This window comes from Aurantimonas sp. Leaf443, from assembly GCF_001425575.1.
Lineage (GTDB): Bacteria > Pseudomonadota > Alphaproteobacteria > Rhizobiales > Rhizobiaceae > Leaf443.
The window spans coordinates 169520-392420 of record NZ_LMRD01000006.1; the positions used below are offsets into that span (position 1 = coordinate 169520).

The 222901-nt window shown below is 69.7% G+C and carries 212 protein-coding genes, 2 pseudogenes and 1 other annotated feature (2 of these 215 cut by a window edge); of the genes and pseudogenes, 128 read left to right on the forward strand and 86 right to left on the reverse strand.

All coding sequences use genetic code 11. The features are described 5' to 3' along the window. On the forward strand, window positions 1–381 hold the 3' portion of the coding sequence (metW, locus tag ASG48_RS05485; RefSeq protein WP_055846444.1) for a methionine biosynthesis protein MetW. 276 nt of this gene lie to the left of the window's left edge; only the last 381 of its 657 coding nucleotides appear in the window; the start codon falls outside the window, past its left edge; it ends in the stop codon at window positions 379–381. A gap of 8 nt (window positions 382–389) precedes the next feature. Here the strand turns inward: metW and ASG48_RS05490 are convergent, their stop codons facing one another. Both ASG48_RS05490 and ASG48_RS05495 read right to left on the reverse strand, forming a co-directional pair. Beyond that, window positions 390–1625: a GGDEF domain-containing protein gene (locus ASG48_RS05490; protein WP_156381464.1), complete on the reverse strand. Its 1236-nt coding sequence runs from the start codon at window positions 1623–1625 to the stop codon at window positions 390–392. Between the two features lie 143 nt (window positions 1626–1768). Then, window positions 1769–2527, reverse strand: a complete 759-nt coding sequence (locus ASG48_RS05495) for a methyltransferase domain-containing protein (protein WP_055846451.1) — start codon at window positions 2525–2527, stop codon at window positions 1769–1771. A 162-nt stretch (window positions 2528–2689) separates the two neighbouring features. Between ASG48_RS05495 and gloB the strand changes: the two genes are divergently transcribed. Together gloB and ASG48_RS05505 are read left to right on the forward strand one after the other, a co-directional pair. Further along, the gene (gloB, locus tag ASG48_RS05500; RefSeq protein ID WP_055846454.1) at window positions 2690–3460 is read left to right on the forward strand and encodes a hydroxyacylglutathione hydrolase; all 771 of its coding nucleotides are present in this window, start codon (window positions 2690–2692) and stop codon (window positions 3458–3460) included. Then, a complete protein-coding gene (locus ASG48_RS05505) occupies window positions 3460–3912 on the forward strand; it encodes a cupin domain-containing protein (protein ID WP_055846457.1) in 453 nt (150 codons plus the stop codon). Before gloB ends, ASG48_RS05505 begins: the two co-directional genes overlap by 1 nt. Window positions 3913–3972: 60 nt before the next feature. On the opposite strand, the gene ASG48_RS05510 is transcribed toward ASG48_RS05505, so the two are convergent. Together ASG48_RS05510 and ASG48_RS05515 are read right to left on the reverse strand one after the other, a co-directional pair. After that, window positions 3973–4863, reverse strand: a complete 891-nt coding sequence (locus ASG48_RS05510; protein ID WP_055847876.1) for an EamA family transporter — start codon at window positions 4861–4863, stop codon at window positions 3973–3975. A gap of 81 nt (window positions 4864–4944) precedes the next feature. Further along, window positions 4945–5727 carry a DUF3108 domain-containing protein gene (locus ASG48_RS05515; protein WP_055846460.1) on the reverse strand — a complete coding sequence of 261 codons (783 nt, stop codon included), beginning with the start codon at window positions 5725–5727 and terminating at the stop codon, window positions 4945–4947. Between the two features lie 259 nt (window positions 5728–5986). Here ASG48_RS05515 and rpmB point away from each other — a divergent pair, with 259 nt between their 5' ends. Together rpmB and ASG48_RS05525 are read left to right on the forward strand one after the other, a co-directional pair. Then, window positions 5987–6295: a 50S ribosomal protein L28 gene (gene rpmB / locus ASG48_RS05520; protein ID WP_055846462.1), complete on the forward strand. Its 309-nt coding sequence runs from the start codon at window positions 5987–5989 to the stop codon at window positions 6293–6295. A gap of 217 nt (window positions 6296–6512) precedes the next feature. Then, on the forward strand, window positions 6513–7214 hold the full coding sequence (locus tag ASG48_RS05525; protein ID WP_055846465.1) for a queuosine precursor transporter: 702 nt from the start codon (window positions 6513–6515) through the stop codon (window positions 7212–7214). 25 nt (window positions 7215–7239) lie between these two features. On the opposite strand, the gene ASG48_RS05530 is transcribed toward ASG48_RS05525, so the two are convergent. The 5 genes from ASG48_RS05530 to ASG48_RS05550 all read right to left on the reverse strand — a co-directional run bounded on the left by ASG48_RS05530 (window position 7240) and on the right by ASG48_RS05550 (window position 12494). Next, entirely contained in the window at window positions 7240–8301 is a 1062-nt protein-coding gene (locus ASG48_RS05530; protein WP_244486772.1) for an esterase-like activity of phytase family protein, read from the reverse strand. After that, a complete protein-coding gene (gene cobT, locus ASG48_RS05535) occupies window positions 8298–10208 on the reverse strand; it encodes a cobaltochelatase subunit CobT (RefSeq protein WP_055846467.1) in 1911 nt (636 codons plus the stop codon). The genes ASG48_RS05530 and cobT overlap by 4 nt, the downstream gene beginning before the upstream one ends. Window positions 10209–10269: 61 nt before the next feature. Further along, window positions 10270–10740, reverse strand: a complete 471-nt coding sequence (locus ASG48_RS05540; protein WP_055846470.1) for a hypothetical protein — start codon at window positions 10738–10740, stop codon at window positions 10270–10272. A 4-nt stretch (window positions 10741–10744) separates the two neighbouring features. Further along, window positions 10745–11731, reverse strand: a complete 987-nt coding sequence (cobS, locus tag ASG48_RS05545) for a cobaltochelatase subunit CobS (protein WP_055846473.1) — start codon at window positions 11729–11731, stop codon at window positions 10745–10747. 136 nt (window positions 11732–11867) lie between these two features. After that, entirely contained in the window at window positions 11868–12494 is a 627-nt protein-coding gene (locus ASG48_RS05550) for a J domain-containing protein (RefSeq protein ID WP_055846476.1), read from the reverse strand. Window positions 12495–12622: 128 nt separating this feature from the next. Here ASG48_RS05550 and ASG48_RS05555 point away from each other — a divergent pair, with 128 nt between their 5' ends. Together ASG48_RS05555 and ASG48_RS05560 are read left to right on the forward strand one after the other, a co-directional pair. Then, window positions 12623–12925: a BolA family protein gene (locus ASG48_RS05555; RefSeq protein WP_055846479.1), complete on the forward strand. Its 303-nt coding sequence runs from the start codon at window positions 12623–12625 to the stop codon at window positions 12923–12925. Next, entirely contained in the window at window positions 12922–13674 is a 753-nt protein-coding gene (locus ASG48_RS05560) for a DUF1275 family protein (protein WP_055846482.1), read from the forward strand. Before ASG48_RS05555 ends, ASG48_RS05560 begins: the two co-directional genes overlap by 4 nt. Here ASG48_RS05560 and ASG48_RS05565 read toward each other — a convergent pair. Genes ASG48_RS05565 through ASG48_RS05575 form a run of 3 tightly spaced genes read right to left on the reverse strand, consistent with a single transcriptional unit; the run spans window position 13598 to window position 16861 of the window. Further along, window positions 13598–15121, reverse strand: a complete 1524-nt coding sequence (locus ASG48_RS05565) for an HlyC/CorC family transporter (protein WP_055846484.1) — start codon at window positions 15119–15121, stop codon at window positions 13598–13600. The genes ASG48_RS05560 and ASG48_RS05565 overlap by 77 nt on opposite strands. Window positions 15122–15131: 10 nt before the next feature. Further along, complete coding sequence (gene aroB, locus ASG48_RS05570) at window positions 15132–16283, reverse strand: 3-dehydroquinate synthase (protein WP_055846487.1); 1152 nt, start codon at window positions 16281–16283, stop codon at window positions 15132–15134. After that, the gene (locus ASG48_RS05575; protein WP_055846491.1) at window positions 16283–16861 is read right to left on the reverse strand and encodes a shikimate kinase; all 579 of its coding nucleotides are present in this window, start codon (window positions 16859–16861) and stop codon (window positions 16283–16285) included. The genes aroB and ASG48_RS05575 overlap by 1 nt, the downstream gene beginning before the upstream one ends. Before the next feature lie 179 nt (window positions 16862–17040). Here ASG48_RS05575 and ASG48_RS05580 point away from each other — a divergent pair, with 179 nt between their 5' ends. The 5 genes from ASG48_RS05580 to ampC all read left to right on the forward strand — a co-directional run bounded on the left by ASG48_RS05580 (window position 17041) and on the right by ampC (window position 22151). Further along, window positions 17041–17259, forward strand: a complete 219-nt coding sequence (locus ASG48_RS05580) for a hypothetical protein (RefSeq protein ID WP_055846493.1) — start codon at window positions 17041–17043, stop codon at window positions 17257–17259. Then, window positions 17256–18206, forward strand: coding sequence for a site-specific tyrosine recombinase XerD (locus tag ASG48_RS05585; protein WP_055846496.1), 951 nt, complete (start codon window positions 17256–17258; stop codon window positions 18204–18206). Before ASG48_RS05580 ends, ASG48_RS05585 begins: the two co-directional genes overlap by 4 nt. Before the next feature lie 318 nt (window positions 18207–18524). Then, window positions 18525–19481: an acetyl-CoA carboxylase carboxyltransferase subunit alpha gene (locus ASG48_RS05590; RefSeq protein ID WP_055846499.1), complete on the forward strand. Its 957-nt coding sequence runs from the start codon at window positions 18525–18527 to the stop codon at window positions 19479–19481. Window positions 19482–19760: 279 nt separating this feature from the next. Beyond that, the gene (locus tag ASG48_RS05595; protein ID WP_082529266.1) at window positions 19761–20768 is read left to right on the forward strand and encodes a murein L,D-transpeptidase family protein; all 1008 of its coding nucleotides are present in this window, start codon (window positions 19761–19763) and stop codon (window positions 20766–20768) included. 213 nt (window positions 20769–20981) lie between these two features. Beyond that, window positions 20982–22151, forward strand: a complete 1170-nt coding sequence (ampC, locus tag ASG48_RS05600; protein WP_244486774.1) for a class C beta-lactamase — start codon at window positions 20982–20984, stop codon at window positions 22149–22151. 88 nt (window positions 22152–22239) lie between these two features. Here the strand turns inward: ampC and ASG48_RS05605 are convergent, their stop codons facing one another. Both ASG48_RS05605 and secA read right to left on the reverse strand, forming a co-directional pair. Continuing rightward, a complete protein-coding gene (locus ASG48_RS05605) occupies window positions 22240–24477 on the reverse strand; it encodes a TonB-dependent siderophore receptor (protein ID WP_082529268.1) in 2238 nt (745 codons plus the stop codon). Window positions 24478–24828: 351 nt separating this feature from the next. After that, complete coding sequence (secA, locus tag ASG48_RS05610) at window positions 24829–27552, reverse strand: preprotein translocase subunit SecA (RefSeq protein ID WP_055846502.1); 2724 nt, start codon at window positions 27550–27552, stop codon at window positions 24829–24831. A 281-nt stretch (window positions 27553–27833) separates the two neighbouring features. Here secA and ASG48_RS05615 point away from each other — a divergent pair, with 281 nt between their 5' ends. The 6 genes from ASG48_RS05615 (at window position 27834) to ASG48_RS05640 (ending at window position 31922) form a co-directional block, all read left to right on the forward strand. Beyond that, window positions 27834–28724, forward strand: coding sequence for a peptidylprolyl isomerase (locus tag ASG48_RS05615; RefSeq protein ID WP_055846505.1), 891 nt, complete (start codon window positions 27834–27836; stop codon window positions 28722–28724). 126 nt (window positions 28725–28850) lie between these two features. After that, window positions 28851–30092: a bifunctional glutamate N-acetyltransferase/amino-acid acetyltransferase ArgJ gene (gene argJ / locus ASG48_RS05620; protein WP_055846508.1), complete on the forward strand. Its 1242-nt coding sequence runs from the start codon at window positions 28851–28853 to the stop codon at window positions 30090–30092. Beyond that, complete coding sequence (locus tag ASG48_RS05625) at window positions 30073–30861, forward strand: GNAT family N-acetyltransferase (RefSeq protein WP_055846511.1); 789 nt, start codon at window positions 30073–30075, stop codon at window positions 30859–30861. The genes argJ and ASG48_RS05625 overlap by 20 nt, the downstream gene beginning before the upstream one ends. Next, on the forward strand, window positions 30858–31286 hold the full coding sequence (gene mutT, locus ASG48_RS05630; RefSeq protein WP_055846514.1) for an 8-oxo-dGTP diphosphatase MutT: 429 nt from the start codon (window positions 30858–30860) through the stop codon (window positions 31284–31286). The genes ASG48_RS05625 and mutT overlap by 4 nt, the downstream gene beginning before the upstream one ends. A 112-nt stretch (window positions 31287–31398) precedes the next feature. Then, window positions 31399–31704, forward strand: coding sequence for a hypothetical protein (locus ASG48_RS05635; protein WP_055846517.1), 306 nt, complete (start codon window positions 31399–31401; stop codon window positions 31702–31704). Continuing rightward, the gene (locus tag ASG48_RS05640) at window positions 31698–31922 is read left to right on the forward strand and encodes a Flp family type IVb pilin (protein ID WP_055846520.1); all 225 of its coding nucleotides are present in this window, start codon (window positions 31698–31700) and stop codon (window positions 31920–31922) included. The genes ASG48_RS05635 and ASG48_RS05640 overlap by 7 nt, the downstream gene beginning before the upstream one ends. A 49-nt stretch (window positions 31923–31971) precedes the next feature. Here the strand turns inward: ASG48_RS05640 and ASG48_RS05645 are convergent, their stop codons facing one another. Next, the gene (locus ASG48_RS05645) at window positions 31972–32805 is read right to left on the reverse strand and encodes a methyltransferase domain-containing protein (RefSeq protein WP_244486825.1); all 834 of its coding nucleotides are present in this window, start codon (window positions 32803–32805) and stop codon (window positions 31972–31974) included. A gap of 276 nt (window positions 32806–33081) precedes the next feature. On the opposite strand from ASG48_RS05645, the gene ASG48_RS05650 reads away from it, so the two are divergent. The 5 genes from ASG48_RS05650 (at window position 33082) to ASG48_RS05670 (ending at window position 35934) form a co-directional block, all read left to right on the forward strand. Then, window positions 33082–33897 (forward strand): ComF family protein, encoded by an 816-nt coding sequence (locus ASG48_RS05650; protein ID WP_055846522.1) that lies wholly within the window; start codon window positions 33082–33084, stop codon window positions 33895–33897. Then, entirely contained in the window at window positions 33885–34142 is a 258-nt protein-coding gene (gene grxC / locus ASG48_RS05655) for a glutaredoxin 3 (RefSeq protein WP_055846527.1), read from the forward strand. The genes ASG48_RS05650 and grxC overlap by 13 nt, the downstream gene beginning before the upstream one ends. 25 nt (window positions 34143–34167) lie before the next feature. Further along, entirely contained in the window at window positions 34168–35052 is an 885-nt protein-coding gene (locus ASG48_RS05660) for a carbon-nitrogen hydrolase family protein (protein ID WP_055846529.1), read from the forward strand. Next, a complete protein-coding gene (locus ASG48_RS05665) occupies window positions 35049–35561 on the forward strand; it encodes a DUF1178 family protein (RefSeq protein ID WP_055846531.1) in 513 nt (170 codons plus the stop codon). The genes ASG48_RS05660 and ASG48_RS05665 overlap by 4 nt, the downstream gene beginning before the upstream one ends. A gap of 91 nt (window positions 35562–35652) precedes the next feature. Beyond that, a complete protein-coding gene (locus ASG48_RS05670; protein WP_055846535.1) occupies window positions 35653–35934 on the forward strand; it encodes a DUF1289 domain-containing protein in 282 nt (93 codons plus the stop codon). A 63-nt stretch (window positions 35935–35997) separates the two neighbouring features. Here the strand turns inward: ASG48_RS05670 and ASG48_RS05675 are convergent, their stop codons facing one another. The 4 genes from ASG48_RS05675 to ASG48_RS05690 form a co-directional block, all read right to left on the reverse strand. Next, entirely contained in the window at window positions 35998–36342 is a 345-nt protein-coding gene (locus tag ASG48_RS05675) for a hypothetical protein (RefSeq protein ID WP_156381465.1), read from the reverse strand. Between the two features lie 236 nt (window positions 36343–36578). Then, on the reverse strand, window positions 36579–37325 hold the full coding sequence (gene ubiG, locus ASG48_RS05680) for a bifunctional 2-polyprenyl-6-hydroxyphenol methylase/3-demethylubiquinol 3-O-methyltransferase UbiG (RefSeq protein WP_055846541.1): 747 nt from the start codon (window positions 37323–37325) through the stop codon (window positions 36579–36581). 100 nt (window positions 37326–37425) lie between these two features. Further along, window positions 37426–39771, reverse strand: a complete 2346-nt coding sequence (locus tag ASG48_RS05685; RefSeq protein ID WP_055846544.1) for a bifunctional diguanylate cyclase/phosphodiesterase — start codon at window positions 39769–39771, stop codon at window positions 37426–37428. Beyond that, a complete protein-coding gene (locus tag ASG48_RS05690) occupies window positions 39768–40805 on the reverse strand; it encodes a spermidine/putrescine ABC transporter substrate-binding protein (protein ID WP_055846547.1) in 1038 nt (345 codons plus the stop codon). Before ASG48_RS05690 ends, ASG48_RS05685 begins: the two co-directional genes overlap by 4 nt. Before the next feature lie 264 nt (window positions 40806–41069). Here ASG48_RS05690 and ASG48_RS05695 point away from each other — a divergent pair, with 264 nt between their 5' ends. The 6 genes from ASG48_RS05695 to clpB all read left to right on the forward strand — a co-directional run bounded on the left by ASG48_RS05695 (window position 41070) and on the right by clpB (window position 51258). Beyond that, window positions 41070–42332: an aspartate kinase gene (locus ASG48_RS05695; RefSeq protein WP_055846549.1), complete on the forward strand. Its 1263-nt coding sequence runs from the start codon at window positions 41070–41072 to the stop codon at window positions 42330–42332. Between the two features lie 153 nt (window positions 42333–42485). Further along, window positions 42486–44744, forward strand: a complete 2259-nt coding sequence (gene ptsP, locus ASG48_RS05700) for a phosphoenolpyruvate--protein phosphotransferase (protein ID WP_055847889.1) — start codon at window positions 42486–42488, stop codon at window positions 44742–44744. A 99-nt stretch (window positions 44745–44843) separates the two neighbouring features. Next, window positions 44844–45923, forward strand: coding sequence for a peptide chain release factor 1 (gene prfA, locus ASG48_RS05705; RefSeq protein ID WP_055846552.1), 1080 nt, complete (start codon window positions 44844–44846; stop codon window positions 45921–45923). Between the two features lies 1 nt (window position 45924). Continuing rightward, complete coding sequence (prmC, locus tag ASG48_RS05710) at window positions 45925–46794, forward strand: peptide chain release factor N(5)-glutamine methyltransferase (protein WP_055846555.1); 870 nt, start codon at window positions 45925–45927, stop codon at window positions 46792–46794. A 363-nt stretch (window positions 46795–47157) separates the two neighbouring features. Next, complete coding sequence (locus tag ASG48_RS05715; RefSeq protein WP_082529270.1) at window positions 47158–48402, forward strand: DUF4167 domain-containing protein; 1245 nt, start codon at window positions 47158–47160, stop codon at window positions 48400–48402. Between the two features lie 240 nt (window positions 48403–48642). After that, entirely contained in the window at window positions 48643–51258 is a 2616-nt protein-coding gene (gene clpB / locus ASG48_RS05720; protein ID WP_055846561.1) for an ATP-dependent chaperone ClpB, read from the forward strand. Between the two features lie 97 nt (window positions 51259–51355). Here the strand turns inward: clpB and ASG48_RS05725 are convergent, their stop codons facing one another. Together ASG48_RS05725 and ASG48_RS05730 are read right to left on the reverse strand one after the other, a co-directional pair. Then, window positions 51356–51757: a PRC-barrel domain-containing protein gene (locus ASG48_RS05725; protein ID WP_244486776.1), complete on the reverse strand. Its 402-nt coding sequence runs from the start codon at window positions 51755–51757 to the stop codon at window positions 51356–51358. Window positions 51758–51790: 33 nt separating this feature from the next. Beyond that, on the reverse strand, window positions 51791–53812 hold the full coding sequence (locus ASG48_RS05730) for a glycosyltransferase (protein ID WP_055846566.1): 2022 nt from the start codon (window positions 53810–53812) through the stop codon (window positions 51791–51793). A gap of 142 nt (window positions 53813–53954) precedes the next feature. Between ASG48_RS05730 and ASG48_RS05735 the strand changes: the two genes are divergently transcribed. Beyond that, the gene (locus ASG48_RS05735) at window positions 53955–54776 is read left to right on the forward strand and encodes a transporter substrate-binding domain-containing protein (RefSeq protein WP_244486777.1); all 822 of its coding nucleotides are present in this window, start codon (window positions 53955–53957) and stop codon (window positions 54774–54776) included. Here ASG48_RS05735 and ASG48_RS05740 read toward each other — a convergent pair. Further along, window positions 54721–55191 (reverse strand): tellurite resistance TerB family protein, encoded by a 471-nt coding sequence (locus ASG48_RS05740; RefSeq protein ID WP_055846571.1) that lies wholly within the window; start codon window positions 55189–55191, stop codon window positions 54721–54723. The genes ASG48_RS05735 and ASG48_RS05740 overlap by 56 nt on opposite strands. Before the next feature lie 211 nt (window positions 55192–55402). Here ASG48_RS05740 and ASG48_RS05745 point away from each other — a divergent pair, with 211 nt between their 5' ends. Then, on the forward strand, window positions 55403–57064 hold the full coding sequence (locus ASG48_RS05745) for a lysine--tRNA ligase (RefSeq protein WP_055846573.1): 1662 nt from the start codon (window positions 55403–55405) through the stop codon (window positions 57062–57064). Window positions 57065–57071: 7 nt separating this feature from the next. Here the strand turns inward: ASG48_RS05745 and ASG48_RS05750 are convergent, their stop codons facing one another. Next, window positions 57072–57839, reverse strand: a complete 768-nt coding sequence (locus ASG48_RS05750) for a thermonuclease family protein (RefSeq protein WP_055846576.1) — start codon at window positions 57837–57839, stop codon at window positions 57072–57074. Window positions 57840–57909: 70 nt separating this feature from the next. Then, entirely contained in the window at window positions 57910–58560 is a 651-nt protein-coding gene (locus ASG48_RS05755) for a helix-turn-helix transcriptional regulator (protein WP_055846578.1), read from the reverse strand. 294 nt (window positions 58561–58854) lie between these two features. Here ASG48_RS05755 and ASG48_RS05760 point away from each other — a divergent pair, with 294 nt between their 5' ends. Continuing rightward, window positions 58855–59898, forward strand: coding sequence for a YihY/virulence factor BrkB family protein (locus ASG48_RS05760; RefSeq protein ID WP_055846581.1), 1044 nt, complete (start codon window positions 58855–58857; stop codon window positions 59896–59898). A 48-nt stretch (window positions 59899–59946) separates the two neighbouring features. Here the strand turns inward: ASG48_RS05760 and ASG48_RS05765 are convergent, their stop codons facing one another. After that, complete coding sequence (locus tag ASG48_RS05765; protein WP_055846583.1) at window positions 59947–62460, reverse strand: cation:proton antiporter; 2514 nt, start codon at window positions 62458–62460, stop codon at window positions 59947–59949. Window positions 62461–62659: 199 nt separating this feature from the next. Between ASG48_RS05765 and ASG48_RS05770 the strand changes: the two genes are divergently transcribed. Then, a complete protein-coding gene (locus ASG48_RS05770) occupies window positions 62660–64039 on the forward strand; it encodes an L-serine ammonia-lyase (RefSeq protein WP_055846586.1) in 1380 nt (459 codons plus the stop codon). A 53-nt stretch (window positions 64040–64092) separates the two neighbouring features. On the opposite strand, the gene ASG48_RS05775 is transcribed toward ASG48_RS05770, so the two are convergent. Further along, window positions 64093–64431 (reverse strand): hypothetical protein, encoded by a 339-nt coding sequence (locus ASG48_RS05775; protein WP_055846589.1) that lies wholly within the window; start codon window positions 64429–64431, stop codon window positions 64093–64095. Between the two features lie 186 nt (window positions 64432–64617). Between ASG48_RS05775 and ASG48_RS05780 the strand changes: the two genes are divergently transcribed. After that, complete coding sequence (locus ASG48_RS05780) at window positions 64618–65712, forward strand: LuxR C-terminal-related transcriptional regulator (protein WP_055846592.1); 1095 nt, start codon at window positions 64618–64620, stop codon at window positions 65710–65712. A 6-nt stretch (window positions 65713–65718) separates the two neighbouring features. Here the strand turns inward: ASG48_RS05780 and ASG48_RS05785 are convergent, their stop codons facing one another. After that, window positions 65719–66795, reverse strand: a complete 1077-nt coding sequence (locus ASG48_RS05785; RefSeq protein WP_055846594.1) for an SH3 domain-containing protein — start codon at window positions 66793–66795, stop codon at window positions 65719–65721. 284 nt (window positions 66796–67079) lie between these two features. After that, window positions 67080–69281: an FAD-dependent oxidoreductase gene (locus ASG48_RS05790; protein ID WP_055846597.1), complete on the reverse strand. Its 2202-nt coding sequence runs from the start codon at window positions 69279–69281 to the stop codon at window positions 67080–67082. A 161-nt stretch (window positions 69282–69442) separates the two neighbouring features. On the opposite strand from ASG48_RS05790, the gene ASG48_RS05795 reads away from it, so the two are divergent. Beyond that, entirely contained in the window at window positions 69443–70228 is a 786-nt protein-coding gene (locus ASG48_RS05795) for an EAL domain-containing protein (protein ID WP_055846599.1), read from the forward strand. A gap of 16 nt (window positions 70229–70244) precedes the next feature. On the opposite strand, the gene ASG48_RS05800 is transcribed toward ASG48_RS05795, so the two are convergent. The 3 genes from ASG48_RS05800 to ASG48_RS05810 all read right to left on the reverse strand — a co-directional run bounded on the left by ASG48_RS05800 (window position 70245) and on the right by ASG48_RS05810 (window position 74312). Continuing rightward, window positions 70245–71453, reverse strand: coding sequence for an acetyl-CoA C-acetyltransferase (locus ASG48_RS05800; RefSeq protein ID WP_055846602.1), 1209 nt, complete (start codon window positions 71451–71453; stop codon window positions 70245–70247). 188 nt (window positions 71454–71641) lie between these two features. After that, on the reverse strand, window positions 71642–73429 hold the full coding sequence (locus ASG48_RS05805; protein WP_055847894.1) for an acyl-CoA dehydrogenase C-terminal domain-containing protein: 1788 nt from the start codon (window positions 73427–73429) through the stop codon (window positions 71642–71644). 412 nt (window positions 73430–73841) lie between these two features. Beyond that, window positions 73842–74312 (reverse strand): MerR family DNA-binding transcriptional regulator, encoded by a 471-nt coding sequence (locus tag ASG48_RS05810; RefSeq protein ID WP_082529271.1) that lies wholly within the window; start codon window positions 74310–74312, stop codon window positions 73842–73844. 277 nt (window positions 74313–74589) lie between these two features. Between ASG48_RS05810 and ASG48_RS05815 the strand changes: the two genes are divergently transcribed. The 4 genes from ASG48_RS05815 (at window position 74590) to ASG48_RS05830 (ending at window position 80679) form a co-directional block, all read left to right on the forward strand. Continuing rightward, window positions 74590–78246, forward strand: coding sequence for a peptidoglycan-binding protein (locus tag ASG48_RS05815; RefSeq protein WP_055846605.1), 3657 nt, complete (start codon window positions 74590–74592; stop codon window positions 78244–78246). 134 nt (window positions 78247–78380) lie between these two features. After that, window positions 78381–79310 carry a sulfite exporter TauE/SafE family protein gene (locus ASG48_RS05820; protein WP_055846609.1) on the forward strand — a complete coding sequence of 310 codons (930 nt, stop codon included), beginning with the start codon at window positions 78381–78383 and terminating at the stop codon, window positions 79308–79310. Beyond that, complete coding sequence (locus tag ASG48_RS05825; RefSeq protein ID WP_055846612.1) at window positions 79307–80107, forward strand: TIGR02186 family protein; 801 nt, start codon at window positions 79307–79309, stop codon at window positions 80105–80107. Before ASG48_RS05820 ends, ASG48_RS05825 begins: the two co-directional genes overlap by 4 nt. Window positions 80108–80154: 47 nt before the next feature. Further along, entirely contained in the window at window positions 80155–80679 is a 525-nt protein-coding gene (locus ASG48_RS05830; RefSeq protein WP_055846614.1) for a DUF3429 domain-containing protein, read from the forward strand. 7 nt (window positions 80680–80686) lie between these two features. On the opposite strand, the gene pdeM is transcribed toward ASG48_RS05830, so the two are convergent. Continuing rightward, on the reverse strand, window positions 80687–81406 hold the full coding sequence (gene pdeM / locus ASG48_RS05835; RefSeq protein ID WP_055847901.1) for a ligase-associated DNA damage response endonuclease PdeM: 720 nt from the start codon (window positions 81404–81406) through the stop codon (window positions 80687–80689). A gap of 151 nt (window positions 81407–81557) precedes the next feature. Continuing rightward, window positions 81558–81610 (forward strand) — a sequence feature (sul1 is cis-regulatory element that is thought to sense ions involved in sulfur or methionine metabolism; They are found in Alphaproteobacteria). Window positions 81611–81691: 81 nt separating this feature from the next. Between pdeM and ASG48_RS05840 the strand changes: the two genes are divergently transcribed. The 3 genes from ASG48_RS05840 (at window position 81692) to ASG48_RS18205 (ending at window position 84659) form a co-directional block, all read left to right on the forward strand. Then, window positions 81692–83170: a SulP family inorganic anion transporter gene (locus ASG48_RS05840; RefSeq protein WP_055847904.1), complete on the forward strand. Its 1479-nt coding sequence runs from the start codon at window positions 81692–81694 to the stop codon at window positions 83168–83170. Between the two features lie 174 nt (window positions 83171–83344). Further along, entirely contained in the window at window positions 83345–83800 is a 456-nt protein-coding gene (locus tag ASG48_RS18200) for a hypothetical protein (protein ID WP_156381466.1), read from the forward strand. A 1-nt stretch (window position 83801) separates the two neighbouring features. Next, the gene (locus ASG48_RS18205) at window positions 83802–84659 is read left to right on the forward strand and encodes a hypothetical protein (protein WP_156381467.1); all 858 of its coding nucleotides are present in this window, start codon (window positions 83802–83804) and stop codon (window positions 84657–84659) included. A gap of 491 nt (window positions 84660–85150) precedes the next feature. On the opposite strand, the gene ASG48_RS05850 is transcribed toward ASG48_RS18205, so the two are convergent. The 3 genes from ASG48_RS05850 to ASG48_RS05860 form a co-directional block, all read right to left on the reverse strand. Then, window positions 85151–87721, reverse strand: coding sequence for a ligase-associated DNA damage response DEXH box helicase (locus ASG48_RS05850; protein ID WP_055846627.1), 2571 nt, complete (start codon window positions 87719–87721; stop codon window positions 85151–85153). A 40-nt stretch (window positions 87722–87761) separates the two neighbouring features. After that, window positions 87762–88412: a YitT family protein gene (locus ASG48_RS05855; RefSeq protein WP_055847907.1), complete on the reverse strand. Its 651-nt coding sequence runs from the start codon at window positions 88410–88412 to the stop codon at window positions 87762–87764. Window positions 88413–88549: 137 nt separating this feature from the next. After that, window positions 88550–89467 (reverse strand): methyltransferase, encoded by a 918-nt coding sequence (locus ASG48_RS05860; protein ID WP_156381468.1) that lies wholly within the window; start codon window positions 89465–89467, stop codon window positions 88550–88552. A gap of 97 nt (window positions 89468–89564) precedes the next feature. Between ASG48_RS05860 and ASG48_RS05865 the strand changes: the two genes are divergently transcribed. Beyond that, window positions 89565–90596, forward strand: coding sequence for a ligase-associated DNA damage response exonuclease (locus tag ASG48_RS05865; protein ID WP_055847910.1), 1032 nt, complete (start codon window positions 89565–89567; stop codon window positions 90594–90596). Window positions 90597–90615: 19 nt separating this feature from the next. On the opposite strand, the gene ASG48_RS05870 is transcribed toward ASG48_RS05865, so the two are convergent. The 4 genes and pseudogenes from ASG48_RS05870 to gap form a co-directional block, all read right to left on the reverse strand. Further along, a complete protein-coding gene (locus tag ASG48_RS05870) occupies window positions 90616–91362 on the reverse strand; it encodes an SGNH/GDSL hydrolase family protein (RefSeq protein ID WP_055847913.1) in 747 nt (248 codons plus the stop codon). 55 nt (window positions 91363–91417) lie between these two features. Further along, entirely contained in the window at window positions 91418–92611 is a 1194-nt protein-coding gene (locus ASG48_RS17835; protein ID WP_082529324.1) for a phosphoglycerate kinase, read from the reverse strand. 132 nt (window positions 92612–92743) lie between these two features. Next, window positions 92744–94525, reverse strand: a pseudogene (locus tag ASG48_RS05875) (potassium/proton antiporter); the annotation flags it as partial. A gap of 229 nt (window positions 94526–94754) precedes the next feature. Next, complete coding sequence (gene gap / locus ASG48_RS05880) at window positions 94755–95768, reverse strand: type I glyceraldehyde-3-phosphate dehydrogenase (protein ID WP_055846633.1); 1014 nt, start codon at window positions 95766–95768, stop codon at window positions 94755–94757. Window positions 95769–96058: 290 nt separating this feature from the next. Between gap and ASG48_RS05885 the strand changes: the two genes are divergently transcribed. From ASG48_RS05885 to ASG48_RS05900, 4 genes are all read left to right on the forward strand, one after another. Further along, a complete protein-coding gene (locus tag ASG48_RS05885; protein WP_055846635.1) occupies window positions 96059–96340 on the forward strand; it encodes a DUF4164 domain-containing protein in 282 nt (93 codons plus the stop codon). Between the two features lie 17 nt (window positions 96341–96357). After that, complete coding sequence (locus ASG48_RS05890) at window positions 96358–96717, forward strand: cell division protein ZapA (RefSeq protein ID WP_055846637.1); 360 nt, start codon at window positions 96358–96360, stop codon at window positions 96715–96717. A 116-nt stretch (window positions 96718–96833) separates the two neighbouring features. Further along, window positions 96834–97706 (forward strand): alpha/beta hydrolase, encoded by an 873-nt coding sequence (locus tag ASG48_RS05895; RefSeq protein WP_055846640.1) that lies wholly within the window; start codon window positions 96834–96836, stop codon window positions 97704–97706. Beyond that, entirely contained in the window at window positions 97703–98383 is a 681-nt protein-coding gene (locus ASG48_RS05900; RefSeq protein WP_055846644.1) for a GNAT family protein, read from the forward strand. The genes ASG48_RS05895 and ASG48_RS05900 overlap by 4 nt, the downstream gene beginning before the upstream one ends. Window positions 98384–98410: 27 nt before the next feature. On the opposite strand, the gene ASG48_RS05905 is transcribed toward ASG48_RS05900, so the two are convergent. From ASG48_RS05905 to ASG48_RS05915, 3 genes are all read right to left on the reverse strand, one after another. Then, window positions 98411–98854, reverse strand: coding sequence for a hypothetical protein (locus ASG48_RS05905; RefSeq protein WP_156381469.1), 444 nt, complete (start codon window positions 98852–98854; stop codon window positions 98411–98413). A 133-nt stretch (window positions 98855–98987) separates the two neighbouring features. Continuing rightward, entirely contained in the window at window positions 98988–100010 is a 1023-nt protein-coding gene (locus tag ASG48_RS05910) for a LacI family DNA-binding transcriptional regulator (protein ID WP_055846648.1), read from the reverse strand. A gap of 121 nt (window positions 100011–100131) precedes the next feature. Beyond that, the gene (locus ASG48_RS05915) at window positions 100132–100602 is read right to left on the reverse strand and encodes a MarR family transcriptional regulator (RefSeq protein ID WP_055846651.1); all 471 of its coding nucleotides are present in this window, start codon (window positions 100600–100602) and stop codon (window positions 100132–100134) included. Between the two features lie 170 nt (window positions 100603–100772). Here ASG48_RS05915 and ASG48_RS05920 point away from each other — a divergent pair, with 170 nt between their 5' ends. Then, window positions 100773–101567: a creatininase family protein gene (locus tag ASG48_RS05920; protein WP_055846653.1), complete on the forward strand. Its 795-nt coding sequence runs from the start codon at window positions 100773–100775 to the stop codon at window positions 101565–101567. Between the two features lie 2 nt (window positions 101568–101569). On the opposite strand, the gene ASG48_RS05925 is transcribed toward ASG48_RS05920, so the two are convergent. Next, a complete protein-coding gene (locus tag ASG48_RS05925) occupies window positions 101570–101806 on the reverse strand; it encodes a BrnA antitoxin family protein (RefSeq protein WP_156381514.1) in 237 nt (78 codons plus the stop codon). Further along, on the reverse strand, window positions 101799–102098 hold the full coding sequence (locus tag ASG48_RS05930) for a BrnT family toxin (protein ID WP_055846657.1): 300 nt from the start codon (window positions 102096–102098) through the stop codon (window positions 101799–101801). The genes ASG48_RS05925 and ASG48_RS05930 overlap by 8 nt, the downstream gene beginning before the upstream one ends. A 173-nt stretch (window positions 102099–102271) precedes the next feature. On the opposite strand from ASG48_RS05930, the gene ASG48_RS05935 reads away from it, so the two are divergent. Both ASG48_RS05935 and ASG48_RS05940 read left to right on the forward strand, forming a co-directional pair. Further along, window positions 102272–103405 carry a GTP-binding protein gene (locus ASG48_RS05935; protein WP_055846660.1) on the forward strand — a complete coding sequence of 378 codons (1134 nt, stop codon included), beginning with the start codon at window positions 102272–102274 and terminating at the stop codon, window positions 103403–103405. Beyond that, on the forward strand, window positions 103405–104382 hold the full coding sequence (locus tag ASG48_RS05940) for a WD40 repeat domain-containing protein (RefSeq protein ID WP_055846663.1): 978 nt from the start codon (window positions 103405–103407) through the stop codon (window positions 104380–104382). The genes ASG48_RS05935 and ASG48_RS05940 overlap by 1 nt, the downstream gene beginning before the upstream one ends. Window positions 104383–104446: 64 nt before the next feature. Here ASG48_RS05940 and ASG48_RS18210 read toward each other — a convergent pair whose 3' ends face one another. The 3 genes from ASG48_RS18210 to odc2 all read right to left on the reverse strand — a co-directional run bounded on the left by ASG48_RS18210 (window position 104447) and on the right by odc2 (window position 107164). Next, window positions 104447–105127: a hypothetical protein gene (locus ASG48_RS18210; protein ID WP_156381470.1), complete on the reverse strand. Its 681-nt coding sequence runs from the start codon at window positions 105125–105127 to the stop codon at window positions 104447–104449. Between the two features lie 149 nt (window positions 105128–105276). Next, entirely contained in the window at window positions 105277–105873 is a 597-nt protein-coding gene (locus tag ASG48_RS05945) for an N-acetyltransferase (RefSeq protein WP_055846665.1), read from the reverse strand. Between the two features lie 157 nt (window positions 105874–106030). Next, on the reverse strand, window positions 106031–107164 hold the full coding sequence (odc2, locus tag ASG48_RS05950) for an ornithine/lysine decarboxylase (protein WP_055846668.1): 1134 nt from the start codon (window positions 107162–107164) through the stop codon (window positions 106031–106033). 656 nt (window positions 107165–107820) lie between these two features. Between odc2 and ASG48_RS05955 the strand changes: the two genes are divergently transcribed. The 5 genes from ASG48_RS05955 to ASG48_RS05975 all read left to right on the forward strand — a co-directional run bounded on the left by ASG48_RS05955 (window position 107821) and on the right by ASG48_RS05975 (window position 113960). Continuing rightward, a complete protein-coding gene (locus tag ASG48_RS05955) occupies window positions 107821–108738 on the forward strand; it encodes a LysR family transcriptional regulator (protein ID WP_055846671.1) in 918 nt (305 codons plus the stop codon). Between the two features lie 53 nt (window positions 108739–108791). Beyond that, window positions 108792–109310 (forward strand): L,D-transpeptidase, encoded by a 519-nt coding sequence (locus ASG48_RS05960; protein ID WP_055846674.1) that lies wholly within the window; start codon window positions 108792–108794, stop codon window positions 109308–109310. 99 nt (window positions 109311–109409) lie between these two features. Beyond that, window positions 109410–112097 carry a bifunctional acetate--CoA ligase family protein/GNAT family N-acetyltransferase gene (locus tag ASG48_RS05965; protein WP_055846678.1) on the forward strand — a complete coding sequence of 896 codons (2688 nt, stop codon included), beginning with the start codon at window positions 109410–109412 and terminating at the stop codon, window positions 112095–112097. A 100-nt stretch (window positions 112098–112197) separates the two neighbouring features. After that, complete coding sequence (locus ASG48_RS05970) at window positions 112198–112878, forward strand: DUF1007 family protein (RefSeq protein ID WP_055847915.1); 681 nt, start codon at window positions 112198–112200, stop codon at window positions 112876–112878. After that, window positions 112875–113960, forward strand: coding sequence for a nickel/cobalt transporter (locus ASG48_RS05975; protein WP_244486779.1), 1086 nt, complete (start codon window positions 112875–112877; stop codon window positions 113958–113960). The genes ASG48_RS05970 and ASG48_RS05975 overlap by 4 nt, the downstream gene beginning before the upstream one ends. 4 nt (window positions 113961–113964) lie before the next feature. On the opposite strand, the gene ASG48_RS05980 is transcribed toward ASG48_RS05975, so the two are convergent. Then, window positions 113965–114723 (reverse strand): gamma-glutamyl-gamma-aminobutyrate hydrolase family protein, encoded by a 759-nt coding sequence (locus ASG48_RS05980; RefSeq protein ID WP_055846682.1) that lies wholly within the window; start codon window positions 114721–114723, stop codon window positions 113965–113967. A gap of 230 nt (window positions 114724–114953) precedes the next feature. On the opposite strand from ASG48_RS05980, the gene ASG48_RS05985 reads away from it, so the two are divergent. The 3 genes from ASG48_RS05985 to ASG48_RS05995 all read left to right on the forward strand — a co-directional run bounded on the left by ASG48_RS05985 (window position 114954) and on the right by ASG48_RS05995 (window position 118399). Beyond that, entirely contained in the window at window positions 114954–116048 is a 1095-nt protein-coding gene (locus tag ASG48_RS05985; protein ID WP_055846684.1) for a TRAP transporter substrate-binding protein, read from the forward strand. A gap of 203 nt (window positions 116049–116251) precedes the next feature. Beyond that, a complete protein-coding gene (locus ASG48_RS05990) occupies window positions 116252–117370 on the forward strand; it encodes a TRAP transporter substrate-binding protein (protein WP_055846687.1) in 1119 nt (372 codons plus the stop codon). A gap of 327 nt (window positions 117371–117697) precedes the next feature. Continuing rightward, complete coding sequence (locus ASG48_RS05995; protein ID WP_055846690.1) at window positions 117698–118399, forward strand: hypothetical protein; 702 nt, start codon at window positions 117698–117700, stop codon at window positions 118397–118399. A gap of 148 nt (window positions 118400–118547) precedes the next feature. Here ASG48_RS05995 and ASG48_RS06000 read toward each other — a convergent pair whose 3' ends face one another. Continuing rightward, on the reverse strand, window positions 118548–120407 hold the full coding sequence (locus ASG48_RS06000) for a TRAP transporter large permease subunit (RefSeq protein ID WP_156381471.1): 1860 nt from the start codon (window positions 120405–120407) through the stop codon (window positions 118548–118550). After that, complete coding sequence (locus ASG48_RS06005) at window positions 120404–121036, reverse strand: TRAP transporter small permease subunit (RefSeq protein ID WP_055846693.1); 633 nt, start codon at window positions 121034–121036, stop codon at window positions 120404–120406. Before ASG48_RS06005 ends, ASG48_RS06000 begins: the two co-directional genes overlap by 4 nt. Window positions 121037–121249: 213 nt before the next feature. Here ASG48_RS06005 and ASG48_RS06010 point away from each other — a divergent pair, with 213 nt between their 5' ends. The 6 genes from ASG48_RS06010 (at window position 121250) to ASG48_RS06035 (ending at window position 126040) form a co-directional block, all read left to right on the forward strand. Continuing rightward, window positions 121250–121900: a RecX family transcriptional regulator gene (locus ASG48_RS06010; protein ID WP_082529274.1), complete on the forward strand. Its 651-nt coding sequence runs from the start codon at window positions 121250–121252 to the stop codon at window positions 121898–121900. A 127-nt stretch (window positions 121901–122027) separates the two neighbouring features. Continuing rightward, on the forward strand, window positions 122028–122591 hold the full coding sequence (locus tag ASG48_RS06015) for a type 1 glutamine amidotransferase domain-containing protein (RefSeq protein WP_055846695.1): 564 nt from the start codon (window positions 122028–122030) through the stop codon (window positions 122589–122591). A gap of 171 nt (window positions 122592–122762) precedes the next feature. Further along, entirely contained in the window at window positions 122763–122981 is a 219-nt protein-coding gene (locus ASG48_RS06020) for an aa3-type cytochrome c oxidase subunit IV (RefSeq protein WP_348271119.1), read from the forward strand. Window positions 122982–123067: 86 nt separating this feature from the next. Next, a complete protein-coding gene (locus ASG48_RS06025) occupies window positions 123068–124207 on the forward strand; it encodes a Re/Si-specific NAD(P)(+) transhydrogenase subunit alpha (RefSeq protein ID WP_055846698.1) in 1140 nt (379 codons plus the stop codon). Then, window positions 124207–124635 (forward strand): proton-translocating transhydrogenase family protein, encoded by a 429-nt coding sequence (locus ASG48_RS06030; protein ID WP_055846701.1) that lies wholly within the window; start codon window positions 124207–124209, stop codon window positions 124633–124635. Before ASG48_RS06025 ends, ASG48_RS06030 begins: the two co-directional genes overlap by 1 nt. Before the next feature lie 4 nt (window positions 124636–124639). Continuing rightward, window positions 124640–126040 (forward strand): NAD(P)(+) transhydrogenase (Re/Si-specific) subunit beta, encoded by a 1401-nt coding sequence (locus ASG48_RS06035; protein WP_055846703.1) that lies wholly within the window; start codon window positions 124640–124642, stop codon window positions 126038–126040. A gap of 86 nt (window positions 126041–126126) precedes the next feature. Here the strand turns inward: ASG48_RS06035 and ASG48_RS06040 are convergent, their stop codons facing one another. From ASG48_RS06040 to ASG48_RS06060, 5 genes are all read right to left on the reverse strand, one after another. Then, window positions 126127–126681: a DUF992 domain-containing protein gene (locus ASG48_RS06040; RefSeq protein ID WP_055846706.1), complete on the reverse strand. Its 555-nt coding sequence runs from the start codon at window positions 126679–126681 to the stop codon at window positions 126127–126129. A gap of 131 nt (window positions 126682–126812) precedes the next feature. Further along, window positions 126813–127688, reverse strand: a complete 876-nt coding sequence (locus ASG48_RS06045) for a tetratricopeptide repeat protein (protein ID WP_082529275.1) — start codon at window positions 127686–127688, stop codon at window positions 126813–126815. 336 nt (window positions 127689–128024) lie between these two features. Further along, complete coding sequence (gene rpsU / locus ASG48_RS06050) at window positions 128025–128249, reverse strand: 30S ribosomal protein S21 (RefSeq protein ID WP_055846708.1); 225 nt, start codon at window positions 128247–128249, stop codon at window positions 128025–128027. Window positions 128250–128410: 161 nt separating this feature from the next. Continuing rightward, the gene (locus ASG48_RS06055; RefSeq protein ID WP_055846711.1) at window positions 128411–128968 is read right to left on the reverse strand and encodes a DUF2380 domain-containing protein; all 558 of its coding nucleotides are present in this window, start codon (window positions 128966–128968) and stop codon (window positions 128411–128413) included. A gap of 107 nt (window positions 128969–129075) precedes the next feature. Next, on the reverse strand, window positions 129076–131082 hold the full coding sequence (locus ASG48_RS06060; protein WP_055846714.1) for an FUSC family protein: 2007 nt from the start codon (window positions 131080–131082) through the stop codon (window positions 129076–129078). Window positions 131083–131359: 277 nt separating this feature from the next. Between ASG48_RS06060 and ASG48_RS06065 the strand changes: the two genes are divergently transcribed. Continuing rightward, the gene (locus tag ASG48_RS06065) at window positions 131360–132271 is read left to right on the forward strand and encodes a hypothetical protein (protein ID WP_055846717.1); all 912 of its coding nucleotides are present in this window, start codon (window positions 131360–131362) and stop codon (window positions 132269–132271) included. Window positions 132272–132376: 105 nt separating this feature from the next. Here ASG48_RS06065 and ASG48_RS06070 read toward each other — a convergent pair whose 3' ends face one another. The 3 genes from ASG48_RS06070 to ASG48_RS06080 are packed head-to-tail and all read right to left on the reverse strand — an operon-like array spanning window position 132377 to window position 135304. Next, the gene (locus ASG48_RS06070; protein WP_055846720.1) at window positions 132377–133378 is read right to left on the reverse strand and encodes a TRAP transporter substrate-binding protein; all 1002 of its coding nucleotides are present in this window, start codon (window positions 133376–133378) and stop codon (window positions 132377–132379) included. 19 nt (window positions 133379–133397) lie between these two features. Continuing rightward, entirely contained in the window at window positions 133398–134663 is a 1266-nt protein-coding gene (locus ASG48_RS06075; RefSeq protein WP_055846724.1) for a TRAP transporter large permease, read from the reverse strand. Further along, window positions 134663–135304: a TRAP transporter small permease subunit gene (locus ASG48_RS06080; protein WP_082529276.1), complete on the reverse strand. Its 642-nt coding sequence runs from the start codon at window positions 135302–135304 to the stop codon at window positions 134663–134665. Before ASG48_RS06080 ends, ASG48_RS06075 begins: the two co-directional genes overlap by 1 nt. A gap of 278 nt (window positions 135305–135582) precedes the next feature. On the opposite strand from ASG48_RS06080, the gene ASG48_RS06085 reads away from it, so the two are divergent. Beyond that, window positions 135583–136278 (forward strand): GntR family transcriptional regulator, encoded by a 696-nt coding sequence (locus ASG48_RS06085; RefSeq protein WP_055846727.1) that lies wholly within the window; start codon window positions 135583–135585, stop codon window positions 136276–136278. Window positions 136279–136290: 12 nt separating this feature from the next. On the opposite strand, the gene ASG48_RS06090 is transcribed toward ASG48_RS06085, so the two are convergent. From ASG48_RS06090 to ASG48_RS06120, 7 genes are all read right to left on the reverse strand, one after another. Continuing rightward, the gene (locus tag ASG48_RS06090) at window positions 136291–136896 is read right to left on the reverse strand and encodes a glutathione S-transferase family protein (RefSeq protein ID WP_200939567.1); all 606 of its coding nucleotides are present in this window, start codon (window positions 136894–136896) and stop codon (window positions 136291–136293) included. Window positions 136897–136961: 65 nt separating this feature from the next. Further along, window positions 136962–137279 (reverse strand): HigA family addiction module antitoxin, encoded by a 318-nt coding sequence (locus ASG48_RS06095; RefSeq protein WP_055846730.1) that lies wholly within the window; start codon window positions 137277–137279, stop codon window positions 136962–136964. Continuing rightward, on the reverse strand, window positions 137260–137535 hold the full coding sequence (locus tag ASG48_RS06100) for a type II toxin-antitoxin system RelE/ParE family toxin (protein WP_055847936.1): 276 nt from the start codon (window positions 137533–137535) through the stop codon (window positions 137260–137262). Before ASG48_RS06100 ends, ASG48_RS06095 begins: the two co-directional genes overlap by 20 nt. A 52-nt stretch (window positions 137536–137587) precedes the next feature. Then, on the reverse strand, window positions 137588–138703 hold the full coding sequence (locus ASG48_RS06105) for a DUF1513 domain-containing protein (RefSeq protein WP_055846733.1): 1116 nt from the start codon (window positions 138701–138703) through the stop codon (window positions 137588–137590). 7 nt (window positions 138704–138710) lie between these two features. Continuing rightward, a complete protein-coding gene (locus ASG48_RS06110) occupies window positions 138711–139808 on the reverse strand; it encodes an imelysin family protein (RefSeq protein WP_055846735.1) in 1098 nt (365 codons plus the stop codon). Beyond that, window positions 139808–141337, reverse strand: coding sequence for a di-heme oxidoredictase family protein (locus ASG48_RS06115; RefSeq protein ID WP_055846736.1), 1530 nt, complete (start codon window positions 141335–141337; stop codon window positions 139808–139810). The genes ASG48_RS06110 and ASG48_RS06115 overlap by 1 nt, the downstream gene beginning before the upstream one ends. Window positions 141338–141483: 146 nt before the next feature. Next, the gene (locus tag ASG48_RS06120) at window positions 141484–142788 is read right to left on the reverse strand and encodes an imelysin family protein (RefSeq protein WP_055846739.1); all 1305 of its coding nucleotides are present in this window, start codon (window positions 142786–142788) and stop codon (window positions 141484–141486) included. Between the two features lie 452 nt (window positions 142789–143240). On the opposite strand from ASG48_RS06120, the gene ASG48_RS06125 reads away from it, so the two are divergent. Together ASG48_RS06125 and ASG48_RS18515 are read left to right on the forward strand one after the other, a co-directional pair. Beyond that, entirely contained in the window at window positions 143241–144155 is a 915-nt protein-coding gene (locus ASG48_RS06125) for a class I fructose-bisphosphate aldolase (RefSeq protein WP_055846743.1), read from the forward strand. A 98-nt stretch (window positions 144156–144253) separates the two neighbouring features. After that, entirely contained in the window at window positions 144254–144760 is a 507-nt protein-coding gene (locus tag ASG48_RS18515; protein WP_200939568.1) for a thioredoxin family protein, read from the forward strand. A gap of 88 nt (window positions 144761–144848) precedes the next feature. Here ASG48_RS18515 and ASG48_RS06135 read toward each other — a convergent pair whose 3' ends face one another. Further along, window positions 144849–145292 carry a cytochrome c family protein gene (locus ASG48_RS06135; RefSeq protein WP_055846746.1) on the reverse strand — a complete coding sequence of 148 codons (444 nt, stop codon included), beginning with the start codon at window positions 145290–145292 and terminating at the stop codon, window positions 144849–144851. A 420-nt stretch (window positions 145293–145712) separates the two neighbouring features. On the opposite strand from ASG48_RS06135, the gene ASG48_RS06140 reads away from it, so the two are divergent. Both ASG48_RS06140 and ASG48_RS06145 read left to right on the forward strand, forming a co-directional pair. Further along, the gene (locus tag ASG48_RS06140; RefSeq protein ID WP_055846747.1) at window positions 145713–146615 is read left to right on the forward strand and encodes an outer membrane beta-barrel protein; all 903 of its coding nucleotides are present in this window, start codon (window positions 145713–145715) and stop codon (window positions 146613–146615) included. 416 nt (window positions 146616–147031) lie between these two features. Next, window positions 147032–147820 carry an outer membrane beta-barrel protein gene (locus ASG48_RS06145; protein ID WP_055846750.1) on the forward strand — a complete coding sequence of 263 codons (789 nt, stop codon included), beginning with the start codon at window positions 147032–147034 and terminating at the stop codon, window positions 147818–147820. Window positions 147821–147934: 114 nt separating this feature from the next. Here the strand turns inward: ASG48_RS06145 and ASG48_RS06150 are convergent, their stop codons facing one another. Both ASG48_RS06150 and ASG48_RS06155 read right to left on the reverse strand, forming a co-directional pair. Then, window positions 147935–148843, reverse strand: coding sequence for a carbohydrate kinase (locus ASG48_RS06150; RefSeq protein ID WP_055846753.1), 909 nt, complete (start codon window positions 148841–148843; stop codon window positions 147935–147937). A gap of 97 nt (window positions 148844–148940) precedes the next feature. Next, window positions 148941–149687, reverse strand: coding sequence for a DUF3750 domain-containing protein (locus ASG48_RS06155; RefSeq protein WP_055846755.1), 747 nt, complete (start codon window positions 149685–149687; stop codon window positions 148941–148943). A gap of 205 nt (window positions 149688–149892) precedes the next feature. Between ASG48_RS06155 and ASG48_RS06160 the strand changes: the two genes are divergently transcribed. Continuing rightward, the gene (locus ASG48_RS06160) at window positions 149893–150900 is read left to right on the forward strand and encodes an asparaginase (RefSeq protein WP_055846758.1); all 1008 of its coding nucleotides are present in this window, start codon (window positions 149893–149895) and stop codon (window positions 150898–150900) included. A 5-nt stretch (window positions 150901–150905) separates the two neighbouring features. Here the strand turns inward: ASG48_RS06160 and ASG48_RS06165 are convergent, their stop codons facing one another. Further along, window positions 150906–151727 carry an NYN domain-containing protein gene (locus ASG48_RS06165; protein WP_055846762.1) on the reverse strand — a complete coding sequence of 274 codons (822 nt, stop codon included), beginning with the start codon at window positions 151725–151727 and terminating at the stop codon, window positions 150906–150908. A gap of 207 nt (window positions 151728–151934) precedes the next feature. On the opposite strand from ASG48_RS06165, the gene pqqA reads away from it, so the two are divergent. The 4 genes and pseudogenes from pqqA (at window position 151935) to pqqE (ending at window position 155204) form a co-directional block, all read left to right on the forward strand. Next, window positions 151935–152081, forward strand: coding sequence for a pyrroloquinoline quinone precursor peptide PqqA (gene pqqA, locus ASG48_RS18520; protein WP_082529277.1), 147 nt, complete (start codon window positions 151935–151937; stop codon window positions 152079–152081). A gap of 42 nt (window positions 152082–152123) precedes the next feature. Next, window positions 152124–153038, forward strand: a complete 915-nt coding sequence (gene pqqB, locus ASG48_RS06170) for a pyrroloquinoline quinone biosynthesis protein PqqB (RefSeq protein WP_055847940.1) — start codon at window positions 152124–152126, stop codon at window positions 153036–153038. After that, a pseudogene (gene pqqC / locus ASG48_RS06175) lies at window positions 152999–154053 on the forward strand (pyrroloquinoline-quinone synthase PqqC). Before pqqB ends, pqqC begins: the two are co-directional and overlap by 40 nt. A 5-nt stretch (window positions 154054–154058) precedes the next feature. Then, window positions 154059–155204 carry a pyrroloquinoline quinone biosynthesis protein PqqE gene (gene pqqE, locus ASG48_RS06185; RefSeq protein ID WP_244486827.1) on the forward strand — a complete coding sequence of 382 codons (1146 nt, stop codon included), beginning with the start codon at window positions 154059–154061 and terminating at the stop codon, window positions 155202–155204. 15 nt (window positions 155205–155219) lie between these two features. On the opposite strand, the gene ASG48_RS06190 is transcribed toward pqqE, so the two are convergent. The 3 genes from ASG48_RS06190 to ASG48_RS06200 form a co-directional block, all read right to left on the reverse strand. Further along, window positions 155220–156275 carry a magnesium transporter CorA family protein gene (locus tag ASG48_RS06190; RefSeq protein ID WP_200939570.1) on the reverse strand — a complete coding sequence of 352 codons (1056 nt, stop codon included), beginning with the start codon at window positions 156273–156275 and terminating at the stop codon, window positions 155220–155222. A 179-nt stretch (window positions 156276–156454) separates the two neighbouring features. After that, the gene (locus ASG48_RS06195) at window positions 156455–158134 is read right to left on the reverse strand and encodes a sensor histidine kinase (protein ID WP_055846772.1); all 1680 of its coding nucleotides are present in this window, start codon (window positions 158132–158134) and stop codon (window positions 156455–156457) included. Window positions 158135–158314: 180 nt separating this feature from the next. Beyond that, window positions 158315–158692 (reverse strand): hypothetical protein, encoded by a 378-nt coding sequence (locus ASG48_RS06200; RefSeq protein ID WP_156381474.1) that lies wholly within the window; start codon window positions 158690–158692, stop codon window positions 158315–158317. A 109-nt stretch (window positions 158693–158801) separates the two neighbouring features. On the opposite strand from ASG48_RS06200, the gene ASG48_RS06205 reads away from it, so the two are divergent. Then, window positions 158802–160472, forward strand: coding sequence for a helicase HerA-like domain-containing protein (locus ASG48_RS06205; RefSeq protein WP_055846778.1), 1671 nt, complete (start codon window positions 158802–158804; stop codon window positions 160470–160472). A 73-nt stretch (window positions 160473–160545) separates the two neighbouring features. Beyond that, complete coding sequence (locus tag ASG48_RS06210) at window positions 160546–160797, forward strand: TM2 domain-containing protein (protein ID WP_055846781.1); 252 nt, start codon at window positions 160546–160548, stop codon at window positions 160795–160797. A 63-nt stretch (window positions 160798–160860) separates the two neighbouring features. On the opposite strand, the gene ASG48_RS06215 is transcribed toward ASG48_RS06210, so the two are convergent. From ASG48_RS06215 to ASG48_RS06225, 3 genes are all read right to left on the reverse strand, one after another. Next, complete coding sequence (locus tag ASG48_RS06215) at window positions 160861–162432, reverse strand: FAD-dependent oxidoreductase (RefSeq protein ID WP_055846784.1); 1572 nt, start codon at window positions 162430–162432, stop codon at window positions 160861–160863. A 100-nt stretch (window positions 162433–162532) separates the two neighbouring features. Then, entirely contained in the window at window positions 162533–163243 is a 711-nt protein-coding gene (locus tag ASG48_RS06220; protein WP_055846786.1) for a L,D-transpeptidase, read from the reverse strand. A 189-nt stretch (window positions 163244–163432) separates the two neighbouring features. Then, window positions 163433–164095 (reverse strand): haloacid dehalogenase type II, encoded by a 663-nt coding sequence (locus ASG48_RS06225; RefSeq protein ID WP_055846788.1) that lies wholly within the window; start codon window positions 164093–164095, stop codon window positions 163433–163435. A gap of 207 nt (window positions 164096–164302) precedes the next feature. On the opposite strand from ASG48_RS06225, the gene ASG48_RS06230 reads away from it, so the two are divergent. From ASG48_RS06230 to ASG48_RS06250, 5 genes are all read left to right on the forward strand, one after another. After that, window positions 164303–165160, forward strand: coding sequence for a branched-chain amino acid aminotransferase (locus ASG48_RS06230; protein WP_055846791.1), 858 nt, complete (start codon window positions 164303–164305; stop codon window positions 165158–165160). Window positions 165161–165266: 106 nt separating this feature from the next. After that, on the forward strand, window positions 165267–165866 hold the full coding sequence (locus ASG48_RS06235) for a superoxide dismutase (RefSeq protein ID WP_055846793.1): 600 nt from the start codon (window positions 165267–165269) through the stop codon (window positions 165864–165866). A 229-nt stretch (window positions 165867–166095) separates the two neighbouring features. Next, window positions 166096–166545, forward strand: a complete 450-nt coding sequence (locus ASG48_RS06240; RefSeq protein ID WP_156381518.1) for a cytochrome c — start codon at window positions 166096–166098, stop codon at window positions 166543–166545. 45 nt (window positions 166546–166590) lie between these two features. Further along, window positions 166591–167535: a cytochrome c gene (locus ASG48_RS06245; protein ID WP_055846800.1), complete on the forward strand. Its 945-nt coding sequence runs from the start codon at window positions 166591–166593 to the stop codon at window positions 167533–167535. 75 nt (window positions 167536–167610) lie between these two features. Then, entirely contained in the window at window positions 167611–168825 is a 1215-nt protein-coding gene (locus ASG48_RS06250) for a Gfo/Idh/MocA family oxidoreductase (protein ID WP_244486781.1), read from the forward strand. Window positions 168826–168877: 52 nt separating this feature from the next. On the opposite strand, the gene ASG48_RS06255 is transcribed toward ASG48_RS06250, so the two are convergent. Next, window positions 168878–170974 carry a S9 family peptidase gene (locus tag ASG48_RS06255; RefSeq protein WP_055847949.1) on the reverse strand — a complete coding sequence of 699 codons (2097 nt, stop codon included), beginning with the start codon at window positions 170972–170974 and terminating at the stop codon, window positions 168878–168880. A gap of 353 nt (window positions 170975–171327) precedes the next feature. Here ASG48_RS06255 and ASG48_RS06260 point away from each other — a divergent pair, with 353 nt between their 5' ends. Genes ASG48_RS06260 through ASG48_RS06300 form a run of 9 tightly spaced genes read left to right on the forward strand, consistent with a single transcriptional unit; the run spans window position 171328 to window position 178553 of the window. Further along, complete coding sequence (locus ASG48_RS06260; protein WP_156381475.1) at window positions 171328–173676, forward strand: putative monovalent cation/H+ antiporter subunit A; 2349 nt, start codon at window positions 171328–171330, stop codon at window positions 173674–173676. Continuing rightward, window positions 173673–174092 carry a Na(+)/H(+) antiporter subunit B gene (locus tag ASG48_RS06265; RefSeq protein WP_055846807.1) on the forward strand — a complete coding sequence of 140 codons (420 nt, stop codon included), beginning with the start codon at window positions 173673–173675 and terminating at the stop codon, window positions 174090–174092. The genes ASG48_RS06260 and ASG48_RS06265 overlap by 4 nt, the downstream gene beginning before the upstream one ends. A gap of 3 nt (window positions 174093–174095) precedes the next feature. Then, the gene (locus ASG48_RS06270; RefSeq protein ID WP_055846810.1) at window positions 174096–174473 is read left to right on the forward strand and encodes a Na+/H+ antiporter subunit C; all 378 of its coding nucleotides are present in this window, start codon (window positions 174096–174098) and stop codon (window positions 174471–174473) included. A 4-nt stretch (window positions 174474–174477) separates the two neighbouring features. After that, window positions 174478–176070 (forward strand): Na+/H+ antiporter subunit D, encoded by a 1593-nt coding sequence (locus ASG48_RS06275; RefSeq protein ID WP_055846813.1) that lies wholly within the window; start codon window positions 174478–174480, stop codon window positions 176068–176070. Next, the gene (locus tag ASG48_RS06280) at window positions 176067–176540 is read left to right on the forward strand and encodes a Na+/H+ antiporter subunit E (protein ID WP_055846817.1); all 474 of its coding nucleotides are present in this window, start codon (window positions 176067–176069) and stop codon (window positions 176538–176540) included. Before ASG48_RS06275 ends, ASG48_RS06280 begins: the two co-directional genes overlap by 4 nt. Beyond that, window positions 176537–176917, forward strand: a complete 381-nt coding sequence (locus ASG48_RS06285) for a cation:proton antiporter (protein WP_055846820.1) — start codon at window positions 176537–176539, stop codon at window positions 176915–176917. Before ASG48_RS06280 ends, ASG48_RS06285 begins: the two co-directional genes overlap by 4 nt. Continuing rightward, the gene (mnhG, locus tag ASG48_RS06290; protein WP_082529280.1) at window positions 176914–177330 is read left to right on the forward strand and encodes a monovalent cation/H(+) antiporter subunit G; all 417 of its coding nucleotides are present in this window, start codon (window positions 176914–176916) and stop codon (window positions 177328–177330) included. Before ASG48_RS06285 ends, mnhG begins: the two co-directional genes overlap by 4 nt. Further along, a complete protein-coding gene (locus ASG48_RS06295; RefSeq protein ID WP_055846822.1) occupies window positions 177327–177719 on the forward strand; it encodes a DUF423 domain-containing protein in 393 nt (130 codons plus the stop codon). The genes mnhG and ASG48_RS06295 overlap by 4 nt, the downstream gene beginning before the upstream one ends. A 36-nt stretch (window positions 177720–177755) precedes the next feature. After that, a complete protein-coding gene (locus ASG48_RS06300; RefSeq protein ID WP_055846825.1) occupies window positions 177756–178553 on the forward strand; it encodes an SDR family oxidoreductase in 798 nt (265 codons plus the stop codon). A 43-nt stretch (window positions 178554–178596) separates the two neighbouring features. Here the strand turns inward: ASG48_RS06300 and ASG48_RS19005 are convergent, their stop codons facing one another. From ASG48_RS19005 to mprF, 3 genes are all read right to left on the reverse strand, one after another. Next, a complete protein-coding gene (locus ASG48_RS19005; RefSeq protein WP_348271120.1) occupies window positions 178597–179379 on the reverse strand; it encodes an NUDIX hydrolase in 783 nt (260 codons plus the stop codon). A 136-nt stretch (window positions 179380–179515) separates the two neighbouring features. Further along, complete coding sequence (locus tag ASG48_RS06310) at window positions 179516–180913, reverse strand: AcvB/VirJ family lysyl-phosphatidylglycerol hydrolase (protein ID WP_055846827.1); 1398 nt, start codon at window positions 180911–180913, stop codon at window positions 179516–179518. Then, entirely contained in the window at window positions 180910–183537 is a 2628-nt protein-coding gene (gene mprF, locus ASG48_RS06315) for a bifunctional lysylphosphatidylglycerol flippase/synthetase MprF (protein ID WP_055846830.1), read from the reverse strand. Before mprF ends, ASG48_RS06310 begins: the two co-directional genes overlap by 4 nt. Window positions 183538–183813: 276 nt before the next feature. Between mprF and ASG48_RS06320 the strand changes: the two genes are divergently transcribed. The 4 genes from ASG48_RS06320 to ASG48_RS06335 all read left to right on the forward strand — a co-directional run bounded on the left by ASG48_RS06320 (window position 183814) and on the right by ASG48_RS06335 (window position 190031). Beyond that, the gene (locus tag ASG48_RS06320) at window positions 183814–185169 is read left to right on the forward strand and encodes an NAD(P)-dependent oxidoreductase (RefSeq protein WP_055846833.1); all 1356 of its coding nucleotides are present in this window, start codon (window positions 183814–183816) and stop codon (window positions 185167–185169) included. A gap of 10 nt (window positions 185170–185179) precedes the next feature. Then, window positions 185180–186019: a class I SAM-dependent methyltransferase gene (locus ASG48_RS06325; protein ID WP_162243906.1), complete on the forward strand. Its 840-nt coding sequence runs from the start codon at window positions 185180–185182 to the stop codon at window positions 186017–186019. 4 nt (window positions 186020–186023) lie between these two features. Beyond that, on the forward strand, window positions 186024–187367 hold the full coding sequence (preA, locus tag ASG48_RS06330; protein ID WP_055846839.1) for an NAD-dependent dihydropyrimidine dehydrogenase subunit PreA: 1344 nt from the start codon (window positions 186024–186026) through the stop codon (window positions 187365–187367). 216 nt (window positions 187368–187583) lie between these two features. Then, the gene (locus ASG48_RS06335) at window positions 187584–190031 is read left to right on the forward strand and encodes an EAL domain-containing protein (protein WP_055846841.1); all 2448 of its coding nucleotides are present in this window, start codon (window positions 187584–187586) and stop codon (window positions 190029–190031) included. A gap of 51 nt (window positions 190032–190082) precedes the next feature. On the opposite strand, the gene ASG48_RS06340 is transcribed toward ASG48_RS06335, so the two are convergent. Continuing rightward, window positions 190083–190391 carry an EthD family reductase gene (locus ASG48_RS06340; protein WP_055846844.1) on the reverse strand — a complete coding sequence of 103 codons (309 nt, stop codon included), beginning with the start codon at window positions 190389–190391 and terminating at the stop codon, window positions 190083–190085. A 119-nt stretch (window positions 190392–190510) separates the two neighbouring features. Beyond that, window positions 190511–191164, reverse strand: a complete 654-nt coding sequence (locus ASG48_RS06345; RefSeq protein ID WP_055846848.1) for a TetR family transcriptional regulator C-terminal domain-containing protein — start codon at window positions 191162–191164, stop codon at window positions 190511–190513. A gap of 165 nt (window positions 191165–191329) precedes the next feature. Here ASG48_RS06345 and ASG48_RS06350 point away from each other — a divergent pair, with 165 nt between their 5' ends. The 5 genes from ASG48_RS06350 (at window position 191330) to hydA (ending at window position 196032) form a co-directional block, all read left to right on the forward strand. Then, the gene (locus tag ASG48_RS06350) at window positions 191330–192658 is read left to right on the forward strand and encodes an aspartate aminotransferase family protein (RefSeq protein ID WP_055846850.1); all 1329 of its coding nucleotides are present in this window, start codon (window positions 191330–191332) and stop codon (window positions 192656–192658) included. 62 nt (window positions 192659–192720) lie between these two features. Beyond that, window positions 192721–193968 (forward strand): Zn-dependent hydrolase, encoded by a 1248-nt coding sequence (locus ASG48_RS06355; RefSeq protein ID WP_055846853.1) that lies wholly within the window; start codon window positions 192721–192723, stop codon window positions 193966–193968. 43 nt (window positions 193969–194011) lie between these two features. Next, window positions 194012–194212, forward strand: a complete 201-nt coding sequence (locus tag ASG48_RS06360; RefSeq protein ID WP_055846856.1) for a hypothetical protein — start codon at window positions 194012–194014, stop codon at window positions 194210–194212. After that, window positions 194209–194568, forward strand: coding sequence for a type II toxin-antitoxin system PemK/MazF family toxin (locus tag ASG48_RS06365; protein WP_082529281.1), 360 nt, complete (start codon window positions 194209–194211; stop codon window positions 194566–194568). Before ASG48_RS06360 ends, ASG48_RS06365 begins: the two co-directional genes overlap by 4 nt. A 12-nt stretch (window positions 194569–194580) precedes the next feature. Further along, window positions 194581–196032 (forward strand): dihydropyrimidinase, encoded by a 1452-nt coding sequence (gene hydA / locus ASG48_RS06370; protein ID WP_055846861.1) that lies wholly within the window; start codon window positions 194581–194583, stop codon window positions 196030–196032. A 26-nt stretch (window positions 196033–196058) separates the two neighbouring features. On the opposite strand, the gene ASG48_RS06375 is transcribed toward hydA, so the two are convergent. Further along, a complete protein-coding gene (locus tag ASG48_RS06375) occupies window positions 196059–196475 on the reverse strand; it encodes a cupin domain-containing protein (protein ID WP_055846863.1) in 417 nt (138 codons plus the stop codon). A gap of 93 nt (window positions 196476–196568) precedes the next feature. On the opposite strand from ASG48_RS06375, the gene ASG48_RS06380 reads away from it, so the two are divergent. From ASG48_RS06380 to ASG48_RS06405, 6 genes are all read left to right on the forward strand, one after another. Then, window positions 196569–197348: an ABC transporter ATP-binding protein gene (locus ASG48_RS06380; RefSeq protein ID WP_055846867.1), complete on the forward strand. Its 780-nt coding sequence runs from the start codon at window positions 196569–196571 to the stop codon at window positions 197346–197348. Window positions 197349–197387: 39 nt separating this feature from the next. Beyond that, the gene (locus ASG48_RS06385) at window positions 197388–198326 is read left to right on the forward strand and encodes an ABC transporter permease subunit (RefSeq protein WP_082529282.1); all 939 of its coding nucleotides are present in this window, start codon (window positions 197388–197390) and stop codon (window positions 198324–198326) included. Further along, on the forward strand, window positions 198323–199288 hold the full coding sequence (locus ASG48_RS06390) for an ABC transporter permease (RefSeq protein ID WP_055846870.1): 966 nt from the start codon (window positions 198323–198325) through the stop codon (window positions 199286–199288). The genes ASG48_RS06385 and ASG48_RS06390 overlap by 4 nt, the downstream gene beginning before the upstream one ends. Before the next feature lie 22 nt (window positions 199289–199310). Then, complete coding sequence (locus tag ASG48_RS06395; protein WP_055846873.1) at window positions 199311–200306, forward strand: ABC transporter substrate-binding protein; 996 nt, start codon at window positions 199311–199313, stop codon at window positions 200304–200306. Between the two features lie 145 nt (window positions 200307–200451). Then, entirely contained in the window at window positions 200452–200760 is a 309-nt protein-coding gene (locus ASG48_RS06400; protein WP_055846876.1) for a DUF1778 domain-containing protein, read from the forward strand. Between the two features lie 2 nt (window positions 200761–200762). Next, window positions 200763–201362 (forward strand): GNAT family N-acetyltransferase, encoded by a 600-nt coding sequence (locus ASG48_RS06405; RefSeq protein WP_055846879.1) that lies wholly within the window; start codon window positions 200763–200765, stop codon window positions 201360–201362. On the opposite strand, the gene fliI is transcribed toward ASG48_RS06405, so the two are convergent. Together fliI and flgF are read right to left on the reverse strand one after the other, a co-directional pair. Then, complete coding sequence (fliI, locus tag ASG48_RS18735) at window positions 201322–202653, reverse strand: flagellar protein export ATPase FliI (RefSeq protein WP_244486783.1); 1332 nt, start codon at window positions 202651–202653, stop codon at window positions 201322–201324. The genes ASG48_RS06405 and fliI overlap by 41 nt on opposite strands. Beyond that, window positions 202650–203375: a flagellar basal-body rod protein FlgF gene (gene flgF, locus ASG48_RS18740; protein WP_055846881.1), complete on the reverse strand. Its 726-nt coding sequence runs from the start codon at window positions 203373–203375 to the stop codon at window positions 202650–202652. Before flgF ends, fliI begins: the two co-directional genes overlap by 4 nt. 242 nt (window positions 203376–203617) lie before the next feature. Between flgF and motA the strand changes: the two genes are divergently transcribed. The 22 genes from motA to ASG48_RS06520 all read left to right on the forward strand — a co-directional run bounded on the left by motA (window position 203618) and on the right by ASG48_RS06520 (window position 219158). Then, window positions 203618–204487 carry a flagellar motor stator protein MotA gene (gene motA / locus ASG48_RS06420; RefSeq protein WP_055846883.1) on the forward strand — a complete coding sequence of 290 codons (870 nt, stop codon included), beginning with the start codon at window positions 203618–203620 and terminating at the stop codon, window positions 204485–204487. Further along, window positions 204484–205443 carry a FliM/FliN family flagellar motor switch protein gene (locus ASG48_RS06425; protein WP_055846887.1) on the forward strand — a complete coding sequence of 320 codons (960 nt, stop codon included), beginning with the start codon at window positions 204484–204486 and terminating at the stop codon, window positions 205441–205443. Before motA ends, ASG48_RS06425 begins: the two co-directional genes overlap by 4 nt. Continuing rightward, window positions 205424–206029, forward strand: coding sequence for a hypothetical protein (locus ASG48_RS06430; protein ID WP_055846889.1), 606 nt, complete (start codon window positions 205424–205426; stop codon window positions 206027–206029). Before ASG48_RS06425 ends, ASG48_RS06430 begins: the two co-directional genes overlap by 20 nt. Window positions 206030–206270: 241 nt before the next feature. Next, window positions 206271–206588 carry a flagellar motor switch protein FliN gene (gene fliN, locus ASG48_RS06435; RefSeq protein ID WP_244486828.1) on the forward strand — a complete coding sequence of 106 codons (318 nt, stop codon included), beginning with the start codon at window positions 206271–206273 and terminating at the stop codon, window positions 206586–206588. Between the two features lie 5 nt (window positions 206589–206593). Continuing rightward, entirely contained in the window at window positions 206594–207640 is a 1047-nt protein-coding gene (locus tag ASG48_RS06440) for a FliG C-terminal domain-containing protein (protein WP_055846893.1), read from the forward strand. A gap of 172 nt (window positions 207641–207812) precedes the next feature. Further along, window positions 207813–208901 (forward strand): flagellar biosynthesis protein FlhB, encoded by a 1089-nt coding sequence (gene flhB / locus ASG48_RS06445; protein ID WP_055846897.1) that lies wholly within the window; start codon window positions 207813–207815, stop codon window positions 208899–208901. 199 nt (window positions 208902–209100) lie between these two features. Continuing rightward, a complete protein-coding gene (locus tag ASG48_RS06450) occupies window positions 209101–209544 on the forward strand; it encodes a hypothetical protein (RefSeq protein ID WP_244486785.1) in 444 nt (147 codons plus the stop codon). A gap of 204 nt (window positions 209545–209748) precedes the next feature. After that, window positions 209749–210129: a flagellar basal body rod protein FlgB gene (flgB, locus tag ASG48_RS06455; RefSeq protein ID WP_055846902.1), complete on the forward strand. Its 381-nt coding sequence runs from the start codon at window positions 209749–209751 to the stop codon at window positions 210127–210129. 5 nt (window positions 210130–210134) lie between these two features. Beyond that, entirely contained in the window at window positions 210135–210548 is a 414-nt protein-coding gene (gene flgC / locus ASG48_RS06460) for a flagellar basal body rod protein FlgC (RefSeq protein WP_055846905.1), read from the forward strand. 4 nt (window positions 210549–210552) lie between these two features. Further along, window positions 210553–210882 carry a flagellar hook-basal body complex protein FliE gene (locus ASG48_RS06465; protein ID WP_055846907.1) on the forward strand — a complete coding sequence of 110 codons (330 nt, stop codon included), beginning with the start codon at window positions 210553–210555 and terminating at the stop codon, window positions 210880–210882. Window positions 210883–210896: 14 nt separating this feature from the next. Beyond that, window positions 210897–211679, forward strand: a complete 783-nt coding sequence (gene flgG, locus ASG48_RS06470) for a flagellar basal-body rod protein FlgG (RefSeq protein ID WP_055846910.1) — start codon at window positions 210897–210899, stop codon at window positions 211677–211679. Between the two features lie 98 nt (window positions 211680–211777). Beyond that, window positions 211778–212257: a flagellar basal body P-ring formation chaperone FlgA gene (flgA, locus tag ASG48_RS06475; RefSeq protein ID WP_055846913.1), complete on the forward strand. Its 480-nt coding sequence runs from the start codon at window positions 211778–211780 to the stop codon at window positions 212255–212257. Between the two features lie 155 nt (window positions 212258–212412). Then, window positions 212413–213486: a flagellar basal body P-ring protein FlgI gene (gene flgI, locus ASG48_RS06480; RefSeq protein ID WP_055847961.1), complete on the forward strand. Its 1074-nt coding sequence runs from the start codon at window positions 212413–212415 to the stop codon at window positions 213484–213486. Further along, window positions 213486–214097 (forward strand): MotE family protein, encoded by a 612-nt coding sequence (locus ASG48_RS06485; RefSeq protein WP_055846916.1) that lies wholly within the window; start codon window positions 213486–213488, stop codon window positions 214095–214097. The genes flgI and ASG48_RS06485 overlap by 1 nt, the downstream gene beginning before the upstream one ends. Window positions 214098–214100: 3 nt before the next feature. Beyond that, on the forward strand, window positions 214101–214814 hold the full coding sequence (locus ASG48_RS06490; protein ID WP_055846919.1) for a flagellar basal body L-ring protein FlgH: 714 nt from the start codon (window positions 214101–214103) through the stop codon (window positions 214812–214814). A gap of 201 nt (window positions 214815–215015) precedes the next feature. Then, a complete protein-coding gene (locus tag ASG48_RS06495) occupies window positions 215016–215573 on the forward strand; it encodes a flagellar basal body-associated FliL family protein (protein WP_055846922.1) in 558 nt (185 codons plus the stop codon). Next, window positions 215570–216352, forward strand: a complete 783-nt coding sequence (fliP, locus tag ASG48_RS06500; RefSeq protein ID WP_055846925.1) for a flagellar type III secretion system pore protein FliP — start codon at window positions 215570–215572, stop codon at window positions 216350–216352. Before ASG48_RS06495 ends, fliP begins: the two co-directional genes overlap by 4 nt. Before the next feature lie 63 nt (window positions 216353–216415). Beyond that, complete coding sequence (locus ASG48_RS06505) at window positions 216416–216757, forward strand: hypothetical protein (RefSeq protein WP_055846928.1); 342 nt, start codon at window positions 216416–216418, stop codon at window positions 216755–216757. A 166-nt stretch (window positions 216758–216923) separates the two neighbouring features. Beyond that, window positions 216924–217325, forward strand: a complete 402-nt coding sequence (locus ASG48_RS06510; protein WP_055846931.1) for a hypothetical protein — start codon at window positions 216924–216926, stop codon at window positions 217323–217325. 149 nt (window positions 217326–217474) lie between these two features. Further along, window positions 217475–218326: a methyltransferase domain-containing protein gene (locus ASG48_RS06515; protein WP_055846933.1), complete on the forward strand. Its 852-nt coding sequence runs from the start codon at window positions 217475–217477 to the stop codon at window positions 218324–218326. Further along, entirely contained in the window at window positions 218323–218469 is a 147-nt protein-coding gene (locus ASG48_RS18225) for a hypothetical protein (protein ID WP_156381478.1), read from the forward strand. Before ASG48_RS06515 ends, ASG48_RS18225 begins: the two co-directional genes overlap by 4 nt. Window positions 218470–218855: 386 nt before the next feature. Beyond that, entirely contained in the window at window positions 218856–219158 is a 303-nt protein-coding gene (locus ASG48_RS06520) for a hypothetical protein (RefSeq protein ID WP_055846935.1), read from the forward strand. 1288 nt (window positions 219159–220446) lie between these two features. On the opposite strand, the gene ASG48_RS18230 is transcribed toward ASG48_RS06520, so the two are convergent. Beyond that, a complete protein-coding gene (locus ASG48_RS18230) occupies window positions 220447–220698 on the reverse strand; it encodes a hypothetical protein (RefSeq protein ID WP_156381479.1) in 252 nt (83 codons plus the stop codon). A 66-nt stretch (window positions 220699–220764) separates the two neighbouring features. Then, on the reverse strand, window positions 220765–222901 hold the 3' portion of the coding sequence (gene uvrB / locus ASG48_RS06525; RefSeq protein ID WP_082529327.1) for an excinuclease ABC subunit UvrB. The gene runs 905 nt beyond the window's last position; 2137 of the gene's 3042 nt are visible here — the last part of the coding sequence; its start codon lies off the right edge, out of view — the gene reads right to left on this strand; the stop codon is at window positions 220765–220767.

Here is a 222901-nt window from a genome sequence, read left to right on the forward strand (position 1 = left end):
CCCGACGCCGCCTTCGACTACGTGATCCTGTCGCAGACGATCCAGGCGACGCGCGAACCCCACACCGTCCTGTCCGAACTCCTGCGGATCGGCGAGCGGGCGATCGTCTCCTTCCCGAATTTCGGCCATTGGTCTGTGCGCCTGTCGCTCCTGTTCGGCGGGCGCATGCCCGTGACGAGCAATCTCAGCCAGGCCTGGTACGAGACGCCGAACATCCACTTCTGCACCATCCGCGATTTCGTGGAACTCGCCGAGGCGCTGGGCGCGACGGTGGAGACGTCCGTCGCCATCAATTCCAAGGGCCAGAAGATGGGGATGAAGATGCCCTGGGCCTTCTGGAACCTGTTCGGCCAGCAGGCGGTATTCGTCCTCAAGCGGTAAGGGGCGCCTCAGGCCATGAGCGCGGCGGCCGCGACCGGAAGCGCCGTCGCGCCGCCGGGCCCGCGCGCGACGAACGGCTCGGCCGCCTCCTCCTGCTCGACGCGGTTGCGACCGCCGTTCTTGGCCCGGTAGAGCGCCTTGTCGGCGGCCAGGAGAAGGTCTCCCACCGTGCGGATGCCGGCCGGCGAGGCGGCAAGGCCGATGCTGACCGTCATGCCCGGGCCGCCGGTCGCCGCCAGATCGCGCTCCACGAGGCTGCGGATCCGTTCGGCGAGCCGGGCGGCGGCGGCCTCGTTCGTGCCGGGCACGAGGCAGACGAATTCCTCGCCGCCGAGACGCGCCACGAGGGGGACGGTGGCCGGACCGTCCGTCGCGAAGCCGGCGATCGCAAGCCGCAGCACGGCGGCGAAGCGCACCAGCGCCTCGTCGCCCGCCGCGTGGCCGAAGAGATCGTTGATGCGCTTGAAATGGTCGATGTCCAGCACCAGGAGCGTCGCGCCGCCGGCCCGCGCCATCAGCCGTTCGGATCGCGCCAGGAAGGCGCGGCGGTTGAAGAGGCCGGTCAGGGCGTCGGTCGTCGCGGCCTCGCGCTCGCGATCCGCCTCGTTGCCGAGTTCGAGCGTCGTCACCGCCATGACGAGCATGACATAGATCACCATGTAGGCCAGCAGCCAGAGCGCGGCCAGGGGATCGGGCTTGCGCAGCGGCGCGACCACGTCCTCGTTCAGCGCCGAGTAGACCGCCAGAAGGATCGAGAAACCGGTGAGGAGCAAGAGCGAGACAACCGTCACGATCCGGTTCAGCGAGGCGCGGGCGCGATGCGGGCGCAGCAGTTCCACGCACATGGCCGCGCAATAGGCTGTGAAGGCGAGCGTCGCCACGGCGTTGCGCACCGGTTCGGCCTCGAAGAAGGCGGGCACGAGACAGGCGCCGGTCCACAGCGCCGAGCCGATCCAGGTCTCGACGACGGAGCGCGAGCGCGCGTGAACGAGGCGCACGGCCGCCCAGAGAAAGGCGAAGATCTGTATGATGAAGAGCTGCGCCGCCCAGACGGCGAGCCAGTCGGGCACGACCTCGCGCAGCATGAAGAGGAGGCAGCCGAGGGTGGCGCTCGTGGCCGAGGCCGCGATCCAGAGATAGACCCGCTGTTCCCGCCGCCCGAGCCAGAGCGCCCAGAAATAAAGTGCCGTGACGAAATCGATCGCCGTGGCGGCGACGAACAACGTAGCGATGTCGAGCGTCACAATATGCAACCCTTGCCCTAGATGCACTCGCTTATAGATTGCAGCGCTTTACGCATCGATAAGCATGGTACGAAGTCACAGACCCGTGATCGCGGGCGCCGACATCCGCCGCGCTTGCATGGATCCGCCATGGGGCGCGCTGGTCAGAAGCCGCGGATGCGCGCGCCCGCGCCCGCCGGGGCCAGCACCGGCCGCACGACCCGCTTGCGCCGGCGCGCCTTCGTCGCCACCGGCACGCCGCGATAGACCTGCTTGGTCGCTTCCACCACCACGACGCCGGAGAAGACCGGCCAGGCGCTGCGTCCGACGAATTCGCAGAAGCGCACGAAGCCGAGCGCCGAGCGGCGCTTGAAAGGCGGGAAGAACAGGGCGTCCGCAAAGGCCGAGGGCGTGAAGGCGGCCGCGCGCAGGAGGCTGTTCAGCTGCCCGCGCGACCAGGGCCGGCCGGAGCCGAAGGGCGTGTGCTCGAACCGGCTCCAGACGCCGCGCCGGTTGGGCACGACGACGACGAGCCGGCCGCCGGGCGCGAGCACGCGCCAGATCTCGGCCAGCATCTCCTCGGGATTCTCGGCGAATTCCAGCGCGTGCACCATCAGGACGCGGTCGATCGAGGCGTCGACGATCGGCAGGTCGTCGATGCCGACGAGCGCGGTGCGGCAGGGCCTCGGCCCGTCCGGCCAGCGGATCGCGCCCTGGGGAGCCGGCATCAGCGCGAGCGCGCGTTCCGCGTCGGGCGCGAATCGGTCGAGATAGGGCAGGGCGTAGCCGAGGCCGACGAGTCGCTCCTCCGGGATCGGCGTCCACAGCGGCGTGAGCGCCGCCGAGATGGCGCGCGAAGCGGCCGATCCCAGCGGCGTGCCGTAGAAGTCGCGCAGTTCCAGGATGTCGGCATTCGTCGTCAGCGGCGCGCTTCCTCGTTTCGCCAGGGTCCCAGCGATCTATAGTCGCTCGTCCCGCCGAAGCCAGCCTTGCGGGAAAAAGGCCGTGCGATATCGTGCCGGCGGCGTCCCGCGCCCTACCTCGCAGGGTTCGACACCGCCGTTCCACCCGCGAAAGCGCTTGCCATGCCCCGCTTCGACATCGCCCTCTTTCCCTGCCGCACCGACAATTTCGGCGCGATCGTCCACGCGCCCGAGACCGGCACCACGATCGCGGTGGACGCGCCGGAGGAGGGGCCGATCGTGCGGGCGCTGGAGGAGCGAGGCTGGCGCCTGACGCATATCCTGACGACGCACCGTCATGCCGACCACGTGGAGGCGAATGCGGCGCTGAAGGCGCGCTACGGGGCGACGATCTACGGGCCCGCCAGGGAGCGCGACCAGATTCCGGGCCTCGACCACGCGGTCTCCGGTGGCGACGTCCTCGACGTGTCGGGCGTGCGCGTGGAGGTGATCGACACGCCCGGCCACACGATCGGCCACGTCTCCTACTACATGCCCGACGTGGTCGCCCTGTTCGCGGCCGACACCTTGTTCTCGCTCGGCTGCGGGCGTCTCTTCGAGGGAACCCCCGCGATGATGTGGGACTCGCTCCAGCGCCTGCGCGCGCTGCCGGACGAGACCATGCTCTATTGCGGCCACGAATATACCGCGACCAACGCCCGCTGCGCCGTCTCGATCGATCCCGGCAATCTCGCTTTGCAGGAGCGGGTCAAGGAGGTCGAGACGCTGCGGGTGGAGCACCGCGCGACCCTGCCCGTGCCGCTCGGGCAGGAGAAGCGCACCAATCCGTTCCTTCGGGCCGACGATCCGGACCTGATGGAGGCCATGGGCATGGCCGGCGCCGACCCGGTGGAGGTCTTCGCCGCCATGCGAAAGAAGAGGGATACCTACTGATGAGTTCAGCCGCGCTGAAGCTCGTGAAGACGCTCGACCTCAAGCCGCATCCGGAAGGCGGCTGGTACCGCGAGATGTTCCGTGACGAGGCCGGGCCGGACGGGCGCCCGCGCTCGACGGCGATCTACTACCTGCTGGAGGCCGGCGAGACGGCCGAGTGGCACCGGGTGAACCATGCCGCCGAGGTCTGGCACTGGTATGCCGGCGCGCCGCTCGTCATCACCGTCTCGCCCAACGGGCACGACGCCTCGGCCCATCGCGTCGGGCCGGGCATCGGCACGGGCGAGCTGCCGCAGTTCGTGGTGCCGGCCGGCCACTGGCAGACGGCGACCTCGCTCGGCGAGTACACGCTGGTCGGCTGCACCGTCGCGCCGGGCTTCGACTTCGCCGAGCACGAGATGGCGCCTCCCGGCTGGCGCCCGACCCCGCGCCGCCCCGACGGGCGCCGCTGAGGCCGGTGCCGAACGGCTCCGAGGGCTGCTCCGATGGGGCGGCCCTCTTTTGCGATGGCGTCAGGGCCGGACGCTTCTTCGGCCGGGTTGCCGCACGAGCCGCGCGAAGAGCGGCAGGGCGGAGAGCGCCGCGCCCGCGGTGACGAAGAGGGCCGCGGCGACGATCGCGCCGGTGAGCACGGCCTCGCCGGCCAGGATCAGCACGAGGGTCGACAGGAGCGGTGCCGCGTAGCTCGCCGCGCCGATGACCTGGATGTCGCCGTGCTTCACCCCGTAGTCCCAGACGTAGAAGGCGAGGCCGACGGGGAAGAGGCCGAGAAGGACGACGCAGGTCCATTGCCCCGGCCCCTGCGGCCAGACGGTCGTCTCGAACAGGAGATGGCAGACGAGGGAGAGGGCGGCCGTCGCCGCGCAGAAGCCCGTCACCACGTCCGTCGGCACGGTGCCGAAGCGTCGCGACAGGAGCGAGTAGGCCGACCAGAAGAGCGCGCAGAGCGCGGCGAGCCCGTAGCCGAGCGCGTATTGCGGGGAGAAGGCGACCGAGCCGCCGCGCGTGACGATGAGGCCGGCGCCCACGAGCCCGAGCACGGCCCCCGCCGCGTGGAACCAGCGCAGGCGCTCGCCCGGCAGGAAGGCCGAGCCGAGGACGATCAGGAGCGGCCAGAGATAGGCGATGAGGCTCGCCTCCGCCGGCGGCGCGTTGCGCAGGGCTGCGAAGTAGAGCGCGTGATAGCCGAAGAGGCCGCCGATGCCGAGCGCCCAGACCGCCGGCAGCTGGCGGAACACTTTCGGGCTCGCCCCGCGCGCGACGAAGATCACGAGCCCGACCAGCGTGCCGATGCCGAAGGTCAGCGCGTTCATCTGGAACGGCGGCACGGCGCCGCTGCGAGCGGTCAGAAGCGCCAGCAGCGACCACATGAGCACGGCCGCAAATCCCGATAACGTCCCCATCTCGCCTTCCAGCCTCTCGCCCAGGTCCCCGGTCGGCGGCCACATCGGCCGCCCCGGATGCGTGCGTCAAGCGAGGCGGCGCTACTTCACCGCGACGGACGTCGCCGAGAGGGTCAGCGGGCCGACCTGCGTCGGGATCATGGCGTAGACCGGCACATAGACGTCGGGGCGCGCGATGGGGGCGAACCAGAGCTGGATCGTCTGCCCCTTCAGGTAGTTCAGGCCCTTGGAGGAGCGGTCGTAGCCGCCGACGGGCTGGATGCGCACGTTGCAGACATGCGCCTCGCCCTCGTAGCCGTTCATCTTGTAGGCCCGCTTGCCCTGCGCGGAGAGGTTGAGGTCGAGCCGCGACCAGCCGTCGTAGAGGCGCAGGGTGCGCCGGCAGACCGAATCGGGCTTGTCGGCGCGGATCATCAGGCCGCTCAGCGGATCGACGACGGAGGCGAGCTGCGCGCGGGCGATCGGCACATAGTCGGGCTTGGGCTTGCCGCGGCGGGGAAAGACATTGGCCGAGACGACCCGGCCGCCGGAGAACTTGATGTCGCTCGACCACTTCTTCTCGCCGGTCGCGTAGTTCAGCCCGTAGCTGTCCGCCAGGAAGCCGCGCGGGGTGAGTCGGCCCGACACCTTGCTCGTGCCCCCCGTCTGCGAGACGAGCGCGCCGAGCCCGGCCGAGGAGAGGCTGCCCGAGACCTGGAAACGCGCGCCGTCGATCACGGTGTCGAAGGAGGCGCGCCCGATGGGCAGGCCGATCACGGACATGCCGTATTGCGTCGTCACCGTCTGCCGCTCGGCCTTCGCGCCCGCGGGCGCAAGGAGAAGGAGGGCGCCAAGGGCGGGGGCGAGGAGGCGCTTTCGGGCCATGGAGGTGATCCTGCGGAAGGCGAGCGATGGAGCACTCTACCGCAGGTGCGAAGCCCGCCGCGAGCCTTGCATCGCCCCATCACCGAAAATCGTCCGCGCCTGCGCGCGGCCGGACGCGGCTTTCGCCCGAAGTCTTGACGCTGGCGAGCGCATGCGCTTATAGGAGCGGCAGTTTCCCGATCATGCCCGACCGCAGTGATCGCGCCGGATTTCGGCGGCGTGTCTCGTCCGGGCGCTTGGTACTTCGAAAGGTGATCCGATGTCGCGCGCTTGCGAACTCACGGGCAAGGCCGTCCAGTCCGGCAACAATGTCAGCCACGCGAACAACAAGACGCGTCGCCGCTTCCTGCCGAACCTGTGCAACGTCACGCTCATCTCCGACGCCCTCGGCCAGCGCGTGCGTCTGCGCGTCTCGGCGAACGCGCTACGTTCGGTCGAGCATCGCGGCGGCCTCGACGCCTTCCTGCTCAAGGCCCGCGAGATCGAGCTTTCGCAGAAGGCCAAGCTCCTGAAGCGCCAGATCGCCAAGAAGGTCGCCGCCGCCGCTCCGACGAGCGAAGCGGCCTGATCCAGCGAAGTCCCGGCCGGTCTCGACCGGCCGACCGACGCGCCATTCCGGGATCGGCGGCCTTGCGGCCGGCGGTCCCTTTTCTTTGATGCCGGCGGCGCCGCGAGGGAGTCGTCCCTGCCGTTCCGGCCCTCACGCCCGACATCCCCGCGCCGCCGCGCGCGGGACGCCCCGACCGCTGGTGCCATAACCCAGCCTAAAAAAATGGAACGCCCCGATGGCCCGATCCGTCTCGCTTTTCTCCACGCCCCTCCTGCCGGCCACGGCCATGGCGGTCGTGGTGCTGGCCTCCAACATCCTCGTCCAGTTTCCGGTGCCCTGGAGCGTCGGCCCGCTGGCGCTCGGCGACATCCTCACCTTCGGTGCCTTCACCTATCCCTTCGCCTTCCTGGTGACGGATCTGACGAACCGCCTGCACGGGCCGCGCGCGGCGCGCCGGGCGGTCTATGCGGGTTTCGCGGTGGCGGTCGCGACCTCCATCGCCATGCCGCCGCTGCTCTTTGCGGCCGGGCTCCTGCCCTTCGAGACGACGGGCGAGCGGCTCGCGCGCATCGCCTTGGCCTCGGGCACGGCCTTCCTCTTCGCCCAGCTCCTCGACATTGCCGTCTTCAACCGCCTGCGCGGCCGCGGCTGGTGGAAGGCGCCGGCCTTCGGCTCGGTCTCCGGCTCGCTTCTGGATACGGCGGTGTTCTTCAGCCTCGCCTTCGCGCCGGCCTTCGTCTTTCTCGGCGCGGGAGACGAGTTCGCGCTGGAGAGCGCGCCGCTCCTCGGCCTGTTCGCCACCGAGGTTCCGCGCTGGATCTCCTGGGCGCTCGGGGACCTGACGGTGAAGCTCCTGATCGCGGCCTTCGCGCTCGTGCCCTACCGGGTCGTCGTGGAACTGGTGCTGCCGGCCGACAGGGCGCGCCTGCGCGCCTGAGGGCAGCGCGGGTCGGAGGCACGCCTCACGGCGCGCGCGGCGCGTCCAGCCCGGCGGCCTTGCCGTCGTCCACGAGGCGGAATTCCAGGACGATGTTGCGCTGGAGGAAGGAGCCGTTGTCGTCGGAGACGAGCGTCAGGCGCGTCGCGCCCGCATCGTCCGTCCACACGTCGAGCCCTTCCATGTTGTCGATCTCGTCCGAGAGGTCGGCCTCGAAGATCACCGGTCCGGTGACGACGGCGCCCGGGCGGATCGTCTCGCCGGCGATGCGGCGGATGCGGCTGCCGAGTCCGCCGAACGGGCCGGTATAGCGCCGCTCCAGGAGCAGGAGGTCGCCGTCCGGCAGGAAGGCGCCGTCCGTCACGTCCCAGTCCGTCTCGCGCTCCACCGTGAAGGGGCCGTTGCGGCGGCCGCCCAAGAGGCCGGCATAGAGGCGCCCCTGCGTGTCGAGCGAGCGTTCGGACACGGCGACGAGGGCGCCGGCGAGCGGGCCGTCCTTCGGCGAGGCGGCGATGGTCTCGATGCCGCGATTTGCGCGCAGCTCGCGGCGCGGAATCGGCAGGGGCACCGGACGGCCGGGCGCCGCGAAGGGGGTGGCGGCACCGCGATAGGACAGGATGCGGTGGTTGCGCTCGAAGCCGACGAAGACCTCGTCGCCGCGAATGGCGAGGGCTTCGGCGTCGGCCGAGGCCTTGCCGCCCATGTCCTCGCCCTGCGCATCCAGCATCGGCGCCATCACGGCATCCTCGATGCCCTTCAGCCGGCCCGCCTCGTCCCGCCGGAACGCCCCGGCGAACCAGACGCCGCTGTCGGTGACGGCGAGAAAGCGGCGGCCGCCGTCGCGCAGGCGCATCGACGAGATCCCCTTCAGGCGATTGTCTCCGGAGCTGAACTGCAGGCCGCCGATAAATTCGAGCGCCCCGTAGCGCGTGCGCCCGGACGTGCGCGAGAAGGCTTCGATACGGCTCGCCGTCACCGCGATGGGCGACGCGCCGCCGACGACCGGCGCGCGGGCCGAGGAGGGCAGGGGCGCGAGGATCAGAGCCGCCAGAGCGACACCGGCAAGGCGTGTCGACAGATGTCTCACCGGGTGCCGGCCGCGCGGATTCGGGCCGGGGCGCGACCGCCGGAGCCTTCCTGCTCGAAGAGGCTGGCGAGCTGCTCGGTCATGGCGCCCGCCAGTTCCTCGGCATCGACGATGGTGACGGCGCGGCGATAGTAGCGCGTCACGTCATGGCCGATGCCGATGGCGAGAAGCTCGACGGGCGAGCGCGTCTCGATCTCCTCGATGACGGCGCGCAGGTGCCGCTCGAGATAGTTGCCGGGATTGACCGAAAGCGTCGAATCGTCCACCGGCGCGCCGTCCGAGATCATCATGAGGATGCGGCGCTGCTCGGACCGTGCGATCAGCCGGCGGTGCGCCCAGAGCAGCGCCTCGCCGTCGATATTCTCCTTCAGAAGTCCCTCGCGCATCATCAGGCCGAGATTGCGCCGCGCCCGGCGCCAGGGTGCGTCGGCGGACTTGTAGATGATGTGGCGCAGGTCGTTGAGGCGGCCGGGCTTCTGCGGCTTGCCGGCCTTCAGCCAGGCCTCGCGCGACTGCCCGCCCTTCCAGGCGCGCGTGGTGAAGCCGAGCACCTCCACCTTCACGCCGCAGCGCTCCAGCGTGCGCGCGAGAATGTCGGCGCAGGTCGCCGCGACCGTGATCGGGCGCCCGCGCATCGAGCCGGAATTGTCGATGAGGAGCGTGACGATCGTGTCGCGGAAGTCGGTGTCGCGCTCCATCTTGTAGGAGAGGGGTTGCATCGGGTCTGTCACGAGGCGTGTGAGGCGGGCCGTGTCGAGATAGCCCTCCTCGAGGTCGAAGTCCCAGGAGCGGCTCTGCTGCGCCATGAGGCGGCGCTGCAGCCGGTTGGCGAGGCGGCCGACGACGCCCTGGAGCGAGGTCAGCTGCTTGTCGAGGAAGCCGCGCAGGCGCTCCAGTTCCGCCTCGTCGCACAGGTCCTCGGCGCCGACCGTCTCGTCGAAGGCCATGGTGAAGGGCTTGTAGTCGCTCTCGCCGAGCGCGGAGGGCGGGGCCTCGCGCGGGCGGCGCGACTCGCCGGGCGTCTCGCTGTCGGGGCTGTCGTCGTCGACGGGGTCATCGGCGGTCACCTCCGAGGATTCGGCTTCGGCGGCGTCCTGATCCTCGCCCTCGGTCTCCGACTCCTGCGGCTGCGCCTCGTCGGAGCCCGCCTCGCGCTCGGCGCCGCCTTCCTCCTGGTCGCGGGTCTGGCTGTCGCCCTGTTCCTCGTCCTGCGAGTCCTCGTCGCTCTCGTTCTCCTGGCCGAGCTCCTCGGCCATCTCGAGCGAGACGAGCATGTCGCGCATGGCGCGGGCGAAGCCCTCCTGGTCCTCGATCGTCTCGGAGAGCTTGTCGAACTTCTCGCCGGCCCGCTCCTCCACGAAATCGCGCCAGAGATCGACGAGCGCGCGCGCGCTCGGCGGCACGGGGCGGCCCGTCAGCTTCTCGCGCACCATGAGGGCGATGGCGTCCTCCATCGGCGCCTCGGCGCGGTCGTTGACCTCCGAGAGAGAGGAGCGGAAATACTTGTCCTCCAGCATGGAGGCGAGATTGTCGGCGACGCCCGGCATGGCATTGGCGCCGATCGCCTCGCAGCGCGCCTGCTCCACCGCGTCGTAGACGGCGCGCGCGCTCTTGCCCTCCGGCGAGAAGGAAGCGTGCAGGCGCGTGTCGTGTCGCGCCTTGCGCAGCGCCATCGCGTCGGCGATGCCGCGGGTCACGGCGACGTCGTTCTTCGAGGCGCGCTTGGGAAGTTCGGGCAGGCGCGCGCGCTTGCCGGCAAGGCCCGGCCGGTCGGCGGCATAGGTCACTTCCAGCTCGGCATCGCCCGCGATGGCGCGCAGGCAGCCCGCGACGGCGCGCCGGAAGGGCTCGCGATCGGCCGCGACCTTCGCCTTGCCGCCGCGCTGGTTGTCGCCGATGCGTGCCATCAGTGCCTCGATCTTGTCCGGTAGGGTGTCGTTCGTTCGTTCGCGCTTCGAGCAGGCTGCCTCATCGCCAGACCTTCGCGCGCAAGGGCCGGCCCGACGCGTCGACGACGAGAGGGTGAAGGTTCGGCTCGCCGGCGCCGTCGGTCGCCACGAGCACCCGGATCATGCCCTTGCCCGGCAGCGACGGCAACGCGCCGTCGCCGGTGGCAGAGGTGCGGATCGGCCCGTCGACGGACGTCTCGTCCATCACCGCGAAGGCCGCCTGCGGGCAGCGCAGGGTTAGGCCCGGAAGGGGCGCCGCGTTGGGATTGACGACCCGCAGTTCGGTCAGCTTCAGCTCGCCCTCGAAACGCACCGCCACTCCCTGCACGCTGCAATCGCCGAGCTTCGTCAGACCCGGAACGGCGACGCTGCGGAACTCGTAGCGCGGCGCCTTGGCGAGCCGGCCGAACAGGCGGTCGATCGCCCAGCTCGCCGCAACGGCGCCCAGCGCCGCGCCCGCGATCGTCGCGGCGATCGCGGGCACATCCATCGCGTCAGTCCAGGACCACGTTCGCCGAGCTCTCCGGCAGTTCCTCGCCGAAGGCACGCTGGTAGAACTCGGCCACCAGCGGGCGTTCGAGATCGTCGCACTTGTTGAGGAAGGTCACGCGGAAGGCGAAGCCGACATCGTGGAAGATCTCGGCATTCTCGGCCCAGGTGATGACGGTGCGCGGGCTCATCACGGTGGAGAGGTCGCCGTTGATGAAGGCCGAGCGCGTCATGTCGGCGACGCGCACCATCTTGGAGACGACCTGCCGTCCGTCCTTGGTCGCGTAGCTCTTGGCCTTCGAGAGAACGATGCCGACCTCGTTGTCATGCGGCAGGTAGTTCAGCGTGGTGACGATGGACCAGCGGTCCATCTGCGCCTGGTTGATCTGCTGCGTGCCGTGATAGAGACCGGTCGTGTCGCCGAGGCCGACCGTGTTGGCGGTGGCGAAGATGCGGAAGGCCGGGTGCGGGCGGATGACGCGCGCCTGGTCGAGAAGCGTCAGGCGGCCGGAGGATTCCAGCACGCGCTGGATGACGAACATCACGTCGGGACGCCCGGCATCGTACTCGTCGAAGACCAGCGCCACGTTGTTCTGGTAGGCCCAGGGCAGGATGCCGTCCCGGAACTCGGTGACCTGCATGCCGTCCTTCACCGAGATCGCGTCCTTGCCGACGAGATCGATGCGGCTGACATGGCTGTCGAGATTGACGCGCACACAGGGCCAGTTGAGGCGCGCAGCGACCTGCTCGATATGGGTGGACTTGCCGGTGCCGTGATAGCCCGAGACCATGACGCGCCGGTTGCGCGCGAAGCCGGCCAGGATCGCCAGCGTCGTCTGCCGGTCGAACAGGTAGTCCGGGTCGATATCGGGCACATGGGCTTCGGCCGCCGAATAGGCCGGCACGATCAGGTCGCTGTCGAAACCGAAGGTTTCGCGGACGGAGACCGTGGCGTCCGGCAGGGAGGCCACTTCCTTTTCCGCTGCACTCATCACACCTCCAGGGGCACGGCCGCCTTCGGCGTGCCTGTCGTCATCATCGCGTCGCCATCCCGGCGCATCGTCCCGTCGCGGAACGCGGCGGCGGCGGGCGCCGCAGCGCCTGTCGCCGGGCCCGCGTTCCCCGCGCTTAGCAAAACCCGGACTGCTTCAAAAGCTTGTAGGCCTGGATGACGTCGCGCAGCCGGTCCTCGGTCGAGCGGTCGCCGCCATTGGCGTCTGGATGGAGCTGCTTCACGAGAGCTTTATAGCGGGCGCGCACGGCTTCGCCAGTCGCACCTTCGGTCAGGCCCAACTGTTCGAAGGCCTTCACCTCGAGCGAGCGCACCTTGCGGCGCGGGGGCGGGGCCATGGGCTGGCCGTCCGCGCCGAAGAGGTTGAACGGATCCTTCGGGCGCTGGCCGGGCCGGCGCGCGGCGCGTCGGGCGGCCGGCGTCGGGCTGGCGCTCGGATTGGCCGTGCCGTTGTGCCCCATCGGGAAGGTGGGGCGGTGGCCGGTCATCGCGTCCTTCAGGAAGCGCTGGATGTCCTTGTCGTCGAGGCCCGAGAAGTAGTTGTAGGCCTTGTTGTACTGGCGCACGTGATCGACGCAGAAGTTGAGGTACTTGCCCTCCTGGTCGCGGCCGAGGGGCGCCTTGTGGCTTCCCGGCTCGTGGCAGCCTTCCCAGGCGCATTCGGGCGTGCGCGGCGGGGTCGGGCCCCCGCGCTTGCTGCCGCCGACGCGGATCCCGTCGAAAAATTTGGAGTCGAGCTTCATCACGCCGGATTATGGTGCCCGCGGAAGGGGCGAACAAGAATTGACAGATCGGAAAATGCCGCCGACGAAGCGGCACGCCCCCCGGCCGCGACCGGGCGCCCTCCATCGACAGGAACTGTGTGCGAAGAATGACGATCCAGAAGACCATCGAGGCCAAGCTTGAGCGGGCCTTCTCGCCCAGCGCGCTGGCCGTCGTCAACGAGAGCCATCTGCATGCCGGCCACCACCATTCCGGCAGTGACCATCACGAGGCCTTCGACGGCTCGGGCGAGACGCATTTCCGCGTCCGGATGGAGAGCCCGGCCTTCGCCGGCCTGTCGCGCCTGGAGCGCCACAGGGCCGTGAACGCCGTGCTCGCCGAGGAACTGGCCGGCGGCGTCCACGCGCTGGCGATCGAGGCGCGGGCACCCGGCGAGCCGCAGCGCCGGTGAGCCCGCAGGAGGGGAGAGGCGCGCGGGAGGCGCGCGCCGGCACGCGCGGCCGCAAGCGGGCGGCGCGGCGGGCCGTCGGGCTCTCCTTCGTCGCCGCGCTTTCCGCTCTGGCCGGCATGACCGACGCCATCGGCTTCCTCGCCGCCGGCCAGTTCGTCTCCTTCATGAGCGGCAACACGACGCAGCTCGCCATCGCGCTCGCGGCGGGCGACGGGCGCGTCGTCGCGCTCCTGGCCGCCACGCTCTGCCTCTACGTCCTCGGCAACGCGTTCGGCATCGTCGCCCTGCGCCTCCTCGGCGGTCGCCAGCCGGCGCTCCTGACCCTTCTCGCGCTGCCGCTGGCGACCGCCGCCCTCCTGCCGGGGCCGGGCGGGGCGCCGCTCGCGATCTTCTGCGCGGTCCTGTCCATGGGTCTTGTGAACGCCGCCGTCGAGCGGATCGACGGGCATGCCTTCGGCATCACCTACGTCACCGGCGCGCTGTCGCGCTTCGGGCGCGGCCTCGGGCGCCGCATGCTCGGCGAATCCTCGCGTGCCTTCGTGCTCGATCTCGTGCCCTTCGCGGGCATGATGGCCGGCGCCGTGGCGGGCGCGGCCGCCTCCAGCGCCCGCGGGCGCGAGGCGCTGCTCCTGCCGGCGGGTCTGGCGCTCGGTCTGGCCGTCGCCAGCGCCTTCATTCCCCGCGGCTGGCGGCGTCGCTATGTCGGTCTTCCCCGGCCGCGCCGGACGAAGCGTCCGCCGGCGCGCTGACGGGCGCTTCGTCCGCCTCGCCCGCGCGCTCCTCCAGAGGCACGAAATCGGCCTCGCCCGCCTCGTGCCAGCCTTCGTCATAGGCCTCGTAGAGCTCTTCGGGCGCCGGCTCGTGCATGTCGCCGACCGGCACGGGCGCGCCGACGCGCTTGACCGGCACGACGACGCTCGCCGGGCGGATGCGCAAGGTGGCGATGCGGTTCTTGTCGCGTTTCAGGACCGTGAAGCGCTTCTGGAAGAAGGTGAAGGCCTGCCGCTCCTCGGGGATCGTCTGCGCCTCGTGGATCACGAGGCCGGCGATCGTCACCGCCTCGTCGTCGGGCAAGGTCCAGTCGAGGGCGCGGTTGAGGTCGCGGATCGGCACCTGTCCGTCGACGACGACCGAGCCGTCGGCCTCCGTGCGCACGCCCTGCACGTCGATATCGTGCTCGTCGGCGATGTCGCCGACGATCTCCTCCAGGATGTCCTCCAGCGTGACGAGGCCCTCCACCTCGCCATACTCGTCGACGACGACGGCGAAATGCATCTTGCGGCGCAGGAAGGCGTTGAGCTGGTCCTGGAGCGTCGTCGTCTCCGGCACGAACCAAGCGGGCGTCGCCACTTTCAGGATGTCGATCGCGGCCGGGTCGTTGCCGGCCTCCGCGACGGCGCGCAGCACGTCCTTGGCGTGGACGACGCCGACGATGTTGTCGCTCGCGCCCTTCCAGACGGGCAGGCGCGTATAGGGACTGTCGAGCACCTGGCGCACGATCTCGGCCGGCGCGTCGCCGGCATTGATCGTGCGCATCGTCGTGCGGTGGACCATCACGTCGAGGACTTCGAGCTCGTGCAGGTCGAGAAGGCCGCCCAGCCGGTTGCGGTCGGCGTTGACGAGCGCGCCCTCGCGGTGGAGCACCTCCAGCGCGCCGCGCAGCTCCTCGTGGGCCGAGAGCATGGAGGCGCCGGACTGGAGGCGCGTGCCGAAGGCGCGCAGGAGGAAGCGCACCACCGCGTTCACGCCGGCCGTCGGCGGGGCGAGGAGGAGGACGGCGAGGCGCACGGGGCGGGCGAGGCGCAGCGCCACGCTTTCGGGCCGCGCGATGGCGACCGAGCGCGGCAGGATCTGCCCGAAGACGACGACGAGCGTGCCGGTGAGGAGGATCGCGTAGAGAAGGCCGATCGGCCCGAAGAGTTCGAGGAAGCTGCTGGCGGCCAGCGCGGCGGCGAGGATGTCGACCAGCGTGCCGCCGATGACGAGCGCGCCGATCAGCCGGTCCTTCTTCTCGGTGAGGCGCAGGAGAAGCGGCGCGCCGACGACGCCCTGCGTGACGAGCGCCTGGATGCGCGCGGCCGAGAGGGCGGTCGTGGCCGTGCGCGCCGCCGCGAAGAAGGCCGAGACGGCGACGAGAAGGAGGACGCCGCTCAGCGTCCACCAGAGTTGAGGGCTTTCGAGCGCGGCCGCCGTCAACGCGCCCGCCTCACGCGGTGAGCTCCGCGCGCAGGAAGCGCTCGAGCGCGGCGGGCTCGATGTCGCGCGCCACGAAGGCCTCGCCGAGAGCGCGCACCAGGATGAAGGTCAGCCGGCCGCGCGCCACTTTCTTGTCCTGCTGGATCGCGGCCATCAGGCCCTCGACGGTGAAGGGCTCGCCCGGAACGTCGGCGATGCGCGTCGGCAGTCCCGCGGCGGCAAGATGGCGTGCGACGCGGCCGGCGAGCGCGGGATCGCACAGGCCGAGCTCGGCCGAGAAGCGGTGCGCGAGGCACAGGCCGATCGACACGCCCTCGCCATGGACGAGACGGGCGGGATCGTAGCGCACGCCCGCCTCCAGCGCGTGGCCGAACGTGTGGCCGAGATTGAGAAGCGCGCGGTTGCCGTGCTCCTCCTCGTCGCCGGCGACGACGGCGGCCTTGGCCGCGCAGCTCTCGGCGATCGCCCGGCCCCGCTCGGGCCCGCCGGCGAAGATCGCCTCGCGCGCCCCTTCGAGCCAGGCGAAGAAGTCCGGCCGGTCGATCAGCCCGTATTTGACGACCTCGGCATAGCCGGCGGCGAATTCGCGCGGGCTCAGCGTGTCGAGAAGATCGGTGTCGGCCAGCACCAGGACCGGCTGGTGGAAGGCGCCGATCAGGTTCTTGCCGCGCGGCGAGTTGATGCCCGTCTTGCCGCCGACGGAGGAATCGACCTGCGAGAGGAGGGTCGTCGGCACCTGCACGAGCTTCATGCCGCGCCGCACGATGGCGCTGGCGAACCCCGCCAGATCCCCGATCACGCCGCCGCCGAGCGCGACGACCGCATCGCCACGCTCAAGTCGCGCGGCGATGACGGCGTCGACGACGCGTTCCAGATGCGCGAAGCTCTTCGTCGTCTCGCCGGCCGGCAGGACGATTTCCGTGTGGTCGATGCCCGCCCGCGTCAGCGAGGCCTGCAGGGCCGGGAGGTGATGGCCCGCGACCGTCTCGTCGGTGACGACGGCGACGCGCGCGCCGGGCAGCCGGTCCGCGATGCGCGCGCCGGCCGTGGCGAGGAGGTCGGCCCCGATGAGGATGTCGTAGGAGCGGGGCCCGAGGTCGACAGGCACGCGGGCGGGCTCGCCCGCCTGCGGCGCCGCGTCCCGGCGGATCGGTTCGCCCATCAGGCCGTCTCCTTCGCAAGTTGCAGCGCGAGCGTCTCGGCGATCTCCAGCGCGATCGTCTCGCGCTTCACATTGCGGCTGACGATCGTCACGTCCGCCAGCGCGTAGACCGGGTAGCGCCTGGCCATGAGGTCGGCCATCACGCCGCGCGGATCGGCGCTCCTCAGGAGCGGGCGGTTGCCGCGCCGGCCGACCCTGTCCATCAGCGTGTCGAGATCGGCCTTCAGCCAGACGGTGATCGTGTTCTCCTTCAGGACGGCCCGCGTGCCCTCGTCCATGAAGGCGCCGCCGCCGGTCGCGATGACCTGCGGCCCGTCCTGCGAGAGGCGCCGCACGACGCGGGCCTCCAGCGCCCGGAACTCGGGCTCGCCATAGGCGGCGAAGAGTTCGGGCACGCTCATGCGCGAGATCGTCTCGATCTCGACGTCGCTGTCCTTGAAGGGGAGGCCGAGAATCTGCGCCAGCCGGCGTCCGACCGTCGTCTTGCCCGCGCCCATCAGCCCGATCAGCGTGACCGACCGAGGGCCGAGGCGGCTGACGATGGCCGCCCGTGCTTCGGGTGTGAGGTCGCAGATCATGGGGCCTTTCGCGGCGAAACGGGTCTGATCTCAGGTTTCGAGGGGCAAACAGGAATTCGCCCGTTGCGTCAAGCCGCGCTCCGCCCGCCTCCGAGCCGCGCTTGCAACGCCCTTCGTATGAGCTAGAACGACGCGTCCGCGAGGGGACGCCTTTTGCCGAAAGTGAGACACCGCGAACGATGCCGACCCTCGTCCGCCTCCTGACGATTCTCGCCCTCGTCGCAGGGTTCGTCCTCGCCGTCATGGCCGCGCTCGTGACCTTCGTGGAGCCGACGCGCCGCGAGACGATCGTGGACGTGCCGCTGCCGCGCTTCGAGCCGGCGCCGGAGGTGGAGGCCGCGCCCGAGGCGGTCGCGCCGGTCGAGGACGCGCCGGCGAGCCCACCGGCGCCGCAATGAGCGCCGGCGCGCGGGACGGCGCGACGATCGAGGCCTTCCTGGAGATGATGGCCGTGGAGCGGGGCGCGGCCGAGAACACGCTTCAGGCCTATCGGCGCGATCTCGAGGACGCGGCCGGCTTCCTGGCCGGGCGCGGCGCCACGCTCGCCGGCGCCGACACGGACGGGCTGAGGGCCTATGTGGCGCGCCTCAACGACCAGGGATTCGCCGAGACCAGCCAGTCGCGGCGCCTCTCGTCGCTGCGCCAGTTCTACCAGTTCCTCTATGCCGAGGGGCGGCGCGGCGACGACCCGACCGGGCCGCTCGAAAGCGTGCGGCGCGTGCGGGCGATTCCGAAGATCATGAGCGAGGACGAGGTCGACCGGCTTCTGGCCCGTTCGGCGCTGGAAGCTGCGGCGGCGGGCCTTTCGCCCGGCGAGGCGGCGCGGGCGGCGCGCATGAACGCGCTGGTCGAACTCCTCTACGCCACGGGCCTGCGCGTCTCCGAACTCGTCTCGCTGCCCAAAGCGGTGCTGCGGGCGCGAAGCCGCGTCATCGTCGTGCGGGGCAAGGGCGACAAGGAGCGCATGGTGCCGATCGGCCTCGCCGCGCAGGAGGCGCTGGCGGCCTTTTCCGAGGCGATGCGGGTCGCCGGGCTCGGGCAGGAGAGCGAATGGCTCTTTCCCGCCCTTTCCGAGAGCGGCCACCTCACGCGCCAGGCCTTCGCGCGCGATCTCAAGGCGCTGGCGGCGCGCGCGGGCATCCCGGCCGCGCGCATCTCGCCGCATGTGCTGCGCCACGCCTTCGCCAGTCACCTCCTGCAGAACGGCGCCGACCTCCGTTCGGTCCAGGCGCTGCTCGGCCATGCCGACATCTCGACGACGCAGATCTACACGCATGTGCTGGAGGAGCGCCTGATCCGGCTCGTGACCGACCATCACCCGCTGTCGGACCTGGCGGGCGACTGAGGGCGCTCGATCAACGGGCAGGGCGCCGCGTCGTCCGCAGCGCGAGCGCGGCGAAGAGGAGGGCGGCCGGCCCGAGGAGGAGCCCGGCGCGCAAGGGCGCCTCGGCGGCATCCGCTGCTTCCGCGGCGCAGTCCATCGCGTGCCGCGCGGGCCGCGCGCTTAGTTTCTTGACAAGCGCAGGGCGCGTCGCCAGTTTCCCGCCGGAACTCGAACCGCCCGGCCACGCTGCTGCCGCGACCGGCTCCCGGCCGGACGGTCCGTCCGGACGCCCGCAAAGAGGCGTCCCGGCCGCGGGGCGGCCGAAACCCCACGGACCGCATGCACAACTATCTCGAATTCGAAAAACCGGTCGCCGATCTCGACGGCCAGATCGTCGCCCTGAAGAAGCTGGGAACGGGCGAGGACGGCGGCGTCGACGTCGCCGACGAGATTCAGCGGCTGGAGAAGCGCTCCCGCGACGCGCTCGCCGATCTCTACAGGAAGCTGACGCCCTGGCAGAAGACGATGGTGGCCCGCCATCCCGACCGGCCGCACTGCCTCGACTACCTCTCCGCGCTCATCACCGACTTCACGCCGCTCGCCGGCGACCGTTCCTATGCCGAGGACCACGCGATCGTCGCCGGATTCGGGCGCTTCGACGGTGTCTCCGTCGCCGTGATCGGCCAGGAGAAGGGCAACGACACGCAGACGCGCCTCAAGCACAATTTCGGCATGGCCCGGCCCGAGGGCTACCGCAAGGCCGTGCGCATCATGGAACTCGCCGAGCGCTTCGCGATTCCCGTCCTGACGCTCGTCGACACGGCCGGCGCCTATCCGGGCATCGGCGCCGAGGAGCGCGGCCAGGCCGAGGCCATCGCCCGCTCCACCGAGACCTGCCTCAACCTGAAGGTTCCGCTCGTTTCGCTGGTGATCGGGGAGGGCGGCTCGGGCGGCGCCATCGCCATCGCCGCGGCCAACCGCGTCCTCATGCTGGAGCACGCGATCTATTCGGTGATCTCGCCGGAGGCCGGTGCCTCGATCCTGTGGCGCGACGCGACGCGCGCCCGCGACGTGGCGCAGGCGATGAAGATCACCGCGCAGGACCTCAAGGAGTTCGGCATCATCGACGAGATCGTCGACGAGCCGCTGGGCGGCGCCCACCGCTCGCCCGAAGAGGCCATCGCCAACGCGGCCGGCGCGATCCGGAACGCCTTCGCGGGCCTGTCCGGTCTCGACGGTGAGTCCCTGCGGCGACAGCGGCGCGAAAAGTTCCTCGCCATCGGGCGGAATATCTAGAGCGTTGCCGGCCGGCCACAGGTCGCCGGCCGAATCCGTCTCGCCGCAGGCCCTGCATTGCGGCGGTTCCCGTGCGCCGGTAAACCCTTGGTGAAGGTGAGCTGCGTATCCCCGCACATTAAGGGTTACGCAACCATTCCGGGGTCTAAGGGGGAAGCGTCCTCCGTCGTCGCTGCGCTCACGCGCGAGGCGGGAGGCGCGAACGGTCCCGGTTCGGCCGCCTTCGGGGCGCCGCGTCCGGGAATGGCGGTCCGCCGCCAGTGCGAGGGGACATTGGATATGATCGTTCGACGCCTTCTCACCGCCGCGGCCCTGACCGCCGGGCTCTTCGCTGTGACCTCCTGCAAATACGACGATCTCCTGCCCTCGCAGGCGCCGATGTCGGCCGCCCTCGCCAAGACGATCGCGGCCAAGAACATGGGGCAGAACGCGCCGATCCTGGTGCGCCTGTTCAAGGAGGAGTCCGATCTGGAGGTCTGGAAGCAGACGACGGACGGGACCTACGAGCTCCTGAAGACCTACGACATCTGCGCCTGGTCGGGGAAGCTCGGGCCGAAGAAGGCCGAGGGCGACCGCCAGGCCCCCGAGGGCTTCTACACGGTGACGCCCGCGCAGCTGAACCCGAACTCGAACTATCACCTCGCCGTCAACATGGGCTATCCCAACGCCTACGACCGGGCGAACGGGCGCACCGGCAGCCACCTGATGGTGCACGGCTCGTGCAATTCGTCCGGCTGCTACGCGATGGACGACGCGCAGATCCAGGAAATCTACACGCTGGCGCGCTACGCCTTCCAGGGCGGGCAGCGGGCCTTCCAGATCCAGGCCTATCCGTTCCGCATGACGCCCAAGAACATGGCGCGCCACCGCAAGTCCGAGCACTACGCCTTCTGGAAGATGCTGAAGACGGGCTCGGACTATTTCGAGGCGACGCACAAGCTGCCGAATGTCGGCGTGTGCGAGAAGCGTTACATCTTCGACCAGACGGCCGAGACCGTCGCCGGCCTGACCCCGAACGGCCCGTGCCCGGAAATCCCGGTGGCGCAGACCGTCGCCGCCAAGCAGGCCGCCGACGAGGCGGAGGAGCTGAAGATCGCCTCCTCGCTGAGCCCGAGCGACTTCGCCCAGACCTCGACCTTCACCTATCGCACCGGCCAGCCCATCACCGCCGAGGCCTATGCCGCCGAGCAGCACCGGCGCGAGGGCTACGACCGCACCGGCCAGCGCATCCCCGGCACGCCCCGCGCCCCGGCAGGCGGCAGCGTGTTCTCGACATTCCTGGACTGAGCGGGCTTCGCAGCCCCGACGCAGTCACGCCGCATGTCGCGCCCGCCGGAGAGATCCGGCGGGCGTCGTCGTTCGCGGGGCAGGGGAAAAGGCGGCACGGATGAGATGCCTTGCGAAGACCTGTGGATGGCGCGCCGCGAACGCCCGAAGCGACGCCGCGACGCCACCTTTCCCCGTCAGAGGATTTCGATCGCAACGCATCGAAGGTGTCCCTTGATCAGATCCTGCATCGCCGCCGCGCTCGTCACCGCCGCCGCCGGAGCGGTTCCCGCTAAGGCTCTCACGCCCGCCGAGTTCCAGGACATGGCGGCGCGGATCTTCCTGCCCGTCGTCGAGGCGCACGACATCCCGGGACTGGCCGTCGGCCTCACGATCGACGGCGAGGAGTATTACTTCACCCATGGCGAGGCGGTTCGGGCGACCCATGCGCCGGTGATGGCGGAGACGATCTTCGAGCTGGGTTCGGTCAGCAAGCTCTTCAACGTCACTCTCGCCGCACTCGCCGAGAGACGGGGGCTCCTGTCGCTCGGCGACAGCGTCTCGCGCCACAGGCCGGCGCTGAAAGGCTCGGCCTTCGACAGGATCACGCTCGTCAATCTCGCCACGCACACGACGGGCGGCCTGCCGCTCCAGGTGCCGGAGACCGTCGCCGACGACGGGGATGGGCTGACGGCCTATCTGCGCGCCTTCACGCCTAACGGCGATCCGAATGCGACGCGCTCCTATTCGAACGTCAGTATCGGACTTCTGGGACAGATCACGGCGGAACGCTTCGCGATGCCCTACGCGCAGGCCGCGCAGTCGGTCCTGTTCGAGGGTCTCGGCCTCTCCAGCACCTTCGTCTTCGTTCCCGACGACGCGGCCGATCGCTACGCCTTCGGCTACGCGAAGGACGGCGACCGCCCGGTCCGGGTGAACCCGGGCGTCCTCGACGCCGAAGCCTACGGCGTGAAGTCGACCGTCAGGGACATGACGCGGTTCCTGGAAGCCAATCTCGGCACGATCGATCTTCCCGAAGACGTTTCGGCGGCGCTGGCAGAGACGCGCACCGGTCGTTTCAGGACGCAATACTACGTCCAGGACCTCGTCTGGGAGCAATATCCCTGGCCCGTGGACCTGCAGCGGCTGAAGGACGGGAATTCGAGCGCCATGGCGCTGAAGCCGCAGCCCGTCGAGCGGCTGGAACCGCCCCTGTCGCCGGCATCGGACGGCGTGTTCCTCAACAAGACCGGGGGCACGGGCGGCTTCGGGTCCTACGTCGCGCTCGTTCCGGGGCGCCGGATCGGGGTCACCGTCCTGGCGAACCGGAACTATCCGAACGAGGCCCGCGCCGAGGCGACGAGACGTCTGATCGAAGCGGTCGAGGCGGCGTCCCGCCCCTGAGGGCGGCGGGCGGGAGTCCGGCATTCGAGCATCGCGCGGGGTCCGGCGCGACGGACCGCCGGCCCCGCCCGTTCGACCCGAGGACGGATCAGAACTCCACCGAGGTCGAGATCCTGAAGGTGCGTCCGGCGCCGGCGGCCAGGAAGCCGCGTGCCGAGGAGGCCCAGTAGGCTTCGTCGAGGACGTTCTCGATCGTTGCGACGACCTCCACCGGCTTGGCGTAGGGGCCGGTGAACGCGTAGCGCAGCCCCGTGTCGAAGCGGGTCCAGTCGTCGACCTTCTGGGTGTTGGCCTGATCGTAATAGGTGGAGCCCGTGTGCACCATGCGGCCGGTGAGGGTGAGGCCCGGCGCCAGCCAGGTCACGTCGTACTCGCCGTAGAGATTGATCGCCGTGCCTGCCACGCCGGGAACCGTGTTGCCGTCGAAGCGCCCGCCGGCGGTTGTCTCGAGGTCCGCATCGAGGAAGGTGACGCCGCCCAGAAGGCGCACGCCCTCGAGCGGCTCGCCGTAGAGGCTGAACTCGACGCCGCGGTTGGACTGCAGGCCGTCGACGGCGAAGAGGCGCGTCGTGGGATCGGTGAAGGCGCTCGGCTGCTCGATCTCGAACAGCGCGGTCGTCAGGCCGAAATTGCCGAAGTCGTATTTCACGCCGACCTCCTTCTGCCGACTGACGATGGGCGCGAAGACTTCGCTGGCGTTCAGCGCCGTGGCCGGAGCCGTCGGCCCCTCCGTCAGGGCCTCGACATAGTTGCCGTAGACCGACAGCCGATCGGTGAGGCGCACGACCGTGCCGACCGCCGGGCTGAAGCGGGCCTCCTCGTAATCGTAGGTCTGGTCGCCGAGCGTGGGGCCGGGAACGGTGGAGAAGCCGCGCGATCGGATGTCCTGATAGCGCCCGCCGAGCGTGACCTGGATCCGGTCCTGCGCGAAGGAGAGCGTGTCGGACACGGCATAGCTCTTGAGCAGGAGGTCCGCGAAGAGCGGGCGCCCGCTGGCCAGCGGAAAGTCGAAGGAGGGAATGCGGCTTTCGGGCAGGAAACTCGGATCGTAGATGTTGGTGGCGAAACGCGGCAGCGACAGGCGCGCGAAGCCGCCGCGGAAATTCTCGTTCTGCGCCACGGAGACCGACAGGCTCAGCTGGTGGCCGACGAAGCCGGTTTCGAACTGCGAGCGCAGGCCCGCCTCGCCGGTCTTGCCCTCGATCTGCTGCGGCTGGATGGCGAGCGTGGCCGTCGCGTTCCCCGCCGCGTCTTCGATCAGGTAGGAGGAGGTCAGGAAGTCCTCGCGGTAGCGGCTGGCGCCGCCGGCCGCGTAGAGGGTCGTGTTCTCCAGGATGTCGTATTCGACGCGCCCGGCGCCCATCGTGTGGTCGCTGTCGATATATTCGAACGAATTGGCCGTGTTGACGCTGCCATCGGGCGCGCGGGGGATCGCGATTCCGGGCGCGGCGCCGTTGAACAGCGAGGTCGGCGCGTCGATCTTCTGGTCCGAATGCGTCAGGTCGAGCGAGGCGCGCAGGCGGTCGCCGCGATAGTCGAGGCCGAGCGCCCCCGCGCCGATCTCGATATCGTTGCGATCGAGCGTCGTGTCGCCCGCGCGATAGGAGCCGTTGGCGCGGATGCCCCATTCACCGGAGGGGCCGTAGCGCCGGCCGAAGTCGAATTGCGGCGAGACCTGCGAATCGCTGGCGAAGCCCGTCGTCAGCCGCGTCAGGGGCTCGTCGCCGGCCCGCTTGGGAACGAGGTTGATCGTGCCGCCGACCCGTCCCAGGCCCCCGTTGACGAGAGCCGAGGGTCCCTTGAGGATCTCGACGCGCTCGATGCCGTCCAGGAACGAGCGGCGCGGATTGGCGATGTAGAACAATCCGTCGAAGGCGGTGTCGAGATTGACCACCGAGAAGCCGCGGATGAAGAAGGCGTCGCGCTCGCTGAAGGCGGGGGCGTCGTTGCGCACGGACGGATCGTTCAGAACGGCGTCGGCCAGGGTTCGGGCCTGCTGATTGCGCAGCAGCGTATCGGTGAAGCTCGTGACGTTGAAGGGCGTCTCGAGCGTCGAACGGTTGCCGAGGGCGCCGAGCCGGGCCCCGGTCGCGACCTGGCCGCCCGCGTAGGGCGCCGGGGGCTCGCCCACGGTGCCCGTCGCCGGCTGTCCGCCGAGGGACGCGTCGATCACCACCTCGTCGAGGAGGATCGGGTCCGAGGCCGCCGGCGAAGGCCGCGCGCCACCGGCGCCCGCCACCTGCCCCTGGGCCGAACCCTGGCCAAGCGCGAGCAGCGAGACCCCGAGGAGGGCGCTCCGAAGGAAGGCGGTCGCGTGCGGGGACATCGTGTTCTCCAGGGTCGGCGGGCCAAAGGCCGAGGGGACGGGCGTGGTCTCCCTTACGGAAGGCCTCGCCCTGTCCTCAACGAAGAACGTCTCTAAACAAGACTCAATGACTCATAATTGCAAATATGCAACAGTGCGGCCGGTCGCGCCGGTCGCGCTCCGATCGGCCGGAGAGGTCCGCGCCGGGCTTGGACGGCGACGCTTCGGCCGCCGGGGCGGCTCGCGAGAACGCCCGGTCTGGGAACGGGATCGACCGCGCGCGCCCGTCCCGTCCGACGCCGCGAGCGCCCCGCGCACAGCAGAAGGGGCGCCGCAGCGCCCCTGAGAAGTCTTCGCGTCGTCGGCCGGCTCTTACGCCAGCACGCCGTGGCAATGCTTGAACTTCTTGCCGGAGCCGCAGGGGCAGGGCTCGTTGCGCGAGACCACGCCCCAGCTGTCGGGATTCTCGGGATCGCGGCGCAGGCCGTCGGCCTCGACGGGGGTGAAGTTCGCCGTCAGCCGCTCGGAACCGTCGCCGAGTTCGTCGGCGCCCGTCGTCGCGTCGAAATGGTGCGCTTCCATCGCGGGCAGGGTGGGGGCTTCGGGCTCGGAGCGCATGATCTCGACGCGCGAGAGCTGCGAGGTGACGCGCTCGCGAAGGTTCGCCAGCATCGTCTGGAAGAGCTCGAAGGCCTCCGACTTGTACTCGTTCAGCGGGTCGCGCTGGGCGTAGCCGCGGAAGCCGATCACCGAGCGCAGGTGGTCGAGATTGACGAGATGCTCGCGCCAGAGGAGGTCGATCGTCTGGAGGACGACGTTGCGCTGCACGTAGGTCGCGATCTCCGGCCCGAAGCGCGTCGTCTTCTCCTGGGCGGCCGCCTCGGCGGTCTCCTTCAGGCGCTTGAGGACGTCGGCGTCGTCGATGCCCTCTTCGGCGGCCCATTCGTCCACCGGCACGTCGAGATTGAGGATCTCGCGCACGTCCTCGCGCAGTTCCTTCGTCGACCACTGCTCGGGATAGGCCCGCTCGGGAATGTGCTTGGCGACGAGACCCTCGATCACCTCCTCGCGCATGTCCGAGACGATGTCGTGGAGGTCGGCCGAGTCCATCAGCTCGATGCGCTGCTCGAAGATGACGCGACGCTGGTCGTTCATCACGTCGTCGTATTTCAGGAGGTTCTTGCGGATGTCGAAGTTGCGCGCCTCGACCTTCTTCTGCGCCTTTTCCAGCGCCTTGTTGATCCAGGGATGGACGATCGCCTCGTCCTCCTTCAGGCCGAGCCGCGTCAGCATCGTGTCCATGCGCTCGGACCCGAAGATGCGCATCAGGTCGTCCTGGAGCGACAGGTAGAACTTGGACCGGCCCGGGTCGCCCTGGCGGCCGGAGCGGCCGCGCAGCTGGTTGTCGATGCGCCGGGACTCGTGGCGCTCGGTGGCCAGCACGTAGAGCCCGCCGGCGGCGAGCGCCTTCTCCTTCAGCCGCCTGATGTCGGCCTCGATCTCGCGGATCGCGGCCTCGCGCTCCGGTCCTTCCGGCATGTCCTTCAGCTCGTGCTCGACGCGCATCTCGGCATTGCCGCCGAGCTGGATGTCGGTGCCGCGGCCGGCCATGTTGGTGGCGATCGTCACCGCGCCCGGCACGCCGGCCTGGCTGACGATGTAGGCCTCCTGCTCGTGGTAGCGCGCGTTCAGCACCTGGAAGTTCTGCAGGCCCTCCTTGCGCAGCCGGTCGGCCAGCATCTCGGACTTCTCGATGGAGGTCGTGCCGACGAGGATCGGCTGGCCGCGCTCGGCGGCCGCCTTCACCTCGCGCGCGATGGCGCGGAACTTCTCCTCGAAGGTGCGGTAGACCTCGTCGTCCTCGTCGATGCGCTGCACGCCGCGATTGGTCGGGATCTCGATCACGTCCAGCGCGTAGATGTCGCCGAACTCGGCCGCTTCCGTCTGCGCCGTGCCGGTCATGCCGGCCAGCTTCTTGTACATGCGGAAGTAGTTCTGGAAGGTGATGGAGGCGAGCGTCTGGTTCTCGGGCTGCACGGTCACGTGCTCCTTGGCCTCGAGCGCCTGATGCAGGCCTTCCGAATAGCGACGCCCGGGCATCATGCGGCCGGTGAACTCGTCGATGATGACGATCTCGTCGTTGCGGACGATATAGTCCTTGTCGCGCTGGAAGAGCGTGTGGGCCTTCAGCGCGTTGTTGACGTGGTGGACGACGGCGACGTTCTCGATGTCGTAGAGCGATGCGCCCTGCAGGAGGCCGGCCGCTTCCAGGAGGCGCTCGAGCTTCTCGGTGCCGTCCTCGGTGAAGGAGACCTGACGCTGCTTCTCGTCGAGATCGTAGTCCTCGCGCGAGAGCTGCGGGATGAACGTGTCGATCGTCTTGTAGAGGTCAGAGCGGTCGTCGAGCGGGCCGGAGATGATGAGGGGCGTGCGCGCCTCGTCGATGAGGATGGAGTCCACCTCGTCGACGATGGCATAGTGGTGGCCGCGCTGCACCATCTGCCCGCGCTCGTACTTCATGTTGTCGCGCAGGTAGTCGAAGCCGAGCTCGTTGTTCGTGGCGTAGGTGATGTCGCAGGCATAGGCCTGCCGGCGCTCCTCGTCGGAGAGCCCGTGGGTGATGATGCCGACGGAGAGCCCGAGGAAGCGGTAGAGGCGGCCCATCCACTCGGCGTCGCGCCGGGCGAGATAGTCGTTGACGGTGACGACGTGGACGCCCTTGCCCTCGAGGGCGTTGAGATAGGTGGCGAGCGTGGCGACGAGCGTCTTGCCCTCGCCCGTCTTCATCTCGGCGATGGCGCCCGAGTTGAGGACGATGCCGCCGATCAGCTGCACGTCGAAATGCCGCATGCCGAGCGCGCGGCGGGCGCCCTCGCGCACCGTGGCGAAGGCCGGCACGAGAATGTCGTCGACCGTGGCGCCGGCCCGGAGCTTGTCCTTCAGCTCCTGCGTGCGGGCCCGAAGCGCGTCGTCGTCCAGCGCCTTCAGCTGGTCCTCGAGCGCTGCCACCGCGGCGATCGTGGCGTCGTATCGCCGGATGCGGCGCTCGTTCGCCGAACCGAGCAACTTGCGGGCGAGGCCGCCAAAACTGACCATCGAGCGGTCCTTCCGAGTGGGTGTGCCCTTGCGCGTCCGGACGGCGTGCGGGCCGCACCGCCAGAACCCGGACGGGTCGAGCACGTCCGGTCTTGCCTTCAATCTTGCGGGAAGGCGGCTGGACTTTGAGAACGGGCGAGAGATAAGAGGCACCCCAAGCGATGTCAACGTGGCGGCCCCGGAGGGAGGCCCGCGCGAAAACCTCGCGTTGCAAGGGCTTTGAAGGCCGATCGACGCCTCGACGAGCCGTTTTTCTTCCACCTGTTCAGGATGGCGCCGCCATGTCCTTCGTCCTTCGATCCGCGCTCGCCACCGTTGCGCTCGCCGTTCTCGCCGCCGCCCCGGTTCGGGCCGCGGAGGGCGACGTCGTCGCCAAGATCGGCAACCAGTCGATCACCGAGCGCGAGCTCGCCATCGCCGCCAGCGGCCTCGGCACGCAGTTCGAGCAGCTCCCGCCCGAGCAGCGCAAGCTCGCCGTCCTCTCCGCGCTGATCGACATCAAGGCGCTCGCGCAGGAGGCGCAGAAGGAGAAGCTGCAGGACCGGCCCGACGTGAAGGCCGAGATCGCCTTCCAGCGCGAGCGGGCGCTGCACAACGCCTTCTTCGCCAAGAACGGCGCCACCGCCGTCTCCGACGAGGAACTGAAGGCGCGCTACGACAAGGAAGTGGCGGCCATTCCCAAGGCCGAGGAGATCCACGCCCGCCACATCCTGGTGAAGACCAAGGAGGAGGCGGAGGCCGCCATCAAGGAGCTCGACGGCGGCGCCGACTTCATGACCGTCGCCAAGGAGAAGTCCGGCGGTCCCTCCGGCCCCGAGGGAGGCGATCTCGGCTTCTTCGGCCGCGGTCAGATGGTGCCCGAGTTCGAGAAGGCGGCCTTCGCGCTGAAGCCCGGCGAATACACCAAGACGCCCGTCCAGACCCAGTTCGGCTTCCACGTCATCCGCGTCGAGGAGAAGCGCGACCAGCAGCCGCCGGCCTTCGACCAGGTGAAGGAGCAGGTGCGCCAGGTCGTGATGCGCGAGCGCTACGTCAATCTCGTGCGCGGCGCGCGCGAGGCGTTGAAGGTCGAGTATGTCGACCCGGCGATGAAGGCGCAGGTCGAGACCTTCGAGAAGCAGCTCCAGGGCGATCCGGCCGCCGGCGAGGCGGGCGCTCCGGCCGCCCAGTAGGCGCCGCGGCGCCCGGCGCCTCGGCCTCGGCGGCCCAAGCGGGCGGCGAATTTCCCGCCGCCCCTTGCGGGTGACGGGCCCATCGGGCAAACCCCGCGGCGAGCCGAACGCCCGAGGATTTCGCAGATGTCGCATGCCGTCTCGCCGCTCGCCCCGACGAGCTATCCGTCCATGCCCGCGATCGAGGGTCTGCGCATCGCGACCGCCGAGGCGGGCATCAAATACAAGGGCCGGACCGACCTTCTGATGATGGTGTTCGACGAGCCGGCGGCGGTCGCCGGCGTCTTCACCCGGTCCCGCTGCCCCTCGGCGCCCGTCGATCATTGCCGCAGGAGCCTGAAGGGCGGGCTCGCGCGCGCCCTCGTCGTCAATTCCGGCAATGCCAACGCCTTCACCGGCGCCAAGGGCCGGGCGACGACCGACGCGACGGCGAAAGCGGCGGCCGACGCCCTGAAGGCGACGCCCTCCGAGATCTTCCTCGCCTCCACCGGCGTCATCGGCGAGCCGCTCGACGCCGCGCGCTTCACCGGCCTTCTCTCGGGCCTCGCCCAGGCCGGCACGGAAGAGCGCTGGCGCGAGGCGGCCGACGCCATCATGACGACCGACACCTATCCCAAGCTCTCGACGCGCACCGTGGAGATCGCGGGCGTGCCCGTCACGATCAACGGCATCGCCAAGGGCGCGGGCATGATCGCGCCGGACATGGCGACGATGCTCTCCTTCCTCGCGACCGACGCGCCGGTCGCGCCCGAAGTGCTGCAGGCGCTCCTGTCGAAGGCCGTCGAGCCGAGCTTCAACTCGGTCACCGTCGACAGCGACACGTCCACTTCCGACACGCTTCTCTTCTTCGCCACGGGCGCGGCCGCGCGCCGGGGCTGTCCGGTGATCGAGACGGCGGGCGATGCGCGCCTTGCGGCCTTCGAGGCGGCGCTCGGCGAGATCCTGCTCGACCTCGCCCGGCAGGTGGGGCGCGACGGGGAGGGCGCCCGCAAGGAGATCCAGGTGACCGTCGAGGGGGCCGCGAGCGATGCCGCCGCCAAGCGCATTGCCCTGTCCATCGCCAACTCGCCGCTCGTCAAGACGGCGGTGGCCGGCGAGGACGCCAACTGGGGCCGCGTGGTCATGGCCGTCGGCAAGTCCGGCGAGGAGGCCGACCGCGACCGGCTCGCGATCCATTTCGGCGAGGTGCGCGTGGCGCGCGAGGGCGCGCGCGACCCCGACTATTCCGAAGAGGCCGCCTCGGCGGCCATGAAGCGCGACGAGATCGCCATCCGCGTCGAACTCGGCCTCGGCACCGGTCGCTGGACGGTCTATGGCTGCGACCTCACCAAGGCTTACGTCGAGATCAATGGCGACTACCGAAGCTGAACGTCTGCGCCAGCTGGCCGTCGTCCGTCGCCTGGAGGCGGCCGGCTTCCGGGCCTGGCCGGCGACCTCGACCGCCTTCGACGGCACCTGGGCCGTGCGGCTGACGCGCTCGTTTCCGGCCAAGCGGCTGAACTCGGTGAACCCGCTCGACCCGTCCGACACGGCCGAGATTCCCGAGCGCATCGCCAGGGCCCGGCGCACCTTCGCCGAGTTCGGCCGGCGGCTGATCTTCCGCCAGTCGCCGCTCGCCTCGCCGCAGCTCGTCGAGATCCTCGATCAGGCCGGCTGGACGCGTTTCGACGAGTCGCTCGTCATGACCGCCGATCTCGCCGCGCTCGACCTGCCGGGCGCGCTCGACCGGATCCCGATCCGCGACGTGTCGCGCTATGTCGAGGCGAGCCTGTGCGTCCATCAGCGGCCGCAGTCGCTGCGCTCGGGCCTGATGGAGATCGTCGAGGCGATCCGCCCGCCGACGGGCCTCTTCGTGCGCGAGGCCGACGACGGGCGGCCCGTGGCGGTGGCGCTCGCCATCCACGACAACGATCTCGCCGGCCTTCTCGACGTCGCGGTGGCGCCGGAGCGGCGGCGCGAGGGTCTGGGGCTCGATCTCGTGACGACGGCGCTGCGCTACGCCATGCACAAGGGCGCCCGCACGGGCTGGGTTCAGGTCGAGGCCTCCAATACAGCCGGGCTCGAGCTCTATCGCCGGCTCGGCTTCAAGGAAGCCTACCGCTACGTGTACCGCGCCGAGGATGGAGACGAGCGATGACGGGCGAGCCGTTGCCGGCGCCGCAGCGGCGCATCGTGCTCGTCGTGGCCTGCGCGCTCGTCGACGCGGACGGGCGCATCCTCCTCGCCGAACGGCCCGCCGGCAAGACGCTCGCGGGCCTCTGGGAGTTTCCCGGCGGAAAGCTGGAGCCGGGCGAGACGCCCGAGGAGGCGCTGGTGCGCGAGCTGCGCGAGGAGCTCGGCATCGAGACGAAGGTGCCGTGCCTTGCCCCTCTCACCTTCGCGAGCCATTCCTACGACGATTTCCACCTCCTGATGCCGCTCTATGTCTGCCGGCGCTACGAGGGCACGCCGCGCTCCAACGAGGGGCAGCGGCTGAAATGGGTGCGCGCGCGCAACCTGCGCGACTATCCCATGCCGCCCGCCGACGAGCCGCTGATCGCGCCGCTGATGGAACTCCTCTGACGTCTCGGCCCGGCCGAGCGGTGAGCGAACCGTCACCGGCCGGGCCTGCGCTTAAGCCTTTCTGCACCACCCTCGCCGTAAGCTCGCCTCGGCGATGGACGGGGTGTGGGCGATGGCGAAGGACGAGGGAATCGAGGCCGCGCGCAGCGGCGAGCGCGGCGGCGGCATGGTCCGCGCCTCCGTCCTCTTCGCGCTGGTCGCCGTCATCCTGTGCCTTCTCGCAGCCCCGGCGATCGACGGGCGCGTGGCCTCGCTCAACGAGCGCATGGCGCCGGCGATCGACATGATCACCACGGGTTCGATCGCCAAGGGTCCGGCGGCCAGGCGCTACAATGTCCGCCGCAGCGTCCTGCAGGAACCGGGGGCGCCGGCCTGCATCGTCGATCACAGGCAGCAGAGGTTCGGCTCGACATGCTGATCGGTCCCATCCGAGCGACACGCGGCTCCGCCGCCTTCCTGCGCAGGCGCGCCGAGCGCCTCGCCTCCGACGTCTCCGGCACGACGGTGATCGAATACGTGCTGATCGCCAGCCTCATCGGCATCGCCATCATCGGGGGCGCCAAGGCGCTCGGGCTGGAGCTCGGCCGGGTCTTCGACTCGCTGGGAGCGGCCCTCTCCGCCATGGCAGCCCTTTGAGTCTGTGACGTCTCGCGGCGGTGCGGGCGGACCATGGGTGCCGCGCCCGTCAGCGCAGCGGCGAGCGGTCCTTCAGTGCCTCGGCGAGGCTGACCTTGCCCGAGCCCGGCGAGAGGGGCTTCTGCTGGCTCTCGTGCGGCTTCCAGCCCGAGAGATAGAGGATGTCGAACGTCGCCCGCACCCGGCCGTCCGGGTCGCTGAAGCGCTCGGCATAGATTTCCGCCGCGCGGCGGAAGAACTGGCGCGTGGCCGGCCGGCGGCTGCGCTCCGACACCATGTTCGCCATGCCCATGGCCCGCAGGTCGCGCATCAGATCGAAGATGGAATCGTAGCGCACCGTCAGGCGGTCGACGTCGCTGACGGGCAAGGCCAGGCCCGCCCGCTGCAGGAGCGCGCCGGCGTCGCGGATATCGGCGAAGGGCGCGACGCGCGGCGAGACGCCGCCGGTCGCCTCCGCTTCGGCCGCGATCAGCGAGGCGCGCAGCTCGTGCAGCGTCTCGCCGCCGAGAAGGGCGGCGAGGAAGAGCCCGTCCGGCCGCAGCGCCCGCGCCGCCTGCACGAGGACGCCCGGCGTGTCGTTGGTGAGATGCAGGGAGAGCGTCGAGACGAAGAGATCGACGCTTTCGGCCTTCAGCGGCAGCGCCTCCTCGTCGGCGACGATCGCCAGCCGCTCTCCCGGCCCCTTCGAAAGGAACGCGGCGTCGCGCTCGATCTCGAGCACGAGATCGGCCTTGCCCGAGCGGCGCAGCCGCTCCGCGCTCGCCCCCGCATGGCCGGCGAGATCCACCGCCACGGCGAACCGACGCTCGACCAGCGACAGGCGGTCCTCCAGTTCGTCGGCGATGCGCTCGAGCAGGAACAGCGCGCCCGTCTGCCCCCGCATCGCCGCCCTGCGGCGCCGGCGGTCGAGCAGCGGCCGGTCGAAGAGCGGGCGGCGTTCGGCCGCGGGGCTCGGCGGCGCGTTCGGGGAAGGGGGGGCGGCGGGGGCGTCGGTCACGGCATCTCGCATCGGGCGGTCGGTCGCCGGTGTCGCATCGGCGGGTGCTTGTAGCTGAACCGGTTCGGAGTATCGTCAAGCCCGGTGGGAGGCGCGTCGCGGACGGGCCGCGCGGCGGGGAGGCCGGCGACCTGGACGGACGGCGAAGTTCGGGCGGCATCCATGCGCATTCTCGTCCATGGCGGAGCGGTTCTGGCCGGAACGCTCGCGCGGTTCTTGTTTCCGCCGGTCTGTGCGGGCTGCGGTGGCGCGGTATCGAGCGCGGACGCGGTCTGCCCGCAATGCTGGCTGGCGCTGACCTTCATCGAGCGCCCCTACTGCGAGGCGCTCGGCCTGCCCTTCGCCTACGATCTCGGCAAGGGCTTCCTCTCGGCGGAGGCGATCGCCGAGCCGCCGCCCTTCGAGCGCCTGCGCGCCGCCGTCCTCTACGGCGATCTCGCGCGCCATCTCGTCGCCTCCCTGAAATATCGCGACCGCACCGACCTCGTGCCGCTGATGGCCGGCTGGATGGACCGCGCGGGCACCGAGCTCCTCGCCGAGGCCGATTGCATCGTGCCGGTGCCGCTGCACCGCCGCCGCCTCTGGCGCCGACGCTTCAACCAGTCGGCCGAGCTCGGCCGGCGCCTTGCGGCCCTCGACGCCGCCCGTGGCGGACGGCTCGTCCATGCGCCGCGCGCGCTGGTGCGCGTGAAGGCGACGCAGAGCCAGGTGGGACTGACGCGCGGCCAGCGCGAGACGAACCTGAAGGGCGCGTTCCACGTGCCGCCGGCCCGGCGCGGCGAGATCGAGGGCCGGCGCGTCCTCCTGGTCGACGACGTCTACACGACCGGGGCGACCGCGGGCGCGGCGACGCGGGCGCTGAAGCGCGCCGGGGCGCGGGCGGTGGACGTCCTCGTCTTCGCCAGGGTTGCGGCCGGCGGCGCGGACGGCCATATCGTCGAGGAGACGAACACGGGATCCCGGCGATGGCTGACGTAACGATCTACACGAGGCAGCTCTGCGGCTACTGCGCGCGCGCCAAGAGCCTTCTCGATTCCAAGGGCGTGGCCTACACGGAGAAGGACGCGACCTTCGAGCCGGGCCTGCGCAAGGAGATGCTCGCCCGGTCCAACGGCGGTACGACCTTTCCGCAGATCTTCGTGGGCGAGACCCATGTCGGCGGCTGCGACGACCTGCACGCGCTGGAGCGCGCCGGCAAGCTCGACGCGCTTCTGGCCGCCTGAGCCGAATCTCGAGGGGCAAACGTCCATGACCGTCTTCAAGGCCGCCGTTCTCCAGATGCGTTCGGGCGTCGACCCGAAGGCCAATGTCGAGGCGCTGGAGCAACTCGTGGCGCGGGCCGCCGAGGCCGGCGCGTCCTATGCGCAGAGCCCTGAAATGACGGGCATGGTGCAGCGCGACAGGGCCGGGCTGAACGCCGAGCTGCGCGCCGAGGCGGAGGATCTCGTCGTATCCGCCGCCGCGCGTCTGGCCGAGCGGCACGGGCTCTATCTCCATGTCGGCTCGACGGCGATCGATCTCGGCGACGGGCGCGTGGCCAACCGCGCCTTCCTGTTCGGGCCGGACGGCGCGCGCCGGGCGACCTACGACAAGATCCATATGTTCGACGTCGATCTCGACAATGGCGAGAGCTGGCGCGAGTCGCGCACCTATCGGCCGGGCGCCTGCGCGGCGCTCGCCGATCTCGAGATCGGCGGCGGGCGGACCCGCCTGGGCTTCGCGGTCTGCTACGACATGCGCTTCCCCCATCTCTTCCGCGAGGAGGCGCTGGCGGGCGCCGAGATCCTCACAGCGCCGGCCGCCTTCACGCGCCAGACCGGCGAGGCGCATTGGCATGTCCTCCTGCGCGCCCGCGCCATCGAGAACGGCGCCTATGTCCTCGCCGCCGCGCAGGGCGGCCTGCACGAGGACGGGCGCGAGACCTACGGCCATTCGCTGATCGTCGATCCCTGGGGCCGCATCGTCGCCGAAGTCGATGGCGACGCGCCCGGCATCGCCGTCGCCGAGATCGACACTGCAAAGGTGGCCGAGGCCCGGGCCAAGATCCCCAATCTCAGGAATGCCCGGCCCTTCGCGGTCGGAGAGGGAGGCGCCCGCGTCAGCGTGACGGGAGCGCTCGAGGCGGCGGAATGATCCATTTCCATCTGCGTTGCGAGCCCGCGGGCCACGGCTTCGATGGATGGTTTCGCTCGGGCGCCGATTTCGATCGGCAGGTGCAGCTCGGGCTCGTGACCTGCCCGGACTGCGGGGCGACGACCGTCGCCAAGGCGCTGATGGCGCCCTCGATCGCGCGCGGCGAGCCGGCCCGCGGAGCGCCGTCGCCGTCGCAGGGCGAGGCGTCGGCTTCCGCCGCCGAAGCCCCCGCCGCGCCTTCCCTGCCGGGTCCGGCGGAATTGGCCGCCGCCTTCGCCCATCCCGATGCCGCCCGCTTCTTCGGCGAGCTGCAGGCGGCGACGCGCCGGCTGAAGGCGGGCGCCGAAAATGTCGGACCGCGCTTCGCCGAGGAGGCGCGGCGCATCCATTACGGGGAAAGCGACCGGCGGCAGATCTTCGGCGAGGCCTCGCGGCGCGAGGTCGACGCGCTCGCCGAGGAGGGCATCGCCGCCATGCCGCTGATGCCTTTGCCAGAGGACCACAATTGACGAACCGGAGCGCACCGAGCGGCGGCGCGCAACCTGTTTCACGGCGTGGCGATCCGCGCCGTCTCCCCATCGCCTATCGCGGAGTAGGACTTTGAAGAAGCGTTGGGCCGACGCCCCGTCCCCTTGCGTCGACGTGTGCAAGTTTCGCGGACCGGACAAGCTCTGCGCCGGCTGCTTCATGACGAAGGCGGAGAAGAAGTCCTTCAAGCGGCTGGACGGCAAGGCCGAGAAGAAGGCCTTCTTCGTCATGCTCGTGGCGCGCATCGAAGCGGCCGGCCGCTTCGGTCGCTGGTCGCTGAACTACCGGCGCCGCTGCGAGCGCAAGGGCGTGCCCTGTCCGCTCGACAAGATCGAGACGCCGGCCGGCGCCTGAGCCGGCGCGCGCTCCCGCGCCCATCATTGGTCCCGCCGAGAAATCCTCTCGCGGCGGCGGGCCTCAGCCCCGGGCGCTGCGCGCGAGCGTCACGCCCTTGTGCCGCGTCGGGCCGTCGCCGTCGCCCGGCGCGGCGCTGCGGGCCTGTTCGAGCATCAGGTCGCCCTTCATGCCGCCGAGGACGCGCAGGTCCTTGATCTCGCACAGGACGGCGATGCGGAAGGCGAGGGAGCGCAGGTGCGCGCGGTTGTAGCAGAAGAAGGCGAGCGCCGCCCGGACGCGGCCGTCGAGCTTCAGGATCAGCGCCTGGCGCGTGCGCTCGTCCGAGCGCAGGAGGAGCGCCAGGAGTTCCAACTCCACCGGGCAGGAGGCTTCGTTCGGGATTCCGTCTCGGTTTGAAGAAACCATGCCGTCCTCGATTCTCTCGTGCCCCGCCGCTCATCAACGCAATCGGCCGGAGGCGTGCAACGCGCCTCCTTTGTGATCCTTACAATGGCGGACGACGCTTGCGCTGGGCTTGCAGGAGGGCTCCGTTTCGAGCCTCGCGGAGGGCAAAAATTCTCCTTGCACCAATGACTTGCGCTTGCGACGGGCGCTGGAGCAAAGCGATCCCGCGTCAAGGCCGGCCGCGCAAAATTTGATCGTCAGGCGGGCCGGCGCGCGAGCAGCATGTAGTTCACGTCGAGGTCGCGCGAGCGGCGCCATTCGTCGGCGAGCGGGTGGTAGACGACGCCGGTCTCGTCGATCATCGTCAGGCCGTCCGCCTCCAGCGGCCGCGAGATCTCCTCCGGCCGCACCAGCTTGGAATAGGTGTGGGTGCCGCGCGGCAGCCAGCGCAGGACGTATTCGGCGCCGACGATGGCGAGCGACAGGGCCTTCAGCGTGCGGTTGATGGTGGCGACCGCGAGCAGCCCGCCGGGCTTCACCATCGTGGCGCAGGAGGACAGGAACAGCGGAACGTCCGAGACGTGCTCGACGATCTCCAGCGCCAGGACGACGTCGAAGCGCTCGCCGCCCTCGGCGATGGCCTCGGCCGTGGTCGCGCGGTAGTCGATGTCGAGGCCGCCGGTCTCGGCATGGAGCTTGGCGACCTCGATATTGGTCTGCGAGGCGTCGGCCCCGACCACGGAGGCGCCGAGCCGGGCCATCGGCTCGCAGATCAGCCCGCCGCCGCAGCCGATGTCGAGAACCGACAGGCCCTCGAAGGGCCGCGTCGAGCGCAGGTCGCGGGAGAAGTTCAGCGCCATCTGCTCGCGCAGATAGTCGAGGCGCACGGGGTTGAAGCGGTGGAGCGGGCGGAACTTGCCCTTGGGGTTCCACCATTCGGCCGCGAGGCGCGAGAAGCGCTCGATCTCGTCCGCATCGATCGTCGTGCCCGGCTGAACGCTCATTGAACTTCCTCGACCCCTTCGCAACAGGTCAGGGATGTTCGCCGCGGCGGGCGAAAGTCAAGCGCGCCGCGCGGTCGCGGGCGGGCGCGCCCGGAGCGCCTCAGGCGAGGAGGCGCGCCTCGCATTCGATGGCCGGCGCCGTGCGGCTCGCGCGACCGAGCGCCCAGATGCCGAGATCCTCCAGCGAGCGCGGCGGGCTGATGCCGTAGCCCTGGAAGAGGTCGCAGCGCGCGCTGGCGAGCATCTCCTGCTTGCGCGCCGTGTCCACGCCTTCCGCCACCACGCAGAGCCCCTGCGCGTGGCAGAGGGCCACGAGCGCGTCGAGCGTCGTCTGCGAGTTCTGCTCGACGATGCGCTCCAGGAAGAAGCGGTCGAGCTTGATCGTGTCGGCGCTGTATTCGATGATCTGCTGGACCGAGGTGTAGCCGGCCCCGAAATCGTCGATGGCGATGCGCACGCCGGAGGCGCGCAGCGCCGCGACGTTGGCCGTGACTTCCCGCGTCGCCCCGACCGCCACCGTCTCGGTCAGCTCCAGCTCGACCAGCCGGGGCTCCACGCCGTAGGCGGCCATGCGCTCGGCGATGTAGCCGTGGATCTCGGTGCCGTGCAGCTCGGCCGAGGAGAGGTTCACGCACAGGACGAGGTCGCGGCCGAACCAGGCCTGCAGCTGCCGATGGTCGCGCAGCGCGCGGTCCACCATCCAGCGATCGATCTTGCTGAAGAGCCCGTTGCGTTCGGCGATGGGCACGAACTCGTCCGGACCGACGGCGCCGAGCCGGGGCGAGGTCCAGCGGATGAGCGCCTCGCAGCTCGAAACGCGGCCGAGCGCGTCCACCGTCGGCATGTAGACGACGCGGAACTCCTGATCGGGATCGTTGCGGCGCAGTTCCGTCTGGATCTGGCGGGCGCGCGAGCGCTGGGCGCTGATCTCGGGACCGAAGCGCTCGGCGCGGTTCTTGCCCCGCGCCTTGGCCTGATACATCGCCGCGTCGGCATCCGCCACGAGCTCGGCCAGCGAGGTCGCGCTGCCCGGATAGCTGGCGATGCCGATCGAGACGGCCACGGGAAAGCGCTCGCCCGAGACGTCGAAGCCGCGTTCGAAATGGGAGAGGATCGCGTCGGCGATCTCCTGCTCCTTGTCGATCCCCTCGGGCGTGCGCAGCATCACGGCGAACTCGTCGCCCGACAGGCGCGCCACGATCGCATCCGGCCCGCCGACCCGGCGCACCGCGTCCTCGATGCGGGCGGCCAGAGCGGCCAGCAATTCGTCGCCCGCCTCGTGGCCGTAGCGGTCGTTGACGAACTTGAAGTTGTCGACGTCGATGAAGAGGAGGGCGCGGCCGCTGCCGTCGGCGTCCGCCGCCTCGATGGAGGCGGCGGCGAGGATGTTGAAATGGGCGCGGTTGCTGATGCCCGTGAGCGTGTCGGTCAAAGCCGCCTCGCCGATGCGCCGCAGCGAGGAGGCCACGTCGTCGTGGAGGCGCTTCACGTTGCCGGCGAGGGTCTGGACCTCGCCCGGCGCTACGCTGATCGTGATCGATCCGCGCTGCCCCTGCATGACCTCGGTCACCTGGCGGTCGAGATCGGAGACCGGGTGGATGATGAAGCGGCGCACGAGGAGGATGAGGAGGCAGATCGACAGGAGGCTCATGACGATCGTGCCGGCGCAGAGCATGAGCTTCAGCCCGTCCAGCCGCTCGGTCGTGTAGGAGGCCGGCGCCGTGAGGCGCATGACCAGCCCGCTGCCGAGCGCCGCCGAGGCGGAGATGCCGTCCTCGGCCGCGCGCCAGTCGGTGGAGATTTCCAGTTTCGCGCCGTATTCGCGCTCCATCTCCTGGCGCAGCTGCAGGAAGCGGGCGGGGCGGATCGCGGTCTGGACGGTGATCGCCCGAGCGATGCCGCCGCCGACCGGCCGGCCCATCGTGACCGGATCGAGACGGACCGAGGAGACGATGAGCGCGCTCTGCCCGTCCCGGTCGACGAGGGCGCTGGACGAGAGCCGCGCGGAGGAGACGAGGGCGCGCGCCTGGTTCAGCTGGGCGAGCGAGATCTCGGCGAAGGGATCGCTGCTGTTCTCGAAGTAGAATTCGGGCGCCTGCGTGGTCCGGTAGAGCGCGAAGGAGATGAACTTCTGCGGGTCGTCGCTGAGCTGGCGGATCGTCTCCTCGAGCCGCGAGCTCAGCGCGTTGCTGCGAAAGCCCGTATCGGCCTCCTGCACGAAGACGCGCAGCGTCGAGGAACTGACGAGGAGCTCCAGCAGCCCGCGATTGATCGTCTCGTCGTTGCTGTAGAGGAGCGACAGGTGGCTCAGCTGCTGGCGCAGCCGCGTCTCCTCGAGCCGCTGCACCGAGTCGCGCTGGACCATGTAGATCGTCATCGCCGCGAGCGCGTAGCTCGTCAGGACGACCGGAAAGATCAGGAGGAGCGCGCGGCTGGTGAGCTTCACTGAAAATTCGCCAATGCGCTGATGATGCGCCGACGCGTCTGCACCGAATCCGCCGACAGTTCCTCCTGCGTCTGGCTGCGCGCGAGGACGTCGTCGGGCGGGTAGACGGCGGGATCGTTGCGGATGTCGTCCGGCAGCTGCGCCAGCGCCACCTGGTTGGCGGTCGGCATGCCGAGCGCACGGGCGTTGGCGAGCGCGCTCGGAGCCGAACTCAGGTGCTGGAAGAGGTCGAGCGCCAGCGCCTTGCGGGGCGAGCCGGCGCGCACCGAAAGGCAGTCGAGCCAGGAGAGCGTGCCCTCCTGCGGCACCACGTAGCGCCAGTCGCCGGGCGAGCCGGCCCGGGCGTTGAGGACGTGCTGGTCGCCGCTATAGCCGAGCGCCATGCGGATCTTCGGGCCGATGACGGGGTCCTGCGAGGCGGTGACGACGTAGCTGTAGGTCAGGACCGAGGGCGCCTGACGCTTCAGCACCTCGAAGGCCTCGGCCAGGACCGCCTTGTCGGACGTGCTGACCGAGCGCCCGAGCATCACGAGCGGCGCCACGAAGGTCTCGTTGTGGTCGTCGAACATGGCGACGGCGCCCTTGAGGGCGGGCGCCGGTTCCAGGAGGTCGCTCCAGGAGCGCGGCGTTTCCATGCCGGGCGTGTCGCGATAGAGGATGCCCATCGTGCCCCAGAGATAGGGCAGCCCGAAGCCCGCGCAGCGCGCGCGCCAGTCCGGGGCGTATTCGCCGGCGGCCGGTGTCCTCGCCTCGTCCACCGTCTCCAGGATGCCGCGGCGGCCGAAGAGGCGGGCGCTGTTCTCGCCGATCACCACGAGATCGACGTCGCTGTTGGGATCGGCGAGGATCTCGTCGCGCCCGTCGCCGCTGTCGTAGTTGATCTGATGGACCTCCACGCCCGTGCGCGCCGTCCAGTCCTCGATCACCTTGGGATCGATATAGGATTCCCAGATCAGGAGGTTCAGCGTCTCCGCCCGTGCGCTGCCGGTGCACAGCGCCATCAGAGCGGCGAAGAACAGGGGTCTGGCGGACATTTCGGACGCTCCTTCGCGACCAGTATCGTCATGGACCCCTAACAATCCGTCAGTGGAACGGAGCAGTATCGCCCGGCCCGCGGCCCTAGGTCCTTCGGGAAGCCGGCGCCGGAACGGGCGCGGCCGGCTCGCCTTGCTTCGCGGCGGCAAAGACGCTACTGCCGGCCGCCTGCCGCGCACGGGGTGCCTTCCCCGGCGAAAGCCGCGCGGCCCTCGAACACGCGCCGGCCTTCCGCCGGCGCCCTGGAACCCATGACTGTCCCGATGGCGCGTCTTGTCCTGAAATTTGGCGGCACTTCGGTCGCCGACATCGCCCGCATCCGCAACGTGGCCCGCCACGTCAAACGCGAGGTCGATGCCGGCCATCAGGTCGCCGTCGTCGTCTCGGCGATGTCGGGCAAGACGAACGAGCTCGTGGCCTGGTGCCGCGAGGCCTCGCCCATGCACGATGCGCGCGAATACGATGCGGTCGTGGCCAGCGGCGAGCAGGTGACGGCCGGGCTTCTGGCGATCACGCTGCAGAACATGGGCGTCAACGCGCGGTCCTGGCAGGGCTGGCAGATCCCGCTGCGCACCGACGGCGCGCACGGCGCGGCGCGCATCGCCGAGATCGACGGATCGGAACTCGTGCGCCGCTTCGGCGAGGGGCAGGTCGCCGTCATCGCCGGCTTCCAGGGCATCGCGCCCGACAACCGCATCTCCACGCTCGGGCGCGGCGGCTCGGACACGTCGGCCGTCGCGGTGGCCGCGGCGCTGAAGGCCGACCGCTGCGACATCTATACCGACGTCGACGGCGTCTACACGACCGATCCGCGCATCGAGCCCAAGGCGCGGCGCATGAGCCGCATCTCCTTCGAGGAGATGCTGGAGATGGCCTCGCTCGGCGCCAAGGTGCTGCAGGTGCGCTCCGTCGAGCTCGCCATGGTGCATAAGGTGCGCACCTTCGTGCGCTCCTCCTTCGAGGACCCGGACGCCCCCGGCATGGGCGATCTTCTCAATCCCCCCGGCACCCTCATTTGCGACGAGGAAGAGATCGTGGAACAGCAGCTCGTCACCGGTATCGCCTATGCACGCGACGAGGCGCAGATCTCGCTGCGCCGCGTCGCCGACCGCCCCGGCATCGCCGCGGCCATCTTCGCGCCGTTGGCCGAGGCCGGCGTCAATGTCGACATGATCGTGCAGAACATCTCCGAATCGGGCTCCTCGACGGACATGACCTTCACCGTGCCCGTCGCCGACCTCGCCAAGGCGAATGCCGTGATCGAGAAGGCCAAGGCCGACATGCGCTACGATGCGGTCCAGAGCGAGCAGGGCCTCGCCAAGGTCTCGGTCATCGGCATCGGCATGCGCAGCCACACGGGCGTGGCGGCCACCGCCTTCACCGCGCTCGCCAGCCGCGGCATCAACATCCGCGCGATCACGACGTCGGAGATCAAGATCTCGATCCTGATCGACGGCGAATATACCGAGCTGGCCGTGCGTGCCCTGCATGCGGCCTACGGGCTCGACCGGGCGGGCGCCGTCTAGGACTGTGCGCTAATGCCAGGCTTCTCTTGCCGAACCCTTCAATTCCGGCAAGCATCCGATATGTGATCTGACAGGGGAGGGCGCGCCTTCCGCGGGGGAGCCCCCGCAGCGCCCTTCAGGAGCGCGGCTTGCCGCGAACGGGATATGGGTTTGATCAGAAGCGACTCCTCCGGTCCCCGCGTTCTGATGCGCCGCATCCGGGAGCTCATGGCCGAGCCTCTCGAGCCGCAGGCGCGTCTCGACCAGATCGTCAAGCTGATCGCCCGCAACATGGTGGCCGAGGTCTGCTCGCTCTACGTGCTGCGCGCCGATTCCGTGCTCGAGCTCTACGCCACCGAGGGCCTCAATCCGGGCTCGGTGCATCTGGCGCAGCTGAAGCTCGGCGAGGGCCTCGTCGGCACGATCGCCGCCACCGCCCGGGCGCTGAACCTCTCGGAAGCGCAGAACCATCCCGCCTTCACCTATCTGCCCGAGACGGGCGAGGAGATCTTCCACTCCTTCCTCGGCGTGCCGATCCTGCGCGCCGGGCGCACGCTCGGCGTGCTCGTCGTCCAGAACAAGGCCGCCCGCAACTATCGCGAGGAGGAACTGGAGGCGCTGGAGACGGTGGCCATGGTCGTCGCCGAGATGATCGCGGCCGGAAGCCTCGAGGGCCTGTCGCGGCCGGGCGTCGTCCTCGACCTGTCGCGGCCCGTCTCCTTCACCGGCATTCCGCTGTCGGAGGGGATCGGCCTCGGCCACGTCGTCCTGCACGAGCCGCGCGTCGTGGTGACGAACCTCTTCAACGAGAACGGCGAGACGGAAGTCGACCGGCTGACGGTGGCGCTCGGCTTCCTGCGCTCCTCCATCGAGAGCATGCTCTCGCGCCGCGACGTGGCGGGCGAGGGCGAGCACCGCGCCGTGCTCGAGGCCTACCGCATGTTCGCCAACGACCGGGGCTGGGTGCGCCGGCTGGAGGAGGCGGTGCGCAACGGCCTGACGGCCGAGGCGGCGGTGGAGAAGGTGCAGTCGGACATGCGCGCGCGCATGATGCACATGACCGACCCCTATATCCGCGAGCGCCTGCACGATTTCGACGATCTCGCCAACCGCCTCCTGCGCCAGCTCATCGGCCGCGACGACCTCATCGACGGCATCAAGGACGCGGTGATCGTGGCCCGCTCCATGGGCGCGGCCGAACTCCTCGACTATCGCCGCGACCAGATCCGCGGTCTGGTCCTGGAGGAGGGCGCCACGACGAGCCATGTCGTCATCGTGGCGCGCGCGCTCGGCATTCCCGTCGTCGGACAGGCCAAGGGCGCCGTCTCCATGGCCGAGAACCGCGACGCGATCATCGTCGACGGCGAGGACGGCGGCGTGCATCTGCGCCCGCCGCCCGAGGTCGAGGCCGTGTTCGGCGACAAGGTGAAGTTCCGCGCCCGCCGGCAGGAGCGCTTCCGTTCGCTGCGCGAGCGCCCCGCCGTCACGCGCGACGGCGTGCCCATCCACATGATGATGAATGCCGGTCTCCTCGTGGACCTGCCGCAGCTGACCGAATCGGGCGCGGAGGGCATCGGCCTCTTCCGCACCGAGCTGCAGTTCATGGTCGCCTCCACCATGCCGCGCACCAGCGACCAGCAGCGCCTCTACTCGGCCGTGCTCGACGCGGCGGACGGGCGGCCCGTGACCTTCCGCACGCTCGATGTCGGCGGCGACAAGGTACTGCCCTATCTCAGCCAGTCGCCCGAGGAGAACCCCGCCCTCGGCTACCGCGCCGTGCGCCTCTCGCTCGACCGCCCCGGCCTGATGCGCACGCAGCTGCGCGCGCTCCTGAAGGCCGCCGCCGGGCGCGAGATGCGCATCATGTTCCCGATGATCACCGACGTCTTCGAGGTGCATCAGGCGCGCGACCTCATCGAGCGCGAGATCGACCACCTGCGCCGCTTCGGCCATGTGGTGCCGGAGGTCCTGAAGGTCGGCGCGATGATCGAGGTGCCCGCGCTCCTCTTCCAGCTCGACGCGCTGATGGAGGCGGTGGATTTCGTCTCGATCGGCTCCAACGACCTCTTCCAGTTCTTCTCCGCCGTGGACCGTGGCAACGCCCGCGTCGCCACGCGCTACGACGATCTGTCCAAGCCCTTCCTCGGGGCGCTGAAGGCGATCCTCGACGCCGGCAACCGGCACGGCGTGCCGGTGACGCTCTGCGGCGAGATGGCCGGGCGCCCGCTCTCGGCCATGGCCCTCATCGGCCTTGGCTTCCGCTCCATCTCCATGTCGCCGCCCGCCATCGGCCCGGTGAAGGAGATGCTGACCTCGCTCGACGCGGGCGCGCTCGCCGCCGAGATGGAGGCGCATATGCGGGCGCCGGGCGCCGCGTCCTCGATGCGCGAGGTGCTGGTGCGCTTCGCCGAGACGCACGCCATCCCCTATTAGCCGGGCGCTCCGGCGCCCCGCCCGGTTCGCTCCGGGCCCCGGCCGCGACGCCTCGGGCGCCGCCGGCCGTCTCCTTCCCGCATCGCGATCCGAGACCTCATGGCCAGCCTGCCCGAAAGCACGATGGACGAAATCCTGAACCGCTTCGCCTCGATGGAGGCGGAGATGGCGTCGGGACCCGACCACGAGACCTATGCGCGGCTGGCGGCCGACTATTCCGGCCTCGAGGACGTCGTCGCCGCCATCCGCGCCTATCGCGAGGCGAAGGTGGAGCTCTCGCAGGCCCGCGAGATGCTGGAGGATCCCGGCGCCGACCGCGAGATGCGCGATCTGGCGAGCCTCGAGATCGACGACCTGCGCGAGCGCATCGACGGGCTCGTGCACCGGATCCGCCTCCTCCTCCTGCCCAAGGACGCGGCGGACGAGAAGGGCGTCATCCTGGAAATCCGCGCCGGCACCGGCGGCTCGGAGGCCGGCCTCTTCGCCGGCGACCTCATGCGCATGTACCAGCGCTACGCCGAACTGAACCGCTGGAAGGTGGAGATCCTCACCGCCAGCGAAGGCGAGGCCGGCGGCTATCGCGAGGTCGTGGCCTCGATCAAGGGCGTCGGCGTGTTCTCGAAACTGAAGTTCGAATCGGGCGTGCACCGCGTGCAGCGCGTGCCGGCGACGGAATCGGGCGGGCGCATCCACACTTCCGCCGCGACGGTGGCGGTGCTGCCCGAGGCCGAGGACATCGATGTCGAGATCCGGGCCGAGGACATCCGCATCGACACGATGCGCTCCTCGGGCGCCGGCGGCCAGCACGTCAACACCACCGACTCGGCGGTGCGCATCACCCATCTGCCGACCGGCATTGTGGTGACCTCCTCGGAAAAGTCGCAGCACCAGAACCGCGCCCGCGCCATGCAGGTCCTGCGCGCCCGCCTCTACGACGCCGAGCGCCAGCGCGCCGACGACGAGCGCTCCGCCGCTCGCCGCAGCCAGGTCGGGTCCGGCGACCGTTCGGAGCGCATCCGCACCTACAATTTCCCGCAGGGGCGCGTCACCGACCACCGCATCAACCTGACGCTCTACAAGCTCGACCGGGTGATCGAGGGCGAGATGGGCGAACTCGTCGACGCGCTCGTCGCCGACCATCAGGCGGCGCTCCTGGCGAGCATGGGCGGCGAGGGCTGAGATGGCGGACGCCGCTGGGCTCCTGCGCGGGGCGGGCGCGCGGTTCCGGGAGGCCGGGCTCGACACGCCCGATCTCGACGCCCGCCTGCTGCTCGCCGAATGCCTCGGCCTCGAGCCCGGCATCCTCGCCGCCAATGCCCATGTTCTCGTGCCGGACGAGGCGCAGGCCCGCTTCGCGCAATGGGTGGACCGGCGGCTGGCGCGCGAGCCGGTCTATCGCATCGTCGGGCGCCGGCCGTTCTACGAGCACGACTTTCTCCTCTCGCCGGGAACGCTCGAGCCGCGCTCGGACACCGAGATCCTCGTCGACGCCGCGCGCCGCGAACTGGACGCCGTCCTGCGTCGCCGGAGGGCGGCGCGCTTCTGCGACATCGGCACCGGCACGGGCGCGATCGCCGTCTCCCTGCTCGCGCTGTTTCCGGCCGCGACCGGCATCGCCGTCGACATCAGCGACGACGCGCTCGCGACGGCGGGGGAGAACGCGCGGCGCGCCGGCGTCGCCGACCGGCTGGCGCTGCGGCGGTCCGATTATCTCGCGGGCGTCGACGGCCCTCTTGAACTCGTCCTGTCCAACCCCCCATATATACCGTCGTCGCAGATCGCATCGCTCGCGCCCGAAGTGCGCGGCCACGATCCGCGTCTCGCGCTCGATGGCGGGCCGGACGGGCTCGACGCCTATCGCGCGATCGCCGCGCAGGCGCCGCGCGTGCTGACGGAAGACGGCGCGCTGCTTCTGGAGATCGGCGCGGGGCAGGGGCCCGACGTCCGCGCCATCGTCTGCGAAGGGCATCGGTTCGTCTTCGAAGGCGCGACGCGCGATCTCGGCGGCATCGAGCGGGTTCTGCGCTTCCGGCGGGTGTCCCGGGCCTGATGCAAGCCTGAGACGGGGCTTGCCAAACTCGCGCGCAAGGGGTTGAAAAGCGGTCCGTGCCCCTTGTGAGGATGGGTCTTCCCCTCTAGGGTCCAGCACGAAATGCGACACTTCGAGGGGAAATGTCCCTTTGGCTCGGCAAGGTCTGCGCGTCCGGCGCGCAGCTGCCCGAAGGGACGCTCGTGATGGCCGAAGGGCTGTCCGCACCCCGGCGAAGGGCCATCGAGGGGCGCAACCAATTTTAGAAATCTCCATCGCGGTCGGACGTCGCGTCCGGCCGGTTCGTTCGGGGTGTGCGTTTCGCCGCTCCGTTGAGGTGGTCAAACCGGCCAGCGCCGGCAAATCCGAAAAGACAGGAAAAGCATGAGGCCAGGGCAGCAGCAGAAGAATCGCATGCGCGGTCGTGGACGCAAGGGCCCGAACCCGCTGTCGAGAAGCTACGAGTCGAACGGTCCCGATGTGAAGATCCGCGGCAACGCGCAGCACATCGCCGAGAAATACACGACGCTGGCGCGCGACGCCGCCGTGTCGGGCGACCGCGTCATGGCCGAGAACTATCTTCAGCACGCCGAGCACTACAATCGCCTCATCGCCGCCGCGCAGGGGCAGTTCCAGACCCAGCGCGACGAGATGGACGAGGACGAGGACGGCGAGGACTTCTCCAACCTTCGCGACGAGCGCTTCGAGCAGCTGCCCGACCGCAGCGAGCAGAATCGCGACCAGGCCCGCAACGACCAGGGCGACCGCCGCCCGGCCTATAATGGCCAGAACGGCCAGAACGGCCAGCGCGAGCCCTATCAGGGGCGCGAGAACCGCGACCAGAACCGCGAGGGCTTCCAGCCCCGCGCCAATCGCGACGGCAACCCGCAGCGCGACAATCGCGAGGGCTACCAGCCGCGCGAGAACCGCGACCAGAACCGCGAAGGCGGCAATCGCGAGCCCTATGCCCGCGACGGCAACCGCGACCAGAACCGGCCGAACCGCGACAATCGCGACAATCAGAACCGCGACAATCCGAACCGGGACTACCAGTCCCGCGACAATCGCGACCGTGACCAGACCCGCGACAACCCGAATCGCGACCACCAGAATCGGGGCGACCGCGACCAGCGCCGCGACCGCAACGCGCAGCAGCCGGGGGGGCTCGGCCCGCAGCCCTATATCGCGCCGCCGGTCGCCGCTTCCGCGCCCGCTCCCGCCGAGGCGCCCCGTCCCGAGGCGCGCCATGTCTCTTCCCCGGAGGCGCCGGTGACGCGCCCCGAGGCGGACGAGGTCCTGCCCGTCGCCGCCGCCGCCGTCGAGACGGCGGTTCCGACCGGCGAGGAAATCCCTGGCGAGGCCGCGCAGCCGCGTCGTCGCGGCCGCCCGCGCCGGGTGCGCGAGGACGAGGCCGCGCCGGCGGACGAGGCCGTCGCGGTCCAGCCCGCCGCCGAGGCTCAGCTTCAGGCTCCGGCCACCGAGGCGCCCGCCTCGACGGTCGAGGCCGGTGCCGGCGAGGCCGAGGCGCCCAAGCGCCGCGGCCGTCCGCGCCGCAAGAAGCTGGAAGACACGTCCGGCGACGACGACAGCGGCGGACTGCCGGACTTCCTCCTCGCCTCGAACGGCTGAGGCTTTCGAGACAGCGTCAGGCACGGGGCGTCGCATCGGCGGCGCCCCGTTTTTCGTTTCCGTGGCCTTCGCAGGGCCCGACCGGCGAATTGCAGGCCCGCGCCCGTCGCGCCTCTTTTCACGCCGCCCGCGCGCTCCCATATCCGTGAACCAACGGCCCGCCGAAGACGGGGGCCGGTTTTCCGGACCATGCGGGCCATGCCTCGACGAGGGTGGCGCGCCACAGGGGAGACGTCAGGCATGAATATCGAGAAATATACCGAGCGCGCCCGCGGGTTCTTCCAGGCCGCGCAGACCCTCGCGGTCGGCCGCGATCACCAGAATTTCGCGCCCGAGCATCTCCTGAAGGTGCTGATCGACGATCCCGAGGGCATGGCCGCCGGGCTGATCGAGAAGGCCGGGGGGCGTCCGGGCGACGTGCGCCTCGCGGTGAACGCCGCGCTCGACGCCATGCCGCGCGTCTCGGGCGGGGGCTCCCAGCTCTATCTCTCGCAGCCGCTCGCCAAGGTCGCTGCGACCGCCGAGGAGATCGCCAAGAAGGCGGGCGACAGCTTCGTCACCGTCGAGCGCCTGCTTCTCGCGATGACGATCGAGAAGGCCGCCAAGACCGCCGAGATCCTGAAGAATGCCGGCGTCACCGCCAACGGGCTGAACGCGGCGATCAACGATCTGCGCAAGGGCCGGAGCGCCGACACGGCCTCCGCCGAGAGCGGCTACGAGGCGCTGAAGAAATATGCCCGCGACCTGACGAAGGACGCGCGCGAAGGCAAGCTCGATCCGGTCATCGGCCGCGACGACGAGATCCGCCGCACGATCCAGGTCCTGTCGCGGCGCACCAAGAACAACCCGGTCCTCATCGGCGAGCCCGGCGTCGGCAAGACGGCGATCGCCGAGGGCCTGGCGTCCCGGATCGTGGACGGCGACGTGCCGGAATCCCTGCGCGACAAGCAGCTGATGGCGCTCGACATGGGCGCGCTCATCGCCGGTGCGAAATATCGCGGCGAGTTCGAGGAGCGTCTGAAGGCGGTGCTCGCGGAGGTGACGGCGGCCACCGGCGGCATCATCCTCTTCATCGACGAGATGCACACGCTGGTCGGGGCGGGCAAGGCGGACGGGGCGATGGACGCCTCGAACCTCCTGAAGCCGGCGCTCGCGCGCGGCGAGCTGCACTGCGTCGGCGCGACCACGCTCGACGAGTACCGCAAGCATGTGGAGAAGGACCCCGCGCTCGCGCGGCGCTTCCAGCCGGTCTTCGTCTCCGAGCCGACGGTGGAGGACACGATCTCCATCCTGCGCGGCCTGAAGGAGAAATACGAGCAGCATCATCAGGTGCGCATCTCCGACTCCGCGCTCGTCGCCGCCGCCCAGCTCTCGAACCGCTACATCACCGACCGCTTCCTGCCGGACAAGGCGATCGACCTCGTCGACGAGGGCGCCTCGCGCCTGCGCATGGCCGTCGATTCCAAGCCCGAGGCGCTGGACGAGGTGGACCGGCGCATCATGCAGCTGAAGATCGAGCGCGAGGCGCTGAAGAAGGAGACCGACGACGCGGCCAAGGGCCGGCTGGAGCGGCTGGAGAAGGAACTCGCCGATCTTCAGGAGGAGTCCGACCGCGTGACCGCCGCCTGGCAGGCCGAGAAGTCCAAGCTCGGGCGCGCCGCCGACCTCAAGCGGCGTCTCGACGAGGCGCGCAACGATCTCGCCATCGCCCAGCGCAGCGGCGAGTTCCAGCGCGCCGGGGAGCTCGCCTATGGCGAGATCCCGCAGCTGGAGCGCGACCTCGTGGAAGCCGAGGCCAGCGACGGCTCGGTCGCGATGGTCGAGGAGACGGTGACGGCCGACCATGTCGCGCAGGTCGTCTCGCGCTGGACGGGCATTCCCGTGGACCGGATGCTGGCCGGCGAGCGCGAGAAGCTCCTGCGCATGGAGGACGAACTCGGGCGGCGCGTCATCGGGCAGGGCGATGCGGTGCAGGCCGTCTCCAAGGCGGTGCGGCGCGCCCGCGCCGGGCTGCAGGACCCCAACAGGCCGATCGGCTCGTTCATCTTCCTCGGCCCCACGGGCGTCGGCAAGACCGAGCTGACCAAGGCGCTGGCCGCCTATCTCTTCGACGAGGAGACGGCCATGGTGCGCATCGACATGTCGGAATACATGGAGAAGCACTCCGTCTCGCGCCTGATCGGGGCGCCTCCGGGCTATGTCGGCTACGAGGAGGGCGGCGCGCTGACGGAAGCGGTGCGGCGCCGGCCCTATCAGGTGATCCTCTTCGACGAGATCGAGAAGGCCCATCCCGACGTCTTCAACATCCTCCTGCAGGTCCTCGACGACGGGCGCCTGACGGACGGACAGGGGCGCACGGTCGATTTCCGCAACACGCTCATCATCATGACCTCCAATCTCGGCTCGGAGTACCTGACGGCGCTGCGCGACGACGAGGAGGCCGAGGCCGCGCGCGGCCAGGTGATGGATGTGGTGCGCTCCGCCTTCCGGCCGGAATTCCTCAACCGCGTGGACGAGATCATCCTCTTCCACCGGCTGCACCGTTCGGAGATGGGCGCCATCGTCGACATCCAGATGCAGCAGCTGGAGAAGCTCCTGGTCGATCGCAAGATCGATCTGGAGCTCGAGCCCACCGCGCGCGACTGGCTGGCGGAGAAGGGCTACGATCCCGCATACGGGGCGCGTCCGCTCAAGCGCGTCATCCAGCGCGAGGTGCAGGACCCGCTGGCCGAGAAGATCCTCGGCGGCGAGATCCACGACGAGAGCCGCGTGAAGATCTCGGGCGGCACGGACCGGCTGAACTTCTACGTCGTCGGCTCCAAGGACGCCTCGAAGGGCGAGCGCGTCGCGGCCTGATCGGCGGCGCGATGGACGGAACGACAAGGAGAAGGGCGGCCCGCGAGAGCCGCCCTTCTCCGTTTCCATGCCTTGCTGTCCGGGCCGTCCGCCGGCGTCAGATGAAGGCCGGGCGATAGAAGTCGTCGATGCGGCGGCCGTAATCCTCGTCCGCCCAGCGCGGTTCGGAGCCCGCGCCGTAGCGCGGCGCCTCCTTCAGCTGGTCGATCGTCACGCCGACGACGTAGCCGCCCTGGCGCTCGTCGTATTTCAGCACCTGCCAGGGCAGGGGATGATAGTCCTCGCCGATGCCGAGGAACCCGCCGAAGGACATGATCGCGTAGCGCACCTGCCCGTCGCGCTTGCCGAGCACGAGATCGTGGATGTGGCCGAGATGGTCGCCCTCGGTGTTGTAGACCGGCGTGCCGGTGACGCGGCTGGCCTCGATCGCGTCGGCGCCGACCTGGCCGTCGAAGCTCTCGCCTGCCGCCATCATGCGGCTTCCTTCCGTCCAGGACATGGTCGTCCTCCTCTCGCGCGTTGCGTTTGCACCTCAACGAGCGGGCGCCGGGCCCGTTCCCGCAAGACGGGCGACCTCGGCAAGGCTCGGCGCCAGCGCGGGCGCCGCCTCGCCTGTCCCGGCCGCGCGCCCGTGGGGCGTCTTGTTCCAGTGATGGGGGCGGGCGACGAGTTCGGCGAGGGCGCGCAGGAAGGCGTAGGAGAGGAGGAACCAGTAGACGAAGACGAGGAGGCCGACCGGCCAGAGCCGCCGGCGCCAGTCCCGGCGGGGCATGGAGACGGCGGCCAGCGCGACGAACAGGCCGCCGCCGAGAAGGATGTTGGCGAGATCGAGCCCGTAGAGCGCGAGATCGAGGGCCCCGAGCTCGGCGCCCGCGGCCATCGCCGCCAGCGTGAGCCCGGCAAAGCCCAGCATGAGCGGATGGGCGAGCGCCGAGCCGAAGAGGCCGGCGAAGAGGAGCTGGAAGACGAGGAAGCGCTTCAGGCCGATGTCGCGCAGGAGCCGGACGGGATCGCGCATGTGGACGAGCCAGGTCTGCATCCAGCCCTTCAGCCAGCGGCTGCGCTGCGGGCGCCAGACGGAAAGGCGCTCCGGCGCGTCCTCCAGCGTCGGCCGTTCGAGCGTCCCGATGCGGTGGCCGGCGCGGCACAGGCGCATGCCGAGATCGGCGTCCTCCGTCACGTTGTGCGGGTCCCAGGCGCCGACCCGCTCGAGAAGGGCCCGCACGAAATGATTCGAGGTGCCCCCGAGCGGCACCGGCAGGTCGCGGCCTGCGAGGAAGGGCAGGAAACGGCCGAAGAGGCCGGCATATTCGAGGTCGAAAAGGGCCGCGACCGGCGAGGCGCCGGCGTTGCGGATCGAAAGCGGCGCCTGGAGGCAGGCAAGGCCCGGATCGGCCTCGAAACGCGCGGCGGCCTCGCGCAGCTGGCCGGGATCGGGCGCGTCCTCGGCGTCGTAGAGGACGACATAGGTTCCCTTCAGGAGCGGCAGGACGAAGTTGAGCGCCTTCGGCTTGGTGCGCGGCAGGCCCGGCGGCACGCGGATGCAGCGAAAGGCGGAGCGGCCGGCGAGCGCGCGCTCCACATGGCGCAGCGTGTCGTGGTCGTCCGCCTCGCAGGCCAGAACGACGTCGAGCCGCGAGGCCGGCCAGTCGAGACGCGCCAGCGCCTCGACCAGCGCCTCCACGACATCCGCCCCTTCCCGATAGAGCGCGACGACCACGCTGTAGATCGGGAGCGGCGCGTCCGGCTGCGATGCGGCGAGCCCGCGCTGCGCCCGGTTGCCGACCGGGCGGGCGAGGAGCGCTGCGAGCCGCAGGCCGTGCGCGGCCAGGAAGAGAAGGCCGGCCCCGACATGCAGCGCCATAAGCATGTCGAGCGGCCGATGCGTGGCGAAAACGAGAAACAGCGTCGCGGCGAGGCAGAAGGCGGCCGCCTGCGCGGGGTCGACCACCGTATAGGCCGAGAGCTGCGGCGCCCTGGCGGCAAGGCCGAAGGACGCCTCGGCCAGCCTGTCGGGCGCGCTGCCCCTCTCGGCCAGCCGCTCGGCATCGCTGCGGGAGGTGACGCGCGCGATGGCGCGAAGCTCCGGATTGTCGGCCAGGAAGCGCCGCGTGTGCGCCAGCGTCGCGAGGCGCGGCAGGAGGAAGAGCTTGCGGCGAAAGGCCGTGTCGCAGGTGCGCAGCATCTCCACGCCGGCGAGCGCCGCGCCCTGGCCCGGCGACAGCGCCCGGTCGCCCGCGCCGATCGGCTCGCAGGGAAGATCGAGCAGGCGCGCATAGGCGCGGGCGAGGTCCGCCTCCCGCAGGATGCCCTGCGCGACGAGTTCCTCGCCGGGATCCGTGCCGTTGTGGCGCGCGGCGAGGAAGGCCTCGCGCAGAGCCTCGGGGGAGACGCCGAGAAGCGTGGCGAGACGCGCGCCGGGCCCGCGATCCTCGTCCGGCGGCGGGGCGGCGGCCGGGGCGAAATGAACGGGGGACAGATTGCGCCCGGCGCCGGGGCGGTCGTAGATGGCGCTCGCGGCGCGCCGCCGGTCGTCGAGGATGTCGTCGCGCACGTGGACCGGCGGTTCGAGAGCGGGCCTGCCAGAGACGGTTGTGCAACCGGACTGGACGGGTGTGCAGAGAAGTCTCCCGCATGGCGCGAAGGTGGAAAACGAACCGATGATTGCAACTTCTGTGGGAAGACTGCTCGCTCTGGTGAGTCTCTGCGTCTCGCTCGGCGGCCCCGTCGCGCCCGTCCTGGCGCAGGATGTCGCGGTTCCGAACTTCTTCGACCAGCGGCAGCGGCTGGTGAAGCCCGATCTCGCCGAGCGCGGGCGCGTGCGCTTCCTGACGACGACGGATTTCCCGCCCTTCAACTTCCTCGACGCGCGCGGCCAGCTCGCCGGCTTCAACGTGGATCTGGCGCGCGCCATCTGCGAGGAGTTGCAGATCCTCGCCACCTGCCAGATCGAGGCCATGCCCTTCGACGATCTCCTGCCGGCGCTGCGGCGCGGCGAGGGCGACGCGATCATCGCGGGCCTTGCGATGACCCCGGCGAACCGGCGCGAGACGACCTTCACCGAGCCCTACTTCCGCTATCCCGCCCGCTTCGTGACGCGCCGCGACGCCACGCTCGCCGAGCCGATGGTGGAGAGCCTGGCCGGCAAGGCCGTCGCGGTCGTGGGGGGCACGGCGCATGCGGCGATGCTGCGGGCCTTCTTTCCGACGACGCGGGCCGAGGTCTTCCCGACCCGCGAGGAGGGGCTCGCCGCCATGCGCGAGGGCAAGGTCGCCGCCTTCTTCGGCGATGGCGTCGGCCTGTCCTTCTGGCTCGGGAGCGAGACGGCCGCCGACTGCTGCGCCTTTTCTGGCGGGGCCTATCTCTCCGATCTCTTCCTGGGGGAGGGCCTGTCGATCGCCGTGCAGCCGCAGGACGGCGATCTCGCCCGGTCCTTCGACTACGCGATCGGACAGCTCGTCGTCAGGAAGCGCTTCTCGGAACTGATGCTGAAATACTTCCCCTACAGCCCGTTCTAGGGGGGCAGAGCTTGCGGTAGCGCACCCGCGCGCTGCGCTCGATGGCGGCGGTGGCGAGGGGATCGAGATCGAGGTCGTCGCGCAGCATCTGCAGGAGGCGCAGCTCGGGCTGGCCCGCCCGCGTGTCGGAGGCCGCGATCTCGACCGCCAGCGCATAGGCCGTCTCGTGAAGCTTCACCGGCACGCTGCCGGCGATCTCGGCGATGAGGTCGGCGAGCCCGTCCTCGGAGGCGAGGATCTCGCGGCACCGGTCGGCGACGTCGGGCAGGCGCTGCAGATCGAACCCGGCAAAGACCGGGGCGGTCGCCAGGAGCGCGCCGACGCCGCGCAGCTCCGTGTCCGAAATGCCTCCGTCCGCGGCCGCCATGGCGACCATGAGGTGGATCAGCGCGTCCTGGGCCCCGAGGGAAGGCATCGTCTCGTCGTCTCCTGTTGCGGCGCCGGGCCGCGGGTGGGGCGTTAGGTAAGAACGAGATCGCGCCGCGCAAGCGCGGGCGGCGTTTGTTGACGGACCGGCGGGTTCTTTCTAGACCGGGCGCCTGCGGGCGGCCTCCTGAAGGCGCGGCGCCGCAGCGCCTCCCGCAAGCCCGCCGAATGCCCGCTCGCCCGCACACGAAGGTCGAACCATGTCCGTCTCCCCCGCTCCCGATGCAGCGCTCGTCGAGGCGGCCGGCGCCTCCAACGCCTGGCCGTTCGAGGAGGCGCGCAAGCTGCTCAAGCGGTTCGAGGGCGGGATGCCCGAGGAGGTTCTGTTCGAGACGGGCTACGGCCCGTCCGGCCTGCCCCATATCGGCACGTTCGGCGAGGTGGCCCGCACGACCATGGTGCGCAACGCCTTCCGCACGCTCACGCAGGATCGCGTGAAGACGCGGCTCCTGTGCTTCTCGGACGACATGGACGGCCTGCGCAAGGTGCCCGATAACGTGCCGAACCGCGAGATGATGCTGGGCTTTCTCGGCAAGCCGCTCAGCCGCGTGCCCGATCCCTTCTCGAACGAGCACGCCTCCTTCGGCGCGGCCAACAACGCGCGCCTGCGCGCCTTTCTCGACCGATTCGGCTTCGACTACGAGTTCGCCTCGGCGACGGACTACTACGCCTCCGGCCGCTTCGACGAGATGCTTTTGCGCATGCTGGCGCGCTACGACGAGGTGATGGCGATCATCCTGCCAACCTTGGGGGCGGACCGGCGCGCCACCTACTCGCCCTTCCTGCCCATCCATCCGCGGACCGGCATCGTCATGCAGGTGCCGATGGAGGCGCGCGACGAGGCGCGCGGGCTGGTCGTCTGGCGCGATCCCGAGACGGGCGAGCGCTACGAGACGAGCGTCACGGGCGGCGCGGTCAAGTGCCAGTGGAAGGCCGACTGGGCGCTGCGCTGGGCCGCGCTCGGCGTCGACTACGAGATGGCCGGCAAGGATCTCATCGACAGCGTGACGCTGTCCTCCAAGATCTGCCGGGCGCTCGGCAGGACGCCGCCGGAGGGCTTCAACTACGAGCTCTTCCTCGACGCCGAGGGCGCCAAGATATCCAAGTCCAAGGGCAACGGCCTGACGATCGAGGACTGGCTGGCCTATGCCTCGCCGGAGAGCCTGCAGCTTTATATGTTCAACAAGCCGAAGGCGGCCAAGCGCCTGCATTTCGACGTCATCCCCAAGGCCGTCGAGGACTACTACCAGTTCGCCGGCGCCTACGAGCGGCAGGATGCGCGGGCGCGGCTGCAGAACCCGGTGTTCCACATCCATGGCGGCGAGCCGCCGGTGAAGGGCATCGCGGTGCCCTTCGCGCTTCTCCTCAACCTCGTCTCGGCCTCCAACGCTTCCGACAGCGCGACGCTCTGGGGCTTCATCTCGCGCTACGCGCCGGGCGTGACGCCGCAGACCGCGCCCGAACTGGATGCGCTGGTGGGCTACGCGCTGCGCTATTTCGAGGATTTCGTGGCGCCGGCCAAGCGGTTCCGCGCCCCCGACGCGGTCGAGCGGGAGGCGCTCGGCCAGCTCGAGACCGTGCTCGGCGCCCTGCCGAAGGATGCCGACGCCAACGCGATCCAGAACGCCATGCTCGACGTCGCCCGGCCCATCGAGCGCTACCAGGACACGAGCCGCACCGGCCCGGACGGGGGGCCGGGCGTCTCCGGCAAGTTCTTCGAGGCGCTCTACCAGACGCTCATCGGGCAGGACAAAGGCCCGCGCTTCGGCTCCTTCGTGGCGCTCTACGGCATCGACGAGACCCGTGCCCTCATCCGGCGCGCGCTCGACGGCTCGCTCGCGGCGAGTTCGCCGGCGGCCTGAGGCGCGCTCAGCGCCAGAGGCCGCGGCGGGCGGCCTTCGCCTCGCTCTCGGCCTCGACATAGGGGCCGCCCGGCACGGCCTCGACCAGCCCCTGGCGCACCGCCCAATCGCCGAGATCGGTCCCGGCGACCGAGCAGCGCGCTTCGACCTCCGCGCGCACCGTGCCGAAGCCCGGCGCCACGTCGCAGCGCACGGCGCGGCCGCGCAGGAGGTTGCGCAGGCCCGTGCGCGCCTCCACCCCGCAGCGCCAGCCCATGCCGGGCGCGCCGCAGACCTTGGCGAGCGGCGGGGCGGCGACGCCCGCGAGCGTCACCGTGCTCTGGCCGATCGCGAGCCTTGCGCCGTCGACCGCGACGGGCCGCAGGAGGAGGGGCCATTCCGCCCCCAGTTCGGCCGTCGCGAGGGGCGGCGGCAGAGACGGCGCGGCGCCTTCGGCAGGCGGAGCCTTTCGCATGGCCGGCTCGTAGGCATAGGGCGAGGGCGTCATGCCGTCCGGCGTCACGTCGCGCGGGCCGGCGGCGGCACCGGGCGTGGCGTCCGGTCCCGGCGCCGGATCGGCCGGGCCTTCGTCCTCGGCCGGCGGCGGCTCGGCCACCTCGATCCGCGCCCGTCCGCCGTCGGCGGGATCGGACGCGAGGAGGGACGGCTCCGCCGGGGCGAGCAGGAGGAGGAGAAGACAGGGCAGGAGAAAGCCGGCGAGCGCGATGGCGAGCCGCACCGGGGCGGCCGGTCTGTCGCCGCGAAGGAGGAGGGTCCGCGGATCGCCGTCCTGCATCAGCCGTGCCCCCGTTCGGGCGACCGGCGCTCCCGGCGGAGGCCCGAGGTGCCGCGAGCGGCAGGCGGCGTCACTGGCTCGCCCACAGGATGCGCGCCATCCATTCGATCTCCTCCACGGCGAACTGGCGGTCCGGGAAGTCGGGATTGACCGAGGCGAGTTCGATCGTGCGGGCCGTGCGGCGCTGCAGGATCTTGGCCATCACCTCGCCGTCGCGCGTGCGCACCACCACGCGGTCGCCGCGCCGGATGGAGGAGTCGGGCGAGACGATCACGACGTCGCCGTCGCGATAGAGCGGCATCATCGACTGGCCGGAGACCTCCAGCGCGTAGACCGCCGCGTCGCCCGTGGCCGGCAGCGCGATCTCGTCCCAGCCGTGGCCGGCGGGAAAACCCGCATCGTCGAAGAAGCCGCCATGGCCGGCCTGCGCGAAGCCGAGCAGCGGCACGGTGAGGATGGCGGGCGGGGGCGGGACGGCCTGCGCCGGCTCCTCGCCGCGCATCAGGCTCGCGAACTCGTCGAGGCTGGCGCCGGTCGCCTCGATCACCTTGGAGATCGATTCGGTGGAGGGCCAGCGGGGCCGCCCGTCCGAGCCCATGCGCTTGGACTTGTTGAAGGTCGTGGGATCGAGCCCGGCGCGCCGGGCGAGGCCGGAGGCCGACAGTCGATTGCGCGCCGCCAGCGCATCGATCGCCGCCCATATCCGGTCGTGGGAGAACATCGGTCCCGGCCTCAGCAAGAAGAAGGAATATAGTCCTCTTTATCTTTAGGAGGGCGCGCGGCGATTGTCCAGCGCCGGAACGGCCGAGTCGCGGCGATTGTGGCGTTTTACGGGCGCCGTCCCCCGTGGCCCGTTTGCCCTTTCCGCAAAATACCGACCGCGCGGGCGCCTTCGGCTGGAACCCACGCAGAATTGTGGCATTGCCGTGTTACGCTCGGCCATCTGCGACCGGGCGGGCGTCGTCGCGCCCCGCCTCGTTCAGGCGATGGATGCGCCCTCCTTGGAAGTCGATCGATGAGTCTGCGATTTTCGGCCTACACAACCGAGGAAACACGGCAGCGGGCCAGCGAGCCGGGTCGCGGGCGGGACGCGGAGGGACCGCTCTCCATCCCCTACAAGGGCTGGAAGGACATCCTTCTCAGGGTCTACAATTCCTTCTTCGAAGACCACGTGATGCTGATCGCGGCGGGCGCGACCTTCTATCTCCTGCTGGCCCTCTTCCCCGCCTTCGCCGTCTTCGTCTCCTTCTACGGCTTCGTCGCCAATCCCGCGACGATCGGCGACCACATCGCCTTCATCGGCCAGTTCCTGCCGCAGGCGGGCACCGAGCTCCTGCAGTCGCAGCTCGAGCGGCTGGTGACCCAGGACCCCGCCTCGCTCTCGCTCGGCTTCGTCTTCGGTCTCGCCTTCTCCCTGTGGAGCGCCAACAACGGCATCAAGACGCTGTTCGAGGCGATGAACGTCGCCTATGGCGAGCAGGAGCGCCGCTCCTTCCTGAAGCTCAACGCCGTCGCCTTCTGCTTCACGCTCGGCGCGGTCGCCGTCGGCATCCTCCTCTTCACGGCCGTCGGCGTCGTGCCGATCGTCATGGCCATCTTCGGCCTTTCCAGCCTCACCGATCTCTTCATCGCCGCGCTGCGCTGGCCGCTCGTCTTCCTCGTGGTGACGGGCTCGATCGCGATGATCTACCGCTACGGGCCGAGCCGGAACCGGGCGCGCTGGATCTGGGTGATGTTCGGCGCCGTCCTCACCTCCACGATCTGGCTCGCCGCCTCGATCGGCTTCTCCTGGTATCTCCAGAACTTCGCCAATTACAACGCCACCTACGGCTCGCTCGGCGCCGTCATCGGCTTCATGATGTGGGTCTGGATCTCCTCGACGATCTTCATCGTCGGCGCCGAGATCAACGCGGAGATGGAACACCAGACCGCGCTCGACACGACCAATCTGCCGCCCAAGCCCATCGGCCAGCGCGGCGCCCGCGTCGCCGACACGATCGGCAAGAGCTCGCGCCGCGTGGCGCAGCCGGACGCGGAGAAGAAGGGCCTGTTCGGATAGGGCGCGCGCGGCCGGCGGACGAACGCGCCGCCGGCAAGCATGTTCGGTTCAGGCAAGGCCCGGCGCGACGCGCGCCTCGTCGATCCGGTCGATCTCGGCCGGCGAGGGGTCGATCCCGGCCGAGTTCTGGTCCATGCGCCGGCGCGCCGTGGCCTCGATGCGTTTCTTGAGGGCCTGGTCGCTCGCGAGGAAGCGCTCGAAATCGGCCCGCGACAGGCGCAGGAGCGTGGAATAGCCGAGCGTCGTCACGTCCGCCTGCCGCTTCACGTCGAAGAGAAGCGCGATCTCGCCGACCACCTCGCCGCGTCCGATGCGCAGCACCGCCTGGCCGGTATCGACCTCGACGGAGCCCGACGCCACGAAATAGGCCGCGTCCCCGTCGTCGCCGCGCCGGATGATCGTGTTGCCGGGCCCGGAGAAGAACGGCCGGAGATAGCGGGCGAGCCGGCGCCGGGCCTCCTCGCTGAGATCGGACAGGATCTCGCAATGGGCGATCAGCGTCTCGCGGTCCAGCTGCAGGTCGAGCGCGGGGCGCGACTGGAGGGCGGCGCGCGCCTTCACCTCGCGCGTGAGGTCGCGTTCGATCTCGCTGTTGATGATGCCCGCCTGGCGCAGGCGGCGGATTTCCGACAGTTCCAGCGCGTCGATCGAGCGCTCGGCCATGGCGCGCTGCACGTCGCGGGCGTAGCCGGGATATTGCAGCGTCAGCGCTTCCATCTCGCGCTCGGCGTTCTGGCGGCGCAGGAGGAGTTCGGCCTGCACCCGCTCGGCGACGTCCGCCCCGAGGATCGCGGCGACCTCGCCCTCCACGAAGGCGGGCAGTTCGGAGAGGACGAGCGCCGTCTCCACCAGAAGCTCGAACCGTTCGGCGAGGCGGCCGGAGAGCATGCGCCCCTTGCCGAGCCGGCGCTGCAGCACGATGGCGAGCCTGTCGAGCGTGTCGAAATCGAGTTCGCGCGCGGCCGCCTCGCGATAGGCCGCGGTGCCGCCGTGGCGCGCGGCGTCGGTGCGCCGGCGCGCGTCGGCGGCCATGCGGCGCGAGACGCGGGCGGCCAGCGTGCCGCGGGCGAAATGCTCCAGCACCATCTCGCGTTCGCGGGCGGTGGTCGTGGCGAGGCCAATGGCGGTCTTCTTCGCCAGTTCGATGTCGCTTCCCCCGCGCATGCGCCCCTGAACGCGAAGATTGACCGGCGTGCTCGGATCGACCTCCAGACCCTGCGCGCGGAAGCGGTCGAGCACGGTCTGCTGCCGCTCCAGGATGCGGCGGGTGATCGAGGTAAGGGCGAGGTCGCGCACGGCGCGGTCGACATCCGTCAGCCGGTTGAGGCCGAGGCCCTGGATCAGCGGGCGCAGCGTGACGCCCTGCACGAAGAGGGTCGCCAGCGTGTAGCCGGTGGCGAGCACCGCCACGAAGCGCGTGATGTCCTCGGGGATGCCCGGATTCTCGGTGACGGCGAGCGCCAGCGTCAGCGTCATCGTGCCGCGAAGGCCGCCCCAGAGCGTCACGATGCGGAAGGGGAGGGAGACCGGCGGATAGACGCCGAACCGGTCGAGCAGCGGGAACAGGCCGAAGACGATGAGGGCGCGCGCCGCCAGCGCGGCGGTGAAGACGACGGCCAGAAGCAGGGCGTCCGCCGCCGAGGCGGTGGCAAGGAGCCCGGGCACGCGCATCGAGACGAGGATGAAGACGAGGATCGTCGCCCAGGAGGCGAGCTGTTCCCAGATGTCGGTGTGATAGCTCCAGACGTGGTTGGGAATGCGCCCGGGCGCGAGCGTCGCCACGCTGACGCCCGCCGCCACCACGGCGATGACGCCCGAGACATGGAGGTGGTGCTCGGCGAGCCAGAAGCAGAAGAAGGGCACCGCGAGGCTGAGCGAGACGACGGTGAGCCGGTCGCCGGCCAGGCGCGCGGCGAGATCGACGAAGACCCGCGCCACGAGGATGCCGAGCAGCGCGCCGCCGACGGGCAGCCACAGGAAGTTCACGGCGATGCGCCCCGCGCCCATCGTGGCGGGATCGGCGATCGCGGCGGTGAAGACGAGGAAGAGCGAGATGGCGACCGCGTCGTTGAAGAGGCTCTCGCCCTCCACGAGCCGCGTCAGGCGGTCCGGCGCGCCGACGTCGCGGAAGATGCCGATGACGGCCACGGGGTCGGTCGTCGCCACGATGGAGGCCAGGAGCAGGCAGGCGATGGTGGGCAGCGGCGTGAAGGGCGTCAGCGCCAGCGCGATGCCGAAGGTCGCCACCAGCACGGCCACCAGCGCCAGGATGACGATGGGCGCGACATCCTCGCGGATGCGGTGGAAGTCGATCTCCAGCGACGACTGGTAGAGGAGCGTCGGCAGGAGGAGGAAGAGGAAGAAGGCGGAGCCGGGCGAGAGGCTCGCCATCTGCGCGGCCTCCTCGCCGGCCAGGATCTCGCGCCCGAACAGGCCGATGGCGATGCCCAGAAGCGCCAGCACGATGGAGACGGGAAGGCGCAGGCGCGCGGCGAGCGGCGCTGCGAGAGCTCCGCCCGCGATGAGCCCGGCGACGAGGATGACGGCTTCGGAGACGTTCATGCCGTCCTTCCCTGCGCTGCACGCCGGCCGCAAGGCCCTTGCCCGCCATGCGAGGCCGAAGGCGGGGACTCGCGCCGGGCGCGAGCCCTACGGATCGGGCAAAACGGCGGATGCGTCAATGGACGCGCCCCCGCGCCTCGAGCGCTCTTGCGCCGGCGGGCGAAGCGGCGTCTCCTGCGCCTCGTCCAAGGGAGGGCCCATGTCCGTCAGCCTGTTCGACCTCTTCAAGATCGGCATCGGGCCGTCCTCCTCGCACACGGTCGGGCCGATGTGGGCCGCGCGCCGCTTCCTCGACCGGCTGGAGGAGCGCGGGAGCAAGGCCGAGACCGCGCGCGTCGAGGTGCGGCTCTACGGCTCGCTCGCCCTCACGGGCAGGGGCCATGCCACGGACAAGGCGGTGATGCTGGGGCTCGCCGGGCTGCGGCCCGACACGCTCGACCCCGACGACGCCGAGGACCTCTACCGCTACATCCTGTCGAAGGGCGAGCTGCAGCTCGATCGCGGCCGGCGCATCGCCTTCCGCGAGGGGCACGAGCTGCATCTCCTCATGCGCGAGAAGCTGCCCCATCATTCCAACGGCATGCGCTTCTCGGCCTTCGACGCGGCGGGCGCGCGGCTCGACGAGGCGGACTACTATTCCGTCGGCGGCGGCTTCGTGGTGACGGGCGAGGACGCGGCGGGGGAAGCGCCGGTGCTCGCCAATGCGCGCGCCCCTTACGAGTTCGGCTCGGCCGCCGAGCTCCTGGCGCTCTCCGCCCGGCACGGCCTGTCGATCGCCGAGATCGTGCTCGCCAACGAGGAGACCTGGCGCGGCCGGGCGGAGATCCGCGAGGGAATCCTGCATCTGCGCGACGTGATGCTCGCCTCCATCGAGCGCGGGTGCCGGATGGAGGGCATCCTGCCCGGGGGGCTGAAGGTGCGCCGCCGCGCGCGCCGGCTGCAGGCCGAGCTCCTGAAGCGCCCCGAGCAGGCGCTGCGCGATCCGCTGACGACGCTCGACTGGGTCAATCTCTACGCGCTGGCGGTGAACGAGGAAAACGCCGCCGGCGGGCGCGTGGTGACGGCGCCGACCAACGGGGCGGCCGGCGTCATCCCGGCGGTGCTCGCCTATTACGAACGCTTCGTGCACGGCGCCGGCGACGACGGCGTCGTGACCTTCCTCGCCACGACCGCCGCGGTCGGCGCGCTCTACAAACAGAACGCCTCGATCTCGGCGGCGGAGATGGGGTGCCAGGGCGAGGTGGGCGTCGCCTGTTCCATGGCGGCGGCGGGCCTGTGCGCCGTTCTCGGGGGCACGACGGAGCAGATCGAGAACGCCGCCGAGATCGCCATGGAGCACAATCTCGGCCTGACCTGCGATCCGATCGGCGGCCTCGTCCAGATCCCCTGCATCGAGCGCAACACGATGGGCGCGGTGAAGGCCATCAACGCCGCGCGTCTGGCGCTCAAGGGCGACGGCACGCATTTCGTCTCGCTCGACGACGTCATCGAGACGATGCGCCAGACCGGCATCGACATGAGCGAGAAATACAAGGAGACCGCGCTCGGCGGACTGGCCGTCAACGTCACGCTCTGCTGAGCGGGCGCCCGTCGCCGGGCGCGCCGCCGTTCCAGACGCGGCGGACGAGCGGCCTATCGCTTCAGGATCGCCGTCGAACTCGCGCCGTTTCCCTTCCAGCTATAGGTCGCGGTCCTGGCGTCCCGCGCCGTCAGGCGCACCGCCGCGCCTTCGGCATGCCGGATGGCGACGCCCGTCGGGGCGACGGAGGAGGAGGCGATCTGCTGCGGCTTGCCGTTCGAAAGCCAGGAGACGACCTTGCCCTTGGCGATCGTGATCGCGGTGGTGCGTCCGTTCGCCGACCGGCCGCTCCACGTTCCGTCCCAGGTGAAGTTTTGCGCGAGGGCGGCCGGGGCCGCGAGAAGCGTCGCGGCCGCGAAGGCGCCGACGATGATGGACCGACGTCGAATCATTTGTTTCCCTTAAGTTCGCTGGATCGCCTGCCGTTGAGGCAATCGCACGGAACGATCAGACCATATCCCGCTCGCTCGCAGATCACCCGAATGGGTGAGGTTCCATATGTCTTGCCGCGCCTTTAAAAATGACGGATTCGATACGCTCTTCTGTTACAGAGCCAGCAACGCGTGCCGGGGCTGGTCATGGACACAAAAGACAACGACCTCATCGAACTGATCTATACAGCGGGACTGGTGCCCGAGGTCTGGCCGGACGTGATCGACCGCATGGCGCGCCGGATGAACGCAGGCGGCGGGTCGATCTTCTCCCTGTCGGAAGGGCATCTGTCCTGGGAGGCGCCCGCCGGCACGCGATCCATCATGGACGCCTACATCGCCGGCGGCTGGGCCGACCGCAATCCGCGGCTGGAAGGCTTGCTGCAACGGGCTCATCCCGGCTTCGTTCAGGACAGCGACGTGGCGCAGGGCTGCTACGACCGGCTGCCGATCGTGACCGATTTCCTGCGTCCGAACGGCATCTTCTACACCGCCGCGACGGTCATCTCCGGGGCGCGCGACGATCTCGCCGTCTTCTCCGTCGACCGGGGGCAGGCGGCAGGCCCCTACAGGCGCGAGGAGATCCGATGGCTCGACGCGCTCCGTCCCCATCTCGGGCGTTCGGTCGCGCTCGCCAGCCGTTTGCGCCTGCGCCAGGCTTCCAGCGCGACGACGGCGCTGGCGATGGTCGGCATCCCGGCGGCGATCCTGCGCCGACGCCATGGTGTCGTCGCCACGAACGGGCTGTTCGACGCGCTCGTCGGCAGCGTCTTCGTCTGCGGCGCCTTCGGGAGCCTCGCCCTTCGCGATCGGCGCGCCGATCAGGTCCTGCGGGACGCGCTGGCGGTCGATCATTCCAGCCGTCCGGTCGTGCGCTCCATCCCGATCGCCGGAGAGGAGGGCGCCGTCGGCGTCCTGCATGTCATTCCCGCCTGCCGGCAGGCCTCTGACGTCCTCGGCGCGGACGGAACGCTCCTCGTCGTCGCCCAGCCTCGAACGAATGTCACCGCCAGCGCCGACTGCCTGCGATGGCTCTACGACCTGACGCCGACCGAAGCGTCCATCGCCTCGCGACTGAGCGCCGGGTCGAGCATCGCCGAGATCGCCGCGGCCACCGCGACCACGTCGAACACGGTGCGCACGCATGTGAAGGGCATCCTGCGCAAGACCGGCTTCAGTCGCCAGCGCGACCTCCTCATGGCCATCGGGAGCCTCGCCGCGCTGGACCCGCGCCTGCTCTAGGATGCTCTAGCCGCGGCCGGCGATGAAGCTCTTGAAGACGAAGCCGCGCTTGCCGTCGGCGACGACCTCGCACCAGAGGTCGCAGGCGATCACCTCCACCGTCGCGCCATCGCGCAGCACCGAGACGACGGGCGCCCCGTTCTCCGGGCTGGCGCGCATGTTCACGGCGCTGACGATGCTGCCCGGCGCGCTCGCGGGATCCGCGCCCTCGACGGGCGCCTCGACCGCGGGACCGGGATCGAGCGCCGCGCTCGTTTCGTCCGTCGCATTCTCCGGCACGGCGGGATCGGCATCGGGCAGGCCCGGCGCGTCCGCGGGAAGGGCGGCGCTCTCGCCGACGGGATCGCCTGCGCCCGGCGAGACGTCGTCCGGCATCGGCAGGGCAGGGGTCTCCTCCGGCACGGCGGCGGTCTCGCCCGGCAGAGCCGTCTCGTCAGGAACGGCGGTGGTCTCGTCCGGCAGGTCCTCTTGCAGGACGGTTTCGGCGGCAGGGGCGGGTGCCGGCGCCGGCGTCGCGGGGCCGGTCGTCGTCGTCGAGGCGCCGAAGCGGGGCGTCACGTCGCGCACGAGGGGGATCGTGCCGGTCGCCATGCCGCCGTCGAGCGTGCCCTCGCGGGCGAGGCGCTCGGTTTCGGCCCGCTGCGCCTCGTCGGCCTCTTGGGCCGCAAGGGCCGCCTCGTCCGCAAGCACGGTCTCGGACGGGCGCAACCGGCCGTCGCGCGCCGCCTCGCCCATCGACTCCGCCGGCGGGCGAACGGCTTCGGACGGTGCCGTCGCCGGCTCGGAAAGGGTCGCAACCTCGGCGGGCGTGCTTTTGCGCACGTTTTGCAGTGCATAATAACCGATCCAGCCGGCGGTCGCCGCCACGGCGAGCGCGGTCAGGACGAGGCCGGTGGAGAGACGGCTGCGCTGGACCTTCGGTGTCCGGGGCGCCGGCACGAAAGGCTTCAGCACGAAGGCGTCGTCGGGCACGACCGGGCGCTTGGCCGCGGCAGCCGATTCGAAATCGCGCCGCCGAGCCCGCAACCGGTCCCGCAGTTCCTCGAAGGCCGGCGTTCCATCCGGCCCCTGTGTCATCGCCATCGCTTCCCGTCTCCCGACCGTCGCAAGTCGATTCGGACCATGCGCATGGGGATCGCAATGCGGCCGCAGCCGTCGCGAACCCGTCCATGATCTCAGCTAGAGAGACCGATTATGGCCGATCGAAGTTGCCGGGGTAAAGAGACCTGCTGCAATGCGGTCGCTACTTTCCCGAGCGTTTCACAAGCCTGACGAAAGTTTGGGCGCCCTGGCGGCAAGTGCAAACCGCGCCGACCGGTGTATTTCCGGCGTCCGGACGGGCTGATGCCCGCCCGGACATATTTTCGTTACGCGGCCTCGGCGGCGGCCTGTCCGAAGCGGCCGTAGAACGTCTCGCCTTTCGCGGCCATCTCCTTCAGCAGCGGCGTCGGCGCGAATCGCTCGCCGTGGCGGGCGGCGAGCCTCTCGCACAGCGCGACGAAGGCTTTCGTGCCCATGCCGTCGATGTAGGAGATCGTGCCGCCGGTATAGGGGGCGAAGCCGAAACCGAGGATGGAACCGAGATCGGCCTCGCGCGGATCGGTCACGACGCCTTCCTCCATCGTGCGGGCCGCCTCGTGCGCCATGGTCACGAGGAAACGCTGCTTGAGCTCCTCGAAATCCACCTCGTCCGGCCGCTTCTGCGGATACATCTCCTTCAGGCCCGGCCAGAGATGCTTCTTGGCCGGCTTCTGCGGATAGTCGTAGAAGCCCTTGCCGGCCTTGCGGCCGAAGCGCCCGGCCTCGTTCATGGTCTGGATCAGCTTCAGCTGCTTGGCGTCCACCGCCTCGGGGCCGAGATCGGCGATCGTCGCCTTCATGATCTTCAGCGCCAGATCCACCGCCGTCTCGTCGGTGAGGGCGAGCGGGCCGACGGGCATGCCCGCGAACTTCGCCGCGTTCTCGATCATCGCCGGCGGCACGCCCTCGACCAGCATGTCGAAGGCCTCCGACATGTAGCGAAGGACGCAGCGGTTGGCGAAGAAGCCGCGCGTGTCGTTGACGACGATCGGCGTCTTGCGGATGGCGCGCACGAAGTCGAGCGCGACGGCGAGCGCGCGGTCGCCGGTCTTCTCGCCGAGGATGATCTCGGTCAGCATCATCCGGTCGACGGGCGAGAAGAAGTGGATGCCGATGAAGCGCTCCTGGTCGGGGAAGGCCTCGGCCAGGCTGGTGATCGGGATGGTCGAGGTGTTGGAGGCATAGATCGCGTCCTCGCGAAGGACGGCCGCGACCTTTCGGGTCACCTCCGCCTTCACGCCCTTGTCCTCGAACACGGCCTCCACCACGAGATCGGCGTCGCGCAGCGCCTCGTAGTCCGGCGTCGCCACGATACGGGCCAGGACCGCCTCGGCCGCCTCCTTCGTGGAGCGCCCCTTGGCGACGGCGCCTTCGAGAAGCGACTGCGAATGGGCGCGCCCCTTGTCGGCGGCCGCCTGGTCTCGGTCGATGAGGACGACGTTCAGCCCGCCGAGCGCGGCGACATAGGCGATGCCGGCGCCCATGAAGCCGGCCCCGACGATGCCGACCGTCTTCAGCGTCAGCGCCGGCACGGAGGCCGGGCGACGGGCGCCCTTGTTCAGCGCCTGCAGCGAGACGAAGAGCGAGCGGATCATCATCGCCGCCTCGGTCGTCTGCAGCACTTCGGTGAAGTAACGCTGCTCGACCTTCAGCGCCGCGTCCATCGGCAGGAGCAGGCCCTCGTAGACGCATTTCACGATGGCGCGGGCGCCGGGATAGTTGTCGTTCGTCTCCTTGCGGTAGAGCGAGGCGACCGCCGGCCAGACCTGCGCGCCGGCGGGCGAGTAGACCGGGCCGGACGGCAGCTTGTAGCCCTTGGCGTCCCACGGTTTCACGGCGGAGAGGCCGCCGGCGATCATCGCCTTGGCGGCGCCGATCAGGTCCGCCTGCGGCACCACGGCGTCGACCAGCTTCATGCCCTTGGCCTTGGCGGCCGAGAGCGTCTCGCCCTTCAGCAGCATCTGCAGCGCGCTCTGCGTGTCGGCGAGGCGCGGCACGCGCTGCGTGCCGCCGGCGCCGGGGAAGATGCCGACCTTCACTTCGGGCAGGCCCATCTTGGCCTCCTCGGCCGCCACGCGCCCGTGGCAGGCGAGCGCGAGTTCGAAGCCGCCGCCCATGCAGGTACCGTTGATGGCGCAGACGAAGGGCTTGCCGCAGGTCTCGAGCCGCCGGTAGATCGCCGACATATGGCCGGCGCGCTCGAAGAGCTCGGCGACGGCGGCCTGCGGGTCGCTCGCCTTCTTCGCCTCGAAGGCGTCGAACATGCCGCGCAGCATCTTCAGGTCGGCCCCGCCGGTGAAGGAGCCCTTCTTGCCGGACGTGATGACCGCGCCCTTGATCGCGGCGTCTGCGGCGATCGTCTCGATAAGCGCCGCCAGCTCGGCCATGACCGCCTCGGTGAAGACGTTCATCGACCGGTCTTCCATGTCCCAGGTGACGAGCGCGATGCCGTCGGCATCGGTCTCAAGGGTGAAGCTCTTCTCGCTCAACGTCTCATCCTCCCGAATGAAGAGGCGCGGCCCTGTGGCCGGCCATTGAAAATCGTCTCGGTCGCGATGGAATCCGCGGCCGTAAAGCCCATGCCGTTAAGAGTTGAAGAAGAGGCTGCGTCATAGACTTGCAAGCGATCGTCTTCAACGGAACTTCCGCCATGTCCACTTCGTGCCAGGGTTGCCAGACCTCGCAGCCTCTCGACTTCGAATTCTCCATGGCGTTCCAGCCGATCGTCGATATCGGCAGCGAGCGGGTCTGGGGCTACGAGGCGCTGATCCGCGGCCTGAACGGCGAGGGGGCCTATGCCATGCTCTCGCAGGTCAAGCCCGACCAGCGCTACCGCTTCGACCAGGCCTGCCGCGTGAAGGCGATCGAACTCGCCTCGCGCCTCTTCCCCGCCGGCGAGAAGATGCGCCTGTCCATTAACTTCATGCCGAACGCGGTCTACGAGCCCGCCGCCTGCCTGCGCGCGACGCTCGCCGCCGCGAGGCGCCATGCCTTCCCGCTGCAGGACATGATGTTCGAGTTCACCGAGGACGAGGAGATCGTGGACACGAATCATCTCACCACCATCCTCACCGAATACCGCCGGCAGGGCTTCATCACCGCCATCGACGATTTCGGCGCGGGCTTCGCCGGTCTCGGCCTTCTCGCCGATTTCCAGCCCGACCTCATCAAGCTCGACATGAAGCTGGTGCGCGGCATCGACACGAGCCGTCCGCGCCAGATCATCGTGGCCGCGACCGCCACGGTCGCGCGCCAGCTCGGCATCACCGTGCTCGCCGAAGGCATCGAGACGGCGGCCGAGGCCTTCGTCCTGAAGGCCGCCGGCATCGACCTGATGCAGGGCTACTACTTCGCCAAGCCGGAATTCGAGCGCCTGCCAACGGTCACCGCCGGCGTGGCGATGCCGCAGGCGACCCACGAGGCGCTCTACGCCTGAGGGGCCCGGCGTCACCTCACACCCTCTCGATGATCGTCGCCGTGCCCATGCCGGCGCCGATGCACAGCGTGACGAGGGCCGTCGTCTTGTCCTGGCGCTCCAGCTCGTCGAGCACGGTGCCCAGGATGATCGCGCCCGTGGCGCCCAGCGGGTGGCCCATGGCGATGGCGCCGCCGTTGACGTTCATGCGCTCGGGATCGATCTCGAAGGCCTGCAGATAGCGCAGCACGACCGCGGCGAAGGCCTCGTTCAGCTCGAAGAGATCGATGTCGGACAGCTGCATGCCCGCGCGGGACAGGAGCTTCCGCGTCACGTCCACCGGGCCGGTCAGCATCAGGGCCGGGTCGGAGCCGATATTGGCGAAATGGGTGACGCGCGCGCGCGGCTTCATGCCGAAGGCCTCGCCCGCGGCCCTGGAGCCGAGCAGGACGGCGGCCGCCCCGTCGACGATGCCCGACGAGTTGCCGGCATGGTGGACGTGGTTCACCGCCTCGATCTCGGGATGGGCCTGGATGCCCACCGCGTCGTAGCCGCCCATCTCGCCGGGCATGGTGAAGGCCGGATTCAGCGAGCCCAGCGACTGCATGTCGGTCGAGGGCCGCATATGCTCGTCGCGGTCGAGGATGGTGAGGCCGTTCTGGTCCTTCACCGGCACGACGGATCTGGCGAAGCGCCCCTCGCTCCAGGCGCGCGCGGCGCGCTTCTGGCTCTCGACGGCATAGGCGTCGACGTCGTCGCGCCCGAACCCGTATTTCGTCGCGATGAGGTCGGCCGAGACGCCCTGCGGCATGAAATAGGCGGGAATGGCGACCGAGGGGTCCATGTACCAGGCGCCGCCCGACATGCCCATGCCGACGCGCGACATGGATTCGACGCCGCCCGCGATGACGAGGTCGTCCGCCCCTTGCGCGATCTTGGCAGCGCCGAGATTGACCGCGTCGAGCCCGGAGGCGCAGAAGCGCGAGATCTGCAGGCCCGGCGCCGAGAAGGCGTAGCCGGCCTCGAAGGCCGCCGACTTCGGGATCACCGAGCCCGCCTCGCCGACGGGATCGACGCAGCCGAAGATGATGTCGTCGACCTTCGCCGTGTCGATGCCGTTGCGCTCGCGCAGCGCTTCCAGCACGCGGGCGCCCAGGCGCACGGCCGGCACCTCGTGCAGCGCGCCGTCCTTCTTGCCGCGGCCCCGGGGCGTGCGGACATGGTCGTAGATGTAGGCTTCCGTCATGCTCGGACCTCCCCGTCCTGTCGGTCTTCGAAGCCGGACGCGATCCCGCCACGGGGTCGCGTCCGGCTCGTGGATTGGTGTGAGACCTAGGGCGTGTCCGGCGCGTTCGCAGTCGCCGGAGATGGCCCAGATCGCGGGAACGGCCGCCCGCCCGATGGCGAGGCGCGCCCGTCCCGTCCTGGAATGTCCTAGAAGGCCGCCGCGTCCAAGGCCATCATGGACGAGGCGCCCGTCGAGAGGCGGGCGAGATGGGCCGCGGTCTCGGGCATCAGTCGGTCCATGAAGAAGCGCGCGGTCACGCGCTTGGCTTCGAGGAAGGCCGCATCGTGCTCGCCGCCCTCGGCGAGCTTGTCGCCGGCGACCTTGGCCATGCGCGCCGACATATGGCCGAGGGCGACGAGGCCGAGAAGATGCATGTAGTCGGTGGCGGCCGCGCCCGCATCCTGCGGGCGGGACATGCCGTTCTGCATCAGCCAGGCGGTCGCCCGTCCCAGATCGTCGAGCCCCTTCTTCAGCGCCTTGGTGAGCGGCGCCATCGCCTCGTCCGCGCGGTTCTCCTCGCAGAAGCGGCCGACCTCGCCGATGAAGGCCTGGAGCGCGCGGCCGCCGTTCATCGCGAGCTTGCGACCGACGAGGTCGAGCGCCTGGATGCCGTTGGCGCCCTCGTAGATCTGCGCGATGCGCGCGTCGCGCACGAACTGCTCCATGCCCCATTCGCGGATATAGCCGTGCCCGCCGAAGACCTGCTGGGCGAGGACGCAATTGTCGAAGCCCCGGTCGGTGAGGACGCCCTTGATGACAGGTGTCAGCAGGCCCATCCGGTCGTCGGCCGCCTGCCGCTCGGCGGCGTCCGGCGAGCGGTGCGAGAGATCGCCCTTCAGCGCCGTGTCGAGGATCAGCGCGCGGCCGGCCTCGTTGACGGCGCGGATGGTCATGAGCATGCGGCGCACGTCGGGATGGACGATGATCGGATCGGCGCCCGCGCCGCCGTCATTGGCCGCGCGGCCCTGCCGGCGCTCGCGGGCATAGGCGACGGCGTTCTGGTAGGCGATCTCGGAAACCGCCAGACCCTGCACGCCGACGCCGAGGCGGGCCTCGTTCATCATCGTGAACATGGCCCTCAGACCCTTGTGCGCCTCGCCGAGGAGGAAGCCCGTCGCCCCGTCGTAGTTCATCACGCAGGTGGCGTTGCCGTGGATGCCCATCTTCTCCTCCAGCGCGCCGCAGGAGACCGCGTTGCGCGCGCCCGGACGGCCGGACTCGTCGAGAAGGAATTTCGGCACCACGAAGAGCGAGATGCCCTTGACGCCGGCCGGCGCCCCCTCGATGCGGGCGAGGACCAGATGGATGACGTTGTCGGACAGGTCGTGCTCGCCGGCGGAGATGAAGATCTTCTGCCCGCTGATCGAGAAGCGTCCGTCGTCCTGCGGCACGGCGCGGGTGCGCAGAAGGCCGAGATCCGTGCCGCAATGGGGCTCGGTGAGGTTCATCGTGCCGGTCCAGGTGCCCTCGATCATCGCGGGCAGGTAGGCCTTTTTCTGCGCCGGGTCGCCATGGGCCGAGATCGCCGCGATCGCGCCGGCGGTGAGGCCGGGATACATGGCGAAGGCCATGTTGGCCGAGGACATGAATTCCGAGACGGCGGTCGCCAGCGTATGGGGAAGACCCTGGCCGCCGAAGTCGGGATCGGCCGAGAGCGCGCCCCAGCCGCCTTCGCGCCAGGCCTCGTAGGCGGCCTTGAAGCCTGCCGGCGTCGTGACCGAACCGTCGGCATGGCGGGTGCAGCCCTGCGCGTCGCCCACGGCGTTCAGGGGGAGGAGGATATCCTGCGCGACGCGCGCCGATTCCGACAGGACCGCCTCGACGATGTCGGGCGTCGCGTCGGAGAAGCCGGGCAGATTGGCATGGCGCTGCATCGACAGGACGTCGTTGAGGACGAAGAGCGTGTCGGCGACCGGCGCGGTATAGGTCGGCATCTGATCCTCCATCATATCCGAGCTTCGATCATCGCTGACTTTGACGTAAACGTCAAACGGCCATCGTCGGTCGATCGCCCGACGGGTGGCGGCGAACATGCGGATCGGTAGAGTGGAGGAGGCGGGCTTCGGGGGCCAAGCGTGCGCGCGGTGTCACGCCGCCGGAGGCCGGGCTGGCGGGACGACCGGTCGCGCCGAGCGCTCCCGTCCTGTGCATTCGCCTTCGGCCGGGGAGAAGCGGGCAGGGCGCCCGGCAGGTCCCTGGAGCGGGCTTGCCCGCTCCGTCGGCGCCGCCGTGGCGACGCCGGGTCCCCGGTGTCCGGGGAGGCCGGGCTGCGCGCGCCGCAGAAGGGGCGAGCGTCCGGCGGTCTCTGTCGCGAAGGCCGCGGCGCGACCGCGACCCGGCGCAGACCTAGTCCGCGATCTTCTTGAGCTGTTCGCGCACGAAGTCAATCGAGATCGTCATGTCGCGGATGGCCGCTTCGATCTCGGCCTTCTGGTCTTGCAGAACCTTCTGCTGCTCGACGAAACGCTCGAGCGCGACTTCGTATTGCTTTCGGCGTCCGTCCGGCTGGGCATAGATCTCTATGATCTGCTTGGCCTCGGTGAGGGAGAAGCCGAGGCTCTTGCCGAGCAGGATCAGGCGTAGTCTCGCGCGGTCCCGGCGTGAATAGAGGCGCGTCGTGCCGCGTCTCTGCGGCGAGAGAAGGCCGCGATCCTCGTAGAACCGCAGCGTGCGCAAGGTCACTCCGAACTCGCGCGAGAGATCGCCGATCTTGAAGACTTCGCGCTCGTCCTTCTCCTCTTCCTTCTTGCCGAGAAGGAAGTCGATATCGAGCCGCGCGTCTTCTTCCGGCTGCTCTGCCGCTGTGGAATGAGCCATTCTACGTCCTGTATGCGATAGGCCGAATCGTCCGGCTGAGGGGGAGGTGCCGCGGCCATTCGGATTTGTTCGAATAGAACGCCGAATACGGCACTTACAAGACAAGGGGACGAATTATCGCTCCAGCCTCGGTTGAGCTTCGGTGGCTACCAACGCGTAAATCCGCCCTGTTCCGGTCCGTTCGATCGCGCAGACGCGGCTCTGGCAATGCGGGCTGCCCGCTGCGCCGCCTGGCCGATTGGAGGACCGCGTGGGACAGACGATACGGAGAGCCGAGATGGGCGAAGGGTCGACGGGCGCTCCCGATCACGTCACGCCGGCCTCGCAGGACACGTCCTCCCTCGCAACGCTGAGCCGTACGCTGGAACAGCTGGAGGCCCGGCTGGCAAGTCTCGCCTCGCGCCGCGCCGCGCCCCCGGCCGCAACCCCGTCGCCCGAGCCGGCGGAGGCCGCCGATCCCGCCCGCGCCGCGCTCTCCGACGCCGTGTCGCAGATCGTCATGCGCCAGAAGATGCTCGACGGCGGCGCGCCCCTGACGCCGCGCCCGCGCATGCCCAACGACATCGCCGACCTCGCCGAGCGGCTGCAGGGCCTGACCGCGCAGGGCGACGGCAATGCCGCTCTCTCGGGCGTCTTCCAGGAACTCCAGCTCATCCGCCAGGAGATGAAGGCGGACGTCGCCACCCGCCTCGACACCCAGTTCGCCGACATGCGCGCGGCCTTCGACGCGCTGGCCGCGATGATCGAGGGCAAGGCGAGCGCGGCGGCCATCGCCGCCGAGATCACCCAGCTCGACAGCGGCCTGCAGGCCATGGAGGGCGAGGGCGCCGACGAGGTGACGATCGGCTCGCTGCGCCGCGAATTGCGCACCATGGGCGAACTCGTCGCCGGCACGGCGCGCGAGGACAGCGTGCAGACCGTGAACCGGCGCTGGGACGCGCTCGAGGAGCGCTTCGCCGGACAGGCGGAGGAGGAGATCCTCGCCAAGCGCGATCTCCGGCAGGAGCTGGAGATGCTGCGCGCCTCGCTCGGCGGGCTGGCTAGCGGCGAGCAGGTCAAGGCGGTCGAGCGGCGCTGGGACGATCTGGAGGATCGCCTCGCGGCCGGCGGCACCGCGCCGGACGGCGGCGGGGCGCTGAGCGACCTTCTCAAGGGCGAGATCGAGAAGCTCGGCGGCAAGCTGGAGACGCTCGCCACCGACAGTTCCCTCAAGGCCGTCGAGGCGCGCTGGGGCGCGCTCGAGGAGCGCTTCGCCGGCCGCGAGATCGAGACGAAGATGGAGGCGATGGCCGCGCGCATCGCCGAGCTCGAATCCTCGCTCGCACGCCTGCCCGACAGCCTGCCCATCGCGAGCCTCGAGCAGCGCGTGCGCTCGCTCGCGGTCAATGTCGAGGCGCTGGTGCGCCACGCCGAAGAGCCGGACGTGGAGCATTTCCTGGCGCTCGAGGAGCGGCTGGACGAGATTTCCCGCGCCATCGTCTCCTCCGCCGCAAGGCCGGCGGCGATCGTCGACATGAGCCCGGTGGAGCGCATCGAGGCCCGCCTGCAGACGCTCTCGGCCCGCGTTGACGACATGGCCTCCGAGAGCCTGACGCAGGAGCTCGCCGAGCGCCTGCAGGCCTTCGGCACCCAGCTCGACGCCCTGGCGAGCGGCCCCGCGGCCGTCGACACGAGCGGCATCGAGGCCCGGCTGACGGTGCTGATGGCACGCCTGGAAGACGTCGCCGCCTCGCGGGTCGACGAGGACGTGGTGCGCACGCTGGAAGCGCAGATCGTGCAGCTGTCGCAGCGCATCGGCGAGAGCGGCGTCTCGGGCGCGGTGGATCCCGAGATCGACCGGCGCCTCGCCGCCGTCGAACGGCGCCTCGACGAGAATCGCGACCAGATCCTCGTGGCGGCCCGCGCGGCGGCCGACGAGGCGGTGCGCCAAGTCCTGGAGAGCGGCGACCAGCGCGAGGGCCTGCATATCGCGCGCCTGTCCGAGGACCTGCGCTCGCTGGAGGCGCTGTCGCGCGCGGCCGACAAGCGCTCGAGCGACTTCTTCGAGATCGTCCACGAGACGCTGGTGCGCCTCGTCGGCCGCATCGACGAGATCGAGGCCGAGATCGTGACGCCGTCGCGCGGCCGTGGCGGCAAGGCGGCGAAGGCCGCCAGGGCGCGAGGCGAGGCCGCGCCCGCCGTATCGCCGGCCGTCGTCGCTCCGGACCTGCCGGCCGGGGCGGGCGCGCCGTCCGCTGCCGCGCCGCGCGGGCTCTCGGCCCTCGCGCGCCATCTTCCGTTCCGCAAGGGCGCCAGACCCGACGACGGTTCCCCGACGGGCCTTGCCGAGCCGCAGGGCGAGGTCGCGCTCGTCGAACGGCCGACCCGCGCGCCCGAGCCCATCGGCACCGTCGAGGCTCCCTCGGTCGACGCCGCCGACCTCCTCGCCTCGGCCGAGGTGAACCGCCCGCTCGCCATCGGCTCCGGCGCGCCCGACATCGCCGCGCTCATCGAGCGTGCCCGCGCCCAGCAGCGCGAGCGCTCCGGCGAGACGGTCGCTCCGGCCGCCGCCGCCGCCGACCACATCACGGCCGCCCGCCGCGCCGCGATGGCGGCCGCGTCCGAGGTGGAGAAGCTTCGCGGCGAGGCCATGGCCCAGCCGTCCGGCGGCCTCGCCTCCTTCGTCTCGCGCAGCCGCAAGCCGATCCTGATGGCGGTCGGCGCCGTGCTCCTGGCCATGATGGCCGTGCCGCTCGGCAAGATGCTGATGGCGCCCGCGCAGATCGAGGCGACCGACGTCCCGGTGGAGGCGACGCCGGCGCTGCCCGCCGAGCCCGCGAGCGTCGATGCCGCGGCGCAGACGCCGGCCGCGCCGGCCGAGATGCCGGCGACGGAGGCTTCGACGCCGCAGATGCCGACGGCCGCGAGCTCCGACGTCTCGACCGCGCCTGCCGAGCCGGCGCCGGTCCAGCCCGCGCCGCTGTCTCAGGAACCGGCCGCCGCGCTTGCCGCGCCCTTCGTCTCCCCGACGATCGACGCCGCCGCGCCCCTGCCGGCCGTCGGCGCGGCCGCCCGGGCCGCTTCGCTCGCCGAACTGCCGGCCGATGCCGGCACGCCGCAGCTTCGCGCGGCGGTGGAGCGGGGCGAGCCCAAGGCGCTGTTCGAAGTGGGCCTGCGCCTCATGGAAGGCCGCTACGGCGATCCCAATCCCAAGGCGGCGGTCGGCTGGTTCGAGCAGTCGGCGACGCTCGGCTTCGCGCCGGCGCAGTACAGCCTCGGCACGCTCTACGAGAAGGGCAACGGCGTCGCGCAGGATACGGTGAAGGCGCGCGACTGGTATCTGGCCGCCGCCCGCAGCGGCAATGTGCGCGCCATGCACAATCTGGCCGTGCTCTATGCCACCGGCGTCGACGGCGCGTCCGATCCGCAGGAGGCCGCCAGCTGGTTCCGCCAGGCCGCCGAATACGGCATGACGGACAGCCAGTACAATCTCGGCATCCTCTACGCCCGCGGCGCCGGCCTGCCGCAGGATTTCGCCGAATCCTACCGCTGGTTCTCCATCGTCGCCCTTCGCGGCGACAAGGATGCCGACGCCAAGCGCGACGAGGTGCGCAAGACCCTGTCGCCGGAGAAGGTGGCCGAGATCGACGCCGCCGTGGCCGCCTACGCTCCCAAGGCCCGCGACGAGGCGGCCAACACGGTGGACGTGCCGAAGGAATGGGCGTTGAACGTCGACGCCGGGCAGCTGACCGCGACGGTGGACATGAAGCGCGCCATCCGCAACGTGCAGGCCATCCTCGGCAAGCTCGGCTATCAGGCCGGCACGCCGGACGGGGTGATCGGGGCGCGCACGACCGAGGCGATCCGCGCCTTCCAGAAGGACGCGGGCCTGACCGTGACGGGCCAGGTGGACGAGCCCCTCGTGCGCGCGCTTCTCGCCCGCAAGGACGGCTGAGCGGGACGCCCGGAACGGGATCCGAGACGACCGCGCTGCGGTGCAGCGCGGCCATTTGACAGGCGAGGGGGTTCGGGCGAAGACGGGAGACGCCGATCTCTCAGCTCTTCCCGCATGGAAAGCGCGAGCCTCACGTGAACCTCTACCTCCCGATCGCGGAACTCTCCGTCAACGTCTTCGTGCTGATCGGCATGGGGGCGGCGGTCGGGTTCCTCTCCGGGCTCTTCGGTGTCGGCGGCGGCTTCCTCATCACGCCGCTCCTCATCTTCTACAACATCCCGCCGGCCGTGGCCGTGGCGACAGGCGCAAACCAGGTCATCGCCGCCTCCTTCTCGGGCGCGCTGGCGCACTACAAGCGCGGCACGGTCGATCTCAAGCTCGGCACGATGCTGCTCGTCGGCGGCGCGCTCGGCTCGGTGGTCGGCGTCGCGATCTTCACGTTCCTGCGGCGCGCCGGCCAGCTCGATCTCATCGTCTCGCTCCTCTATGTCGTGTTTCTCGGCGGTGTCGGCGGGCTGATGCTGGTGGAGAGCATCCAGTCGATCCGCCGCTCCGCCAAGGGCGGCTCGGGCGAGTTCCGGCGCTCGGGCAAGCACAACTGGGTGCATGGCCTGCCGCTGAAGATGCGCTTCCAGCGCTCCAAGCTCTACGTCTCGGTGATCCCCGTCCTCGGGCTCGGCTTCTTCATCGGCATCCTGGCGGCCGTCATGGGGGTGGGCGGCGGCTTCATCATGGTGCCGGCGATGATCTATCTCCTGCGCGTGCCGACGAGCGTCGTGGTGGGCACCTCGCTCTTCCAGATCATGTTCACCGCCGCCGTCACGACGGTGCTGCAGGCGGCGACGAACACCACGATCGACGTCGTGCTCGCCTTCCTCCTGATGATCGGCGGCGTCATCGGCGCCCAGTTCGGGGCGGAGGCCGGGCGCAAGCTGCGCGGCGACCAGCTGCGGGCGCTCCTGGCGCTCCTCGTCCTCTCCGTCGGCCTCCGACTCGGCGTGGAACTCGTGCTGCCGCCGGGCGAGCCCTTCTCCATCAGCCTGCCGAGCGGCGAGACCGGATGAGCCCGCGCCCCGCCCTCGCGCGCCTTGCCGTCGCCGCCGCCTTTCTCGGGCTCGCCCCTCAGCCGGCTCTCGCGCAGATCGGCGAGGAGACGTTCGAGATCGGCCTCTCCACGGACCGCATCGGCATCACCTCCGACTTCGCGGGCACGCGCCTCGTCGTCTTCGGCGTCCTCGACGATGCCGACGAGAAGCTGCGCCAGCAGCAGCGCTACGACATCGTCGTCGCCCTCGTCGGTCCGCGCCGGCCGGTCGTGGTGCGCGAGAAGGAGCGCGTTCTCGGCCTGTGGATGAACCGCAGCTCCGAGCGCTTCAACGCCGCGCCGTCCTCCTACGCGCTCGCCGCCACGCGGCCTCTGCGCGACCTGTCGCGGCCCGATCTGCGGCTCCAGCTCTCCATCGGCATCGACGACCTTCTCCTCAACACGGGCGCCGCGGGCGCGGCGAGCGTGGCGCCCAATCGCGACGAATACGCCACCGCCCTGCGCCGCATCCGCACGTCGCAGGGGCTCTACAACCAGACCTTCGGGACGGTGGAGTTCATCAGCCGCACGCTCTTCCGCGCCGAGCTGCAACTGCCGGCCGACCTGCCGGTCGGCTCGCACACGGCGCGCGCCTATCTCTTCCGCAGCGGCGAGTTCATCGCCGAAAGCTCCGAGCGCCTCACCGTGGTGAAGACGGGCTTCGAGAGCTTCGTCTCCGATTTCGCCACGCGCTACGGCACGCTCTACGGCCTCTTCGCCGTGGCGCTCGCCGTCTTCACCGGCTGGATCGGCCGGCTGATGTTCAAGCGGGACTGACGTTCCGCCGGCTTGGCCGCCGCGGCCGCCGGCCTATCTCGTCTCGCATGACCGAGACGATCGACCCCGCGCCCCGCTCCGCTCCGCCCTCTGCCGCCGACGGCGACGTGCCGCCGGGGCCACCGGAGCGCACCGCCTGGATCCTCGGGCTCGCGGGCCTCGTCCCCTTCGTCCTGATGACGGCCGCGCTTCTCTATGCCGGGCGCGCCTTCATCGCCTACGATTTCCTGATCCTGGCGCTGTCGGGCTATGGCGCGGCGATCCTGTCCTTCCTCGGCGGCATCCGCTGGGGCGCGGCGATCGAGCGGCCGGACGGGCTGCACACGCGGCGCGCGCTCGTCGGCTCGGTCCTGCCCTCGCTTCTCGGCTGGGCGATGCTCCTGGTGCCGGTTCCCTACAATCTCGCGGGCCTTGCGCTCGGCTTCGCGCTGCAGGGCCTCTGGGACGTTCGCGCCACGCGCAGCGGCGCCCTGCCGCCGTGGTTCGCCACGCTGCGCATCGCGCTGACCGTGGTGGTGATGCTCTGCCTCGCCGCGAGCTTCGCCGTCCTCTTCCTCTCGCCCGCGGCCTGACGGGCGCTCAGCCGCGGCTGAGCGAACGGAAGGCGATCGTGTAGATGCGCGTCAGGCCGATGACGTGGGCGCGCGCCGCCCTGAGGTCGAAGAGCCCGTCGAAGGCGCGGTCGAGGACGTTCAGCCCGCCGGTCGTCACCCCGAAGGAGGGCATGACCATGCGCGTGCCGTCGCTGGCGAAACACGCGCCGCGCACCGAGCGGCCGTTGCCGGAGACGCGCGCCACCGGGTGGAGATGGCCGGCGATCTCGCCGGCCCTTGGGTGCGGGGAGGGCTCGTGGCGCAGGGTCAGCCCGCCGAAGGCGACCTCCGTCATCGTCTCCCCGCCGAGCCCGGCCGGCGGCTCGGGATCGTGGTTGCCGGCGATCCAGATCCAGTCGCGGCCCGCCATCAGGCCGGCGAGCGCCTCGCGATAGGGGGCGGGCATGAGCCCCGCGCCCGCCCGGTCGTGGAAACTGTCGCCGAGCGCCACGACGCGTCGGGGGGCGTGGCGGGCGAGCGCGGCGCCGAGCAGGGCGAGCGTCGCGGCCGTGTCGTAGGGCGGCAGCATCATGCCGCGGCGCGCGAAGGCGGCGCCCTTCTCCAGATGCAGGTCCGAGACGACGAGGAGATCGTGCTCCGGGCAGACGATGACGCCGGTGGGATCGCAGGTCACGGCCTCGCCGTTCACCTGTACGTCCACCGTCTCGCCTTCCGACTGCCGCCTGCGCCGCGAAAGAGCGTTCATCCCCGTCATTCGCCCCGAACTTGCATGATTCGCCTTTCGTTCCTTTCGACGCCGTCTTTCCGGCGAAGGCAAGGCGACAGGATGAAGCGGCGGCCGACAAGGGCGCGGCCACCTTGCAAAGCGGCGGGCGATCGGCGATGGTTGCAGCGCACAAGGACCCGCCCGCGCGGGTGGCTATGCCGGGCGCCTATCCCTCGGCCAATCTCGACGACCCGTTCCGGAAATTTCCGACCCCGCGCGTGCCGCACGCATCGCGGGACCGTCGTCCCGATGTTCCGTTGCTTCATGACCTTGACCGAAAACCTGAAAGCCGACTGGTTCGGCAATATCCGGGGAGACCTTCTCTCCGGCCTCGTGGTGGCGCTCGCGCTCATTCCCGAGGCGATCGCCTTCTCGATCATCGCGGGCGTCGACCCGCAGGTCGGGCTCTACGCCTCCTTCTCCATCGCCGTCCTCACCGCCATCTTCGGCGGGCGCCCCGGCATGATCTCGGCCGCCACCGCGGCCACCGCCGTGCTCATGGTCACGCTCGTGCGCGACCATGGGCTGCAATATCTCTTCGCGGCCACGGTTCTGGCCGGCCTCGTGCAGATGGTGGCGGGCGTCGCGCGTCTCGGCGACCTCATGCGCTTCGTCTCGCGCTCGGTGATGACCGGCTTCGTCAACGCGCTCGCGATCCTCATCTTCCTCGCCCAGCTGCCCGAACTCACCAACGTGCCGTCGATGACCTATGTCCTCGTCGCCGCCGCGCTCGCGGTCATCTACCTCTTCCCGTACCTGACGAAGGCCGTTCCCTCGCCGCTCGTCGCCATCGTCCTCGTCACGCTCGTCGCGGTCTTCTTCGGCATCGACGTGCGCACGGTCGGCGACATGGGCCAGCTGCCCTCCACGCTGCCGATGTTCCTCCTGCCGGACGTGCCGTTCAACCTCGAGACGCTGGCGATCATCGCGCCCTATTCGGTGGCGATCGCGCTCGTGGGTCTCCTGGAATCGCTGATGACCGCGCAGGTCGTCGACGATCTGACGGATACGGGCTCGGACAAGAACCGCGAATGCGTCGGCCAGGGCGTCGCCAATTTCGTCACCGGCTTTTTCGGCGGCATGGCGGGCTGCGCGATGATCGGCCAGTCCGGCATCAACATCCGCTCGGGCGGCCGGGGGCGCCTCTCCTGCTTCGCGGCCGGCGTGTTCCTCCTGATCCTCATCGTCGGGCTGGGCGATCTCGTCGCCATCATCCCGATGCCGGCGCTCGTCGCGATCATGATCATGGTCGCGATCGGAACGTTCGACTGGGGCTCCCTGAAGAGCCTCGTCACCCATCCCCGCCGCTCGTCGATCGTGATGCTGGCGACCGTCGTCATCGTGGTCTGGACGCACAATCTGGCGCTCGGCGTCTTCGCCGGCGTCCTCCTTTCCGGCCTGTTCTTCGCCTCGAAGATCGCCCAGATCTTCCGCATCACCTCGAGGCTCGACGGCGAAACGCGGACCTACACCGTCGAAGGCCAGGTCTTCTTCGCCTCCGCCGACCGCTTCCTCTCCGCCTTCGACTTCAGGGAGACACTGGCGAAGGTCGTGATCGACGTCACCTCGGCCCATATCTGGGACCTCACCGGTGTCGGCGCGCTCGACAAGGCGGTGCTGAAGTTCCGCAAGGCGGGCGCCGAGGTCGAGGTGATCGGCCTCAATCAGGCCTCTCAGACGATCGTCGACAAGCTCACGATCCAGAACCGCGCCGACGCGCTGGAGATGCAGCCGGGGCATTGAGGGGAGGCGACGGCTGGCGGCGGGAGGAGGTTGGCACTGGCAGCAAACGACCCCTTCCAGACCCCACTGCCCGGATTAGACGAGGCCGATAGCAGACATCACCTACGTCGGGAGTCGATGGACCGATCTACGGCGTCAGCTATAATCGGCAAAGAGGCGATAGAAGGAATCACAATGCCGAAGGCGCAGCCATCAGCCGACGATGTAGCGAAATGCATAAGCGATATCGTTCATCGCACCTGGGCCGAGTCTCAGCAACCGGTGCTTCTCGCTGCCCTTCCTCCCCTCATTGAACGTGTTGTCGGTGACTACGATGAAGCTCTCGGCGGTCGGGGGCTCTTCCAGTTCACTCAGGAAGCGCTTGCTGATGACGTCGTGGCGGTCCGCCATCCAGTTCACATCGCAAAGGTCGGGCTGATTCCCAAAGGCAAGGCTTACCAGTTTCCGACCGATGGTTCAGGGCCGACAAGAGGCCCCAGCTTCACAAGGCTGCTTAGGGAATCTGCTAGAGGTAAGGCTGGCGAAAAAACCAAGCTAGATACCCTTATGGAGGTCCTGAGCGATCTCGATGAAGAGGACGCCAAGCAGGTTTCTATCCCGTTCCATATCATTCTGAAATTGTCGCGATAGAATGCATCTGGCGGTTTTTGCCGTAAGTCGATCGCCGGATAAGATCGCGTTCCTTGAAGAGCACAAGGAGCGGGTCGTTCCGGTCAGCGCGACACGTGATGGCTATCTAGCAGATGTTCGGGCTCGGATCTCCGTTATGCCGTTCCTTTTTCAAGACGGCGATCTGCAACGCTTCGCAAGCCGAGTGACGACATTCCTTGAAGGCAAGCAGGGTTTCGTCATTCTGCTAGATGGGGATGGTTTCCAAGACCTGGAGTCGTCGTACTGCGAGGCAGCAATCTGCGTTCGCGGCGATTTTGGGCTCAAAGGACCGAAAGACCGGAGCGCTAATGCGTTTCAGAGTACGCTTGCTTCAGGACTGAGGGCGTTCTCGGTGATCTCCAGCCGTTTCGATGATTACAAATATCAGAAAATCCTACTCCTCCCAGTAAAGAATTTTCATTTTGATGCTTGGGATGAACTTTGCGACCATGTTTGTCGCAGTGAGCGCGATCGAAACTTTCAGAGAATCGTGCAGGAGAAGCTTTCTAAGCTTTTAGAACGACAGTCACCCAAGCGGTATGAAAAGGGGCGTCGTGAACGTGAGAGGTTCCACTTCGATGAGAGGGACCTGTATTTTCAGCACGGCCATGAGCACCATGCTCATCCTGATACCAAATCGCCGCCTCACACGGTGAAGTGCATCATGAACGCTGATTGGCGATTTGGCCGTACGTTCGACCGGCAGAGGCATTTCAACGTTTCGGGTGAGAGACCGGTCGGCGGCTTCAGTGCTACGTTTTGGGACTGTCATGGGCGCGAAGAGCTGATCGAGCGCAACGACAAGCTCGACCTTTTCACTAACAGCTTCTGGACTTAGTAGCGGCCTCGGCTTGCGCCGAGGCCGCTTTCCGGAGAATACCTAACGGTTGTTTCCTACTCACTAAGGCGAACAAACCGGATCACAAACTGAGTTGATCTTTCGGGTTTATCGACTCTTACTTTTGACTTCGCGACGCCTTTCGCGTTTCCGCTACTCGGGCCCCGCCGCTCCGTATGGCAGGCCAGTTAGGTCCGTTCTTATGTCGCTGTTTGTACATCGAAGTCAACGACGTGGTGAACACTGTGGTGAACATCCTGGCCTCGACATCGGATTAGGACACCGCGTCTCTCGCCCTCCGCCTCGGCCATGAGTTCAAAGTCGAGGCTGAGCGTGTCCGCTAGGACACCTCTCGCAGAGGATCAGATGCGGCGCATGCGACGCGTGATGTTTTTCGAAAGGCAGCTTCTGTTAGCTTCCAGCTCAAAAGCGGACGGACAGCTTTCCACCCATGGCAGCCTTTCCCGCGTTCCCTTCCGCTCACCCCACCCTCACACATAATTCGACCGAAAATCCGTCATCTCGCCGATCGCCTTGATGATCAGCTCCTCCTCGGCGGCCTCGGCCAGGAGTTCGTCGCGGGCCTCGCCCTCGATGCGCTCGCGGCCGGCTTCCAGCATGATGGGAACGGCGAGCGGCGAGATCTCCTCCAGATCCTTGTGCAGGATGTGATGCTTGACGCGGGCGAGGAGGTCGGAGACGCGGCGCACGTCGAGGAGGCCGGTGGCCGCATCGTCCCAGGTCGCCTGCAGGAGGAGGTGGTCCGGCTCGTGGACGCGCAAGACGTCGTAGACGAGGTCGGAGGAGACGGTCATCTGCCGGCCGGTCTTCTCGCGGCCGGGCTGGTTCTTCATCACGAGGCCGGCGATGATCGCGCATTGGCGGAAGGTGCGTTTCAGGAGCCAGGAATCGGCCATCCAGGCTTCGAGGTCGTCGCCCAGCATGTCCTCGTCGAAGAGGTCCGCGAGGGAGAGGCGCCCGCCCGAGATCATCGCGCCGAGATCGCCGCGGCCCCAGATCGAGAGGGCGTAGTCGGTCGCCACGAAGCCGAGCGGCTTGGCGCGGGCGCGCTCCAGGCGCCGGGTGAGAAGCATGCCGAGCGTCTGGTGGGCGAGGCGGCCCTCGAACGGATAGGCGACGAGAAAGAAGCGGTTGCCGTTCGGAAAGGTCTCGATCAGGAGCTCGTCCGGGCCGGGGATCGCGGATTTGCGCTTCTGGATCTCCAGCCATTCGCCGACCTGGCTCGGCAGCGCCCCCCATTTGGCGGGGTCGGCCAGCATCTCGCGCACCTTGGCGGCGAGGAAGGTCGTCAGCGGAAACTTGGTGCCGCCGTAATAGGGGACCTTGGCTTCCTCCGCGTTCGACTTGGTGACGAGGCATTCCATCTCGTGGATGCCCTGGAAGGCGAGGACCTGGCCGGAGAAGAGGAACGTATCGCCGACGCTGAGCGTCTCCAGGAAGTTCTCCTCGATCTTGCCGAGGACCGCGCCGCCGCGCGCCATGGCCGAGCGCGTCTTCGCCCGCACCAGGCGCACGTTCAGCGATTCGGACTCGATGATCGTGCCGGCGTTCATCCGGTAGCCCTGCGCGACGCTCGGATGGGTGATGCGCCAGGTGCCGTCCTCGGTGAGGCGGATCTTGGCGTAGCGCTCGTAGACGCGCAGCGCGTAGCCGCCGGTCGCCACGAACTCCACCGCCTTGTCGAAGGTCTCGCGCGGCAGGCGCGCGTAAGGGGCGGCGCTCGTCACTTCCGTGAAGAGATCGTCGGCGCGGAAGGGCGCGGCGCAGGCCATGCCGAGAATGTGCTGGGCGAGGACGTCGAGGCAGCCCTCGCGGATGGGCGGGGAATCCTGCGCGCCCAGATAGTTCGCGTCGAGCGCGGCCTGGCACTCCATCACCTCGAATCGGTTGGCCGGCACGAGGATGGCCTTGGAGGGCTCGTCCATACGGTGGTTGGAGCGGCCGATGCGCTGGGCGAGGCGCGAGGCGCCCTTGGGCGCGCCCACATGCACGACGAGATCGACATCGCCCCAGTCGATGCCGAGATCGAGCGTCGACGTGGCGACGACCGCGCGCAGGCGGTTCTCGCTCATGGCGGCCTCGACGCGCCGGCGCTGGGCGGTGTCGAGCGAGCCGTGATGGAGCGCGATGGGCAGCGTCTCCTCGTTGATGCGCCACAGTTCCTGGAAGAGGCCCTCGGCCTGGCTGCGCGTGTTGACGAAGAGAAGCGTCGTGCGATGCGCCTTGATCGCCTCGTAGACCTCCGGCATCGCGTAGCGCGACGTATGGCCCTGCCAGGGCACGCGCTCGCGGCTCTTCAGGATGGTGATCTCGGGCGCCGCGCCGCCTTCCACGGTGATGAGATCGGCCATGGCTGCCGGATCGTCGGCCGCGCCGGGCCCTTGCGGCACCAGCCAGCGGCGCAGCTCGTCGGGGTCGGAGACGGTCGCCGAGAGGCCGATCGTGCGCAAGGTCGGGCGCAGCTGGCGCAGCCGGGCGAGGCCGAGCGAAAGGAGCTGGCCGCGCTTGGAGACGACGAGCGCGTGCAGCTCGTCGAAGATGACCGTGCGAAGGTCCGAGAAGAAGATCTCGGCATCCGGATTGGAGATGAGGAGGGCGAGCTGCTCGGGCGTCGTCAGCAGGATGTCCGGCGGGCGCAGCTTCTGGCGCTGGCGCCGGCTCTGCGACGTGTCGCCGGTGCGCGCCTCCATCGAGATCTTCAGGCCCATCTCCTCCACGGGGACGGCGAGATTGCGCTGGATGTCGGTCGCCAGCGCCTTCAGCGGTGAGATGTAGAGCGTGTGGATGCCGGGCGGGCGCGTGCCGGGCTTGCGACGGCCGCGCCGCGAGAGATCGACGAGCGAGGGCAGGAAGCCCGCCAGCGTCTTGCCGGCGCCCGTCGGCGCGATGAGGAGGACGGAGGCGCCGGCCTCGGCGCGCTCCAGGAGATCGACCTGATGGGGGCGCGGAGCCCAGCCCTTCTTCGCGAACCACGCGTCGAACGGGGCGGGCAGCGGGCTCGGCGCGGCCGTTTCGGCCGAAAGGTCGGGGAGGAGGTTCACGGCAGGAGAGGTAAGGCCCGACCCCGCCCTCTCCAAGGGCTCACACCGCGAGATAGCGGTCGGTGCGGTGGTTGATCGCGAGGAAGAGGTTGAGGACGAGCGCGCCGATCACCGAATAGAGGACGGCGCCCGGCGGCACGGCGGCGAAGGCGGTGACGAGCACCAGGAGGTCGACGCTCATCTGCGTGAGACCGGCGCGCCAGCCGAAGCGGTCCTGCAGGTAGACCGCCAGGATGCCGACGCCGCCCGCCGAGGAGCGGTGGCGGAAGAGCGCGAGAAGCCCGAATCCGAGCATCAGCCCGCCGAGGCAGGCGCCGACGAGCGGCTGAATGCGGGCGAAGGCGACGAAATCGCCGGCAAAGGCCGTCATCAGCGACAGGAGGGCGACGGCGAAGGCGGTCTTGATCGTGAAGGCCCGCCCCATGCGCCCGATCGCCAGGCCGTAGAAGGGCAGGTTCAGCACGAAGAAGACGAGGCCGAAGTTCCAGCCGGAGAGATAGTGGACGACGAAGGCCAGGCCCGCCATGCCGCCGGTGAGAAAGCCCAGATGGCCGAGAATGGCGATGCCGAAGGCGGTGAGCGTGACGCCGGCGAGCACGCCGAGCGCGTCCTCCCAGGGGCTGTGGCGCGTGGCGGTGGCCGCCCAGTTGCCGAAGCGGTGGGCGCGCCGCGTCGTCTCCGCGTCGCCCATCGGCGGGGCGGCGCGCGCGCAGGCCTCGGGAAAGCTGTCCGTTGCTGGCCCGGCGCTCATCTCTGGTCTTCCTCGCCTCTTCGCATCTGCGAGACGACAATAGCCGTCCGGCCCGGCGGTGCAATCGCGCCCGCCGGTCAGCCGATGCGCCGCAGGAGCATGGCTGCGCCGTGCACGGGCTCGCCCCGGTCGCGCCGCAGGACGAGGCGCTCCTCGGCGAGAAGCGCGAAGCCGAGGTCGCGGCCGAGCGCCGCGAGGAGGGCCGGCGCATGGGCGTAGCGCAGCGAGGGCTGGATCGCATAGGCGCCGGCCGCGTCGTCGGCCTCCACCGTGAAGGCGAAGAGCCCGCCCGGCGACAGGCGCGGCGCAAGTGCCGAGAAGACCGGCGAAAGATCGCCGAGATAGGTGAGGACGTCGGCGGCGGTCGCGAGATCGAAGGCCGGCCCGTCCTCGCGCAGCGCCTCGACGATGTCGCCCTCGCGCAGCGTGTCGTAGAGGCGCTTGCGGCGCGCGACCTCCAGCATGCCGGCGGAGAGATCGATCCCGTCGAGCCGGTCGCAGAGGGCGCGCAGGCGCGCGCCCATCAGGCCGGTGCCGCAGCCCAGATCCATGGCGTGGGCGAAGCGTGCGGACGGGCCCGCGACGCGCGCGATCATCCCGGCGATCGCATCCGGCGCGCGATACTCGAGGCGGCCGACGAGGGCTGCCTCGAAGCCTTCGGCATATTGGTCGAAGAGGCCGGCGACGAAGGCGGGCGAGGGGGCGGCGGGGGCCTCGCCCGCGCCGAGCGCGGCGATCTTCAGCCCGGCGCCGTAGGGGTCGCCTTCGTCCTCGGCGCGAATGTCGGCATAGAGGGCCAGCGCGCCCGCCAGATCGCCCGCTTCCTCCAGGAAGTTGGCGAGCCGCAGGCGTCCGAGCGTCCAGCGCGGGGCGAGTTCGAGCGCCTGGCGCATGAGATCGGCGGCGGCCGCGAAATCGCGGGCCCTGGCGTAGTCTTCGGCATAGGCGGCGCGGCGGTCGGCGCGCTCGTCGCCGGAGCGGTGGGAAAGGATCATCGTCGTCCTGCGCGAAAGCGTGGCCGGGCCGCGCGCCGCCATCGCGACCCGATATCGCCGCTTCCGCCGCGCCCGCCAAGCCCTATCTTGGAACGCCATGGCCCGTTTCGAAGATCTCCTCCGCCCGACGCCGCAGGGCCTCTACTGCCCGCCCGGCGATTTCTACATCGATCCGGTGCGCCCGGTGGAGCGCGCGCTCGTCACTCACGGCCATGCCGACCACGCCCGGCCGGGCTCGACGCATGTGATGGCGAGCCGGCAGACGCTGGAGATCATGGCGATCCGCTACGGCGAGGCCTTCTCGCAGACGCGGCAGGAGGCGGCGATCGGCGAGAGGGTGGCGGTGAACGGCGTCACGGTCTCCTTCCATCCCGCGGGCCACGTCCTCGGCTCCTGCCAGATCGCGGTGGAATGGGGCGGCATGCGCATCGTGGCCTCCGGCGACTACAAGCGCCGACACGACCCGACCTGCGCCGGTTTCGAGCCCGTGCCCTGCGACGTCTTCATCACCGAGGCGACCTTCGCGCTGCCGGTGTTCCGCCATCCCGAGACGGCGGAGGAGGTGGGCAAGCTTCTGGCTTCGCTGCGCCAGTTCCCCGAGCGCGCCCATCTCGTCGGCGCCTATGCGCTCGGCAAGGCGCAGCGGGTGATCCGGCATCTGCGCGAGGCCGGCTACGACGAGCCGATCTACATCCACGGCGCCCTGAAGCGGCTCTGCGACTATTATCAGGAAGAGGGCGTCGATCTCGGGGAACTGCGCCCCGCGACGGTCGCGGCCGGCCGCAACGGCGAGGGCGAGGCGAAGGCGGCCTTCGCGGGCGCCGTCGTCGTCGGCCCGCCCTCGGCCTTCGCCGACAAATGGGCGCGGCGCTTTCCCGATCCGGTCTCCTGCTTCGCGTCCGGCTGGATGCGCGTGCGCCAGCGCGCCCGCCAGCGCGGCGTGGAACTGCCGCTCATCATCTCCGACCATTGCGACTGGGACGAGCTCGTCGACACGCTGGACGAGCTGCGCCCGCAGGAGGTCTGGGTGACGCATGGGCGCGAGGAGGCGCTGGTGCGCTGGTGCGAACTGCGCCAGATGCGCGCCCGGCCGCTGCATCTCGTGGGCTACGAGGACGAGGCGGAGTAGGCGGCCCGGCTCGCCCGCGTCAGGCCTCCGCGGCGCGATCGCCGAGGACGTAGGCGGCGAGGTGTCCGGCGACGTAGGTGTAGCCTGCGGCCGAGGCGTGGAACCCGTCGCGCGAGAAGCCGGCGGGCTCGACGCGCGGGATCGTCGTGGCGGGCACGACGCCGCGCTCCACGCAGAGCCGCGTTCCCACGCGCCGCACCATGGCGGCCCGAAGCTCCAGAACCTTGGCGAGCCCCCTCGGCAGAGCCGGCACGCGCAGGAAGTCCACCGGCGGCGACCAGACGATGCGCGCCTCCGGCCAGCGGGCGCGCAGCGCGTAGAGCAGCGTGCCGAAGCCGCGCTTGAAACGGCCGGCGCGGTGGAAGTTCTTGGCGTCGTTGGTGCCCACCATCAGGACGATGTGGGTGAAGGGCTCGCGCTCGATATTGGGCACGACATGGTCGCGCACCTCGGCGCTGATGGCCGAGTTCGAGCCGGCCATGCGCCAGGAGACGGTCTTGCCGGTGAGGGCGAAGAGCCGCTCGGCGAGCCGCGGCGCCAGGCATTCGGAGACGTCGTCGACGCCGACGCCCGCGGCCGAGGAATCGCCGAGGACGAGAAGGCGGATGGCGGCGAGGGACGTATGCCCGCCCGCCTCGTCGGCCGGGCCGACGCGCCCGCGCGCGGGGCCGGCCGGCGGGGGCATGCGCTCGGTGCGGCGGCGCACGCTCAGCCCCTGCACCACGTAGACGGGGATGAGCGCCCAGGACAGGGCGCTGTCGCGCAGGCTCACGGTACCGTCTCCCTCTCACGCCTTTCCATCGTGACCGGCCCTTCGGGCGTCAGGCCTTCAGCACCTCGACGCCCGGCAGGGCCTTGCCCTCCATCCATTCGAGGAAGGCGCCGCCGGCGGTCGAGACATAGGTGAACCCGTCGGCCGCGCCCGCATGGTTGAGGGCGGCGACCGTGTCGCCGCCGCCGGCGACCGAGACGAGCGTGCCCGACCGCGTGCGCTCCGCCGCGTGCCGGGCGGCGGCCACCGTCGCCCGGTCGAAGGGCTCGATCTCGAAGGCGCCCATCGGGCCGTTCCAGACGAGCGTCTTGGCTCTGTCGATCCAGGCGGCGACGGCCTCGACGCTCTTCGGGCCGACATCGAGGATCATCGCGTCGGCCGGCACGGCGCCGACATCGACCGTCTCGTTGGCCGCGCCCGCCTTGAACTCGCGCGCCACCACCGCGTCGACCGGCAGAACGATCTCGCAGCCGGCCGTCTTCGCCGCTGCCAGGATGGCGCGGGCGGTGTCGGCGAGATCGTGCTCGCAGAGCGACTTGCCGACGTCGACGCCCTGGGCGGCGAGGAACGTGTTGGCCATGCCGCCGCCGATGACGAGCCCGTCGACGCGGGAGACGAGATTCTGGAGGAGGTCGATCTTCGTCGAGACCTTGGCGCCGCCGACGATCGCCAGGACCGGCTTCTGCGGCCGGCCGAGGCCCTTCTCGAGGGCTTCCAGCTCGGCCTGCATGGTGCGGCCGGCATAGGAGGGCAGGTGGCGCGCCAGCCCTTCGGTGGAGGCGTGGGCGCGGTGGGCGGCCGAGAAGGCGTCGTTGACGTAGAGGTCGCCCAGCGAGGCGAGCTCGGCGGCGAAGGCGTCGTCGTTCTTCTCCTCGCCGGCGTGGAAGCGCGTGTTCTCCAGAAGCACGACGTCGCCGTCCTTCAGCGCCGAGACGATGCCGGCCGCCACGGGTCCGGCGCAGTCGGCGGAGAAGCCGACGGGCTTGCCGAGCGCCTTCGACAGGACGCCGGCCAGCGGCTCCAGCGACTGGGCGGGATCGGGCTTGCCCTTGGGACGGCCGAAATGGGCGAGCAGGATCACGCGGCCGCCCTTGTCCGCGATCTCCCGGATCGTCGGCAGGATGCGCTCGATGCGCGTGCCGTCGGTGACCTGCCCGTCCTTCATCGGCACGTTGAGGTCGACCCGCACGAGGACGCGCTTGCCCGACAGGTCCACGTCGTCGAGCGTCTTGAATTCCGTCATCGTCCCGGTCTCCCCGATCCTTGCGGGCGGCTCGGCGTCGTCGAAGCTCTGGGGCTCCTGCGCCGGGGCTCGTCCCGCCTTCGTTTCGCCCCTGGGCGTTTGCCTCAAGCCGAGGGCCTTGCGCAAGGGCGAGAAGACGCCGCGCACCACCGTCGCGACGTCGGACGCGTCGAAGACGATCGGGATGCGGCGATGGTCGCCCTCGGGCTCCAGCGACAGGCCGGCGTCGATCACCTCGCCGTCGATGTCGGTCTCGCGCACGATGAGCTCCACCGGCTTCACCAGCACCCGGTCGCCGTATTCGGCGCGGCCGCCGAGGCGCGCGATCATCATCTGCGAGATGGTCATGTCGCGCTCGCCCTCGCGCAGCGTCGCGCCGTAGGCGGCGGCGAGATCGGCGGCGGGCTGCGAGGGATCGACCGAGAACTCGCCGAAGAACTCGGCATCGTCCGGCCGCACGGCGACGGGGCTGGCGAAGAGGCGGTCGAGCAGGCGCGGCAGGCGCGGCGAGATGAAGAGATAGACCGTGTCGCCGGCGCGGAGGCGCCCGGCATACTGGTAGCGCATCGACTGCCCGTCGCGCACGACCAGCGAGGGCCGGGCCCAGCGCGGCACGCGCTCGCCGCGCGCCACGGGGCTGCCTTCCACGACGCGCCAGGAGACCAGCTCGTGCGTCGCCGTGCCCGGCAGTTCGAGCTCCACGCGCTCCACCGGGCCGATGCGCTGGGGCACGACGAGACCGAGGCGCGCGGCGACGAGGTTGATCGTCCAGCCCTGCACGAGGAGCGAGACGAGGACGACGATGAAGGCGACGTTGAAGAAGGTCCGGTCCGGGTCGATGCCGGCGATCAGCGGCACGATGGCGAGCAGGATCGACACCGCGCCGCGCAGGCCCACCCAGGAGACGAAGGCGCGCTCGCGCTGCTGGAAGGAGAAGGGCAGGAGGCTCAGCGAGACCGCCAGCGGGCGCGCCACGAAGATGAGGAAGGCCGAGAGCGCCAGCGCCTGCCAGCCGATGCCGAGGAATTGCGAAGGCGTGACGAGGAGGCCCAGCATCAGGAACATGATGATCTGGGCGAGCCAGGTCATGCCGTCCTGGAAGCGCCTGAGGCTGGCGGCGAGGCGGATGCCGCTGTTGCCGGCATAGAGGCCGGCCACGTAGACCGCCAGGAAGCCGCTGCCGTCGACCACGCCCGTCACGGCGAAGACGAGCATGGCGAGCGCGAGCGTCAGGATCGGCAGGAGCCCGGCCTCGACGTCGAGCTTGTTGACGAGGATGCGGATCATCCAGCCGCCGGCAAGGCCGAGGACGAGGCCGAGGCCCATCTGGCGCAGGAAGCCGAGAAGGACGTTCAGCCCGAGTTCCGACAGCCCGGCGCCCTCCACGATGAGCTCGACGAGGACGATGGTGAGGAAGATCGCCATCGGATCGTTCGAGCCGGACTCGATCTCGAGCGTGGAGCGAACGCGCTCGCGGATGGTGATGCCGCCGATGCGCAGGAGGAAGAACACCGCCGCCGCGTCCGTCGAGCCGACGATGGCGCCGAGCAGGAGCCCGTCGAGGAGCGGAATGCCGAGGAGCCAGGAGGCGGCCGCGCCGAACAGGCCGGCCGTGACGAGGACGCCGACGGTCGCGAGCGCCAAGGCGGGCGCGGCGGCGTTGCGGAAGGCCTGGAGCGGCGTGCGGAAGCCGGAATCGAAGAGGATGATGGCGAGCGCGATCGAGCCGACGAAATAGGCAAGACCCGCATTGTCGAACTGGATGCCGAGCCCGTCCGTGCCGGCCAGAAGGCCGACGGAGAGGAAGAGGAGGAGGAGCGGGGCGCCGAAGCGGAAGGCGAGAAGGCTCGACAGCGCCGCGACCAGCACCAGGACGGTGCCGACCAGGATCACGAGGTAGAGCGGCTCGAGCATGGGAAAGGATGCGCCTCGGCGGGGGCTGACGGGGCCGGACGAAACGGCGGACGGACGCGGCGCGGCGCGAACCCGGCCGGCAGGTGCCGATATACGGCGCGGGGCGGGAAAGGCCAGCGCGTTCGCGCCTTCGCAGGGCCTTGCCGCAATGCAGGACACGCATGCCCGACATGCGAACGGGGCCGCCTCGCGGCGACCCCGTCCAACGGCTCGGATGCCCTTTGCGGGGTCAGGCGGCGTTGTGCAGCGCGATCGCCGTGTCCGACATGCGGTTCGAGAAGCCCCACTCGTTGTCGTACCAGGAGAGGATGCGCACCATCGTGCCGTCCATGACCTTGGTCTGGTCCATGTGGAAGACCGAGGAATGGGGATCGTGGTTGAAGTCCGAGGAGACGTTCGGCGCGTCGGTATAGCCGAGAATGCCCTTCATCGGGCCGTCGGCGGCGGCGCGGATGGCGGCCTGGACCTCCTCCACGCTCGTCGCGCGCTTGGCGACGAAGACGAGATCGACGACCGAGACGTTGGGCGTCGGCACGCGGATGGCGACGCCGTCGAGGCGCCCCTTCAGCTCGGGCAGGACGAGGCTGACGGCCTTGGCGGCGCCGGTCGAGGTCGGGATCATCGAGAGCGCGGCGGCGCGGCCCCGGTAGAGATCCTTGTGCATCGTGTCGAGCGTCGGCTGGTCGCCGGTATAGGAGTGGATCGTCGTCATGAAGCCCTTGTCGATGCCGATGGCGTCGTTGAGGACCTTGGCGACCGGGGCCAGGCAGTTCGTGGTGCAGGAGGCGTTGGAGACGATCCTGTCGGCGCCCGTCAGCGTGTGGTGGTTCACGCCGTAGACGATGGTCTTCTCGTCTTCGGCGTTCGTCAGCGGGCCAGAGATGACGACCTTCTTGGCGCCGGCCTCCAGATGGGCCGCGGCCTTCTTGGGCTCGGTGAAGATGCCCGTGCATTCGAGCGCCACGTCGACGCCGAGCGAGGCCCAGGGCAGGTTCTTCGGGTCGCGCTCGGCCGAGACCTTGATCGGCCCGCGGCCGACGTCGATCGTGTCGCCGGAGACGGTCACCTGGCCCGGGAAGCGGCCATGCACGGAATCGAAGCGGATGAGATGGGCGTTGGTCTCGACCGGGCCGAGGTCGTTGATGCCCACGACCTCGATGTCGGTGCGGCCCGATTCCACGATGGCGCGAAGGACGTTGCGGCCGATCCGACCGAAACCGTTGATTGCGACGCGAACTGCCATGTCTTGCGCTCCAAGCGTGCCGAACTGTTTCTCCGTCCGTCCTGCAACGGCGGCCCTCGGGGTCGGCTCTAAGGCCAAAGCGGCACGGGATCAATGCCGGGCCGCTTTGAGCTTTTCTTAAGGCCCGGTAAGGCGCCGCGCCCCGCCTGCGCCCGTCCGTCCGGGCCCGGACGGGCGACCTCGAAGGAGCCGGCGCAAAAAGCGGTTTCCCCGCCGTGCCCCGGCGCTATAAGGGCACGGAGCGCGGGCCGCGACGGTTCGGGCGGGGCAACTCACGGGGAAGGGCCGGCATGCCGACAGACGATCCGGTCAGCGCCGCGCAGATGCGCCTGCGCGCGGCGATCGAGAGGCTGGAGCATGCCGTGGAGGCGCGGCTCGAGCGCGACTCCGTCGTGCGCAACGTCGATGCCGAGATCCAGCGCATGACCGCCGACCGCGCCAAGCTCGCCGGAGCGCTCGACTCGGCCCTGGCGCGCGGCGAACGGCTGGAGAAGATGAACCGCGAGGTCTCCCAGCGCCTCGTCGACGCGATGGAGACCGTGCGCTCGGTCCTCGACCGCCACCGCTCCTGACAGGCTTTAGGAACTCCATGCCCCAGGTCGTCGTCACCATCGATTCCAAAACCTACCGTATGGCCTGCGGCGAGGGAGAAGAGACGCGCCTGACCGCGCTGGCGGCCGAGGTCGACAGGCGCATCGTCGAACTGAAGGAGAGCTTCGGGCAGATCGGCGACCTGCGCCTCGCCGTCATGGCGGCGATCATGACGACGGACGAGCTCGGCGAACTGCGCCGCCGCGTCGACGAGCTGGAGGCGGGCGCGGGCACCGACGCCCGGCGGTCCAGCGAGATGGAGGCCGCGCGCGGCCGCGATGCCGCCCGCTTCTCGCAGAGCCTCGAGGAGGCCGCCGAGGCCCTCGACCGCGTCAGTCGACGCCTCGTCGAAGGGTAGGGCGACGGGCATTGCGGGCATGCCGCACCGTTTCACCGAAGGGTGAGGATACGCGCGGACGCCGTTTGCGGCATGCTGGCGGGCAAGCCGTTCGATTCCCTCTCCCTCCGGGCCCGATGACCGTTCCCTTCCGTCGCCCGTTCCGGGCTCTCGTCGCCGCCGGCCTCGGCCTGTCCCTCACGGCCTGCGTGGCGGCCCTCGACGCGGCGACGCCGAAATCGGGCTACACGGTCGTGGAGGACCTGCGCTACCGGCCGGGCGCGCGCGGCACCTACGATCTCTACGTGCCGCAGGACGCGCGGCCCGACAGTCCCGTCGTCGTCTTCTTCTACGGCGGCAGCTGGGACACGGGCTCGAAGGACATCTACGGCTTTCTCGGCCAGGCGCTCGCCTCGCAGGGCATCGTCGTCGCCGTGCCCGACTACCGGCTCTACCCGCAGGTGACCTTTCCCGGTTTCGTGGAGGACGGCGCCGAGGCCACCGCCGCCGTCGCCGCGCTGGCGGCCGAGGGCGGTTCGGGCGTGCCGGCCGGGCGCCACCGGCTCTATCTCATGGGCCATTCCGCCGGCGCCGAGATCGCCGGTCTGCTCGCGACGGACGCGCGCTATCTGACGAGGCGAGGCCTTTCGCCGGCGCGCCTTTCGGGCTTCGTCGGCCTTGCCGGACCCTACGACTTCCTGCCCCTGACCGAGGCGCGCTACGAGCGCATCTTCCCCGAGGCGGTGCGCGCCGACAGCCAGCCGGTGAACTTCGTCAATGGCGACGAGCCGCCGATGCTGCTGATCGCCGGCGAGGCCGACACGACGGTGAACCCGAAGAACACGCGCTCGCTCGCCGCCAGGGTGACGGCCGAGGGCGGGCAGGCGCGCGTCCTCCTGCGGCCGGGCGTCGACCATGTGGGCGCCGTCACCGCCTTCGCCACCGCCTTGCCGCTGCAGGACCGCACGATCCGCGACGCGGCGATCGCCTTCATCCGGGAGAGCCGATGACCGAGGACCTCAGCCGCTACGAGCGCCGGGCGCTGCCCGGGACGGAGCCGATGCACGGGCGCGCCGTGCGCGTCGAGCCGATCATCGACGAGCGCCATTTTGCGGATCTGGCGCGCGCCTTCGAGGCGGACCCGAGCCGCGGACTCTGGCGCTGGCTGGCCTATGGGCCGTTCGAGGACCGCGCGGCGTTCCTCGCCTTCGCGCGCACGACCTATCTTTCGGCGGACCTGCGGTTCCATGCGATCGTGCCCGAGGCGAGCGGGCGGGCGGAAGGGGTGGCGGCGCTGATGCGCGCGGATGTGGCGAACGGCGTCGTCGAGATCGGGCATGTCTGCCTTTCGCCTGCCCTGCAGGGCACGCGCGCGGCGAGCGAGGCCTTCTATCTCCTGGCGCGGCGCGTCTTCGACGAACTCGGCTACCGGCGCTACGAGTGGAAATGCGACGACGGCAACGCGCCGTCCAAACGCGCCGCAGCACGGCTCGGCTTCACGCCGGAGGGGCTGTTCCGCCAGCATATGATCGTGAAGGGGCGCAACCGCGACACGGCCTGGTTCTCGATCCTCGACGGCGAATGGCCGCGCGTGAAGGCCGGCTTCGAGGCCTGGCTCCAGGACGGGAACTTCGATGCCCAGGGCCGCCAGAAGGAGACGCTTGCCGCCCGGCGCGATCGGGCCTGACGCCGGTGCGAGGCGTCGGCGCGGCGCTCAGCCGCGCGCGGGCACGATCGTGACGAGCGCGTTGTTGGGATAGACCGACTCGAACAGGACGCCGTCGCCGGGAATGAAGCGATAGACGGTGCGCCCGTCCGCATCGGCCATTTCCAGCGAGCCGTCCTCGGCGTTGCGCCACTGCGCGATGCGCTGCAGGTCGGCCGAGCCGGTGCAGTCCGGGCCGACCGGCGCCGGGCTGAACTGCGTTCCGACATGCGTCGGGCGCGCCATCTTGCAGGTGGCCCCGCTCTTCAGGTCGATCAGGCGGATGGCATCGGCGGCGCGCTCGGCGCGCGGCACGACGGTGCCGGTCACCATCTCGTCGAGGACGGTGGCGGCCACGTGGCTCGTCTGCGGCAGGACGGGCGCGCCCTGCAGCTTGGACACGAGCATGGTCGCTGCAAAACCGGCGCAGACGGCGATCGTTGCAAATCTCATGGGGCCGCTCCAATTCATCGGCCTGTATTATCGTCTCGTCATCCTTGCCTGAAGGTTAACGATCCGGCCCGGCATTAGCCGAACCGAAAGGGCTCGCGTCGCTGCCGGGCGTGAAGGAGGCTTGGCGCCGCCTTCACGAGTCGAAGTCGCGATGGCCGCTCGACTGGCGGATCTTCAGTTCGGGCGTGATGAGGATGGTCTCCTCGCCGGCCTCGGCGCCCCGCAGCCGTTCGAGAAGCGCGCCGGCGGCGCGCCGGCCGACCTCGCTCTGGCCGTTGGCGACGGTCGTCAGCGAAGGCGTGGCGATGGCCGCCTCGTCGATGTCGTCGTATCCCGTCACCGCGATGTCGTGGCCGGGGCGAAGGCCGGCGCGGCTGAGGCCGTACATGACGCCGAGCGCCACGAGATCGGAGAAGCAGACGATGGCCGTCGGCCGGTCCTCGATCGCCAGGAACTGCGAGGCCGCGTCGAAGCCCGAATGCCGGTCGCGCGGGCCTTCCAGGCGCCATTGCGGGCGGAATTCGATGCCCCCGCGCTTGAGCGCCGCCAGATAGCCGGCCTCCCGGTCCCGCCCCGTGGAGGTGAACTGCGTGCCGCCGATCATCGCGATGCGCCGATGGCCGCGGGCGATGAGATGGTCCACCGCCAGACCCATCCCGTAGGCGTCGTCGCCGCGAAAGCCGGTGACGCCCGAACCCTCGATGGTGCGCGCGATCAGCGTGACGGGCAGTTCGTTGTCCTCGGCGAGGCGGATGTCGGCGGGCGGCGTGCCGATGGCGGGCGACAGGATGAGACCGTCGGAGCCGAGCTGCAGCATCGTGTCGACGAAGGAGCGCTGCTTGGCGAGGTCGTCGTAGTGGTTGCACAGGATGAAGGTCTGGCGGTGGCGGTCGAGTTCGTCCTCGATCGACTTCAGGATCTCGCCGAAGAACGGATTCATCACGTCGTGCACGCACACGCCGACGATGCCCGACCGCGAGGTGCGCAGCGAGGCGGCGCGGCGGTTGTAGATGTAGCCGGAGAGGCGCGCCTCCTCCTTGATGCGCTCGCGCGTCACCTCCGCGACGAGCGGACTGTCGCGCAGCGCGAGCGACACGGTGGCCGTGGACAGGCCCAGCGCATCGGCGATCGTCGACAGTTTGACCTTCTGCGCCACCCTCAGCCCTGATCCCGCATTCCCGGCGGCACCCTCCTGCACCGCCCTCCCGTCGTTCTATCGCAAAGGACGGCGCTGGACGGAAGTCCTTGCCTGCACACGGCGACTTTCGCGCGCCGGATCATTCGGGCTGGCCGTCGTCCGCGGGCTCGGCGCCCGCGCCGCCGCCGACATTGCGCGCCACGCGCACGAGAAGCTTGCGCAGCGTCTTGCGCTCGCGGTCCGAGAAGCCCTGCATCGCGGTCTTCTCCACCGCCTTCTGCGCCGCGCGCACGCCGTCCACGACGCTGCGGCCCTTCTCGGTAAGGAAGGCGTGGTTCTGCCGCGCGTCGCTGGCCGAGGGCCGTTTTTCGAGAAGCCCCTGCGCGGCGAGGCGCGCGACGGTCTTGGTGACGGTGGGCGGGCGCACGGCCAGATGATCGGCGAGTTCGCGCAGCGACAGGCCGTCCCGCGCGCCGACCGTCAGAAGCACCGCGTCCTGCCCGGGATAGACGTCGAGTTTCGCGAGTTCCGCCGACAGCGCCGTGCGGCAGCTGCGCGCGGTGAGCCCCAGCTCGACGATCGCCGAACGCTTCTTCTTCCTGCCGGCCATCGTCGTCCCGCCTTGTCCCCGCCGGCAGGATGACGAAGCAACCGGGCGATGTCCACCGGGCGCCGCTCGCCTTCGCGCGCGGCCGTGGCCGAAGGCGCGACGCAGCGCCCGCGATGGTCTAGAAGCCCCCGATGCCTTCGCGGGAAGGCGGCGCCTGGAGGGGCATTGCGATGGACCGCTCATTCGAGGAGATGACGAGCCCGGAGCTCGCCGCGGCGCTTTCCGCCGCAAAGGGGCGCGCCGTCGCCATCCTGCCGCTGGCCGCCATCGAGCAGCACGGGCCGCATCTGCCGCTCGGCACCGACGCCTTCCTCGCCGACGCCATGGCGGGCCTTTCGGCCTCGCTCCTGCCGCCCGATCTGCCCGCGACGTTCCTGCCGACGCTGCGGATCGGCAAGTCCGGCGAGCATGCCGACTTTCCCGGCACGCTCGACGCCACCGGCGCCACGCTCTCGGCGCTCATCGTGGAGACGGGCGCCGCGCTCGCGCGGGCCGGCTTCCGGCGGCTCGTCCTCGTCAACGCCCATGGCGGCAACACGCCTGCGATGGACGGCGCCGCGCTCGAGCTGCGCCGGTCCCATCGCATGCTGGTCGCCACCTGCTCCTGGCTGCGCTTCGGCTATCCGGACGGATTGCTGCCGCCCGCCGAGATCGAATCGGGCATCCACGGCGGCGCGGTGGAAACTTCGCTGATGCTGCATTTCAGGCCCGACCTCGTGCGCCGCGCGGCGATCGACGCCTTTCCCTCGCTGCAGGACGAGCTCGGCGCGAGCGCCAAGCGCCTGCGCGCCCACGGGCGCATCGGTTTCGCCTGGACCTCGCGCGACCTCAACCCGCACGGCGTGGTGGGCGACGCGCGGCTGGCGAGCGCCGAGATCGGCCGGGCGATCGCCGGGCATCAGGCGCGCGCTTTCGTCGAGCTGATCGAGGACGTCGCTGCCTTCGACCTCCACCGCCTGCGCTGATCTCAGCCGGCCTTGCGCAGCTGCGCGGCCATGTAGCTCTTCAGGACGGCGTTCATGCGCGTCTGGTAGCCGGGGCCCTGCGCCTTGAACCAGTCGAGCACGTCGGCATCGACCCGCAGGCTGATCGGCGTCTTGGCCTCGGGCATGACGAGCTGCGCATCGCGCCAGAACTCGTCGCCGAGGCTGGGGCCGGGCGGGGCGTCGGGATCGACAGGCGCGATCTCGCCGCGCTCATCCATCGCGAGGATTTCTTCCAGAGACGCGGTCCTGATGAATTTGCCGCTCATCGCGACCTCCCTTCCATGCCGAAATGAGGCGGCGCCTGCCGTTTCGCGGCGTCCAGACGAGAACGAAGCAGTCGTCGCCGACGAGGCCGATGGCGATGAAGCGGGGCTCGCCGTAATCCCTGCGCCGATCCGGCGCCTCGAGCACCTCGCCCTCGAAGATCCGCGCGGCACGAAGGAGATCGACGCCGTGCTTGCGCTCGTTCGACGCCCGTTTGCGCTCGTCCCACTCGAACCCGATCGCCATTCCCTGATCCGCTTCAAGGAGGGAGGCGCTGCCGATTGCCTCGTATCGCGAAAATATGCGATCTGCATATACGCCGCAATCCCCCGTGCAATCCGGCGGCGCGGGGCCTATATCGGGCCCGACTTCGCCGCCGCCTTCACCTGCGGCCGGCCCAAAACCCATGGAGCGTACAGATGTCCGCCGTTCCCGCCTCCGACCAGATCCCCGTCACCGTCCTCACCGGCTATCTCGGCGCCGGCAAGACCACGCTGCTCAACCGCATCCTCTCGGAGGATCACGGGCGCAAATATGCGGTGATCGTCAACGAGTTCGGCGAGATCGGCATCGACAACGACCTGATCGTGGAATCCGACGAGGAGATCTACGAGATGAACAACGGCTGCGTCTGCTGCACGGTGCGCGGCGACCTCGTGCGCGTCGTGGAGGGGCTGACGCGCCGCAAGGGCCGGTTCGACGCCATCATCGTGGAGACGACGGGCCTCGCCGACCCCGTGCCCGTCGCCCAGACCTTCTTCATGGACGAGGACGTGCGCGCCAAGACGCGGCTCGACGCGGTGGTCGCGCTCGTCGACGCCAAGCACCTGCCGCTGCGCCTGAAGGACTCCCGGGAGGCCGAGGACCAGATCGCCTTCGCCGACGTCGTCCTCCTCAACAAGACCGACCTCGTCTCGCCGCAGGAACTGGCCGCCGTCGAGGCGACGGTGCGCGCGATCAACCCGGTCGCCGTCATCCACCGCACCACGCGCGCCGGCATCGACCTGAAGCGCGTGCTCGACCAGGGCGCCTTCGACCTGCAGCGCGTGCTCGAGGGCGACCCGGAGTTCCTCGCCGAGGCGAGCCACGCCCATGACGAGCATGTCTGCGGGCCGGACTGCGACCACGACCATCACCATCATCACGACCATGCCCACGATCACGGGCACGACCACCATGGCCACGACCATCACGGGCACGATCACGACCATCACGCTCACGGCGCTCTCTCGCCGATCCACGACGTGACCGTGACCTCCGTTTCGCTGCGCGGCGGGGAACTCGACCAGGCGAAGTTCTTCCCCTGGATCCAGGCGCTGACGCAGGAGCAGGGGCCGAACATCCTGCGCCTGAAGGGCATTATCGCCTTCGCCGGCGATCCCGACCGCTACGTGGTGCAGGGCGTGCACATGATCGTGGAGGGCGACCACCAGCGCGCCTGGCGCGAGGGCGAGGCGCATGAGAGCCGGCTCGTGATCATCGGGCGCCAGCTCGACGCCGAGGCGCTCGAGATCGAGTTCAAGGCCTGCGCGGCGACGAAGGTCGATGCCTGATGCCGTCGATCGCGGCGTTCGACTTTCCTGACTTCGTCGAGACGGCCCTCTTCCTGAAGGACCAGCCGGTCTTCGCGCTGGCCGACGGCACGGTGCGCCTGCCGGCCGGCGGCGAGCGGGTGGTGGAGGCCCATCGCGGCGGTCTTCTCGCCGCGCGCCTCGACCCGTTCCAGCCGCGCCTTCTCACCTCCGGCGAGGACGGGCGCGTCACCGCCGTGTCGCCGGAGGGCGAGGCGCGGGAACTCGCCTCCGTCGGGCGCAAGTGGATCGACGCCGTGGCCGGCGGGCCGAAGGACACGGTGGGTTTCGCCACCGGCCGCACGGCCCATGTGCGCCTCTCCGACGGCACGCTGCGCACTTTCACGGCCGAGCGCACGGTGGAGGACCTCGTCTTCGCGCCGAAGGGCCTGCGTTTCGCCATCGCGCGCTACGACGGCGCCTCGCTCTATTTCGCCGCGACCGACGCCAGCCCCGTGGAGCTGACATGGAAGGGCGCCCATGTCGGCATCGACTTCTCGCCGGACGGGCGCTTCCTCGTCACCACCATGCAGGAGAACGCCCTGCACGGCTGGCGCGTGGAGGACGGCAAGCACATGAAGATGACCGGCTATCCGGCCAAGGTGAAGGGCTGGTCCTGGTCGGCGAAGGCCAAGTTCCTGGCCACGACCGGCGCGCCCGCCGCCATCCTCTGGCCCTTCTCGGCCAAGGACGGACCGATGGGCAAGGCGCCGCTGGAACTCGGCACGCGCGGCAATTCCATGGTCACGGCCGTCGCCTGCCATCCCTCGGAGGACATGCTGGCCATCGGCTACGAGGACGGGATGATCCTCGCCGTGCGCTTCGCCGATTCCCGCGAGGCGCTCCTGCGACGCGGCGGTTCGAGCGCGGTGCGCACGATGGGCTGGAACGGCAAGGGCGACCTTCTGGCCTTCGGAAGCGAGGGCGGCGAGGGCGGGGTCGTCAATATCGCGGGGTAGGGCGGTCGGCGCGGTCATCGTCCAAGGCTCGCAGCGTCGAAGCCCACTGGACAGGACAGGCTCGTCAGAGACTTCCCGCCAGCGTCATCCCGTAAAGCTTCGTGCAATTGTAGCTGATGGCGTTCGCCTCGACCGGCGTTCGCCCGACACCTGCCACCTGATATCGCTTGTCGGTGATGAGGAAGCCGTTGAAGCGGATGTTTCCCTTCGAGGTCGATGCGAACCCACACACGGCGACGGCCTTCTTGGCATTGATGAAGGCCGCCGTTCCCCGCAGCGAGGCGACAGGGACGCCCAGTTCCTTCGATACGCCGTCCCTGACCAGGCGTTCCTGCGCGGGTGATAGTTTGTAATTGCCGCCTCTCGCTCTAAAATCTTTAGGATTGAGGAAATTGGCGTATGCAGGCAAGATTATCGAATTTTTCGCACAGGTAATGTACGTTCCGAAGACTTCGTTCTGATTTTTGCTGGGCCTCGTGGACCAGTCATTCTTCCGACGGTCCCAGATCGCCAGGAACGGTCGTTTGCCAATATTTCCGCACGCGATCACCGACCGCTGTGCGTCGACGCCGGATGCCACGTTGGAGAGAGTTCCGACGCCGGGATTGACGCTCTTCACCTTGGCTTCCAACCCGGCCAACTGTTCCGATGTCAGTCCGCGAACGCTAGTTCCGGTTTTCGGCACTTGAGACTGCGCTGGCGTGCAGATCACTGCGAACGTCAAGAGGGCAATGAACTTCAGCATCCCAGGCATGTTTTCATCGAGCCCACGCTACAACCTTTCGGATTGTGGAATGGCTTCGCCTCCATGGTCAAGCGTCTCGCCGGGATGACGAGACGCCTGTGCCAGTTCGCGGCGGCAGGCGGTTCAGCGCCGGTTCCGCCGCGCCTAGATCAGGCCGCTCGCGTCAGCGCCACGCCGGTGACCGCCACCGGACCGAGGCGCCGCCCGCACGGAACCACCAGCCCGTTCGCGCCTGCCAGCGCGCCTTTCTTCAGCTCCAGGCCCTGGAAGCGATGGCGCTCGAAGGGGCCGGGCATGGAGAGGTCGGCGGCCTTGTCGGCGGTGAAGCCGAAGCGCTCGTAATAGCCGGGATCGCCGACGAGGAGGACGGCCTCGTGGCCCTGCCAGGCGGCCTCGGCCAGAGCGCGGTGCATCAGCGAGGTGCCGAGGCCGGCGCCCGAAAGCGCGGGGTCGACGGCAAGCGGCCCGAGGAGGAGCGCGGGCACGGGGCGGCCGTCGCGGCGGCCGGCGAAGATCGACCAGAGGCGCACGGTGCCGGCGACGCGCTCGTTCGAGTCGAGCGCGACGAAGGCGAGGCCTTCGGCCGGCAGGCGGCCGCGGCGGATGGCCTCCGACGACTTGCGGGTGCGGCCCGGCCCCATGGCGGCGTCGAGCAGCGCCTCGCGCGCGGCAGCGTGGGCGGGCGCTTCGGCCTTGACGAAGAAGGGCGCGGCGAAGGGAGTGGCGAGCGAAAGTGCGAAGGACATGACTTGACCCCGGTTCCTGCGAGGCGAAGGACATGCGGACCGGGGCGGCCGGCGCGCGGGCGAACACGCCCGGCGCGCAGGGCGCCGGGGCGTCAGTCGGAGAGGGACGGCGTCCCTCGTCGCGATCGTCGTCGCAGATGGGTCGGCGAAAGCCGCATCAGATCACGTAGGACCGGAGCGGCTCGAAGCCGTTGAAGGCGACGGCCGAATAGGTCGTCGTGTAGGCGCCGGTGCCCTCGATCAGCACCTCGTCGCCGACGGTGAGCGAGAGCGGCAGCGGGTAGGGCGTCTTCTCGTAGAGGACGTCCGCCGAGTCGCAGGTCGGGCCGGCGACGACGCAGGGCGCCATCTCGTCGTGGTCGCGCTTGGTGACGAGCGGGTAGCGGATCGCCTCGTCCATCGTCTCAGCGAGACCGCCGAACTTGCCGATGTCGAGATAGACCCAGCGGTTCTCGTCCGTGTCCGACTTCTTCGAGACGAGCACGACCTCGGCCTTGATGACCCCGGCGTCGCCCACCATGCCGCGGCCGGGCTCGATGATCGTCTCCGGCAGCGCGTTGCCGAAATGGCGGCGCAGCGCGGCGAAGATCGAGCGGCCGTAGGCCTGCGCGCTCGGCACGTCCTTCAGGTAGCGGGTCGGGAAGCCGCCGCCCATGTTGACGAGGGTCAGCACGATGCCCTTCTCGGCCAGCGCGTCGAAGACGAACTTGGCGTCGGCGATCGCCGCGTCCCAGGCCTCGGTGTCGGTCTGCTGCGAGCCGACATGGAAGGACACGCCCGTCGCCACGAGGCCGAGCGAGCGGGCATGGGTGAGCACGTCGATCGCCATGGCCGGCACGCAGCCGAACTTGCGCGACAGCGGCCACTCGGCGCCTTCGCCATTGGTCAGGACGCGGCAGAAGACGCGGGCGCCGGGCGCGGCACGGGCGACCTTCTCCACTTCCTCGACGCAATCGACCGCGAAGAGCGACACGCCGAGGGCGTGGGCGCGCGCTACGTCGCGCTCCTTCTTGATCGTGTTGCCGAAGGAGATGCGGGCGGGCGTCGCGCCGGCCTCGAGCGCCATCTCGATCTCGGCGACCGACGCGCAGTCGAAGTTCGAGCCGAGCGAGGCGAGGAGCTTGAGCACCTCGGGCGCCGGGTTCGCCTTCACCGCGTAGAAGATGGACGAGTCCGGCAGCGCCTTGCGGAAGGCGTTGAAGTTGTCGGCGACGATGTCGAGATCGACCACGAGGCAGGGACCGTCGGGACGACGGGTGGCGAGGAAGTCGAGGATGCGCTGCGTGGCCATTGGGCTCTCCCATGACCCGGCCCATGCGGCCGGAAAGGTCGATAGAGGAGCGCACGCGAAGACCCGGTCGGACAGCCGGTGGAGGCCCTGCCCGATCAAGCTCGCGAGACGCGACGATAGCCGATGCGAACGCGACGCGTCCGTCTCGGTTAGTCTGCCATGGCTTGGAGGGCTTGGACCCGCCGCACTTCAGGCAAGGATGGTGTGCCTCTTCAGTATTCCCGGCTTTGGAGACCAGGAGAGACCAGAAAGGCCCGGACCGTCGTTGCTTTGAGGGCGTCCTCGAATCCGCCAGCAGCGGAAACGACTGGATGTGTTAAGTCCAGGTACCGTCCCGGCAACCCTCGCATTCGAGGACCGGGGGACGCCCAAGGGCACGTGCGACTTGGGGCGAGAACGCATCTATGACCGTCCTCCGTCACACGCAAGCCCTTTCTGGGGCATGGGTCGGATTTTCCACGCGGGTCCGACGCAAGTTATTGTTTTGTCTTGAACTAAACCTTGCGCGGAGCTGGCGGAAACACGCGCCCCGCGGCGGTCTGTCCGGCGTCCGGCCCGCAGGCGGCGCGAGGGGCATTTCGCGGCCGGCCTTCAGGGTCTATGCCTGTGCCGGACGCGGCGGGCCGGCGGACGGCCGGGCGGGACTGGAGAGGGGCATGGACACGCTGACGCGCATGCGCGCCTTCATCTCGGTGGTCGAGAACGAGGGCTTTTCGGCCGCCGCGCGCAAGACCGGCCGCTCCAAGGCGCTCCTGTCGAAATACGTGCGCGAGCTGGAGGACGAGCTCGGCGTCCTCCTCATCAACCGCACGACGCGCCAGGTGGCGCTGACGGCGGCGGGCGAGATCTATCTGGCGAGAGCCTCGGCCATCCTCGCCGATCTCGAAAGCCTCAACGAGGAGGCGCGCGAGGCGACGGGCCGGGCGCGCGGCACGATCCGCGTCTCGGCGGCGCGCACCTTCGGCGATGCCGAGCTCGGCCTCAGCCTCGTGGACTTCGCAAAGGCCCATCCCGAGATCTCGCTCGACATCCGGCTCGACGACAATTTCGTCAATCTCGTCGAGGAAGGGTTCGACGTCGCCATCCGCATGACGCGGCTCGCCGACAGTTCCATGATCGCCCGGCGCCTCGCCTCGCTCGACTTCGCCATCGTGGCGAGCCCGGATCTGATCGAGCGGCTGGGACGGCCGACGCATCCCTCGCAGCTCGTCGACTATCCGGCCGTCGTCGATTCCAATGCGCGCATGTTCTCGAACTGGCTCTTCCGCGATCCGGCGACGCGCGAGCCCATCGCGGTGCAGGTGTCCGGGCAGTTCACCGCCAACAGCCCCGTCACGGTGCGCGCCGCCGCCATCGCGGGTCTCGGCCTCGCGCTCTCGCCGAGCTTCGTCGTGCGGGCCGATCTCGAGGCCGGGCGGCTCGTGACGGTGCTGGAGGAGTTCATGCCGGGGGAGGCGGGCATCTACGCCGTCTTCCCGCATCGCCGCCACCTGCCGGCCCGCGTGCGGCTCTTCGTCGATTTCCTCGCCGCCTGGTTCCGCCGCTGCGGCGAGGGTCTCAGCGAGGCGGCCTGACGGCCGCCCTTCGCTTAACCCGTCCTTATCCCTCTTCGGCCACCCTTCCAGCCATGCGCAAATCCCTTCTTCTCGCCTTCGCCCTGTCGGTCGCCTCCGTCCCCGTCCTCGCGGCGACGCCGAAGGCGGCGGGCAGCCGCAGCGAGGTCTCCTTCGCCACCGCCGCCAACGAACCGGGCACGATCGTCATCAAGACGGGCGAGCGCCGGCTCTATCTCGTCACCGGCCCCGGCAAGGCGCTGCGCTACGAGATCGCCGTCGGCAAGCCGAGCGAGCAGTGGTTCGGGCGCAGCTGGGTCTCCAAGAAGCGCCTCGCCCCCGTCTGGATCCCGACACCCTCGATGCGCGAGAGCAATCCGGCGCTGCCGGTCTCGGTGGGTCCGGGGCCGAAGAACCCGCTCGGCGAGCGGGCGATGAATCTGGGCTGGGGCACCTATCGCATCCACGGCACCAACGCGCCGAATTCGATCGGCTCGGCCGCCTCCGCCGGCTGCTTCCGCATGCGCAACGCGGACGTGAAGGACCTGTTCGACCGCGTCCATATCGGCACGCAGGTTCTCGTCCTCGAATAGGGGCGCTGCGCCGTCCCGCTCGCGGCGCGCGGCAGGCGTTCTTGCCGTGGCGGGGCCGGGCGCCATCTGCAGGGCTCGCATCCGACCGGAGCCCGCGCGATGACCATCCGCAATCTCGACGCCCTGTTCCGGCCGAAATCGGTGGCGCTGATCGGGGCCAGCAACCAGGAGCGCTCGGTCGGCGCGGTGATCGCGCGCAATCTCTTCTCGGCCGGGTTCGAGGGGCCGGTCATGCCGGTGAACCCGCACGAGACGGCGATCCGCTCCACGATCGGCTATCGCAGCGTCGCCGATCTGCCGATGGCGCCCGATCTCGCCGTCGTCGCCATTCCCGCCAGGGGCGTGCCGGCGATGATCGGGGAACTCGGCGCCAAGGGCTGCCGGGCGGCCGTGGTCATCTCGGCCGGCTTCCACGAGGCGGGCCTGCGCCAGGCGATGCTCGATGCCGCAAGGCCGCATCTCCTGCGCATCGTCGGGCCGAACTGCATCGGCCTCATGGTGCCGCGCATCGGCCTCAACGCCAGCTTCGCGCATCTGACGCCCAAGGCCGGCGACCTCGCCTTCGTCAGCCAGTCCGGGGCGGTGGCGACCTCGGTCCTCGACTGGGCGGCGGTGCGCGACATCGGCTTCAGCCATGTCGTCTCGGTCGGCGACATGGCCGATGTCGATTTCGGCGACCTCCTCGACTATCTCGCCCTCGACGGGCGCACCCGCGCCATCCTCCTCTATGTCGAGAGCCTGACCAACGCGCGCAAGTTCATGACCGCGGCGCGCATCGCGGCGCGCACCAAGCCGGTCGTCGTCATCAAGGCCGGCCGCAGCGAGGCCGGGGCGCGGGCGGCCGCCACGCATACGGGCGGGCTGGCGGGCGCGGACGCGGTCTACGATGCCGCCTTCCGGCGCGCCGGCATGCTGCGCGTGAAATCGCTGCGCGAACTCTTCGAGGCGGTGGGCACGCTCGCCTCGGGCCTGCGCCCCAAGGGCGAGCGCCTGACCATCGTGACGAATGGCGGTGGCGCCGGCGTGCTGGCCACCGACATGCTCGCCGAATGCGGCGGCACGCTCGCGGCGCTCTCGCCCGAGACCATGGCGCGGCTCGACGCGATGCTGCCCTCCAACTGGTCGCGCGCCAACCCGGTCGATCTCCTCGGCGACGCGCCGGGCGGGCTCTATGCGCGGGCGCTGGAAGTGCTGCTCGACGATCCGAACCAGGATGCCGTCCTCGTCCTCAACTGCCCGCAGGCGGTGGCCGACGGGCTGGAGGCGGCCGAGGCGACGGTGAAGGTGGCCGAGGTGAAGGGCCGGGCGCCCATCCTCACCTCCTGGCTCGGCGAGCGGGCGGCGCGCGCCTCGCGCCGCCTCTTCGCCACGCGCGGCATTCCCACCTACCAGACGCCCGACGAGGCGGTGCGCGCCTTCATGCAGCTCGTCGACTACCGCCGCAACCAGGACCTCCTGATGCAGACGCCGCCCGCGACCGCGCAGGTGCCGGCCGACCTTGCCGCGGCGCGCGCCCTCATCGACGCCGCGCTCGCCCGCGGGCAGACGGTGCTGACCGAGCCCGACGCCAAGGCGCTGCTCTCGGCCTACGGCATCCCCGTCGTGGCCACGCGGATCGCCGCGAACCCGCAGGAGGCGAGCAGCATCGCCGCCGAGATCGGCTTTCCCGTCGCGCTGAAGATCCTGTCGAAGGACATCACCCACAAGTCCGATGTCGGCGGCGTGCAGCTGGAACTGGCGACGGCCGAGGCCGTGCGGGAGGCCGCCGCCCAGATGCTGCGGCGCGTCGCCGACCGCGCGCCGGACGCCGCGATCGAGGGGCTCACGGTGCAGGCGATGGTGCGCCGGCCCCGCGCGCTCGAACTCATCGCCGGCGCCCATACGGACGAGCTCTTCGGGCCGGTGCTCCTGTTCGGGCAGGGCGGCACGGCGGTGGAGGTGATCGCGGACCGGGCCATCGGCCTGCCGCCGCTGAACCTGCCGCTCGCCCACGAGATGATCGCCCGCACGCGCGTGTGCAGACTTCTGAAGGGCTATCGCGACCAGCCGGCGGCCGACATCGAGGCTGTGGCCGGCACGCTGGTGCGCCTCTCCCAGATGCTCGCCGATTTCGACGAGATCGTCGGGCTCGACATCAACCCGCTCCTCGCCGACGCGAAGGGCGTCATCGCGCTCGACGCGCGCGTCGTCGTGGCGCCCGCCACGGCCAAGCGCCGCGCGCGGCTCGCGATCCACCCCTATCCCGACGAGCTGGTGCGCCGCGTGTCCACGCGCGCCGGCGCCTCGTTCCGGCTGCGGCCGATCCGGCCCGAGGACGAGCCGGCGCTCGTGGACATGCTGGAGCGCTGCGATCCCAACGACGTGCGCCTGCGCTTCTTCGCGCCGATCAAGCATATCGGCCACGCCTTCGCCGCGCGGCTGACGCAGATCGACTATGCCCGCGAGATGGCCTTCGTGGCGACGCGCGAGGAGGGGCCGGACGCCCCGATCCTCGGCGCCGCCCGCCTCATCGCCGATCCCGACGACGAGGTGGCCGAGTTCGGCATCATGGTGCGGTCCGACCAGAAGGGGAACGGGCTCGGCTATCTCCTGATGACGGAGATCCTCGCCCATGCCGCGCGGCGCGGCCTGCGGCAGGTCTATGGCGAGGTGCTGGCCGAGAACGTCACCATGCTCGCCATGGCGCGAGAGCTCGGCTTCGTGCAGCGCGTGCCGAAGGAGGATCCCTCGCTGCGCCGCGTCGAGATCGCGATCACGCCGCAGATGGCGACGGGCGCGCCCGCCTGAGGCGCGAGAAGGCGCCGGGTCGGGACTGTCGTTCAAACTTCGGACATGCTTCTCCTGAAAGGGTCTGGCGAACGCTTCGCCCGGAGGGGAAATGACGCACATGTCCCATTTGACGGTCCGCCGGCTGGCGCGAGGCGGTCTCCTCGCCGCGGCGCTGCTCGCGCCCGCCACGGCCTTCGCCCATCCGCACGTCTTCGCCGAGGCCAAGATGGAGATCGTCGGCGCGCCGGACGGGACGCTCGCCGCCGTGCGCAACATCTGGCGCATGGACGAGCTCTTCTCCTCCTCCGTCGTCGTCGATTTCGACAAGAACGCCAACGGGCGGCTGGACGACGACGAACTCGTGGAGGTCGGCGAGACGGTGCGCGAGTCGATCGCGGAGTGGAATTTCTACACGCTCGTCGAATCGGACGGACAGGAGAAGAAGATGGGCGCGCCGGACGAGATCCGCACGCTCTGGGAGAACGGCCAGCTCCTGATGTTCTTCGAGATGAAGCCGGCCGAAGCCGTGCCGCTCGCCGGCCACAAGCTCGTCTTCTCCGCCTTCGACGAGAGCTATTTCGTCGCCTTCGACTTCGCGGCCGAAACGGACTTCCAGCTCGTTTCCATGCCGGCCTCCTGCACGCGCGCCTTCGTCGTCCCCGACGAGGACGAGGCGGCGAAGGACTGGATGAATTCGGTGGCCACGCTCGGGCCCGACCAGACCCTGCCCGACGACGGCATCAACTATTCGCAGGCTCTGGCGACGCGCGCCGAGGTGGCATGTCCCGCCGCCGGTTGAGACCTCTCGCGAGGCCCGGTGCCAAGGCGGCGGCCGGCGCGGTCCTCGTGCTCGCGCTCCTTGCCTGCGGCGAGGCGCTGGCGCGCTCCTCGATCGGCATCGGCTCGGCCGAGGCGCCGGTGCAGCCGAGCGGCGGGCTTCTCGGCCCGCTCTTCACCGAGATCGCCCTTCGCCAGCGCGCCTTCTTCTCCGAATTGCGGGGCGCGCTCGTCGCGCTCAAAAGCAGCGGCGCGGCGCTGCCGGCCCTCGTCTCGCTCTCCTTCGCCTACGGCGTCTTCCACGCGGCGGGGCCCGGCCACGGCAAGGCGGTGATCTCGGCCTATGTCGTGGCGAGCGGCGCCGCGCTGCGGCGCGGCATCCTCCTCTCCTTCGTCTCGGCGCTCCTGCAGGCGGGCTCCGCCTTCGCGCTTGTCGGCCTCGGCTGGTTCGTGCTGCGCGGCACCGGCGTCTCCATGACGACGGTCGGCGACGCGCTGGAGACGGCCTCCTACGCCCTTCTGGCCGCCTTCGGCGGCTGGCTCCTCGCCCGCGCGCTCGCCCGCCGCCTGAAGGGGCGGGGCCTTGCCGCCCTGTCGATGCCGCGCGCGGAAACTCCGGTCGGCGCGCTCGCCTTCGCCGCGCCGCAAGCGGCCCGGGGCGCGCCGATCATGCGGCCCGCCTCCGGCGGCTTCGCGGCGAGCGTGTGCGAGGCCAATGAGGAGGACTGCGGCTGCGGGCGCACCCATATCGTCGATCCCGCGCGCCTTGCCGGGTCTCGGCTCTCGGCGCGGGCGGCGCTCGGGGCCGTCGTCTCGGTGGGCCTGCGGCCCTGTTCGGGCGCGATCGTCGTCCTGACCTTCGCGCTCCTGAACGGGCTCTATCTCGGCGGCGCCCTCTCGGTTCTCGCCATGGCGCTCGGCACGGCCGTCACCGTCTCGGCGATCGCCGCCTTCGCGGTGATGGCGCGCGACGCCGCCCTGAAGGCCGGGCGCGCCGGCCGGGTGGCGCGCGGCGTCGGTGCGGTGCTGGAGGTGGGCGGCGCGCTGGCGCTTCTCCTTCTGGGGCTCGCGCTACTCGGCGGCGCTCTGGCGGCCGGCGGGTGAGCCGTCAGGCCCGTCCCGCGGCATAGGCCCGGCAGGCCGCCTCGAAGGCGCCGAAGATCGCGGCCGAGGCGGCATCGCTCGTCGCCCAGTATTCGGGGTGCCATTGCACGCCGAGCGCGAATGCCCGGGCGTCCTTCACGGACACCGCCTCGACCGTGCCGTCGGGCGCGCGCGCCTCCACGGCGAGGCCTACCGCCAGCTGGTCGATCGCCTGACGATGCAGCGAGTTCACCTCGATCGCGCCGGCGCCCACGATCGCCTCCAGCCGTCCGCCGGGCTCGACGGCGACGGAGTGGCGCAGGCGGAAGCGCTCTTCCTGCGTCGGCAGCGTCTCGGCGCGGTGGTCCATGCGCCCGTCGAGGTCCTGGATCTCGGTGGCGAGCGTGCCGCCGAGCGCGACGTTCAGCTCCTGATGGCCGCGGCAGATGCACAAGGTGGGCAGGCCCATCGCGATCGCCGCGCGGATCAGCGCCTCGGTCAGCGCGTCGCGGTCGGGATCGTAGGGCTCGTGGTCCGGCGTCGGCTCGGCGCCGTAGCGCGCGGGGTGGACGTTCGTCGCCGAGCCGGTGACGAGAAGGCCGTCGACGCGCGACAGGACGGCGCGCACGTCGAACCCGTCCGTCATGGCCGGCACGATCACCGGCACGGCATGGGCCGCCGTCACGAGGGCAGAAAGATAGGTGCTCGGCGCCCCGTGCCAGACATAGTTCTCGAAGCGGCGAAGGTCGGCGGGCACGGCGACGAGGATGGGGGCGGGCGTCATGGGAGGGCTCTTGGGCAGGGCTCTGGGGCGGGGCTCTCGGGGAGCCGCGTTCGCGCCTCTCCGCGATAGGCGAGGGCGCTCGGTTTGTCGACGTCTGACGGCCGGGGAATGTGCCGAAGGCCCGGGTTGCGTTTTGAAGATCGATGCGTACGATCCGCGCCGGGTCAGGGAGGGCAGGATGCCCGCCTCGGCCACGCCGCCGGGAAGAGCGGCTCTTGGGGAGGACTGGAATGGACAGACGCAGGTTCATCGGCGCGGCGGCGACCGGGCTCGCCGCATCGACTCTCGCCGCGCCCGCGGTGGCGCAGGAGAGGGCCAAGACCGTCTGGCGCTGCACGTCCTCCTTCCCCAAATCGGTCGACACGATCTTCGGTGCCTCCGAACTCCTGGCGCGCCTCGTGCGCGAGGCGAGCGACGGAGCCTTCGAGATCCAGCTCTTCGCCGCCGGCGAGATCGTGCCGGGCGGGCAGGTGCTCGACGCCGTCTCCGGCGGCACGGTGGAGATGGGGCACACGGCCAGCTACTACTACTGGGGCAAGAACCCGGCCTTCGCGCTCGGCACCGCCGTGCCTTTCGGTCTCAATGCCCGCCAGCTGAACGCCTGGTTCTACGACGGCGGCGGCAACGCCATGATGAACGATCTCTTCGCCAAGAGCGGCGTCTACGCGCTGCCGGCCGGCAATACCGGCGCCCAGATGGGCGGCTGGTACCGCAAGGAGATCAACACGGTCGAGGACCTCAAGGGTCTCAAGCTGCGCATCGCGGGTCTGGCCGGCAAGGTCGTGGAGAAGCTCGGCGCCGTGCCCCAGCAGATCCCGGCCGGCGACATCTACGCCGCGCTCGAGCGCGGCACGCTGGACGCGACCGAGTTCGTCGGCCCCTATGACGACGAGAAGCTCGGCTTCTACAAGGTGGCGCCCTACTACTACTATCCCGCCTGGTGGGAAGGCGGCGCGGCGCTCCACATGATGTTCAACCTCGAGAAGTGGAATGCGCTGCCCGCCTCGCACAAGGCGATGCTGGAATCGGCCTGCATGGCGATCAACGTCTCCATGCTCGCCTCCTACGACTTCAAGAACCCGGCGGCCCTGCGCCGGCTGGCGGCGAACGGGGCGCAGCTGCGCGCCTTCAGCCCCGAGATCATGGCCGCGAGCTTCACGGCCGCCAAGGAGGTCAATGACGGCCTCGCCGCCTCGAACGCCGACTTCAAGGCGATCTACGACAGCCAGACCGCGTTCAAGCGCGACGCCTTCCTCTGGCAGCAGGTCGCCGAATACACGTTCGACACGTTCATGATGACCCAGCAGCGCGCCGGCGCGATCTGAGGTCATGATCCGGCGGGCGCGTCCGCGCGCCCGGACGGCTCGCGCATCGCGCGGCCCTCGGGAGGCGAGGAGGCCGGGTCATGCGGCGAGGCGAAGGCTTCGAGCGCCCTGCCGCGCCGTGTCCGGGGCAGGGCGCCGATCGACAAGACAGGCATGACGGGCGACCGCCCTCATGCGCCACGCCAAAGGGAGAGGCTGGATCCATGGATCGCCGCAAGTTTCTGACGAACACCACGGTCGGGGCGCTGGGCGCCGCCGGCTCAACGGCGCTCGCCGCGCCCGCCATCGCGCAGACGATGCCGAAGATCCAGTGGCGCTGCACCTCGTCCTTCCCCAAGTCGCTCGACACGATCTATGGCGGCGCCGACGATCTCGCCAAATATGTCCGCGAGGCGACGGACGGCAATTTCGACATCCAGGTCTTCGCCGCCGGCGAGATCGTGCCGGGCCTTCAGGCCGCGGACGCGGTGACCAACGGCACCGTGCAGATGTGCCACACGGCCTCCTACTACTATGTCGGCAAGGACCCGACCTACGCGCTCGGCGCCACCGTGCCCTTCGCGCTCAACGCGCGCGGCCTCCATGCCTGGCTCTATCACGGCGGCGGCGTCGGCCTCCTCAACGAATTTTTCAACACGCAGGGCCTGCACTACATGCCCGGCGGCAACACCGGCACGCAGATGGGCGGCTGGTTCCGACGCGAGATCAACACGCTGGAGGATCTCAAGGGCCTGAAGATGCGCATCGCCGGCCTGGCGGGCCAGGCCATGCAGAAGCTCGGCGTGGTGCCCCAGCAGATCGCGGGCGGCGACATCTATCCCTCGCTGGAAAAGGGCGTCATCGACGCCGCCGAGTGGATCGGCCCCTATGACGACGAGAAGCTCGGCTTCTACAAGGTGGCGCCGTTCTACTACTATCCCGGCTGGTGGGAGGGGAGCCTGGCGCTCTGCTTCTTCGTGAACCAGCAGCAGTACGAGCAGCTTCCCGCCGCCTACAAGAGCCTCCTCGAGACCGCCTCGCGCGCCGCCACGATCGAGATGCTCGCCGAGTACGACTACAAGAATCCGCTCGCGCTCAAGCAGCTCGTCGGCGCCGGCGCCAAGTTGCGGCCCTTCAGCCAGGAGATCATGCAGGCGAGCTTCGAGGCGACCCAGCAGGTCTACGAGGAGATCAACGCCAAGAACGCGCCGTTCAAGAAGATCTACGACTCCATGATCGCCTTCAGGAACGACACCTATCTCTGGCAGCAGGTCGCCGAATACACGTTCGACACGTTCATGATGATCAAGCAGCGCGAAGGGCGTCTCGCCAACAAGGCCTGACGCGGCGCGCCGGAACGCGCGCGCCGTCGCGCGTTCGCAACAGCGCAGGCGAAGGCCCGTTGCCGCAAGGCGGCGGGCCTTCTCGCATCCTCGCCCGCGCCGGGAGAAGGGGTGCCAATCCTTGCCGAAAGCTTAACGCGGCGCGCGGCGTTAACCATTCGTTAACCATGCCGGCGCGATGGTTCTGGCGTTCCCGACGGGGCGGACGGCGCATGCGGCGGACGCTCCATCCCGGCGGGGCCGACCGGACGGCATGACGCCTCTCCCGGTCGAACGCCATTGGGGCCCAGCCGGGAAGCGGCGTCGCCCATGCCCACGAGGACGTCCATGATCCCTGTCATTTCCGTCGGGTCGGTGAAGACCTCTGGCACGACGACGCTCGCCATGACACTGGCCGCCGTCGCGGCGGCCGCCGAGATCCCCGTCGTGCTGATCGACGCCTCGCGCGATCGCGATCTCCTGACCTGGAGCCGCAAGACCATCCTGCCCCCGCGCTTCACCGTGGAGGCGACCCAGAACGAGGAGGAGATGGAGCAGCTGGTGCGCGCCGCGCGGCGCCGGGGCGATGCGGCGATCATCGACGCCGGCTCCTCGGTCGACACGATCCGCATGGCCGCGCGCCTCTCGGACCGCTCGCTCATCCCGGTGCGCTTCTCGCCGGTCTCGGCGGCGGCGGCCCTCCTCACCGATACGATCCTCGGCGCGGAAGCCGATCTCGGCCGCCGCAACCGCACCCGTCTCTTCGTCGCCTCGGCGGTCACCCATATCCCGAGCCGCATCGCGCGCTCGGTGGAGCAGACCGTGCAGCGCAGCTCGACGCCGCGCGCCGGCATCGGCCTCGTGCAGCGCTCGGCCTACGAGGCGCCGTTCCTCTATGGCGGCACGATCTTCACGCTGCCCGTCGAGGTCGCGCCCGGCCTCGACCGCGCGCGGGCGGAGGCGGCCAGCCTTGCCTTCGAGATCGGCATCCTCGGGCGCCGCGAGGAGAGCGCGAGCATCTATGCGGCAGGGCTGCGCGAGGCCGCCTGAGCCCTCGCGCCGGCGCTTCAAGCCTTTCAACGACGAACGCCCCGCGGCAGGCCTGCCGCGGGGCGTTCGCGTTTCCTGCGCTGCGGCCCTCGTCCCGGGCGTCGGGAGCGTCTCGGCCGGGCGCGGGAGGGGCGCCCCTCCCGCAGCCTTAGTTGAAGCTCGGGGGCGTCGAGAGATCGACGGCGCCCGGGGCCGCGGGGGCGGGAGCCGGCGTGCCGGAGGCCGGCGCGTCGAAGTTCAACGGCGGCAGGCCGAGGCTCGGCTGGGCGGGGGCCGCCGGCGCACCGGCCGGGGCCTGGCCGCCGAGGCTCGGCGGCGTACCCGGAAGCCCGAGCGGCGGCAGGCCGAGCGGGTTGTTCGCGCCGCCGCCGGTACCGCCAGTGCCGCCGCCGAGCTCGGGCAGCTGCAGCTGGAAGTTCTCGGTGTCGACCGGCGCGGCGGTCGATTTGTAGCGCATCACCATCTGCGGGAACATGATGGTCAGCGCCACCATGAGGAGCTGGATGCAGACGAAGGGAATGGCGCCCTTGTAGATCTGTCCCGTCGTCACCGGCTCGATGCGCTTGCCCGTGATGCGGTCGAGATAGGGCACCTTGGCCGCCACCGACCGCAGATAGAAGAGCGCGAAGCCGAAGGGCGGATGCATGAACGAGGTCTGCATGTTGATGCCCAGCAGCACGCCGAACCAGATGAGGTCGATCCCCAGCTTGTCGGCCGCCGGCGCCAGCAGCGGCACGATGATGAAGGCGAGCTCGAAGAAGTCGAGGAAGAAGGCGAGCACGAAGACGAGGATGTTGACGACGATCAGGAAGCCCGTCTCGCCGCCCGGCACGGCCGTCAGCAGTTCCTCGACCCAGATATGGCCGTTCACGCCGTAGAAGGTCAGCGAGAAGACGCGAGCGCCGATGAGGATGAAGAGCACGAAGGCCGAGAGCTTCGTCGTCGATTCCATCGCCTGCTTGAGCAGCGACAGCGAGAAGCGGCCCTTGGCGAGCGCCAGGACCAGCGCGCCCACCGCGCCCATCGCCCCGCCCTCCGTCGGCGTCGCGATGCCGAGGAAGATCGTGCCGAGCACGAGGAAGATCAGCGCCAGCGGCGGGATCATCACGATGATGACCTGCTGGGCGAGATAGGAGAGCGGCTTCTTCGGCAGCGCCTTGTTGAGGACGGCGACGGCGTAGACCGCGAGCGTGCCGATCGTCACGCCCCAGATCGAGGCGCCCTGATGGCCGCCGCTCTCGATCCAGGCCGTGGCGGCGTAGGAGATGAGCGCAGCGCCCGCGAGCGCGACGAAGAGCGAGGTCACCCCGCGTCCGAGCGTGCGCGCCTCGGGCGGCAGGGCCGGCGCCGAGTTCGGCCAGATCATCGTGACGATGAAGACGTAGAGGACGTAGAGGCCGGTGAGGACGAGGCCGGGGATCAGCGCGCCCGAATACATATCGCCCACCGAACGGCCCAGCTGGTCGGCGAGGACGATGAGGACGAGCGAGGGCGGGATGATCTGCGCGAGCGTGCCCGAGGCCACGATGACGCCGGAGGCGAGCTTCCGATCGTAGCCGTAGCGCAGCATGATCGGCAGCGAGATGAGGCCCATCGCGATGACCGAGGCCGCGACGACGCCGGTCGTGGCCGCCAGCAGCGCGCCGACGAAGATGACGGCATAGGCGAGACCGCCGCGCAGCGGGCCGAAGAGCTGGCCGATCGTGTCGAGAAGGTCCTCGGCCATCCCCGATCGCTCGAGGATCAGCCCCATGAAGGTGAAGAACGGAATCGCCAGCAGCGTGTCGTTCGCCATGACGCCGCCGAAGAAGCGGTCGGGCAGGGCGCCGAGCAGCGGCCAGAAGAGGTTGATGTTGCCGTTGGAATAGGGCGCGAGTTCCACGCCGACGACGAAGAACAGGAGGCCGTTGGCGGCCAGCGAGAAGGCGACGGGGTAGCCGAGCAGCAGAAAGATCACCAGCGAGGCGAACATGATCGGCGCGAGATTGTGGGCGATGAACTCGATCATTTCGCGTCTCCCTCGCGGCGGGTCGAGGGACCGGTCGGACCGGCCGGGCTCGCCGGCGCGTCGGGCGCCGTCTCCATCATCTCGATCGGGGCGGCGTGCGAGGCCGCCATCGGCGTGTCGTCCTCCATGCCGGCGAAGAGGATCGCGCCGCGCTTGATGAGTTCGGACAGGCCCTGGAAGAAGAGGAGCGTGAAGCCGGCGAGGAGAAGGCCCTTGGCCGGCCAGATGAGGAGCCCGCCCGCGTTCGGCGAGTACTCGTCGCCACGATAGGACTGGATGACGTAGGGCCACAGGAGCCACAGCATCAGCACGCAGAAGGGCAGCAGCATCACGAGATGGCCGAGAAAGTCGATCCAGTCGCGCGTGCGCTTGGACAGCGTCGAGGAGACGATGTCGACGCGGATGTGCTCGTTGACGAGCAGCGTCCAGGCGGCGGCCAGCATGAAGACGGCGCCGAACAGGTACCATTGCAGTTCGAGCCAGGCGTTCGACGAGACGTCGAAGGCCTTGCGCACCACGGCATTGGCGGCGCTGACGAGCACGACGACCAGAATCAGCCACGAGACCGACCGGCCGACGAATGTCGTCACGCGGTCCACGCCGCGCGAGAATCCCAACAGAAATGACATCTTGCCCGGTCGTCCCCCACTCGTGTCGCCGTTCCGCCGGTCGCCCCGCCCCCCAAGGCATCGCCACCGGTTTGCCGCTTCCGTGCGGCGGTCGCATAAGCGCCTTCGTGCGTTACGTATTTTGATGCGGCAGTGCAAGGCCGGGACGGGCGGGCGATGGCGGCATGCCGCCCGTCTTTGCCGAGACGCCTTCCGCAACGCGAGGAGAGCGAGATGACGGCCGAGAACCCCTTCTTCACGCCCGAAGAGCTCGAGGAGGACGAGGCGGGGCCGGCCGAAGCGCCGCGTCGGCGCGAGGGCGCCGCGCCGAAGGCCAGGGGCCGCCCGGCCGAACGCCCGGCGCGGCCGGTGAGCGCCGAATGGCTCTCGCGGGCGGCGGCGTACTATCTCGAACGCTATTCCTCCTCCGCCGAGACCCTGCGCCGGGTGCTCTGGCGCAAGGTGCAGCGCCGCGCGGCGGCGCGCGGGGAGGATGCGGAAGGGTTCCGCCATCTCGTCGAGGCGACCGTCGCGCGCTTCGTGGAGCTGCAGCTCGTCGACGACCGGCGCTTCGCCGAAGGGTGGCTCGCCGGCCAGTCCAGGCGCGGCACGTCGCGCCGCATGGCCTCGCTGCGCCTGTCGCAGAAGGGCGTCGACCGCGACCTCGTGGAGGATCTGATGCCCGCCGGCGAGGCGGCCGACGAGGCCGAGCGCGCCAGCGCCCATGCCTATGCGCGGCGGCGGCGGCTCGGCCCGCACCGCCTCAGGGAGCGCGAGGAGCGGCGCGACCGCGACATCGCGGCGATGATGCGCGCCGGCTTCTCCTTCCAGGACTCGCGGGCGGCGATCGACGGCGACGGCGGGCCGGGATCGTTGCCCGGCTGAAGGTCGCGGTCGGAACCCTCGCTCGCGCCGCCCGTTCCTCCCCCGAACCAAGACATTGGCGGAACGGAAGGAAACGGCGCGAGACGCGCCGCCGGATCGTCGTTCCGCGACCGAAAGGGATTTCATCATGCCGAACATTGCCGACGCCAAGATCGCCATTCTCGCCACGGACGGCTTCGAGCAGTCCGAACTCGTCCAGCCGCTGGAGGAGCTGCGCAAGGCCGGCGCGACCGTCCACGTCGTGTCGATCAAGTCGGGCCCGATCAAGGGCTGGGACGAGGATCGCTGGGGTCGCGAGATCCCCGTCGATCGCCAGCTCTCCGACGTGACGGTCGCCGACTATGACGCGCTCGTCCTGCCGGGCGGCCAGATCAACCCGGACAAGCTGCGGGCCGAGGAGAACGTCGTCGCCTTCGTGCGCGAGTTCTACAATTCCAAGAAGACGCTCGCCGCCATCTGCCACGCGCCCTGGCTTCTCATCGAGGCCGGCATCGTGAAGGGCCGCGACGTCACCTCGTTCAAGTCGATCAGGACCGATGTCGTGAACGCCGGCGGCAACTGGCACGACGCGGAGGTCGTCACCGACCAGGCGCTCATCACCTCGCGCAATCCGAACGACCTGCCGGCCTTCATCGCCAAGATCGTCGAGGAAGTGGAAGAGGAACGTCATCTGGATCGTCAGGCAGCCTGACGGCGGCCGGACAACGAGGCTTACATCACAAGAGGCCGGCGCGCGAGCGCCGGCCTTTTTCGCGTTTCGCGCCGACAGGGCGCGGGCCTGCCGGAATGGGCCGCCATTGCCAGCGCGAGCGCGTTTCGTGTATCTGCGCCAAGGGCATTCCAGAGGAAGGGGAGACGCATCGTGGCCGATCCGACATACGAGACATCCGTGCGCGCGCAGATGGACTATCCGGAACACGAGAAGACCTACTCGATGTTCCTCGTCGCCACGAAATGGGGCACGATCGCCGTCATCGCGATCCTGCTGGGCATGATGGTCGGCCTCATGGCCGGCGGCGGCTTCATCGGCGGCTTCGCGACCTTCTTCGTCGCCCTCGCGGCGGCCTATTTCCTCGCCTGACCGGGTGAGGGCGGGCAGGGGGCTTCGGGTACCCCTGCCGCAGACGTCGGCGGACGGGGACCGCCGGACCTTGGGAGGGGCACAGGATGCAGATCTTCGTTCCGCGGGAACGGGTGGGAGATGAGACGCGCGTCGCCGCCTCGCCCGATACGGTCAAGCGATTGCTGGCCGCGGGCGCGAGCGTCGCGGTGGAGCCGGGGGCGGGCGAGGGCTCGCGCATTCCCGACGCCGCCTACGAGGCCGTCGGCGCCACGATCTCGGCCGACGCCTCCTCCGCCGATGTCGTTCTCAAGGTGCGCCGTCCGACCGCCGAGGAAATGTCCGGCTACAGGCGCGGGGCGATCGTCCTCGCCATCATGGACCCCTATGGCAACGAGGACGCGCTGAAGGCCATGGCCGAGGCCGGCATCCTCGCCTTCGCGATGGAGCTGATGCCGCGCATCACCCGCGCGCAGGTCATGGACGTCCTGTCCAGCCAGGCCAATCTCGCCGGCTATCAGGCCGTGCTTGACGCCGCCTCCGAATTCGACCGCGCCTTCCCGATGATGATGACGGCGGCCGGCACCGTGCCGGCCGCGCGCGTCTTCGTGATGGGCGCGGGCGTCGCGGGCCTCCAGGCCATCGCGACCGCGCGGCGCCTCGGCGCCGTCGTCACCGCCACGGACGTGCGCCCCGCCTCCAAGGAGCAGGTGGAATCGCTCGGCGCCAAGTTCGTCGCCGTCGAGGACGACGAGTTCCGGCAGGCCGAGACCGCCGGCGGCTACGCCAAGGAGATGTCGGCCGCCTACAAGGCCAAGCAGGCCGAACTCGTGGCCAGCCACATCGCCAAGCAGGACGTCGTCATCACGACCGCGCTCATCCCCGGCCGGCCCGCCCCGCGCCTCGTCACGCGCGCGATGATCGACGCCATGAAGCCCGGTTCCGTCCTCGTCGATCTGGCGGTCGAGCGCGGCGGCAATGTCGAGGGCGCCGAGCCCGGCAAGGTCGTCTCCGTCGGTCCCGCCAAGGTGGTCGGCCATCTCAACGTCTCCGGTCGCATCGCGGCCTCCGCCTCGCTCCTCTACGCGCGCAATCTCTCGGCCTTCCTCGAGACGATGATCGACAAGGAGACCAAGGCCCTCCGGATCGACTTCGAGGATCCGCTGGTGAAGGCGACCCTTCTCACGCGCGACGGAGCCGTCGTGCATCCGAACTTCGCCGGCCAGCCGGCCGCGGGAGGCGCATGATGGCGACCGAGATCCTTCAGGACACGCTGCGCAACCTCAACGAGGCGGGCGCCGCCGTGCGCGACGCGCGCGCGGGCGTCGAGCAGCTCATGGGTTCGGGCCTTGCCGACGGCGTCGCCGGCACGGTGCACGCGGCCACGGGCATCGATCCCTTCGTCTTCCATCTCGCGATCTTCGCGCTCGCCATCTTCGTCGGCTACTATGTCGTCTGGTCGGTGACGCCGGCGCTCCACACGCCGCTGATGTCGGTGACGAACGCGATCTCCTCGGTCATCATCGTCGGCGCGATCCTTGCGGTCGGCATCTCCGCCTCCTTCGCGGCCACGGCCTTCGGCTTCCTGGCGCTCATCCTCGCCTCGGTGAACATCTTCGGCGGCTTCCTCGTCACGCAGCGCATGCTGGCGATGTACAAGAAGAAGGATCGCTGATCCGATGTCGCCGAGTTTCGCAGCCTTCCTCTATCTCGTCTCGGGCGTCCTGTTCATCCTGGCGCTGCGCGGCCTCTCGCATCCGACCACCTCGCGGCGGGGCAATGTCTACGGCATGGTGGGCATGGGCCTCGCCATCCTGACGACGCTCTTCCTCGCCGCGCCGTCCTTCGGCGGGCTGGTGCTGATCGTCCTCGGCATCGCCATCGGCGGCGGGGCCGGCGCCTACATCGCCAAGCGCATCCCGATGACGGCGATGCCCCAGCTCGTGGCCGCCTTCCACTCGCTCGTCGGCCTCGCCGCGGTCATGGTGGCGGCCGCCGCGCTCTACGCGCCCGAAGCCATCGGCATCGGCACGGTGGACGACATCCACGGGCAGGCGCTGGTCGAGATGTCGATCGGCGTCGCCATCGGCGCGATCACCTTCACCGGCTCGATCATCGCCTTCCTGAAACTCGACGGGCGCATGAGCGGCAAGCCGATCATGCTGCCCTCGCGCCATCTCATCAACATCGCGCTCGGCATCCTGCTCGTCGCGCTGGTGATCGGCTTCGCGGTCACCCAGAGCCACGTGATGTTCTGGATGATCGTCCTCGTGGCGCTCGCCCTCGGCGTCCTCCTCATCGTGCCGATCGGCGGGGCGGACATGCCTGTCGTCGTCTCGATGCTGAACTCCTATTCGGGCTGGGCGGCCGCCGGCATCGGCTTCACGCTGCAGAATCTCGCGCTCATCATCACCGGCGCGCTCGTCGGCTCCTCCGGCGCGATCCTCTCCTACATCATGTGCAAGGGCATGAACCGCTCCTTCGTCTCCGTCATCCTCGGCGGGTTCGGCGGGGAGAGCGGGCCGGCGGGCGCCGACGACGGGGTCGAGCGCACCGTCAAGCAGGGCTCGGCGGAGGATGCGGCCTACCTGATGAAGAATGCCGGCCGCGTCATCATCGTGCCGGGCTACGGCATGGCCGTGGCGCAGGCCCAGCACGCGCTGCGCGAGATGGCCGACACGTTGAAGAAGGAGGGCGTGGAGGTGAAATACGCCATCCACCCGGTCGCCGGGCGCATGCCCGGGCACATGAACGTGCTCCTGGCCGAAGCCAACGTGCCCTATGACGACGTGTTCGAGCTGGAGGACATCAATTCCGAGTTCGCCCAGACCGACGTCGCCTTCGTCATCGGCGCCAACGACGTGACGAACCCGGCCGCGCGCGACGATCCCTCCTCGCCGATCTACGGCATGCCGATCCTCAACGTCGATCAGGCGCAGACCTGCCTCTTCATCAAGCGCTCGCTCGGCTCCGGCTATGCCGGCATCGACAACACCTTGTTCTACAAGGACAACACGATGATGCTCTTCGCCGACGCCAAGAAGATGGTCGAGGACATCGTCAAGGCCATGGCGCACTGACGAGCGGCCGATCTCGCGAAACGAAGACGCCCGCCGTGGTCACGCGGCGGGCGTCTTCGTTTCGGCAAGGGCGATGAGGCGGCCGCTCAGTAGGAGGGCGGGGCCAGCGGCACGTTGCCGGCGGGGCTGAGCGCGACACCGGCGGGCGCGACCGGCGCGGCGCTCGCCACGGCGGGCGTCAGTGTGAAGCGCGAGACGCCGACCGCCGCGTTGATGCCTTCCTGCGCCCGCACGCTGAGCGGCTGGAGCGAGAAGCTCGACAGGTCGCCGCCGACGAGGATGCTGCCGCCGCCGCCCACGATCGCCGACGCGTCCGCGCTGGCGCCGACATAGGTGCCGCCGAGCGCCGTCGGCTGATACTGGCGGCCGTTCACGGAGACGACCGCCCAGGTCATCGCCGTGCGGCCGGTGGCGCCGAGGTCGATGCCGACCGTGTCGAGCTGGGCGGTGTAGAGTTCGACCGGGCCGCCGCCATAGGGCGTGAATTCGCAGACCAGCTTCTCGCGCGAGCCGAGGACGAGGCCGATCGTGCCGTCGCCGTGGCAGCCGAGCACGCCGACGGAGGTCGCGGCCCTGGCCTCGCTCATCCCGAGCGGCAGGGCGGCGAGGAGGGCGAAGGCGAGGGAGGGAAGGGTTTTCATGGAGGACATCCTTCTGACGGGCATGACGTTCCGACGGAAAAACCGCCGGGACGCCGCTCCGGTTCCGTGAAGGATCGGCAAGGTGCGGCCTGCGCGTCCGGGCGCCGTGCCCGCAGCGCAGGCGGGAGACGTCAGGCCGCGCCGCGCGTGCGCGCCAGTCCGTCCTTGGCCGGCTGGTAGTTCGGGTCGAGCTGGGCGGCGCGCGCGTAGGATTTCGAGGCCTTGGCGCGGTCGCCCTGGCGCTCGTAGACGATTGCCTGGTTCGTCCAGTACTCGGCCTTGGTGCCGTCGAGCTTCAGCGCGGTGTTGAAGTCGGTGAAGGCATTCTCCTCGTCGCCGAGCGCGAGATAGGAGACGCCGCGGCCGGAATAGGGCTCGGCGGCCGTCGACTGCAGCGAGATGGCCATCGAGAAATCCTCGATCGCCTGCTTGTGCTGGCCGTCGAGCTGGTAGAGCAGGCCGCGATTGTGGAAGGCGCGCGGGTCCGTCGTGTTGAGGTCGATGGCGCGCTGGAAGTCGGTCAGCGCCTCGCGGTTGCGGCCGGCGAGGCGGTAGACATTGCCGCGGCCGATATAGGCCGAATCGTAGTTCGGGTTGATCTGGAGGGCGCGGTTGTAGTCCTCCACCGCTTTCAGCGGCTGGTCCGTCTGGCGCCAGACGAGCGCGCGATTGGCATAGGCCTGATAGAAGTTCGGGTCGATCTCGATGGCGCGGGTGAAGTCGGCGATGGCCGCCTGATAGTTGCCGGACCGCCCGTTGGCCGTGCCGCGCACGTTCAGCGCCTCGGCGTCCTGCGGGTTGGCGGCGACCGCCTGGTTCAGCGAGGCGAGATTCTGCTGGGAGCCCTGGTTGCGATCCAGCGAGATCGACTGGATGGCGGCCAGTTCCGGCCCCGTCTGGCAGGCGCCGAGCATGGCGACGAGGCCGAGCGTGAGGGCGAGCACCGGGCGCGGAAGAGGCCGGCCGGCCGGCTTGGCGGGCACGAGGACGGTCGCAGGATGCGGCATCGGCGGGTCGATCTCCCAGTCGCTTCAGTTCGGTTCACGGGCCGGCGCGGCGTGGCGCGTCGATAGCGGGGCGGCACCGGCGATCCGTCATGACAGGACCGTCCCGGGCCCCACGCCGTGCAGCGGCTTGGAAACACCTAAAGCATCGCAGCACCACGCGAAATCCGTCGCAGGCGCGATAGGCCGCCAAACTTGGCGCCCCGCGTCGTTTCCGCAACGCCCGCGCTCGGCCGTCGCAGGGACTGCGCAGACGAAAAAGCGCGCGGGGCGTCCTTGCCGCGCGCGCTCGGATCGTGGCGGCAGCCGCATCGTGCGGCCGCCTGGCAGAGGGGACCGTCAGGCGGCGCGGCCGCCGGCGATCAGGCCCTCGCGCTGCGCCTGCTTGCGGGCCAGCTTGCGGGCGCGGCGCACGGCCTCGGCCTTCTCGCGCACCCGCCTCTCGGACGGCTTCTCGTAGTGGTTCCGCATCTTCATCTCGCGGAACACGCCTTCGCGCTGCAGCTTCTTCTTGAGGGCGCGCAGCGCCTGGTCGACATTGTTGTCGCGGACGAGTACTTGCACCTGTGAGATCCGTGTCTTGCGCGTTCGAGGGTCCGTGCGACGACGTCGGACGGCCGGGACGCGACTGACGTCCCGAATTCGCGCACGCCCTTAGCAGAGCGGGGCCGGTCTGTCGAGATGGCGCCGCGCCAGTCCGGCGGGGCGTCGTGCAGCCTGCCGCTTCAGGGTTTCGGCGCCGGGGTTACGGCGTCCGGCGAGGCCTTCCCGCGGCCCAGTCCCGCCCCGGCGACCGAGCGCGCCGCGAATTCGGCGGCCCGCCGAAAGGCGTCGTCCGTGTCGCCCCGGAAGGAGAGGACGCGGCTGACGACGTCCTGCTTCGTGGCGATCTCGATCACGTCGATGCGGCCGGTGCCGATCAGCGTCGAGATCTTCTGGATGGCGCCGAGAAGGACGTAGTCCGCTCCGCTCCTGCGCGCCGCTTCCACCGCGTCCTCCACGCTGATCGCGCCGATCGAACAGTCCGGCCTGCCGCAGGCCAGCGGCTCGACCGCGAAGGCGCCGTCCCTTTCCAGTTCCTCGCCGAGAACGCTCTGGAAGAGCTTGGTGCGTGCGGCGTGTTCGGCCGTGCGTTCGCCCGGCTCGCCCGACGTGTCGAGATAGTAGATGTCGGCGAGCGCGATGCGGCTCTGCGCGGCGCCGGCCGGCGTCCCGAAGCCGAGGCCGGCGGCGACGATCAGGACAAGGGTCCGCAGGCGGGTGTTGGACGACGAGCGCGACACGTCTCACTCCCTCGCCCGTGCCGCTGCCGGCCGGGCACGGTTCGTTGCGGTGCCACCCGTCGGAAAGAATAGAAACGGCGGTCCCTCCGGGAAGGGGGCCTCGTCCGTCAGACCCCCGCGTCCGCCGTCGGCACGCCCGTCCCGGGCTGGGGTCCGGCTTCCGCCTCCGGAACGGAGCGATCGAGGATGCGGGCGATGACGGCCAGGGCGAAGCGCGGGTCGTCGCGGCTCTCGCCCATCTCCAGCCGGTCGGGATCGGGACGCGGCGTCTCGTCCAGGCTGCGGATGGCCGTGCCGAAGAAGGCGTCGCGCCGGGTGCGAAGCGTCGCGATGCGCGCGCGCAGCGCCTCGATCTCGGCCCGTAGCGCCGGCCGGTCCTCGGGCTCGATCCGCGCGCGCCCGAGGCCGCGCGCCAGGACATGCGCCCAATAGGCGGCGCTGCGGAAGCGGATGAGGGCGGTGCGCACGCGTCCGGGCTTGCGCACGAGCTGCCAGTCACCGCCGAGCGGGCGCGCCGCGACGGCCAGATCGAGATAGCGCCGGTCGAGCCCGCGCGAAAGGCGGATCAGCCCGTGCCGGCGCCGGTCCTCCACCCGCTCGATCGCGGCGGCCAGAAGCTCGTCGAACGCGTCGAGAAAGGCGGCCACCGCCTCGTCGATGACGGTGCCCGTGGTGCGGGGAAAGACCACGAAGGCGATGAAGATGCCCGCCGCCGCGCCGATCACGGTCTCCTCCAGCCGCAGGACGAGGAGAGCGGGCGTGAACTGGCCGATCAGTCCGTAGAGGACGGAGATCGCGAGCGTCATGAAGAAGGTCATCGCCGCGTAGGAGACCTGCAGGAGGTAGAAGGCGACGAAGACGAAAATGGCGATGAGCGCGACGGACGGGGCGAGCGCGCCGCCCAGAAGCGTGGCGAGGCCCATGCCGACGGTGATGCCGGCCAGCGTGCCGGCGGCCCGTCCGAGCCCGCGCTGCATCGTGTCGCCGCGCGACTGCGCGTTGGTGAAGACGAGGAAGGCGGTGAGGATCGCCCAGAACCAGCGCGTCGGCGACAGGACCAGCCCGCCGGCCATGGCGATGGCGGCGGCGAGCGTCACCTGGATCGCGAGGCGCAGCGCCGGGTCGGCGAGAAGCCCGGCGCCCTTGGTCGGCCCGCGCGCCGGGGCCGCGCCCGGCGAGCCTTCGAAGGCGCCGGCCGGCAGCGTGCGGGCCGCTTCCGCCACCCGCATCGCCGCCTCGTCCAGGCGGCGGGCGGCCGCCTCGCGATGGCGCTCCGGCGCGTCGTCTCCTTGCCCGCCGACGTCGGGCGCGCCGGCGAAGAAGCGGGCCTCGGCCGCCAGCTGCAGATCGAAGAGAGCGACCACCATCTCGCGGCGCAGGGCGTCGGCCTGCGGCGTGCCGGCCTCGCCCGGCAGCAGGCCCTCGGCGGTGAGGATCGCGTCCTTCAGCCGCTCTTCCGCCCGCGCCGCCTCCCGGCGCGACGGCCGGTCCTTGCCCGGCGGCGACGCGCGCTCCAGCCGGCGCATCGCCGCCTCGAAGGCCCGGCGGTTGGCATCGACCGCCACCAGCGCCACGCGGAAATCGCGCTCGGGGTCTTCGGGCAGCACATGGTTGCGCACGAGATGGGCGACGATCGCGGAGAGGACGATGGCGAGCGCGATGGCGCCGAGATCGGCGACCGCCGGGTGCAGGTAGGCGCCGATGAAGTAGCACATGAAGCCGTACATGCCGGCCGCGTTCCAGCGCTGGCCGAAGCGGCGGGCCCAGACCGCGAGGAAGACGATGCCGAGAAAGACGGGATGCGTGAAGGCGGTGGCGGCGAGCAGCGAGGCGAGGGCGACGCTCGCGAAGCCGGCCAGCGCGCACCAGGCGCGCGTCACGAGACGCGCGCGCCGTGTCGCGTCGCGGATCTGCAGCGCGCCCTGGAGCGCGGTCGTCATCGCCACGCCGTAGGCCGCCACCGGCAGAGGCAGGACGGGATGGACGATCACGAGCGACAGGACGACCGCCGCCAGCGTCAGCACCGTGCGCGCGGCCATGCGCAGCCGCGTCAGTCCGGGATCGGAGACGACGAACGAGGCGGCGAGCCGGCGCAGGAGGGCGACGGGCGGCAAGTCTCGGGCCGGGCTGGGGGCGGGGGACGACACGGCCCTCTCTATCGCGCGCAAACCCGCATCCGTCCATTCCCGTGGGGAGGCGGACCCTGTTGCGCCGCGGCCACGGTGTCGACGGTCGCAGCCCAAGGGTTGGGCGTAACGCCAAAGATTCAGGCGGAATCGTGGAACCCAACCGGGGCGGCGGTGTTTCGGGCTCGGCAAAGGCAGGCTTACCCGTGCGGGAACCTGTCCCCACGTGTGTTGAGCGTCCGCCTTGCGGCGCAGAGGAGTATTCATGGCTGAGATCATTCGCGACCGCGCCGTCGTGGCAGGCGGCGACATCCGCCGCATTTCCTGGGGCGCCATCATTGCCGGCGTCCTCCTGGCGCTGACCGTCCAGTTCATGCTGGGCCTTCTGGGCCTCGGCATCGGTCTCGCGACGATCGATCCCAATGGCGGCGAGACGCCCACGGCGGCCACGCTGGCCTCCTCGAGCGGCATCTGGGCCCTCGCGGTCGTGCTGATCGGCATCTTCGTCGGCGCCTTCACGGCCGCCCGCCTCGCCGGCAGCCCGGAAAAGTCCGATTCGCTGTTGCATGGCGTCGTGACCTGGGCGACGTCCACGCTCCTCATCGTCTATCTGCTTACCAGCGGCATCTCGGCCGTCGTCGGCAGCGCCTTCGGCGTCCTCGGCTCGTCGATCCAGGGCATCTCGAGCGCCGCGCAGGCGATCGTGCCGAACTCGCTCGGCGAACTCCCGGCCGGCCTTCGCGGCCAGGCCGAGCAGCTCCTGCAGCGCGGCACCCAGCAGGCCCAGCAGGCGGCCGGCGAAGTGCAGCAGCAGGCGAACGAGGCGGCCAACGACGCCCGTCAGGCGACGGGCGAGCAGGACCTCTCGACGGCTCTGCGCGAGATCGTCGCCGGTCTCGGCGAGGGCGCGACCCCCGAGGAGCGTCAGGCCGCCGTGCAGGTCATCTCGCAGCAGGCCGGCATCTCGCAGCAGGAGGCCGAACAGCGCCTGAGCCAGTTCCAGGCGCAGTACGACCAGGCGGTGGCCCAGGCCCGCGAAGCGGCCGACAAGGCTGCCAACGCGGTCTCCACGGGTGCCTTCGGCGGCTTCGTCGCCATGCTCCTCGGCCTCGTGGTCGGCGCCGTCGGCGGTCTCGTCGGCCGTCCGAAGCCGGTCATCGCCGCCGCGCGCCTCTAAGCACCACAAGAGCAGGCCCATCGACGAACGGGGTCGGACCGCAAGGTCCGGCCCCGTTTGCGTTTGCGGGCGCCTCTCGGCCGGGACGGCCGGGAGGCGGCGATGTCAGAGCGTCGCGCCGAGCTTGCGCAGATCTGCGAGCACGGGGGCCTTGGGCTGCCAGATCGCGTCGTATTTGGCGATGATCGCCTCGGCGTCCGCGACTTCCACGGTCTTGATGGGAATGCCGGCCGCGGTGAAGCTCTCGACGAGCTTGGGCTCGTTGACGACGGTCTCGTCGATCTGGGCCGAGAGCGCCTCGCCGGTCAGTTTCGTCAGCAGTTCGCGATCGGCCGGATCCAGCGTCTGCCAGGCGCGTCCCGAGGCGAGGGCGACGCAGGGCATGAAGATGGCGTTCATGCGCAGCATGGTCTTGGAGACCTTGTCGAAGCGCTGGTTCCAGGAGAAATCGAGATCGGCTTCCAGCCCGTCGACCTGCCCGTTGGACATGGCGTCGAACACGGCCGGGGTCGGGATCGGCGTCGGCGTCGCGCCGAGAAGGCCGTAGAAGTCGCGATAGGCGGGCGTGGTGTTGATGCGCAGCTTCATACCGTTGAGGTCGCTCAGCCCCTCGATGGGCTTGGCCGAGAAGACGACGCGCATCGTGGTGATACCGTAGGCGAGGCCGATCGTGCCGGTTTCCTTCGGCAGGACCTTCAGCATGTCGAGCGCCAGCGGATCGCGGACGAGCTTGGCGACCTTGGCGGTGGAATCGACGATCCAGGGCGCGTTGATCGCGGCGATGGAGGGAATGCGCGAGCCCAGCTCCGCCGTCATGATCCAGCCGAGATCGAGCGCGCCCGACTGCATCTGCTGCAGCATGGCCGCCTCGTTGCCGAGCTGGCCCGAGGGGAAGATCGTCATCGAGAGACGGCCGTCGGTCTGCGCCTTGAGCTGGTCGGCCACCTTGGCGGCGGCGAGGTTCCAGGGATGGCCGTTCGGCGTGATGATGCCGAGGCGCAGGTCGCGCTTTTCCTGGGCACGCGCGACGACGGGTGCGGCGAGGCCGAGGGCCGCCGCGCCGGCGGCCGAGCGCAGGAGGGCGCGGCGGGAGAGGAGAAGGGTCATGGTCAGGGGCCTTTCGGGTTCAGCGAGCGAGGAAGAGGGACAGCGAAGGGAAGATCGACAGGAGTATGAGGAGAAGGCAGGCGGCGAAGAAGAAGGGCAGGGTGACGACGAACATCCGCCCCACCTTGGCCCCGGTGACGGCCGAGGCCACGAAGAAGCACAGGCCCACGGGCGGCGAGAGGAAGCCGAGCACGAGATTGACGACGGCCACGACGCCGAAATGGATGGGGTCGATGCCGTAGACCTCGGTGGCGATCGGCAGCAGGATCGGCACCGTCATGATGAGGCCCGGCGCCCCGTCGATCACCGTGCCGATGACGAGCAGGATGACGTTGACGAGAAGCATGAAGGTGATCGGATCGCTGGCGACGGTCTGCACCCACTCGGCGACGGCCTGCGGCACGCGGCCGTAGACGAGCACCCAGGAGAAGACGGCCGCTGCGGCCACCAGGAAGAGCACCACGGCCGAATAGATGCCCGAGCGCACCATCATGGCCGGCAGGTCGGAGAGTTTCAGCTGCTTCGTCCAGAAGCGGCCGACGAGGATGGCCGCGAGCGTGCCGACGGCCGCGGCCTCCGTGGCGTTGGCGAGCCCCGTCAGGATGGAGCCGACGATGACGGCGGGGATGGTCAGGGTCGGCGCGGCGTCGACGACGATGCGCAGGCGCCTGCGCCAGTCCAGCGCCTCGCCGCGCGGATAGTTCTGCCAGATGCCCATGACCGCGATGACGGCGCAGAAGAGGAGCGTCAGGATCACGCCGGGCACGAGGCCGGCCATCAGCATGTCGCTGACGGGCACCTGCGCCATCACCGAATAGATCACGAACATGATCGAGGGCGGGATGATGGGCCCCAGCATGCCGGCATAGGCGGTGAGGCCGGCGGCGAAGGTGCGGTCGTAACCCTGCCGCTCCATCTCCGGCACCATGACCTTGGCCATGATGGCGACCTGCGCCGTCGCCGAGCCGAGGATGGAGGAGATGAACATGTTGGCTAGAAGGTTGACGTAGGCCAGCCCGCCCTTCAGCCGCCCGACGATGGCCATGGCCATGCCGACGATGCGCCGCGTGATGCCGCCCCCGTTCATCACCTCGCCGATGAGGATGAAGAGCGGGATCGAGATCAGGCCGTAATTGTCGACGCCGCTGAAGATCTGCGGAACGAAGGACTGGAAGAGGAGCGGGTTTCCCGAGTCCCAGATGAAGGCGATCGAGGCCAGGCACAGGCAGATGCTGATCGGCACGCCGACGAGCATGAGGAAGAGGAAGGCGCCGCCGGTGACCATCAGTTCACTCCCTGGCCGGCATCGAGGGCCGGGCGCTGCGGCCGCGGCAGAAGGCCGAGATCCTCGGCGAGATTGGTCGCGCCGTGCAGGATCGTGGTGAGCGCGAAGATCGGCACGATGCTCATGACGAGGACGGTCGGCCATTCCAGCGTCTGGGTGCGTTCGGTGTAGAGGAAGTTGAAGCTCTCGCCCGCATAGGTCTCGGCATCGAAACCGGCCCGTGCGATGCCGATCGGATCGAGCCACAGCCAGCACATGGCGGCGAGCGCCAGCGAGAAGCCGAGCACGAGGAGCGTGGCACCCGCCTTGAAGGTCTTCGCCATGGCCGGCTTCATGAAATCGGTGAGGAGGGTCACCGAAAAGTCCATCCGCAGACGCGTCATGCAAGACGCGCCGACGAAGGTCAGCCAGACCATGGCGAAGATCGAGGCCTCGTCGTTGCCGTAGAGCGGCACGCGGGCGTAGCGGGTGACGACATTGACGAGGATCAGCGCGAAGAGAAGCGTCATCAGGGCGCCGAGCGCGACCTTCTCGACCTTCAGGACGGCCTCCGACGTCGCCTGAAGCGCGCGAAGCGGCAGGATCGCGCGGGACGGCGATGCGTGCGGGCCTTCGGGCGCGGCCGTGTCGGGTCTCGGCATGGATCGGCCTTTCGCTGAACATGCGGGGCCGTTTCCGGCAACGCAAAGCGCCGGGTGGCCGGTCTGCGGATAACGGAGGCGAAGGGGTGGCCCTTCGGATCAATTCTTGCGGAGCTTCCAGGCCGCGCAAGGACAGCTTCGCATATCGGATCCAATTTTCAATATGAAAATCTTGTCGGTCTGATATTTTGGACGGCAGATCGACAACCGATCATTTGATCGGCATTTGGACGGTTCGGATGGCGCCTGCAGCGGTAGGCTCGGCGGAGCGCGGGAGAATGGCGGTGCTGAAGCTCAAGGCAGTCGACATCGGACGCACCGCATCGGCGGCCGACCTCATCCAGGCGGCGCTGCGCGAGGCCATCGTCCATGGCGAGATGCGCGACGGCGACGTCCTTCGGCAGGATCAGATCGCCGGCCTCTTTAATGTCAGCCGCATTCCCGTGCGCGAGGCGCTGGCGCGGCTCGAGGCGCAGGGTCTCGTCACGAGCCACCGCTACAAGGGCGCCGTCGTCACGTCCCTGTCGCTCGACGAGATCGCCGAGACCTTCGAGTTCCGCGCGCTGATCGAGCCCGAAGTGCTGCGCATCGCGGTCGGGCAGATGTCGCCATCCTCGCTCGAGGAGGCGAGGGCCCATTGCCGGGATTTCGACACCGAGATCAATCCCGAGCGCTGGGCGCCGCTCAACCGGGCCTTCCATTACGCGCTCTACCGCGACGCCAATCGCCCCTACCATCTGCAGGTCGTCTCGGCCGCGCTCGACAAGGTGGGCCGCTACCTGCGGGCCCAGCTCATCCTGACCGACGGCATGGACCAGGCCCGTGCCGAACACGCCGCGATCCTCGAGGCCTGCATCGCCGGCGACGCCGACCGCGCGGCCGAACTCACCCGGCGCCACATTCTCGACGCCAGCCATTCGCTCCTGGCCTTCCTCGAGCGCGAACGCGCCCGCGAGCGGGAGCGACCGGCGTGAGGCGGGCGGATCTCAGGCGTTCGCCCGTCGATAGGCCTCGCGCGCGGTGACGCGGTCGATATAGGCGCCGAGCACCGGGCTCTCGGCAAGGCGCGGCGCGCCGAACATGCGGGCGAAGGCGAGCTGCGCGCCGACATAGAGGTCGGCGGCGGTGAAGCGGTCGGCGATCAGATGGTCGCGGCCGGCCAGCGCGGCTTCCAGCGTCGCCACCGCCTCGTCGTAGCTGCCCCAGCCCACCGTCTGGCGCGGCAGGGGCGCGGCGCCCTTGCGCATCATGGTCTCCGTCAGGGCCGGCTCGAAGACCGAGCCGCCGAAGAAGAGCCAGCGATAGTAGGGGCCGCGCTCGGGCGAGCCGGGCGCCGGGGCGAGACCCGCCTGCGGGAAAGCGTCTGCGAGATAGGCGACGATCGCCGGCGCCTCCGTCACGACCTCGCCCTGCGGCAGGACGAGCGTCGGGATCTTGCCCATCGGGTTGAGGGCGAGGAAGTCGGGCTTGCGCGTATCGCCCGCCTCGAAATCGACGGGCACGATCTCGTAGGGCGCGCCGACCTCCTCCAGCATCCAGCGCGCGATGGTCGAGCGGCTGCGGGGATTGTGGTAGAGCTTCATCTTCATCATCGCGCCGGCCTCCCGACCAGTGCGCCGGACGCGCCGGCGGGTTTCGTCGAACCGTCAGTCCGTCCTCATGCCGCCCTCGAAATCGGCTGGATCCTGTCGAGTTCGGGACCGATCGTCCGGCGGCGCTGCAGGAGATCGAACTCGCCCTGGACCCGAAGCCAGAAACCTTCCGAAAGACCGAAATAGCGCGTCAGCCGAAGATCGGTGTCGGCGGTGATGGCGCGCTTGCCCAGCACGATTTCGTTGATGCGGCGCGGCGGCACCCCGATGGCGCGGGCCAGCGCCGACTGGCTGATCGCCAGCGGCTGGAGAAAATCCAGAAGCAGCATCTCGCCCGGAGTGGGGTTCGCGATCAGGTCAGTGCTAGTCGACGATTTCGACATCGTCCGCTCCCCCTTCGCTCCATCCGAAACAGATACGCCATTGTTGATTGATGCGGATGCTGTGCTGGCCGGCCCTGTCGCCGTGGAGCTGTTCCAGTCGGTTGTTCGGCGGGACTCTCAGATCCTCCAACCGTGCGGCCGCCGCGATCATGCGCAGTTCTCGCAGCGCCGTCGACTGGATGTCCGGGGGCAACCGACGCGACTGGCGGCCCTCCCACACTAGCGCGGTCCGGCGGTCGCGAAAGCTGCGGATCATCATTCACCATAACGCGAGGCGTTACGGCGGGCAAGCGACGCGCCGTCCATCGTCAAAGCGCCAGGATGTGATTGTCCCATTCGATGCCCTCGGCCTGCCGTCCGGCCGTGCCGAGCCGGGCGACGATGCCGGTGCCGCTGGTGGCGAGGAAGCCGTCGGCGTCGGGCGCGAGGCCGCAGCCGTCCTTCATCGCGGCGCGCCGCAGGACGGAACCGTCGCGCGCGTCGAGGACGAGCATCGTGCCGCCGACGGGCGAGGAGAGGGCGATCGTCCTGCCGTCGCGGCTGGCGGCGAGCGAGCCGACATAGTTCGAAAGATGCGCCAGATCGTCCCGCGGCAGCTCGGCGAGGCGCAGGTCCGATCCGCGCTGCGCGACGCCCAGAAGCTGCGGCGCGTCCTCGGCCGGTCCCTCGTACTGGCATCCGAACCAGACCCGGCCGGCGGCGTCGATGGCGAGGTGCCGGATCGAGAGCTGATGCAGCGCCTTCGGCAGGACGTGCTTTTCGAGAAGCGCGCCGCTCCGCCGGTCGAGGAAGACGAGCGAGGGCTCCATCGTCGGCAGGTTGAGCTTCTGGCGGCCGTAGTCGGGATGGGTCTCGATGCCGCCATTGGCCACGACGATCGTCTCGCCGTCCGCCATCAGCAGCGCCTCGTGCGTGTCGATGCCGTGGGTCTCGAACTCGCCGATCCGGGCGAAGTCGGCGGCGACGTCGTAGACGCCGATCAGGCCGCGCGAGGCGTCGAAGTCGTTTTCCGTCGCGTAGAGGAGGCGCCCGTCCGGCGAGAAGAAGCCGTGGCCGAAGAAGTGTCTGCCGGGCGGCGAGGCGAGCGTCCTGGAGGCGGCGCCGGTCAGCGGATCGAAGACGAGGGCGAAGGTGCGCGGGCGGCGGGCGAAGGCGACGGCGCGCCGGCTGACGGGGTCGAAGGCGATGTCGTGCCCGCGTTCGGGAAGGGCCACCGTCGACACGAGCCGCCCGTCCTCCGTGAAGACGGCGCATCCGAAACTTCCGTCCGCGCGCCGACAGGCCGCGCCGAAAAGCGCGTCCGAGCGCTCCAGCGCCTCCGCCTGTCGCGACGACAGGCCGGCGAGGAACAGGGCGCCGGCGCCGGCCATGAAGTCGCGGCGGGCGACGAGCGGGCCCGATCGCGGGGAGGGAAAGGCGGCCATCGCGGCCTCAATCGCCGTCGAGGGCGGAGAAGCCGGCCGAGAGGCCGAGCGAGGGGGCGATATGGGTGGCGAAGAGATCCTGCAGGCTGGCGGTGACGATGACGAGATAGAGGAAGCCCTGGCGCTGTCGCGCGTCGAGGCCGGCCTCGACCTTGGGCGCGGTGAGCCCGGCCAGCGCGCGCCGCGCGTTGTCGAACTCGAAATCGGCCGAGCCGGGCGTGTAGGCCTCGTCGGGCGGCAGGAGCGGGGCGACGTCCATCGCCTCCAGAAGCGCCTGCAGGCCGGCGAAATTGCCGTTCAGCGAGGCCAGCGTGTTGCCCGAGCGGTGGAAGAGGAAGAGGCCGGGCTTGGCCGAGACCTCGCTCTCCCCGAGCGCCGGCTTGAGGCGCAGGTCGCGCACGATCTCGAGCCCGTGGATGAAGATGCCGAAGATCTCCTGCAGCGCGTCGTCCGTGCTGCGATAGGCGGCGTCGCCGGCGTCCGGATGCATCAGGCGCCCGGCGATCCCCTTGTCGCGCGCCCAGGCCGCGTCGAGGGCCGTGGCGATCGCGAGCACGTTGCCGGCGAGGGCGCGCCCGTAGCGGCAGCGAAAGGCGGCGTCCGGCCCCGAGACGAGCGCCGCGTCCTCGCCCGACAGGACCGTGTCCAGCGCGCCGAGGCCCTGCACGGCGACGGACTTTTCCGTGAGCCCCTCGACGCTCGTCGCACTTTCGTCCTTCTGCGAGAGAATCGTCTGGATCTGGCGCTGCGCGGTGCCGCGCCGGTCGGGAAAGAACAGGAGCCGCTCGACGCGGTTGTCCTCCACGACCGGGCCGAAGCGCACGAACTCGATGCGCGAGAAGGCCGAGACGAGATCCGTGAAACTCGCGCGCGCGGCCGTCAGCGTCTCGGGTCCCGGCGCTTCGCACAAGCGGTCCATCGCCGCCTTCATGTCGGCGGCCTCGGCCTTGAGCCCGGCATAGCCCGGCCGGATCACGCGCTCGACCGCGTTCCTGACAAGCGCCGCCTTGGCCGCCTCGGCATGGCCCGCGCTTCGGGCGGGCGCGGTCGCCAGCGCCAGGAGTAGCGCGCCGATGGCGGGCAGGATCAGCATCAGGCGCAGCATCACAGGGACTCCAGGAAGGCGTGCAGGGCGTCGCGGTCGGCCTTGGGCATCGCGGCATAGGCGTCGCGCGAGGCCTGCCCCTCGCCGCCGTGCCAGAGAATGGCCTCGGCGAGATCGCGGGCGCGCCCGTCGTGCAGGAACTGGGTGTGGCCGTTCACCTCGCGGGTGAGGCCGATGCCCCAGAGCGGCGGCGTGCGCCATTCGGTCCCGCCCGCGTCGCCGACCCGCATCCCGTCGGCGAGGCCCTCGCCCATGTCGTGCAGGAGGAAGTCGGAATAGGGCCAGATGAGCTGGAAGCTCTGGGCCTTGTCGAGCGCGTGGCGCGAGGTGACGAATTTCGGCGTGTGGCAGGCCGCGCAGCCGCTTTCGTAGAAGAGCCGTTTGCCCTGCAGCACCGTCGCGTCGCCGACGGCCCGGCGGGCCGGCACCGCGAGATTGCGCGAGTAGAAGGAGACGAGGTCGAGGACGGGGTCCGGCGCCTCCACCGCGCCGAGCCGTTCCTGCACGCCGGAGGGCGCCTCGCGGCAGACGGTCTGGGCGATGGAACATTCGCCGAATGCGTCCGTGACGAGCGGCGTCGAGATGCCGATGTCGCCGGAAAAGGCGTCGGCGGTCTGGGTGCGGATGGTCGGGGTCGTCGCCTTCCAGCCGAAGCGGGCGAGGACGAGCTTGCCGGTCTCCGGGTCGATCGCCATCGAGGCGCGGCCGGAGATGCCGTCGCCGTCGGCATCGTCCGGGTCGGCATGGGCGAGGATGTCGGCGGGTTCGATGGCCTCCACCAGCCCGAGCCCGATCATCGGCGGCGCGACGCGCGGCGAGAGTTCGACGTCCGGCGCCATCGGTCCGTAGGCGAGATCGGCGACGGAATAGGTGGGGCGGCGCAGGGGAACCAGCGTGCCGTCGGCCAGGCGGACCGGCTCCTCGCGGTAGTCGATCACCATGCGGCCCTCGGGCTTCAGGCCCTGCACGGCGAAGTTCTGCAACTGGCCGCCATAGGTCGGCTCGGGGATGCGGCTCGTCTCGTGCGTGTCGAGGCGTGCGCGCTCCCCGGCGTCGCGCGGCGGCACGGCCAGGCGCAGGAACATGGAGACGGCCGCCTCGCCGGCCTCGGGCGGGCGCCCGCGGCCGTCCTTCAGATGGCAGGTCTGGCAGGAACGGGCGTTGAAGAGCGGTCCGAGACCGTCGGAGGCCTCTGTCGAGGAGGGCGAGGAGACCCAGAGCTTGCGGAAGAGGGCGTTGCCGAGCTTGAAGCGGTCCTCGGCCTCGAAACTCTGGTTCGCCGAGACATGGCTGAAGGCGTCGCGCGTCACGATCTTCATCGAGGTGCCGGCGCCGCCCTGCATCGCCTCGAAGCCCTCGGGCCTGGAAAAGTCCGTCGTCGGCTTCGTCACCGCCGCCACGCGCGCCTTGTCCTTCGGCGTGAGGTCGGTCCGCTCGGCGGGGTCCTGGCCGAGCGCGGCGGCGATGGGCAGGGCCGCGGGCAGGACGAGGGCGGCGACGATCAACGACACGCGTGCGGCCAGACGCATCCGTCTCTCCCGATCCCGGCAAGCGCCCGGAAGATGCGCCGCCCCTGCACGAAACCGGAAGGCCGGTTTCTCCTGATGTCGCACAGGCCGTTCCGGCGGGCCATGCGGCGCCTTGCGACCTTTTGGCCGGGCGGCCCTGCCCGATCCTACTGGAAGACGGCGTTGGCGTTGTCGAGGCTGTCGGAGCCTTCGATGGTGACGTTCTCCACGCCGAGTTCGGCGACGGCGCGCTCGATGGCGCGGGTCTGCGTCACCAGCCCGTCGATGGCGGCCTGCACGCGCGCATTGCCGGCATCGTTTCCTTCGGCGATCTGCATGTCATAGGCCTCGCCGCCCTCCGCCGCCGCGGCCACGGCTTCCATCGCGGCCACCGTCCTGTCGAGGTCGCCCTTCAGCTCGGCGTCGAGCGCGGGCGACTTGGCGGCCACCAGATCGGAGAGCGAGGGGCCTTCCACCATCGACCCGTCGAGACGCCGATAGGCGCCGGCATAGACGTTGCGGATGCCGATCGCGTCGTAGAGATGGGAGACGTGGGTGTTGTCGGAGAAGCAGTCGTGCTCCTCCTCCGGGTCGTGCAGGAGAAGGCCGAGCTTCATGCGCTCGCCGGCCAGTTCGCCGTAGGAGAGCGAGCCGAGGCCCGTCAGCATGGCCGAGACGGCCTTCATCGGATCGCCGTCCAGAACCTTGCGCGCCTCGCCGCCGGCCTTCCAGTCGTCCACCATCTCCTGCAGGTCGGAGACGAGGAGGGTCGTGGCGGCGGTGAGGAAGGCGCCGCGCCGGTCGCAATGGCCGTTGGTGCAGGCCTCGCCCGCGGCGTAATCCGTGAAGGGGCGATCGCCCGCGCCGGCCTCGGTGCCGTTGAGGTCCTGCCCCCAGAGCAGGAACTCGATCGCGTGGTAGCCCGTGGCGACGTTCGCCTCGATGCCGCCGGCCTCCTGCAGCTCGTCCTGGAGCAGGGCGGGGGTGATCTGCGTGGCGTCGATCTCCTTGCCGGCGGCCGAAATCTTCGGGTTGGCGACGACATTCGCCGTGTAGAGCCCGTTCTCGTCCGAGGAGGTCCCGTAGGCGCCGCCGACATAGTCGATGAGGCCCTCGTCGAGCGGCCAGGCGTTGACGCGGCCTTCCCAGGCGTCGACCACCGGGTTGCCGAAGCGGAAGGCCTCCGACTGCTGGTAGCTCGGCCGGGCGGCCTTCCAGGCCTCGCGGGCGGCCTTCAGCGTCGCCTCGCTCGGCGAAGCGACGAGCGCCTTGGCCGCCGCGTCGAGGGCCTTGGCGGAGGTCAGCGCGTCCTCGTAGGTCGCGAGCGCGATGGCCGCGTAGGTGTCGACGACGGCCGCCGGCTCGGCGGCCCGCGCGGCGGGGACGAGGCAGGGCACGGCGGTGGAGAGGGAGAAGGCGAGCGCGGCAAGGCGGAGCGCGCCCCGCGGGCGATGCGGCAGGAGGGTGCGCATGGCGTCCGGTCCTCGAGGAAGAGCCGGCGCGCCGGCGAAAAACAGGAGCCCGACGGTCATGTATCGGGCGGCGCGTCTGGTTAGGACCGGCCGACGGGCCTGTCAACATGGCCGTAAAAGATTAGAATCGTTCGAAGATCGGCGTTGCTTACGGTTCGGCGCGGACCAGCTTTCCTTCGCGCCTCGATCGGGCGCCGCGTGTCGTCGCGCGCGCGACGGTGGCGGGCTGCCTTCGCCTGTCTCGCCCCGTCGCCGGCACCATTCCGACCCGGCGTTGCCGCCGCGCGACAGGGAGACCGGCAATCCGGAAATGATTCCGTTCTTCAAACGATTTTAATCCGGAACACCCCGTCCGGACGGCTGGACGGGATGATTTTGCCCGCGTCATACAAGATCCGTGACGGGCGCCGCGCGGTGGCCCGCAGCTTTTTCGGACGCTTAGGAACGCATCAATGCTCAGAACGCAAAAAGTCCGCGAGATCCTTTCCTGGTACGAGGGCGAGACGCCGGGCCTGAAGTCGAACCTGTCGCGTCTCCTCATGCACGGGCGCCTCGCCGGCACCGGCCGCCTCGTGATCCTGCCCGTCGACCAGGGTTTCGAGCACGGTCCGGCCCGTTCCTTCGCGCCGAACCCGGTCGCCTACGACCCCCACTATCTCTACGAGCTCGCCATCGATTCCGGCGTCTCCGGCTATGCCGCCCCGCTCGGCCTTCTGGAACAGGGCGCCGACACGTTCGCCGGCGAGGTGCCGCTGATCCTCAAGCTCAACAGCGGCAACTCGCTCGCCGAGGGCGCCGGCGACCAGGCGCTGACGGGCACGGTCGAGGACGCGCTGCGCCTCGGTTGCGTGGGCGTCGGCTTCACCATCTATCCCGGTTCCGACAACGCCTATGCCATGCTCGAGGAGCTGCGCGAGATCACGCTGAAGGCCAAGTCCCGCGGCCTGATGACCGTGGTCTGGTCCTATCCGCGCGGCGGCAAGGTGACGAAGGCCGGCGAGACCGGCTTCGACATCATCGCCTATGCTGCCCACATGGCCGCGCTGATGGGCGCGACGATCATCAAGGTGAAGCTGCCGACCGACCATGTCGATCTCTCGGAGGCCAAGCCCTATTACGAGAAGCACGCCATTTCCGCCAAGACCACGGCCGAGCGCGTGCAGCACATCATGCAGGCCTCCTTCGCCGGCAAGCGCATCGTCGTCTTCTCCGGCGGCGCCGCGAAGAATCGCGAGGAGCTGATGGCCGAGGTGCAGGGCATCCGCGACGGCGGCGGCAACGGTTCGATCATCGGCCGCAACTCCTTCCAGCGCACCAAGGAAGAGGCGCTGCAGCTCCTCGACGAGGTGATGACGGCCTACGCCTGACGCGACGGCGCGGCGGGGAGGGCACTCCCCGCCGCCTTCGCGGGGCGTCGTCGGCGCGGGGCGATTTCCACGCGCCCCGCGACGCGCTATCCTCGCGCATGGATCTGACGCCGGGCGATGGGACGGGACGGACGAAGCGGCGCCGCGGCGCGGCCCGAGGAGGGTTCGCCATCGCCGCGCTGGCGCTTCTCGCCGGCTTCGTCCTTGCGCCGGCGCGGGCCGCCGAACTCCTCGTCTTCGAGCAGAAGGGCTGTCCCTTCTGCGAGGCCTTCGACGCCGAGATCGCGCCCCATTACGGCGAGAGCGCCATCGGCCGCCTCGCCCCCTTGCGCCGCGTGAACATCCACGACGACCGGCGCGGCGGCATTCCCGGCCTCGCCCCCGCGGTCTTTACGCCGACCTTCGTCCTTCTGGGCGACGATGCGCGAGAGATCGGGCGCCTCGAAGGCTATCCCGGCGAGCGCTGGTTCTATCCCGAGATCGAGGCCGTCGCCGCGCGCCTTCCCGGTTTCGGGTCCGGGCAGGGCGCCCCTGTCCAGACGGAGGGCGAAGACCCGGCCGCCGGCCCGCCGCCGGTCCAGGCGACCCCGGTGCCGGTGCGCTGAGGCCGCGCCCGGCATGCGTCCGACAGCGCACCAAGGCGCCGGGCGCGGCGCGGCGCCCGGCTCGTTCCGATCCGAGCGTCGGGGCGGTCTACTGGCCGTCGACGGCCTTCAGCGCGGCAGCCGGATCCTGCGCGGCGCCCGCCTCGTCGAACGTGGCGAGATAGGCGATCACGTTGGTGATCTCCTCGGGCTTCTTGAGGCCCGGAAAGGCCATCTTGGTCGTCTTCACCACGGCCTTGGGGTTGGCGAGCCAGGCACTCATCAGTTCGGTGTTCCAGGCCGGCTTGTCCGCCGCCCATTCCTTGAAGCCGGCGGAGAACGAATAGCCTTCCACCGCGCCCGGCTTCTCGCCCATGATGCCGTTCAGTTCCGGCCCGATCTTGTTGGCCGCGCCGGCTCCCACCGCATGGCAGGCTTGGCACTTCTTGAAGACGGTCTTGCCCGCTTCCGGGTCGCCCGCGCCTTGCGCCAAGGCGCCCGTGGTCGAAAGGCCCGCCAGCACGGCGGCGACGGCCAGAATCGATCTCTGCATAAGTCCTCCTCGAATCCTCGGCGCCCAGCCAAGGCGATCATATGTAGAGCGATTCCAGTTTCGCAATCGCTCTGGCCCAAAGGACGATGGTCGCGCCGGGTGCCGCGAACGCTCCCTTGCGCGAGGGGCCCGATGGCCCTGTGAAATGACGCCATCGTGATGAAGGCGAGAGCCGGGACGGTCGGGGGCGTCGAAGTAGAGCGGAATCCCCGGGGCACAGCGGTGAAGCTCAATATTGTGCATCGCGGTCGCCCCGGAGCGCTGAACTTGGCGCGTGTCTTTGGTGTCACAGGGGCGGCGGCGTCGCGTCTGGGCGGCTTGCCGAGAGAGACTTGCTCTCTTCTTCTGGGGGAACACGCAAGTCCCGTGGCCGATCGGCTCGCGGGACATCCGAACAGACGCCTTCGAAGGGATCATCCCATGAGCCGCATCGCCCTCCTTCTCGCCGCCCTCGCCGGTGGCACGCTCGCGGCTCCGGCGTTCGCCGCCGACGTCGTCTACGAGGCCGCGCCGGCGCCCGCCCCGATGGCGATGGTGGACGAGCCCGCGCCGACCGGCTGGAGCGGCTTCTATCTCGGCGTCCAGGGCGGCGGCGCCTTCAACCCCGACAGCCCCGAGGATCTCACGCTCGGCTCCAGCTTCGGCAATTCGACCACCGTGCCGGGCCTGACCGCCGGCCAGAATTCCGGCTTCCCCGCGAACACGCTGGGCGCGGCCTTCGGCGACAACTTCGAATCCGACTTCGAGTCGAGCTTCCTGGGCGGCGTCCATGCCGGCTACGACTACCAGATGGGCAATCTCGTCCTCGGCGTCCTCGCCGACATCAACGCGCTCGACGTCAAGCAGAGCTTCTCCGCCGATTCCAACACGCCCGCCTTCTACCGCACCGAGCGCAGCCTCGACTATCTGGCCACGGGCCGCGTGCGCGTCGGCTACACGGTGACGCCGATGGCGCTCGCCTATGTCACGGGCGGCGTCGCCTATGGCGAGATCGACTACGGGTTCAGCACCGATTCCCCGGCCGTCTCGGGCAACGCACGCTCGAACGCCGCGGCGCGCGCGGCGCGCGTCAACGAGGACGAGGACGAGTTCGGCTACACGATCGGCGGCGGCATGGAGGTGAAGCTCACCCAGAACGTCTCCTTCGGCGCCGAATATCTCTACACCAATCTCGGCAGCGGCGATTCCTCCACGACGCTCGACGGCGGCCCGTTCGACGGCAACAACACGACCTTCGTCAGCGGCCAGTCCACCACGTTCAAGTCGGACAGCGACTTCGACTTCCACACCGTGACGGCCAAGCTCACCTACCGCTTCAACTGATCGCCCCGATCGGTCCAGGCTTTCGACGAGACACGAAACCCGCCGGCATGCGCCGGCGGGTTTTCTTTTGCCCGGGGCTTGCCGGGCCGTCGGTTCCGCCTATGGGAATGAATTCCGACACGCTTTCGCCGCATTGCTTAAGCGGCTGATCGCATGGGGCTAATCCGCGTAAACCATCAATCTTAATCGGCAATCAACGATCTGGGCTTAGACATTCTTCACGACGTCGAGTGCGCGCGATGGGCCCCGTTGCTCAACGGCCACAAGACGAAGGAGAACAGTTTCCTGCCATTTTCTCGGCCAGGGAGCGATCCATAACCACCGGCATCCCGCAAGGACGCGGATCCGGTTTCCGGCAACGGTTCAGGACCCTCGTCCGGAAAGCGTCGCATCAGCGACAGAATGGAGCCTGCATCATGAAACGCCTCGCCCTGCTTCTTGCCTCGGCGGCTTTCGTCACCCCCGCGCTGGCCGCGGACGTCATCTACGACACGCCCGTCGCCCCCGCCGCTCCCATGGAGATCGCGCCGGTGACCGAGACGAACACCTGGACCGGCCTCTACATCGGTGGCCAGGCGGGCGTCGCCTTCGGCCAGGACAGCAACGACATCCGCTTCGACCCGGAGAACAACGGCGCCTTCGGCGAGACGATCTTCGAGAACGACGACACCAATGCCGGCTTCGTCGGCGGCGGCCACATCGGCTACGACTACCAGTTCGGCAACAACCTCGTCGTCGGCGCCGTGGCCGACCTCAACTATATCGACGCCGAGACCAGCCGCAGCTACTCGATCGACGGCAACCGCTTCGGCGTCTCCGAGGATCTCGACTATTTCGGCACCGTGCGCGGCCGCCTCGGCTACGCGATGGACAGCATCCTGGTCTACGGTTCGGGCGGTCTGGCCTATTCCGGCTACAACCGCGACAACTCCTTCCCGTCGGTCCCGACCAACTCGCTGGCCGGCTACACGTTCAAGGAAGACGGCGACGACGTCGACGTCGGCTACTCGGTCGGCGGCGGCATCGACGTGATGGCCACGCGCAACATCTCGTTCGGCGTGGAATATCTGTACACGAACCTCGGCAAGAACGACTATTCGGTCGAGGCGACCAACGGTTCGAACACGATCGACCTGACCTCGACCTCGAAGGACGATCTGGACTTCCACACGATCTTCGCCAAGGCCTCCTACCGCTTCAACTGAGCGGCGCCAGCCGCCGCCTGCCGGCCTGGCGGCCGGCAGGGTCGCGTTCCCCATGACGAAAGGCCCGGCGGAGCGATCCGCCGGGCCTTCTTTCCGTTCGTCTTGCGCCGAGGCTCAGGCGAGCGGCGGCAGGCCGAGATCGGCGCGGCGCGGCAGGTCGGCGCCGCGGCGCGAGCAGGTGACTGCGGCCGCGTTCGCGGCGAAATCCAGCACGTCGTCGATCAGGGCCTTGGGCGCGCGCAGGAGCGCCGAGCGCGAGAGGGCCGAGCGTTCCTTCAGGCCCGCCAGGAGCGCCGCCTGGAACGTGTCGCCGGCGCCCACCGTGTCGGCGACGACGATCCGCCGTCCGCCGATCGACGTCTCCAGCCCGCTGCCGCTGAGCGCCACCGCGCCGATCCAGTCGGCGAGGACCGCTTCCGGCGCGCGGCCGGGATAGAGTTGCTCCAGATCCTCGTCGCTCGCCTTCACGAGCGCCGCGTGCGGCACGATCTCGGCGACCTTCGCGCGCCAGATGTCGAGATCCGGCTCGATCGAGGCGCGCACGTTCGGATCGTAGGAGACGAAGCGGCGGTCGTTTTCCTGGCGCAGGAGGGCGACGAGCGCGCCGGCGGTCGGCTCGGTCACGGTGGAATAGGAGGCGAGATGGATCGCCTCGAGTTCGGCCGGCATCGGGTTCGGCACGTCGGACACTTCGATCGAACGGTCGGCCGTGCCGTCGATGTAGAAGACGTAGGCCGCCGAGCCGTCCGGTTTCAGCGAGACCATGGCGAGCGTCGTGTTGCGGTCCGTCGGCACGAGGAGCCGCTGGTCGATCGCCTCGCGCTCCATGAAGGCGCGGATGCGCTGGCCGAACAGGTCGCTCGAGATCTTGGTGAAATAGGCCGCGTGGTGCCCGAGGCGCGCGAGGCCCAGCGCCACGTTCAGCGGCGAGCCGCCGATGCGCCCGTTCAGGGCGATGCGCGAGACGTCGTCGTCGCCCTGCGCAAAAAGATCGAACAGCGCGTCGCCGCAGCTCAGGAACATGAACGCCGCCTCCAGGGTCTGACCATCGCGAGAAGATGGCAAGGGTCGCGCTAGCAGGAAAGCGCGGCGCGAGAAAGCGCCGAGCGCGGGCGGCGCGTCAGTCCGGCAGAAGTCCGAAGCGCCCGAAGGCCGGAATCTTGACCGCGAGCCGCAGCGGATCGATTCCGGCGACGAGGCCGAGGAAGTTGACCTCCAGCCCCGACGTGCGGCCGGCGACGATGCCGGCATAGCCGGCGAGCGAGAGGCGCAGGTCCCCGAGCGCGGGTTCGAACGAGACGAAGCCGCCGTCCGAAGGATAGTCGCGCCCGACCGCCGCCGAAGGGAGGGTGGCCTGCAGCGCCGGCACGTGGCGCATGACATGGGCGACGAACGTGTTGGAGTTCGGGCCGGGAAAGATGCGGTAGCCGCCGGGACGGGCGAAGGGATAGTCGGCGATGGCCGCCCGCACCGTCGGGATCAGCGCTTCGGCTTCGGGGCCGGTGCGCGCCACCACGATATGGGGCGGGTTCGAGTACCAGCGCCCGTCCGCCGGATAGCCGTCGCGGCGGATCGGACTGCCCCAGCCCACCTTGTCCCAGCGCTCGTAGCGCCCGGCGCCCTTCTCCTTCACCACGATCCAGGAATGTTCGGAGAGCGAACCCTTCAGCCCGCCCGTGCGCGCGGCGAGGACATAGACCGCCGCCGCCTCGCTCTCGCCGGCGGCGGGCAGGAGCTCCGCCGAGGTCCAGTTCGCGTCGCGCCAGGAGGACGGGTGCTCCCCGAGCTTCCAGAGCAGCGCGGCCAGCGCGGCGGGCAGGACATAGACGACGAGGAGGACGAGAAGGACGATCTTGAAGATGCGCATGATCCACGAGGCGGAGGACGGTCGGACCTTTCGAACATGACCATCGCCGCCGCGCTTGGGAATGCTGCGTCGCGTCACAATGACGGCATGGCGGGCGCCCCGGCGGGTCGGCTCGGGGGCGACGCTTGGCAAGCGCGCCTGCGCCGGGCATGACGTCGCGGCGCCGCGCGAGCGGAGCGCGAGAGTGCTGGAGGAGGCGGCAGGCATGGACAATCCGGTTCTCGTCGAGGTGACCCGCGGCGGGATCGTCGAAAGCGCCCATCGCGGCGCGGTCTCGGCGATCGACGCGGCCGGCCGGGCGATCCTCTCGATCGGCGACACGGCAAGGCCTGTCTTTCCGCGCTCGGCGGTGAAGGTGCTGCAGGCCCTGCCGCTGATCGAGACGGGAGCGGCGGATGCTTTCGGCTTCGGTCCGCGCGAACTCTCGCTCGCCTGCGCCTCCCATTCGGGCGAGCCCGGCCATGTGGCGCTGGCCGCCGACATGCTGGCGCGCGCCGGTCTGAACGAGGGCGCGCTCGAATGCGGCTGCCACTGGCCGTTCGATCTGCCGGTCGCGCTCGATCTCGCCCGCGCCGAAAGGCGCCCGGGGCCGCTGCACAACAACTGCTCGGGCAAGCATGCGGGCTTCCTCGCCACGGCCGTCCATGCCGGCGAGACGGTCTCGGGCTACGTGGCGGCCGACCATCCCGTGCAGCGCCGGGCCCGCGCGGCGATGGAGGCGGTGACGGGCTGCGATCTCGGCGCGGACGCCTGCGGCACCGACGGCTGCTCGATCCCGACCTATGCCGCGCCGCTCGAGGGTTTCGCGCGCGCCTTTTCGCGGCTCGTCTCGTCCGGTTCCGCCCTGCCGGCGGATCGCCGCGCGGCCGGGCGCCGGCTGATCGAGGCCTGCATGGCGCATCCGTGGGAGATGTCGGGCACCGGCCGCGCCTGCGAGCGGCTGATGGCGGCGGCGCCGGGCCGCGTCTTCGCCAAGACCGGGGCCGAAGGCGTCTTCTGCGGCGCGCTGCCCGATCTCGGGATCGGTTTCGCGCTGAAGATCGACGACGGGGCGACGCGGGCCTCCGAAGCGCTCGTCGCCGCCGTCATCGCGCAGCTCCTGCGCCGCGAGGACGCAAGTCTGGCCGAGCGGTTCGACGAGCTATCCCGCACCACGCTTCGCAATTGGGAGAAGGTCCCGGTCGGCGAGGTGCGGGCGCGCGCGCTGCTTTGAGGCGCTCAGTCCGCCGCCGGCGCGGCCTTGGCGGCGGGGCGCTTGCCGCGGCCGCCGCGCGAGGAGCGGGCGGCGCGCGGGCGCGGCGGCTCGACGGGCTTCAGGCGGATGCGCACCGCGCCGCCCTCCGGCTCGTCGAATTCGTAGGCGCCCGTCGAGCGCACGAGATCGGAGAGCTTGCGGAAACCGTAGGTGCGCGGGTCGAAGTCCGAGGCAAGGTTCAGGAGCTGCTTGCCGAACGTGCCGAGATTGACCCAGCCATCCTCCGAATCCATCTGCACGATGACGCGGCGCAGCAGCGCCACGGCCTCGTCGGGCTCGAGCAGCGAGCCGACCTGCACCGGCTCCTCCGCCTTGCCGGCGACGGTCGCGCGCGCCGGCATCAGGTTCTCGGTATAGACGAAGCGGCGGCAGGCCTGGCGGAAGCTTTCCGGCGTCTTCTGCTCGCCGAACCCGTAGGCGTCGATGCCCTCCTCGCGGATGCGCGCGGCAAGCCGCGTGAAGTCGCTGTCGGAGGAGACGAGGCAGAACCCGTCGAAGCGGCGCGAGTGGAGAAGATCCATGGCGTCGATGACGAGGGTGATGTCGGAGGCGTTCTTGCCCGTCGTGTAGGCGAACTGCTGCTGCGGGATGATGGCGAAGCGGGCCAGCACGTCCGCCCAGCCGCGCGAGCGCTGGCTGGAGAAGTCGCCGTAGATGCGCCGCACGCTGGCCTCGCCGATCTTGGCGATCTCCTCGAACAGGCCGTCGACGATCTTGGGCGAGGTGTTGTCGGCATCGATCAGCACCGCCAAGCGGGGCGTTCGCTCGGTTTTGGTCAGGGACATGCTGGCAGACCTCAAGAATCGCGATGCTAGCCACCTACCGCATTTCGCCCAAAGCGCCAGAGGCAGACGCCGCATTCGGCAATCGTCTTCACGCCGCGATGACATTCGCGCGACACCGGGCCCGGGACTTTTTCCCGATTCCGCGAGGGAGGGATCGATCCGCGCGGCCGGGCCTTTTGCTAAGGTCCGCACTGGGATAACTTCCCGATGGTGGGCATGACGAAATATCGGTCTGCCGGCATCGCCGGAGCGGACCTGCCTTTTGGGAGAAGAGCAATGGCCTGGAAAAAGCCCGTCGTGACGGAAGTCTGCGTCGCCATGGAAATCAACGGCTACATGCCGATCGAATTCTGATTGAGCGATATGTCTGACGGCCGCGGGCGGGCTCCGTCCCGCCTGCGGCTTCTCGTGCTCGGCTCCGCTGCCGGCGGCGGCTCGCCGCAATGGAACTGCGCCTGCGAGATCTGCCGGCTGCACTGGGCCGGCGACCCGCGCGTGACGCCGCGCTCGCAATCGTCGATCGCCGCCACGGCGGACGGCGTCCACTGGCTTCTCCTGAACGCCTCGCCCGATCTTCGCGAGCAGATCGTCAGGTGCCGGTCCCTGTCGCCGGTCGAGAGCGCCGCGCAGGGCGAGTTCAGGTCCTCGCCGATCCGAGCCGTGCTCGTGACGAACGGCGACGTCGACCACGTGGCGGGTCTCCTGACGCTGCGGGAAAAGCAGCCTTTCGATCTCTACGCCACCGGCGCGGTCCTCGAAGTGCTGCATGCGAACCCGGTCTTCGACGTGCTCGACCCTTCGCTCGTCACGCCCGACGCGGTGACGCTCGACACGCCGTTCGAGCCGGTGCCCGGCCTCGAGGTCGAGCTCTTCTCCGTGCCCGGCAAGGTTCCGCTCTATCTGGAGCGCGGCACGGTGGATGTCGGCACCGAGGGCGAGATGACGGTGGGCGTGCGGCTCACCGTCGGCGGGCGCACCGCCTACTACATTCCGGGCTGCGCGGCGGTGACCGAACGTCTCGTGGAACGCGTCGGCGGCGCCGATCTCCTCCTCTTCGACGGCACGGTCTACGAGGATGACGAGATGGAGAAGGCGGGCGTCGGCAAGAAGACGGGGCGGCGCATGGGCCATCTGCCGATCGCCGGCCCGGAAGGGAGCCTGAAGGCCTTCGAGACCTGCGCTTTCGGCGCCAAGGCCTATATTCACATCAACAACACGAACCCCATTCTCGTCGAGGGGTCTTCCGCCCGGCGGGCGGTGGAGGCGGCGGGATGGCAGGTCGCCTTCGACGGGATGGAGCTTGCGCCATGACGGCGATGATGGGACGGGACGATTTCGTCGCGGCGCTGCGCCAGATCGGCGCGGAGCGCTATCACCACCTCCACCCGTTCCAGAAGCGGCTGGAGAGCGGCCAACTGACGCGCGAGCAGGTGCAGGCCTGGGCGCTGAACCGCTACTACTACCAGTCGATGATCCCGGTGAAGGATTCGCTCATCCTGGCGCGCCTCACCACGAGCGAACTCCGGCGCGAATGGCGCCAGCGCATCATCGACCATGACGGCACCGACACCGAGCGCGGCGGCATCGAGAAATGGATCGCGCTCACCGACGGCGTCGGGCTCGACCGGGCCTATGTCGAATCGGGCGAGGGCATCCTGCCGGCCACGCGCTTCGCCGTGGACGCCTACGTTCACTTCGTCCACGAGCGCTCGCTTCTCGAGGCCATCGCCTCCTCGCTCACCGAGCTCTTCTCGCCGCAGGTGATCGGCACGCGCGTGCGCGGCATGCTCGAGCATTACGACTTCATCGCGCCCGAAACGCTCGCCTATTTCGACAAGCGTCCCGTCCAGGCCAAGCGCGATTCCGACTTCGCGCTCGACTATTGCGTGACCCATGCGCGGCGCGCCGAGGAGCAGAAGGCGGTGCTCAACGCGCTGCGCTTCAAGTGCCAGGTGCTCTGGGCGCAGCTCGATGCGCTCTGGTACTCCTATGTCGAGCCCGCCATGGTGCCGCCGGATGCCTGGCGGCCGGGCGAGGGGCTTGCGGCATGAGCGCGATCGACGACGCCACCGTGCCGCGCTTTCCCCACGGCGTGCGCTTCCGCGAGGACGCCGTGCGCGGCCAGTTCATCCTCGTCGGTCCCGAGCGGATCTTCAATGCCGACGAGGTGGCGGTGGAGATCCTCAAGCGCGTCGACGGCAAGCGCGACTTCAAGGCGCTGCTCGGCGAACTGACGGCCGTCTTCACCGCCGACGAGGCGACGATCCGGCCGGACGTGGAAAGCTTCCTCGGCGATCTCGCCGACAAGCAGATGGTGCTCCTGTGAACGAGATCGTTCCGCCTCCGACGCCCGCGCCGGCGCCCCTCGAAACCCCGCGCACCGTTCCCGCGCCGCCGCTCGGCCTTCTGGCGGAGCTCACGCATCGCTGCCCCCTGCGCTGCACCTATTGCTCCAATCCGCTGCAGCTCGATCCCCGCTCGACCGAACTCGACACCGACACGTGGAAGCGCGTCTTCGACGAGGCGGCCGCGCTCGGCGTCATCCACCTGCACCTGTCCGGCGGCGAGCCGACCGCGCGGCGCGACATCGTCGAGCTCACCGCCCATGCGCGGCAGGCGGGGCTCTACACCAACCTCATCACCTCCGGCATCGGCGTCGACGAGGCCAAGCTCGACGCGCTGCTCGAAGCGGGCTGCGACCATATCCAGCTCTCGCTGCAGGGGGCGGACGCCGCCGTCACGGAAGCCGTCGGCGGCTATCGCGGCGGCTTCGAGAAGAAGGAGGCCTTCGCGCGCGCCGTCGTCGCGCGCGGCTTCCCGCTGACGCTGAACGCCGTGATCCACCGCGCCAATATCCATCAGGTGCCGGCGATGATCGAGAAGGCCGTCGCCTTCGGCGCCAAGCGACTGGAGATCGCGCATACGCAATATTACGGCTGGGCGTTGAAGAACCGCGGCCAGCTGATGCCGGCCCGCGAGGACGTGGAGCGCACCCGCGTCGAGGTGGAGGAGGCGCGCGAGAGGCTGAAGGGCAGGCTCGTCATCGACGCGGTCTTCCCGGATTACTATGCGAAATATCCCAAGCTCTGCAACGGCGGCTGGGGCACGCGCTCCTTCTCGGTGACGCCCTCCGGCAAGGTCCTGCCCTGCCACGCCGCCGAGACGATCACCCATCTCGACTTCTGGACCGTGCGCGACCATTCGCTGGGCGAGATCTGGGAGCGCGGACCCGCCTTCGAGGCCTATCGCGGCACGTCCTGGATGAAGGAGCCCTGCCGCTCCTGCGAGCGCCGTACGGTCGACTTCGGCGGCTGCCGCTGCCAGGCGCTCGCGCTCACCGGCGACGCGGCCAACACGGACCCGGCCTGCATCAAGTCGCCCCTGCACATGGATCTCGGCGAGATCGCCGCCCGCGAGGCCAGCGCCACGATCGTGCCGGGCGCGGCGGTCTATCGCGGGTTCACGACGGCGCTCTGAGGCGCCGTCCTCTTCTCACAGCCAGTTCTTGCGGCGGAAGAAGAGGAGCGGGACGATGGCCGAGAGCACCATCAGCGCGAGCGCGTAAGGATAGCCGAAGGTCCAGCCGAGTTCGGGCATATGCTCGAAGTTCATGCCGTAGATCGAGGCGACGAGCGTCGGGGGCATGAAGGCGACGGCGCCGACCGAGAAGATCTTGATGATGGCGTTCTGCTCGATCGAGATCATGCCGACCGTCGTATCGAGAAGGAACGTCGTCTTGTTCGAGAGGAACGAGACGAAGTCGTTCAGCGAGGTGATGTCCCGCACCATCGCCTTGACGCGCAGCTTGGCTTCCTTGGTCGGCTTTCGCCGGTCGAGGACGAGCTGGAGGAAGGGCAGGAGGCGGTCGATCGTCGCCAGCCCCTCGCGCACCCGCGAGGACAGATCGCCCGCCGCCCCGATCCGGCGCAGGATGCGCTTGAACTCGGCCGTGCCCGTCGGCTTCGTCCCGTCCGAGGCGGCGAAGATGTCGTCGCCGATGCGGTCGAGATCGGCCGAGATCGTCTCGAGGAGGTCGGCGATGCGGTCGACGACGGTCTCCAGAAGGCCGATCAGGATCTGGTCCGCCGTCGGCGGCTTCTCCAGCCCGTTGCCGTTCGTCATGGGCCGCACCGGGTCCGTGCCGCCCACGGGAATGACGCGATGGTGGTTGTTGATCTCGCGGCAGAGCTTGGCGGCGAAGATCGAGAAGCTCTTGGGCTCCGAATAGCGCAGTGTGACGAGGCGCCCGCCGGCCAGGATGAAAGTGACGGGCGCGAAGGACGGACGACCGGAATCCAGGCCATGCACGACGGAGGCCGTCATGAAGTCCGCGTCGTCCTCGGAATAGAGGCGGCTCGAGACCTCGATCTCGCGCATCTCCTCGCGCGTCGGCACTTCGAGGGCGCAGAGCGCCTCGACCGCCGCTTCCTCCTCGCGCGTCGGATTGGTGAGGTCGATCCACACGCATTCGGGCGGGATGGCGTCGGCGGCGACGCGCTCGGACCGCATATGGCTGCCGCGTGGAACGTAGACCTCGATCACCGGCATTCTCCTTCCTCGGCCGGCCCCTCGTCGGGCCGGATCGCGCGGCGTCGCGGGGCGGAGCGGGGCCGGCGGGCGGACCTAAGCCGAGGCGCCCTTCACGCGCAAGAGCGCGGCGGCCATCCTCGGGGCGCCATGCCGCAGCCGGGCGCAAGCCGTGCGTCCGGTGCGGTGCGGGAGGGCGTTCAGCGCGGCAGGACGGCGTCCGCGGGGGCCGAGAGATGCCAGCGCACGCCGCTCGGCTCGTAGGTCATCTCCACGTCGCCGCCGAGGCCGCGGGCGGTCATCTTCTGGGTGACGAGCGTGCCGAAGCCCGAGCGCTTGGGGGGGACGACGGGCGGTCCGCCCGTCTCGATCCAGGTGACCTCGAACCGTTCCCCGAGGCGCCATTCGATCGAGACCTGGCCCGTGTCGCAGGAAAGCGCGCCGTATTTGGCGGCGTTCGTCGCCATCTCGTGGAAGGCGAGGCCGAGCGTCTGGGCGGCCGTCGGGTTGAGGTTCACCGCGGGGCCGCGCGCCACGATATGCGGCCCGCCGGCGCCGAAGGCCTTCAGCTGCGTCTCCACGAGCCCCTCCATCGACGCGCTGTCCCAGCCGCTGCCGGCCAGGAGGTCGGCGCTGCGCGCGAGCGAGGCGAGCGCCTCCGACAACGTGGCGAGGAACTGGTTGGTGTCGGCGCTGTCCTTGGCGGCGCGGCGCGCGATGGCACCGATCAGCGCATACTGGTTCTTGGCGCGATGGGTCATCTCGCGCATCAGGAAGCGGTTCTGCTCCTCCGCCTCCCGGCGGGCGCGCGAGGCCTGGAACAGGACCTTGGAGACGTCGCTGATCTCCTCGATATGGGTGGCGATGGCCGTCGTCGGTTGGCCGCGCCCGATGGCCTCGGCCTGGCGCGCGAGGCCAACCATCGGCACCGCGATGCGCCGGCCGAAGACGTAGACGACGGCGACGGAGAAGGCGAGCTGCAGGAGGCTCGCCCCGATCAGTACCCGCCAGGAGCGCATGACCGGCTGCCCGACGACGCTGGAGGGAACGGCGACGGTCGTCGTCCAGCCGGTGAGGCTGGAGACGACGGAGGCCTCGATCATCTCGCCGGGGTCGCCGGTGCCGTAGGTCTCGACGATGGAGGGATTGTCGTAGGAGACGGCCCTGCGGCTCTCCATGCGCCCGCCGGCGGACGAGGCGGCGAAGACGCGGTGTCCCTCGCGGTCCTTGATGATCGTCGACCAGGCGCGCGGCAGGTCGCGGTCGGCGATGACGCCGCCCAGCGCCTCCACGTTCTTCACCAGCGACAGGACGTAGGGCACGCCCGAGCCGTAGATCACGGGCAGATAGACCGCGAAGCGGAAGTTGTTGCCGTCGCGCGAGACGAACACGTCCGAGACGCGCGGCTGGCGCGTGGCGAAGACCTCGCGCGCCGTGTCCATGTCGAGCGAGGGCGCGCTCGACCAGCCGGTATCGTTGGCGAGGATCATGGTCTCGAGATCGGGGCCGACCAGCACGGCGCTGAGGTCTGTGTCGACGAGGGCCGCGGCGGTGCGCGCCTTGAAGGCCGGCAGATCGCTGCGCTCGACGGTCGGCGAGGCGGCCAGCACCCGGCCGGCCGTCATCATCCCGTAGATCTCGCGGTCGACGGAGTTGGAGATGAACTCGGCCGTGTCGTTCACCTGCGCGGCCGCGATCTCCTCCTGCTGGCGGGAGAATTGCAGGATGAGGAAGGCGCCGACGAGAAGGGCGGGCACGAGGATCGTGAGGGCGAAGGCCACGAGATGGGCGAGAAGCGGCGGCCGCCGCAGGCGGCGCGACACTTTCAGCGCCCGGATCGCCCGCGTGAAGGACCGTCCGATCTCCGCATCAACTGTCATCGTCCTCGATAAACCCCGTTCGCCGCCGACCCGCTGGCCCGCGTCAAGTCTCCCAGCCGTCCCTGTCAAAGGCCCCCGCCGCTTCGCAGACCTTAACGAAAGGGGAGGGCCGTGACCAGAATCGCGTCGGGCCCGGCGCATTTGCGCCGCGCGCGCCCGGGCCGGCGACGGTGCCGCGGGTCAGACGTAGTCGGCAAGGCCCGGGACGGAGGAGGCGACGCGGTTGACGACGTCTTCGCCCGCATGCGCCTTGGCATGGTCCATCAGCGACGTCGCGACGAGGCGGATCTCGCCCATGTCGAGGCCGAGCCCCATGAGCTTCATGCCGAGGCCCATGATGCCCCCGCCCATCAGGGAGCCGAAGAATCCGCCCCCGCCGCCGCCGGCTTCCGCCGCCGCGATGGCTTCGCCGGCGCCGGGCGTCGCGGCGATCATCGGGGCGGCCTCGGGATCCTCGGCTTCGTCGCGGATGAAGGCGAGGATGTGCCCGATCGCCTTCACCAGCGTCTGCGGATCCTTGCCCGTCTCGGCGGCGAGCCCTGCGACCAACGCTTCCATCTGCACTCTCCCCGAGGATCGCGCCGGTCCCTTTCGCCGGGCGCGCTTTCGGCGCTAGATGCCCCAATTGCGCCGGTTCGGGAAGACGCGCGCCAGGAGAGACGTCGCCATGCTGCAGGACGGCAAGATTCTCGTCGGCGCGAGCCGCGATCCGAAGGATGCGATCAAGGGGCCGGAATATCTCGATCTGAAGCTCGCCAACCGCCACGGTCTCGTGACCGGGGCGACCGGCACCGGCAAGACGGTGACCCTGCAGGTGCTGACGGAAGGCTTCTCGGATGCCGGCGTGCCGGTCTTCTGCGCCGATGTGAAGGGCGACCTCTCGGGGCTCGCCATGCGCGGCGAGGACAGGGACTTCCTCACCCGGAGGGCCGCCGAGATCGGTCTCGAGCCCTATTATCACGACGTCTACCCGACGATCTTCTGGGACATTTTCGGCCGGAAGGGGCACCCGATCCGCGCCACCGTCTCGGAGATGGGGCCGCTCCTCCTGTCGCGGCTGATGAATCTCCCGGAAGCGCAGGAGGGCATTCTCAACATCGCCTTCAAGATGGCCGACGACGACGGCCTCCTCCTTCTCGACCTGAAGGACCTGCAGGCGCTGCTCGCCCATCTCGCCGAGAATGCCGAGGAGGTCTCGCGCCTCTACGGCAATGTCGCCAAGGCTTCGGTCGGCGCCATCCAGCGCGCGCTTCTCGTTCTCGAACAGCAGGGCGCGGCGGAGTTCTTCGGCGAGCCGGCGCTCGCCATCGCCGATCTCATGCGCACGGACCGCGAGGGCCGCGGCATCGTCTCGGTCCTGGCCGCCGACCGGCTGATGATGAACCCGCGGCTCTACTCCACGTTCCTGCTCTGGCTTCTGTCGGAACTCTTCGAAGAGCTGCCCGAGGTGGGCGATCTCGACAAGCCCAAGCTCGTCTTCTTCTTCGACGAGGCGCATCTCCTCTTCGACGGGGCGCCGAAGATCCTGGTCGACCGCGTGGAGCAGGTGGTGAAGCTCATCCGCTCGAAGGGCGTCGGCGTCTATTTCGTCACCCAGAACCCGCTCGACATGCCCGAGGGCGTCCTCGCCCAACTCGGCAACCGCGTGCAGCACGCGCTGCGCGCCTATACGCCGCGCGAGCAGAAGGCCGTGAAGGTGGCGGCCGAGACTTTCCGCCCCAACCCGGACTTCGACTGTTTCGCGGCCATCACGACGCTCGGCGTCGGCGAGGCGCTCGTCTCCACGCTCGGCAAGGGCGGCGTGCCCTCGATGGTGGAGCGCACGCTCATCCGCCCGCCCGCCGCGCGCGTCGGCCCGCTGACCGACGAGGAGCGCGCCGCGATCATCGCCAAGAGCCCGGTGGCCGGACAGTACGACCACGCGATCGACCGGGACTCGGCCTACGAGGTGCTGGTCGGGCGGGCCGACGCCGAACTGAAGCGCGAGGAGGCCGCGCGGGCGCAGGAGGCGCAGGCCGCCGGCCGGGCCGAAGCCAACCGCCGCGCCGAGGCCGCGCGCCGCCGGGCGCAGGCGCCGGAGGAGGAAGAGGCCGAGCCGCCCGTGCGCCGAACCCGCACCGGCTTCCAGCTGCCCGATTTCGGCCTCGGCGACGGCGGCCGGGACGATGCCGCGGAGGAGGCGCCCCGGCGCCGCACCGCGGCGCGCGGGCGCTCCTCCGGCTACCAGCGCCAGACGATCACCGAGACGGTGATGAAACAGGTCGGCCGGACCGTCGCCTCGACGGTCACATCCGCCATCCTGCGCGGCGTCCTCGGCAGCCTGAAGCGGGGGCGGTGAGGAGGGGCGGCGCGGGGGTCTTTCGCGGAAGGTCCGCAATCCCCATCTCCGGTGCCACGCGAAGGAGAGTTCCATGAACGAGAAGTCCGGCCTTGCCTCCTACATCCTGTGGGCGCTGTGCCTCGGCGGCATCTGCGGCCTGCACCGCTTCTATCTGGGGCGGCCCTGGACCGGCCTTCTCTGGCTCTTCACCTTCGGCCTTCTGGGCATCGGGCAGCTCATCGACCTCTTCCTCATCCCCGGCATGCTGCGCCAGGAGAATCTGGAAAAGCGGGTGCGCATGATGGAGCGCGACCGCACGCTCGGCCACCAGCGCCCGATCTGACCTCGGACCCCCGCGCGGTCCGCCGCGCGGGGGCATGTTCATCTGGCGACGGCGACCGGCCGTTCAGGCGATGAGCGTCTTCGGGTCCCAGCCGGCGGCGGCCAGCCTGCCGGCGTCCGGCAGCGTACCGTCCATCATCAGGACGTGCAGAGCCGCCGTTCGGTCGCCCTTGCCGCAGCCGAGGCCCGCCACGACCTTGCCGTCCTTGACGTAGAAGGCGGTGTAGTCGCCGGCTTCGAGATCGCCCTCGATCTGCACCGCGTCGAAGCCCTTGGCGTGACCGACATAGCGGATCGGCGAATATTGCGCCGACCAGAAGAACGGCACGCCCGCGAAGGGCGTCTCGTCGCCCATCATCGCCCCGGCGGCGTGGCGGCCGTGCTGTTCGCCGACGCGCCAATGCTCGATGCGCAGCGGCTCCGGGCGACCGGGCAGCGGCACCTCCGCGATGTCGCCGCCGGCATGGAGACCGTCCTCGGTCATCAGATGCGCGTCGACGGACACGCTCCGGTCCTCCTCGTCGCCCGACAGAACGGACGCGTTCGGGCGGGCGCCGACGGCGACGAGCACGAGGTCGGCCGGCAGCACGGCGCCGTCCTTCAGGCGCACGGCGACGGCGCGGCCGTTCTCCTCATCGAGCCCGGCGAACTCGGCCCTGGTCAGCACGGTCACGCCCTTGCGACGATGGCGTCCGACGATCTCGCCCGCCACCGCCTCGCCGAACTGCTTGGCGAAGGGCAGGGTCTCCCGGGCGACGACCGTGACCGACTTGCCGGACTGGACGAGCGCCGCCGCCGCCTCCATGCCGATGAAGCCCGACCCGACGAGCACGACGCGCTCCGCCTTCGCGGCCGCCGCCTTCAGCGCCTTCGCGTCGGCATGGGTTCTAAGGGTCAGGACGTTCGAGAGCCCGAGGTCCACCCCGTCGAGCGGCGCCGCGGCGCTGCCGGGGGCGACGAAGCAACGGTCGAAGGCCAGTCCGCCCGCCGGGCCGCCCTTCGAGAAGAGGACGCGCTTCGCCGACGCGTCGACGCGCTCCACGGTTCCGGTCAGGCGTTCGATGCCGAGCGTCTCCAGCGTGTCGTGGTCGACGAGCGGCAGCTTCTCGTCGCCCGTCTTGCCCTGGAGGTAGGATTTGGAGAGGTCGGTGCGGTCGTAGGGCGGCTCGTCCTCGGCCGAGATCAGGACGATGCGTCCGTCGAAGCCGCGCTTGACGAGTTCCATCGCGCAGGCAAGGCCCGCCGCGCCCGCGCCCACGATGGCGAAGGTGCGCGTGCCCCCGGTCCGGCGGTCGCTTCCCTCCACCTCCGGGCGGTGCATCTTGGCGCCGTCGGCGATCTCGACGAAGACGCGCCCGTTCTCGACGGAGGTCTCGAAGCGATTGAGGCAGCCGTAGCCGGGCGGCTGTCTGTGGGCGCCGGTCTCGAGGTCGAACACGGCGTGGTGCCAGGGGCAGACGACGGAATTGCCGAAGCGCTGACCCTTCTTCAGCGGCGCGCCCTTGTGGGTGCAGGTGGCGCCGGTCGCCAGGACCCTGTCTCCGTCGCGCGCCAGCAGGATCTTCAGCCCGCCGGCCTCGACCTCCTCGAGGCCGGTGTCCGAGAGGTCGGCGAGGGCGCAGAGATCGTGTCGCATGGAGGAGGGTCCCGTCCGTTGTCTGGAAGCTTTCCAAACGGCGAAGGCCGCGGACCCGTTCCGGTCCGCGGCCTTCCGGCACATGCAGTTCTGCCTTGGCTCAGGCCACGACGCCCTGGGTGACGATGACGGGCGAGCCGGTCGGCACGCGGTCGTAGAGATCGACGATGTCCTGGTTCATGAAGCGCACGCAGCCCGAGGAGTCGGCGGTGCCGATCGTCCAGTATTCCGGCGAGCCGTGCAGGCGGTAGAGCGTGTCGCGGCCGTTCTGGAAGAGATAGAGGGCGCGCGCGCCGAGCGGGTTCATGATGCCGCCCTCCATGCCGTTGGCATAGGGCTCGAGGTCGGGCTTGCGCTCGATCATCTCGCGCGGCGGCGTCCAGGTCGGCCAGCGGCGCTTCCACTGCACGTTGGCCCGGCCGGACCAGCCGAAGCCCTCGCGGCCGACGCCGACGCCGTAGCGCATCGCGCGCCCGCCGGGCATGACGACGAAGGCGAACTTGGCCGCCGTGTCCACGACCACCGTCCCCGGCCGCTCGCCCGTCGGGTCGGCGACCTCCTGCCGGTAGTAGATCGGGTTGACGCGCCGGAGATTGATCGCCGGAATGAGATGCCCGTCATCCTCCATCGGCCCGTACATCGACACATATTGCGGATCGACGCCGCCGAAGGCCGTCATCGGGCTCGGCGCGAAGCCGGAGACGAGGGCGCGGGTGTTGGATGTGCAGCCGGTGAGAAGGGCGCCGGCGCCGATGCCGGCCCCCAGCAAGAGACGGCGTCTCGACATCATGCGGGGATCACGGTCGTGCATCGGTCCAGCCTTCAGCGTTCCGAGGCCGTCTTGGCGCGGCCGTCGCTCTCTTCGTCCGGTGTGAACAGGGCGCGTGTGGCGAAGTTCCGGTCGAAAGCAAGGCAGGGTTAACGGTGTTGTAACGGCGCCACGTTTGCGGGCGACGGAAAGGCCGGCAACGGCCGGCAGGACGTCGTGCCGCCGCCGGTCTCAGCCGAGCGTCGGCAGCCCGCGCAGATCCTTCAGCACCGCGTTCGGCGGCAGGTCGCGATACTCGTCCGGCTCCTCGCCGCGATTGATCCACACCGTGCGGAAGCCGAAGCGCGTCGCGCCAGCGATGTCCCAGCGGTTCGAGGACTGGAAGGATACGGCATCGGGATAGAGGCGGAAGGCGGTCGTGGCGAGTTCGTAGACGGCGGGCGCCGTCTTGTAGACGCCGCAGTCCTGCGCGGAGAAGACCTCGTCGAAGAGGTCCGCGAGGCCCGCCGAGCGCACGGCGCGCGCCAGCATGTCGTGCGACCCGTTGGAGAGGATGGCGAGCCGCGCGCCGCGTTCCTTCAGCGTGCGCAGCGTCGCCGGCACCTCCTCGAAACAGTCGAGGTCGCGATAGGCCTCCAGCAGCTTCTGCCGCAGCGCCCGGTCGGCGCTCGGCACCTTGGCGAAGGCGTAGTCGAGCGCGTGCTCCGTCAGCTGCCAGAAGTCGTAGGCCGTCGTCCCCATCAGGGAGCGCACCCAGGAATATTCCAGCTGCTTGCGCCGCCAGATCTCGGAGAGCGCGCGCGCGTCGGGCCCGAGGGAACCGGCATGGCGGGCCACGGCGGCATGGACGTCGAACAGCGTGCCATAGGCATCGAAGACATAAAGGGACGGCAAGAATCGGCTCTCCTCGGCATTGCCCTTAGCATAGGGCGGCGCGTTTGCGGAGGAAGCGCATGCCAGGGGTGACCGCCCGTCCGCCATGGGCTACAGCCGGTTGCGCCGCCCGCCGCATCCGGCGGGCGCGCCCGTATCGCCGCTCGCATCGGCCTGCGTCATGGCAGGGGCCGAGGCCGGGCGTGCCCCAGGAGGAAAGGCAGTCTCATGGCGCAGGAAGCCGGCCGCACCCGCACCTATCTCGACGGCGAATGGCTGGAGGGGAACCCGCCGATCATCGGCCCGCGCAGCCACGTGTTCTGGATGGCGAGCTCGGTCTTCGACGGCGCGCGCTGGTTCGACGGCGTCGCGCCCGACCTCGACCTCCATGCCGCGCGCGTCAACCGTTCGGCGCTCGCCCTCGGCCTGTCGCCGACCATGGCGCCGGAGGAGATCGTGCGCCTCGCCTGGGAAGGCCTGTCGGGCTTCGACGGACGCACGGCCGTCTACATCCGGCCGATGTACTGGGCGGAGGAGGGCGGCTACATGGGTGTCTCGGCCGATCCGGACTCCACGCGCTTCTGCCTCTGCCTCTACGAATCGCCGATGATCGCGGCCTCCGGCTTCACGCTCGGCGTCTCGCCCTTCCGCCGCCCGACGCCCGAGACCATGCCGACTCTCGCCAAGGCCGGCTGCCTCTATCCCAACAACGCCCGCGCCGTGCTCGAGGCGCGCGGGCGCGGCTTCGGCAACGCGCTCGTTCTCGACATGATCGGCAATGTCGCCGAGACGGGCACGTCGAACGTCTTCATGGCCCGGGACGGCATCGTCTATACGCCGGTGCCCAACGGCTCCTTCCTCGCCGGCATCACGCGCCAGCGCGTCATCGGCCTCCTGCGCGGGGCGGGCGTGGAGGTCGTCGAGAAGTCGCTGACGGTCGCCGATTTCATGGCGGCGGACGAGATCTTCTCCACCGGCAACCATTCCAAGGTGGTTCCCGTCACCGGCATCGAGGGGCGCGAACTGGCGCCCGGTCCCGTGGCCGAGCAGGCGCGTGCGCTCTACTTCGCCTTCGCCAAGGCCTGACGTTGGTTTTCAGCCCGGCGGGCCCTATCTAGCGGCTCGCCCATTCAGACGCGTTCAGGGCCGGCGGCCCTTCGCGCGACACACCTTAAGCCCCAAGGAGAGTCCCATGGCGTTCACGCTCCCCCCTCTGCCCTACGACTACGAGGCGCTCGCGCCCTATATGTCGAAGGAGACGCTCGAGTACCATCACGACAAGCACCATCAGGCCTATGTCGACATGGGCAACAAGCTGGCGGCGGACGCCGGCATGGCCGACGCCTCGGTGGAGGAGGTCGTCAAGGCGAGCTACGGCAAGAACCAGCCGCTCTTTAACAACGCCGCGCAGCACTACAACCACATCCATTTCTGGAAGTGGATGAAGAAGGGCGGCGGCGGCAAGAGCCTGCCGGGCGCGCTGCAGACCGCGTTCGACAGCGATCTGGGCGGTTACGACAAGTTCCGCACCGACTTCGTCGAAGCGGGCAAGGGCCAGTTCGGCTCGGGCTGGGCCTGGGTCGCGCTGAAGGACGGCAAGCTGCAGATCATGAAGACGCCGAACGGCGAGAACCCGCTGGTGCACGGCGCCGAGCCGATCCTTGGCGTCGACGTGTGGGAGCACTCCTACTACATCGACTATCGCAACGCCCGGCCGAAATATCTCGAAGCCTTCGTCGACAACCTCATCGACTGGGACTACGTGCTGGAGCGCTACGAGGCGGCCCGCTAAGCCCCTCGAATCCCGTTCGACCGCTCTCGACGGCCCCGCGACGCCACGGCTTCGCGGGGCCGTTTCATGTCCGTCGGCGCCGCCTCGCGCGAGGGTCGAGGGTTGCGGGCGCAAACGCCGACGTGATGCCCGTTCGGAACGATTCCAGATTGCGTGTCCCTGCGAACTCGGTTCCACTGGCCCCGGGAGCCGCGATCCGTGCGCCGGCCCGAGGAGAGAACCGATGTCGATGAAGCTCACCCTCCTGGCCGCGGCGGCCGGGACCCTCGCGGCGCTCGCCGTCCTTCCCGCGACAGCGCAGGACACCGCGCCCATCAAGGAGCGGCAGGCGCTGATGAAGGAGAACGGCAAGGCCGCCAAGGCGGCCGGCCAGATGCTGAAGGGCGAGACGGCCTTCGACGCGGCGACGGCGGCTCAGATCTTCGCCTCGATGCACGCCACGGCCGCCAAGTTCGGCACGCTCTTCCCCGAAAATTCCAAGACCGGCGGCGATACCGAAGCCGCACCCGCCATCTGGCAGAAGCCGGCCGAGTTCCAGGCGGCCGTCGCCAAGTTCGAGGCCGACACGAAGGCGGCGTCCGAGACCAAGGTCGCCGATCTCGACGCCTTCAAGCAGGCCTTCGGCAAGGTCGCGCAGAACTGCAAGAGCTGCCACGAGAGCTTCCGGGTCGACAAGTAGGCCACGGCCGGCGGCTGCGTCCGGGTCCGGGAGGGAGAAGGGCCGATGGTCTCGCGCATCATCGCCGGCGCCGTCGCGCTCGTCCTGGCCGCGTCCGGCGGCTTCTACGTCCTGACCGTGCCGCAGCGCCTCGACGCCGCCGCGCTGCCCGCCGAGGGAACGGGCGACGCGGCGCGGGGCGAGCGCGTCTTCTGGGCCGGCGGCTGCACTTCCTGCCATGCCGCGAAAGCGCAGAAGGGGGACGAGCGGCTGAAGCTCGGCGGCGGCGACCCGCTGGTGACGAAGTTCGGCACGTTCCACGCCCCCAACATCTCGCCCGACCCGGCCGACGGGATCGGCGCCTGGAGTCTCGCCGACTTCGCCAACGCCATGCAGCGCGGCGTCGACCCGCAGGGCCGGCATCTCTATCCTGCCTTCCCCTACACGTCCTATGCCAACATGACGAAGGGAGACGTCGCCGACCTCTTCGCCTATCTGAAGACCCTCCCGCCCGTGGCGGGGCGCGCGGCCGGGAACGATCTGCCGTTCCCCTTCAACGTCCGGCGCGGCCTCGGCCTGTGGAAGCTCGCCTTCGCCGGCACGCCCGGACCCGTCGTCGCGCTGCCGGCCGACGCCCCGCAGCCGGTGCGCGACGGGCAGTATCTCGTCGAGGGGCCCGGCCATTGCGGCCAGTGCCACACGCCGCGCGGGCTCTTCGGGGCGGGCGGCCTCGACAGGGCGCACTGGCTCGGCGGCGCGCCGAACCCGGAGGGCGAGGGGCGCGTTCCCGACATCACGCCCTCGCCGGACGGGATCGGCGACTGGTCGCAAGGCGACATCGCGTCCTATCTCGAAAGCGGCTTCACGCCGGACTTCGACACGGTGGGCGGCTCCATGGTCGAGGTGCAGGCCAATCTCGCCAGGCTCCCGGCGGCCGACCGCGAGGCGATCGCGGCCTATCTCAAGGCGGTGCCGCCGGTCGAGGGCACGGCCGCCGCGCCCGGCGGGTGAGACGCGGCGCGTTCGTCGGAACGTCCGCCGCCATCCCGGATTAAGCTCTTCGCCAGTTCAGACGAGGAGCGCCTCTTGACCAACTCGCCCATCGATCCGACCCGTCGCCTGTTCGTCGGAACCCTCGCGCTCGGCCTTGGCGGCATCGTCGCCGGGCGCGGCGCCGCGGCGCAGGAGGCGATCCCCGCCACGCCCGTCGGCCGCCCGGAGCCCGAGCTCGAAAGCCCGCCGCCGGAACCTCTGGCGTCCCGCCTCGGCTGGGCCGTCGCCGGGCTCGGCGACTTCGCGCAGGGCTACGTCATCCCCAAGGGGCTCGGCGGCGCCCGGCGCGCGAAACTCACGGGCCTCGTTTCGGGAAACCGCGACAAGGCGCTGAAAGTCGCCGCGCGGCAGGGCGTGCCGGAAGGCTCGATCTACGACTACGCGATGACGGGCCTTGCCGACGACGCCTCGATCGACATCGTCTACGTCGTCACGCCCAACTCCACGCATCAGGAACTCGCCATCCGCGCGCTGGAGGCCGGCAAGCACGTGATGTGCGAGAAGCCGATGGCCAATTCCTCGCGCGAATGCCAGCGCATGATCGATGCCGCCAAGGCCGCCGACCGCCGGCTGATGGTGGCCTACCGCGCCCACTTCGAACCGAGCAACGTGCGCGTCAAGGAGATGATCGACGCCGGCGAGATCGGCCCGATCACCTTCGCCTCGTCCGACCATCACCGCCCGCTCGACCTGTCGCTGCCGCGCGACCAGTGGCGCGCCAAACGCACGATCGCCGGCGGGGGATCGCTGGTGGATATCGGCATCTATTCGCTGAACGGGCTGATCTGGTTCCTCGGCGAGACGCCCTCGCGCGTCTGCGCCACGCTCCATTCGCCGCCGGACGATCCGCGCTTCGCCGAGGTCGAGGACCTGATGACGGCGCAGCTCGTCTTCCCCTCCGGGGCGCGCGCCAACATCTCCTCGTCCTACTCCTCGAACACCAAGCGCATCGACCTGTTCGGCGCCAAGGCCGTCGCCAAGCTCGATCCGGCCACGTCCTACAGCGGCAACCGGCTGACGGTCTCGACGCCGGAGGCGAACGAGCAGGTCGTGACGAAGGAGCCGAGCGAGGTACAGTTCTCCAACGAGATCGACCATCTCTGCGAGGCGATCTCGACGGGATCGGCGATCCGCACGCCCGGCGAGATGGGCCTGCGCGACGTCCACATCATCCACGCGCTCTATCGCAGCGCCGCCGAAGGGCGCTGGATCGACCTCAACGAGAACGGCTCGGCGAAGGACGGCTGACGCGCCCGCCCGCACGGCCGCGCCGGGACGGCGCGGCCGTGTGGTTCCGTGGTCAGGCCTTGCCCATCGTCTGCAGCGCGAAGGCGTAGATCGTGGCGACCTCCTCGAGCCGGGAGAAGCGCCCGGAGGCGCCGCCATGGCCCGAATCCATGTTGGTGCGCAGGAGGATCGGCGCGTCGTTGGTCTTCATCTCGCGCAGGCGCGCCACCCACTTGGCGGGCTCCCAATAGGTCACGCGCGGGTCGGTGAGGCCCGCGAGCACCAGCATGGGCGGATAGGCCTGGGCCTTCACGTTGTCGTACGGCGAATAGGAGGCGATGATCTCGTAGTCCTGGGGCGACAGGATCGGATTGCCCCATTCCGGCCATTCGGGCGGGGTCAGCGGCAGCGTATCGTCGAGCATCGTGTTCAGAACGTCGACGAAGGGCACCACCGCCACGATGGCGCCGAACTTCTCCGCGGCCATGTTGGCGACCGCGCCCATCAGCATGCCGCCCGCCGAGCCGCCATTGGCGACGATCCGGCCGTAGGAGGTGAAGCGCTCGGCCACGAGATGGTCGGCGACCGCCACGAAATCGTTGAACGTGTTCGCCTTGTTCTGCCGCCGCCCGGCCTCGTACCAGGCGAAGCCCTTGTCCTTGCCGCCGCGGATATGGGCGATGGCCCAGACGAAGCCGCGATCGACCAGCGAGAAGGCGTTGGCGTTGAACGAGGCGGGGATGGTGATGCCGTAGGAGCCGTAGCCGTAGAGGAGGCAGGGCGCCGTCCCGTCGAGGGCTGTGTCCTTGCGGTAGAGGAGCGAGACGGGCACGAGCTCGCCGTCCTGCGCCGGCGCGAAGACGCGCCGCGTCACGTAGGCGTCCGGGTCGTGGCCCGAGGGCACTTCCTGCGTCTTCAGGAGCCGGCGCTCGCGCGTCTCCACGTCGTATTCGAAGGTCTGGCCCGGCGTCGTCAGCGAGGAATAGGTGAAGCGGATCGCCGTCGTGTCGAACTCGTAGGTGCCGGACAGGCCGAGCGAATAGGCCTCCTCGTCGAAGGCGATGGCGTGCTCGGCGCCGTCCGCGAGGCGCTTGACGACGATGCGCGGCAGGCCCTCGCGGCGCTCCAGCCACACGAGATGGCGCTTGAGCACGAGATGGCTGAGGATCATGCGCCCGTCCTCGTGGGGCACGTAGTCCACCCAGTCCTCGCGGCGGGCCGCGTCCGTGGAGGCCGTCGCGATCTTGAAGTCGCGCGCGCCGTCGGCATTGGTCAGGATGTAGAGGGTGCCGTCGGCCTCGTCGACGCTGTATTCGACGCCCGTCTCGCGCTTGGCGAGGAGTCGCGGCTCGGCGGCGGCGTTTCCGGCGGGGATCAGCCAGCACTCGGACGTTTCGTGATCGTGGATGTCGATCATCACGAACTCGCCCGACTGAGTCTTGTCGACGCCCATGAAGAAGCCGCTGTCGGTCTCCTCGAAGACCAGACGGTCGTCGCGCGGGTCCGTGCCGAGCGCGTGGTAGAAGACGCGGCTCGGGCGGTGGTTGGAATCGAGGCGGGTGTAGAAGACGCCCTTGGACCGCGCCGACCAGACCCCGCCGCCGCTCGTGTCCTCGATGCGCTCGTCGAGATCGCGCCCGGTCGAGAGGTCGCGGAAGGAGAGGGCGTAGAATTCCGAGCCCTTGTCGTCGTGGGCCCAGGCCATCCAGCGATGATCGGGCGAATGGCTGGCGCTGCCGAGCGAGAAATAGGCCCGGTCCGCCGCCTCGGCCTGCCCGTCGAGCAGCACCACGCTCTCGCCGCCCTCGCGCGGCCGGCGCACGTAGCGCGGATATTCGGCGCCCTCCACATAGGAGATGCCGTAGGCATAGGGCCCGTCGGGCGCCGGCACGGAACTGTCGTCCTCCTTGATGCGCCCGCGCAGCTCGCGCACGAGCGCGTCGCGAAGGTCCCGGGTGCCGGCCAGCACCTCCTCCTGATAGGCGTTCTCGGCCGTCAGGTAGGCGCGGATCTCGGGATCGAGGACCGACGTGTCCTTGAAGACCTCCTGCCAGTTGTCGGCGCGCAGCCAGGCATAGTCGTCGTGCCGGTCGAGACCGTGCCGCGTGTCCTTGCGCGGGCGCCGATCCGCGAGCGGGGGCGTTGCGGTGGCGGTGAAGGGCTTTTGCATCGTCATCTCGAAGGGACCAGCTGTCTGTTGCGTCGAACGCGAATCGGTCTGAGCGGCGGCAGTGTAGTCGAGGGCCACCTTGCTGCCACGACGGGTGCGGACGGGCAGGGCCCGCGGTGCCGGAGGTCGCCGGAGGCGTTTGGCCGGGCGGGCTTGCCGTCAGATGGGATGGGAGCGCCCGGGCTGCAACGGCGCCGATGCCGGGCGCGGTCGTTTCTTGCCGCTTGTCGGGGCCGGGTCGCGCCCTTATTGCTCGCTCCACCAGCCGGCGGGCGGGGGTGGCGTTCCGGGACGCCATGCCCGCTCTTCCGAGCCCCGCACGCATGACGGAGTTTCCCCCGCCGATGATAGGCATGGCGCCGCCCATCGTCACCTTCGCCCTGTCGCTGCCGTTCCTCGGGGCGCTCGCGGCGCCGCTCTTCGTGCGCTGGTTCGGGGCGCGGGCGGGTCTCGTCCTCGCGCTGTTTCCGCTGGCGAGCTTCGCGATCCTCGTGCCGCTCGCCGGCCCGGTGGCGCGGGGGACGGTCTATCTCGCCGGTTTCGACTGGGTGCCGGCCTACGGCATCCGCCTCTCGGCCCGGCTCGACGGGCTTTCCCTCGTCTTCGCGCTGCTCGTCACCGGCATCGGCGTGCCGATCGTCGCCTATGCCGGCGCCTATCTGAAGGGCCATCGCGACCTCGGGCGCTTCCTCGGCTTCCTTCTCCTCTTCATGGGCTCGATGCTCGGGCTCGTCGTGAGCGACGACCTCGTCGCGCTCTTCGTTCTCTGGGAGATGACGTCGATCTCCTCCTTCCTGCTGATCGGCTTCGACCACGAGCGCGTGGCGGCGCGGCGCGCGGCGCTGCAGGCGCTGGTCGTCACGGGCGGCGGCGGGCTGGCGCTGCTCGCGGGCCTCCTGCTCCTGCGCGAGGGGCTCGGCCTCGCTTCCTTGACGGCGGTTCTGGAAGCGGGCGAGGCGGTGCGCGCCAGCGCGCTCTACCTGCCGATCCTCCTTCTCGTCCTGGCCGGCGCCTTCACCAAGTCGGCGCAGGTGCCCTTCCACGTCTGGCTGCCCAACGCGATGGAGGCGCCGACGCCGGTCTCGGCCTATCTCCATTCCGCCACGATGGTGAAGGCCGGCATCTATCTCCTGATGCGCCTGTCGCCTGCGCTCGGCGCCACGCCCGCCTGGACGACGATCCTGCCGCTCTTCGGCGCCGCCACGCTCCTCACCGGCGCGCTTCTGGCGGTGCGCGCGCGCGACGTGAAGATCGTCCTCGCCTACACGACCGTCGCCTCGCTCGGCCTTCTCGTCCTCCTCATCGGCATCGGCGGAGAGGCGGGGATCGCGGCAGCGGTGCTCTATCTCCTCGCCCACTGCTTCTTCAAGGGCGGGCTCTTCATGGTCGCCGGCAGCATCGACCACGGGGCCGGCACGCGCGATCTCGGCCAGCTCGGCGGCCTTCGCCGCGCCATGCCCTTCACCTTCGCCGCCGCGCTCCTGTGCGCGCTGTCCATGGCCGGCGTCACGCCCTTCCTCGGCTTCCTCGCCAAGGAGGAGATCTATCACGCGCTCCAGACCCCGAGCCTCTTCGGGCTCCTGCTGCTCGCCGCCGCCTTCGCGGGCAACGCGCTCATGGTCACGGCCGCCTGCCTCGTGGCGCTGAAGCCCTTCCTCGGCGAGCGGCCGAAGGCGCTCGGCTCCGCCCATGAAGGCGCCGCGCCGCTCTACGCCGGTCCGCTGGCGCTCGGCATCGCCGGCCTTCTCGCCGGCCTCCTGTCGAGCATCGCCCATCTGTTCCTCTCGACGCCCATGGCGAGCGCCGTGGTCGGGGTTCCGGCGCGCGTCGAGATCGGCGCGCTGCCCCATCTGAACCTTGCCTTCGCGCTCTCGATGGCGACGCTGGCCGCCGGCCTTCTCGGCTATCGCTTCGCGCCGGCGCTGCGCCGGGGCGTCGACACCGTCACGCGCGCCGCCGGCTGGGGGCCGGATCGCGGCTTCGACCAGGCCCTGTCCGGCCTCGTCCTCGGTGCCGCCGCCCTGACGCGGCGCCTGCAGTCCGGCCGGCTCGACCATTACATGACGGCGACCTTCGCCGTGATCCTCGCCGCGCTCTTCGCGCCGATGCTCCTGTCCGGCAGCCTGCCGGCGATGCCGGCCGTCCCGGACCTGCGGCTCGTCGAGGGAACCGTGCTCGCGCTCATCCTCCTCGGCATCGTGGCCGTCGTCGTGGCGCGGAACCGGCTGACGGCCATCGTCTCGCTGGGCATCCAGGGCTTTGCCGTCGCGCTTCTCTATCTTCTGGCCGGCGCGCCCGATCTCTCCTTCACCCAGTTCATGATCGAGACGCTCTCGGTCGTCATCCTGGCGCTGACGATGACGCGGCTGAAGCTCTATCCGACCGACCATCGCCCCTTCGCGCAGAAGCTGCCCGATGCCGCGCTCGCCGCCGGCGTCGGGGCGGGCTTCGGCCTGGTTCTCCTCTCGGTCGTCCAGCGGCCGTTCGACCCGCTCCTGTCCGACTTCTTCGGGCGCTGGTCCTACGAGATCGCGCATGGGCGCAATATCGTGAACGTCATCATCGTGGACTTCCGCGGCCTCGACACGATGGGCGAGATCGCGGTCGTGATGACGACGGGGCTCGCCATCCTCGCGCTGATGCGGCTGCGCGTCGCGCCGAAGCCCGCCCGGCCCATCGACCCGCAGGAGGCGACGGGATGAACACGCTGATCTTCCGCTTCACAGCGCCCTATCTCACCAGCCTGATGATGCTCTTCTCGGTCTTCGTGCTCCTGCGCGGGCACAACGAGCCGGGCGGCGGCTTCATCGGCGGGCTGGTGGCGGCTTGCGCGCTCTCGATCTACGGGCTCGCCTGCGGCGTCGGCTCGGTGCGCCGGGCGCTCGTCCTGCATCCCATGACGCTCGCCGCGCTCGGGCTCAACTTCGCCGTCGCCGCCGGCCTTCTCTCCACCTTCTCCGGCAAGCGCTTCCTCTCCGGGCTCTGGGTCTTCCCGAAGATCCTCGGCACCGAGGTGGCGCTGTCCACGCCCATGCTCTTCGACATCGGCGTCTATCTCGTCGTCCTCGGCGCGATTTCCGCCATCGCCATGGTCCTCGCCGAGCGGGAGAGCGCCTGACCCATGGAAACCGCGCTCTGCCTCGTCACCGCCTGCCTCTACGGGGTGGCGATCTATCTTCTCCTCTCCCGCCACGTCATCCGCATGCTCCTGGGCATCCTGCTTCTCGGCAACGCGGTGAACCTCACGCTCTTCACCGCCGGGCGGATCGGGCCGATCGCCCCGCCGCTGATCCCCGAAGGATCGCTGGTGGCCACGACCGCCGTGGCCAACCCGCTGCCGCAGGCGCTCATCCTCACGGCCATCGTCATCTCCTTCTCCTTCTTCACCTTCCTCCTGGTCCTCGCATTCCGCACCTACGAGGATCTGGGCACCGACGACACGGACGGCATGCGCATCGCTGAACCCGAAGGCGAGGGGCCTCCGCCCCTCGGCTACTGACGCCATGGCAGGCGAAAGCGTGCCCGCGCTCTTCGAAGCCGCGCTGGAGACGGCGCCGCTGACGCCGATCGACCATCTCCTGGTGATGCCCGTCGCCCTGTCCTTCCTGTTCGGGGCCGGGCTCCTCGTCATGCGCAAGCGCATCGACCTCCACGCGCCCGTGGCGGTGATGGGCGCGATCATGCTTCTCTTCGTCGATCTCATCCTGCTGTGGCGGGTGGCGGGCACGGGGCCGGTGACGATGATGATGGGCGGCTGGCGCCCGCCCTTCGGCATCGCCTTCACGCTCGACGTCGCGGGCGCGCTGTTCCTGGCCGCATCCGCCGTCACGGCGCTCGCCTGCTGCGTCCATGCCGGCATCGCCGTGCCGCGGGCCGAGCGGCGCTACGGCTTCTTCCCGTTCTTCTTCCTGATGATGGCCGGCGTCCAGGGCGCCTTCCTCACCGGCGACGTGTTCAATCTCTACGTGTGGTTCGAGGTCCTGCTGATCGGCTCCTTCGGCCTCGTGATCCTCGGCTCGCGGCCCGAGCAGCTGGACGGGGCGACGAAATACGCCTTCCTCAACCTCGTCGGCACCACGCTCTTCCTCGTCACGACCGGCCTTCTCTACGGCACGTTCGGCACGCTCAACATGGCCGATATCGCGCTGAAGGCGCGGGCGATGGAGGGCGAGGGCACGCTCCTCTCCATCGCTGTCCTCTATTTCGCGGCGGCCTCCATCAAGGCGGCGGCCTTTCCCGTCAACTTCTGGCTGCCGGCCTCCTACCACACGCCCCGCTTCGTGGTGTCGGCGCTCTTCGCCGGGCTCCTCACCAAGGTCGGCGTCTATGCCGGCATCCGCATCCTTCTGATGCTCTTCCCCCTGGAGCGGGCGGCCATGGCGGACGTGATCTCGCTCGTGGCCATCCTGACGATGATCGTCGGCGCCCTCGGGGCGCTCGCGCAGGACGATCTGCGCCGGCTCCTCAATTTCGTGGTCGTGGCCGGCATCGGCACGATCTTCGCCGGCCTCGCGCCGCAGAGCGGCGGGCCGGCGGCGATGGCGGGCCTGTCGGGCGCGCTCTTCTATGCCGCGCAGTCCATGGTCGTCATGGCCGCCCTCTATCTCGCCGCCGGCTGGGCCGCGCAGGAGACGGGCGCCGTGCGCCTGTCGGCGATGGGCGGGCTGTGGCGCCGGTCCCCGCTCTTCTCGGCGGCGCTTCTGGCCCTTCTCTTCTCCTTCGCCGGCCTGCCGCCCTTTCCCGGCTTCTGGCCGAAGGTGCAGCTGGTGAAGGCCGCGCTCCTCGACGGGCGGCCGTGGCTTGCCGCCGCGATCCTCGCCTCCGGCCTCGTCCTCACCATCGTCGCCGCGCGCATCGTCGCCTTCGCCCTCTGGCGCCCGGCGCCCGATGGGCTCGTGCCGGCCGCCGCCGCGCAGGCGGGCACGCCGGGAGAGGCCACGCACCGGCCGCTCGGGCCGATCCTGGCGCTCGCCCTCGTCGTCACGCTGGTCGGGCTCCTGCCGCAGGGCCTGGCGCGGCTGACGGAACTCGGCGCCGCCGGCATTCTCGATCCGCAGGCCTATGTCGAATCCGTCTTCGGGAGCCCGCCGGAATGAGGCTCACCCTCGTCAACCTGATCTTCGCCCTCGTCTTCGCCACGGTGACGGGGTCGTTCACGCTCCTCAACATCCTGTTCGGCTTCGTGCTGGGGGCCGGCGCGCTCTGGCTCATCCGCGCCGAGGTCGGCTCCACCGCCTATGGCCTGCGCGTCTGGCGCGTCCTGGCGCTGTTCCTTCTCTTCCTGAAGGAACTGGCCTTGTCGGCCTGGACGGTCGCGCGCATCGTCACGAAGCGCGACATGGATCTCAAGCCCGGCATCTTCGCCTTTCCGCTGACCGTCGACCGCGAGTTCGAGATCACCCTCCTCGCCAACATGATCACGCTGACGCCCGGCACGCTCTCGGTGGACGTCTCGCCGGACGGGAAGGTCCTCTACGTCCACGCGCTCGACTGCTCGAACCCGGCGCAGACGCGGTTCGACATTGCGCAAGGGTTCGAGCGCAAGATCATGGCGGCCTTCCGATGAGCTTTCACGAATTTTCCGGCCACGTGCTCGACTTCGCCGTCTTCACGGCGCTCATCCTCCTCAGCCTCGCCTTTCTCGTCACGCTGATGCGCATCGTGAAGGGGCCCACCCTTCCCGACCGGGCGCTCGGCCTCGACATGCTGACCGCCATCGCCATCGGCTTCATCGCCGTGTTCGGCCTGTCGAGCGGCTTCACGCTCTATGTCGACATCGCCATCGCGCTCGGCCTCGTCGGCTTCCTGGCGACCGTCGCCTTCGCGCGTTTCGTCATCGGCGTCGGCGGCCCGGGCCGCGATCCGGCAGGCGCCTCCATCCTCTTCGACGAGCCGCGTCTGCACCGGCGGCGCGATCGCGTGAAGGCGAGGTTCCGGCGATGATCGAGGATGTCGCCCGCATGCTCGCCGCTGCGCTGATCCTCGGCGGCTCGGCCTTCGCGCTGATCGCCGCGATCGGCCTCCTGCGCCTGCCGGACCTCTACACGCGCATGCACGCCGCCTCGAAGGCCGGAACGGTCGGCGCTTCCATGATGCTGCTGGCGCTGGCCATGACAGCGAAGACCGGACCCGAGGCGCTGCGGGCGCTCGCGGCCATCGCCTTCTTCCTCCTCACCGCGCCGATCTCGGCCCATCTCCTCGCCAGAGCCTCCTATCTCGCGGGCGTCTCGCTCTGGCAGGGTTCGGTGCTCGACGAGATGCCGCCGGAGGAAGGGGCCGTGCGCCGCAAGCCGCTGCCGCCCACGGGACACGACCCGCTGGCGGAACTGCCCCATCACGAGCCGGATCATCCATGAACACGCGGGACCCGTCCGCACCGCCGCGCGCGAGCGCCGCGCTGATCCTCGCCGCGGGCCTCCTGGGCGCCTGCGGCGTCGCGCTCGGCGCGGCGGCGGCCCATGGCGGCGAGGCGCGGCTTCTGGCCACCGCCAGCGCCATGGCGCTCGCCCATGCGCCGGCCCTTCTGGCGCTCGCGGCCCTCGCCGGCCGGGCGCCGCGGGCCATGCTTCTGTCCGGCGCGCTGCTCGGCCTCGGCGCGGCGCTCTTCTGCGGCGATCTCGCGGCCCGCCAGGTCCTCGGCGACCGGCTCTTCGCCAGCGCCGCGCCCTTCGGCGGCGTCCTGATGATCGCCGGATGGCTGGCCGCGGCGATTTCGGGCATCATCGCGCTCCTGCGCCGGGCCTGAGCGACCGCCCGCCGATTCTCTGGGGACGTGTCATCCATGAACGGATTTGATTCCGCGCTCTTCGCCGGGCGGACCGTCGCGATCACGGGCGCGGGGCGGGGTATCGGGGCGGCCGCGGCGCGCGCCTTCCTCGCCTGCGGCGCCGACGTGATCGCCCATGCCGGGCGCACGCTCGACCATGCCGAGGCCGATCTCCTCGCCGACCTGCCCGACACCTGCCGGCAGCGCCTGACGCTCGTCGTCGCCGACCTTTCGACGCCGGAGGGCACGCGGGAGCTCGCCGCCGAGATCGTGACGCGCAGCGACGGGCGCATCGGCACGCTCGTCAACAATGCCGGCACGATGGGCGGGCGCGTGCCGGCCGGCGACATCGACAGCGCGCAATACGATGCCGTGCTCGATCTCAACGTCCGCTCGGTCGTGGCGCTGACGACCGCGCTCCTGCCGGCGCTGAAGGCGGGGGCGCAGAAGAACGGCGCGGCCTCCATCGTCAACACGTCCTCGATCTCCGCCCGCGTCGGCGGCAGCGCGGGCTCCTCGCTTTATGCCGGCGCCAAGGGCTTCATCTCCACCTGGACGCGGGCGCTCGCGCGCGAACTCGCGCCGGACGCCATCCGCGTCAACGCCGTCTCGCCCGGCACGATCATGACCGACTTCCACCGCCGCTACTCGACGCCGGAGAAGCTCGAGGCGACGGCCGCCGCGATCCCGCTGAAACGCCTCGGTCTCGCCGAGGACTGCGCGCCGGCCTTCCTGTTCCTCGCGAGCGACGTTCTCAGCGCCTACATCACCGGGCAGGTGATCGAGGTGAATGGCGGCCAGTTCATGGGGTGAGGCGCCGGCCGCCTCCCGCCGCCGCCGGGCGCCTTCGGTGCGCTCAGGCGGTCGAGGTCGCGCCGCGGATGCGGCCGGCCTTCTTGCCGCCGGACTTGCCCGTCGGCGCCTTCAGATGCTCCAGCACCTTGCGCGCGGCCTTGCCGACGCTCTTGACGATTGAGCGCGGATCGAGCGTCGCATCGCCCGCCTTTGCCGCCTTCTTCTTGGCCGCGGGCTTCTTCCGGGCGCGCGTCCCGGCCTTGGCGGCGCCTTTGGCGAGGGCCTTCTTGCCCGCCGGCTTCTTCGCGCCGGCGACCTTCAGCGCCTTCGCGTTCGCCGCCTTGCCGGCGGGAACCGGCATGGGGTCGGTCGCTTCCGCCGTCGGGATCGTCAGGGCGAAGTCGCGCAGGAGCGCGCGCAGTTCCGGCTCGTCCACGCGCTCTGCGGCGTCGAGCGGCGAGAACCAGCGGCGGCTGCGCTGGGCCTTTTCCGGCCACTCGTCCTCCAGCCGCTCTACCGTCATCGGGTACACGCGCACGCGGCAGCGCACGGCGCCGCCCTCGATGCGCTTGTCGTATTCGTAGGTGCCGAGCGCGGTCTTCACCGTGCGCCCGCGCACGCCGGCCTCCTCGTAGGCCTCGATGGCCGCTGCCTGATGCGGGCGGCGCAGCTTCATCGGCCAGCCCTTGGGCAGCACCCAGCGGCCCGTCTCGCGCGATGTCACGAGAAGGATTTCCGGCTGGCCCTCCGTGCCGCTGCGGCAGGGAAGGGCCGCATATTGGCGACGCGGTTTCGAAGTGCCCATCCGGCCATGATGGACGATGCGCCGATGATTCGTCGTCATCAATTCGATGCCAGCCTTAGTATTTCGTGCGCCGTGCAAGCTCCACGCCACCCCCGCTCGGACAGATAGGGCGGGACAACGACACTCGTACAAGTAGAGCTGCGGCGAAGACGCGCGTCGAATCCCGTTCGCGTGTTCAGCGCGTCGTCGTGCCGGGCCTCGGGCCGCGCAGGATGTCCTGCGCGAGGGCTGGATAGTTGCCGTCGAAATGATGGCCGCCATTCGTCGTGACGATCTCCGCGCCCCGGGCCGCGAGTGCCGGGCAGGCGCTGTCCTGCGCCTCCTCGCGCCCGTAGAAGCACTGGATGCGGGCGGCATCGAAGCCGGCGAGGTCGTCGAGGGTCGAGCGCCCGCCCGCCTGCACGCCCAGCCATCCCGCGACCGAGATCTGGAACGAGGCCTGCGGCGAGAGCGCGAGAAGCGAGAGCTGGGAGATCATGGCGCGATGGGCCGGATCGAGCGCGGCGACGATGGCGGGCAGCGCGTCGGCCCCGAAGGAATAGCCGACGAGCACGATATGCGGGCTGTTCCAGCGCTTGGAATAGGTGTCGATGATGGCGGAAAGATCGGCCGCCGCCTTCTGCGGCGTGCGCTCGGACCAGAAGTAGCGCAGCGCGTCGACGCCGACCGTCGGCATGCCGGCGGCCTGCAGCTCGCCGCCGATCTGCCGGTCGATGTCGCGCCAGCCGCCGTCGCCCGAATAGATGATCGCCATGCGCCCGTCGCCTTCGCCCACGGCCTCCAGAATGGCGAGCGGCAGGCGCGCGACCGTGCTTTCGGCGTCCTGCGCGGGGCCGGCGACGGGGGTCAGCGCGCGTTCCAGCGCGTCGAGGGCGGAAAGGCGCGTGTTCTCGACGGCGATCTCGGGCCAGCGCATCTCGAGCCGCGTCGCATGCGCGCGGCCCGTGTCGGGCGCGTCCGGCGAGAGGACGACGGTCACGGGGTTGGGCAGCGGGCCGGGCGTCAGCGCATAGACGGCGCCGGCTCCCGTCTCCTGCCGTTCGGCGGGCGTGCAGAGCGGCGTCTTCACGGCGATGGCCGGGAGCGGATCGACCGCGACCGTCGCCTCGATCGTCGCCTCGGGCGTCTGCGCGGCGATGGCGAGGGCGAGCGCCGCGCCCGCGCCGATGCCGGCCACGACCGGCGCCTCGTAGTCGTCGTTGCCGAGGTCGCGCTGGATGCGGTGGCTGACGGCCTCGATGTCGGAGACGAGATAGAGGCACTCGTCCTCGATCGTGGCGAGGCGGGCGAGATAGGCGGGCAGGTCGATGCCGAGCGTGATGACGCCCTTGGCCTTCAGGCGCTCGGCGAGCGCGGCCTCCGTCTCGCCCCAGCCGTCCGCGCCCGAGAAGAGCACGACCTCCGAAACCGCCTCTGAGGCTTTCGGCAGAACGAGGATCGGGTCCGGCAGGGTCTGCGAGCCGTCGTCCGGCGCTTCCTGCTGCTGCGCGAGGGCGCCCGCGCAGAGGAACAGCCATGCCGCGGCCGCTGCCGCCACGCGCGCGGCGGGCCGGCGCTTGCGTCCTGGGGTCATCGCGACACCACTCCTCTGAAGCCGCCGGCGATGAGGGCGGACGCGTCGGCCAGGGCGAGGGCCGGGTTGATGCCGCCCGCCACCGCGAGATAGCGGGGCTGCCATTCGGGATCGAACTTGGCCTTGAAGGCGCGCAGGCCCTTGAAGTTGTAGAAGCGTCCGCCGTGGCCGAAGGCCAGCCGCCCGATGCGGTTCCAGGCCGGCGCCGCCGGACTGTCGGCAAGGCCCGAGAGCGGCGCCATGCCGAGGTTGAAGCTGCGATAGCCCTCGTCGCGCATGTGTTCCATCAGGCGGATGAAGAGGAACTCCATCGAGGATTTCGGCGCGCCGTTCGAGAAGCGCATGAGGTCGATGGAGGCCTCGGCCTTCGTGCCCGTCCGCAACACGTTGGCGAAGGCGACGATGCGCCCCTCGTGGCGCAGGAGCGCGACGGGCTGGGAGAGCATATAGGCGTCGTCGAAGAAGCCGACCGAGAAGCGCTTCTCGCGCGCGCTGCGCTCGGCGAGCCATTCGTCGGAGATGGCGCGCAGCTCGTCCAGCACCGCCGGCACCGCCTCCGGCAGGCGATACTCGAAGACGAGCCCGTCGCGCGTGCCCCGGCTCGCCGTCTGGCGCAGGCCCGAGCGCCGCGCGCCCTTGAGGTCGAAGCGCGTCAGGTCCACAACCGCCATCTCGCCGAGTTTGAGCGCCTGCAGGCCGGCATCGGCACACAGGGCCACGGCCGAGGGCGCCACCTGGTAGAAGACGGCGCGCCCGCCGACCTCGCGCGCCATCTCCACGAAGCTCCAGACGAGATCGCGCTGGGCGGCCGGCGTGCCGATGGGCTCGAACAGGGCGATGAAGGAGCGGCCGTGCCGCCCGTACATGACGAAGCCCTTGCCGTCGCGCGAGAAGAGGAGGCTCTTGTCGGCGCAGCGCACGAGGTTGGCGTCGGAGACGTCCTGCGTCTCCACGATGGCGGCCGCGCGGGCGATGTCCGCCGGCAGGGGGGCGGGGACGGTGCCGCGCGAGGGGCGCAGAAGGCTGGCGAGCGCGGCGGCGCCGGCGATCACGGCGATGCCGACGAAGGCCCGCAGGCTGCGCGGCGCGTCGCTCTCGAACTCGAATTCCAGCCAGAGCTCGTGCGTGTAGGCGACGTCCTTGTAGACGAAGAGCAGGATCGCCGCCGCGCTCGCCACGATGATGGCGATGGCGAAGAGCCAGGGCCCCGTCAGCCTCTGGCGCCAGAGCGAGGCCGGCCTGTCGAACTCGCGCCGCGTGACGAGAAGGGCGGCGACGAGAACCGCCAGAAGGGCGGCCTCGTAGACGGCCAGCGCCTTGGCGAAGCACAGGACGAGCGAGACGAGAGAGACGACGAGCGCCACCGCCCAGGCCCCGTCGAGCCGCTGGTTCAGCCCGCGCCCGGCGATGGCGAGGCCCAGGCCGAGAATGCCCGACAGGAAGGTCGCGGCCTCGACGAGCGGCAGCGGCAGGTAGGAGGAGAGCGCGTCGAGGTCGCCCTGCGGGGCGGGGGTGACGCTGGAGAGGACGAGGGTGAGGCCGGTGATGACGGCGAGCGTCGCCAGGACCGGCGGCGCGATGCGCGTGCCGGCCGCGCGCAGCCTCTGCCCGTCCGGCCCGGTGAAGAGCTGGCGCGTCTCGGCCACGCAGACGAGGAGTGCGGCGATCACCAGAGGCAGCACGTAGTAGACGACGCGGTAGAGAAGGAGCGAGGAGATCAGCGCCGTCGTCGGCACGCTGGCCCCGAGCGCGGCCACCATCACCGTCTCGAAGACGCCGAGCCCCGCCGGCACGTGGCTGAGGACGCCGATGCCGATCGCCACGGCGTAGATGGCGAGGAAGGCGGGATAGCCGACGGTGGCCTCCTGCGGAAGCAGCGCGTAGAGCGCCAGCGCCGCGAAGGAGACGTCGAGGGCGGTGACGACGAGCTGGCTCGCCACGATGCGGGCACCCGGCAGCGCCAGCGAGACGCGCCCGAGCGTCAGGCGCCGGCCGCGCCCGAGGACCAGGACGAGCGCCATCCCGAGCGCCAGCGCCAGGAAGGCCGCGATGCGCAGCGGCGCCGGCGAGACGCCGATCGCCGCGCCCAGGCGCTCGGCCGAGACCGCCGTCGCCACCACGACCACCGCCAGGAGGCCGAGCCCGAAGGCGGCGGTGACGAAGCCGATGACCTTGGCGACCGCCTCGGGCGAGAGCCCGAGCCGCGAATAGAAACGGTAGCGGATCGCGCCGCCGCTCAAGGGTCCGAAGCCCGCCGTGTTGCCGACGGCATAGGCGCAGAAGGCCACGAAGGCGACCGCCCGGTAGGGGCGCTTCTCGCCGGCATAGGCGAGGCCTTCCACGTCGTAGACGGTGAGGGCGGCGTAGCTCGCCGCCGTGGCCGCCACGGCGAGGAGGAGGTCGCCATAGGGCGTGGCCGACAGCGCGGCCACGAGTTCGGCATAGGAGACCTCCGCCGCAAGGCGCCGCAGCGCGAAGACGAAGACGGCGAAGACGAGGGCCGCCAGTCCGAGCGTCACCGCCCGGCTGTGCAGGAGCGCCGAAAGGCGGCCCGGCTCCTGCGCCTCGCCCGCGTCCGGCGCCGCATCCGCCCCGCCGGACAGTCCGCTCGCGTCCTTGGTCATCGCCCGTCTGCTTCCAGCCGCCCCGCGCCCCCGGGCGTGCCAGCGCCGCGAGCCGGGCGCCTCTTCTCACGCGCCGCGCCTTCGCGCAACGAAACGCTTCGTAACGCGGTCGCTGCGAGACCCCGATCCCGCCTCGCGACGGTGATTTTTGACCATCCGATAAAATTCTTTGACGGACGCGATTTTTGCGATCATCCTCTTTGGAATGGTCCCAAGGAAGGGCGCGGGAGGCGCGTTTCCGAGGAGCCGCCTTCATCAGCCGGGAGGTCCCGCCGTATGAACGACGCCACGCCCATCCGCCCCGACATCGCCGCGGCGAGGTTGTCCGCCGAGGCGCTCGCGGACAACTTCTCCGACATTCATCCCCCGCTGCAGGCGCATGAGGCGCTGGTCGAGGCCGACCGCTGCTACTTCTGCTACGACGCGCCCTGCATGCAGGCCTGCCCGACCTCGATCGACGTGCCGCTCTTCATCCGGCAGATCCAGGCGGGCAACCCGCTCGGCGCGGGCAAGACGATCCTGGCCTCCAACATTCTCGGCGGCATCTGCGCCCGCGTCTGCCCCACCGAGACGCTGTGCGAGGAGGCCTGCGTGCGCGAGACGGCGGAGGGCAAGCCGGTGAAGATCGGCCTCCTGCAGCGCTTCGCCACCGACCATGCGATGGAGGCGGGCATCCAGCCCTTCCAGCGCGCCGCCCCGACCGGCAAGAGCGTCGCGGTGGTGGGGGCGGGGCCGGCGGGCCTGTCCTGCGCCCACCGCCTCGCCTCGCTCGGCCACGACGTGACGCTCTACGACGCGCGGCCCAAGCCCGGCGGGCTCAACGAGTTCGGCATCGCCGCCTACAAGGCGACGGACGGGTTCGCGCAGGCCGAGGTCGACTTCGTCCTCTCGGTCGGCGGGATCGCGCTGGAAGCCGGCAAGGCGCTCGGCCGCGACATCCATCTGGGAGACCTGCGGCGCGACCACGACGCCGTCTTCCTCGGCCTCGGCCTTGCCGGCGTCAACGCGCTGGGCGCCGAGAACGAGGGCAGTTCCGGCAGTCACGATGCCGTCGCCTGGATCGCGACGCTCCGCCAGACGAGCGACCTCGCCGATCTTCCCGTCGGGCGCCGCGTCGTCGTCGTCGGCGGCGGCATGACGGCGGTGGACGCGGCCGTGCAGGCCAAGGGCCTCGGCGCGCAGGAGGTCACGCTCGTCTACCGCCGCGGCCGCGAGGCGATGAACGCCTCGGCCTACGAGCAGGAAGTGGCGGCGACGCGCGGCGTGCATCTGCGCTTCAATCTCTCGCCCCGGCGCATTCTGGCCTCGAACGGCGCCGTCACCGGCATCGAGTTCGAGCGCACGACGAGCGTCGACGGCGCGCTGCGGCCGACCGGCGAGATCGTGACGATCGAGGCCGACCAGGTCTTCAAGGCGATCGGCCAGGCCTTCGTGCCCGACGGCCTGTCGGACGAGAGCGAGGGCATCGCGCTGGAGAAGGGCCGTATCCGCGTCGACGCCGCCCGCCGCACGAGCCTTGCCGGCGTCTGGGCCGGCGGCGACTGCATCGCGGCGGGCGAGGACCTGACGGTGGTCGCGGTGGAGGACGGCAAGGTGGCGGCGATGGATATCCATGCCGCGCTGATGGGGTAGGGAGATCGTCGTGGCCGGTGTGGAGGACGGGGTCAGGCGCCATTACGCCGGGTTCGGCGTTCTGGACCGCATTCGCGACGGCCTTGCCGCCGCAGGTCTCGATCTCGACCGGCTGACGCCGGCCGACCTTCGGCCGGTGGACGAGTTCCACATCGGCGGCGGCGCGGCGACGCAGGCGCTTCTCGATGGCCTCGATCTCCCGCCCGGTCTCTCCGTCCTCGACATCGGCTGCGGCATCGGCGGTCCGGCCCGCGCGCTCGCGCTTCGCGGCGCCGGCGACGTGACGGGGGTCGATCTGACGCCGGACTTCGTGGAGACGGCCCGCGCGCTGAGCGCCATGGTCGGGCTCGCCGATCGCACGCGCTTCGAGGTCGCCAGCGCCCTCGACCTTCCCTTCGAGGCCGACCGTTTCGATCTGGCGCTTCTCCTGCATGTCGGCATGAACATTCCCGACAAGGCGGCGCTCTTCTCGCAGGCCTACCGCGTCCTGAAGCCGGGCGGCACCTTCGCCGTCTACGACGTGATGCTGACCGGCGAGGGCGCACCGACCTATCCGGTGCCCTGGGCGGAGACGGCCGACCTGTCTCATCTCGCCCCGCCCGCGCACTACCGCCGCCATGGCGAGGCGGCAGGATTCACGCTCCTTCGCGAGTCGGTCCACCGCGAGCGGGCGCTCGCCTTCTTCGCCGCGCTGAAGGCCCAGGCGAAGGCGGCGGCGCCAGCGCTCGGGCTGCATCTCCTGATGGGCCCGACCATCCGGGAGAAGAGCGCCAACATGATCTCCGCGATCGACGCCGGCACGCTCGCGCCCGTCGAAATGATCTTCCGCGTTCCCGCGACGAAAGGCTGAACCCATGGCGAACCTCGCGACGAGCTTCCTCGGCATCTCCTCCCCGAACCCGTTCTGGCTCGCCTCCGCTCCGCCGACCGACAAGGAATACAACGTCCAGCGCGCCTTCGAGGCGGGGTGGGGCGGCGTGGTCTGGAAGACGCTCGGCGAGGGCGACCCGGTCGTCAACGTCAACGGCCCGCGCTACGGCGCCATCCACGGGCCGGACCGGCGGCTCCTCGGGCTCAACAATATCGAGCTCATCACCGATCGCGCGCTCGAGACCAATCTCGAGGAGATCGCGCGCGTGAAGCGCAACTGGCCGGACCGGGCGATGATCGTCTCGCTGATGGTGCCCTGCGAGGAGAAGAGCTGGCAGTCGATCCTGCAGGTCGTGGAGGAGACGGGCGCGGACGGCGTCGAGCTGAACTTCGGCTGTCCGCACGGCATGAGCGAGCGCGGCATGGGTTCGGCGGTCGGGCAGGTTCCAGAATATATCGAGATGGTCGCGCGCTGGTGCAAGCAGCACTCGCGCCTGCCGGTGATCGTCAAGCTCACGCCCAACATCACCGACATCCGCTATCCCGCCCGCGCCGCCAGGCGCGGCGGGGCGGACGCCGTCTCGCTCATCAACACGATCTCCTCCATCGTCTCGATCGACCTCGACAATTTCGCGCCGACGCCCACCATCGACGGCAAGGGCAGCCATGGCGGCTATTGCGGCCCCGCGGTGAAGCCGATCGCGCTCAACATGGTGGCCGAGATCGCGCGCGACGCCGAGACGCGGGGCATGCCCATGTCGGGGATCGGCGGCATCACCACCTGGCGGGACGCGGCCGAGTTCATAGCGCTCGGCTGCGGCACGGTGCAGGTCTGCACGGCCGCCATGACCTACGGGTTCAGGGTCGTGCAGGAGATGGCGTCCGGCCTGTCGGACTGGATGGACGAGAAGGGCTACGCCACGATCGAGGACTTCCGCGGCCGCGCGGCGCCCAACGTCACCGACTGGCAGTATCTGAACCTCAACTACGTGACCAAGGCCCGAATCGATCAGGACCTGTGCATCCAGTGCGGCCGCTGCCACATCGCCTGCGAGGACACGTCGCATCAGGCGATCACCAGCCAGGTCGACGGGATCCGGCATTTCGAGGTGATCGACGAGGAATGCGTCGGCTGCAACCTCTGCGTAAATGTCTGCCCCGTGCAAGACTGTATCACAATGGAACAGATTTCCGGCGTCGATCCGCGCACGGGCAAGCCTATTCCGGATGATTATTCGAACTGGACTGTCCACGCGAACAATCCGATGCGCCGCGAGACGTTGCAGTTCGCGCCCGAGCCCGTGCGCCTTCCCGATGCGGCCGAGTAGAACCGTCATTCTACTGTCACGTTTCATGCAACGGTTGTCACGATCCCGCCGCTTTTCGGCCCGGCTTACCGGGCCGAATCTGGCCTTTCCGGGTATAGCGCCGCAAATTCGCCGCACGTGCGGACGGTTGTGGTAACGGCTTCATAAGAACAACGGTTCAATTTGCTCTTCGAGTGAACCCGCTCCTCTTTGGGGGCGACGCCGAGAACCGTCCGGATGTCCATCAACTTCAAGCTTTTCGCCGGAAGCGTGTTCTTCGCGTCCACGGCAGTCGTCTTCGTTCTGATGTCGCATCAGTCGCAGATGAGCTCGCTCGACCTCGCGCGGAAGCTCTACGAAGACGGCGTCGACCCCCTCGGCCACTTCCAGTCCGCCGAGACGCGCCTGTCGCGCCTGCAGATGGCGATCTCGACCGGGCTCGCCATGCATCAGACCGAGATGGGCCAGCCGCTCGACGAGCGCGAGGCGCTCGAGTTCAACGTCGGCCTCGCCGCCATCACGCTCGGCCTTCGCGACGCCATGGGCGCCGACATCGCCGGCTCGGTGCGCGACCAGACCCAGCGCATCCTCTACAAGGTCAGCGTCCTCCAGGGCTCGCAGGGCAATATCAGCCGCCGCATGGCGATGCGCGAGCTCGCCGAACTCGGCGTCGGGCTGGACTCGGCCATCGTCGGCACGCGCGAGGGGCTGGCGGAACTGCGCTCGCAGGCCTCCATCGAGGCGCGGCAGGCGACCTTGCGCAACTTCTTCGGCCTCGGCGTCGTCGGCGCGGCGGGGCTCGGCTTCGCGCTCTTCCTCTCGCGCACCATCCGCTCCTCGCTCGGCCGCGTGCAGACGCTGGCGCGCTCGCTGGCGGAAGGGGCCCCGGCCGACATCGTCCTGCCCCAGGCGCCCGTCGAGGTGCGCGGCCTCGTCGAGGCGCTGAAGGACGTGCAGATCCACTGCCGTCAGCTCGAGGAGCTGATGGACAGCCAGGCGAGCGACATGGACGTCCTCCTCGCCGACAAGCAGACGCAGTTCGAATGCGCCCTGAACAACATGCCCCAGGCGATCTGCATGCTGGCGGCCGACCGCACGATCATCATCTGCAACGACGAGTTCGTGGCGCAGTTCGGCCCCTGCGAGCCGGGCGCCTCGGCCCGCGCGCTGATGCCCGAGCCGGGCCTGCTTCGGCCGCTGCGGCCGGAGGAGAAGTCCTCCCAGCTCCTCAAGACGCGCACCGGCGAGGTGATGGAGGTCAAGCGGCGGGGCATGCCGGGCGACAAGCTCCTCGTGACCTTCGAGAACATCACCGAGCGCCAGCGCTCCTTCGACCGGCTCGTCTATCTCGCCGGCTACGACACGCTGACGGGACTGCCCAACAAGCGGACCTTCTGCGAGGCCGGCGACGAGCTGATCGCCAAGGGGCGCACGCCGCTGTCGATCTGCGTCGGCGACCTTCTCGGCCTGAGGTCGATCAACGAGACGCACGGCCATGGCGTGGGCGACGAGGTGCTGCGGCGCGTCGCCGCCCGGCTGGTCAAGGCGGCGGGCGGCAAGGCGACCGTGGCGCGCCTGGGCAGCGACTGTTTCGGCGTCCTAACGCCCGGCACGAAGACGGCGGCCGAGGCCGAGCAGATCGCCCGCGCCGTCGCCGACATCGCCGCGGACGCATTCGAGATCGACGGACGGCGCATTCCCGTCAGCCTCTCCGTCGGGCTCGTGCATCTTCCCGGCGCCAAGCGGGCCCCGGACCTCACCACCGAGCGCCTCCTGCAGGACTGCGACCTGGCGCTGCAGCAGACCAAGGAGACCAAGCGCTCGACGCTGCGCATCTTCCAGCCGGAGATGCGCCAGCGCATCGAACAACGCCGCGAGATGGAATACGATCTGGAGACGGCGCTGCGCGAGGAGCAGCTCGAACTCTACTACCAGCCGCTGGTCGACACCGGCACGCGCTCGGTCTCGGGTTTCGAGGCGCTGATGCGCTGGAACCACCCGGTGCACGGCTTCGTCTCGCCGGGCGTCTTCGTGCCGCTCGCCGAGGAGACGGGGCTCATCGACAAGCTCGGCGCCTACGCGCTCGAGAACGCCTGCCGGCAGGCCGCCCACTGGCCGCGCGACCTCAAGATCGCGGTCAATCTCTCGCCGGTCCAGTTCCGCAATCCCGGCCTCGTCGCCGATGTCGGGCAGGCGCTGCGCCGGTCGCAGCTCGCCCCGGCGCGGCTGCATATCGAGGTGACGGAATCGATCTTCCTCGACGACAGCGACCGCGTCCTTTCGATCCTCGGCGAGTTCCACCGCATGGGCCTGTCGATCTCGATGGACGATTTCGGAACCGGCTATTCCTCGCTCGGCTATCTCAGCCGCTTCCCGTTCGATCGCCTGAAGATCGACCAGTCCTTCGTGCGCGAGATCGACCGCGCCGAGAACATCGCCATCATCCGCGCGATCATCGGCCTCTCCAAGGCCTTGAATCTGGCCGTGGTGGCCGAGGGCGTGGAGACGGCGCAGCAGATGCGCATGCTGCATGCCGAAGGGTGCCACCAGATGCAGGGCTACTTCTTCTCGCGCCCGCGCCCGGCAGGCGACCTCGCGGTGATGCTGGCGGAGATCGAGACGCAGTGGCCGGCGAAGTTCGCTCCGGCCCTGACCGGCCGCAAGGCGAGCCGCGCGGCGGGCTGAGCGGCCCGTCCGGCCGCCCGTCGGGCCCGCCGGACAGTCTGCCGTGCGCGCTCAGACCTCGCGCGTCTCCGACATCAGGAGTTCCACGCCGCCATCGGCGAAGTTGCCGAGATCGCCCGCGGCCGCCTTGCCTTCGGGCGAGGCGAGGCCCTTCTCGAGATCGGCCAGACTGTCGAAGGTGAGGACGGCGACGAGGTGGTAGGGGCTCGTCCCGTCGGGCGAGACGACCGCGCCCTCGGTGATCTCGTACTGGCGCAGGCCCGGGATCAGGTTGGCCAGCGGAATATGCGTTTCGGCATAGTAGGCGTCGAACGCCGCGGCGTCCTTCGGATGCTTGTAGAGTACGATCAGCTTGGCCATGGGTCCTCCTGCCTGGCGCCGGCGTCAAAGCCGGCGCTCGATGCCCCGCGCGATCATCGGCCGGGCAGGGCGGCGGCGCAATCGCTTTCGCGCGGGCGGGGCGACGGCTGCTCCAACGGTCAGCGCAAGGGCTCGCGCGGCTTCACGCCGTTCAGGATGATCGTCAGCACCGCCTGCGCGCTCTGCTCGCGGAAGCCCTGCCGGTCGACCTGCCCGCCGAGCACGGCCCGCACCTGGAGGTCGAAGTCGGCATAGTGCTGCGTCGTCGCCCAGATGGCGAAGATGAGGTGATAGGGGTCGACGGGCGCGAGGCGGCCCTCCACGACCCAGCGCCGGATGATCGCGGCCTTCTCGTCGACCATGGGCTTGAGCACCGTCGCCAGGAAGCCGCCGATGACGGGCGCGCCGGAGAGGATCTCGTTGGCGAAGAGGCGCGAGGCGGCCGGGCGGGCGGCGGCGTGGGCGAGCTTGCAGGTGATGTAGCGCCGCAGTTCCTCCACCGGGTCGCCCGTGGGATCGATGGCCGCGAAAGGGTCCAGCCATTCGGCGAGCGTGCGTTCGAGGACGGCGGCGTAGATCTCGCGCTTGCGGGGGAAGTAGTAGAGGAGGTTCGGCTTCGACATGCCGGCGCGCGCGGCGATGTCGTCGAGCGTCGAGCCGCGCAAGCCGTTCACCGCGAAGACCTCGAGCGCCGCCTCCAGGATGATCTGGCGGTTCTGCGTCTGGATCCGGGTGGCGCCCGTCTCGCCCGCCGCCTCGACCTTCTGGTCCATCCTCTTGTCCTCTCTCGCGCATCGCTAGGGCGCTCGTCCCGTCGGCGCGGCCTCGTCCCGCGCTTGACCGTCCGGCGAAGTGAAACTAGCGTCGCATTTGACCAATCAGTCAATAATTCACGCGTCCCGGGGCGTCGGCCCAGAACGCTGGCAGGCGAGCGCTCGATGAACACCCAGACGCCGATCAGCCCCAACAATCTCGAAGCCTTCTGGATGCCGTTCTCCGCGAACCGGCAGTTCAAGCAGGCGCCGCGCATGTTCGTGGGCGCGAAGGACATGCACTACGTGACCGCCGAGGGCCGCCAGGTGCTGGACGGGACGGCCGGGCTCTGGTGCGTGAATGCCGGCCATTGCCGCCCGAAGATCACCGAGGCGATCGCCGCCCAGGCCGCCGAGCTCGACTATGCGCCGGCCTTCCAGATGGGCCATCCCAAGGCCTTCGAGCTCGCCTCGCGGCTCGCGGCCCTGGCGCCCACCGGCCTCGACCACGTCTTCTTCACCAATTCCGGCTCCGAATCGGTCGACACCGCGCTGAAGATCGCGCTCGCCTATCAGCGGGTGAAGGGCGAGGGCGCGCGCTTCCGCCTGATCGGGCGCGAGCGCGGCTATCACGGGGTCAATTTCGGCGGCATCTCCGTCGGCGGCATCGTGGGCAACCGCAAGATGTTCGGCACGCTGCTGACCGGCGTCGACCACATGCGCCACACGCACGATCCCGCCCGCAACCCCTATCCGGCGGGCGAGCTGGAGCATGGGGCGGAGCTTGCCGACGACCTCCTGCGCATCGCCACGCTCCACGACCCCTCGACGATCGCGGCGGTCATCGTGGAGCCGGTCTCGGGCTCGACGGGCGTCCTGCCGCCGCCGAAGGGCTATCTCAAGCGCCTTCGCGAGATCTGCGACCAGCACGGCATCCTCCTCATCTTCGACGAGGTCATCACCGGCTACGGACGCATGGGCACGGCGTTCGCCGCCGACTATTTCGGCGTGACGCCCGACATCATGGTGACGGCCAAGGGCCTGACCAACGGCGTCATTCCCATGGGCGCGGTCTTCGTGAAGGACGAGATCTACGAGGCCTTCATGAACGGCCCCGAGCATCTCATCGAGTTCGCCCACGGCTATACCTATTCGGGCAATCCGATCGCCGCCGCGGCGGGCCTCGCGACGCTCGAGACCTACAAGGAGGATGGGCTCTTCGAGCGCGCCAAGGCGCTGGAACCGGTCTGGGCGCAGGCGATCCACTCCCTGAAGGGCACGCGCCACGTCATCGACATCCGCACCATCGGCCTCATCGGCGCGGTGGAGATGGAGCCTTTCCCCGGCCAGCCGACCAAGCGCGCCTTCTCCGCCTTCCTCAAGGCCTACGAGAAGGGCGTGCTCATCCGCACCACCGGCGACATCATCGCGCTCTCGCCGCCGCTGATGGTCTCGGAAGGACAGATCGGCGAGATCGTCGACTGCCTGCGCGAGGTTCTCTCCTCGCTCGACTGAAGAGGGCGTTCGGCCCTTTCCGTCCGCAACGCCTCCCATTCCCGCAGGAGCCTTCGCCGCGCATGAGCCCGACCTCCAATCTCCAGATCGACGCCGACCGCCTTTGGGACAGCCTGGAGGAGATGGCGAAGATCGGGCCGGGCGTGGCCGGCGGCAACAACCGCCAGACGCTGACGGACGCCGACGGCGAGGGGCGCCATCTCTTCAAGCGCTGGTGCGAGGCGGCGGGCGCCACGATGGGGCTGGACACGATGGGCAACATGTTCGCCCGCCGCGAGGGCGCGGACCCGCAGGCGGACCCGGTCTATGTCGGCAGCCATCTCGACACGCAGCCGACGGGCGGCAAGTACGACGGCGTGCTCGGCGTGCTCGGCGGTCTGGAACTCCTGCGCACGCTGAACGACCTCAACATCCGCACGCGCCGCCCGATCGTCGTGGTCAACTGGACCAACGAGGAGGGCACCCGCTTCGCCCCCGCCATGCTGGCCTCCGGCGTCTTCGCCGGCCTCCACGAGGAGGACTGGGCCAAGGCGCGCCGGGACGCCTCCGGCAAGCGCTTCGGCGACGAGCTGAAGCGCATCGGCTGGGAGGGCGAGGAGCCCGTCGGCGCCCGCAAGATCGCGGCCTTCTTCGAGCTGCATATCGAGCAGGGGCCGATCCTGGAGGACGAGGGCATCGATATCGGCGTCGTCACGCACGGGCAGGGGCTCTACTGGCTGGAGGTGACGCTCACCGGCAAGGAGAGCCATACCGGCTCCACCCCGATGTGGAAGCGCCGCAATGCCGGGCTCGGCATGGCGCGGGTGATCGAGCTCGTCCACGAAGTGGCGATGGACTACCAGCCGAACGCGGTCGGCACGGTCGGCCAGATGGACGTCCATCCCAACTCGCGCAACATCATTCCCGGCCGCTGCACCTTCACCATCGACATCCGCTCGCCCGACAAGGCGGTGCTCGACGAGATGCGCGAGCGCATCGAGGACGGCATCGACACGATCGCCGAGGCGCTGGACGTGGACGTCTCGGTGGAGGAGGTCGGCCATTTCGACCCCGTCACCTTCGACGAGACCTGTGTCGCCGCGATCCGCAGGGCGGCCGAGGAGCTCGGCTACTCGCATCGCGACATCGTCTCGGGCGCCGGCCACGACGCCTGCTGGATCAACCGCGTCGCTCCCACCGCCATGGTCATGTGCCCCTGCGTCGACGGCCTGTCGCACAACGAGGCCGAGGCGATCACGAAGGAGTGGGCCGCGGCGGGTGCGAACGTGCTCCTGCGCGCGGTGGTGGAGACGGCGGGGATCGAGGCGTAGGGTCGGGGGCGTTCGAAGTCGATCGCGTCGGAGGAGTTACGAGATGGTCGAGGTCGGGAGTAGGAAAATCGCGGCGGAGCGGCCGAACATCTCCTCCGTCGCGTCGTGGCGCGCGGCGAAGAACGCTCCGCATTATCGCCAGGAGGCCGCACTCCAAGCGCGCAGCGCAGCGATCGCCGACGTCGAGGATCGCGTTCTGGAATGGTGCGCGGGTGTGGCAGCCGAATCCTGGGATGATCTATGACGTTCAGGCGTGGAGACTTCGTGACGGCGACGTTTCCCGGCGATTTGAAGAAGCCTCGGCCGGCCGTCGTCATGCAGGCCGACGAATATAACGATGCGCACCGCACGCTTCTTCTCTGCCCTCTCACGACCTTTCCATCAGAGGCCCGGTTCTTCCGCCCGGTCCTCCATCCTTCGCTACAGAACGGGCTCCAGCATCGGTCCGAAGCGATGATCGACAAGCTCAGTCCGGTTCGCAAGGACGGAATCGGACAACGCATTGGCTCGGCAAGCCACGAGGAACTGCTGCAGCTGGAGCTCGCCTTGATAACGATCACCGGCCTCGATCGATATCTCGTCTTCGATGATCCGAAATAGGGACACGCGACCATGACCATCGTGATCAAGGGCGGCACCGTCGTCACCGCCGATCTCACCTATCGCGCCGATGTCCTGATCGACGGCGGATCGATCGTCGCGGTCGGACCGGACCTGTCGGGCGACGAGGTGGTGGACGCCTCCGGCGCCTATGTCATGCCCGGCGGCATCGACCCGCACACCCATATGGAAATGCCCTTCATGGGCACGTTCTCGGCCGACGACTTCGACACCGGCACGGCGGCGGCGCTGGCCGGCGGCACCACGATGACCGTCGATTTCTGCCTGCCCGATCCCGGCCAGAGCCTTCTCGACGCCCTGCAGGTCTGGCACCAGAAGGCCGGCAAGGCGCGGGCCGACTATTCCTTCCACATGGCGATCACCTGGTGGGGCCGGCAGGTCTTCGAGGAGATGCCGCAGGTCGTGTCGCAGGGCATCAACTCCTTCAAGCATTTCATGGCCTACAAAGGGGCCCTGATGGTGAACGACGACGAGATGTTCGCCTCGTTCCAGCGCTGCGCCGAGATCGGCGCGCTGCCGCTCGTCCATGCCGAGAACGGCGACGTCGTCGCCTCGCTGCAGCAGAAGCTGTTGGCCGAGGGCAATGACGGGCCGGAGGCCCATGCCTATTCGCGTCCGCCGGCCGTCGAAGGCGAGGCGACCAACCGCGCCATCATGATCGCCGACCAGGCGGGCGTGCCGCTCTACGTCGTGCACACGTCCTGCGAGGAGAGCCACGAGGCCATCCGCCGCGCCCGCCAGAAGGGCATGCGCGTCTTCGGCGAACCGCTGATCCAGCATCTGACGCTCGACGAGAGCGAATATTTCAACCGCGACTGGGACCATGCCGCCCGTCGCGTGATGAGCCCGCCCTTCAGGAACAGGCAGCATCAGGATTCGCTCTGGGCGGGCCTTGCCTCCGGCTCGCTGCAGGTGGTTGCGACCGACCATTGCGCCTTCACCACCGCTCAGAAGCGCAACGGGGTCGGCGATTTCACCAAGATTCCCAACGGTACGGGCGGGCTGGAGGACCGGCTCTCCGTCCTGTGGACGAAGGGCGTCGTCACCGGCCGCCTGACGATGAACGAGTTCGTCGCCGTCACCTCGACGAACATCGCCAAGATCCTCAACATGTATCCGAAGAAGGGCGCCGTCCTGCCGGGCGCCGACGCAGACCTGATCGTCTGGGACCCGTCCGCGACCAAGACCATCTCGGCCGCCACGCAGAAGTCGGCGATCGACTACAACGTCTTCGAGGGGATCGAGGTGACGGGCCTGCCGGTCGTCACTTTCTCGCGCGGGGCCATCGCCTATGCGAAGGGCGAGGTGCGCGCCGCCATGGGCGACGGCCGCTTCGTCGCGCGCGCGCCGAACGCGCCGGTGAACAAGGCGCTTTCCACCTGGAAGGATCTCACCGCGCCGCGCAAGGTCGAGCGCACGGGTATTCCGGCGAGCGGAGTTTGACCGTCCGGTCCCTGGGGCGCCGCCCTTCAGATCGTGACGAGCGATTCCAGGTCCGGCCGCAGCACGACGCTCTCCTGTTCGTTCGGATCGGTGCGCGCGATCACGGCGACGCAAGGCTCCGTGCCGCTGTTGTAGGGCAGGTGGGGCACGCCGGCCGGGATGTAGAAGAGGTCGCCCGCCCGCGTCACCGCGTGGTGCTCCAGCCGCTCCCCGTAATAGGTCTGCGCGACGCCGCTCACGACGTAGATCGCGGTCTCGTGGCTCTCGTGGAGATGGGCCTTGGCGCGGCCGCCGGGTGGAATGGTCAGGAGATGCATGCAGATGCCGCTTGAACCCGCGCTCTCGGCCGAGATGCCGGCGCGATACGTGAAGCCCTGCCGGCCATCGTATGTCTCCTCGGGCCGGATCAACGTGCAGCGGCCCGCGCTTGCTCTCTCCGACATCGTATGTCCTCCTTCCTCGGCATCGTTTCCCGCCCTGCAGTCTAGCATTCTCTCCCATGGCCGAAATCGGCCTTTGCGAAGCGCAACGTTCCGATGAGCGATACGGTCATCGAGGCCCGCGGCCTCGACCTCGTCTTTCCCACCGCCGACACGCCGGTGCATGCGCTCAAGGACGTCGATCTGACGGTGCGCCAGGGCGAGTTCGTCTCCTTCATCGGGCCGTCCGGCTGCGGGAAGACGACGCTCCTGCGCGTCATCGCCGACCTGGAGCAGCCGACCGGCGGCACGATCCTCGTCAACGGCATGACGCCGGACGCGGCCCGGCGGGCGCGCGCCTACGGCTACGTGTTCCAGGCCGCCGCGCTCTATCCCTGGCGCACGATCGAGAAGAACGTCGCCCTGCCGCTCGAGATCATGGGCTTCGACAAGGCCGAGCGCCGCCGCCGCGTGGAGGCCGGGCTCGAACTCGTGGGCCTTGCCGGGTTCGGCCGCAAGTTTCCCTGGCAGCTCTCCGGCGGCATGCAGCAGCGCGCTTCCATCGCCCGCGCGCTCGCCTTCGACCCGCAGCTTCTCCTGATGGACGAGCCCTTCGGCGCCCTCGACGAGATCGTTCGCGACAGGCTCAACGAAGAGCTGCTGAGGCTATGGGCCAAGACGCGGAAGACCGTGATCTTCGTCACCCATTCCATCCCCGAGGCGGTGTTCCTCTCGACGCGCATCGTCGTCATGAGCCCGCGTCCCGGGCGCATTCACGAGATCATCGACTGCGACCTCGGCGCCGAGCGCCCGCTCGAAATCCGCGAGACGCCGCGCTTCCTCGAGATCGCCCACCGCGTGCGCGAGGGGCTGAGGCTGGGGCACGGCTATGATTGAGACGGCGCCTTGCCCTGCGCCTGTCCGGGAGGCAATGCGATGAGCGCGGCGGCACGCGTCGAACCCGGGCCGGTCCGACGGCAAGGCCGGGCGACGCGACGGCGGCGTGTTCTGGAGGGCCGGACCCTTCCCGTCCTGACGATCCTCTCCCTCATCGCGCTCCTCTGGTATCTCGCCGCCATTCCGATGAACTGGCAGACCGAGACCGCCAAGCTCGACCGCGCCGGCGTGCCCTACGGCCTGACAGAGACCGTCGCCGCGACCTGGAGCGCGGAGCGGCCGGTTCTGCCGGTGCCGCACCAGATCCTGCAGGAAGTGTGGAAGACCGTGTTCGAGGTGCGGCCGACCTCGCCGCGCAGCCTCGTCCACCATGCGCAGGTGACGCTTTCCTCCACCCTTCTGGGCTTCGCCCTCGGCACGGGGCTCGGCATCCTCCTCGCCGTCGCGATCGTCCATTCGACCGTGCTCGACAAGAGCCTGATGCCCTGGATCGTCACCAGCCAGACCATCCCGATCCTTGCCGTCGCGCCGATGATCATCGTCGTCCTCAACGCCGTCGGCGTCACCGGCCTCCTGCCGAAGGCGGCGATCTCCACCTATCTCTCGTTCTTTCCCGTCACGGTCGGCATGGTGAAGGGGCTGAGGTCGCCCGATGCGATGCATCTCGACCTCATGCGCTCATACGATGCCAGTCCGCCCCAGACGCTTCTCCTCCTGCGCTGGCCGGCCGCGGTGCCCTTCCTCTTCGCCTCGATGAAGGTCGCGGTGGCCGCCGCCCTCGTCGGGGCGATCGTCGGCGAGTTGCCGACGGGGGCGGTGGCCGGGCTCGGCGCGCGGCTTCTGGCGGGCTCCTATTACGGGCAGACGATCCAGATCTGGTCGGCGCTCGCGGTCGCCTCGCTCATCGCGGGCGGCCTCGTCGCCCTCGTTTCGCTGGCGGAACGCGTCGTGCTCGAGAGAATGGGGGCGCGGCGATGAACACGGGTCGCGCGCTCCTCAGGCAGGGGCTCCTCCTTCCCGCCGTCCTCACGGGTCTTGCCGCCTTCATGCTCGTCGCCTCGCTGCGCTCGGGCGCGACGGGGGCGGGGTTCTGGCTTCTCGCCGTCGCCTTCTGGCTCGTTTCCTGGCAGCTGACGGCGCGGCTCTCGGCGCTGAAACTGCCTGACGCCGGGCGCCAGAAGCTCGCCGATCTCGCGGTGCCCGTCCTTTTCGGTCTGACGATCCTTCTCCTGTGGGAAGTGATCGTGCGGGGGCTGCAGGTGCCCTCCGTCCTCCTGCCGCCGCCCTCCGCCATCGGGGCGCGGCTCGCGACCTCCGGGTCGATCCTCTGGGCCGACTTCCGCCAGACGGTGCTGAAGGCCGTCCTGGCCGGCTACGTGCTCGGCTGCGGCACGGGTTTCCTCGCGGCGATCCTCATCGACCGCTCGCCCTTCCTGCAGCGCGGCCTCCTGCCCATCGGCAATTTCGTCTCGGCGCTGCCGATCATCGGCGTCGCGCCCATCATGGTCATGTGGTTCGGCTTCGACTGGCAATCCAAGGCCGCCGTCGTCGTGGTGATGACCTTCTTCCCGATGCTGGTGAACACGGTGGCGGGCCTGTCGGCCGCCGGCGCGATGGAGCGCGACCTCATGCGCACCTATGCCGGCTCCTACGGGCAGACGCTGGTCAAGCTGCGCCTGCCGACGGCCATGCCCTTCGTCTTCAACGCCCTGAAGATCAACTCGACGCTGGCGCTCGTCGGTGCCATCGTCGCGGAGTTCTTCGGCACGCCCATCGTCGGCATGGGCTTCCGCATCTCGGCCGAGATCGGTCGGATGAACACCGACATGGTCTGGGCGGAGATCGCGGTGGCCGCGCTCACCGGCTCTCTCGCCTACGCCGCCCTTGCCGCGCTCGAGCGGTCCGTGACCTTCTGGCATCCCTCCTATCGCGCGCGATAGGCCTCATCCCAAGGAGACAGGCATGAAGCAGTTCCTCCTCTCGGCCACCGCCCTCGCGCTGACCGCCTTCGCCGCCCCGGCCTCCGCCGCCGACGCCCTGACGCTGCAGCTGAAATGGGTCACGCAGGGCCAGTTCGCCGGCTACTACGTCGCCAAGGAGAAGGGCTATTACGACGAGGCCGGTCTCGACGTGACGATCAAGCCCGGCGGGCCGGACATCGCGCCCGAACAGGTGATCGCGGGCGGCGGCGCCGACGTCATCGTCGACTGGATGCCCGCCGCCCTCGCCGCGCGCGAGAAGGGCCTGCCCCTCGTCAACATCGCCCAGCCGTTCAAGAAGTCCGGCATGGAACTGACCTGCCGCAAGGACACCGGCATCGCCGCCCCGCAGGATTTCAAGGGCAAGACGCTCGGCGTCTGGTTCTCGGGCAACGAGTATCCCTTCCTGTCCTGGATGTCGAAGCTGAAGCTGCCGACCGAGGGCGGCGCGGAGGGCGTCACCGTCATCAAGCAGGGCTTCAACGTCGATCCGCTCATCCAGAAGCAGGCCGACTGCATCTCGACCATGACCTACAACGAGTACTGGCAGGTGATCGACGCCGGCATTCCGGCCGAGGAACTCACCGTCTTCAAATACGAGGACCAGGGCGTGGCGACGCTGGAGGACGGGCTCTACGTGCTGGAGCCGAGCCTGAAGGACGCGGCGATGGTCGACAAGCTCGCCCGGTTCGTCAAGGCGTCGATGAAGGGCTGGGCCTATGCCGCCGAGAACCCGGACGAGGCGGCCGGGATCGTGCTCGACAACGACACGACGGGCGCCCAGACCGAGGAGCACCAGAAACGCATGGTCGGCGAGATCGTCAAGCTCGTCGACGGCTCCGACGGCACGCTCGACACGGCCTCGGCCGAGAACACCGTCGCCGTCCTGATGGGCGGTGGCTCGGACCCCGTCATCACCCGGAAGCCCGAAGGCGCCTGGACCAGCGCGGTCACCGACAAGGCCAAGACGCTGAACTGAGACGTCTCGGCGGCCAGGGGCGAGAGACGGAGAGCGCCGCCGGGGCACCGGCGGCGTTTTTCGTTCGTGCCTGCGATGTGATCATGGGGTGTTGGCATGTACGGCGATCGGGCGTACATCTGGAGCTCAGCGACAGGTGGGCAGGATGACCGATTTCCAACCAGATCCGAACCAGGCGGACGAGAAGAACAGCGTGCGGATGAACTTCCGCACCAAGCCGCATATAAAGCGAGCGATCCAGCAGGCGGCGGCACTGAGTGGGCTGGACGATTCCGCCTTCACGATAAATGCCGCCTACAGATCCGCGGTCGAGACGATCGCGGCGCATGAGCAGACCGTGCTGTCGGCCGTCGATCACGCCGCCTTCTTCGAAGCATTGGCCAGGCCCGCCGCGCCGACCGCGAGATTGCGCGCGGCGTTCGAACGACACAGGGCGGGTCCGGCTGCCAAGTGAAAATGGCCGCTGACCGTCGATCCTCCGTCATCGAGCCCCTAGACAGCGAGCGCCACGATCGCGCCGGTTTTTCCAGCGGGGTCGATGCCGTCGACAACTTCTTCCGATCGACGGCCGGCAAGCTCTCCCGAGCTGACAATCTGCGCGTCTTTGTCCTGTGCGAGGGCGAGAGGGTGATCGGCTTCCATGCGCTGAATGCGCATTCGGTCGCCTATGCGGACCTGCCGGCGAAATACGCCCGCACGCGGCCGAGCCATGGCGACATTCCGGCGGGATTCATCGCGATGATCGGCGTCGATCGTCGTTTCCAGGGGCGCGGATTCGGTGGCGACCTGCTCGTCGATGCCCTTGAACGGATGGCCCGTGCCGCGCACGATATCGGCTTGGCCGTCGTTCTCCTGGACATTCTCGATTGCGGCGATGCGCGGGCGGTGGAGCGGCGTAGGGCGCTCTACGAGTCCTTTGGGTTCCGGTCGCTTCCTTCCCGACCGAACCGGCTCTTTCTGCCGATCGCCACAGTTCGCTCCCCTGCTCGACGGAACGCCTCGCTGACCCGTCGCCTCACGCCGCCGGCGTCATCGCCAGTTTCAGCTTGGCGCTGATCTCGTCGAAGGGCTTGCGGCTCGGTGCGTCGGAGGGGCCCTGCACCAGCGCGTCGTAGACATGCGGCACGAGCTGGACGGCCTGGTCGAGCGTCGGGTCGGCGCCCTTCTGGTAGCCGCCGAGAAGGCGCAGGTCGCGCGTGTCCTCGAAGCGGGCGACCATGGCGCGAAGGCGCGTGACGAGCTCGCGCTCGGTCGGCGCCCAGGAGAGTTCGGCAAGGCGCGAGAGGGATTTCAGGACGTCGATCGCGGGAAAGCGGCCCTGTTCGGCGATCGAGCGGTCGAGCACGATATGGCCGTCGAGCGTGCCGCGGATGGCGTCGGCGATCGGCTCGTTGTGGTCGTCGCCGTCGACGAGAACGGCGAAGAGGCCGGTGATCGTGCCGGCGCCCTCGGCGCCCGGTCCGGCGCGTTCCAGAAGGCGCGGGAGTTCGGAAAAGACGCTCGGCGGATAGCCTCTGGCCACCGGCGGCTCGCCGGCGGCGAGCGCCACGTCGCGCGCGGCATGGGCGAGGCGGGTCACGCTGTCCACGATGAGAAGCACGTCGTCGCCCTGGTCGCGGAAGAACTCGGCGATGGCCATCGCCGTCTTGGGCGCCAGGCGCCGCATCATCGGGCTCTCGTCGCCGGTCGCCACCACGGTGACGCAGCGTTCCAGATTGCCGCCCATCGTCTCCTCGAGGAACTCGCGCACCTCGCGGCCGCGCTCGCCGACCAGCGCGCAGACCACCGTGTCGAACCCCTTGGATTTCGCGAGCATGCCCATCAGCGTCGACTTGCCGACGCCCGAGCCCGCGAAGATGCCCATGCGCTGGCCCTTGATGAGGGGCGTGAAGATGTCGATCGCGCGCACCTCGGTCGCCACCTTCTCGCGCACCCGGGCGCGCGTCATGGCATTGTCGGGCGAGGCGTCGGCGGTGAAGGCGCGCGGGCCCTCCTCGAGGGGCCCGAGCCCGTCGCGCGGATGGCCGAACGCGTCGACCGTGCGCCCTTTCCAGGAACTCGCCGGCGAGACGGAAAGGGGGCCGATGCGCCAGGCCACGTCGCGCACCCCGCTCTGGAAGCGCACCGCGAAGGGCTTCACGGTCGCCGCCGTCTCGTCGATGCGAACGACCTCGCCGAGCTCCTCGCCCGCCGGACCCTTGGCCACGACGCAGTCGCCGAGGCGCAGGAAGGGCGAAAGCCCCGCCACGCGGAAGGCCTGCGCGGACACGTCGATGATATGGCCGCAGATGCGGATCCGCGGCCCTTCCAGCGCAGAGAGGACGGGCGAGGCGTTCGGCAGCGTCACGACTTGGAGCCCAGAACCTCGACGGCCCGGTCGAGCGACTGCTCGGACTGGGTGAGGAAGTTGGCGGCGCTCTCGAAGGCGCGCTGCACTTCGATGAGCCGCGTCATTTCCAGGATCGGGTTGACGTTGGAGCCTTCCACGAAGCCCTGCATCACCTGCACGTCGGTGAACTCGACGATCGGGATCGCGGCGCGGTCGGGAACGACGGCCGAGGGGCCGGCGCGCGTGAGGTCGGCGCCCGCCGGCATCTCGAAGAGGCCGACGGCCCCGATCTGGCGGCCGTTCTGCGTGATCATGCCGTCGCGCGCCACGGTGATGGGCCCGGCGGTCGGGTCCACCTGCAGGGGGGCGTTGCCGACGTCGAGGATCGGGTCGCCCGAGACCGAGCGCAGCGTGCCTTCGGCGTCCATCTGCATGCGCCCGTCGCGGGTGTAGACCGTGCCCTTCGGCCCCTGCACGGCGAAGAAGCCGTTGCCGGAGACGGCGAGGTCGAAACCGTTGCCGGTCTGCGTCATCTCTCCGGCCCGCGTCGAGATGTACTGCTCGCCCTTGGAGACGAAGGCCACGGGCTGGGCGTCGGCGCGCGACAGATAGGTCTCGAACTTCACCTCCTCGGCGCGGAACCCGACGGTGCGGGCGTTCGCGATGTTGTTGGCGATCGTCTCGAGGCGTTTCTCGGTGGCGAGCTGCGCGGAAAGCGCGACCGGAAGGGAGGTCTGCATCGGAAGGTCTGGTTCCCTGCGGGCGGCGCCGTGCCCTGAAGGGCAGGACGCGCCGAGCCATCGGTGATCGTCCGGGCGGAAGGCGGCGGCCGCCGGGCGGCCGTTCGTGCGGGGACTCCCCCTTCCTCCGGAACGAGCCGGACCTTCGGAAAACTTACTTGCGCCAGCCTGTTCCGGCCCCCGTCAGGCTCGCACAAGTCGCTCTCCCTAACTCATCTGGGACACTGCAAAAGGGAACCGCAATGGGCATCGTCCTCGGACTCATCGTCACGCTGTCTTGCGTGCTCGGCGGCTACATCGCCGGGGGCGGGCATCTCTACGTCCTCTGGCAGCCCTACGAGCTCCTGATCATCCTGGGCGCCTCCTTCGGCACCTTCCTCGTGGCCAACCCGATGAAGGTCGTGAAGGACACGGGCAAGGGCATCCTCGAGGCGTTCAAGAACAAGGTGCCGACGCAGGCCGACTACCTGCAGCTCCTGTCCTGCCTCCACTCGATCATGCGCGAGATGCGCTCCAAGCCGCGTTCGGAGGTCGAGGAGCATGTCGACAATCCGGAGGCCTCGGCGATCTTCTCGGCCTATCCGAAGATCCTCAAGGACAAGGCGATGCTCGCCTTCATCTGCGACTACTGCCGCCTCATCATCATCGGCAACGTCAAGTCCTTCGAGATCGAGGCGCTGATGGACGAGGAGATCCAGACGATCACCCACGACACGATGAAGCCGAAATACGCGCTCCAGGACGTCGCCGACGGCCTGCCCGCGCTCGGCATCGTGGCCGCCGTCCTGGGCATCGTGCACGCCATGGGCGCGCTCGACCAGGGTCCGGAAGTGCTCGGCCATCTCATCGGCGCCGCGCTCGTCGGCACCTTCGCCGGCATCTTCTTCTCCTATGCCGTCTTCGGCCCGCTGGCGACGAAGGTGAAGGTGGTGCGCGAGAAGAACCTGCGCCGCTTCACGATCGTGAAGCAGACGCTGATCGCCTACATCAACGGCGCCATGCCGCAGGTCGCCCTGGAATACGGCCGCAAGACGATCTCCGCCTATGACCGGCCGAGCATCGACCAGGTCGAGAACGAGACGATCGGCGGCGGTGCCCCGCAGGCCGCATGACGCAGGAAGGGACCGAGGGACACATGGCCTCCACCGGCGAACGGACCATCGAGGCGCAGATCCGATCCGCCTCCAAGCTCGAACCCGAGCGCCTGCCGCGGCTGCGGCTCCTGGGCGAGGAATGGGCGCAGAGCGCGGCCGACGCGCTCAACAAGGACTACGCGGCCAAGGTCGCGGTCGTCCTGACCGAGGTTGCCTCGCTCACCGTCTCGGACGGGGCGGGCGAGATCGACGGCCACGCCATGGCCGCGGTCGTGCGCTCCACCAAGTTCCGCGAGATCGGCTTCGCGGTTGCCGACGCGCGCTTCGCCAATGTCTGCGTCGAGGCGACCTTCGGGGGCACGGGCCTTCTCGAAGACACCGTGCGCCCGATGACCAAGCTCGACCGCCAGTTCGTCCAGACGGCGCTCACCACCTTCGTCGCCGCGGGCAACGACCCTTTCGAGCCGGTCCTGCCGCTCGACGTGGCACTCGGCGACTTCTTCTTCGCCGCGATGGACACCGAGTTCGACGAACTCCTGGCGCCCGACGCGCGCGCCTTCATCGAGTTCGCCTTCACCGTCTCGCTCGGCCGCAAGTCCAGCGAGATCCGCGTGGCGCTGCCCGAGCGCATCTTCGCGCCCCATCGCCGCAAGCTGGTCGCCATGCCCGAGGAGGCGCCTCCGATCGCCGACGAGCGCTGGGCGCATGACATCGAGCTCGGCCTGCAGCTCGCGGACCTCGAAGTGCGCGCCATCCTCGACGAGCAGGAGATCACGCTCGGCGACGTCGCGCGATTCCAGCTCGGGCAGACGCTCGTCCTCAACGCGACGATGGAGAGCCTCGTCGTCATCGAATGCGAGGAGACGCGTCTCTTCCGTGGCCGCATGGGCACCTCGCGCGATTCCTATGTCGTGCGCGTGGAGGAGAAGATCGACCCGACCGAGGAGTTCATCGATGACATCCTATGTGATTGATTTCATCCTCATCGCCGCGCTGGTCGTCGTCGGCTGGCGCACGGGCGCGATGTATCGCGAATTGCGGGCGCTGCGACAGGAAAGCTCCAGTTTCGCGCGCGCGCTGAAGGCCTCGGACCTGTCGATCAACAAGGCGGCGCATGCCGTCGTGATGCTGCGCAGCGAGGGCGTCGACACGCTCCGCGCGCTGGAGAAGGCGACGGGCGAGGCCCGCGACCTCGCCCAATGGCTGCACGAGGCCATGGAGACCCCGCTCGCCCGTCAGGCGAGCCCCGCACGGCCCGCTTGCGTCGAGACGTCGGCGATCCCGGCCGAGGCCGCCCCGGCGCCCGCGCCGAGCGCGCCCTCGTCCCGCCCGCAGCGTCCCTTCGGCCGCGTCGGCACGGGCGCCGAGCGCCTCGCCGCGGCCGGCTTCCGGACCGTCGAGCCGATCGCCGTTGCGAGCCTCGAGACGTCCGATCGGGCAGGCGCCGCGCCGGCGATCAAGCTCGATCGCAGCATCGTGCCGCCGATCGTCAAGCCCGAGCGCAGCTTCGCCAAGCGCCTCGAGTCCCGCCTCGCGCCAGCCACGGCGGCTAATCGTTAACGAAGACGGGCCGAAACTCGGCCCGCCGCGAAGAAAGAGGGACGGCGCGCGACGGCCATGAGGGCCACCGGCGCGCCAGGGCCCAAGACGGGGAACGGGTGTCATGATCGACGAAGACGACATCAGCATGCTGGACACGGCTGAGGACGCGCAGGACGATGTCGCCGAGGACGGCGGCTTCTCCTTCGACGGCGGGATGCAGGACTTCGCCGAGGCGCAGGACGAGGACGACGACATCGACATGAGCGCGCTCGCCCCCGGCGTCGCGCCCCGCTCCAAGGCGGATCTGGCGATGATCATGGACATTCCGGTCACGATGCAGGTCGTGCTCGGCACCGCCGTCATGCCGGTCGCCAATCTCGTCAAGCTCGGCCGCGGCGCGGTCGTCAAGCTCGACACCAATATCGGCGATCCCGTCGATCTCATCGTCAACGGCCGCATCGTGGCGCGTGGCGAGGTCGTGGTGCTGGAGACCGAGGAATCGCGCTTCGGCATCACGCTCACCGAGATCGTGCCGCCCGGCTCGCGGCCGCAGCGCACCAAGAACGGCGGCGTCTGACCGCGATGTCCCTTGGCACCTATTCCGAGCTCGGGGGTACGCGGTCCGCCGTCCCCGGTCCCGCCCGCGCGGCGATCATCCTGCTCGCGATGGGCCAGAACGGCGCGTCGCGGGTTCTCAAGCACCTCAACCCGGACGAGATCCGCTCCCTGCGCGAGGCGGTCGCCGGCCACGAGCCGGTGACGGCGCAGGAGATCGAGGATCTCGTCGGCGAATTCCAGGAGGAGTTCAAGGCCGGCCCCGGCCTTGCCGCCCTCGACGACGAGATGGTCAAGCTCCTGCGCGGGGCGCTCTCGAACGACGAGATGACCGCGATCTTCGGCGACGAGAGCTTCATCGATCCCTCGCTGTTCACCGGCCCGACGCGGACCGTCTGGGAGAATCTCGAACGGCTCGGTCCCCAGAAGCTCGCCAAGACGATCCTCGCCGAGCATCCGCAGGTCATCGCGCTCGTCATCTCCAAGCTCAGCGCCGAGGCGTCCGCGGCGACCGTGGCCCAGTTCGAGCCCGGCCTTCGCAACGAGGTCATGCGCCGCGTCCTCTCGGGCGAGACCATGCCCGAGGCGACCGTCGCCCTCGTCGAGGACCGGCTGAACGAGATCTTCGTCGCGGGCTCCGGCAACGAGGAGCGGCAGGCCCGCCGCGCCGCGCTCGCCGAGATCGCCAACCGCATGGAGAAGGTCCAGGCCGACGACTTCATCACCTCGATCGAGACGAGCGAGCCGGAAGAGGCGAGGGCGATCCGCAGCCTGATGTTCGCCTTCGAGGACATCCCGGCGATGCCCAAGAAGTCGCGTCTCCTGCTGTTCGACGACGTGCCGACCGAGACCGTGACCCTCGCGCTGCGCGGCGCCGACGCGGCGCTCGCCGAGGCGGTCACCTCCTCGCTCGCCGCCAGAGCCCGGCGCATGGTGGAAGCCGAGCTCACCCGCCCGGCCGAGGCCAGCAAGAAGGACGTGGCGATCGCGCGCCGCACCATCGCCTCGCTCGCCCTGCGCCTGTCGCAGGAGGGCAAGATCGCGCTGAAGGAAGAGGACGGTTCCGGCGAGTAGCCGGACGCCCGACAAGGGGCGAGGGGCGGCGCTCCTCGGCCCGCCCCCTTTCGGTCGCCGGACATGAGGTCCGGCGCTGCCCCGCAGGGGGTCGCATGACGAAGCCGCCGGGTCGCCGGCGCGCCAGGCCCGCATGAAGCGGGTTCTTAAGACCGGATAGGGCAGGTTCGCCGTGGCCGACAATGCGGAAAAGGACTCCAAGACAGAAGAGGCGACGGAGAAGCGGGTCCGCGACACGATCGAGAAGGGCAATCTGCCCCACTCGCGCGAAGCCCCGATCCTCGCCTCGCTGCTCGCGGGCTTCGCCTTTCTCGCGTTCCAGGTGCGCGGTGTCGCCGGCGGATTCGCATCGGATCTTCGGAGCACCTTCGAGAACCCGAACCAATGGTCGATCGAGAATGGTGCGGACGCCCTTCGATTCCTGCAGACCGTCGCGCTTCAGGCGGGCACGTTCCTGGCGCCCGCCACCGGGCTGTTCCTGGTCGCCGGCATCCTCGCCTCGGTCCTGCAGAACCCGCCGCAGATCAATATCGAGCGCGTGCGGCCCAAATATTCCAACATTTCGCTGGTCCAGGGTTGGAGCCGCCTCTTCGGCGTGCGCGGCTTCACCGAATTCGGCAAGGCGCTGTTCAAGTTCGCAGGCGTCACGATCATCGTCGGCTGGCTGCTCGGCGGGGAGCTGCACACGACGATGAACACGATGTTCTCCGATCCCGCCCAGCTTCCCGAGACGCTGCTCACGCTCGCCATGCAGCTGCTCGCCGCCGTCTCGGTCGCCACGATCGTGCTGGTGGCCGCCGACCTTCTCTTCTCCCGCTTCCACTGGCGGCGCGACCTGCGCATGACCAAGCAGGAGATCAAGGACGAGCACAAGCAGTCCGAGGGCGATCCCGCCATCAAGGCGCGCCAGCGCCAGATCGCGCGCGAGCGCACCCGCAAGCGCATGATGTCGGAGGTGCCCAAGGCCACCCTCGTCATCGCCAACCCGACGCATTACGCCATCGCGCTGCGCTACGTGCGCGAGGAGGGCGGCGCCCCCGTCGTCGTGGCCAAGGGCACCGATCTCGTGGCGCTCAAGATCCGCGAGATCGCCGAGGCGAACGACGTACCGGTGATTGAAGACAAGCTCTTGGCAAGGTCGATGTACGATCATGTCCAGATCGACCAGATGATCCCGCCGCAGTTCTTCAAGGCGGTCGCCGAGTTGATCTACTTCCTGCACACGCGCACGGCGGAACGCCTGGGTCTGGGGACCGCCTGACGAAAGGTCCATGAGGTTCAATAAGGCGGACTGGCGAAATCATCGCGCCGGGAACCGCCCTGCGCAAGCGGCGGACGACGAGACGACCATGGCCTTTGCAGAGGCCGAGAGGCGGTGCTTGCAGCCGTCGAGAGCAACGAAGCGGACCACGCAGGGGCGATCCATCGCCATGGCGTCGGGTCCGGAGTGGACGGGTTTCATGGGTTCTCATTTCATGACGGACTTTCGCAGCAGGCACATGGGCGAGCGGGAGAAGATCCTCGCCGACGGTTTGCGCGAGGTCATCGCCGAGCTGCGTCTCGTCGATGTCGTCGACTACATCGCGTTCCTTCGGCTGGAGCGCATGGCCAACATCGCCGACATCGTCTCCTCTTCGGCGCAGCTCTACATGAAGCCGGGAACGCTCACCTTCGCCGACGACGGCGAGATCACGCTCGGCTGGTCGACGCCGCCGGTGGTCAATCTCGAGATGCTCTTCCGCCATGCCGGGGTCTCCGCCCAGTTCAAGCTCGGCCTCAGCGCCGCCTCGGCCTATGTCGAGATCCACTATCTCGCCTTCGAGAAGACCGACGACGCGCCCGAGGCGAACACCGCCCAGCTCGCCGCCGCCGTCGCCGACGCGCGCTACCGCCCCAAGGCCTGAAGGGGCCGCCGGACGGCCACGCACTGTCAGGACCGGACAGGCTCCGAAGGGGCGGCGAAAGCCGCCCCTTGGTCGTTCCAGGTGCTTCCCCCGGCCGTTAAGGTTTCGTTAAGCTTTTGAAACTCCTGACGTAGCGGCGCCGGCGACAAGCTTCGGACAAGTGCGCGGGCCTAAAAGTCTTTCAGATGCATGAAAGGCTTCCCCATGGATCAGGTCTATCTCTTCGGACTCGCCTCGCGCCGCAGCGAATGGCTCTCGACGCGCCAGACGGTGGTGGCCGAGAACGTCGCCAACGCCAACTCGCCGGGCTTCAAGGCCCGAGACGTCACGCCCTTCCAGGACGTGATGCAGGCCACGCGCCTTGCCATGGCAGGCACGAGCGGCGCGCACATGACGGACGGCGTCGAGACCGGCCTCGTCGTCGAGGACCAGCGCGACCGCTCCTGGGAAGTCACCCATTCCGGCAACTCGGTGAGCCTGGAGCAGGAGATGCTCAAGGCCGGCGAGGTCCAGGCGGACTACTCGCTGACCTCGTCCATCACCAAGGCCTTCCACCGCTTCTATCTCACCTCCGTCAAGGCCTGACGCCCATGGATCCGATCGTCTCCTCCCTCAAGATCGCGGCCAGCGGTCTCGAGGCGCAGTCGAACCGCCTGCGCATCGTCTCGGAAAACATCGCCAACGCGCGCTCCACCGGCGAGACGCCCGGCAGCGATCCCTATCGCCGCAAGACGGTGAGCTTCGAGAGCGAGCTCGACCGGCTGACGGGCGCCAACATGGTCAAGATCGGCCGCTACGACACCGACCGCAGCGATTTCACCATCGAGCACGATCCCGGCAACCCGGCCGCGGACGCGGACGGCTACGTGAAGACGCCGAACGTCAACATGCTCTCGGAAATGGCCGACATGCGCGAGGCCAACCGCTCCTACGAGGCCAACCTGCAGGTCATCAAGCAGGGCCGCGACCTCATCTCCATGACCATCGATCTCCTGAGAGGCTGAGCGGATGATCTCCCCCATCGACGGCGCGAGCGCGCGCCTCTCCACCGGTTCCCTCGGCCTGTCGGGCGTCTCCGCGCCGAGCGCGGCCTCCTTCGGCGGCGCCGGCGCTGTCGGCGCTCCCGATTTCGCCAGCGTCATGAAGCAGGTCGCCAGCGACGCCGTCGGCACGCTCAAGACCTCCGAGACCGTCTCCATCGACGCCATGCACGGCAAGGCCTCGACCCAGGCGGTCGTCGACGCGGTCATGAACGCCGAGCGCACGCTCCAGACGGCCGTCACGCTGCGTGACAAGGTCGTCTCCGCCTATCTCGAAATCTCGCGCATGGCGATCTGAGAAAGACCGATCCGATGAGAGCCCTTGCCATTGCCGCCACCGGCATGAACGCCCAGCAGACCAATGTGGAGGTGATCGCGAACAACATCGCGAACATCAACACCACCGGCTACAAGCGCTCGCGCGCCGAGTTCACCGATCTCCTCTACCAGGTCGAGCGCAAGGCCGGCGTGCCGGCGCGCGGCGGCGAGGGCGTGGTGCCCGAGGGCGTCCAGATCGGCCTCGGCGTGCGCACGGCCGCCGTGCGCACCGTCCATATCCAGGGCTCGCTGCAGCAGACCGGCAACCAGCTCGACGTCGCCATCAACGGCGAGGGCTATCTGCAGGTGCAGGGGCCGGGCGGCGAGACGCTCTACACGCGCGACGGCGCGATGAACACCAACGACCAGGGCCAGATCGTCACGCTCGACGGCTTCCTCCTCGACCCGCAGATCACCGTGCCGCAGGAGACGACCAAGATCTCGATCAACCGCTCGGGCGAGGTCTATGCCACGGTCAACGGCGCCGAGCAGCTGCTCGGCCAGCTGACGCTCGTCACCTTCGCCAACAATCCCGGCCTGTCGGCGCGCGGCGGCAACCTCTTCGGCGAGACCGAGGCCTCGGGCGCGGCGGTCGCCGGCGTTCCCGGCGATCCCGGCTACGGCACGATCGAGCAGGCCTATCTCGAAGATTCCAACGTCGATCCGGTCAAGGAGATCTCCGAACTCATCTCCGCCCAGCGCGCCTACGAGATGAACTCCAAGGTCATCCAAGCGGCCGACGACATGTCCGGCGTCGTCTCCAAGGGCATCCGCTGACGTCCCGAGAGCCCGCGCGGGCCCTTCGCCGCGGCCTCCGGAGCCGCGGCACGGCAGATCGCCTCCTCCTTCCAAAGATCGCAGAAAGGCTCGCGGACATGGTCCGACCGAAGACCCTGGCGCGCCTCGCGGCGCCGCTCCTCGGCCTCGCGGCGCTCCTCCAGGCCCAGGCGCCCGCCGGTGCCGCCGAGCTGACGCTGCCGGTGCCGACCGTGGTCATCTATCCAGGCCAGTCGATCCTGGAGAAGGGCGTGTCCACGCAGCGCTTCAAGCTGCCGGCCGAAAAGATCGCCGCCTATGTGGTCGAGGACGGCATGCTCATCGAGAAGCTGGCGCGGCGCACGCTGCTGCCGGGCCAGCCGATCCTCCTCTCGGACCTGCGCTCGCCCGACCTGGTGCGCGCCGGCGTGCCGACGCCCATCACCTATTCCGAACCCGGCGTGTTGATCCAGGGCCTCGGCATCCCGCTCGCCTCGGCGGGGGAGGGCGACATGGTGCGCGTGCGCAATTCCGACAGCGGCATCACCATCAGCGGCATCGTCGCCGCGGACGGCTCCATCGCGGTGCTGGCCCAGTGACGCGCCCCTTCTCCATCCGCGTCGCGCGGCTCGCCGCCGCCCTCCTGACGCTGTTCCAGACCACGCCCGTCTTCTCGGCCGACTATCTCCAGGGCCAGGCCGCGGACGGCGTGGCCTACGAGGCCGGCATCGGCGCGCGCGAGAGTTTCCGCACCGTGCGCCCCGGCCAGAACGCCCTGCGCACCACGGGCGTGCGCATCAAGGACGTGACGACCATCAAGGGCGTGCGCGAGAACCAGCTCGTCGGCTACGGCCTCGTCATCGGCCTGCAGGGCACGGGCGATTCCCTGCGCAACTCGCCCTTCACCGAGCAGTCGCTGCAGTCGATGCTCGACCGCATGGGCGTCAACGTGCGCAGCAACAATCCGCGCACCAAGAACGTCGCGGCCGTCGTCGTCACCGCCGAGCTTCCCGCCTTCGTCGGCATCGGCTCGCGCATCGACGTGTCCGTCTCCTCGCTCGGAGACGCGCAGTCGCTGATGGGCGGCACGCTCGTCATGACGCCGCTCTACGGCGCCGACGGCGAGATCTACGCCGTCAGCCAGGGTTCGCTCGCCGTCTCCGGTTTCACCTCCGAGGGCGAGAGCGAGCGTCTGACGCAGGGCGTGCCGACGGCCGGGCGCATCGCGGGAGGCGCGATCATCGAGCGCGAGGTGCCGCGCGCCACCGTCGAGACCGACAAGATCACGATGGAACTGCGCAATCCCGACTACCGGACCGCGATCCGCGTCGTCGACGCCATCAACGCCTACGCCTCGCAGCGCTACGGAACCCTCGTGGCGCGCGAGAACGACCTGCGCTCGATCTCGCTGACGCGGCCGGGCAAGATCTCCTCCACGCGCTTCATCGCCGAACTCGGGGACCTGAAGATCGAGCCGGACCAGGCCGCCAAGGTCGTCATCGACGAGCGCACCGGCACCGTCGTCATCGGCAACGAGGTCCAGATCTCGACCGTCGCGGTGACCCACGGAAACCTCACCGTGCGCATCACCGAGATGCCGAACGTCTCGCAGCCGGCGCCCTTCTCGAACGGGCAGACGGTCGTGACCTCCGACACGCTGGTGGAAGCCAATCAGGAAGGCGGCAACTTCGCCTTCGTCGCCGGCGCCAATCTCGAAACCGTGGTGCGCGGTCTCAACCGCCTCGGCCTGAAGCCGACCGGGATCATCGCGATCCTGCAGGCAATCAAGACCTCGGGCGCCCTGCAAGCCGAACTGGTGGTCCAGTGATGTCGATCCAGACGAAAACCCGTCCCGCGCTTCGCGGCCTCTCCGCCGCCCTGTGCCTCGGTGCCTTCCTGATGCAGGCCTGCGCGGCGCGGGCGGAAGAGGCCAAGGCCGGCGCGGACGCCAGGCCCGAACCCGTCACGAAGGTGCGCGTCGTCTCGCCGGACGGGCGAACCGAACTGGTCGCGCCCGAGCCCTCCGAGGTCGAGCGCTACTGCGCGGCCATCGCCGATCCGGCCCGCGACACCCGCGCCGGGCTCCAGCAGAAACGCCTGCAGGAGCTCGAGGCCCAGGTGAGCGCCAAGGTCGACGAGCTCGAGGCCAAGCGCCGCGAATACCAGGACTGGCTGGAGCAGCGCCGGGCCTTCATCGAATCCACCTCCACGATCATGCTCGACATCTACGCCAAGATGAAGCCGGACGCGGCGGCCTCGCAGCTCGCCGGCATCGAGCGCACCACGGCGGCGTCCATCATCGCCAAGCTGAAGTCGCGCCAGGCCGGCGACATCCTCGCCGAGATGCCGGCCGAGGTCGCCGCCGAGATCGCCAACCTCATCGTCGAGAAGACCGACAAGGCGGCCGCCAACGCCGTCAGCGCCAAGCGGCAGGGATAGACCATGCGTTCCAAGATCCTCCTCGCGCTGGCCGGGCTTGCCGCCCTCGGCGGCTGCTCGACGACCCGCGAAGACTTCAACACCGCGCCGGCCCTCTCGCCGCCGGGCGCCGGCCTCTACCAGTATCAGGGCTACGTGCAGCCCGTCGGCTACCAGCCGACGCTGGGGCCGCGCGCCAACTCGCTCTTCACCGACCGCAATTCGGACTATTTCCGCGACACGCGCGCCCTCGACGTCGGCGATATCGTGACCGTGCGCATCGCCATTTCCGACAAGGCCAAGCTCGACAACAACTCCAAGCGCTCGCGCGAGTCGGGCGTCGATATCGGCGCCGACGTGAACCCGACCTATAACGGCTCSCCCTTCCTCGGCACGCTCGGCGGCAAGATCGGCCTGACGGGCGGGACGAACACGGCCGGCAAGGGGACGGTGGACCGTTCGGAGAAGATCAATCTCTCGGTCGCCGCGCAGGTCACGCAGGTCCTGCCGAACGGCAACCTCTTCATCTCGGGCCAGCAGGAGATCCGCGTCAACTACGAGGTGCGCGTCCTGTCCATCGCCGGTGTCATCCGGCCGGGCGACATCCTGCCCGACAACACGATCCCCTACGACAAGATCGCCGAGGCGCGCATCTCCTACGGCGGGCGCGGGCGCCTGACCGAGGTGCAGCAGCCCGGCTGGGGCCAGCAGGTGCTCGACGCGGCGATGCCCTACTGACGCGGCACACCGGCAGGACCACGATGCGAGGCGGGGAGGGCGTCCTTCCCGCCCCGCACGCCGTGGCGGCTCCGCTCCCCGCCGCGCGGTCGGCAAGCCTCGTGTCAGGTCGATCCCCTACATCCTGAGACCAGGCGGCCGCCATGATGGCGCCCGTCGCGCTGGGCGAGCCACGCCCGTCGTGCGAAGGATCTGGCAGAGATGACCGACTTGAGCGGCAGCGATCTCGCCGCGGCGATGATCGCCGAGGCGGCCGGGGGCGAGAAGAAGGCCTCCAAGTTCAGCCTGAAGAGCATCCTGCCCGTCGCCATCCTCACGGTGGTCGCCATCGCCGGCGGCACCGGCGTGGGCATTCTCCTGTCCGGCAACAGGGCGGCCGCCCCCGAGGCGCCCGTCGCCCATGCCCCGGCCGAGGCCGAGGCGGTGGACGAGGCGCAGGCGGCCGCCGCGCGCGCCTCGCAGGACGATCCCATCGTGCTCGTGCCGCTGAAGACGACCATGACCGAGATCGCCTCGCCGCCCAAGACGCGCGTGCGCCTCGATGCGTCGATCCTCATCCATTCCAAGGACGTCGAGGCGCCCGACGTGCTCGCCGCCGAGATCCAGGCCGACACGCTCGCCTTCCTGCGCACGATCGACCTCGTGCAGATCGAGGGCGCGCGCGGCCTCCTGCATCTTCGCGAGGACCTTCGCGAGCGCGCCAAGCTGCGCTCGCCGGCGGTCGTCGACTATCTCGTCCAGTCGCTGGTCGCCGAATGACGCGGGCCGGCCTTCTCGCGGCGCTTCTCCTCGCGGCGAGCCCGGCGCTCGCGCAGGACGGCGGTTCCATCGCGGATGCCGCGCGCGACCTGACCTCGCTCATCCCCGCGGGCGATGCCGCCGTTTCCGGGCGCATCGTGCAGCTCTTCGGCATCGTGACGGTGCTCTCGGTGGCGCCCGGCCTCCTGGTGATGGTCACCTCCTTCACCCGCATCGTCATCGCGCTCTCCATCATGCGCACGGGGCTCGGCCTGCAGTCGACGCCGGCCAATCTCATCCTCATCTCGCTGTCGCTGTTCATGACCTTCTTCGTCATGTCGCCGACCTTCGACCAGGCCTGGCGCGAGGGGCTGAAGCCGCTCATCGACAACCAGATCGCCGAGGAGGAGGCCTTCGAGCGCATCGTCGACCCGTTCCGCGACTTCATGCTGAGCCAGGTGCGCCCGCAGGACCTCGCTCTGTTCGGCGACATCTCCGCCGCCGAGAGCCGCTCGCGCGTCGAGCCGATCGAGCAGGGCGACGGCGAGGGCGAGATCACGGACCTGCGCATCATCGTGCCGGCCTTCATGATCTCCGAACTGCGCCGCGGCTTCGAGATCGGTTTCCTGATCGTTCTGCCCTTCCTCGTCATCGACCTCATTGTGGCGACGCTGACCATGTCGATGGGCATGATGATGCTGCCGCCGACCGTGATCTCGCTGCCGTTCAAGATCCTGTTCTTCGTCCTCATCGACGGCTGGAACATGCTCGTCGGCTCGCTCACGCGCTCGTTCTTCTAGCGGGCGGATCGCGGCGCCACCTTCGAGCGTTGCCGTCTCATCCTCCTCGAGACGAGACACGCCATGCCCCTTCGAACGACCCTCCTCGCGCTCTGCGCCGCCGCTTCCCTTCCGGCGGCCGCGCTCGCGCAGTCGAACCTCGACGCGCCGATCCCGAGCCGCGGCACGCTGGTGCGCAGCACCGATGCCGTGGCGCTGCCCGAGACCGGCGCCAACAGCAACCTGCCGGGCGTCGGCTCCGGCGCGCGGGACGCGGACCGCACGATCTACGGGCCGGGCGGCCTTGCCAACGGCGTCGGCGCCATCGGCAGCGGCCCGCCGTCCACCTCCTCGCACAATCCGGTGACGCTCGATCCCGGCAGCACGAACCCGCTCGGGCTGAGCTTCGACGGCGGCCGGTCCTGAGCCGTCCACGGACGGCGGGCGCGGCGCTTCGGCGCCGCGTTCCATCCGCGCCGCGCACTTTCTTGTGACGGTCCTCGCCCGGCAGACCCGCAACCATCAGGCAGACATGCCGTTGTTGAGGCAAGCCAATCGGCTCACACACCGAACGATACCGAGGAATTGCCCCATGAAGATCCTGACCGCCGCCGCCGTTCTCGCCCTGATGGCCTCGCCGGCCCTCGCCCAGTCCTCGCCCGCTCAGGAAGCCGGCACGATGGCTCCCGCCAACGGCGCGGCCCCGATCGCCTCGACGGTCGACAACAGCAATTCGCAGGCCCAGGCCACCGGCACCGTGCAGCAGAACGGCACGTCCGTGACGCAGACGCCGACCGATGCGGCCGCCAGCTCCGCCACTGGCACGATGACGGGCACGGGCACGGACGCCATGTCCACCTCGTCCACGAAGATGCTGCCGGCCGGCACGCCCTCGACCGGCGCCTCGACGGCGCGCAGCGGCGAGGCCGGTGCCTCCAGCGACGAGGTCACGACACCCTCGGGTGGCGTGGTTCCCGGCCAGACACCGAACTGATCGGTCTCACCGGTCGCATGACGAAAGCGGTGCCCTCGGGCGCCGCTTTTTTCGTTTGCGCGCCCCGTCCGCGCGGCTTTCGCGGGCCGGAGCCCGTGCTAGGGAGACGGAACGGAGCGCCTGGGGCGCGCGGGCGAAGGATGGGTGCGATGGCGGGGATCGAGGACGAGGGCGGGGCCGAGGCGGCGGGCTTCGACGAGGACGCGCTGAGCATCGCCTATGCGCGGGCGCTCGCGGCGGAGAAGGCGGGGCGGCCCGACGAGGCGGCCGAGGCCTATCGCGAATGCCTCGCCATCGACCCGGACGACCATTGCGGCGCGCAGCTGCGGCTCGCGGCGATCGGGCAGGGCGAGGTGCCGGCCTCGGCGGGCGACGCCTATGTGGCCACGCTCTTCGACCAGCATGCGGACGATTTCGAGACCATTCTCGTCGACCAGCTGCACTATGGCGTGCCGGATCTGCTGGCGGAAAAGCTCGCCGCGCTCGGCCTCGGGCCCTTCTCGCGGGTCCTGGATCTCGGCTGCGGCACGGGGCTCGCCGGCGAGGCGCTGCGCGAGGCGGTGACGGGCACGCTGATCGGCGTCGACCTCTCGGAGGGCATGATCGAGACGGCCTTCGACAAGGAGGTCTACGACCATCTCTATATCGGCGAGGCCGTCGGCTTTCTCGAGGAGTTCGAGGAGGACGAGCCCTTCGACCTGATGGTGGCCGCCGACATGCTGCCCTATCTCGGCGCGCTCGACCCTCTTCTGGCGGGCGTGACGGCGCGGCTCGTGCCCGGCGGCCTCTTCGCCTTCTCCTCCGAGACGCTGCCGGAGGCTGAATTCGCGGGCGCCGGCTTCAAGGTGGGACGCGCGCACCGCTTCCACCACGCGCTGCCCTACGTGACCGAACGCCTCGCCACGCACGGGTTCGAACGCCTCTCGGCCGACGAGATCGTGGTGCGCCTGCAGGAGAACGAGCCGGCGCCGGGCCATCTCGTCGTGGCGCGGCGCCGGTGAGGCGGTCGGCCCGAACCCTCGCGGCGCTGGCGGCCGTGGCGGCGCTTCTCGGCGGTTGCGCGGCCAACGAGGCCGGGCGCGAGCCGCCGGCGGGGTTCGAGACGCCCTCGGGCGGTCTGGTGCCCGGGCAGGTGCCGCGCTGAGCGGGCTCGGCGGGGACGACCGGGCGCGGCGGAGCTCCCGAGCTGCGGCCGGCGGCGGCAGCAGGATCGCGGCCGGTGCTCGGGGCCTGGGGATGATGCGCCGGCGTCCTTGCCAGCGCGGGCCGCGTCTGCGAGGGCTCGGGGCCGACCAGGTGCTCAACGAAAGGCCGCGCCCCATGAAGATCCTCGCTTCCCTCCTCCTCGCGACGCTGGCGCTTTCGGCCTGCACGCAGACGACCGATCGCGGCTGGCGCAAGCAGGCCGAGATGATGGACACCGCCGTTCCCCGCTGATCCCGGCCGTCCGGCGCGCGGGAACTGCGGCGCGGCCCGACGGTTCTTCGAGGGACAGGCCGCGCCGCGGCGCGGCGCCTTCGGAGACATGCCATGAGACGGACCGCCCTCGCGCTTCTCCTCCTCGCCGGCCTCGGCGCTTCGGCTCAGGCCGAGCCGCGTCAGGGCGAGGGCCCGGTGCGGCTCTCGCCGCGCGAGGCGGCGGCGGCCGAGCGCATCCGTCTGCGGGACGGCACGGTCGTCACGCGTGTCGGCGACGGCGGAATTCCCTGGCTCTTCGGGTTCGGCAGCGTCTACGGCAAGGCCTCGGCGCGCGAAGTGGTGGACGGGCAGACCGATTCCATCCTGCGCTCGACGCCCTCGAACGGGCTCGTGCCGGGTCAGGACCCGAAATAGACGCCCGACGCCGATCGGCCGAGGCACGGGTCGAAGGCCCGCGCCCGCATGGCGCCGCTTCGAGCCGTCCGGCCGTCGGGGCCGCGCCTCGGATCCGGGCGCCAAGCGCGACCGGTCGGCCTTATCTCCCCGCCGACAGGGGCGCGCGCTCGCACCGCCGACGCGGCCGGGCGGGTTCGACGAGCCGCTCGGCGCCGGGGGCGACCATGAAGGAGCGGCCGACCCCCGGCGTTCCACGCGAATGCTGCGGGGCTTGCCCGCCGGGTGCCTGCCCGGCGGCTGACAGAACCTTCGACCGGGCGGCTTCCCCGGCCTCAAGCGGCGTGAGCCCGAAATTTGTCCCTGGCCACACGGCTTTCGGGGTTCCCTCGGGTTGGTCCGCGGCGAAGGCTTTTAATCGCCCCCGCCGGTCCTGCCTCGTCCCGCCCGGGCGGCGACCCCTCCGGAAGAGGCCCTCCACCCGGATCCGCCCGCCGGCCTCCGAACGATCCCGGCGATCGTCCGCGCTTGTGGCGTGAGCCGGCGGTGAGGGGAGTATGGGAGACGGGCGGAGGGGTGGGGATAAGTTTTGGAGTCAAACTACGTCGAGCATCAGCCGTAGTTATCTCGGACCATTCACTGAGCGTCCATGGCAGCTTACTATTGTAGAAAGCTCCCGCTGTGAAAGACCTTTTCTCATTTTTGGCCTTCACGTCTGTCCGATATACGCTGCTTCGTCTACACTCCACCGTATCCCACGACGCTTCATGAAGCTTTCATTTAAACCCGGAATTCGTCGCTATACTCCTTCAACGGCCTGTACAAAAAAACCGCCAAGCAGGATGAATAATAAAGCGCAGTAAAAATAAGTATACATAGAAGCGAAATTTTTCGATTCGAATCCACCGGATTCATGGAGAAATATATTATAAGAGATGTTGAGTAAATCATAATGGCGCTAATAAAGAAGTGATTTACGCCAAAATACCTGAATGACTTCATCACAAACAATTGCCAAGACACAAATAGAGCGGATGATACTGCAAAATAAGCCGCGGAAGCCCACGCCGAGTAAATGAAAATACCAATGTATACGTTGAATAAGCTTGCGAGTGTCGGTAATTTGTATGTGGCATCATTGGCGTTCCAGCCAATATAGAGGATTGATGTGTAAAATAACACTGCAGATGGGATTGTGGCACTCGCGAAAATCCAGGCTGCGAAGGCACGCAATCCCACCCTCGATAGTAAAAGCAGCATAGTCACGTTAAGGCACCACCCGCTCCCGCAGACGCGAAAGAGTTTGCGCTCAAAAGAAAATACCAGAAGTTGCGTCTTGGCGAAGTGTATTGGTTCGCGGTTCGTGAGGTTGATAACGCACGCTGACTAAGCTGGCCCGCGTAAAACTTTGAACCGCCTCATCGGCAAGCCCAGCCAGCCGCCCCGACGTTGGGTCCGCCTGGATGCGGGCGTCGAGGGCAGCGAGCCTTGGACGGAAGGGTGCGAGTTCTTCCGGCGACAAGGTGACGACGGCCGGTTCGATCCTGTCGAGGCGGGTCATCGGGAGGCTCCGTGCGAGCGTTCGAATGAGTGCGTCGTGGATCATGACCCCGACGCATCGGTTGTTCTATCGCCCCGGCCGCCCCGTCTTCCCCGGCCGGCGCTTCCGACGCTTGTCGTCGCCCGGGTCTTCGTAGCTGCCGAGGCCGATCTTTTCGCGGCGGACGGGTTTGGCACCGTCGGCGGGCTTCACGGGAAGGGGGCCGCGCGCGAGGGGCTTTTCGGTGCGGCCGACGGTCATCTCGTCCAGCGTGTTCTTGCGGAAGAGGGGGACGGGCGTGTCGGTGCCCGGGCCCATGTCGTCGAGCGAGGGGCGGGAGAAATAGGACGGGGCTTCGGCCGGCGCCTCGTCGGGCGCGAGGCGGGAGGCGATGGGTTCGCCGCCGGGGCCGAAGACGGGGTTCTGGCGGTTGCCGCCGCGGCCGGTGAGCGAGACGGGGCCGGTGGCGGTCGCGTCGCCGGTGCCGCGGGGTTTCAGGCTCTCGCCGTTGGGGCCGAAGCGGGCCTTGGGGTCCGGGGCAGCGCCGCGCCGGTTCTTGGCGCCGTGCTTGGTGCGGCCGGTATTGGGGGAGAAGGAGGCTTCCTCCTCGCCCAGCGGGTCGGCGGCGATCTCGAGTTCCTTGGCCTGGAGGCGCTTGATCTCGTCGCGCAGGCGCGCGGCGCGCTCGAAGTCGAGATCGGCGGCGGCGTCGCGCATCTCCTTTTCCAGATGCTCCAGATGCGCCTTGAGGTTGGAGCCGACCATGGCGCCTTCCTTGGCGAGCGCGCCGGTCTCCACGCGCACGTGGTCCTTCTCGTAATAGCTGTCGAGAATGTCGGCGATCCGGGCCTTCACCGATTCCGGCGTGATGCCATGCTCTTCATTGTAGGCCTCCTGCTTCTCGCGGCGCCGGTCCGTCTCGGCGATGGCGCGCTGCATGGAGCCGGTGATCTGGTCGGCATAAAGGAGGACGCGGCCGTCGACATTGCGGGCGGCGCGGCCGATGGTCTGGATGAGCGAGGTCTCGGAGCGCAGGAAGCCCTCCTTGTCGGCGTCGAGAATGGCGACGAGGCCGCATTCGGGAATGTCGAGACCTTCGCGCAGGAGGTTGATGCCGACGAGCACGTCGAACGTGCCGAGGCGCAGGTCGCGGATGATCTCGATGCGCTCCAGCGTGTCGATGTCGGAATGCATGTAGCGCACGCGCACGCCCTGCTCGTGCAGGTATTCGGTGAGATCCTCCGCCATGCGCTTGGTGAGGACGGTGACGAGGACGCGGTAGCCGGCGGCCGCCGTCTCGCGGATCTCGCCGAGAAGGTCGTCGACCTGGGAGCGCGCGGGGCGGATCTCGATCTGCGGATCGGTGAGGCCGGTGGGACGGATGACCTGCTCGGCGAAGACGCCGCCGGACTGTTCCAGCTCCCACGAGCCCGGCGTGGCGGAGACGGCGACGGTGGGCGGGCGCATGGCGTTCCACTCCTCGAAACGGAGCGGGCGGTTGTCCATGCAGGAGGGCAGGCGGAAGCCGTATTCGGCGAGCGTGGCCTTGCGGCGGAAGTCGCCCCGGTACATCGCGCCGATCTGCGGAATGGTGACGTGGCTCTCGTCGATGAAGACGAGGGCGTTGTCGGGCAGGTATTCGAAGAGCGTCGGCGGCGGGTGGCCGGGCTGGCGGCCGGTGAGGTAGCGCGAGTAGTTCTCGATGCCGTTGCAGGAGCCGGTGGCCTCGATCATCTCGATGTCGAAGCCGACGCGCTGCTCCAGCCGCTGCGCCTCGAGCAGGCGGCCGGCCTTGTTCAGCTCGATCAGGCGAAGGCGCAGCTCCTCCTTGATCGACTTCACCGCCTGCTGCAGCGTCGGGCGCGGCGTGACATAGTGCGAGTTGGCGTAGATCTTCACCGACTTCAGGTCGTCGGTCTTCTTGCCGGAGAGCGGATCGAACTCGTGGATCGCCTCGATCTCGTCGCCGAAGAGCGAGATGCGCCAGGCGCGGTCCTCCAGATGGGCCGGGAAGAGCTCGATCGTGTCGCCGCGCACGCGGAAGGAGCCGCGGGTGAAGTCCATGTCGCGGCGCTTGTATTGCTGGGCGACGAGGTCGGCGAGGAGCTGGCGCTGGTCGAGCCGGTCGCCGACCGACATCTGGAACGTCATCGCCGTATAGGTCTCGACCGAGCCGATACCGTAGATGCAGGAGACGGAGGCGACGATGATGACGTCGTCGCGT

What these genes read in the sequence shown, in the direction of transcription:
- gloB (WP_055846454.1), top strand. Translation starts at nt 2,690, where the DNA reads ATGCCCCGCTTCGACATCGCCCTCTTTCCCTGCCGCACCGACAATTTC.
- ASG48_RS05505 (WP_055846457.1), top strand. Translation starts at nt 3,460, where the DNA reads ATGAGTTCAGCCGCGCTGAAGCTCGTGAAGACGCTCGACCTCAAGCCG.
- ASG48_RS05510 (WP_055847876.1), bottom strand. Translation starts at nt 4,863, where the DNA reads ATGGGGACGTTATCGGGATTTGCGGCCGTGCTCATGTGGTCGCTGCTG.
- ASG48_RS05515 (WP_055846460.1), bottom strand. Translation starts at nt 5,727, where the DNA reads ATGGCCCGAAAGCGCCTCCTCGCCCCCGCCCTTGGCGCCCTCCTTCTC.
- rpmB (WP_055846462.1), top strand. Translation starts at nt 5,987, where the DNA reads ATGTCGCGCGCTTGCGAACTCACGGGCAAGGCCGTCCAGTCCGGCAAC.
- ASG48_RS05525 (WP_055846465.1), top strand. Translation starts at nt 6,513, where the DNA reads ATGGCCCGATCCGTCTCGCTTTTCTCCACGCCCCTCCTGCCGGCCACG.
- cobT (WP_055846467.1), bottom strand. Translation starts at nt 10,208, where the DNA reads ATGGCACGCATCGGCGACAACCAGCGCGGCGGCAAGGCGAAGGTCGCG.
- ASG48_RS05540 (WP_055846470.1), bottom strand. Translation starts at nt 10,740, where the DNA reads ATGGATGTGCCCGCGATCGCCGCGACGATCGCGGGCGCGGCGCTGGGC.
- cobS (WP_055846473.1), bottom strand. Translation starts at nt 11,731, where the DNA reads ATGAGTGCAGCGGAAAAGGAAGTGGCCTCCCTGCCGGACGCCACGGTC.
- ASG48_RS05550 (WP_055846476.1), bottom strand. Translation starts at nt 12,494, where the DNA reads ATGAAGCTCGACTCCAAATTTTTCGACGGGATCCGCGTCGGCGGCAGC.
- ASG48_RS05555 (WP_055846479.1), top strand. Translation starts at nt 12,623, where the DNA reads ATGACGATCCAGAAGACCATCGAGGCCAAGCTTGAGCGGGCCTTCTCG.
- aroB (WP_055846487.1), bottom strand. Translation starts at nt 16,283, where the DNA reads ATGGGCGAACCGATCCGCCGGGACGCGGCGCCGCAGGCGGGCGAGCCC.
- ASG48_RS05575 (WP_055846491.1), bottom strand. Translation starts at nt 16,861, where the DNA reads ATGATCTGCGACCTCACACCCGAAGCACGGGCGGCCATCGTCAGCCGC.
- ASG48_RS05580 (WP_055846493.1), top strand. Translation starts at nt 17,041, where the DNA reads ATGCCGACCCTCGTCCGCCTCCTGACGATTCTCGCCCTCGTCGCAGGG.
- ASG48_RS05585 (WP_055846496.1), top strand. Translation starts at nt 17,256, where the DNA reads ATGAGCGCCGGCGCGCGGGACGGCGCGACGATCGAGGCCTTCCTGGAG.
- ASG48_RS05590 (WP_055846499.1), top strand. Translation starts at nt 18,525, where the DNA reads ATGCACAACTATCTCGAATTCGAAAAACCGGTCGCCGATCTCGACGGC.
- ASG48_RS05595 (WP_082529266.1), top strand. Translation starts at nt 19,761, where the DNA reads ATGATCGTTCGACGCCTTCTCACCGCCGCGGCCCTGACCGCCGGGCTC.
- ASG48_RS05605 (WP_082529268.1), bottom strand. Translation starts at nt 24,477, where the DNA reads ATGTCCCCGCACGCGACCGCCTTCCTTCGGAGCGCCCTCCTCGGGGTC.
- secA (WP_055846502.1), bottom strand. Translation starts at nt 27,552, where the DNA reads ATGGTCAGTTTTGGCGGCCTCGCCCGCAAGTTGCTCGGTTCGGCGAAC.
- ASG48_RS05615 (WP_055846505.1), top strand. Translation starts at nt 27,834, where the DNA reads ATGTCCTTCGTCCTTCGATCCGCGCTCGCCACCGTTGCGCTCGCCGTT.
- argJ (WP_055846508.1), top strand. Translation starts at nt 28,851, where the DNA reads ATGTCGCATGCCGTCTCGCCGCTCGCCCCGACGAGCTATCCGTCCATG.
- ASG48_RS05625 (WP_055846511.1), top strand. Translation starts at nt 30,073, where the DNA reads ATGGCGACTACCGAAGCTGAACGTCTGCGCCAGCTGGCCGTCGTCCGT.
- mutT (WP_055846514.1), top strand. Translation starts at nt 30,858, where the DNA reads ATGACGGGCGAGCCGTTGCCGGCGCCGCAGCGGCGCATCGTGCTCGTC.
- ASG48_RS05635 (WP_055846517.1), top strand. Translation starts at nt 31,399, where the DNA reads ATGGCGAAGGACGAGGGAATCGAGGCCGCGCGCAGCGGCGAGCGCGGC.
- ASG48_RS05640 (WP_055846520.1), top strand. Translation starts at nt 31,698, where the DNA reads ATGCTGATCGGTCCCATCCGAGCGACACGCGGCTCCGCCGCCTTCCTG.
- ASG48_RS05645 (WP_244486825.1), bottom strand. Translation starts at nt 32,805, where the DNA reads ATGCGGGGGCAGACGGGCGCGCTGTTCCTGCTCGAGCGCATCGCCGAC.
- ASG48_RS05650 (WP_055846522.1), top strand. Translation starts at nt 33,082, where the DNA reads ATGCGCATTCTCGTCCATGGCGGAGCGGTTCTGGCCGGAACGCTCGCG.
- grxC (WP_055846527.1), top strand. Translation starts at nt 33,885, where the DNA reads ATGGCTGACGTAACGATCTACACGAGGCAGCTCTGCGGCTACTGCGCG.
- ASG48_RS05660 (WP_055846529.1), top strand. Translation starts at nt 34,168, where the DNA reads ATGACCGTCTTCAAGGCCGCCGTTCTCCAGATGCGTTCGGGCGTCGAC.
- ASG48_RS05665 (WP_055846531.1), top strand. Translation starts at nt 35,049, where the DNA reads ATGATCCATTTCCATCTGCGTTGCGAGCCCGCGGGCCACGGCTTCGAT.
- ASG48_RS05675 (WP_156381465.1), bottom strand. Translation starts at nt 36,342, where the DNA reads ATGGTTTCTTCAAACCGAGACGGAATCCCGAACGAAGCCTCCTGCCCG.
- ubiG (WP_055846541.1), bottom strand. Translation starts at nt 37,325, where the DNA reads ATGAGCGTTCAGCCGGGCACGACGATCGATGCGGACGAGATCGAGCGC.
- ASG48_RS05690 (WP_055846547.1), bottom strand. Translation starts at nt 40,805, where the DNA reads ATGTCCGCCAGACCCCTGTTCTTCGCCGCTCTGATGGCGCTGTGCACC.
- ASG48_RS05695 (WP_055846549.1), top strand. Translation starts at nt 41,070, where the DNA reads ATGGCGCGTCTTGTCCTGAAATTTGGCGGCACTTCGGTCGCCGACATC.
- prfA (WP_055846552.1), top strand. Translation starts at nt 44,844, where the DNA reads ATGGCCAGCCTGCCCGAAAGCACGATGGACGAAATCCTGAACCGCTTC.
- prmC (WP_055846555.1), top strand. Translation starts at nt 45,925, where the DNA reads ATGGCGGACGCCGCTGGGCTCCTGCGCGGGGCGGGCGCGCGGTTCCGG.
- ASG48_RS05715 (WP_082529270.1), top strand. Translation starts at nt 47,158, where the DNA reads ATGAGGCCAGGGCAGCAGCAGAAGAATCGCATGCGCGGTCGTGGACGC.
- clpB (WP_055846561.1), top strand. Translation starts at nt 48,643, where the DNA reads ATGAATATCGAGAAATATACCGAGCGCGCCCGCGGGTTCTTCCAGGCC.
- ASG48_RS05725 (WP_244486776.1), bottom strand. Translation starts at nt 51,757, where the DNA reads ATGTCCTGGACGGAAGGAAGCCGCATGATGGCGGCAGGCGAGAGCTTC.
- ASG48_RS05740 (WP_055846571.1), bottom strand. Translation starts at nt 55,191, where the DNA reads ATGCCTTCCCTCGGGGCCCAGGACGCGCTGATCCACCTCATGGTCGCC.
- ASG48_RS05745 (WP_055846573.1), top strand. Translation starts at nt 55,403, where the DNA reads ATGTCCGTCTCCCCCGCTCCCGATGCAGCGCTCGTCGAGGCGGCCGGC.
- ASG48_RS05750 (WP_055846576.1), bottom strand. Translation starts at nt 57,839, where the DNA reads ATGCAGGACGGCGATCCGCGGACCCTCCTCCTTCGCGGCGACAGACCG.
- ASG48_RS05755 (WP_055846578.1), bottom strand. Translation starts at nt 58,560, where the DNA reads ATGTTCTCCCACGACCGGATATGGGCGGCGATCGATGCGCTGGCGGCG.
- ASG48_RS05760 (WP_055846581.1), top strand. Translation starts at nt 58,855, where the DNA reads ATGAGTCTGCGATTTTCGGCCTACACAACCGAGGAAACACGGCAGCGG.
- ASG48_RS05765 (WP_055846583.1), bottom strand. Translation starts at nt 62,460, where the DNA reads ATGAACGTCTCCGAAGCCGTCATCCTCGTCGCCGGGCTCATCGCGGGC.
- ASG48_RS05770 (WP_055846586.1), top strand. Translation starts at nt 62,660, where the DNA reads ATGTCCGTCAGCCTGTTCGACCTCTTCAAGATCGGCATCGGGCCGTCC.
- ASG48_RS05775 (WP_055846589.1), bottom strand. Translation starts at nt 64,431, where the DNA reads ATGATTCGACGTCGGTCCATCATCGTCGGCGCCTTCGCGGCCGCGACG.
- ASG48_RS05780 (WP_055846592.1), top strand. Translation starts at nt 64,618, where the DNA reads ATGGACACAAAAGACAACGACCTCATCGAACTGATCTATACAGCGGGA.
- ASG48_RS05785 (WP_055846594.1), bottom strand. Translation starts at nt 66,795, where the DNA reads ATGGCGATGACACAGGGGCCGGATGGAACGCCGGCCTTCGAGGAACTG.
- ASG48_RS05795 (WP_055846599.1), top strand. Translation starts at nt 69,443, where the DNA reads ATGTCCACTTCGTGCCAGGGTTGCCAGACCTCGCAGCCTCTCGACTTC.
- ASG48_RS05800 (WP_055846602.1), bottom strand. Translation starts at nt 71,453, where the DNA reads ATGACGGAAGCCTACATCTACGACCATGTCCGCACGCCCCGGGGCCGC.
- ASG48_RS05805 (WP_055847894.1), bottom strand. Translation starts at nt 73,429, where the DNA reads ATGCCGACCTATACCGCGCCGGTCGCCGACACGCTCTTCGTCCTCAAC.
- ASG48_RS05810 (WP_082529271.1), bottom strand. Translation starts at nt 74,312, where the DNA reads ATGGCTCATTCCACAGCGGCAGAGCAGCCGGAAGAAGACGCGCGGCTC.
- ASG48_RS05815 (WP_055846605.1), top strand. Translation starts at nt 74,590, where the DNA reads ATGGGCGAAGGGTCGACGGGCGCTCCCGATCACGTCACGCCGGCCTCG.
- ASG48_RS05825 (WP_055846612.1), top strand. Translation starts at nt 79,307, where the DNA reads ATGAGCCCGCGCCCCGCCCTCGCGCGCCTTGCCGTCGCCGCCGCCTTT.
- ASG48_RS05830 (WP_055846614.1), top strand. Translation starts at nt 80,155, where the DNA reads ATGACCGAGACGATCGACCCCGCGCCCCGCTCCGCTCCGCCCTCTGCC.
- pdeM (WP_055847901.1), bottom strand. Translation starts at nt 81,406, where the DNA reads ATGAACGCTCTTTCGCGGCGCAGGCGGCAGTCGGAAGGCGAGACGGTG.
- ASG48_RS05840 (WP_055847904.1), top strand. Translation starts at nt 81,692, where the DNA reads ATGACCTTGACCGAAAACCTGAAAGCCGACTGGTTCGGCAATATCCGG.
- ASG48_RS18200 (WP_156381466.1), top strand. Translation starts at nt 83,345, where the DNA reads ATGCCGAAGGCGCAGCCATCAGCCGACGATGTAGCGAAATGCATAAGC.
- ASG48_RS18205 (WP_156381467.1), top strand. Translation starts at nt 83,802, where the DNA reads ATGCATCTGGCGGTTTTTGCCGTAAGTCGATCGCCGGATAAGATCGCG.
- ASG48_RS05855 (WP_055847907.1), bottom strand. Translation starts at nt 88,412, where the DNA reads ATGGGCGACGCGGAGACGACGCGGCGCGCCCACCGCTTCGGCAACTGG.
- ASG48_RS05860 (WP_156381468.1), bottom strand. Translation starts at nt 89,467, where the DNA reads ATGATCCTTTCCCACCGCTCCGGCGACGAGCGCGCCGACCGCCGCGCC.
- ASG48_RS05865 (WP_055847910.1), top strand. Translation starts at nt 89,565, where the DNA reads ATGGCCCGTTTCGAAGATCTCCTCCGCCCGACGCCGCAGGGCCTCTAC.
- ASG48_RS17835 (WP_082529324.1), bottom strand. Translation starts at nt 92,611, where the DNA reads ATGACGGAATTCAAGACGCTCGACGACGTGGACCTGTCGGGCAAGCGC.
- gap (WP_055846633.1), bottom strand. Translation starts at nt 95,768, where the DNA reads ATGGCAGTTCGCGTCGCAATCAACGGTTTCGGTCGGATCGGCCGCAAC.
- ASG48_RS05885 (WP_055846635.1), top strand. Translation starts at nt 96,059, where the DNA reads ATGCCGACAGACGATCCGGTCAGCGCCGCGCAGATGCGCCTGCGCGCG.
- ASG48_RS05890 (WP_055846637.1), top strand. Translation starts at nt 96,358, where the DNA reads ATGCCCCAGGTCGTCGTCACCATCGATTCCAAAACCTACCGTATGGCC.
- ASG48_RS05895 (WP_055846640.1), top strand. Translation starts at nt 96,834, where the DNA reads ATGACCGTTCCCTTCCGTCGCCCGTTCCGGGCTCTCGTCGCCGCCGGC.
- ASG48_RS05900 (WP_055846644.1), top strand. Translation starts at nt 97,703, where the DNA reads ATGACCGAGGACCTCAGCCGCTACGAGCGCCGGGCGCTGCCCGGGACG.
- ASG48_RS05905 (WP_156381469.1), bottom strand. Translation starts at nt 98,854, where the DNA reads ATGAGATTTGCAACGATCGCCGTCTGCGCCGGTTTTGCAGCGACCATG.
- ASG48_RS05915 (WP_055846651.1), bottom strand. Translation starts at nt 100,602, where the DNA reads ATGGCCGGCAGGAAGAAGAAGCGTTCGGCGATCGTCGAGCTGGGGCTC.
- ASG48_RS05920 (WP_055846653.1), top strand. Translation starts at nt 100,773, where the DNA reads ATGGACCGCTCATTCGAGGAGATGACGAGCCCGGAGCTCGCCGCGGCG.
- ASG48_RS05925 (WP_156381514.1), bottom strand. Translation starts at nt 101,806, where the DNA reads ATGGATGAGCGCGGCGAGATCGCGCCTGTCGATCCCGACGCCCCGCCC.
- ASG48_RS05930 (WP_055846657.1), bottom strand. Translation starts at nt 102,098, where the DNA reads ATGGCGATCGGGTTCGAGTGGGACGAGCGCAAACGGGCGTCGAACGAG.
- ASG48_RS05935 (WP_055846660.1), top strand. Translation starts at nt 102,272, where the DNA reads ATGTCCGCCGTTCCCGCCTCCGACCAGATCCCCGTCACCGTCCTCACC.
- ASG48_RS05940 (WP_055846663.1), top strand. Translation starts at nt 103,405, where the DNA reads ATGCCGTCGATCGCGGCGTTCGACTTTCCTGACTTCGTCGAGACGGCC.
- ASG48_RS18210 (WP_156381470.1), bottom strand. Translation starts at nt 105,127, where the DNA reads ATGCTGAAGTTCATTGCCCTCTTGACGTTCGCAGTGATCTGCACGCCA.
- ASG48_RS05945 (WP_055846665.1), bottom strand. Translation starts at nt 105,873, where the DNA reads ATGTCCTTCGCACTTTCGCTCGCCACTCCCTTCGCCGCGCCCTTCTTC.
- odc2 (WP_055846668.1), bottom strand. Translation starts at nt 107,164, where the DNA reads ATGGCCACGCAGCGCATCCTCGACTTCCTCGCCACCCGTCGTCCCGAC.
- ASG48_RS05955 (WP_055846671.1), top strand. Translation starts at nt 107,821, where the DNA reads ATGGACACGCTGACGCGCATGCGCGCCTTCATCTCGGTGGTCGAGAAC.
- ASG48_RS05960 (WP_055846674.1), top strand. Translation starts at nt 108,792, where the DNA reads ATGCGCAAATCCCTTCTTCTCGCCTTCGCCCTGTCGGTCGCCTCCGTC.
- ASG48_RS05965 (WP_055846678.1), top strand. Translation starts at nt 109,410, where the DNA reads ATGACCATCCGCAATCTCGACGCCCTGTTCCGGCCGAAATCGGTGGCG.
- ASG48_RS05970 (WP_055847915.1), top strand. Translation starts at nt 112,198, where the DNA reads ATGTCCCATTTGACGGTCCGCCGGCTGGCGCGAGGCGGTCTCCTCGCC.
- ASG48_RS05980 (WP_055846682.1), bottom strand. Translation starts at nt 114,723, where the DNA reads ATGACGCCCGCCCCCATCCTCGTCGCCGTGCCCGCCGACCTTCGCCGC.
- ASG48_RS05985 (WP_055846684.1), top strand. Translation starts at nt 114,954, where the DNA reads ATGGACAGACGCAGGTTCATCGGCGCGGCGGCGACCGGGCTCGCCGCA.
- ASG48_RS05990 (WP_055846687.1), top strand. Translation starts at nt 116,252, where the DNA reads ATGGATCGCCGCAAGTTTCTGACGAACACCACGGTCGGGGCGCTGGGC.
- ASG48_RS05995 (WP_055846690.1), top strand. Translation starts at nt 117,698, where the DNA reads ATGATCCCTGTCATTTCCGTCGGGTCGGTGAAGACCTCTGGCACGACG.
- ASG48_RS06000 (WP_156381471.1), bottom strand. Translation starts at nt 120,407, where the DNA reads ATGATCGAGTTCATCGCCCACAATCTCGCGCCGATCATGTTCGCCTCG.
- ASG48_RS06005 (WP_055846693.1), bottom strand. Translation starts at nt 121,036, where the DNA reads ATGTCATTTCTGTTGGGATTCTCGCGCGGCGTGGACCGCGTGACGACA.
- ASG48_RS06010 (WP_082529274.1), top strand. Translation starts at nt 121,250, where the DNA reads ATGACGGCCGAGAACCCCTTCTTCACGCCCGAAGAGCTCGAGGAGGAC.
- ASG48_RS06015 (WP_055846695.1), top strand. Translation starts at nt 122,028, where the DNA reads ATGCCGAACATTGCCGACGCCAAGATCGCCATTCTCGCCACGGACGGC.
- ASG48_RS06025 (WP_055846698.1), top strand. Translation starts at nt 123,068, where the DNA reads ATGCAGATCTTCGTTCCGCGGGAACGGGTGGGAGATGAGACGCGCGTC.
- ASG48_RS06030 (WP_055846701.1), top strand. Translation starts at nt 124,207, where the DNA reads ATGGCGACCGAGATCCTTCAGGACACGCTGCGCAACCTCAACGAGGCG.
- ASG48_RS06035 (WP_055846703.1), top strand. Translation starts at nt 124,640, where the DNA reads ATGTCGCCGAGTTTCGCAGCCTTCCTCTATCTCGTCTCGGGCGTCCTG.
- ASG48_RS06040 (WP_055846706.1), bottom strand. Translation starts at nt 126,681, where the DNA reads ATGAAAACCCTTCCCTCCCTCGCCTTCGCCCTCCTCGCCGCCCTGCCG.
- ASG48_RS06045 (WP_082529275.1), bottom strand. Translation starts at nt 127,688, where the DNA reads ATGCCGCATCCTGCGACCGTCCTCGTGCCCGCCAAGCCGGCCGGCCGG.
- ASG48_RS06065 (WP_055846717.1), top strand. Translation starts at nt 131,360, where the DNA reads ATGGCTGAGATCATTCGCGACCGCGCCGTCGTGGCAGGCGGCGACATC.
- ASG48_RS06070 (WP_055846720.1), bottom strand. Translation starts at nt 133,378, where the DNA reads ATGACCCTTCTCCTCTCCCGCCGCGCCCTCCTGCGCTCGGCCGCCGGC.
- ASG48_RS06075 (WP_055846724.1), bottom strand. Translation starts at nt 134,663, where the DNA reads ATGGTCACCGGCGGCGCCTTCCTCTTCCTCATGCTCGTCGGCGTGCCG.
- ASG48_RS06080 (WP_082529276.1), bottom strand. Translation starts at nt 135,304, where the DNA reads ATGCCGAGACCCGACACGGCCGCGCCCGAAGGCCCGCACGCATCGCCG.
- ASG48_RS06085 (WP_055846727.1), top strand. Translation starts at nt 135,583, where the DNA reads ATGGCGGTGCTGAAGCTCAAGGCAGTCGACATCGGACGCACCGCATCG.
- ASG48_RS06090 (WP_200939567.1), bottom strand. Translation starts at nt 136,896, where the DNA reads ATGATGAAGATGAAGCTCTACCACAATCCCCGCAGCCGCTCGACCATC.
- ASG48_RS06095 (WP_055846730.1), bottom strand. Translation starts at nt 137,279, where the DNA reads ATGTCGAAATCGTCGACTAGCACTGACCTGATCGCGAACCCCACTCCG.
- ASG48_RS06100 (WP_055847936.1), bottom strand. Translation starts at nt 137,535, where the DNA reads ATGATCCGCAGCTTTCGCGACCGCCGGACCGCGCTAGTGTGGGAGGGC.
- ASG48_RS06105 (WP_055846733.1), bottom strand. Translation starts at nt 138,703, where the DNA reads ATGGCCGCCTTTCCCTCCCCGCGATCGGGCCCGCTCGTCGCCCGCCGC.
- ASG48_RS06110 (WP_055846735.1), bottom strand. Translation starts at nt 139,808, where the DNA reads ATGCTGCGCCTGATGCTGATCCTGCCCGCCATCGGCGCGCTACTCCTG.
- ASG48_RS06115 (WP_055846736.1), bottom strand. Translation starts at nt 141,337, where the DNA reads ATGCGTCTGGCCGCACGCGTGTCGTTGATCGTCGCCGCCCTCGTCCTG.
- ASG48_RS06120 (WP_055846739.1), bottom strand. Translation starts at nt 142,788, where the DNA reads ATGCGCACCCTCCTGCCGCATCGCCCGCGGGGCGCGCTCCGCCTTGCC.
- ASG48_RS06125 (WP_055846743.1), top strand. Translation starts at nt 143,241, where the DNA reads ATGCTCAGAACGCAAAAAGTCCGCGAGATCCTTTCCTGGTACGAGGGC.
- ASG48_RS18515 (WP_200939568.1), top strand. Translation starts at nt 144,254, where the DNA reads ATGGATCTGACGCCGGGCGATGGGACGGGACGGACGAAGCGGCGCCGC.
- ASG48_RS06135 (WP_055846746.1), bottom strand. Translation starts at nt 145,292, where the DNA reads ATGCAGAGATCGATTCTGGCCGTCGCCGCCGTGCTGGCGGGCCTTTCG.
- ASG48_RS06140 (WP_055846747.1), top strand. Translation starts at nt 145,713, where the DNA reads ATGAGCCGCATCGCCCTCCTTCTCGCCGCCCTCGCCGGTGGCACGCTC.
- ASG48_RS06145 (WP_055846750.1), top strand. Translation starts at nt 147,032, where the DNA reads ATGAAACGCCTCGCCCTGCTTCTTGCCTCGGCGGCTTTCGTCACCCCC.
- ASG48_RS06150 (WP_055846753.1), bottom strand. Translation starts at nt 148,843, where the DNA reads ATGTTCCTGAGCTGCGGCGACGCGCTGTTCGATCTTTTTGCGCAGGGC.
- ASG48_RS06155 (WP_055846755.1), bottom strand. Translation starts at nt 149,687, where the DNA reads ATGCGCATCTTCAAGATCGTCCTTCTCGTCCTCCTCGTCGTCTATGTC.
- ASG48_RS06160 (WP_055846758.1), top strand. Translation starts at nt 149,893, where the DNA reads ATGGACAATCCGGTTCTCGTCGAGGTGACCCGCGGCGGGATCGTCGAA.
- ASG48_RS06165 (WP_055846762.1), bottom strand. Translation starts at nt 151,727, where the DNA reads ATGTCCCTGACCAAAACCGAGCGAACGCCCCGCTTGGCGGTGCTGATC.
- pqqA (WP_082529277.1), top strand. Translation starts at nt 151,935, where the DNA reads ATGGTGGGCATGACGAAATATCGGTCTGCCGGCATCGCCGGAGCGGAC.
- ASG48_RS06190 (WP_200939570.1), bottom strand. Translation starts at nt 156,275, where the DNA reads ATGCCGGTGATCGAGGTCTACGTTCCACGCGGCAGCCATATGCGGTCC.
- ASG48_RS06195 (WP_055846772.1), bottom strand. Translation starts at nt 158,134, where the DNA reads ATGACAGTTGATGCGGAGATCGGACGGTCCTTCACGCGGGCGATCCGG.
- ASG48_RS06200 (WP_156381474.1), bottom strand. Translation starts at nt 158,692, where the DNA reads ATGGAAGCGTTGGTCGCAGGGCTCGCCGCCGAGACGGGCAAGGATCCG.
- ASG48_RS06205 (WP_055846778.1), top strand. Translation starts at nt 158,802, where the DNA reads ATGCTGCAGGACGGCAAGATTCTCGTCGGCGCGAGCCGCGATCCGAAG.
- ASG48_RS06210 (WP_055846781.1), top strand. Translation starts at nt 160,546, where the DNA reads ATGAACGAGAAGTCCGGCCTTGCCTCCTACATCCTGTGGGCGCTGTGC.
- ASG48_RS06215 (WP_055846784.1), bottom strand. Translation starts at nt 162,432, where the DNA reads ATGCGACACGATCTCTGCGCCCTCGCCGACCTCTCGGACACCGGCCTC.
- ASG48_RS06220 (WP_055846786.1), bottom strand. Translation starts at nt 163,243, where the DNA reads ATGCACGACCGTGATCCCCGCATGATGTCGAGACGCCGTCTCTTGCTG.
- ASG48_RS06230 (WP_055846791.1), top strand. Translation starts at nt 164,303, where the DNA reads ATGGCGCAGGAAGCCGGCCGCACCCGCACCTATCTCGACGGCGAATGG.
- ASG48_RS06235 (WP_055846793.1), top strand. Translation starts at nt 165,267, where the DNA reads ATGGCGTTCACGCTCCCCCCTCTGCCCTACGACTACGAGGCGCTCGCG.
- ASG48_RS06240 (WP_156381518.1), top strand. Translation starts at nt 166,096, where the DNA reads ATGAAGCTCACCCTCCTGGCCGCGGCGGCCGGGACCCTCGCGGCGCTC.
- ASG48_RS06245 (WP_055846800.1), top strand. Translation starts at nt 166,591, where the DNA reads ATGGTCTCGCGCATCATCGCCGGCGCCGTCGCGCTCGTCCTGGCCGCG.
- ASG48_RS06255 (WP_055847949.1), bottom strand. Translation starts at nt 170,974, where the DNA reads ATGCAAAAGCCCTTCACCGCCACCGCAACGCCCCCGCTCGCGGATCGG.
- ASG48_RS06260 (WP_156381475.1), top strand. Translation starts at nt 171,328, where the DNA reads ATGGCGCCGCCCATCGTCACCTTCGCCCTGTCGCTGCCGTTCCTCGGG.
- ASG48_RS06265 (WP_055846807.1), top strand. Translation starts at nt 173,673, where the DNA reads ATGAACACGCTGATCTTCCGCTTCACAGCGCCCTATCTCACCAGCCTG.
- ASG48_RS06270 (WP_055846810.1), top strand. Translation starts at nt 174,096, where the DNA reads ATGGAAACCGCGCTCTGCCTCGTCACCGCCTGCCTCTACGGGGTGGCG.
- ASG48_RS06275 (WP_055846813.1), top strand. Translation starts at nt 174,478, where the DNA reads ATGGCAGGCGAAAGCGTGCCCGCGCTCTTCGAAGCCGCGCTGGAGACG.
- ASG48_RS06280 (WP_055846817.1), top strand. Translation starts at nt 176,067, where the DNA reads ATGAGGCTCACCCTCGTCAACCTGATCTTCGCCCTCGTCTTCGCCACG.
- ASG48_RS06285 (WP_055846820.1), top strand. Translation starts at nt 176,537, where the DNA reads ATGAGCTTTCACGAATTTTCCGGCCACGTGCTCGACTTCGCCGTCTTC.
- mnhG (WP_082529280.1), top strand. Translation starts at nt 176,914, where the DNA reads ATGATCGAGGATGTCGCCCGCATGCTCGCCGCTGCGCTGATCCTCGGC.
- ASG48_RS06295 (WP_055846822.1), top strand. Translation starts at nt 177,327, where the DNA reads ATGAACACGCGGGACCCGTCCGCACCGCCGCGCGCGAGCGCCGCGCTG.
- ASG48_RS06300 (WP_055846825.1), top strand. Translation starts at nt 177,756, where the DNA reads ATGAACGGATTTGATTCCGCGCTCTTCGCCGGGCGGACCGTCGCGATC.
- ASG48_RS19005 (WP_348271120.1), bottom strand. Translation starts at nt 179,379, where the DNA reads ATGACGACGAATCATCGGCGCATCGTCCATCATGGCCGGATGGGCACT.
- ASG48_RS06310 (WP_055846827.1), bottom strand. Translation starts at nt 180,913, where the DNA reads ATGACCCCAGGACGCAAGCGCCGGCCCGCCGCGCGCGTGGCGGCAGCG.
- mprF (WP_055846830.1), bottom strand. Translation starts at nt 183,537, where the DNA reads ATGACCAAGGACGCGAGCGGACTGTCCGGCGGGGCGGATGCGGCGCCG.
- ASG48_RS06320 (WP_055846833.1), top strand. Translation starts at nt 183,814, where the DNA reads ATGAACGACGCCACGCCCATCCGCCCCGACATCGCCGCGGCGAGGTTG.
- preA (WP_055846839.1), top strand. Translation starts at nt 186,024, where the DNA reads ATGGCGAACCTCGCGACGAGCTTCCTCGGCATCTCCTCCCCGAACCCG.
- ASG48_RS06335 (WP_055846841.1), top strand. Translation starts at nt 187,584, where the DNA reads ATGTCCATCAACTTCAAGCTTTTCGCCGGAAGCGTGTTCTTCGCGTCC.
- ASG48_RS06340 (WP_055846844.1), bottom strand. Translation starts at nt 190,391, where the DNA reads ATGGCCAAGCTGATCGTACTCTACAAGCATCCGAAGGACGCCGCGGCG.
- ASG48_RS06345 (WP_055846848.1), bottom strand. Translation starts at nt 191,164, where the DNA reads ATGGACCAGAAGGTCGAGGCGGCGGGCGAGACGGGCGCCACCCGGATC.
- ASG48_RS06350 (WP_055846850.1), top strand. Translation starts at nt 191,330, where the DNA reads ATGAACACCCAGACGCCGATCAGCCCCAACAATCTCGAAGCCTTCTGG.
- ASG48_RS06355 (WP_055846853.1), top strand. Translation starts at nt 192,721, where the DNA reads ATGAGCCCGACCTCCAATCTCCAGATCGACGCCGACCGCCTTTGGGAC.
- ASG48_RS06360 (WP_055846856.1), top strand. Translation starts at nt 194,012, where the DNA reads ATGGTCGAGGTCGGGAGTAGGAAAATCGCGGCGGAGCGGCCGAACATC.
- ASG48_RS06365 (WP_082529281.1), top strand. Translation starts at nt 194,209, where the DNA reads ATGACGTTCAGGCGTGGAGACTTCGTGACGGCGACGTTTCCCGGCGAT.
- hydA (WP_055846861.1), top strand. Translation starts at nt 194,581, where the DNA reads ATGACCATCGTGATCAAGGGCGGCACCGTCGTCACCGCCGATCTCACC.
- ASG48_RS06375 (WP_055846863.1), bottom strand. Translation starts at nt 196,475, where the DNA reads ATGTCGGAGAGAGCAAGCGCGGGCCGCTGCACGTTGATCCGGCCCGAG.
- ASG48_RS06380 (WP_055846867.1), top strand. Translation starts at nt 196,569, where the DNA reads ATGAGCGATACGGTCATCGAGGCCCGCGGCCTCGACCTCGTCTTTCCC.
- ASG48_RS06385 (WP_082529282.1), top strand. Translation starts at nt 197,388, where the DNA reads ATGAGCGCGGCGGCACGCGTCGAACCCGGGCCGGTCCGACGGCAAGGC.
- ASG48_RS06390 (WP_055846870.1), top strand. Translation starts at nt 198,323, where the DNA reads ATGAACACGGGTCGCGCGCTCCTCAGGCAGGGGCTCCTCCTTCCCGCC.
- ASG48_RS06395 (WP_055846873.1), top strand. Translation starts at nt 199,311, where the DNA reads ATGAAGCAGTTCCTCCTCTCGGCCACCGCCCTCGCGCTGACCGCCTTC.
- ASG48_RS06400 (WP_055846876.1), top strand. Translation starts at nt 200,452, where the DNA reads ATGACCGATTTCCAACCAGATCCGAACCAGGCGGACGAGAAGAACAGC.
- ASG48_RS06405 (WP_055846879.1), top strand. Translation starts at nt 200,763, where the DNA reads ATGGCCGCTGACCGTCGATCCTCCGTCATCGAGCCCCTAGACAGCGAG.
- flgF (WP_055846881.1), bottom strand. Translation starts at nt 203,375, where the DNA reads ATGCAGACCTCCCTTCCGGTCGCGCTTTCCGCGCAGCTCGCCACCGAG.
- motA (WP_055846883.1), top strand. Translation starts at nt 203,618, where the DNA reads ATGGGCATCGTCCTCGGACTCATCGTCACGCTGTCTTGCGTGCTCGGC.
- ASG48_RS06425 (WP_055846887.1), top strand. Translation starts at nt 204,484, where the DNA reads ATGACGCAGGAAGGGACCGAGGGACACATGGCCTCCACCGGCGAACGG.
- ASG48_RS06430 (WP_055846889.1), top strand. Translation starts at nt 205,424, where the DNA reads ATGACATCCTATGTGATTGATTTCATCCTCATCGCCGCGCTGGTCGTC.
- fliN (WP_244486828.1), top strand. Translation starts at nt 206,271, where the DNA reads ATGAGCGCGCTCGCCCCCGGCGTCGCGCCCCGCTCCAAGGCGGATCTG.
- ASG48_RS06440 (WP_055846893.1), top strand. Translation starts at nt 206,594, where the DNA reads ATGTCCCTTGGCACCTATTCCGAGCTCGGGGGTACGCGGTCCGCCGTC.
- ASG48_RS06450 (WP_244486785.1), top strand. Translation starts at nt 209,101, where the DNA reads ATGGGTTCTCATTTCATGACGGACTTTCGCAGCAGGCACATGGGCGAG.
- flgB (WP_055846902.1), top strand. Translation starts at nt 209,749, where the DNA reads ATGGATCAGGTCTATCTCTTCGGACTCGCCTCGCGCCGCAGCGAATGG.
- flgC (WP_055846905.1), top strand. Translation starts at nt 210,135, where the DNA reads ATGGATCCGATCGTCTCCTCCCTCAAGATCGCGGCCAGCGGTCTCGAG.
- ASG48_RS06465 (WP_055846907.1), top strand. Translation starts at nt 210,553, where the DNA reads ATGATCTCCCCCATCGACGGCGCGAGCGCGCGCCTCTCCACCGGTTCC.
- flgG (WP_055846910.1), top strand. Translation starts at nt 210,897, where the DNA reads ATGAGAGCCCTTGCCATTGCCGCCACCGGCATGAACGCCCAGCAGACC.
- flgA (WP_055846913.1), top strand. Translation starts at nt 211,778, where the DNA reads ATGGTCCGACCGAAGACCCTGGCGCGCCTCGCGGCGCCGCTCCTCGGC.
- ASG48_RS06485 (WP_055846916.1), top strand. Translation starts at nt 213,486, where the DNA reads ATGTCGATCCAGACGAAAACCCGTCCCGCGCTTCGCGGCCTCTCCGCC.
- ASG48_RS06495 (WP_055846922.1), top strand. Translation starts at nt 215,016, where the DNA reads ATGACCGACTTGAGCGGCAGCGATCTCGCCGCGGCGATGATCGCCGAG.
- fliP (WP_055846925.1), top strand. Translation starts at nt 215,570, where the DNA reads ATGACGCGGGCCGGCCTTCTCGCGGCGCTTCTCCTCGCGGCGAGCCCG.
- ASG48_RS06505 (WP_055846928.1), top strand. Translation starts at nt 216,416, where the DNA reads ATGCCCCTTCGAACGACCCTCCTCGCGCTCTGCGCCGCCGCTTCCCTT.
- ASG48_RS06510 (WP_055846931.1), top strand. Translation starts at nt 216,924, where the DNA reads ATGAAGATCCTGACCGCCGCCGCCGTTCTCGCCCTGATGGCCTCGCCG.
- ASG48_RS06515 (WP_055846933.1), top strand. Translation starts at nt 217,475, where the DNA reads ATGGCGGGGATCGAGGACGAGGGCGGGGCCGAGGCGGCGGGCTTCGAC.
- ASG48_RS06520 (WP_055846935.1), top strand. Translation starts at nt 218,856, where the DNA reads ATGAGACGGACCGCCCTCGCGCTTCTCCTCCTCGCCGGCCTCGGCGCT.
- ASG48_RS18230 (WP_156381479.1), bottom strand. Translation starts at nt 220,698, where the DNA reads ATGACCCGCCTCGACAGGATCGAACCGGCCGTCGTCACCTTGTCGCCG.